Annotated in this window: 218 protein-coding genes, 9 pseudogenes and 2 riboswitches (2 of these 229 only partly in view); of the genes and pseudogenes, 111 read left to right on the forward strand and 116 right to left on the reverse strand. The window is 72.3% G+C overall.

Features of this window, described 5'->3' with window-relative positions; translation table 11 throughout:
* The 10 genes and pseudogenes from ABT041_RS05100 to ABT041_RS05145 all read left to right on the forward strand — a co-directional run.
* A protein-coding gene (locus tag ABT041_RS05100) for an NUDIX hydrolase (protein ID WP_351179164.1) crosses the window boundary here: on the forward strand, positions 1-318 show its final stretch. The gene continues 447 nt to the left of window position 1, outside the view; 318 of the gene's 765 nt are visible here — the last part of the coding sequence; its start codon lies off the left edge, out of view; the stop codon is at positions 316-318.
* 139 nt (positions 319-457) lie between these two features.
* Positions 458-706 carry an antitoxin MazE7 gene (locus ABT041_RS05105; RefSeq protein WP_351179167.1) on the forward strand — a complete coding sequence of 83 codons (249 nt, stop codon included), beginning with the start codon at positions 458-460 and terminating at the stop codon, positions 704-706.
* A gap of 3 nt (positions 707-709) precedes the next feature.
* A complete protein-coding gene (locus ABT041_RS05110) occupies positions 710-1,087 on the forward strand; it encodes a toxin Doc (RefSeq protein WP_351179170.1) in 378 nt (125 codons plus the stop codon).
* A 450-nt stretch (positions 1,088-1,537) separates the two neighbouring features.
* The gene (locus tag ABT041_RS05115) at positions 1,538-2,812 is read left to right on the forward strand and encodes an extracellular solute-binding protein (RefSeq protein WP_351179173.1); all 1,275 of its coding nucleotides are present in this window, start codon (positions 1,538-1,540) and stop codon (positions 2,810-2,812) included.
* Between the two features lie 264 nt (positions 2,813-3,076).
* Complete coding sequence (locus ABT041_RS05120; protein ID WP_351179176.1) at positions 3,077-3,346, forward strand: hypothetical protein; 270 nt, start codon at positions 3,077-3,079, stop codon at positions 3,344-3,346.
* Between the two features lie 43 nt (positions 3,347-3,389).
* A pseudogene (locus tag ABT041_RS05125) lies at positions 3,390-3,536 on the forward strand (ATP-binding protein); the annotation flags it as partial.
* Positions 3,537-3,878: 342 nt separating this feature from the next.
* Entirely contained in the window at positions 3,879-4,715 is an 837-nt protein-coding gene (locus ABT041_RS05130) for an SAM hydroxide adenosyltransferase (RefSeq protein WP_351179179.1), read from the forward strand.
* 52 nt (positions 4,716-4,767) lie between these two features.
* Positions 4,768-5,646: an ABC transporter substrate-binding protein gene (locus ABT041_RS05135; RefSeq protein ID WP_351179182.1), complete on the forward strand. Its 879-nt coding sequence runs from the start codon at positions 4,768-4,770 to the stop codon at positions 5,644-5,646.
* A gap of 10 nt (positions 5,647-5,656) precedes the next feature.
* Positions 5,657-6,547, forward strand: a complete 891-nt coding sequence (locus ABT041_RS05140; RefSeq protein ID WP_351179185.1) for an amino acid ABC transporter permease — start codon at positions 5,657-5,659, stop codon at positions 6,545-6,547.
* On the forward strand, positions 6,544-7,287 hold the full coding sequence (locus tag ABT041_RS05145; protein WP_351179188.1) for an amino acid ABC transporter ATP-binding protein: 744 nt from the start codon (positions 6,544-6,546) through the stop codon (positions 7,285-7,287). The genes ABT041_RS05140 and ABT041_RS05145 overlap by 4 nt, the downstream gene beginning before the upstream one ends.
* Here the strand turns inward: ABT041_RS05145 and rox are convergent, their stop codons facing one another.
* The 4 genes and pseudogenes from rox to ABT041_RS05165 form a co-directional block, all read right to left on the reverse strand.
* The gene (rox, locus tag ABT041_RS05150) at positions 7,288-8,724 is read right to left on the reverse strand and encodes a rifampin monooxygenase (RefSeq protein ID WP_351179191.1); all 1,437 of its coding nucleotides are present in this window, start codon (positions 8,722-8,724) and stop codon (positions 7,288-7,290) included.
* 102 nt (positions 8,725-8,826) lie between these two features.
* Complete coding sequence (locus tag ABT041_RS05155; RefSeq protein ID WP_351179194.1) at positions 8,827-9,852, reverse strand: LacI family DNA-binding transcriptional regulator; 1,026 nt, start codon at positions 9,850-9,852, stop codon at positions 8,827-8,829.
* Between the two features lie 85 nt (positions 9,853-9,937).
* The gene (locus tag ABT041_RS05160) at positions 9,938-10,258 is read right to left on the reverse strand and encodes an L-rhamnose mutarotase (protein WP_351179197.1); all 321 of its coding nucleotides are present in this window, start codon (positions 10,256-10,258) and stop codon (positions 9,938-9,940) included.
* A 69-nt stretch (positions 10,259-10,327) separates the two neighbouring features.
* Positions 10,328-10,893, reverse strand: a pseudogene (locus ABT041_RS05165) (hypothetical protein).
* Positions 10,894-11,311: 418 nt separating this feature from the next.
* On the opposite strand from ABT041_RS05165, the gene rhaI reads away from it, so the two are divergent.
* The 6 genes from rhaI (at position 11,312) to ABT041_RS05195 (ending at position 19,374) form a co-directional block, all read left to right on the forward strand.
* Complete coding sequence (rhaI, locus tag ABT041_RS05170; protein WP_351179199.1) at positions 11,312-12,478, forward strand: L-rhamnose isomerase; 1,167 nt, start codon at positions 11,312-11,314, stop codon at positions 12,476-12,478.
* 200 nt (positions 12,479-12,678) lie between these two features.
* Positions 12,679-14,718 (forward strand): bifunctional aldolase/short-chain dehydrogenase, encoded by a 2,040-nt coding sequence (locus ABT041_RS05175; RefSeq protein ID WP_351179202.1) that lies wholly within the window; start codon positions 12,679-12,681, stop codon positions 14,716-14,718.
* Positions 14,719-14,958: 240 nt separating this feature from the next.
* A complete protein-coding gene (locus ABT041_RS05180; protein WP_351179205.1) occupies positions 14,959-16,458 on the forward strand; it encodes a rhamnulokinase in 1,500 nt (499 codons plus the stop codon).
* Entirely contained in the window at positions 16,458-17,213 is a 756-nt protein-coding gene (locus ABT041_RS05185) for a (Fe-S)-binding protein (RefSeq protein WP_351179208.1), read from the forward strand. The genes ABT041_RS05180 and ABT041_RS05185 overlap by 1 nt, the downstream gene beginning before the upstream one ends.
* Before the next feature lie 71 nt (positions 17,214-17,284).
* Entirely contained in the window at positions 17,285-18,688 is a 1,404-nt protein-coding gene (locus tag ABT041_RS05190) for a LutB/LldF family L-lactate oxidation iron-sulfur protein (RefSeq protein ID WP_351180005.1), read from the forward strand.
* Positions 18,685-19,374 carry a LutC/YkgG family protein gene (locus ABT041_RS05195; protein WP_351179211.1) on the forward strand — a complete coding sequence of 230 codons (690 nt, stop codon included), beginning with the start codon at positions 18,685-18,687 and terminating at the stop codon, positions 19,372-19,374. The genes ABT041_RS05190 and ABT041_RS05195 overlap by 4 nt, the downstream gene beginning before the upstream one ends.
* Before the next feature lie 209 nt (positions 19,375-19,583).
* Here ABT041_RS05195 and ABT041_RS05200 read toward each other — a convergent pair whose 3' ends face one another.
* On the reverse strand, positions 19,584-20,141 hold the full coding sequence (locus tag ABT041_RS05200; protein WP_351179214.1) for a GNAT family N-acetyltransferase: 558 nt from the start codon (positions 20,139-20,141) through the stop codon (positions 19,584-19,586).
* Positions 20,142-20,638: 497 nt separating this feature from the next.
* A complete protein-coding gene (locus ABT041_RS05205) occupies positions 20,639-21,220 on the reverse strand; it encodes a hypothetical protein (protein WP_351179217.1) in 582 nt (193 codons plus the stop codon).
* A 400-nt stretch (positions 21,221-21,620) separates the two neighbouring features.
* Between ABT041_RS05205 and ABT041_RS05210 the strand changes: the two genes are divergently transcribed.
* Positions 21,621-22,274 carry a hypothetical protein gene (locus ABT041_RS05210; RefSeq protein WP_351179220.1) on the forward strand — a complete coding sequence of 218 codons (654 nt, stop codon included), beginning with the start codon at positions 21,621-21,623 and terminating at the stop codon, positions 22,272-22,274.
* Between the two features lie 27 nt (positions 22,275-22,301).
* Here the strand turns inward: ABT041_RS05210 and ABT041_RS39000 are convergent.
* Positions 22,302-23,110 (reverse strand): annotated as a pseudogene (locus ABT041_RS39000) (helix-turn-helix domain-containing protein); the annotation flags it as partial.
* 152 nt (positions 23,111-23,262) lie between these two features.
* Here ABT041_RS39000 and ABT041_RS05220 point away from each other — a divergent pair.
* Entirely contained in the window at positions 23,263-23,721 is a 459-nt protein-coding gene (locus tag ABT041_RS05220; protein WP_351179226.1) for an Interleukin family protein, read from the forward strand.
* Positions 23,718-24,593 (forward strand): annotated as a pseudogene (locus tag ABT041_RS05225) (IS5 family transposase). Before ABT041_RS05220 ends, ABT041_RS05225 begins: the two are co-directional and overlap by 4 nt.
* 27 nt (positions 24,594-24,620) lie before the next feature.
* On the opposite strand, the gene ABT041_RS05230 reads toward ABT041_RS05225, so the two are convergent.
* Positions 24,621-25,247: a hypothetical protein gene (locus ABT041_RS05230; RefSeq protein WP_351179229.1), complete on the reverse strand. Its 627-nt coding sequence runs from the start codon at positions 25,245-25,247 to the stop codon at positions 24,621-24,623.
* A 195-nt stretch (positions 25,248-25,442) separates the two neighbouring features.
* Here ABT041_RS05230 and ABT041_RS05235 point away from each other — a divergent pair, with 195 nt between their 5' ends.
* A complete protein-coding gene (locus tag ABT041_RS05235; RefSeq protein WP_351179232.1) occupies positions 25,443-26,402 on the forward strand; it encodes a C45 family autoproteolytic acyltransferase/hydrolase in 960 nt (319 codons plus the stop codon).
* A gap of 356 nt (positions 26,403-26,758) precedes the next feature.
* Here the strand turns inward: ABT041_RS05235 and ABT041_RS05240 are convergent, their stop codons facing one another.
* A complete protein-coding gene (locus ABT041_RS05240; protein ID WP_351179235.1) occupies positions 26,759-28,381 on the reverse strand; it encodes an MFS transporter in 1,623 nt (540 codons plus the stop codon).
* A 277-nt stretch (positions 28,382-28,658) separates the two neighbouring features.
* Between ABT041_RS05240 and ABT041_RS05245 the strand changes: the two genes are divergently transcribed.
* Both ABT041_RS05245 and ABT041_RS05250 read left to right on the forward strand, forming a co-directional pair.
* Positions 28,659-29,048 (forward strand): nuclear transport factor 2 family protein, encoded by a 390-nt coding sequence (locus ABT041_RS05245; protein WP_351179238.1) that lies wholly within the window; start codon positions 28,659-28,661, stop codon positions 29,046-29,048.
* An 83-nt stretch (positions 29,049-29,131) separates the two neighbouring features.
* The gene (locus tag ABT041_RS05250) at positions 29,132-29,839 is read left to right on the forward strand and encodes a 2-phosphosulfolactate phosphatase (protein WP_351179241.1); all 708 of its coding nucleotides are present in this window, start codon (positions 29,132-29,134) and stop codon (positions 29,837-29,839) included.
* A gap of 22 nt (positions 29,840-29,861) precedes the next feature.
* On the opposite strand, the gene ABT041_RS05255 is transcribed toward ABT041_RS05250, so the two are convergent.
* Positions 29,862-30,740 (reverse strand): hypothetical protein, encoded by an 879-nt coding sequence (locus ABT041_RS05255; RefSeq protein WP_351179244.1) that lies wholly within the window; start codon positions 30,738-30,740, stop codon positions 29,862-29,864.
* Positions 30,741-31,046: 306 nt separating this feature from the next.
* Here ABT041_RS05255 and ABT041_RS05260 point away from each other — a divergent pair, with 306 nt between their 5' ends.
* Positions 31,047-32,864 (forward strand): glycoside hydrolase family 15 protein, encoded by a 1,818-nt coding sequence (locus ABT041_RS05260; RefSeq protein WP_351179247.1) that lies wholly within the window; start codon positions 31,047-31,049, stop codon positions 32,862-32,864.
* A gap of 65 nt (positions 32,865-32,929) precedes the next feature.
* Here ABT041_RS05260 and ABT041_RS05265 read toward each other — a convergent pair whose 3' ends face one another.
* The 3 genes from ABT041_RS05265 to ABT041_RS05275 form a co-directional block, all read right to left on the reverse strand.
* Positions 32,930-34,057: a MerR family transcriptional regulator gene (locus ABT041_RS05265; protein WP_351179250.1), complete on the reverse strand. Its 1,128-nt coding sequence runs from the start codon at positions 34,055-34,057 to the stop codon at positions 32,930-32,932.
* A gap of 116 nt (positions 34,058-34,173) precedes the next feature.
* Positions 34,174-34,638, reverse strand: a complete 465-nt coding sequence (locus ABT041_RS05270; protein ID WP_502976377.1) for a carboxymuconolactone decarboxylase family protein — start codon at positions 34,636-34,638, stop codon at positions 34,174-34,176.
* Positions 34,639-34,789: 151 nt separating this feature from the next.
* Positions 34,790-35,569: an NAD(P)H-dependent oxidoreductase gene (locus ABT041_RS05275; RefSeq protein ID WP_351179256.1), complete on the reverse strand. Its 780-nt coding sequence runs from the start codon at positions 35,567-35,569 to the stop codon at positions 34,790-34,792.
* 140 nt (positions 35,570-35,709) lie between these two features.
* Here ABT041_RS05275 and ABT041_RS05280 point away from each other — a divergent pair, with 140 nt between their 5' ends.
* Both ABT041_RS05280 and ABT041_RS05285 read left to right on the forward strand, forming a co-directional pair.
* A complete protein-coding gene (locus ABT041_RS05280) occupies positions 35,710-36,555 on the forward strand; it encodes a helix-turn-helix transcriptional regulator (RefSeq protein ID WP_351179260.1) in 846 nt (281 codons plus the stop codon).
* Positions 36,556-36,810: 255 nt separating this feature from the next.
* Positions 36,811-37,425: a phosphoribosylanthranilate isomerase gene (locus ABT041_RS05285; RefSeq protein WP_351179263.1), complete on the forward strand. Its 615-nt coding sequence runs from the start codon at positions 36,811-36,813 to the stop codon at positions 37,423-37,425.
* 57 nt (positions 37,426-37,482) lie between these two features.
* On the opposite strand, the gene ABT041_RS05290 is transcribed toward ABT041_RS05285, so the two are convergent.
* Positions 37,483-37,998: a hypothetical protein gene (locus ABT041_RS05290; RefSeq protein WP_351179266.1), complete on the reverse strand. Its 516-nt coding sequence runs from the start codon at positions 37,996-37,998 to the stop codon at positions 37,483-37,485.
* Positions 37,998-38,243, reverse strand: a complete 246-nt coding sequence (locus ABT041_RS05295) for a helix-turn-helix transcriptional regulator (protein ID WP_351179269.1) — start codon at positions 38,241-38,243, stop codon at positions 37,998-38,000. Before ABT041_RS05295 ends, ABT041_RS05290 begins: the two co-directional genes overlap by 1 nt.
* Positions 38,244-38,394: 151 nt before the next feature.
* On the opposite strand from ABT041_RS05295, the gene ABT041_RS05300 reads away from it, so the two are divergent.
* The 3 genes from ABT041_RS05300 (at position 38,395) to ABT041_RS05310 (ending at position 42,209) form a co-directional block, all read left to right on the forward strand.
* Positions 38,395-38,487, forward strand: coding sequence for a putative leader peptide (locus ABT041_RS05300; protein ID WP_351179272.1), 93 nt, complete (start codon positions 38,395-38,397; stop codon positions 38,485-38,487).
* Between the two features lie 91 nt (positions 38,488-38,578).
* Positions 38,579-39,982 (forward strand): sulfatase-like hydrolase/transferase, encoded by a 1,404-nt coding sequence (locus ABT041_RS05305; protein ID WP_351179275.1) that lies wholly within the window; start codon positions 38,579-38,581, stop codon positions 39,980-39,982.
* A gap of 331 nt (positions 39,983-40,313) precedes the next feature.
* A complete protein-coding gene (locus tag ABT041_RS05310; protein ID WP_351179278.1) occupies positions 40,314-42,209 on the forward strand; it encodes an SMI1/KNR4 family protein in 1,896 nt (631 codons plus the stop codon).
* Between the two features lie 19 nt (positions 42,210-42,228).
* Here the strand turns inward: ABT041_RS05310 and ABT041_RS05315 are convergent, their stop codons facing one another.
* Complete coding sequence (locus ABT041_RS05315) at positions 42,229-43,458, reverse strand: saccharopine dehydrogenase family protein (RefSeq protein WP_351179281.1); 1,230 nt, start codon at positions 43,456-43,458, stop codon at positions 42,229-42,231.
* Between the two features lie 127 nt (positions 43,459-43,585).
* On the opposite strand from ABT041_RS05315, the gene ABT041_RS05320 reads away from it, so the two are divergent.
* From ABT041_RS05320 to ABT041_RS05330, 3 genes are all read left to right on the forward strand, one after another.
* The gene (locus ABT041_RS05320) at positions 43,586-44,305 is read left to right on the forward strand and encodes a TetR/AcrR family transcriptional regulator (protein ID WP_351179284.1); all 720 of its coding nucleotides are present in this window, start codon (positions 43,586-43,588) and stop codon (positions 44,303-44,305) included.
* A 192-nt stretch (positions 44,306-44,497) separates the two neighbouring features.
* Positions 44,498-44,938 carry a hypothetical protein gene (locus ABT041_RS05325; RefSeq protein ID WP_351179287.1) on the forward strand — a complete coding sequence of 147 codons (441 nt, stop codon included), beginning with the start codon at positions 44,498-44,500 and terminating at the stop codon, positions 44,936-44,938.
* A 46-nt stretch (positions 44,939-44,984) separates the two neighbouring features.
* Positions 44,985-45,383 carry a TOBE domain-containing protein gene (locus ABT041_RS05330; protein WP_351179290.1) on the forward strand — a complete coding sequence of 133 codons (399 nt, stop codon included), beginning with the start codon at positions 44,985-44,987 and terminating at the stop codon, positions 45,381-45,383.
* Positions 45,384-45,394: 11 nt separating this feature from the next.
* On the opposite strand, the gene ABT041_RS39005 is transcribed toward ABT041_RS05330, so the two are convergent.
* A complete protein-coding gene (locus ABT041_RS39005; protein WP_502976378.1) occupies positions 45,395-45,796 on the reverse strand; it encodes a PucR family transcriptional regulator in 402 nt (133 codons plus the stop codon).
* A 470-nt stretch (positions 45,797-46,266) separates the two neighbouring features.
* On the opposite strand from ABT041_RS39005, the gene ABT041_RS05340 reads away from it, so the two are divergent.
* The 4 genes from ABT041_RS05340 (at position 46,267) to ABT041_RS05355 (ending at position 50,164) form a co-directional block, all read left to right on the forward strand.
* Positions 46,267-46,617 (forward strand): hypothetical protein, encoded by a 351-nt coding sequence (locus ABT041_RS05340; protein WP_351179295.1) that lies wholly within the window; start codon positions 46,267-46,269, stop codon positions 46,615-46,617.
* A 182-nt stretch (positions 46,618-46,799) separates the two neighbouring features.
* The gene (locus ABT041_RS05345; RefSeq protein WP_351179298.1) at positions 46,800-47,189 is read left to right on the forward strand and encodes a TOBE domain-containing protein; all 390 of its coding nucleotides are present in this window, start codon (positions 46,800-46,802) and stop codon (positions 47,187-47,189) included.
* A 93-nt stretch (positions 47,190-47,282) separates the two neighbouring features.
* Positions 47,283-48,098, forward strand: a complete 816-nt coding sequence (gene modA / locus ABT041_RS05350; protein WP_351179301.1) for a molybdate ABC transporter substrate-binding protein — start codon at positions 47,283-47,285, stop codon at positions 48,096-48,098.
* Positions 48,099-48,193: 95 nt separating this feature from the next.
* The gene (locus tag ABT041_RS05355; protein WP_351179304.1) at positions 48,194-50,164 is read left to right on the forward strand and encodes an ABC transporter permease; all 1,971 of its coding nucleotides are present in this window, start codon (positions 48,194-48,196) and stop codon (positions 50,162-50,164) included.
* A 99-nt stretch (positions 50,165-50,263) separates the two neighbouring features.
* Here ABT041_RS05355 and ABT041_RS05360 read toward each other — a convergent pair whose 3' ends face one another.
* The 14 genes from ABT041_RS05360 to ABT041_RS05425 all read right to left on the reverse strand — a co-directional run bounded on the left by ABT041_RS05360 (position 50,264) and on the right by ABT041_RS05425 (position 62,868).
* Positions 50,264-50,683 carry a TOBE domain-containing protein gene (locus ABT041_RS05360; protein ID WP_351179307.1) on the reverse strand — a complete coding sequence of 140 codons (420 nt, stop codon included), beginning with the start codon at positions 50,681-50,683 and terminating at the stop codon, positions 50,264-50,266.
* 225 nt (positions 50,684-50,908) lie between these two features.
* Positions 50,909-51,685, reverse strand: coding sequence for a hypothetical protein (locus tag ABT041_RS05365; protein WP_351179310.1), 777 nt, complete (start codon positions 51,683-51,685; stop codon positions 50,909-50,911).
* Between the two features lie 50 nt (positions 51,686-51,735).
* A complete protein-coding gene (locus ABT041_RS05370) occupies positions 51,736-52,254 on the reverse strand; it encodes an Rv1363c family protein (protein ID WP_351179313.1) in 519 nt (172 codons plus the stop codon).
* A 26-nt stretch (positions 52,255-52,280) separates the two neighbouring features.
* Positions 52,281-52,925: a hypothetical protein gene (locus ABT041_RS05375; protein WP_351179316.1), complete on the reverse strand. Its 645-nt coding sequence runs from the start codon at positions 52,923-52,925 to the stop codon at positions 52,281-52,283.
* Positions 52,922-53,434: a hypothetical protein gene (locus ABT041_RS05380; RefSeq protein WP_351179319.1), complete on the reverse strand. Its 513-nt coding sequence runs from the start codon at positions 53,432-53,434 to the stop codon at positions 52,922-52,924. Before ABT041_RS05380 ends, ABT041_RS05375 begins: the two co-directional genes overlap by 4 nt.
* Complete coding sequence (locus ABT041_RS05385) at positions 53,431-54,708, reverse strand: MCE family protein (RefSeq protein ID WP_351179322.1); 1,278 nt, start codon at positions 54,706-54,708, stop codon at positions 53,431-53,433. Before ABT041_RS05385 ends, ABT041_RS05380 begins: the two co-directional genes overlap by 4 nt.
* Entirely contained in the window at positions 54,705-55,913 is a 1,209-nt protein-coding gene (locus ABT041_RS05390) for an MCE family protein (protein WP_351179325.1), read from the reverse strand. The genes ABT041_RS05385 and ABT041_RS05390 overlap by 4 nt, the downstream gene beginning before the upstream one ends.
* Positions 55,910-56,935 (reverse strand): MCE family protein, encoded by a 1,026-nt coding sequence (locus ABT041_RS05395; RefSeq protein WP_351179328.1) that lies wholly within the window; start codon positions 56,933-56,935, stop codon positions 55,910-55,912. Before ABT041_RS05395 ends, ABT041_RS05390 begins: the two co-directional genes overlap by 4 nt.
* Positions 56,932-57,981 (reverse strand): MCE family protein, encoded by a 1,050-nt coding sequence (locus tag ABT041_RS05400; RefSeq protein WP_351179331.1) that lies wholly within the window; start codon positions 57,979-57,981, stop codon positions 56,932-56,934. The genes ABT041_RS05395 and ABT041_RS05400 overlap by 4 nt, the downstream gene beginning before the upstream one ends.
* Positions 57,978-59,033, reverse strand: a complete 1,056-nt coding sequence (locus ABT041_RS05405) for an MCE family protein (protein ID WP_351179334.1) — start codon at positions 59,031-59,033, stop codon at positions 57,978-57,980. Before ABT041_RS05405 ends, ABT041_RS05400 begins: the two co-directional genes overlap by 4 nt.
* A complete protein-coding gene (locus tag ABT041_RS05410; RefSeq protein ID WP_351179337.1) occupies positions 59,030-60,283 on the reverse strand; it encodes an MCE family protein in 1,254 nt (417 codons plus the stop codon). The genes ABT041_RS05405 and ABT041_RS05410 overlap by 4 nt, the downstream gene beginning before the upstream one ends.
* Before the next feature lies 1 nt (position 60,284).
* Positions 60,285-61,091 carry an MlaE family ABC transporter permease gene (locus tag ABT041_RS05415; RefSeq protein WP_351179340.1) on the reverse strand — a complete coding sequence of 269 codons (807 nt, stop codon included), beginning with the start codon at positions 61,089-61,091 and terminating at the stop codon, positions 60,285-60,287.
* A gap of 5 nt (positions 61,092-61,096) precedes the next feature.
* The gene (locus tag ABT041_RS05420; RefSeq protein ID WP_351179343.1) at positions 61,097-61,861 is read right to left on the reverse strand and encodes an MlaE family ABC transporter permease; all 765 of its coding nucleotides are present in this window, start codon (positions 61,859-61,861) and stop codon (positions 61,097-61,099) included.
* Positions 61,858-62,868 (reverse strand): ABC transporter ATP-binding protein, encoded by a 1,011-nt coding sequence (locus ABT041_RS05425; RefSeq protein WP_351179345.1) that lies wholly within the window; start codon positions 62,866-62,868, stop codon positions 61,858-61,860. Before ABT041_RS05425 ends, ABT041_RS05420 begins: the two co-directional genes overlap by 4 nt.
* Before the next feature lie 574 nt (positions 62,869-63,442).
* On the opposite strand from ABT041_RS05425, the gene ABT041_RS05430 reads away from it, so the two are divergent.
* The 4 genes from ABT041_RS05430 (at position 63,443) to ABT041_RS05445 (ending at position 68,334) form a co-directional block, all read left to right on the forward strand.
* Complete coding sequence (locus ABT041_RS05430) at positions 63,443-64,078, forward strand: hypothetical protein (protein ID WP_351179348.1); 636 nt, start codon at positions 63,443-63,445, stop codon at positions 64,076-64,078.
* 190 nt (positions 64,079-64,268) lie between these two features.
* Positions 64,269-65,828 carry a DUF6801 domain-containing protein gene (locus tag ABT041_RS05435; RefSeq protein ID WP_351179351.1) on the forward strand — a complete coding sequence of 520 codons (1,560 nt, stop codon included), beginning with the start codon at positions 64,269-64,271 and terminating at the stop codon, positions 65,826-65,828.
* A 136-nt stretch (positions 65,829-65,964) separates the two neighbouring features.
* The gene (locus ABT041_RS05440) at positions 65,965-66,906 is read left to right on the forward strand and encodes a hypothetical protein (RefSeq protein ID WP_351179354.1); all 942 of its coding nucleotides are present in this window, start codon (positions 65,965-65,967) and stop codon (positions 66,904-66,906) included.
* Between the two features lie 216 nt (positions 66,907-67,122).
* Entirely contained in the window at positions 67,123-68,334 is a 1,212-nt protein-coding gene (locus ABT041_RS05445; protein WP_351179357.1) for a PucR family transcriptional regulator, read from the forward strand.
* Between the two features lie 30 nt (positions 68,335-68,364).
* On the opposite strand, the gene ABT041_RS05450 is transcribed toward ABT041_RS05445, so the two are convergent.
* Complete coding sequence (locus ABT041_RS05450) at positions 68,365-68,847, reverse strand: winged helix-turn-helix transcriptional regulator (RefSeq protein WP_351180008.1); 483 nt, start codon at positions 68,845-68,847, stop codon at positions 68,365-68,367.
* Between the two features lie 96 nt (positions 68,848-68,943).
* Here ABT041_RS05450 and ABT041_RS05455 point away from each other — a divergent pair, with 96 nt between their 5' ends.
* Positions 68,944-69,645, forward strand: a complete 702-nt coding sequence (locus ABT041_RS05455) for an SDR family oxidoreductase (protein ID WP_351179360.1) — start codon at positions 68,944-68,946, stop codon at positions 69,643-69,645.
* Positions 69,646-69,679: 34 nt separating this feature from the next.
* Positions 69,680-70,105 carry a tautomerase family protein gene (locus ABT041_RS05460; RefSeq protein ID WP_351179363.1) on the forward strand — a complete coding sequence of 142 codons (426 nt, stop codon included), beginning with the start codon at positions 69,680-69,682 and terminating at the stop codon, positions 70,103-70,105.
* Here the strand turns inward: ABT041_RS05460 and ABT041_RS05465 are convergent, their stop codons facing one another.
* On the reverse strand, positions 70,106-71,593 hold the full coding sequence (locus tag ABT041_RS05465) for a long-chain-fatty-acid--CoA ligase (RefSeq protein ID WP_351179366.1): 1,488 nt from the start codon (positions 71,591-71,593) through the stop codon (positions 70,106-70,108). It lies immediately after the preceding gene.
* Positions 71,594-71,754: 161 nt separating this feature from the next.
* Between ABT041_RS05465 and ABT041_RS05470 the strand changes: the two genes are divergently transcribed.
* Positions 71,755-72,906, forward strand: coding sequence for a PucR family transcriptional regulator (locus ABT041_RS05470; RefSeq protein ID WP_502976391.1), 1,152 nt, complete (start codon positions 71,755-71,757; stop codon positions 72,904-72,906).
* A gap of 137 nt (positions 72,907-73,043) precedes the next feature.
* On the opposite strand, the gene ABT041_RS05475 is transcribed toward ABT041_RS05470, so the two are convergent.
* From ABT041_RS05475 to ABT041_RS05490, 4 genes are all read right to left on the reverse strand, one after another.
* Positions 73,044-73,496, reverse strand: a complete 453-nt coding sequence (locus ABT041_RS05475; RefSeq protein WP_351179372.1) for a DUF5709 domain-containing protein — start codon at positions 73,494-73,496, stop codon at positions 73,044-73,046.
* A 45-nt stretch (positions 73,497-73,541) separates the two neighbouring features.
* Positions 73,542-73,709, reverse strand: a complete 168-nt coding sequence (locus ABT041_RS05480) for a hypothetical protein (RefSeq protein WP_351179375.1) — start codon at positions 73,707-73,709, stop codon at positions 73,542-73,544.
* Positions 73,710-73,862: 153 nt separating this feature from the next.
* Positions 73,863-74,390, reverse strand: a complete 528-nt coding sequence (locus ABT041_RS05485; RefSeq protein WP_351179378.1) for a hypothetical protein — start codon at positions 74,388-74,390, stop codon at positions 73,863-73,865.
* 98 nt (positions 74,391-74,488) lie between these two features.
* The gene (locus ABT041_RS05490; RefSeq protein WP_351179381.1) at positions 74,489-75,814 is read right to left on the reverse strand and encodes an NADH:flavin oxidoreductase/NADH oxidase family protein; all 1,326 of its coding nucleotides are present in this window, start codon (positions 75,812-75,814) and stop codon (positions 74,489-74,491) included.
* Between the two features lie 94 nt (positions 75,815-75,908).
* On the opposite strand from ABT041_RS05490, the gene ABT041_RS05495 reads away from it, so the two are divergent.
* Positions 75,909-76,508, forward strand: a complete 600-nt coding sequence (locus tag ABT041_RS05495) for a TetR/AcrR family transcriptional regulator (RefSeq protein WP_351179384.1) — start codon at positions 75,909-75,911, stop codon at positions 76,506-76,508.
* A 41-nt stretch (positions 76,509-76,549) separates the two neighbouring features.
* On the forward strand, positions 76,550-77,662 hold the full coding sequence (locus ABT041_RS05500) for an ABC transporter substrate-binding protein (protein WP_351179387.1): 1,113 nt from the start codon (positions 76,550-76,552) through the stop codon (positions 77,660-77,662).
* 24 nt (positions 77,663-77,686) lie between these two features.
* Here ABT041_RS05500 and ABT041_RS05505 read toward each other — a convergent pair whose 3' ends face one another.
* Both ABT041_RS05505 and ABT041_RS05510 read right to left on the reverse strand, forming a co-directional pair.
* Entirely contained in the window at positions 77,687-78,253 is a 567-nt protein-coding gene (locus ABT041_RS05505) for a GNAT family N-acetyltransferase (RefSeq protein ID WP_351179390.1), read from the reverse strand.
* A 25-nt stretch (positions 78,254-78,278) separates the two neighbouring features.
* The gene (locus tag ABT041_RS05510; RefSeq protein ID WP_351179393.1) at positions 78,279-78,659 is read right to left on the reverse strand and encodes a VOC family protein; all 381 of its coding nucleotides are present in this window, start codon (positions 78,657-78,659) and stop codon (positions 78,279-78,281) included.
* Between the two features lie 136 nt (positions 78,660-78,795).
* On the opposite strand from ABT041_RS05510, the pseudogene ABT041_RS05515 reads away from it, so the two are divergent.
* The 5 genes and pseudogenes from ABT041_RS05515 to ABT041_RS05535 all read left to right on the forward strand — a co-directional run.
* Positions 78,796-79,110, forward strand: a pseudogene (locus tag ABT041_RS05515) (MmyB family transcriptional regulator); the annotation flags it as partial.
* 223 nt (positions 79,111-79,333) lie between these two features.
* Positions 79,334-80,827: an IMP dehydrogenase gene (locus tag ABT041_RS05520; RefSeq protein ID WP_351179396.1), complete on the forward strand. Its 1,494-nt coding sequence runs from the start codon at positions 79,334-79,336 to the stop codon at positions 80,825-80,827.
* A gap of 98 nt (positions 80,828-80,925) precedes the next feature.
* Positions 80,926-81,429, forward strand: a complete 504-nt coding sequence (locus tag ABT041_RS05525) for a hypothetical protein (protein WP_351179399.1) — start codon at positions 80,926-80,928, stop codon at positions 81,427-81,429.
* 10 nt (positions 81,430-81,439) lie between these two features.
* Entirely contained in the window at positions 81,440-82,015 is a 576-nt protein-coding gene (locus ABT041_RS05530) for a GNAT family N-acetyltransferase (protein ID WP_351179402.1), read from the forward strand.
* A 214-nt stretch (positions 82,016-82,229) separates the two neighbouring features.
* Positions 82,230-82,820: a hypothetical protein gene (locus ABT041_RS05535; RefSeq protein ID WP_351179405.1), complete on the forward strand. Its 591-nt coding sequence runs from the start codon at positions 82,230-82,232 to the stop codon at positions 82,818-82,820.
* Positions 82,821-82,873: 53 nt separating this feature from the next.
* On the opposite strand, the gene ABT041_RS05540 is transcribed toward ABT041_RS05535, so the two are convergent.
* Positions 82,874-83,851, reverse strand: coding sequence for a quinone oxidoreductase family protein (locus ABT041_RS05540; protein WP_351179408.1), 978 nt, complete (start codon positions 83,849-83,851; stop codon positions 82,874-82,876).
* A gap of 134 nt (positions 83,852-83,985) precedes the next feature.
* Here ABT041_RS05540 and ABT041_RS05545 point away from each other — a divergent pair, with 134 nt between their 5' ends.
* Complete coding sequence (locus tag ABT041_RS05545; protein WP_351179411.1) at positions 83,986-84,330, forward strand: ArsR/SmtB family transcription factor; 345 nt, start codon at positions 83,986-83,988, stop codon at positions 84,328-84,330.
* Between the two features lie 7 nt (positions 84,331-84,337).
* Here the strand turns inward: ABT041_RS05545 and ABT041_RS05550 are convergent.
* A pseudogene (locus tag ABT041_RS05550) lies at positions 84,338-84,424 on the reverse strand (RidA family protein); the annotation flags it as partial.
* Positions 84,425-84,432: 8 nt separating this feature from the next.
* Complete coding sequence (locus ABT041_RS05555) at positions 84,433-85,161, reverse strand: hypothetical protein (protein ID WP_351179414.1); 729 nt, start codon at positions 85,159-85,161, stop codon at positions 84,433-84,435.
* A gap of 127 nt (positions 85,162-85,288) precedes the next feature.
* On the opposite strand from ABT041_RS05555, the gene ABT041_RS05560 reads away from it, so the two are divergent.
* The gene (locus tag ABT041_RS05560) at positions 85,289-86,482 is read left to right on the forward strand and encodes an MFS transporter (RefSeq protein WP_351179417.1); all 1,194 of its coding nucleotides are present in this window, start codon (positions 85,289-85,291) and stop codon (positions 86,480-86,482) included.
* 20 nt (positions 86,483-86,502) lie between these two features.
* Here ABT041_RS05560 and ABT041_RS05565 read toward each other — a convergent pair whose 3' ends face one another.
* The 4 genes from ABT041_RS05565 to ABT041_RS05580 all read right to left on the reverse strand — a co-directional run bounded on the left by ABT041_RS05565 (position 86,503) and on the right by ABT041_RS05580 (position 89,590).
* The gene (locus ABT041_RS05565) at positions 86,503-87,582 is read right to left on the reverse strand and encodes a sensor histidine kinase (RefSeq protein WP_351179420.1); all 1,080 of its coding nucleotides are present in this window, start codon (positions 87,580-87,582) and stop codon (positions 86,503-86,505) included.
* Positions 87,575-88,246 carry a response regulator transcription factor gene (locus ABT041_RS05570; protein WP_351179423.1) on the reverse strand — a complete coding sequence of 224 codons (672 nt, stop codon included), beginning with the start codon at positions 88,244-88,246 and terminating at the stop codon, positions 87,575-87,577. The genes ABT041_RS05565 and ABT041_RS05570 overlap by 8 nt, the downstream gene beginning before the upstream one ends.
* 9 nt (positions 88,247-88,255) lie before the next feature.
* Entirely contained in the window at positions 88,256-88,960 is a 705-nt protein-coding gene (locus ABT041_RS05575; RefSeq protein ID WP_351179426.1) for a VanZ family protein, read from the reverse strand.
* Between the two features lie 93 nt (positions 88,961-89,053).
* Positions 89,054-89,590, reverse strand: a complete 537-nt coding sequence (locus tag ABT041_RS05580; protein ID WP_351179429.1) for a GNAT family N-acetyltransferase — start codon at positions 89,588-89,590, stop codon at positions 89,054-89,056.
* A 152-nt stretch (positions 89,591-89,742) separates the two neighbouring features.
* Between ABT041_RS05580 and ABT041_RS05585 the strand changes: the two genes are divergently transcribed.
* The 4 genes from ABT041_RS05585 (at position 89,743) to ABT041_RS05600 (ending at position 92,772) form a co-directional block, all read left to right on the forward strand.
* On the forward strand, positions 89,743-90,969 hold the full coding sequence (locus tag ABT041_RS05585) for a PP2C family protein-serine/threonine phosphatase (protein ID WP_351179432.1): 1,227 nt from the start codon (positions 89,743-89,745) through the stop codon (positions 90,967-90,969).
* A 75-nt stretch (positions 90,970-91,044) separates the two neighbouring features.
* Entirely contained in the window at positions 91,045-91,668 is a 624-nt protein-coding gene (locus ABT041_RS05590; protein WP_351179435.1) for a histidine phosphatase family protein, read from the forward strand.
* Positions 91,669-91,807: 139 nt separating this feature from the next.
* Entirely contained in the window at positions 91,808-92,194 is a 387-nt protein-coding gene (locus ABT041_RS05595; protein ID WP_351179438.1) for a VOC family protein, read from the forward strand.
* Positions 92,195-92,280: 86 nt separating this feature from the next.
* Positions 92,281-92,772, forward strand: a complete 492-nt coding sequence (locus tag ABT041_RS05600) for an SRPBCC family protein (protein ID WP_351179441.1) — start codon at positions 92,281-92,283, stop codon at positions 92,770-92,772.
* An 82-nt stretch (positions 92,773-92,854) separates the two neighbouring features.
* Here ABT041_RS05600 and ABT041_RS05605 read toward each other — a convergent pair whose 3' ends face one another.
* Positions 92,855-93,409 (reverse strand): GNAT family N-acetyltransferase, encoded by a 555-nt coding sequence (locus ABT041_RS05605; RefSeq protein WP_351179444.1) that lies wholly within the window; start codon positions 93,407-93,409, stop codon positions 92,855-92,857.
* Between the two features lie 163 nt (positions 93,410-93,572).
* Complete coding sequence (locus ABT041_RS05610; protein WP_351179447.1) at positions 93,573-94,535, reverse strand: SMP-30/gluconolactonase/LRE family protein; 963 nt, start codon at positions 94,533-94,535, stop codon at positions 93,573-93,575.
* 117 nt (positions 94,536-94,652) lie between these two features.
* Here ABT041_RS05610 and ABT041_RS05615 point away from each other — a divergent pair, with 117 nt between their 5' ends.
* Positions 94,653-95,681 carry an ArsR/SmtB family transcription factor gene (locus ABT041_RS05615; RefSeq protein ID WP_351179450.1) on the forward strand — a complete coding sequence of 343 codons (1,029 nt, stop codon included), beginning with the start codon at positions 94,653-94,655 and terminating at the stop codon, positions 95,679-95,681.
* A gap of 18 nt (positions 95,682-95,699) precedes the next feature.
* On the opposite strand, the gene ABT041_RS05620 is transcribed toward ABT041_RS05615, so the two are convergent.
* Together ABT041_RS05620 and ABT041_RS05625 are read right to left on the reverse strand one after the other, a co-directional pair.
* Positions 95,700-95,849, reverse strand: coding sequence for a hypothetical protein (locus ABT041_RS05620; RefSeq protein WP_351179453.1), 150 nt, complete (start codon positions 95,847-95,849; stop codon positions 95,700-95,702).
* Between the two features lie 395 nt (positions 95,850-96,244).
* Positions 96,245-96,676 carry a hypothetical protein gene (locus ABT041_RS05625; RefSeq protein ID WP_351179456.1) on the reverse strand — a complete coding sequence of 144 codons (432 nt, stop codon included), beginning with the start codon at positions 96,674-96,676 and terminating at the stop codon, positions 96,245-96,247.
* Between the two features lie 199 nt (positions 96,677-96,875).
* On the opposite strand from ABT041_RS05625, the gene sigJ reads away from it, so the two are divergent.
* Positions 96,876-97,829 carry an RNA polymerase sigma factor SigJ gene (gene sigJ, locus ABT041_RS05630; RefSeq protein WP_351179459.1) on the forward strand — a complete coding sequence of 318 codons (954 nt, stop codon included), beginning with the start codon at positions 96,876-96,878 and terminating at the stop codon, positions 97,827-97,829.
* 4 nt (positions 97,830-97,833) lie between these two features.
* Here sigJ and ABT041_RS05635 read toward each other — a convergent pair whose 3' ends face one another.
* Entirely contained in the window at positions 97,834-98,271 is a 438-nt protein-coding gene (locus ABT041_RS05635) for a glutaredoxin domain-containing protein (RefSeq protein WP_351179462.1), read from the reverse strand.
* A gap of 307 nt (positions 98,272-98,578) precedes the next feature.
* Between ABT041_RS05635 and ABT041_RS05640 the strand changes: the two genes are divergently transcribed.
* From ABT041_RS05640 to ABT041_RS05665, 6 genes are all read left to right on the forward strand, one after another.
* On the forward strand, positions 98,579-99,847 hold the full coding sequence (locus ABT041_RS05640) for a sensor histidine kinase (RefSeq protein WP_351180010.1): 1,269 nt from the start codon (positions 98,579-98,581) through the stop codon (positions 99,845-99,847).
* Positions 99,848-100,030: 183 nt separating this feature from the next.
* Positions 100,031-101,263, forward strand: a complete 1,233-nt coding sequence (locus ABT041_RS05645; RefSeq protein ID WP_351180013.1) for a cytochrome P450 — start codon at positions 100,031-100,033, stop codon at positions 101,261-101,263.
* Positions 101,264-101,277: 14 nt separating this feature from the next.
* Positions 101,278-101,487, forward strand: a complete 210-nt coding sequence (locus ABT041_RS05650; protein ID WP_351179464.1) for a ferredoxin — start codon at positions 101,278-101,280, stop codon at positions 101,485-101,487.
* Positions 101,488-101,708: 221 nt separating this feature from the next.
* A complete protein-coding gene (locus ABT041_RS05655; RefSeq protein ID WP_351179466.1) occupies positions 101,709-102,404 on the forward strand; it encodes a type 1 glutamine amidotransferase domain-containing protein in 696 nt (231 codons plus the stop codon).
* 147 nt (positions 102,405-102,551) lie between these two features.
* Complete coding sequence (locus tag ABT041_RS05660) at positions 102,552-102,962, forward strand: nuclear transport factor 2 family protein (RefSeq protein WP_351179469.1); 411 nt, start codon at positions 102,552-102,554, stop codon at positions 102,960-102,962.
* Positions 102,963-103,120: 158 nt separating this feature from the next.
* Positions 103,121-103,915 carry a YqjF family protein gene (locus ABT041_RS05665; RefSeq protein ID WP_351179472.1) on the forward strand — a complete coding sequence of 265 codons (795 nt, stop codon included), beginning with the start codon at positions 103,121-103,123 and terminating at the stop codon, positions 103,913-103,915.
* 32 nt (positions 103,916-103,947) lie between these two features.
* On the opposite strand, the gene ligA is transcribed toward ABT041_RS05665, so the two are convergent.
* The 3 genes from ligA to ABT041_RS05680 are packed head-to-tail and all read right to left on the reverse strand — an operon-like array spanning position 103,948 to position 107,663.
* Complete coding sequence (ligA, locus tag ABT041_RS05670) at positions 103,948-106,014, reverse strand: NAD-dependent DNA ligase LigA (protein WP_351179475.1); 2,067 nt, start codon at positions 106,012-106,014, stop codon at positions 103,948-103,950.
* Positions 106,015-106,058: 44 nt separating this feature from the next.
* The gene (locus ABT041_RS05675) at positions 106,059-107,063 is read right to left on the reverse strand and encodes a hypothetical protein (protein WP_351179478.1); all 1,005 of its coding nucleotides are present in this window, start codon (positions 107,061-107,063) and stop codon (positions 106,059-106,061) included.
* A 33-nt stretch (positions 107,064-107,096) separates the two neighbouring features.
* Entirely contained in the window at positions 107,097-107,663 is a 567-nt protein-coding gene (locus tag ABT041_RS05680; RefSeq protein WP_351179481.1) for a DUF4291 domain-containing protein, read from the reverse strand.
* Positions 107,664-107,948: 285 nt separating this feature from the next.
* Here ABT041_RS05680 and ABT041_RS05685 point away from each other — a divergent pair, with 285 nt between their 5' ends.
* Positions 107,949-109,112: a glycosyltransferase gene (locus ABT041_RS05685; RefSeq protein WP_351179484.1), complete on the forward strand. Its 1,164-nt coding sequence runs from the start codon at positions 107,949-107,951 to the stop codon at positions 109,110-109,112.
* Between the two features lie 103 nt (positions 109,113-109,215).
* Here ABT041_RS05685 and gap read toward each other — a convergent pair whose 3' ends face one another.
* The 5 genes from gap to ABT041_RS05710 form a co-directional block, all read right to left on the reverse strand.
* Positions 109,216-110,214 carry a type I glyceraldehyde-3-phosphate dehydrogenase gene (gene gap / locus ABT041_RS05690; protein WP_351179487.1) on the reverse strand — a complete coding sequence of 333 codons (999 nt, stop codon included), beginning with the start codon at positions 110,212-110,214 and terminating at the stop codon, positions 109,216-109,218.
* A gap of 130 nt (positions 110,215-110,344) precedes the next feature.
* Positions 110,345-111,301, reverse strand: a complete 957-nt coding sequence (locus tag ABT041_RS05695) for a GlxA family transcriptional regulator (RefSeq protein ID WP_351179491.1) — start codon at positions 111,299-111,301, stop codon at positions 110,345-110,347.
* Between the two features lie 335 nt (positions 111,302-111,636).
* Complete coding sequence (locus tag ABT041_RS05700; protein ID WP_351179494.1) at positions 111,637-111,897, reverse strand: hypothetical protein; 261 nt, start codon at positions 111,895-111,897, stop codon at positions 111,637-111,639.
* Between the two features lie 17 nt (positions 111,898-111,914).
* Positions 111,915-112,274: a poly(ethylene terephthalate) hydrolase family protein gene (locus ABT041_RS05705; RefSeq protein ID WP_351179497.1), complete on the reverse strand. Its 360-nt coding sequence runs from the start codon at positions 112,272-112,274 to the stop codon at positions 111,915-111,917.
* Positions 112,271-112,561 carry a hypothetical protein gene (locus tag ABT041_RS05710; protein WP_351179500.1) on the reverse strand — a complete coding sequence of 97 codons (291 nt, stop codon included), beginning with the start codon at positions 112,559-112,561 and terminating at the stop codon, positions 112,271-112,273. The genes ABT041_RS05705 and ABT041_RS05710 overlap by 4 nt, the downstream gene beginning before the upstream one ends.
* Positions 112,562-112,830: 269 nt before the next feature.
* Between ABT041_RS05710 and ABT041_RS05715 the strand changes: the two genes are divergently transcribed.
* Positions 112,831-114,114: a serine hydrolase domain-containing protein gene (locus ABT041_RS05715; protein WP_351179503.1), complete on the forward strand. Its 1,284-nt coding sequence runs from the start codon at positions 112,831-112,833 to the stop codon at positions 114,112-114,114.
* A 191-nt stretch (positions 114,115-114,305) separates the two neighbouring features.
* On the opposite strand, the gene ABT041_RS05720 is transcribed toward ABT041_RS05715, so the two are convergent.
* The 4 genes from ABT041_RS05720 to ABT041_RS05735 all read right to left on the reverse strand — a co-directional run bounded on the left by ABT041_RS05720 (position 114,306) and on the right by ABT041_RS05735 (position 118,285).
* Positions 114,306-114,839: a GNAT family N-acetyltransferase gene (locus ABT041_RS05720; protein WP_351179506.1), complete on the reverse strand. Its 534-nt coding sequence runs from the start codon at positions 114,837-114,839 to the stop codon at positions 114,306-114,308.
* A gap of 64 nt (positions 114,840-114,903) precedes the next feature.
* Positions 114,904-115,884, reverse strand: coding sequence for a serine/threonine dehydratase (locus tag ABT041_RS05725; RefSeq protein ID WP_351179509.1), 981 nt, complete (start codon positions 115,882-115,884; stop codon positions 114,904-114,906).
* 119 nt (positions 115,885-116,003) lie between these two features.
* Positions 116,004-117,218, reverse strand: coding sequence for a S8 family peptidase (locus ABT041_RS05730; RefSeq protein ID WP_351179512.1), 1,215 nt, complete (start codon positions 117,216-117,218; stop codon positions 116,004-116,006).
* A gap of 272 nt (positions 117,219-117,490) precedes the next feature.
* Entirely contained in the window at positions 117,491-118,285 is a 795-nt protein-coding gene (locus ABT041_RS05735; RefSeq protein WP_351179515.1) for an alpha/beta fold hydrolase, read from the reverse strand.
* A gap of 171 nt (positions 118,286-118,456) precedes the next feature.
* Between ABT041_RS05735 and ABT041_RS05740 the strand changes: the two genes are divergently transcribed.
* Complete coding sequence (locus ABT041_RS05740; protein WP_351179518.1) at positions 118,457-118,894, forward strand: nitroreductase family deazaflavin-dependent oxidoreductase; 438 nt, start codon at positions 118,457-118,459, stop codon at positions 118,892-118,894.
* A 91-nt stretch (positions 118,895-118,985) separates the two neighbouring features.
* Here the strand turns inward: ABT041_RS05740 and ABT041_RS05745 are convergent, their stop codons facing one another.
* Together ABT041_RS05745 and ABT041_RS05750 are read right to left on the reverse strand one after the other, a co-directional pair.
* Entirely contained in the window at positions 118,986-119,819 is an 834-nt protein-coding gene (locus tag ABT041_RS05745) for a class II fructose-bisphosphate aldolase (RefSeq protein ID WP_351179521.1), read from the reverse strand.
* Between the two features lie 39 nt (positions 119,820-119,858).
* Positions 119,859-120,782, reverse strand: a complete 924-nt coding sequence (locus tag ABT041_RS05750; protein WP_351179524.1) for an SIS domain-containing protein — start codon at positions 120,780-120,782, stop codon at positions 119,859-119,861.
* Between the two features lie 175 nt (positions 120,783-120,957).
* On the opposite strand from ABT041_RS05750, the gene ABT041_RS05755 reads away from it, so the two are divergent.
* Together ABT041_RS05755 and ABT041_RS05760 are read left to right on the forward strand one after the other, a co-directional pair.
* Positions 120,958-121,764 (forward strand): DeoR/GlpR family DNA-binding transcription regulator, encoded by an 807-nt coding sequence (locus ABT041_RS05755; protein WP_351179527.1) that lies wholly within the window; start codon positions 120,958-120,960, stop codon positions 121,762-121,764.
* A 167-nt stretch (positions 121,765-121,931) separates the two neighbouring features.
* Positions 121,932-123,956, forward strand: coding sequence for a phosphocholine-specific phospholipase C (locus ABT041_RS05760; protein WP_351179530.1), 2,025 nt, complete (start codon positions 121,932-121,934; stop codon positions 123,954-123,956).
* A 58-nt stretch (positions 123,957-124,014) separates the two neighbouring features.
* On the opposite strand, the gene ABT041_RS05765 is transcribed toward ABT041_RS05760, so the two are convergent.
* Positions 124,015-124,638, reverse strand: coding sequence for a DUF6197 family protein (locus ABT041_RS05765; protein ID WP_351179533.1), 624 nt, complete (start codon positions 124,636-124,638; stop codon positions 124,015-124,017).
* Positions 124,639-125,021: 383 nt separating this feature from the next.
* A riboswitch (cyclic di-AMP (ydaO/yuaA leader) is annotated at positions 125,022-125,177 on the forward strand.
* A 4-nt stretch (positions 125,178-125,181) separates the two neighbouring features.
* Between ABT041_RS05765 and ABT041_RS05770 the strand changes: the two genes are divergently transcribed.
* Positions 125,182-125,997: a LysM peptidoglycan-binding domain-containing protein gene (locus ABT041_RS05770; protein WP_351179536.1), complete on the forward strand. Its 816-nt coding sequence runs from the start codon at positions 125,182-125,184 to the stop codon at positions 125,995-125,997.
* On the opposite strand, the gene ABT041_RS05775 is transcribed toward ABT041_RS05770, so the two are convergent.
* Both ABT041_RS05775 and ABT041_RS05780 read right to left on the reverse strand, forming a co-directional pair.
* Positions 125,981-127,285 carry a phosphoribosyltransferase family protein gene (locus ABT041_RS05775; RefSeq protein ID WP_351179539.1) on the reverse strand — a complete coding sequence of 435 codons (1,305 nt, stop codon included), beginning with the start codon at positions 127,283-127,285 and terminating at the stop codon, positions 125,981-125,983. The genes ABT041_RS05770 and ABT041_RS05775 overlap by 17 nt on opposite strands.
* Positions 127,286-127,405: 120 nt before the next feature.
* Positions 127,406-128,170 (reverse strand): alpha/beta fold hydrolase, encoded by a 765-nt coding sequence (locus ABT041_RS05780; RefSeq protein WP_351179542.1) that lies wholly within the window; start codon positions 128,168-128,170, stop codon positions 127,406-127,408.
* Positions 128,171-128,365: 195 nt separating this feature from the next.
* Between ABT041_RS05780 and ABT041_RS05785 the strand changes: the two genes are divergently transcribed.
* Complete coding sequence (locus tag ABT041_RS05785; protein WP_502976382.1) at positions 128,366-131,020, forward strand: SpoIIE family protein phosphatase; 2,655 nt, start codon at positions 128,366-128,368, stop codon at positions 131,018-131,020.
* Between the two features lie 137 nt (positions 131,021-131,157).
* The gene (locus tag ABT041_RS05790; RefSeq protein ID WP_351179548.1) at positions 131,158-131,406 is read left to right on the forward strand and encodes a type B 50S ribosomal protein L31; all 249 of its coding nucleotides are present in this window, start codon (positions 131,158-131,160) and stop codon (positions 131,404-131,406) included.
* Positions 131,407-131,642: 236 nt separating this feature from the next.
* Here the strand turns inward: ABT041_RS05790 and ABT041_RS05795 are convergent, their stop codons facing one another.
* The 3 genes from ABT041_RS05795 to ABT041_RS05805 all read right to left on the reverse strand — a co-directional run bounded on the left by ABT041_RS05795 (position 131,643) and on the right by ABT041_RS05805 (position 133,146).
* Positions 131,643-132,137: a peptidylprolyl isomerase gene (locus tag ABT041_RS05795; RefSeq protein ID WP_351179551.1), complete on the reverse strand. Its 495-nt coding sequence runs from the start codon at positions 132,135-132,137 to the stop codon at positions 131,643-131,645.
* A gap of 122 nt (positions 132,138-132,259) precedes the next feature.
* Entirely contained in the window at positions 132,260-132,472 is a 213-nt protein-coding gene (locus tag ABT041_RS05800; protein WP_351179554.1) for a hypothetical protein, read from the reverse strand.
* A gap of 11 nt (positions 132,473-132,483) precedes the next feature.
* On the reverse strand, positions 132,484-133,146 hold the full coding sequence (locus ABT041_RS05805) for a DUF6629 family protein (RefSeq protein ID WP_351179557.1): 663 nt from the start codon (positions 133,144-133,146) through the stop codon (positions 132,484-132,486).
* A 118-nt stretch (positions 133,147-133,264) separates the two neighbouring features.
* Between ABT041_RS05805 and ABT041_RS05810 the strand changes: the two genes are divergently transcribed.
* Positions 133,265-133,786, forward strand: a complete 522-nt coding sequence (locus tag ABT041_RS05810) for an AMIN-like domain-containing (lipo)protein (RefSeq protein WP_351180016.1) — start codon at positions 133,265-133,267, stop codon at positions 133,784-133,786.
* A 56-nt stretch (positions 133,787-133,842) separates the two neighbouring features.
* Here the strand turns inward: ABT041_RS05810 and ABT041_RS05815 are convergent, their stop codons facing one another.
* From ABT041_RS05815 to ABT041_RS05830, 4 genes and pseudogenes are all read right to left on the reverse strand, one after another.
* Positions 133,843-134,346 carry an NUDIX domain-containing protein gene (locus ABT041_RS05815; protein ID WP_351179560.1) on the reverse strand — a complete coding sequence of 168 codons (504 nt, stop codon included), beginning with the start codon at positions 134,344-134,346 and terminating at the stop codon, positions 133,843-133,845.
* Positions 134,347-134,508: 162 nt separating this feature from the next.
* A pseudogene (locus tag ABT041_RS05820) lies at positions 134,509-134,745 on the reverse strand (response regulator transcription factor); the annotation flags it as partial.
* Between the two features lie 543 nt (positions 134,746-135,288).
* Positions 135,289-136,143 (reverse strand): YhjD/YihY/BrkB family envelope integrity protein, encoded by an 855-nt coding sequence (locus ABT041_RS05825; RefSeq protein WP_351179563.1) that lies wholly within the window; start codon positions 136,141-136,143, stop codon positions 135,289-135,291.
* Between the two features lie 203 nt (positions 136,144-136,346).
* Positions 136,347-136,823 (reverse strand): winged helix-turn-helix transcriptional regulator, encoded by a 477-nt coding sequence (locus ABT041_RS05830; RefSeq protein ID WP_351179567.1) that lies wholly within the window; start codon positions 136,821-136,823, stop codon positions 136,347-136,349.
* Between the two features lie 107 nt (positions 136,824-136,930).
* Here ABT041_RS05830 and ABT041_RS05835 point away from each other — a divergent pair, with 107 nt between their 5' ends.
* Positions 136,931-137,422, forward strand: coding sequence for a PaaI family thioesterase (locus ABT041_RS05835; protein WP_351179570.1), 492 nt, complete (start codon positions 136,931-136,933; stop codon positions 137,420-137,422).
* A gap of 44 nt (positions 137,423-137,466) precedes the next feature.
* Complete coding sequence (locus tag ABT041_RS05840) at positions 137,467-138,384, forward strand: DUF6891 domain-containing protein (protein ID WP_351179572.1); 918 nt, start codon at positions 137,467-137,469, stop codon at positions 138,382-138,384.
* Positions 138,385-138,461: 77 nt separating this feature from the next.
* Here the strand turns inward: ABT041_RS05840 and ABT041_RS05845 are convergent, their stop codons facing one another.
* Both ABT041_RS05845 and ABT041_RS05850 read right to left on the reverse strand, forming a co-directional pair.
* A complete protein-coding gene (locus ABT041_RS05845; RefSeq protein WP_245727810.1) occupies positions 138,462-138,827 on the reverse strand; it encodes a luciferase domain-containing protein in 366 nt (121 codons plus the stop codon).
* A 170-nt stretch (positions 138,828-138,997) separates the two neighbouring features.
* A complete protein-coding gene (locus ABT041_RS05850; RefSeq protein ID WP_351179576.1) occupies positions 138,998-140,170 on the reverse strand; it encodes a PP2C family protein-serine/threonine phosphatase in 1,173 nt (390 codons plus the stop codon).
* 180 nt (positions 140,171-140,350) lie between these two features.
* On the opposite strand from ABT041_RS05850, the gene ABT041_RS05855 reads away from it, so the two are divergent.
* The 3 genes from ABT041_RS05855 to ABT041_RS05865 all read left to right on the forward strand — a co-directional run bounded on the left by ABT041_RS05855 (position 140,351) and on the right by ABT041_RS05865 (position 143,333).
* Complete coding sequence (locus ABT041_RS05855) at positions 140,351-141,238, forward strand: AAA family ATPase (RefSeq protein ID WP_351179579.1); 888 nt, start codon at positions 140,351-140,353, stop codon at positions 141,236-141,238.
* Positions 141,235-142,653 (forward strand): VWA domain-containing protein, encoded by a 1,419-nt coding sequence (locus ABT041_RS05860; protein ID WP_502976383.1) that lies wholly within the window; start codon positions 141,235-141,237, stop codon positions 142,651-142,653. Before ABT041_RS05855 ends, ABT041_RS05860 begins: the two co-directional genes overlap by 4 nt.
* Before the next feature lie 95 nt (positions 142,654-142,748).
* Positions 142,749-143,333 carry a nucleosidase gene (locus ABT041_RS05865; protein WP_179199903.1) on the forward strand — a complete coding sequence of 195 codons (585 nt, stop codon included), beginning with the start codon at positions 142,749-142,751 and terminating at the stop codon, positions 143,331-143,333.
* Positions 143,334-143,351: 18 nt separating this feature from the next.
* Here the strand turns inward: ABT041_RS05865 and ABT041_RS05870 are convergent, their stop codons facing one another.
* Positions 143,352-144,521: an alpha/beta hydrolase family protein gene (locus ABT041_RS05870; protein ID WP_351179583.1), complete on the reverse strand. Its 1,170-nt coding sequence runs from the start codon at positions 144,519-144,521 to the stop codon at positions 143,352-143,354.
* A gap of 496 nt (positions 144,522-145,017) precedes the next feature.
* Between ABT041_RS05870 and ABT041_RS05875 the strand changes: the two genes are divergently transcribed.
* Positions 145,018-146,151, forward strand: coding sequence for an LLM class flavin-dependent oxidoreductase (locus ABT041_RS05875; RefSeq protein ID WP_351179586.1), 1,134 nt, complete (start codon positions 145,018-145,020; stop codon positions 146,149-146,151).
* On the forward strand, positions 146,148-147,512 hold the full coding sequence (locus tag ABT041_RS05880) for an NtaA/DmoA family FMN-dependent monooxygenase (protein WP_351179589.1): 1,365 nt from the start codon (positions 146,148-146,150) through the stop codon (positions 147,510-147,512). Before ABT041_RS05875 ends, ABT041_RS05880 begins: the two co-directional genes overlap by 4 nt.
* A gap of 60 nt (positions 147,513-147,572) precedes the next feature.
* On the opposite strand, the gene ABT041_RS05885 is transcribed toward ABT041_RS05880, so the two are convergent.
* The gene (locus tag ABT041_RS05885) at positions 147,573-149,456 is read right to left on the reverse strand and encodes an alpha/beta fold hydrolase (protein WP_351179592.1); all 1,884 of its coding nucleotides are present in this window, start codon (positions 149,454-149,456) and stop codon (positions 147,573-147,575) included.
* A 320-nt stretch (positions 149,457-149,776) separates the two neighbouring features.
* Between ABT041_RS05885 and ABT041_RS05890 the strand changes: the two genes are divergently transcribed.
* Together ABT041_RS05890 and ABT041_RS05895 are read left to right on the forward strand one after the other, a co-directional pair.
* Positions 149,777-151,270 (forward strand): APC family permease, encoded by a 1,494-nt coding sequence (locus ABT041_RS05890; protein WP_351179595.1) that lies wholly within the window; start codon positions 149,777-149,779, stop codon positions 151,268-151,270.
* A 5-nt stretch (positions 151,271-151,275) separates the two neighbouring features.
* Positions 151,276-152,145 (forward strand): carbon-nitrogen hydrolase family protein, encoded by an 870-nt coding sequence (locus ABT041_RS05895; RefSeq protein ID WP_351179598.1) that lies wholly within the window; start codon positions 151,276-151,278, stop codon positions 152,143-152,145.
* Here ABT041_RS05895 and ABT041_RS05900 read toward each other — a convergent pair.
* The 3 genes from ABT041_RS05900 to ABT041_RS05910 are packed head-to-tail and all read right to left on the reverse strand — an operon-like array spanning position 152,142 to position 155,594.
* On the reverse strand, positions 152,142-153,254 hold the full coding sequence (locus tag ABT041_RS05900; RefSeq protein ID WP_351179601.1) for a PP2C family protein-serine/threonine phosphatase: 1,113 nt from the start codon (positions 153,252-153,254) through the stop codon (positions 152,142-152,144). The two genes, ABT041_RS05895 and ABT041_RS05900, sit on opposite strands and share 4 nt — an antisense overlap.
* Before the next feature lies 1 nt (position 153,255).
* The gene (locus ABT041_RS05905; protein ID WP_351179604.1) at positions 153,256-154,977 is read right to left on the reverse strand and encodes an MFS transporter; all 1,722 of its coding nucleotides are present in this window, start codon (positions 154,975-154,977) and stop codon (positions 153,256-153,258) included.
* Positions 154,974-155,594 carry a TetR/AcrR family transcriptional regulator gene (locus ABT041_RS05910; protein ID WP_351179607.1) on the reverse strand — a complete coding sequence of 207 codons (621 nt, stop codon included), beginning with the start codon at positions 155,592-155,594 and terminating at the stop codon, positions 154,974-154,976. The genes ABT041_RS05905 and ABT041_RS05910 overlap by 4 nt, the downstream gene beginning before the upstream one ends.
* A 298-nt stretch (positions 155,595-155,892) precedes the next feature.
* Between ABT041_RS05910 and ABT041_RS05915 the strand changes: the two genes are divergently transcribed.
* The 4 genes from ABT041_RS05915 to ABT041_RS05930 all read left to right on the forward strand — a co-directional run bounded on the left by ABT041_RS05915 (position 155,893) and on the right by ABT041_RS05930 (position 160,380).
* Positions 155,893-156,477, forward strand: coding sequence for a TMEM165/GDT1 family protein (locus ABT041_RS05915; protein WP_351179610.1), 585 nt, complete (start codon positions 155,893-155,895; stop codon positions 156,475-156,477).
* Between the two features lie 134 nt (positions 156,478-156,611).
* Positions 156,612-157,229 carry a TetR/AcrR family transcriptional regulator gene (locus ABT041_RS05920; RefSeq protein WP_351179613.1) on the forward strand — a complete coding sequence of 206 codons (618 nt, stop codon included), beginning with the start codon at positions 156,612-156,614 and terminating at the stop codon, positions 157,227-157,229.
* A complete protein-coding gene (locus ABT041_RS05925; protein WP_351179616.1) occupies positions 157,213-158,871 on the forward strand; it encodes an acyl-CoA dehydrogenase family protein in 1,659 nt (552 codons plus the stop codon). The genes ABT041_RS05920 and ABT041_RS05925 overlap by 17 nt, the downstream gene beginning before the upstream one ends.
* Positions 158,872-159,165: 294 nt before the next feature.
* The gene (locus ABT041_RS05930; protein ID WP_351179619.1) at positions 159,166-160,380 is read left to right on the forward strand and encodes a M20 metallopeptidase family protein; all 1,215 of its coding nucleotides are present in this window, start codon (positions 159,166-159,168) and stop codon (positions 160,378-160,380) included.
* Here ABT041_RS05930 and ABT041_RS05935 read toward each other — a convergent pair.
* Positions 160,377-161,261: a LysR family transcriptional regulator gene (locus tag ABT041_RS05935; protein WP_351179622.1), complete on the reverse strand. Its 885-nt coding sequence runs from the start codon at positions 161,259-161,261 to the stop codon at positions 160,377-160,379. The genes ABT041_RS05930 and ABT041_RS05935 overlap by 4 nt on opposite strands.
* A 131-nt stretch (positions 161,262-161,392) precedes the next feature.
* On the opposite strand from ABT041_RS05935, the gene ABT041_RS05940 reads away from it, so the two are divergent.
* From ABT041_RS05940 to ABT041_RS05950, 3 genes are read left to right on the forward strand one after another with little or no spacing between them, the layout of a single operon-like run.
* Complete coding sequence (locus ABT041_RS05940; protein ID WP_351179625.1) at positions 161,393-162,655, forward strand: MFS transporter; 1,263 nt, start codon at positions 161,393-161,395, stop codon at positions 162,653-162,655.
* Entirely contained in the window at positions 162,652-162,972 is a 321-nt protein-coding gene (locus tag ABT041_RS05945; protein WP_351179628.1) for a cupin domain-containing protein, read from the forward strand. Before ABT041_RS05940 ends, ABT041_RS05945 begins: the two co-directional genes overlap by 4 nt.
* 51 nt (positions 162,973-163,023) lie before the next feature.
* The gene (locus ABT041_RS05950) at positions 163,024-163,644 is read left to right on the forward strand and encodes a TOPRIM nucleotidyl transferase/hydrolase domain-containing protein (protein ID WP_351179631.1); all 621 of its coding nucleotides are present in this window, start codon (positions 163,024-163,026) and stop codon (positions 163,642-163,644) included.
* Positions 163,645-163,678: 34 nt separating this feature from the next.
* On the opposite strand, the gene ABT041_RS05955 is transcribed toward ABT041_RS05950, so the two are convergent.
* The 4 genes from ABT041_RS05955 to ABT041_RS05970 form a co-directional block, all read right to left on the reverse strand.
* Complete coding sequence (locus ABT041_RS05955) at positions 163,679-164,926, reverse strand: VanZ family protein (RefSeq protein ID WP_351179634.1); 1,248 nt, start codon at positions 164,924-164,926, stop codon at positions 163,679-163,681.
* 5 nt (positions 164,927-164,931) lie between these two features.
* Positions 164,932-165,078 carry a hypothetical protein gene (locus tag ABT041_RS05960; RefSeq protein ID WP_351179637.1) on the reverse strand — a complete coding sequence of 49 codons (147 nt, stop codon included), beginning with the start codon at positions 165,076-165,078 and terminating at the stop codon, positions 164,932-164,934.
* Between the two features lie 141 nt (positions 165,079-165,219).
* Positions 165,220-166,065: a cache domain-containing protein gene (locus tag ABT041_RS05965; protein ID WP_351179640.1), complete on the reverse strand. Its 846-nt coding sequence runs from the start codon at positions 166,063-166,065 to the stop codon at positions 165,220-165,222.
* Positions 166,019-166,870 (reverse strand): FadR/GntR family transcriptional regulator, encoded by an 852-nt coding sequence (locus ABT041_RS05970; protein ID WP_351179643.1) that lies wholly within the window; start codon positions 166,868-166,870, stop codon positions 166,019-166,021. The genes ABT041_RS05965 and ABT041_RS05970 overlap by 47 nt, the downstream gene beginning before the upstream one ends.
* Before the next feature lie 131 nt (positions 166,871-167,001).
* Here ABT041_RS05970 and ABT041_RS05975 point away from each other — a divergent pair, with 131 nt between their 5' ends.
* From ABT041_RS05975 to ABT041_RS05995, 5 genes are all read left to right on the forward strand, one after another.
* Complete coding sequence (locus ABT041_RS05975) at positions 167,002-168,039, forward strand: ABC transporter ATP-binding protein (protein ID WP_351179646.1); 1,038 nt, start codon at positions 167,002-167,004, stop codon at positions 168,037-168,039.
* Between the two features lie 101 nt (positions 168,040-168,140).
* Positions 168,141-169,340 (forward strand): ABC transporter substrate-binding protein, encoded by a 1,200-nt coding sequence (locus ABT041_RS05980; protein ID WP_351179649.1) that lies wholly within the window; start codon positions 168,141-168,143, stop codon positions 169,338-169,340.
* A 10-nt stretch (positions 169,341-169,350) separates the two neighbouring features.
* On the forward strand, positions 169,351-170,274 hold the full coding sequence (locus tag ABT041_RS05985; protein WP_351179651.1) for an ABC transporter permease: 924 nt from the start codon (positions 169,351-169,353) through the stop codon (positions 170,272-170,274).
* Positions 170,275-170,296: 22 nt separating this feature from the next.
* Positions 170,297-171,112, forward strand: a complete 816-nt coding sequence (locus ABT041_RS05990) for an ABC transporter permease (protein WP_351179654.1) — start codon at positions 170,297-170,299, stop codon at positions 171,110-171,112.
* 101 nt (positions 171,113-171,213) lie between these two features.
* On the forward strand, positions 171,214-172,059 hold the full coding sequence (locus ABT041_RS05995; protein WP_351179657.1) for a threonine/serine exporter family protein: 846 nt from the start codon (positions 171,214-171,216) through the stop codon (positions 172,057-172,059).
* Positions 172,060-172,119: 60 nt separating this feature from the next.
* On the opposite strand, the gene ABT041_RS06000 is transcribed toward ABT041_RS05995, so the two are convergent.
* The gene (locus ABT041_RS06000; protein WP_351179660.1) at positions 172,120-173,481 is read right to left on the reverse strand and encodes a L,D-transpeptidase; all 1,362 of its coding nucleotides are present in this window, start codon (positions 173,479-173,481) and stop codon (positions 172,120-172,122) included.
* A 191-nt stretch (positions 173,482-173,672) separates the two neighbouring features.
* Positions 173,673-174,158, reverse strand: coding sequence for an SRPBCC family protein (locus tag ABT041_RS06005; RefSeq protein WP_351179663.1), 486 nt, complete (start codon positions 174,156-174,158; stop codon positions 173,673-173,675).
* Between the two features lie 162 nt (positions 174,159-174,320).
* Between ABT041_RS06005 and ABT041_RS06010 the strand changes: the two genes are divergently transcribed.
* The 6 genes from ABT041_RS06010 to ABT041_RS06035 all read left to right on the forward strand — a co-directional run bounded on the left by ABT041_RS06010 (position 174,321) and on the right by ABT041_RS06035 (position 178,813).
* The gene (locus ABT041_RS06010; protein WP_351179666.1) at positions 174,321-174,911 is read left to right on the forward strand and encodes a PadR family transcriptional regulator; all 591 of its coding nucleotides are present in this window, start codon (positions 174,321-174,323) and stop codon (positions 174,909-174,911) included.
* Positions 174,912-174,996: 85 nt separating this feature from the next.
* The gene (locus ABT041_RS06015; RefSeq protein WP_351179669.1) at positions 174,997-175,446 is read left to right on the forward strand and encodes a peroxiredoxin; all 450 of its coding nucleotides are present in this window, start codon (positions 174,997-174,999) and stop codon (positions 175,444-175,446) included.
* 250 nt (positions 175,447-175,696) lie between these two features.
* The gene (locus tag ABT041_RS06020) at positions 175,697-176,095 is read left to right on the forward strand and encodes an SHOCT domain-containing protein (protein WP_351179672.1); all 399 of its coding nucleotides are present in this window, start codon (positions 175,697-175,699) and stop codon (positions 176,093-176,095) included.
* Between the two features lie 242 nt (positions 176,096-176,337).
* A complete protein-coding gene (locus ABT041_RS06025; protein WP_351179675.1) occupies positions 176,338-177,054 on the forward strand; it encodes a hypothetical protein in 717 nt (238 codons plus the stop codon).
* Between the two features lie 36 nt (positions 177,055-177,090).
* On the forward strand, positions 177,091-177,540 hold the full coding sequence (locus ABT041_RS06030) for an RrF2 family transcriptional regulator (RefSeq protein WP_351179678.1): 450 nt from the start codon (positions 177,091-177,093) through the stop codon (positions 177,538-177,540).
* Between the two features lie 85 nt (positions 177,541-177,625).
* Positions 177,626-178,813 (forward strand): globin domain-containing protein, encoded by a 1,188-nt coding sequence (locus tag ABT041_RS06035; RefSeq protein ID WP_351179681.1) that lies wholly within the window; start codon positions 177,626-177,628, stop codon positions 178,811-178,813.
* Between the two features lie 30 nt (positions 178,814-178,843).
* Here the strand turns inward: ABT041_RS06035 and ABT041_RS06040 are convergent, their stop codons facing one another.
* From ABT041_RS06040 to ABT041_RS06095, 12 genes are all read right to left on the reverse strand, one after another.
* Positions 178,844-179,215: a peptidase inhibitor family I36 protein gene (locus ABT041_RS06040; RefSeq protein ID WP_351179684.1), complete on the reverse strand. Its 372-nt coding sequence runs from the start codon at positions 179,213-179,215 to the stop codon at positions 178,844-178,846.
* Positions 179,212-179,928 carry a hypothetical protein gene (locus ABT041_RS06045; RefSeq protein ID WP_351179687.1) on the reverse strand — a complete coding sequence of 239 codons (717 nt, stop codon included), beginning with the start codon at positions 179,926-179,928 and terminating at the stop codon, positions 179,212-179,214. The genes ABT041_RS06040 and ABT041_RS06045 overlap by 4 nt, the downstream gene beginning before the upstream one ends.
* A gap of 438 nt (positions 179,929-180,366) precedes the next feature.
* Complete coding sequence (locus ABT041_RS06050; RefSeq protein WP_351179690.1) at positions 180,367-181,152, reverse strand: polysaccharide deacetylase family protein; 786 nt, start codon at positions 181,150-181,152, stop codon at positions 180,367-180,369.
* A 190-nt stretch (positions 181,153-181,342) separates the two neighbouring features.
* Entirely contained in the window at positions 181,343-181,786 is a 444-nt protein-coding gene (locus ABT041_RS06055) for a hypothetical protein (protein WP_351179693.1), read from the reverse strand.
* A 51-nt stretch (positions 181,787-181,837) separates the two neighbouring features.
* A complete protein-coding gene (locus ABT041_RS06060) occupies positions 181,838-183,385 on the reverse strand; it encodes an ATP-dependent DNA ligase (RefSeq protein ID WP_351179696.1) in 1,548 nt (515 codons plus the stop codon).
* A 49-nt stretch (positions 183,386-183,434) separates the two neighbouring features.
* A complete protein-coding gene (locus ABT041_RS06065; protein WP_351179698.1) occupies positions 183,435-184,508 on the reverse strand; it encodes a DUF6397 family protein in 1,074 nt (357 codons plus the stop codon).
* Positions 184,509-184,646: 138 nt separating this feature from the next.
* On the reverse strand, positions 184,647-185,060 hold the full coding sequence (locus ABT041_RS06070) for a roadblock/LC7 domain-containing protein (protein ID WP_351179700.1): 414 nt from the start codon (positions 185,058-185,060) through the stop codon (positions 184,647-184,649).
* A 208-nt stretch (positions 185,061-185,268) separates the two neighbouring features.
* Positions 185,269-185,883 carry a GTP-binding protein gene (locus ABT041_RS06075; RefSeq protein WP_351179703.1) on the reverse strand — a complete coding sequence of 205 codons (615 nt, stop codon included), beginning with the start codon at positions 185,881-185,883 and terminating at the stop codon, positions 185,269-185,271.
* On the reverse strand, positions 185,864-186,280 hold the full coding sequence (locus ABT041_RS06080) for a DUF742 domain-containing protein (RefSeq protein ID WP_351179706.1): 417 nt from the start codon (positions 186,278-186,280) through the stop codon (positions 185,864-185,866). Before ABT041_RS06080 ends, ABT041_RS06075 begins: the two co-directional genes overlap by 20 nt.
* Before the next feature lie 12 nt (positions 186,281-186,292).
* Positions 186,293-186,727 carry a roadblock/LC7 domain-containing protein gene (locus ABT041_RS06085; RefSeq protein WP_351179709.1) on the reverse strand — a complete coding sequence of 145 codons (435 nt, stop codon included), beginning with the start codon at positions 186,725-186,727 and terminating at the stop codon, positions 186,293-186,295.
* Positions 186,724-189,864, reverse strand: a complete 3,141-nt coding sequence (locus ABT041_RS06090) for a sensor histidine kinase (protein ID WP_351179712.1) — start codon at positions 189,862-189,864, stop codon at positions 186,724-186,726. Before ABT041_RS06090 ends, ABT041_RS06085 begins: the two co-directional genes overlap by 4 nt.
* 58 nt (positions 189,865-189,922) lie before the next feature.
* On the reverse strand, positions 189,923-190,756 hold the full coding sequence (locus tag ABT041_RS06095) for an MHYT domain-containing protein (protein WP_351179715.1): 834 nt from the start codon (positions 190,754-190,756) through the stop codon (positions 189,923-189,925).
* 162 nt (positions 190,757-190,918) lie between these two features.
* Here ABT041_RS06095 and ABT041_RS06100 point away from each other — a divergent pair, with 162 nt between their 5' ends.
* The 4 genes from ABT041_RS06100 (at position 190,919) to ABT041_RS06115 (ending at position 194,547) form a co-directional block, all read left to right on the forward strand.
* The gene (locus ABT041_RS06100; protein WP_351179718.1) at positions 190,919-191,524 is read left to right on the forward strand and encodes a class I SAM-dependent methyltransferase; all 606 of its coding nucleotides are present in this window, start codon (positions 190,919-190,921) and stop codon (positions 191,522-191,524) included.
* Positions 191,525-191,657: 133 nt separating this feature from the next.
* Positions 191,658-191,993: a hypothetical protein gene (locus ABT041_RS06105; protein WP_351179720.1), complete on the forward strand. Its 336-nt coding sequence runs from the start codon at positions 191,658-191,660 to the stop codon at positions 191,991-191,993.
* 99 nt (positions 191,994-192,092) lie between these two features.
* On the forward strand, positions 192,093-192,965 hold the full coding sequence (locus ABT041_RS06110; protein WP_351179723.1) for a hypothetical protein: 873 nt from the start codon (positions 192,093-192,095) through the stop codon (positions 192,963-192,965).
* 205 nt (positions 192,966-193,170) lie between these two features.
* Positions 193,171-194,547, forward strand: a complete 1,377-nt coding sequence (locus ABT041_RS06115) for a tannase/feruloyl esterase family alpha/beta hydrolase (RefSeq protein WP_351179726.1) — start codon at positions 193,171-193,173, stop codon at positions 194,545-194,547.
* A gap of 13 nt (positions 194,548-194,560) precedes the next feature.
* On the opposite strand, the gene ABT041_RS06120 is transcribed toward ABT041_RS06115, so the two are convergent.
* Positions 194,561-195,106, reverse strand: a complete 546-nt coding sequence (locus tag ABT041_RS06120) for an MOSC domain-containing protein (RefSeq protein WP_351179729.1) — start codon at positions 195,104-195,106, stop codon at positions 194,561-194,563.
* A gap of 84 nt (positions 195,107-195,190) precedes the next feature.
* The gene (locus ABT041_RS06125; protein WP_351179732.1) at positions 195,191-196,279 is read right to left on the reverse strand and encodes a fatty acid desaturase family protein; all 1,089 of its coding nucleotides are present in this window, start codon (positions 196,277-196,279) and stop codon (positions 195,191-195,193) included.
* 259 nt (positions 196,280-196,538) lie between these two features.
* Between ABT041_RS06125 and ABT041_RS06130 the strand changes: the two genes are divergently transcribed.
* The gene (locus tag ABT041_RS06130; RefSeq protein WP_351179735.1) at positions 196,539-199,523 is read left to right on the forward strand and encodes an SCO1167/SCO6262 family helicase; all 2,985 of its coding nucleotides are present in this window, start codon (positions 196,539-196,541) and stop codon (positions 199,521-199,523) included.
* Positions 199,520-200,887, forward strand: a complete 1,368-nt coding sequence (locus ABT041_RS06135; protein ID WP_351179738.1) for an SWF or SNF family helicase — start codon at positions 199,520-199,522, stop codon at positions 200,885-200,887. Before ABT041_RS06130 ends, ABT041_RS06135 begins: the two co-directional genes overlap by 4 nt.
* Before the next feature lie 169 nt (positions 200,888-201,056).
* Here the strand turns inward: ABT041_RS06135 and ABT041_RS06140 are convergent, their stop codons facing one another.
* A complete protein-coding gene (locus ABT041_RS06140) occupies positions 201,057-201,911 on the reverse strand; it encodes a bifunctional 5,10-methylenetetrahydrofolate dehydrogenase/5,10-methenyltetrahydrofolate cyclohydrolase (protein WP_041133111.1) in 855 nt (284 codons plus the stop codon).
* A gap of 28 nt (positions 201,912-201,939) precedes the next feature.
* A riboswitch (ZMP/ZTP riboswitch) is annotated at positions 201,940-202,045 on the reverse strand.
* 134 nt (positions 202,046-202,179) lie between these two features.
* Here ABT041_RS06140 and ABT041_RS06145 point away from each other — a divergent pair.
* Both ABT041_RS06145 and exaC read left to right on the forward strand, forming a co-directional pair.
* A complete protein-coding gene (locus ABT041_RS06145) occupies positions 202,180-203,472 on the forward strand; it encodes a GAF domain-containing protein (RefSeq protein WP_502976392.1) in 1,293 nt (430 codons plus the stop codon).
* Positions 203,473-203,514: 42 nt separating this feature from the next.
* Positions 203,515-205,038, forward strand: a complete 1,524-nt coding sequence (exaC, locus tag ABT041_RS06150) for an acetaldehyde dehydrogenase ExaC (protein WP_351179744.1) — start codon at positions 203,515-203,517, stop codon at positions 205,036-205,038.
* 173 nt (positions 205,039-205,211) lie between these two features.
* Here the strand turns inward: exaC and ABT041_RS06155 are convergent, their stop codons facing one another.
* The 4 genes and pseudogenes from ABT041_RS06155 to ABT041_RS06170 form a co-directional block, all read right to left on the reverse strand.
* Positions 205,212-205,616: a site-specific integrase gene (locus ABT041_RS06155; RefSeq protein WP_351180037.1), complete on the reverse strand. Its 405-nt coding sequence runs from the start codon at positions 205,614-205,616 to the stop codon at positions 205,212-205,214.
* 7 nt (positions 205,617-205,623) lie between these two features.
* Positions 205,624-205,980 (reverse strand): annotated as a pseudogene (locus ABT041_RS06160) (transposase); the annotation flags it as partial.
* 107 nt (positions 205,981-206,087) lie between these two features.
* On the reverse strand, positions 206,088-207,281 hold the full coding sequence (locus tag ABT041_RS06165; RefSeq protein ID WP_351179747.1) for a HEAT repeat domain-containing protein: 1,194 nt from the start codon (positions 207,279-207,281) through the stop codon (positions 206,088-206,090).
* Positions 207,282-207,291: 10 nt separating this feature from the next.
* Positions 207,292-207,978 carry a hypothetical protein gene (locus tag ABT041_RS06170; protein ID WP_351179750.1) on the reverse strand — a complete coding sequence of 229 codons (687 nt, stop codon included), beginning with the start codon at positions 207,976-207,978 and terminating at the stop codon, positions 207,292-207,294.
* Here ABT041_RS06170 and ABT041_RS06175 point away from each other — a divergent pair.
* The gene (locus tag ABT041_RS06175; protein ID WP_351179753.1) at positions 207,956-209,422 is read left to right on the forward strand and encodes an ISL3 family transposase; all 1,467 of its coding nucleotides are present in this window, start codon (positions 207,956-207,958) and stop codon (positions 209,420-209,422) included. The two genes, ABT041_RS06170 and ABT041_RS06175, sit on opposite strands and share 23 nt — an antisense overlap.
* A gap of 54 nt (positions 209,423-209,476) precedes the next feature.
* On the opposite strand, the gene ABT041_RS06180 is transcribed toward ABT041_RS06175, so the two are convergent.
* A complete protein-coding gene (locus ABT041_RS06180) occupies positions 209,477-209,959 on the reverse strand; it encodes a barstar family protein (RefSeq protein WP_351179756.1) in 483 nt (160 codons plus the stop codon).
* A gap of 364 nt (positions 209,960-210,323) precedes the next feature.
* Here ABT041_RS06180 and ABT041_RS06185 point away from each other — a divergent pair.
* Together ABT041_RS06185 and ABT041_RS06190 are read left to right on the forward strand one after the other, a co-directional pair.
* Positions 210,324-210,740: pseudogene (locus ABT041_RS06185) on the forward strand (GAP family protein); the annotation flags it as partial.
* 70 nt (positions 210,741-210,810) lie between these two features.
* The gene (locus tag ABT041_RS06190; RefSeq protein ID WP_351180040.1) at positions 210,811-210,969 is read left to right on the forward strand and encodes a hypothetical protein; all 159 of its coding nucleotides are present in this window, start codon (positions 210,811-210,813) and stop codon (positions 210,967-210,969) included.
* A gap of 424 nt (positions 210,970-211,393) precedes the next feature.
* Here ABT041_RS06190 and ABT041_RS06195 read toward each other — a convergent pair whose 3' ends face one another.
* From ABT041_RS06195 to ABT041_RS06220, 6 genes are all read right to left on the reverse strand, one after another.
* Complete coding sequence (locus ABT041_RS06195) at positions 211,394-212,791, reverse strand: hypothetical protein (RefSeq protein WP_351179759.1); 1,398 nt, start codon at positions 212,789-212,791, stop codon at positions 211,394-211,396.
* The gene (locus ABT041_RS06200) at positions 212,782-214,194 is read right to left on the reverse strand and encodes a beta-xylosidase (protein ID WP_351179762.1); all 1,413 of its coding nucleotides are present in this window, start codon (positions 214,192-214,194) and stop codon (positions 212,782-212,784) included. Before ABT041_RS06200 ends, ABT041_RS06195 begins: the two co-directional genes overlap by 10 nt.
* A 265-nt stretch (positions 214,195-214,459) precedes the next feature.
* On the reverse strand, positions 214,460-215,443 hold the full coding sequence (locus ABT041_RS06205; protein ID WP_351179765.1) for an acetylxylan esterase: 984 nt from the start codon (positions 215,441-215,443) through the stop codon (positions 214,460-214,462).
* Positions 215,444-215,597: 154 nt separating this feature from the next.
* The gene (locus ABT041_RS06210; protein ID WP_502976393.1) at positions 215,598-218,483 is read right to left on the reverse strand and encodes a glycoside hydrolase family 3 C-terminal domain-containing protein; all 2,886 of its coding nucleotides are present in this window, start codon (positions 218,481-218,483) and stop codon (positions 215,598-215,600) included.
* Between the two features lie 123 nt (positions 218,484-218,606).
* On the reverse strand, positions 218,607-218,891 hold the full coding sequence (locus ABT041_RS06215; RefSeq protein ID WP_351180022.1) for a hypothetical protein: 285 nt from the start codon (positions 218,889-218,891) through the stop codon (positions 218,607-218,609).
* A gap of 59 nt (positions 218,892-218,950) precedes the next feature.
* Entirely contained in the window at positions 218,951-219,766 is an 816-nt protein-coding gene (locus ABT041_RS06220) for a phytanoyl-CoA dioxygenase family protein (RefSeq protein WP_351179771.1), read from the reverse strand.
* A gap of 143 nt (positions 219,767-219,909) precedes the next feature.
* On the opposite strand from ABT041_RS06220, the gene ABT041_RS06225 reads away from it, so the two are divergent.
* Positions 219,910-220,710 (forward strand): helix-turn-helix domain-containing protein, encoded by an 801-nt coding sequence (locus ABT041_RS06225; RefSeq protein ID WP_351179774.1) that lies wholly within the window; start codon positions 219,910-219,912, stop codon positions 220,708-220,710.
* Positions 220,711-220,737: 27 nt separating this feature from the next.
* On the opposite strand, the gene ABT041_RS06230 is transcribed toward ABT041_RS06225, so the two are convergent.
* On the reverse strand, positions 220,738-221,009 hold the 3' portion of the coding sequence (locus ABT041_RS06230; protein WP_351179777.1) for a Gfo/Idh/MocA family protein. Its footprint extends 922 nt past the window's final position; 272 of the gene's 1,194 nt are visible here — the last part of the coding sequence; its start codon lies beyond the right edge, outside the window; the stop codon is at positions 220,738-220,740.

The raw sequence follows: 221,009 nt of genomic DNA on the forward strand, positions 1-221,009 counted from the left end.
CTCGAAGAGACCGGTGTACGCGTCCCCGCCGAGGACCTGCGGCTGTGGACGGTGACCCGGGGACGGCGGTACGGCAGCCTGGGATTTCACTTCGTGTCCCCCACCACCTCCAGCGAGCTCGTACGGCGACGCCACGCGCGCCTCCCCGTCGCCGAGTCCGAGCACGACATGGGGCCGGAGCTCGACGAGCTCGCCTTCGTCGCCTCGCCGGCCGAGGTCGCAGGCCTGGGGCCTTCGGCGGACTTCCTGCCTCAGGTCCTCGGTCGGTACTTCACCGTGGACCGGTCCCAGGCGGGGCAAGCGCCGGCGCACGGCTGATCCCGAGCGTTGGAGCTGTCCGGTTCCGCGCCGCCTGCCAAAGCCGCCGTCTGGCGTCTCACCCGCTCTGCCGCCGCCCATCGCATGGACGCCGGCCGCCCTCTGGTCACGCCTGCATACTCTGCGGCATACTTTCCGTATGCCAGACACCAGCGTCAGGATCGACGAGACCACGCGGGACCGGTTCAAGGCCCTCGCCGACGCCGCCGGGCTGTCCGTCAAGGACTACCTGGAGCGCGTCGCCGACGAGAAGGAGCGGGAGCTGCTCCTCGACACCGCCACGGCCGCCTTCCGGCGTGCCGTCGGCGCCCCCGGCATCGTGAGCCGTTTCGACGCCGACTTCGGCGGGCTGCCGCCGGCCAAGCACGAGACGCCGCGGGCGGCCTGAACCGTGCAGCTGCTCGTCGACGCCCGCTGGCTGCTCGACCGCCAGGAAGACATCCTCCGCAGGGACCTCACGGTCAGCGACTACTCGGTCCTGGCCGGCATGGCCGCCCGCCACCGGGTGAACACGCCGCACATCGACCAGGCCGACCCGGACGCGTTCTGGCGCGCCGCGGTCTTCCTGCAGGAGTGCGTGGTGCTCCGCCCGCTGCCCGCCCGCAACGAGCTGTACGGCTACGGCGTCGCCATCGCCTACCTGGAAGCCTCCGGCCACCGTGTCGACACCTCGTACGAGCCCTGGCGCGATCTCATCCGCGACATCCAGGCCCTGCGTCTCACGAGCTACGACATCGCCGACCGGCTCCGGTCGTTCGAGCAGCAGTAAGCAGTAGTCCTCGGCCCTCCCTCTTGCGCTGCGCGATGTGCTGACCTCCCCCGGCGGGTGAGCGGTCTCTTCGTGAACCCGGGCCCCCGCCCTGCACCCATGACCTCGCCGCGGCGATCCGGCGGTGAGGACCTGCGTGGCGCGCGCAGCAGGGTGGGGACGCCGAGCCCCAGGGCGGCCTGGCCGCCGACTGTCACCGCCGCGCCCACTGCTCCGCCGCGCCGGATTCATCGATCATCGTCCTCTGCTGTCAATGCTCCTCCGAGGAGCCGTTCTGGACATCCCGGAGAGTTCTACGCGCGAGGAAAGAAGCGGCCGTATATCGGAAGGCACCATGCGCCGACCTCCCGTTTAGATCTTCGACCACAACCGTTCACCGAGGAGCCCAATCCAGCCCGTGCCAGGAGAGACTTTCGGACGCACTGTCCAGAAAGAACAGAGGAACGACCCATGCCCCCAAGACCTTTCGGCATGACCGCCTCCGTGGCCGCATTCGGACTACTCGGCTCTCTCGTCACCGCGTGCGGCTCGTCCGAGAGCGACGCGACCACGCTGCGGCTCGTGGCACCCGAGTACGGGACCGGCCCCGCGACCAGCTCCAAGGCGTACTGGGACAAACTGACCACCGCCTTCACCGCCGCCCATCCCGACAAGAAGGTCGAGGTGACGCTCTACCCGTGGGCCGACGTCGACCGTGAGGTCACGCGCATGGTCGAGGCGGACAACGCCCCCGACGTGGCACTGATGGGCGCCTACTCCGACTTCGCCGCGCAGGGCAGTCTCTACACCGCCGACGAGGTGATGTCGGTCCGAGCCGAGGCGAACTTCCTGCGGCCGCTCGCTGACGCGGGCTCGGTCGGCGGGGCCCTCTACGGTCTGCCGTTCGTGGCCAGCAGCCGGCTGCTCTTCTACAACGAGGAGCTGTTCGACAAGGCCGGCGCGAAGCCCCCGAAGACCTGGTCGGAGCTGAAGGAGGCCGCCGAGGCGCTGAAGAAGACGGGCGTGCGCTACCCGTACGCGCTGCCGCTCGGCCCCGAGGAGGCGCACGCCGAGGCCCTGATCTGGGAACTGAGCAACGGTGGCGGGTACACCGACGACAGCGGCGGCTACAACATCGCGTCCGAGCAGAACACCCAGACGTTCCGCTGGATCAAGGAGAACCTGGTCGCGCCGGGGCTCACCGGCCCGGTCGCGCCCGCCAAGCTCAACCGGCAGGACGCCTTCGACGCCTTCCTCCGCGGTGAAGTCGGCATGGTCAACGGCTACCCCTCGCTCCTGCACGAAGCGCGGGAGAAGGGCATGAAGGTCGGCACCCTGCGCATGCCGGTCTCGGACACGCTGGGTGACGAGGAGACCCCGCCCGCGGCGGGCGTCGCCGACTGGATGATGGCCTTCCGGCACGACGGCAATCGCGAACTGGTCACCGAGTTCCTGAACTTCGTCTACGAGGACAAGAACCTCAACGAGTTCGCCGGGCGCTACCACCTGCTGCCGGCGACGGTGTCCGCCACCGAAGCATCCCAGTACGCGTCGGCCGACCACAGCGCCGAGCAGTTCCTGGCCGCCCTGCGCAGTGCTCAGCTGTACCCGGTCGACGAACCGTCCTGGCTCGAGATCAGCAACACCATCAAGCGGAACATCGGGAAGGCCGTCGCGCCCTCCGCCGATCCGAAGGCGGTGCTGGAGCAGATCGCCCAGCAGGCCCGGGACGCGACCCAGCGGTAGGCGCCGTCCCCGTCTTCCCCGGGCCCATGAAGCCCTCCCCGTCGCTCACCAAGCACTCACAAGGTGCGCGAGCGACCACCCTCCCTCTCGTGCCGTCGGCCTCCGTGCGTCGAGGATCCTCCCGTCAAGGTGAGCGCACGCCGCCGCCATGCTCGCTCAGAAGGGTTACGAGTGCGACCAGCCGGACCCCTGCCGATGCGCGTGCCGGTCGGGGAGGGAGCCCCTCGGTGGACGAGCCGAGCCGTCCAGCGCCGGGTTCTGCTCGTGGTCCACAACGTCGGCTCGGCAGGCCGCCCGCTGGGCCTGCTTCCGCTCTTCCACGACGACTTCCGCATCCAGACGATGGTGACGTCCACGGGGTCCCCGGCCTTCCAGGGCGGGATCCGCGAACTCTTCGCCGAGCTGGAACGTCCCGAGCTGCCGTGGGAGCAGGCGCTTTCGACCCCGGTGGTTCTCGCGATCTCGGCGAGTTTCGGCGGCGAACTCGCTGCCATTCAGGGCCGTTTGTCCGTCCTGTCCCATGGTGTCGGATAGACAAAGAAGCTTGGCCAGCCGGGAGCCGAGAGCCCCGGCCCCGAGCACACAGCCCCCTCTCCGCAGAGCCCCGGCCACGGACGAGGGCGGGCGTGGGCTGTTCCTGGTCGCCCGGCTGACGTCCCGCTGGGGCAGCCGCTACACGACGCGCGGCAAGACGATCTGGACGGAGCAGGACCTGCCGGAACGGGACCGTAGGGGTGCGCGGTTCCGCGCTCGCGTACGCCGATGGCGCCTCCGAAAGCTTCGCCTGTCCGCCGCCGGGACACCGTCTGTCCACATGATGGACAGGCGCTTGAGACGTTCCCGACCAGTGCTAGCGTGCCACCCATGCAGCACATCGCCAGCCTCGCCATGATGCGAATGATGCCCCGAACCTCGGAGGCGCTTCGCTAGCGAAGCCGTGTGCGCACTGGATGCGACGGACCCTCCGGAGACGGAGGGTCCTTTTTTGTTACCCCGAATCAGTCACCACCGGGCCTGGGTGCCAACAGACCCAGTCCTTATTCGACAGAAATGTGAAGTATCTGCCATGACCCAGCTACCGGTCGTTTCTCTCACCGACTGTGCCGACCCCAACGCGCTCGCCCGGCAATCCACGCGCATCGCCACCCTCTTCGGCGCCACCCCGACCGTTCTTCCGCTGGGCGGCCCGGACCCGGAGGGCGCCGCCGCCCTGACCCTCCTCGACCTGCTGCGCTCCACCGATCTCATCGGCGGGCCCACGCAGCCGGTGGTGGTCCTGGTCAACATCGCCCCGAGGGACGGGCACTGGCCCAACGGCGTGCCGTTCTGCTGGTTCCGCCACGGCGACCACCTCGTCGTCAGCACCCTGAACCACCGGGTCCTCGCCCCGCTCGCCACCTACCTGGGCATCACCGAGGTCCACGTCACCGACGTCCGCGAGGTCCTGGAGGCGGCCGCCGCCGGGTGGGCCGAGCTCGCGCCGGCCGAGATCGAGGAGATGGTACGGACCCAGTTCCGCAGCCTGTGGTACGCGCCCCTCCTCGCCCGCTGGCTCGCCGACGGCCGCGACGTCCCCGCCGAGCCGGCAGCCGTGACCCAGCCCGTCACGCACGACGTGCGGGTCGCCGTCGTGGACAACTTCGGCAACTGCAAGCTCGACCGCCCGGCCGCCGAACTCCCCGGCTACACCACCGTCAAGAGCCTCCTCGTCCACAACCGGCACGAGGGCCGCGACGTCCCGGTCCGATGTTACGACCGGCTCCCCGACGTCCCGCTCGGCGAACCCGGCATCACCGTCGGCAGCTCCGGCGTAGGCTTCGCGGAACTCGTCGTCCGCGGCGGCTCCGCAGCCGAGGTCTTCGGTCTCAACCAGGGCGACCAGGTGCTCAGCCTCGCCGGCTGACGCATCGCCCCTTCCCCCCTCCCTCCGGCCTTCTCTTTCCCAAGGATTTCTGATGTCCCGTACCCGAATAGCTCTTTCGGTCTCCTCCGCCGCCGTCGTCGTGCTGGCGGCGGCAGCCTGCGCGCCGCAGCCGCAGGCCGATCCCAAGGCATCCGGTTCCGCCGGTACCGCCGCCGCCTGCACGACGGACAGCCCGAGCCTTCACAAGCCCGGCCAGTTGACGATCGCGACGGACTCGCCTGCGTACGAGCCGTGGTTCGACAGCAACACACCTTCCAACGGCAAGGGCTTCGAGAGCGCCGTGGCCTATGCGGTGGCCGGGAAGCTGGGCTTCAAGAAGGATCAGGTGAAGTGGGTCGTCGAGCCCTTCGCCCATTCCTACGCCCCGGGCGCGAAGGCCTTCGACTTCGACATCAACCAGATCTCCATCACCCCGCAGCGCGCGAAGGCCGTTGACTTCTCCAGCAGTTACTACACCGCGAACCAGGCCATCCTCACCCTGGACGGCTCGAAGTTCGCCAACGCCACCTCCCTCAGCGCGTTCAAGGACGCGAAGATGGGCGTGCAGGTCGCCACCACCAGCTACCAGGCCGTCCTGGAGCGGCTCAAGCCCACCCAGAAGCCGAGCGTCTTCAACACCACCAAGGACGAGGTCACCGCGCTGGCGAACGGTCAGATCGACGCCATCGTCACCGACCTGCCCACCGTCTTCTACCTCGCCGGCGCGGAGCTGGACAACGGAAAGATCGTCGGCCAGTTCGGCTACGCGGGCGGCACCCCGGAGAACTTCGGCCTGCTGCTGCCGAAGAACAGCGGCTACACCTCCTGCGTGAACCAGGCCCTCGACGCCCTCAAGGCCGACGGAACCCTGGCGAAGCTGACGTCGACGTGGCTGTCCGCCTCGGCGAACGTCCCCGAGCTGAAGCAGTAGCGGGCCGATCGTGGATCTTACGAAAACAGCCGCGCCCCCGGCGGCGGACGACGACACCTACGTGCCGAGCGCCCATGAGCTGGAGCGGCAGCGGTTCCGGCGCTCGCGCAAGCGCCGTCAGACCTGGACCGCGTCCCTGTGCACCCTCGCCGCCCTGGTCGCGGTGGGTGCGGGCGCGGTCGCCTCACCCGGCTGGGACCGTGTCAGGAGCCTGTTCCTGGACTGGGCGGAGCTTCGGGCCGCGTTCCCCGAGCTCCTTCGGGGTTTCTGGCTGAACATCCAGATGTTCCTGGTCGCCGAAGTGCTCATCCTGGTCTTCGGGCTTCTGATCGCGCTGGTGCGGGTGACCCGGGCGCCGGGACTCCAGCCTCTCCGGCTCGCCGCGACCGTCTACGTCGACGTCTTCCGGGGTGTACCGACGCTCCTGCTGGTCTTCCTCGTCGGCTTCGGACTCCCGGCCCTGCAACTGCAGGGCACCCCGTCCGACCCGTGGGTCCTCGGCGTCATCGCCCTCGTCCTGTCCTACGCCGCCTACGTCGGCGAGGTCCTGCGGGCCGGGCTCAACTCGGTCCACCCCGCGCAGCGCAACGCCGCCCGCGCCCTCGGACTGAACGAACGCCAGACCCTGCGGCACGTCGTCCTGCCCCAGGCCGTCCGCAACGTCCTGCCACCGCTCCTCAACGACTTCATCGCCCTGCAGAAGGACACCGCCCTCGTCTCCGTCCTCGGCCCCCTCGAAGCCCTGCGCGCGGCCCAGATCAAGGCCGACTACGACTTCAACTACACCCCTTACCTCGGAGCGGCCCTGTTGTTCATCGCCGTGACCATCCCCCTCACCCGCTTCGCCGACCGCCTCCAGCGACGGGCGGCCCAGCGCACCTGGGCGGAGACCAGCCGATGAACCAGCCCCTGCTCCGTATCCGCGGACTCCGCAAGCAGTACGGATCCCGGCTCGTGCTGCGCTCGATCGACCTCGACGTCGCCGAACACCAGGTCGTCTGCCTCATCGGCGGCTCCGGCTCCGGCAAATCGACGCTACTGCGCTGCGTGGACCTGCTGGAGACCGTCGACGACGGCACGGTCCACCTCGGCGACGCCGAGCTCACCGAACCCCGTCTGGATCCCGATGTGGCCCGCCGCCGCATCGGCATCGTCTTCCAGGCCTACAACCTCTTCCCGCACCTCTCCGTCCTCGACAACATCACCCTCGCCCCGCGCCAGGTCCACCGCACCCCGCGCAAGCAGGCCGAGGCCACGGCCCGGGAGCTCCTGGGCCGTCTCGGGCTCGCCGACAAGGCCGACGAGCACCCCGACCGGCTCTCCGGCGGACAGCAGCAACGAGCCGCCATCGCCCGCGCCCTGGCCACGGATCCGGAACTGCTGCTCTTCGACGAGATCACCTCCGCCCTCGATCCCGAACTCGTCGGCGAGGTGCTCGACGTCGTCGCGGATCTCAAGGAGCGGGGCCTGACCATCCTCATGGCCACCCACGAGATGGACTTCGCCCGACAGGTCGCCGACCAGGTCTGCTTCCTCGAGAACGGTGTCATCGTCGAGCAGGGCACCGCCGAACAAGTCCTCACCGACCCCCGCGAGCAAGCCACCCGGCGCTTCCTCGCACGAGCGCTCGACCGCACCTGATCAAGTGGAGGGGTCGGTGGCGGTGCCGAACCACCGGGGCAGCTGTCCGAGCAAGTCCCGCTGGTCGTCACCGACCCACGCCACATGGCCGTCCGGCCGCAACAGTACGGCGGGCACGTCGAGTTCGTCGCTGACGTCGGCGACGTGGTCGACGCGGTCCTCCCAGCCCGCCACCGTGAGCCGGCCGGTCTGGTCGAGGAGCAGTCCGCGGCCGCCGTGCGTCAGCTCGTACAGGCGTCCCCGCTTCAGCGCGACGTCCCGCAGCCGTCGGCCGAGCAGGGGGTGGCCTTCGCCGAAGTCGTAGCGGACGCCGATCGCCGTGATCCTCTCGACGAGGTACCGGTTCACGTCCTCGAAGTCCATGAGTTCCGACAGGAGTCGGCGTACTGCCGAGGGGCCCGGCTCGTCGGACTGCAGCTCGACCTGCGCCCGGGTGGTGTCCAGCACGGCGGCCGCCACGGGATGCCGCTCGGCGTGGTAGCTGTCGAGGAGATCCTCGGGCGCCCAGCCGGCGACCTCGGCGGCCAGCTTCCAGCCGAGGTTGAACGCGTCCTGGATGCCGAGGTTGAGGCCCTGCCCGCCGTGCGGCGGATGGATGTGCGCCGCGTCGCCGGCCAGGAACACCCGGCCGACCCGGTAGCGCTCGGCCTGCCGGGTGGCGTCGCCGAAACGGGACAGCCAGCGCGGTTCACGTACGCCGAAGTCGGTGCCGGCGAGCGCCCGGATCCGCTCCTTGAACTCATCGAAGGTCGGCGGAACGGTGCGGTCCTCGGCGACCTCCTCCGTACGCACGACGAAGCCGTACAGCCCTTCCGTGCCGGACGCCGGGCCGAACCGCAGGTCCGGCGTGCCGAGCTCGGCCGCGGCGGCGGTCATCTTCTCCGGCGGGACGCCCACCTCGGCCTCGCCGAGGAGCCACTCGCGCCGGGCGGGTTCGCCGGGGAAGCCGACGCCGATCAGCTTGCGTACCGTGCTGCGGCCGCCGTCGCAGCCGACGAGGTGGCGCGAGCGCAGCCGCGTGCCGTCCGCGAGCTCGACGGTCACCCCGTCTTCGTCCTGGCTGAGCCCGACCACCGCGGTGCCGCGCCGGATGTCGGCACCGGCCTCGACGGCGTGTTCGGTCAGCAGCCGGTCGGTGAGGGTCTGCGGGATGCCGAGGATGTAGGGGTGTGCGGTGTCCAGGGGGTCGGGGCGCGGTTTGCGGATGCCGGCGAAGGAACCACTGAGCGGGTACCGCGTGCCGAGGGCGAGGAACCGGTCGAGGAGGCCGCGCTGCTCCATCACCTCGATGCTGCGCGCGTGCAGTCCGCGCGCGCGGACCACCTCGGTCGGCTCCGGCTCCTGTTCCAGTACGACCGTGTGCACGCCGTGCAGGCGCAATTCGCCGGCCAGCATCATGCCGGTCGGTCCCCCGCCGACCACGATCACGTCGATCATCAGCACACCCGTTCAATGAGGTCGAGTCCGTGTTCCGGCCGGCCGCTCCACTCACGGTCCGGCAGACACGTATACCCGTACCACTGTGCCGCGTACCGGTGCTCAGCGGGTGAGGCTCGACTGACGGACCACCAGTTCCGGTTGCAGGATGATGTGTTCGTGCTCGTGCAGGCGTGCGTCCTCGCCGGTCTCCTGGAGCAGCAGGCCGGCGGCGATGGACCCGATGGTGACGGCGGGCCGGCGCACCGACGTGAGCGGTACGGTGGCCGCCGCGGCGAACTCGATGTCGTCGTAGCCGACGAGGGCCATGTCGTCCGGGACCCTGACCCCGGCCGCGTACAGGGCCTGCAGGACACCGAGGGCCAGCAGGTCGTTGGCGCAGAAGACGGCGGTGGGCCGGTCGGCCAGGCCGAGCAGCCGGGCGCCCGCGTCGCGTCCGGCCACGACGTCGAGCCGCTCCGCGGGGATCTCCTGGAGCGCGTCGGCGGGGAGCCCCGCCTCGGCCAGGGCGAGGAGGGCGCCCTCGCGGCGGTCCCGGATCTGCTGGAGGTGTGCGGGGCCGCTGACGTAGGCGATCGAGCGGTGTCCGGCGGCGGTCAGGTGACGGACCGCGAGCGATCCGCCGGCGACGTCGTCGACGGAGACCGAGCAGGCGTCCGTGTCGGTGGCCAGCCGGTCGACGAGGACGAAGGGTATGCGGTGCCGGCGGAACTCGGCGAGGCCTGCGCCGCTCGGGTCGGCGGGGGTGATCAGGACGCCGCGGACCCGCTGTTCGGCGAAGAGGGACAGGTACTCGGCCTCTTCGCGCGGGTTCTGGTCGCTGTTGCAGACCATGACGCCGAGGCCGGCGGCGCGGGCGGTGCGCTCGGCGCCGCGGGCGAGGTCGACGAAGAAGGGGTTGCCCATGTCCAGGACCAGCAGGGCCATGATGCGGCTGCTGCCGGCCCGGAGCTGGCGGGCGTACTCGCTGCGTACGTAGCCCAGGCGGGAGATGGCGCTCTGCACCTGGCGCCGGGTCTCGTCCGAGACCTGGTCGGGCCGGTTGATCACATTGGAGACCGTGCCGACGGAGACGCCCGCCTCGCGCGCCACGTCCTTGATGCCGACCGCCCGTGCGCCGCGCGTCATCCGTCCCACCTGCTGCGTCCTGTGCTGTGCTCGTCTACCCGCTGTGCCTCCGGGAGGAGCCGTCCTCCGGTGCCGGTCTCGCCGTTCACGCGAGGTGGAAGACCTCGGTCAGCGGGCGCATGGCGGCGTCCGGCGCCAGGCCGTCGAGATCCTCGAAGAACCCGGCCATCTCCGCCTGCCAGCGGGCGTTCACGTCGGTGGCCTCCATCGCGGCGCGGGCCCGTTCGAAATCCGGGGTCTCCAGGTAGCCGACGAGGAGGCCGTCCTCGCGCAGGAAGAGCGAGTAGTTGTGCCAGCCGGCCGCGGACAGTGCGTCGAGCATCTCGGCCCAGACGTCCTGGTGGCGTTCGCGGTACTCCGCGGCCTTCTCGGCCCGGACCTTCAGAAGGAAGCAGACGCGCTGCACGGTGGGTCCTCGTTCCCTGCGGGAGGGGGGCCGGCGCCTCTCGGTGCGGCCCCCGCTCGACCTGACGGATCAGAAGTTGAACCGGTCGATGTGGGATTTGTCGAAGACGGTCGGCTTGACCCAGGGAGGATCACGCCGTCGTCCTCGACGGTGAACGTGCCCAGGTCGCCGGCCTTGAGGGCCTCGCCCTCGGCGCCGGAGATCTGGCCGGACTCCAGGGCGACGGCGGCGTGGGCCGCGAGCGCGCCGAGCCTGGCCGGGTCCCACAGCTCGAAGCCCTCGACGGTGCCGTCCTCGACGTAGGCGCGCATGTCGTCGGGGGTGCCGAGGCCGGTCAGCTTGCCGCTGTAGGTGCCGACCTCCTTGTACGTGGAGCCCAGCTGCTCCAGCCCCTCCTTGCCGCCGTTGTCGGAGCTGGTGAAGTACGGGTTGTTGACCTGGTTCGGAAGGAAGGCCACGGTCAGGCCCTTCTTGGTGGCCGCGGCGGCGTCGGCCCTGCCGGTCACTGCCGGGCCCGACTCCGGCTTCGCGGAGTCCTTGGTAGTGCCCGACCAGCCGGTGGCGCCGAGGACGAGGGGGGCGGTGACGACCATCGCGGCGCCGAGACGGCGGCTTCCGGCGGAGGTGCCGTACATCGTGCTTCCTTTCGCTGCCGCGGGGCAGCAGGGCGCGGCCGGGCGGCGCCGAAGGACTTGCTCACCCCCTCCAGCGCGAGCGCCGGAGTGGCCTCCGGTTCAGGGTGCGTCATTGCGTGTCTCCATGGGTGTGGCAGGGGTCTGCGAGGGCGGGCGCGTCGGCAGGGCACGATGGAAGGCGCCGGAGAAGTCACCCGCAACTGAAATGTTTCATTCGGGTCGTCTGGAAGCTAACCCCGCCCGCCCCGACGGTCAAGAGCCTTTGCCTTATCACTCTCCCTACGCAGCACCTTGACGGCCATCTGTGCGCGAGCTAGCTTCCCTCTCGAAATGAATCGATTCATTACATCGAATCCTTTGTCGTTCACCAGCCCCGTCCCCGGGGCTCCCCCGTTCTCCCAGCCACCCCGAGGTGACCATGCCTGACATCGCTGCCGTGAAGGCCGCGCTCGCCGGCCAGCGGATCGAGACACCCTCCTGGGGCTACGGAAACTCCGGCACCCGGTTCAAGGTGTTCGCGCAGGCAGGTGTGCCCCGCAACCCGTACGAGAAGCTGGACGACGCCGCCCGGGTGCACGCGTTCACCGGCGTCGCCCCGAAGGTGTCCCTGCACATCCCGTGGGACGAGGTCGACGACTACGCCGCCCTGGCCTCGTACGCGAAAGAGCGCGGCCTCGAACCGGGCGCGATCAACTCCAACACCTTCCAGGACGACGACTACAAGCTCGGCAGCGTCTGCCACCCGGACCCGAAGGTGCGCCGCAAGGCCGTCGAGCACCTCCTGCGGTGCGTCGACATCATGGACGCGACCGGGTCCGGCGACCTGAAGCTGTGGTTCGCCGACGGCACCAACTACCCCGGTCAGGACGACGTCGTCGCCCGGCAGGACCGGCTCGCGGAGTCTCTGGCCGAGGTGTACGGGCGGCTCGGGGAGGACCAGCGGATCCTGCTCGAGTACAAGTTCTTCGAGCCGGCCTTCTACACCACCGACGTGCCCGACTGGGGCACCTCGTACGCCCACTGCCTCAAGCTGGGCCCGAAGGCGCAGGTCGTCGTGGACACCGGCCACCACGCGCCCGGCACCAACATCGAGTTCATCGTGGCGTTCCTCCTGCGCGAGGGGAAGCTCGGCGGCTTCGACTTCAACTCCCGCTTCTACGCCGACGACGACCTGATGGTCGGCTCAGCCGATCCCTTCCAGCTCTTCCGGATCATGCACGAGGTCGCCAAGAACGGCGGTCTGGACGCGGCCGCGAACGTGGCCTTCATGCTCGACCAGTGCCACAACATCGAGGCGAAGATCCCCGCCGTCATCCGCTCGGTGATGAACGTCCAGGAGGCCACCGCCAAGGCGCTCCTCGTCGACCTCGACGCACTCACCGCCGCGCAGCGGGCCGGTGACGTCCTCGCCGCCAACGCCGTGCTGATGGACGCGTACAACACCGACGTCCGTCCCCTGCTGTGTGAGCTGCGCGAGGAGAAGGGGCTGAACCCCGACCCCGTCGCCGCGTACGCCGCCTCCGGGTGGCAGGAGCGGATCGCGGCCGAGCGCGTCGGCGGCGAGCAGGCCGGCTGGGGAGCCTGACCGACCCGTCCGTGAGGCTGCTCGTCATCTTCCTTGACCGACTGCCCGCGAGGCTGCTCGTCATCCGCCCGACCGACCGCCCCTGAGCCAGCTCGTCATCCGCCGGACCGACCGCCCGCGAGGCTGCTCGTCATCCGCCTGACCGACCGCCCGCGAGCCCCCACGTCACCCGCCATGAACAACCAAGAGGAACAGTCACCATGACCCTCCACCCCGCCGTCGACGCCCTGCTCGGGCGCTCGAACCGGCTCGGCGCCGACCCGCGCAACACCAACTACGCGGGCGGCAACACCTCCGCCAAGGGCTCCACCACGGACCCGGTCACCGGTCAGGACGTGGACCTGCTGTGGGTCAAGGGCTCGGGCGGCGACCTCGGCACGCTCACCGAGTCGGGCCTCGCCGTCCTGCGGCTGGACCGGGTCCACGCGCTCAAGGCCGTCTACCCGGGCGTGGAGCGCGAGGACGAGATGGTCGCCGTCTTCGACCACTGCCTGTACGGCAAGGGCGGCGCGGCCCCCTCGATCGACACCGCCATGCACGCTCTGGTCGACGCGGCCCATGTCGACCACCTGCACCCCGACTCCGGAATCGCCCTCGCCTGCGCCGCCGACGGAGAGAAGCTCACCGCCGAGTGCTTCGGCGACACCGTCGTCTGGGTTCCCTGGCGCCGGCCGGGATTCCAGCTCGGTCTGGACATCGCAGCCGTCAAGGAGGCGAACCCTCAGGCCGTCGGCTGCATCCTCGGCGGCCACGGCATCACCGCCTGGGGCGACACGTCGGAGGAGTGCGAGCGCAACGCGCTGCACATCATCCGCACAGCCGAGACCTTCCTCGCCGAGCGGGGCCGCCCGGAGCCCTTCGGCGCGATGATCGAGGGGTACGAGGCCCTCCCCGAGGAGCCGCGCCGGGAGCGGGCCGCCGCGCTCGCCCCGCACCTGCGGGCGATCGCCTCCCAGGACCACCCGCAGGTCGGCCACTTCAACGACGCCGAGGTGGTCCTGGACTTCCTCGCCCGCGCCGAACACCCCCGGCTCGCGGCCCTGGGCACCTCGTGCCCGGACCACTTCCTGCGCACCAAGGTCCGTCCGCTGGTCCTTGACCTGCCGGCCGGCGCTCCGCTGGACGAGGCCGTGGCCCGGCTGAGGGAGCTGCACACCGCCTACCGGGAGGAGTACGCCGCGTACTACCACCGGCACGCCACCCAGGACTCTCCCGCGATGCGCGGCGCGGACCCGGCGATCGTCCTGATCCCCGGCGTCGGGATGTTCTCCTTCGGCAAGGACAAGCAGACCGCCCGGGTCGCGGGCGAGTTCTACGTCAACGCCATCCATGTGATGCGGGGCGCCGAGGCGGTGTCGACGTACGGGCCGATCGAGGAGTCGGAGAAGTTCCGCATCGAGTACTGGGAGCTCGAGGAGGCCAAGCTGCGGCGCATGCCGAAGCCGAAGCCGCTCGCGACCCGGGTGGCCCTGGTGACGGGCGCCGGCTCGGGCATCGGCAAGGCCATCGCGCACCGGCTGGTCGCCGAGGGAGCGTGTGTCGTGGTGGCCGACCTGAACGGCGACCACGCCGCCGCGGTCGCCGAGGAGCTGGGCGGCCCGGACAAGGCCGTGGCGGTCACCGTGGACGTCACCTCCGAGGAGCAGATCGCCGCCGCGTTCCGCGAGGCCGTTCTCGCCTTCGGCGGGGTCGACCTCGTCGTCAACAACGCGGGCATCTCCGTCTCGAAGCCGCTGCTCGAGACCACGGCCCGCGACTGGGACCTCCAGCACGACATCATGGCCCGCGGCTCCTTCCTCGTCTCCCGCGAGGCCGCCCGGATCATGATCGAGCAGGGGCTGGGCGGCGACATCGTCTACGTCGCCTCCAAGAACGCGGTCTTCGCCGGTCCGAACAACATCGCGTACTCCGCCACGAAGGCCGACCAGGCCCACCAGGTCCGCCTCCTCGCCGCCGAACTCGGCGAGCACGGCATCCGCGTCAACGGCGTCAACCCCGACGGCGTGGTGCGCGGCTCCGGGATCTTCGCCGCGGGCTGGGGCGCCCAGCGCGCCGCCACGTACGGCATCGAGGAGGAGCAGCTCGGCGAGTTCTACGCCCAGCGGACCCTGCTCAAGCGCGAGGTCCTCCCCGAGCACGTCGCGAACGCGGTCTTCGCCCTCACCGGCGGCGACCTGACCCACACCACGGGCCTGCACATCCCGGTCGACGCGGGCGTCGCGGCGGCCTTCCTGCGCTGACGACGCGCCCCGATCACCCTGGTGCGGACGCGTGCCTCCGTCGGCAGGGTGGACGGGTGGCCGATCCATGCCTTCCCCCCTCACAGCCCCTTGTCGTGCACCAGGATGGACAGCCGGCTCGTTCATGCCTTCCGCCCCCGGCCGCGTGCCGCCGGGCACCAGGATGGACGGGCGGCCGGTCGATTCCGTCCACCCGTCCCTCACCCCTACGAGCCACCCGCCCAGCGGAGGAAGCCCCACGTGACCACCACTCCCCCGTCCTCCGCCCTCGCGTCCGCCTTCGCCGCGGTCGACCTCGGCGCCACCAGCGGACGCGTGATCCTGGGCCGTGTCGGCCCGGACGACCTCGACCTCACCGAAGTCCACCGCTTCCCCAACACGCCGGTACGGCTCCCCGACGGGCTGCGCTGGGACGTCCTCGCCCTCTTCCAGGGCATTCTCGACGGCCTCCGCGAAGCCGCCCGTTCCGGCGGTGTCGCCTCCGTCGGCGTGGACACGTGGGCCGTGGACTACGGGCTCCTCGACGCCGACGGCACCCTGCTCGGCCACCCGTACCACTACCGCGACGACCGCACGGGCGGTGTCGCCGAACGCGTCTGGGCGGAGGTCGGCCGCGAGGAGCTGTACGACATCACGGGCCTCCAGCACCTCCCGTTCAACACCGTCTTCCAGCTCGCCTCGACCGAGGGAACGGTCCAGCGGGACGTCGCCCGCACCTTGCTCCTGATCCCGGACCTGCTGGTCCACTGGCTGACCGGATCGATCGGCGCCGAGGAGACCAACGCCTCCACGACCGGCCTCTTCGACGCCCGCACCGGCACCTGGTCGAAGCAGCTCGTCAGCCGGCTCTCCCTGGACCCCGGCCTCTTCCCGCCGCTGCGCGCCCCCGGCGACCCGGCGGGCACGCTGCTCCCCCACGTCGCCGCGTACACGGGACTCGATCCGCGGACGCCGGTGACGACGGTCGCCTCGCACGACACCGCCTCCGCGGTCGTCGCCGTGCCCGCGACCGAGCCGGACTTCGGCTACGTCTCGTGCGGTACCTGGTCGCTGGCCGGTCTCGAACTCGACGCCCCGGTCCTGAGCGAGGAGTCCCGCACGGCGAACTTCACCAACGAACGCGGCATCGACGGCACTGTGCGCTACTTGCGCAACATCATGGGCATGTGGCTGTTCGAGGAGTGCCGTCGCACCTGGGACAAGGAAAGTCAGCCCACCCACATCCCCGCGCTCCTCGCCGACGCGGCCCGCGCCGAGCCGTTCGCCTCCCTCATCGACCCGGACGCCCCCGAGTTCCTCGCCCCGGGCGACATGCCGGCCCGCATCCGGGCGTACTGCGCCCGCACCGGCCAGCGCGTCCCGGACGGCCAGGGCACAGTGGTCCGCTGCATCCTGGAGAGCCTGGCGCTCGCGCACCGCCGCACCCTGCGCCAGGCCGCCGAACTCGCCGGCCGTGACATCACGCGCGTCCATCTCGTCGGCGGCGGGTCGCGCAACGACCTGCTGTGTCAGCTCACCGCCGACGCGACCGGCCTGCCCGTCGTCGCAGGACCCACCGAGGCGACGGCCCTGGGCAACGTCCTCGTCCAGGCCCGGGCGGCCGGCCTGGTCGGCGACCTCGCCGACATGCGCCGGCTCATCGCTTCCACCCAGCACCTGCGGCACTACACGCCCCGGGGCGACAGCGCCGCCTGGGACTCGGCAGCCGCCCGACTCGACTCCGCCCCGAGGAACCCCTGATGCGCGTCGCCCTCTTCGCCACCTGCGTCAACGACGCGGTCTACCCGTCCACGGCCGTCGCGACGGTCAAGCTCCTCGATCGCCTCGGCGTGGAAGTGGACTTCCCGGCCGCCCAGACCTGCTGCGGGCAGCCCCCGTACAACACCGGCTACCGCCGGGAGACCGAGCCCCTGGTCCACCGCATGGCGCGCGCCTTCGAGGGCTACGACCACGTGGTCACCCCGTCCGGGTCCTGTGTCGCGATGGTCCGCGACAACTACCCGAGGATCGGCCGGAAGGCACGCGCCGAGGGCCGCGGCGAAGCTCTGTCGAAGGCCTCCGACTCCCTCGTGCCCCGGACGTACGAACTGACGGAGTTCCTCGTCGACGTCCTGGGCGTGACGGACGTGGGCGCGTACTTCCCCCACCGGGTGACCTACCACCCCTCCTGTCACGGCCTGCGGATGCTCGGCCTGGGCGAACGCCCCCGCCGGCTCCTGGAGGCGGTGAAGGGCCTGGAGCTGGTGGAGCTGCCGGGCGCGGAGGAGTGCTGCGGCTTCGGCGGCACGTTCGCGGTCAAGAACCCGGACGTCTCCGCGGCGATGGGCGCCGACAAGATCCGCAACTCCCTGTCCACCGGCGCGGACGTACTCTGCGGCGCGGACAACTCCTGTCTGATGCACCTGGATGGCCTGCTGCGCCGGCAGGACGCCCCACAGCGCATCATGCACATCGCCGAGATTCTCGCGAGCACGGAAGAGGAGCCGCTGGTATGAGCGACAAGAAGGGGCGCGCGTCAGCGCTCGGAGAGGGGCGGTGGCAGGGCGACGGGCAGACCTTCATCGGTATGCCGGCCTTCCCGAAGGCCGCGCACGAAGCCGTACGGAACGAAACCCTGCGGGCCAATTTGCGCCACGCCACCCACACGATCCGGGACAAGCGGGCCGTGGCCGTGGCCGAGCTCGCGGATTGGGCCGAGCTGCGGGAAGCGGGCAAGCAGATCAAGGACCAGACCCTCAGCCGTCTCGACCACTACCTCGTCCAGCTGGAGGAGGCCGTGACGGCCGCCGGCGGGTCGGTGCACTGGGCGGCGGACGCGGCGGAGGCGAACCGGATCGTCACCGAACTCGTCCGGGCCACCGGGGAGACCGAGGTGGTCAAGGTCAAGTCGATGGCCACGCAGGAGATCGGGCTCAACGAGCACCTGGAGGCCGAGGGGATCGCGGCGTACGAGACCGACCTCGCCGAACTCATCGTCCAACTCGGTGAGGACCGCCCCTCACACATCCTGGTCCCCGCCATCCACCGCAACCGGGGCGAGATCCGCGACATCTTCCGCTCCGAGATGGCCAAGTGGGGCCGCTCGGCGCCCGACGACCTCACCGACAGCCCCGCCGAACTGGCGGAGGCGGCCCGGCTGCACCTGCGCGAGAAGTTCCTGCGCGCCAAGGTCGGCATCTCGGGGGCGAACTTCATGGTCGCGGAGACCGGCACCCTCGTGGTGGTGGAGTCCGAGGGCAACGGCCGGATGTGCCTGACTCTCCCCGAGACGCTGATCTCGGTCGTCGGCATCGAGAAGGTGGTGCCGACCTGGCAGGACCTGGAGGTGTTCCTCCAGACGCTCCCCCGCTCCTCGACGGCCGAGCGGATGAACCCGTACACCAGCATGTGGACCGGCACGACGGACGAGGACGGACCGACGACCTTCCACCTCGTCCTGCTCGACAACGGCCGCACCGGCGCCCTCGCCGACGAGGTCGGCCGCCAGGCCCTGCGCTGCATCCGCTGCTCGGCCTGTCTCAACGTCTGCCCGGTGTACGAGCGGGCCGGCGGTCACGCGTACGGCTCGGTCTACCCCGGACCGATCGGCGCGATCCTCACCCCGCAACTACGAGGCACTCAGAGCGAGGTCGACGCCTCCCTGCCGTACGCCTCCTCCCTCTGCGGCGCCTGCTACGAGGTGTGCCCGGTCGCCATCGACATTCCCGAAGTGCTCGTGCACCTGCGGGAGAAGGTGGCCGTGGAGGGCGGGAAGGGCCACCGCCTGGAGAAGGCCGCCATCAAGGCGTCCACCTGGGTCCTGGACCACCCCGGCGTCCTGGCCGCGGGCGAGCGCATCGCGTCCAAGACCCGCGCACTGCATCCGACGAAACTGCCCGGGCCGGGCTCCGGTCCGTGGACGGAGAGCCGCGACCTGCCCGAGATGCCCGCCGAACCGTTCCGCGACTGGTGGAAGAAGAACCGCACGTGACGCACAACTCCCGCGAGCGCATCCTCGGCCGCATCCGACAGGCACTCGCCGACGTCCCGCACGCGCCGAATCCCGCCCGCGCCTACCTGCCCTCCCACACCCCCGACGCCCCCGCCACGGTCCTCGACCTGCTGCACGAGAACCTCACCGACTACCGGGCTTACGTCCACCGCACCGCGGAGGACGAACTCCCCGCCCTGGTGGCCGCACTGCTCGACCGGCACAGCGCCCGCACGGTCGCCGTCCCGCCCGGGCTGCCCGCCGAGTGGCTGTCCGCGACGACGGCCGAGCAGCGCCACGACCAGGAGGCCGCGCTCACCCCGTACGACCTGGACGCCACGGATGCCGTGGTCACGGGGTGCGCCCTGGCGATCGCCGAGACCGGCACGATCGTCCTGGACGGCGGTCCGGGCCAGGGCCGGCGCGCCCTCACGCTCGTCCCCGACCTGCACATCTGCGTCGTACGAGCCGCCGACCAGGTCGTCGCCTCCGTACCGATGGCGCTGCCCCGCCTGGACCCGGCCCGCCCGCTGACGTGGATCTCGGGGCCGTCCGCCACGAGCGACATCGAACTCGACCGCGTGGAAGGCGTCCACGGACCCCGCGTGCTGCACGTCGTCCTGACGACTCGGTCGGTTGCAGGGCCGACGCCGGATCGGGCGGCTCAGGAGGGGGCGGCACGCTGAACGTCTCGCTCGCGGGTCCTGGTCCCCCTCCAGGCCCGGGGGGCTTCCATCTGGGCGTAGCCGCGAGGCTCATCACCAGCGACCTCAGGCCGTCGCTCGCCACATCTTGAGCGTCGGCCCGTGAGGCGCGGTGGACGGCCGCCAAAAGAAGAGCCGTGGCACGGATCCGCGGCGGCGCCGCCGCGGGCTCACCGCGTTCCCTGCTCTCATCACCGCAGGTCGAGGAGCATCACGTCATAGCGATCCGCGCCCGTCCCCCAGGGGTTCGTCTCGCCGATCTTGCGGTATCCCCAGGAACGGTAGGCGGACGACGCCGCGGGGCCGCCCGGGTGGACGTTCAACAGCACCCTCTCGGCAGTGACGCCGTCCAGAAGGACCTCATGAAGGCGTCGCGCAATGCCCTGCCCACGCCATGGCACGCGCACGGCAAGTTCCATCAGCCCGAACGAGCGGTGGCCGTCCTCCCGCCGCAGGTCGTCGGGCACCGGCTCCGCCAGCTCGTCCCACCACCGGGTGTCGGGGGCGAGTGGGTGGCCGTACGCCATACCCACCGGCTCGCCGTCCTCAGTACGGGCCAGGACAGCACGGAAGGCGCGCCGGCCGGCCTGGGAGGGGAAACGGCGGAAGGCCGCGGCGACGCCGTCCTCGGTCTCGTTGTAGGGCGGCTCGGCGAACGCTTCGGCGTAGATCAGCCTGAACGCGTCCATGGCCTGGGCGGCGGTCGATCCGTCCATGCGCTCTATGGCGATGGTCCCCTGCCACGTCATACGAAGCCCCCTCGGACGGTCTTGCGGTACACCCGCCGGCCGGAGCCGCGCCGGCCCGGGCACGCGGCTCGCCAAAACCCGGGGATCTTACCGAGCCCACCCGTCACGCGCGGCGCGTGATCGGGCGCCGAACACGGGGCGGAGCGACTCAGCCACCTGGCCACAGAGCGAACAACACGGTGGCCACCACGGCGAGCGCCAACCTCTCAGGGCCTGCGGCATCGCCCGCGGCCGATCCGACCAGTCGTGGACGGGCTGCGCGCGGGACCGCCCTCCTACGGTCTGCGGCCTCGCGCAGACGCCCCCGGACTGGGGCTCGGACCGCCCCGAACGCCTGACGCGTGACTGATCATTTCAGAGTGAAGTCAGGAGTCGTCTCAGGTAGGCGCTGCTGCGTGCGGGTTGGAGCAGGAGCTGGTGGAGGGACTCGGGCCCTCACCCGCAACCGACGTTCCGAGACCGCTTCCGATGTGACCGGCGGCAGCAGCCCCGCAGGTTCAACTCCAGCCACCGTGGCGAGGCTCCACATGCTCGCCGAACAGCGGGCCGAACTCCTGTCCGTCGTCGTCGGTCACGACGTACTCCGGTTCGGTCTTCGCGGCGGCTGCGTGCAACCTGACGACGAGGTCGGCGACAGGCAGGATGCGCAACGAGAGGACCGCGGCCACCTGGGCCGCTTCATTGTCGATGTCCGGGTTGTACTTGCCACGGGAGCGTTCGAGGTGCTGAGCGGAGATCTGCATGGCCTCCGCATCGCCACCCCCGGAGAACGAGAGGCAGTCCCGCCACTCCAGCCCGATGATGATCTCCAAGGCGTCCGCCAGGTCATCGGCAAGCAGCCCGCCTTCCCCCTCGGAACTCGCGAACACCACCGGACGACGACCGTTCTGCTCAGCGCACAAGAAGTAGGCCCCGCCGGCAGACTCCCCGGCGATCACCTCCAGCGGCGCACCCGAAGCAAGCCGCCAGCCGTCGCCATAGTGCTTCCGATGAATGTCGAAGCCGAACGATGACCGCAGCAGCAGATCGATCTCCGGGGTGGTCTGGATCAGGTCGAGCAGATCGTCGCTTGAGGTCATGGCACGGACGATAGCGAGATCCGCTGACGTGTCAGCGCCGGCACGAAAAGCGCGCGTCCGACGGACCGCGACCTGTGAATGGCCCTCGCGGGGTGAGTTACGACGACCTGGCCGTCTGGGAAGGCGAGCGGCCGGCTTATGACAAGACCGCCGGCCGGGTCTTACGGGGAAGGGCAAGCGGTCCCGCCGCCAAGTTCGTGCGCTGGCACGCCTGACCCGCCAGATGCGGCCGCAAGCGACGGGTTCCACGGGCGCCGCGCGGGGTCGTTCGATGGCCTGCGCGCACCGTGTCGCGACAACGAGAGCACCGAGACGGCACGGGCCCAGCCGGCGAAGGAGGCTGTCCGGGCCGGTGCCAAAGCGGCTGTGCGAGCCGACGTAGCCGGCCCAGAATGCTGTCGTGACCGAAGACAAACGGGCCGGCGTAGAACCGTCTTCATTCCTGACGTGCGCAAGGGAGGTGGCTCGGCTGCTGGGTGTCGAAGACGGTGCCATGGAGCGGGACGACAGGCATGCACGCCGCCTCGCCCATGCGGTGCGCCGGCCACTGCTCGAACGTGGTCCTCTGCCTGAGGAGTTGTTCGCCCCGTTGATGGCGGCGGCCGTACACGACCCGGACCCCAGCTTCTGCCGCTGGTTCGTCGAGCCGGCCGTCTACGCGTTCGGGCGCCGCCGCGTGATGGCAGCCTTGGTCGACTATCTGCGGATCGGATCGGATGCTGAGCGGGCAGGCGCCGTGCGGGCCTGGTACTGGGCTCATGTGCCGCTGCGCGCGGACCGGTCCTCAGGCCACGGGCCCGGTGGCGTACGTGATCCGTCCCTGGACGAGGCTCGAGACGTCAAAAGCGCTTGGCTGGAGGCCTCCATGAGGACGTTCGCCGAGACCACCGACCTGCCGATGCGCCACCGTGTCCTGCTGGGCCTGCCTACCTCCCGCGCTGCATATCCATTGCACCTGCACGACCTGCTCGACAGCACTCTCGCAATCGCCCGAACCCATCCCGACCCGCACCTCCGCCGCTGGGCGATCACGGCCGACGCGGACCCGATCTGAGCGAGGCCTCCCGGCAAAAACCGCATGGCGGACGTTGTTCCAGGCCTGCACGATAGGAGGCCCCCGAGCTGGGTCCGGGCGAGGACGATCAAGTCGCGGAAGTCGCGCCAGCCGAAGCCCTTCGGCTCGTCCCTGCGGGCCCGATATGCGCGGATCGCAGAGATGAGCCGGGATGGCCGCCCCGGCTTGAAGCGGGCCATCCCCGCCATCGACACCCGCCCGGAGCCCCCGGCCCCGCACCTTCACGACCGGGGTCTGTCCGATCCGGCCCCAGGTCCCGGCACGCCGGCGGCTTCATCGACCGCCGGCCTCGCCCTCGAAGACGATCCGGGCACCGCGCGCCGCCGCGATCTCTTACCCGCGGCCAGGTTTCCTTCTCCCCCACCTCAACCGCGTCGTCGTCCCACTCGCTGGCACGTCGGGGCGGCAGCTGCCAACTCCCGCCGTGCCCGCTTCCACAATCGCCACGTGCCCTCGACGGTGTAGGAGACGTGGAACAGCCGGCCGGTCAACGTCTTGACCAGCGCCCACGTCCATCGCTGCTCCGCCCAGCCCTGGACCAGCGGGCCACGCTCCGACTCCCGCTCCAGTCCGGCGATCTGCGTCTCGCCGAGCCACAACTGGGAGCCCCGGAGAACCGTGCGACAGAACCGCGACCTGGCCGCGCTCGCGCCAGGCCCGGCGCCACCGCTGCACCAACTGCTCGCTCACCCGCAGAGCGGCAGCGACCTCTCGATTCTTCTCCCTGCCTCGAAGCGGACGACAGCCTGCAACCGGATCTGCTCCCGCGCGGCTCTCTCGGCGTCGGTCAGCCCACCGCCCTGCGCGTATCTCACCACTCGGGAGTTACCGGCGCCGGCATCCTCTGTCAGGCGAACCCTCCCGACATCCCATTTCCACCTGCCGTCCGGCGCCCGGAAACGGCGTGACCGACACGCCTGGACGTCGCTAATCTGGCGCTCTTGGGAGCCGAAGGAGGCACGGGACGGTGAGGCGCAAGACACCCCAGGAGAAGAAGCGGCTGAGCTACCTCAAAGATCATCGGAACAGCTACGGCGAGAACGACAAGAGCTCGCGCAAGAACATCCGTCGAAACAAGCGGTTCCCCAACAGCTCCAACCGGCGTCACGCACAGACCGCGCTGACGGCACTCCTGGGCTCACCCGATGACGTCCGCGCCGACGCTGTCGAGGAACGCATGAACGGCCGACGCCCGAAGCGCTGGCAGAAGTTCCCGGACGCGCCGCTCGGTGCGGTCGTCGACGGCGCCCTCCGGCACCGCGCTAAGATGGGCACCGCCGAGGCCGAAATCACCGCTGCCCGGCTGCGCAGCGTCCGCAGTCGATTCAATTGGACGGCCCCCTCCGACAACCCGCTTCTGCCGCCGCGCGCGGTGCGCAGAATCCGCTCGTCGCTCGCCGAAGACGATGCGACGGGCGATGCATGACGCTGGCCTTGCGGCCGTTCCTGCCGGTGAGCAACGGCCGGTGCGGGCGGTGGCGTGATCACTGGCAGGTGATCGATGGGATTCTTCACCGGGTTCGACCGGGGTGTGCTGGCGTGATCTGCCGGAGCGGTTCGGGCCGTGGAAGACCGTTTATGAGCGCCATCGGTTGTGGTCGGCCGATGGCACCTGGGAACGGCTGCTGCAGCGGGTCCAGGCGGCGGCCGACGCGGCGGGCGAGATCGACTGGGACGTCTCGGTGGACTCCACCATCGTGCGCGCGCACCAGCACGCGGCCGGCGCCCGTACCGACCCGCCGCCGGCCCTCGGAGACTCAAAGGGGGCCGAGATGGTGGAACACCAGGACGAAAGTCCGTGGCAGGGCCATGTCGGCCGGCTGGTGGAGGTGGTGCGGGAGGCGAAGGCTTGGGGCGTTCACGCGGCGGCTTCACCAGCAAGATCCACCTGAGCGCGGACGGCCACTGTCGCGGGGCCGACTGCACCCGGTTCGTTCCGGTGCTGGAGAAGATCCGGGTCTCACGGCTCGGGTCGGGCAGGCCCCGCAAGAAGCCGGCAGCGTCGCGGCCGACAAGGCATACAGCAACGGTCCCTGCCGTCAGTACCTGCGGCGCCGCAGCATCCGGCACACGATCCCGGAGAAGACCGACAGCCGGGCCACCCGCCTGCGCAAGGGATCGCGCGGCGGACGGCCACCGGCATTCGATGAGGACCGGCACAAGAAGCGCAACACCGTCGAGAGGGCCATCAACAAGCTGAAAAACCCCCGTGCCGTGGCAACGCGGTACGACAAGCGTGGCTACGTCTTCCTCGGAACGGTCACCGCGGCCGCCCTCGTCATCTGGCTTCGCGCATGATCAGTCAGCCCACCCGGGACCTCGTCATCAGCGACCCGGAAAGCCCCTTGCACGGTCAGCGAGCCAGACGGCGATCCGCTCCTTGAACTCGCGGTTGACGTAGGGACTGTCGTGAAGCGTGATCCGCTCCAGATGCCGCAGGACGTTCTCTGAGCGGTCTGGGTGATGCACCACGAGCACGTCGATGCCGGTCTCCCCGGTCGAGGCACAGACGTAGACGCTGCCGTCCAGAGCCATCATGCCGAAGCCCGGGTGGCCCCAGTGCACGCCCAGGAACGCGGATGCCGCCCCTCGGCCCATGATGTCCCAGCGATCCAGCAGCCGGACCCGCGTCCAGAGCGCCGGTGCAGCGTTGCCGTAGTGCAGGTGCTGCAACGCAGCCTGGTGCGAACGGGTGCCCTGCGGAAGCTGCACCAGGAACTCGCGCCGGCGGTCGAAAAGGCCCGAGGAGACCGCCAGGTCGTACCAGTCCGCATTAAGCCGCTCGACCAACCGCGGGGTGTCGTATCGGTGCGAGAAGCCTCCGGCCACGTCCTCCGCACTGTATCCGTGGACGAACGGTATCGCGCCCGCTGGCACAGAGTTGGGGATCACCTCGAGGCCGGCCCGCCGCAGAGGCCGGTACACCTTGCGGTCACGTTCCTGAATACCCATCGACCCAAGTTGTATCAGGGCCAACAGCCCCTGGGCCCGCCGCTTCCTCCGCCTCCACATGATCGGCCGGACAGCTCCAAGGAGATCCGCGACGACATGCGCGGAGCCTTCCTCACCCTCGGATGCGCACTCATCTGCTGGCGACGCCTGCCTGCCCTTGAAAAGTGGGCCTGAAATTTAGTTGGGTCCTACGTCATGAGCCACTACGTCAAGACGTTTCATGCCATTGAGATCGGTGACGGCGCAGACGGTCGGTGGGCCGCGCATGTCCGGTCAGCCATGGCGAAGGCGGAGGAATGGCTGACCGAGGAGGGCCACACTCCCGAGGGCGCAGCGCAGGCCCGACAACTCTTCGATAGGCACATGCCCGAACTGGTCCCCGTGCTCGACCGGCTCGCGGATCAACTTGACTCTCCTGATGCCAGGACGCTTCTCACCATGGCGACCGTGCGCCCGTTCTTCTCCGGCTGTACTCAGATCGGCCACGAGGGCACGCTGCTCAGAAACTACGACTTCGCCCCGGACCACTGCGAAGGCACCATCGTCTCCTCCCAGTTCCTCCGCCCAGTCATCGGCATGCAGGAAGCAGGATGGGGCCTGCTGGACGGCATGAACGACGCCGGACTCGCAGTGTCACTCACCTTCGGCGGGCGATTCGTCCATGGGCCCGGCTTCGCCATTCCCCTCGTGCTGCGCTACCTCCTGGAAGTCTGCCGGACCGTTGACGAGGCCATGGACAGACTGCGCACGATACCCATCGCGATTCCGCAGAACGTCACCTTCGTCGACGAGCACCAGAGCCGGACGGTCTATGTGGGCCCTGACATTCCGATGATCGAGGCCCATGACGCCTGCGCCGCCAATCACCAGCACCTACCCGTGCCCGACGAGCAGGAACGAACGACCCGGACACAAGCGCGACTAGCCGCTGTCCAGCGAGCGGGAGTCGACGTTCCATCGATGCTGCGACCACCGCTGTACCAGTGCAGCTACGACCAGTGGCTGGGGACTGTGTATACCGCCCACTACCGCCCAGCCGAGGGGCGCGTGACGTACCACTGGCCCGGCGAGCACTGGGAGCACACCATCGTTGGCTTCACGCCCGGAGCGCGCACCGTTGCTCTGGGGCTGTCCGGCGACAGCAACGACCACTGACGCACAACCGACCGTCACCCGGACTCATTTCCGGTGGTTGACGAGGTGGCGATGGCTGTCAAGGCGAGGAGGGTTCTGGTGGCTGGGCGTCCGATCCATGGCGTGATACCTCGGGAACGGGTCCATTGCCGCAGGTGAGAGTAGTCGTAACCCTTTTCGCCGGGGAGCTGGTCGGGGTCCGGCGGTTCTTGCGCGGCAGGTCCACACAACAATCCGGAGACCGACCGCCGCACGGGCGGCGGGTCCAACTCGGGCGAACCCGCCTGCGACCGCTGGCTGTTGCTTCCGAAGTACTGGCTCGCCGGATCCGTCGGCGGTGGCCGACGAAGGCCGGCGTGGCCTTGGGCATCAGCCTCTCAGGCCGAGCTTCGGGCCTCTTCGTAGTTCGGCTCCGGCATCAGGTCCTTCTTCTTTTCGGCAGCGGGCAGCGTGAGCAGCAGCACCGCGGCTGCGAGGAGGGCGAAGACCGCTATCCAGCCCGCGCCGACGTGCATCGCGTGGATGAACGCATCGTCAGCAGCCTGAGCCAGAGCGGGCCGGTGGGTGGCGGTGGCGATGTGGCGGGCCTGTTCGGCGGAGATTCGCGCCTGAGCCTGCACCGCAGCGGGCGCACCCTCCAGTGAGGGTTCGATCGCGCGTCGGTACATGATCGACATGATCGTGCCGCCCACGGCGATGCCGATCACGCTGCCGGTTTGTCGCACGGTGTTGGTGACGGCCGATCCCGCGCCGGCCTGCTCCAACGGCAGGTCGTTGATGAAGGCGGCCGTCATGGGGCCGATCACCGTGCCGATCGAGAGCCCCTGGATCAACAACAGGATCTCGATCCAGACGAGTGGGGTGTGGAGTCCCAGGAAGCCGTACCCGCCCATGGTCAGCGCAGCCATGGTGAGCGCCGGCACGGCGACCCGGCGTAGCGATAGTCGGCGGACCAGGCGTGAGGCAAGGGGCGCCGCCATGAGTGCGCCGACCGCGGTCGGGATAGTGGCCAAACCCGCCTTCATCGGCGAAAACCCGAGTGCGCCCTGCAGATAGAACGCGTTGTAGAAGGTGATGGCGGCCACGCCGAAAAGCAGCAATCCGAGCGCCACGTTGCCGCCACCGAATGTGCGTTGCGCGAACAGTCGCGGGTCAAAGCTGGGCGCCTTGAGTCGCAGTTCGACCAGTACGAAAACGGTCAGCAGAGCCAGACCCACGAGAATCGGCGCCCAGACGTCGGTACGACTCCACTCCGCCACCTGGCCCGCACGGATCAGGCCGTAGGCCAGCGCCACGAGCCCGCTGATCGACAGAAACATTCCAGCGGGATCCAGAGGCCGCAGAGTGGGACTGCGGAAATTCGGAACCAGCACGGCGAGCCCGGCCAACGCCAATGCCGCGACCGGGGCATTGACGAGAAATACCGAGCCCCACCAGAAATGATCGAGCAGGAATCCGGCCAGCACCGGGCCGGCGGCCATTCCGACACCGGCCGACGTCGAGAAAACGCCGATCGCGGCGGCCCTCGCAGGCCCGGTGAAGGTCCACATGAGGATGGCCATCATGGCGGGCGTGATCAGCGCGCTGCCCACCCCCATCGCCGCTCGCGCCGCGATCAGCTGACCCGCATCGCTTGCGTACGCCGCCCACAGCGAGGATCCGGCGAAGATCACCAAGCCGGTGGAGAACACCGTCCGGTGACCGAATCTATCGCCCAATGCGCCTGCGGTGAACATCAACGTGGCGAAGGCCAGAGTGTACGAACCGGTCGCCCATTGCAGCTGACCGGGATCGGCTCCCAGTCCACGGACCGGGTCCGCGAGGGTCTCCAACGTCGTACTCAGAACAGTATTGTCCAGCCAAATCAGCAGCGAGCACATCATCAGAACGGCGAGAATCAACTGCTGCCTGAGCTTCGGCAGCGCTGGAGGCACGGTCATGAACACCTTCGGATATCGATCGGCGGGAATCTGAACGCCTGGACCATAGGCAAACTTCATGACGCCGTCAACCTTTGAATTTCTTGCCAGAAGGGTTGCGATCGGACTGGCACTATGCCCTCTGCCAGATTTGCGGACTGGCTATTTTTGTGCCCTCCAGCCATTTGCGAGTTGAAGGATTTCGTGACTTCCGGAGGATTGCGGCCGAGCGGACTTCGTGCCCTGCGGTGAGCTGTCGCATCGCGTCCTGCGACGCCAGGTTCGTCTGAGGCGACGTCGGCCGACCGGGGCTCAATTCGCTTGCCTGTGCCCAGGTCAGGTGGGGCAAGATGCCGCCATGAACGCGGACAGGGACAGGGACAGCAGCGTTGCCGAGGTCATCGAGCGGGAGTTGGAGCTGTTGAGTCCGGCCGGGCGCTCGTCCAGGGAAGCGGCGGAGCAGCTCCTCGATCCCGAGTTCATGGAGGTGGGTTCCTCGGGACGCCGGTGGGATCGCCAGGCGATGATCTCGGCGCTTCCGGTCATGCAGGGCGCGGATGACGACGGGCCGCAGTTCGTGCCCTCCGAGATGACGGGCACCGTACTGGCGCCGGGAATTGTGCACCTCACGTTCGAAACCGTGCTCGACGGCAGGCGGGCTCGGAGGAGTTCGATCTGGCGGAAGCTGGACGACGAGACCGGGTGGCGGATGTACTACCACCAGGCCACCCCTGTGCCGGATGCATGAGGCCGAGCGACCGAGCGCTCTGTCGTCGTGATCCCCGTCACTCTCCCGGCGCCCCGTGGTGGACATGCACGATCATGATCGGCATGAGCGCTCGTTTCCTCGGCATCGCTGATGTCATCGAAACCCCGTCCGTGGCGGTCGTCATCGACGTCATGCGGGCCTACACCGTGGCTGCCTGGGCCTTCGCCCGCGGGGCCGAGAAGATCGTTCTTGCCGAGTCGCTGGACGACGCTCTCGCGCTCAAGGCTCGCCGCCCCGATTGGGTGGCGCTCAAAGACGGTCCGCCCGCGCCCGGCTTCGACATGGTGAACTCGCCGGGCATGCTGCGGTCCGTCGACCTCACTGGCCGGACCGTCGTGCAGAAGACCACGGCGGGGACGGTCGGTGCCCTCGCGGTCAAGGACGCGGAGCTGGTGCTGTGTGCCTCCTTCGTGGTGGCGGAGGCGACCGCCCGGCTCCTGCGGGCGCGCGCGGATGCCCATGTCACCTTCGTCGTCACCGGCGAGGACGGGCGGGCCGATGAGGACCTGGCCTGCGCGCAGTACATCGCCAGGAGGACCGACGAGGCCGGGACGGATCCCGCCGTCTTCCTCCGTCGCGCTGCCGAGTCACGCGCCGCCCATGAGTTGACGGAGCGGGTGCGTGAGGGAGTGCATCCCGATGACGTCGCACTCTGTCTTGAGCTCGACCGGTTCCCGTTCGCCATGGTCGCGGCCTTGGAGGACTCGCTCATGGTCCTGCGTCCCTGCCCGATGCCTTCGCCGCTTCCTGCCGACGGGGATCCCGTCTGATCGCGGTGAGGCCTTTCGGGCCTCAGCGCGGGAGATTTCGTGTCGATCTGCCTTGCGCGCGCAGGGTGGGCAGCCGGGCCTGGTCCCCGGCTTGCGCCAGGCCCTCGCCCAGCGTCAGAAGCGCAAGGAGCACCACCGGGCGGCCGGCCGTGGCCGCGGCTTCCATCTTGTGATGGCCGTCGAGGAGGAAGTGCGTCAGACCCCAGTGCCGGTAGTGGTCGGCCGGCGCGCCGGTGGCGGGTTCGCACACGTCCAGCGTCGAGACCGCCACGGCCGTCGGTACTGTTCCCCGGCCCATGAGCTCGACGTACTCCTCGACGCGCTTCCTGTCGTTCCACGTCGGGGGAACCATGGGCACGACGAACTCATAGAGGTGGGCTGACGCGTCGACCGAGGTCTCGAAGGTCCGGTAGTACGGCGTGTGCGGGTACTGCGGAAGGCCCGAGAAGTCGTCGAGCCCCCACGTGGCCAGCTGCTCGCCGCTGAAGTAGTCGCCTTCCTGACCGGGGACGACGAGACGGGGCTCCACACGGAGCAGCATCGGAAGGTACTCCCCCGACGGCAGCAGCGCGCCGAACGCGTCGATCACTTCGTCGACGTACGGCTCCGCCGGCGCCCCCGCGAGCCGTTCCTGCACGCTCTCCAGCGACAACGTCTGCCGGGCACCTTCCAGGCGGCTGAACAGGAACGGGCACGTTCCGCACCAGGAGCTGAGCTCGAACGCGGGTTCCCCGTCGACCACGAGCACTCTGCGGCCCGGCCCGCCCCTTCCGCCGGCCTCCCCTTGTGCCGCCCCCTCCGCCTCGAAGCGCAGCCGCGCCTCGGCGGCCGGAACACCGAGTCGGCGGACACCGAGTGGGCGGACACCGAGTCTGCGCGGCTCGCCCATGTCGATCAGCATGCTGCGACCGTACGGGACGCCCCGATCGCCCCGAAGTCCGGCCCGTCGGACCCCACCACCTGAGCGCCCCCATTCGGCGCACCCCGATCGCCTCGGACGCCGGACCGTCGGAGGGTGGTTCCGAGGACCGCCCGCCGCCCCCAACCCCCGCCTGCCGCCCCGCCCAGACCCGAGCCTGAGCCTGGGCCCGAGCCCGAGCCCGAGCCCGAGCCCGACCCCGACCCCGAGCCCGAGCCCGAGCCCCCAGCCCCTGCCCCAGCCCCAGCCCCAGCCCCAGCCCCAGCCCCAGCCCCGAGGATCCCGCCGATGCACCGCTATCCCCCGATCGCCGACCACGGGCTCATCGGAGACCTGCAGACGTGCGCGCTGGTCTCCGCCGAGGGCGTGGTGGACTGGTTCTGTTCGCCTCGTTTCGACTCGCCGAGCATCTTCGGCCGGCTCCTCGACCACGAGCGCGGCGGCCACTTCTCGATCACCGTCGACACGCCGGGGACGACGGTGCGTCAGCTCTACCTGGCCGACAGCGCGGTGCTGCTCACCCGCTTCCTCACCCCCGACGGGGTCGGTGAGGTGGCCGACTTCATGCCGCTGCCCGCCGACCCGACCGTCCCGACCGACCGGCACACCCTGATCCGGGTGCTGCGGGTGGTGCGCGGCACGGTCCGTTTCGCACTGGGGTGCCGGCCTCGCTTCGACTACGGCCGGGAAGCACACGAACTGGTCGTCGACGGCGCCACCGCGCATTTCTCGGGCACCACGGCCACCGCGCACCTTCAGGTGCTCGGCCCTGTCGTACTGCGGCGCGACGGCGAGGACGTCCATGCCGAGTGGGAGCTGACCGCCGGTCAACGCGCCGCCGCCGTGCTCACCCTGGACGGGCCCGGCGCGGCGCCACCCGTGCCGACGGACGAGGCGGGCCTGCGGGCCGCTTTCGGCTCGGTCCGCTCCTTCTGGCACGAATGGATCAGCCGCTGCCGTTACCGCGGCCGCTGGCAGCAGCAGGTCAACCGCTCGGCGATCACGCTGAAACTGCTCACCTACGCGCCGTCCGGCGCGCCGGTGGCCGCCGCCACGATGGGCCTGCCGGAACAGGTCGGCGGCGAACGGAACTGGGACTACCGCTACACCTGGATCCGCGACGCCTCCCTGTCGGTGCGCGCCATGCTCGACCTCGGCTACAGCGAGGAAGCGGACGCGTTCCGCCGGTGGCTGGGCGCCCGGCTCCAGGCCGGTCGCACGGTCAGCGGCGAACCGCTGCAGATCATGTACCGGGTGGACGGCGATCCGCACCTGAGCGAGGAGGTGCTCGGCCATCTGGAGGGCTGGCGGGGCTCCGCCCCGGTCCGGGCCGGCAACGGCGCCGCCGACCAGCTCCAGCTCGACATCTACGGCGAGGTCGTCTACGCCTTCGCTCAGGCGCGGGACGTGGCCCAGCTCGCCGGCTACGACGGCTGGCTGCGCTTCGCCGCCACGGTGGACTGGCTGTGCGAGCACTGGGACCGCCCCGACGAGGGGATCTGGGAGACCCGCGGCGGCCGCCAGGACTTCACCTACAGCCGGATGATGTGCTGGGTGGCCTTCGACCGCGCCGTACGGATGGCCGTCGAACTCGGCCGTCCCGCGGATCTGCAACGCTGGACGGCCGCCCGGGACGCGGTGCTGCACCAGGTGATGGAACGAGGGTGGTCCGTCGAGCGCCAGGCCTTCGTCCAGCACTACGGCAGCGAGGTGCTGGACGCCTCCCTGCTGCTGATGCCTGTCACCGGCTTCATCGCGCCGCGCGACCCGCGCTGGCTGTCCACGCTGGACGCGATGGACAGCGAGCTCGTCTCGGACAGTCTGGTCTACCGTTACGACCCGTCCGCCTCCCCCGACGGGCTGCGCGGTGCGGAGGGCACCTTCTCCCTGTGCAGCTTCCTGTACGTGGACGCGCTCGCCCGAGCGGGCCGCGTCGAGCAGGCCCGTTACGCCTTCGACAAGATGCTCACCTACGCCAACCACGTCGGGCTCTTCGCCGAGGAGATCGGCCCGACGGGCGAGCAACTGGGCAACTTCCCCCAGGCCTTCACGCACCTCGCGCTCATCACCGCCGCGATGACCCTCGACAGCGCCCTGGACCGCTGAGCCGCTTCCCGGCGCTCGTCGTCGGTCTCGAGGGTCGCCACGGCGGTGTGCTCGCGGGCGGTGGTTCAGGCGACGAGGAGGCGCAGCCCCAGTTCGGCCGCGTCGAGGCCGACGAGGTCGGGATTGCGCTCCGCCCAGCGGCCCGAGGAAAGGTCGCCGCGGAGCCTGTTCACCGCCCGCTGCTCGGCCTGCGGCCCGACCCTGGTCCACACGGACACCGCGCGGCGCACATGCTCCTCCAGGTACGCCTCGGGCCGCCGCCAGTAGGCCTCGAAGAAGCCGTCCGCGCAGTCCCACGGGATGAGCACCGGCTCCATGCGGGCGCCGATCGCACCGGCCAGTCGGTCGACCGAGGGCCGGCCGGCGACCAGGCCCGCGACCTCCGGCAGATAGTCGCGGGTGAGCCAGAACCGGTCCCGCCAGCCGGTCTCGCTGGCGTCGTGCGTGAACACCACCACGCGCCGGGCCACCCGCCGCATCTCACGCAGCCCGGCGATCGGGTCCTGCCAGTGGTGAACCGTGCTGAAGGCCATCGCCGCGTCGAAGGACTGGTCCTCGAACGGCAGGCTCTCCGCCGTGGCCGCCACGCACGGCGCCGCGCCCGCCGGACGCTGCGCCCGCATGACCGCCGAGGGCTCCACCGCGGTCACGTCGCGGTCCGGGGGTTCGTAGGAGCCGGTGCCGGCGCCCACGTTCAGTACCGTCCGCGCGTCCCCGAGCGCCTCCCAGACCTTCGCGGCGATCCGTGGCTCGGTACGTCGCGTCGCCGGGTACGCGGAGCCGATGGCCTCGTACAACTGCGCTCCGAACACCTTCAGTTGCTCCTCCGGATTGGTCGTGATCCCCATCGCCCGTGCCTCCAGTTCCCTGTCTATCGCCGTCACCATGGCGGCAGCGCGGTCGCGCTGGTCGGCGAGCAGGCCGCGCAGCCGGTGCAGATGCGCGACCGCGTCGGTGGTCGGATCGTCGACGAGATCCGCGATCTCGCGCAGTCCGAAGCCCAGCCGCCGGTAGCCGAGCACCTCCCGCAGGCGCTCGACGTCGCCCGCCGCGTAGGCCCGGTATCCGGCCGCGGTGCGCGCGGAAGGCTGCACGAGGCCGATCTCGTCGTAGTGATGCAGTGTGCGGACGCTCACGTCGGCCAGCTCGGCCACACGCCCCACGGTCAGGTGTTCTTCCACGCCCCCGACCATGCGGCATGACGTCACGTGAGGGTCAAGCGCGTCGTGCTGATGCCGCAACGCGCAGCCGCCCCCGCCGAGGGTCGGCGGGGGCGGCTGCGGTGGGAACGGGCGACGGTGTCCGGTCGTCAGTCCCACTGCTGGTCGGCGAGGGACTCGACCGGCTGGGGCTTGCCGATCACGGCCAGGGCGATGAAGAAGTTGATCTGGCCGATGGCGACGGTCAGGGTGGCCAGCGCCTTCTCGTCGTAGTGCCGGGCCGCCTCCGCGTACACCTCGTCCGTCACACGCTCACGACCGTGCGGCGCGGGCTGCAGGGTGGCCTCGACGAGCGCGAGAGCGGCCCGCTCGGCCGGGGTGAAGTACGGCGCGTCCTGCCAGGAGGCGACGGAGGTGATGCGCTCCTCCGACTCCCCCGCCTTCCGCAGGAAGCTCGTGTTCAGGATGGTCAGGTACGTGTTGTGCACGATCTGCCCGGCCCGCAGATGCACCAGGTTGATCGTCGTGCGCGGCACCGACCGGTTACCCGTCGCCCGGAACAGCGCGGCACTGACTTCGGCCAGCTCGGGCACGAACTCGCCCGGGTTCGGCATGCGGGAGATCGAAGCAGAAGCGTGGTTCGACATGGTGGGGTACTCCGTATTCCGGTCGTCGGTCTCGTCGGCACGCTCGCCGGCGTCGTCTACACCGCACTGACGGAGCGGCCGACGGGAATGTGACAGGTGCCGGAGAATTCTTCGGAGGTCAGGGGCGGACGTGCAGCCCGAAGCCAGTGCGGCCGGTCGGCTCCAGGCCCTCCTTCAGGTGCAGCGAGGGGATCTCGTAGTCGCCGAAGTTCTGTCGCCGGAACGCGATCGGCTCCGTCGTCTCCAGGGTGAGGAGACGCTGTTCCCAGGCCTTGGCGGCGGCGCCGTAGTCCTCGTCGGTCATCCGGTCGGTGCCGTACAGCACGAAGGGCGGCAGGACCTCGATGCCGGGGTAGTAGAGGATGCCGTGGTGGATCGGGAACAGCAGGTCGTCGATGGGGCCGTTGATCCCGCGGGCCGCGTAGTGGCTCTCCGGGCCGCCGGCGGTCACCGACAGCAGGGCCCTCCGGCCCGCGAGGGTGCCTTCGCCGAAGCGCTCGCCGTACTTGGTGTCGCTGTGCTCCCCGACGCCGTACGCGAAGCGGTACGTGAAGACCCGGTCGACCCAGCCCTTGAGGATCGCGGGCATCGTGTACCACCACAGCGGGAACTGGAAGATGATCGTGTCGGCCCACAGCAGCTTCTCCTGCTCGGCCAGGACGTCGGGGGTGAGCGTTCCGCTGTCGAAGGCCCGGCCCGAGTCCAGGGCCACCTTCAGCGGGCTGGAGGCGGCGGGGCCGTAGTCCGCGGCGTCCACGACGGCCTTCCAGTTCATCGCGTACAGATCGCTCACCCGTACGTCGTGCCCGGCGCCCTCCAGCGTGGACACCGCGAGGTCCTTCAGCGAGCTGTTGAGCGACTTCGGCTCCGGGTGGGCGTGGACGATCAGCGTCTTCATGGGGGACTCCTTCGGATCGGATGCCCTCGATCCTGGGCGCAGGAGCGTCCGGTGTTCAGGGGCGCCGCTTCCGTCGGACCGGGCTTCCTGGTACTGGCAGGGCCACCTTCGCCGGCGTCGCCGAGGCCATACTGGGAGGCATGGACGATCTTGCGGGTTTCCTGCGGACGCGGCGCTCCCGGGTCGATCCGGCCGCGGTCGGCATTCCCACCGACAGTCGCCGCCGGGTCGCGGGGCTGCGGCGCGAAGAGGTCGCGCATCTGTCGGGAGTGAGCGTCGACTACTACGTACGCCTGGAGCAGGGCCGCGCGACGCAGCCCTCCGAGCAGGTCCTCGACGCGCTCGCCCGCGTCCTCGGCCTCGACGAGACCGAACGCGGACACCTCTACCGGCTGGCGCGGCAGCGCCGCCGGCCCGCGAGGGCGCCGGGCGGACGCCTGCGGCCTGAGCTGCTGCGCGTCCTGGACCTGGTCGCCGACGCGCCCGCGCTGATCATGAACCACCGCCTGGACGTCCTGGCCGGGAACCGCCTCGCGGGACTTCTCTACGGCCGTCCGATCCCCGGTCTGAACACCGCACGGCACATCTTCCTCGAGGAGGCCGAGCGCGGTCTCTACGCGGGCTGGGACGCGTGCACGCTCGATGTCGTCGGGCACCTGCGTCTGGCCGCAGGGAAGCACCCCGACGACCCGGGCCTGGCCTCGCTGATCGGCGAGCTGGCGATGGGCAGCGAACGCTTCCGCCGTCTGTGGGCCCGCGCGGATGTCCGCGCCCGTACGCATGGACGCAAGGCGTACCGGCACCCTCTGGTCGGACTTCTCGAACTGCACCAGGAGAACTTCGCGCTGCCCGGGGAATCGGGCATGGAACTGATCGTCCTGTCCGCACCGCCCGGCAGCGCTGCCGAGGACGGCCTGCGCCTCCTCGCGGGTCTGGGCGCGGACAGCGCCGCCACGCCGGCCCCGGCTCGGGTCCGCGAGTCCTGATGACGGATCAGGCTCCGATGCCGGCCGAGGCGACGTACGCGTAGGGCGCAGGTGACTCGGCGTGTGCGCGCGCCCTGGCCGCTGCCGGCATCGTGGCCTGGGCCCCCTGGGCGGGGAGGTTCGCCTGGGCGGAGTCCTGCTGGCCGCACCCTGACCGGGTCGGCCGCCTCCGTACCCTGCCCCACCACGTTCTCCCCTCGGCCGGAGGGTCGGTAGGCTCGGCGTGCCGCGTCGGTGTCAGCAGAGGAGAGAGACGTGTTCGTGAAGGTGTGCGGGCTCGGGACGGCCGCAGACATCGATGTGGCGGTCGCGGCCGGGGCGGACGCCGTCGGCCTGGTGATCAGCGGGACCAGTGTGCGCGGTCTCGACCACGACCGTGCGGTGCGGCTCGCCGCCCATGTGCCGTCCGGCGTCCTGTCCGTTCTCGTCGTCAACGACACGCCTGCCGCCGAGGCCGCCCGCCTGGCAGCTGAGCTCGGCTTCGGCGCCCTCCAGTTGCACGGCGCCGCGTACCAGGAGCAGGACTTCGCGGCCGCCGCGGCGGTCTTCCCCCGGCTGTGGCGGGCCACTTCGCTGAGCGAGCGGCCCGACACCCGTGTCGGCGCCTACGGCGAGGAGGTCCTCCTCCTCGACTCGCCCCGGGCCGGCTCCGGCGAGCCGTGGGACCTTTCACTCCTGGAGACGGGCCGCCCCGAGGGCACGTGGCTGCTCGCCGGCGGACTCGCGCCGCACAACGTCGCCGAGGCGATCGACCGGGCCCGTCCCTGGGGCGTCGACGTGTCCAGCGGCGTCGAGTCCGCCCCCGGCGTCAAGGACCACGACCTGATCCGTACCTTCGTCGCCGCCGCCAAGCAGGCCGCCCGGAAGTAGCGGCCCCGAAGCAGGCCGCCCCGAAACAGGCGGCCCCACGTGGGGCCGCCACGAGGTTCAGGACTCTTCTTCGGCCTCGTCGCCGAGGTCGTCCTGGACCCGCAGCCCGGCCACCCAGAGCGGCATCATCCAGTGCATCGCGAGCACGCCGACGAGCAGCGGGGTCACCGCCGCTCGCAGGGGCGCGTCCGTCAGGACGCCGTACGCGCCGGTGCCGAGCGCCGTGGCGAGGAGCAGCCACAGGGTGATGCGGTGGGCCAGGGCGCGTACCCGGTCGCGTTCGATCAGCTGGCGCTCGTCGAGCATCCGGCCACGCAGCTCCAGGAGGCCGCGCGTGGAGCCGTTGAGCATGCCGGTGAGCAGGATCCAGGGCAGCATCACGACGGCGACCACGACGGCCGGCGCGTATCCCGGGCCGAAGACCGTGGCGATCCAGGCGCCCACTCCCGTGACGGTGAGGACGAAGTGCGCCCCCACGAGGAGTCGGCGCCGTGGCCCGGTGGCATAGGCGGCGGATGCCCGCCGGTCGTTCATCACGGCGTACATGCGTCGGTCGTAGCGCGTCGCGGTCATCACTGCTTCCTCCCGTAGACCTCGTCGGTGAGCGGCTGGAACGGCTCCAGGGAGAACAGCGCCTCCACCGGGAGCGCGAAGAACCGGGCCATCTTCAGGGCCAGGTCGAGGCTGGGGTTGTACTGGCCGCGTTCGATGTAGCCGATGGTCTGGTAGTGGACGCCCACTGCCTCGGCCAGTGCCTGGCGCGACACTTTCCGCTCTGCCCTGACAACGGCCAGCCTGTTGTGCACCTGCTCGCTCATGTATAAGAAGTACTACATTGGAATGCAGGAGCACAACATCGGGGTCCGTCGTGCCGGGTGTTGCGACGGCATGTCGATCATGCGAACTACACGCGTCAACCAGGCGGTACGCCATTGACGCCCGCTTCCCGCCCGGCTTGACTCCTGCCTCATGCAGCCCTCGCGTGACCGTCGGGTCACCCTCGTCCAGCGCCGGCACGTGGACCTCGTCCGCGTCGCGAGCGCTGTCTGTCGCTGCGTCTGACGGCCGGTCCCGCTCGCCCCGCCGTACCCCCGTTCCTCCGTCCGTCCCCGGAGGCATGCCCGTACGTCCGCACGCTCTCCTGGAGATCCCTATGTCCACGCCCCTGTCCCGCCGTGCCCTCGGCGGTGTCGCCGCCGGTGCCGCCGCCGCGGCCGCCCTCGGCGCCGCCGCGCCCGCCGCGCAGGCGACCCCCGCGACCGACGCGCAGGAGCGTCCCTTCCGCGCCGCGCAGCCGCGCCGCCACTCCCGGCGGCCCAACATCCTCTTCATCCTGGGCGACGACCTCGGCTGGGCCGACCTCTCCTCCTACGGGTCCCCGCACATCCGCACCCCGCACCTCGACCGCCTCGCCCGCGAGGGCGTCCGCTTCACGGACGCCTATTCCGGCTCCGCGACCTGCTCCCCCACCCGCTTCAGCCTCTACACCGGGCGATACCCGGGCCGTACGAAGGGCGGGCTCGCGGAGCCGATCGCCGACAGGTCCGTCGGCCTGGAGCCCACCCATCCCACGCTCGCCTCGCTGCTCCGGGACTCCGGATACGCCACCGCGCTCATCGGCAAGTGGCACTGCGGCTATCTGCCCGACTACTCCCCCACCAAGTCCGGCTGGGACGAGTTCTTCGGCAACTTCGGCGGGGCCCTGGAGTACTACTCCAAACTCGGCCTGGGCGGCGAGTACGACCTCTACGAGGGCGACGCGGAGTACAAGGACCTGCGGTACTACACCCGGATCCTCACCGAGCGGGCGAGCGAGTTCGTCGGCCGCGACCACGAGAAGCCCTGGCTGCTCAACCTGAACTTCACCACCCCGCACTGGCCGTGGATCGCCGACGGCGACACGGAGGCGAGCGAGGAGATCGTCCGCCGCATCAAGGCCGGCGACCGCTCGGCCCTGTGGCACCAGGACGGCGGCTCCGTCGAGAAGTACAAGGAGATGGTCGAGGACCTCGACCGCTCGATCGGGCAGGTCCTCAAGGCGCTGCGGCGCTCCGGCCAGGAGCAGGACACCCTCGTCTTCTTCGCCAGCGACAACGGTGGTGAGCGCTTCTCCTACAACTGGCCGCTCGCCGGCAACAAGGGCTCGCTCCAGGAGGGCGGCATCCGCGTCCCCGCGATCCTGCGCTGGCCCGCCCGGATCGACGGCGGCCAGCTCAGCGACCTTCCGGTGTTCACGCCCGACTGGACGGCGACGCTCCTCGAACTGGCCGGCGCCCGCCCCCACCCTGCGTACCCCCTCGACGGCACCAGCCTCGCCGGATACCTGCTGCGCGGCGCCGAGGTGCCGGAGCGGGATCTCTTCTGGCGGGTGCGGGGCGAGCGGGCGCTGCGCCGCGGCGACTGGAAGTACTACCGGGGCAAGTCGGGCCGCGACCAGCTCTTCCAGCTGTCCGAGGACCTCCGCGAGCAGGCGGACCGGGCCTCGTCCGAGCAGGCCCGCCTCACCGAACTGCGGGCCGCCTGGGAGCGGATCGACGCGGGGCTGCTGCGCTACTGAGGTGGCCCACTCGGATGGTCGGTGCCTCAGGTCGGGTCACGGTGCGGCCGAGGTCCCCGGGGCGGACGCCGACACGTCCTCGCTGCCGGTCTACGGCGGTCGGCCCGTGGGCCACGGCGCCGATGCCGATGTCACCGAGCCACCGAGCCACCGAGCCACCGAGCCACCGAGCCACCGAGCCACCGAGCCACCGAGCCACCGAGCCACCGATGATGATCCTGGACCCGCCGGGGGTGTCCCGGGCCGCCGACTTCCTCGCGTCGGTCTCACGTCAGGGGGTGGCAGGCCTGCCACCGGGCTCGTTGTCAGTGCCGGATGACACGATCCGTCCATGAGCGATGCATCCTTCGACTGGCATGAGTTCCTGCGGCGTTGGCAGGAGGAGTGGGTTCCGCCCGCCGACGCGGACGACGACGAGGCTGCCGTGCCGCCCCTGGGTGCGCCCGGGGCGGACGAGAGCGTCATCGCCGCGGCCGAGGAGCGGCTGGGACGCCGGCTGCCGCCCTCGTACCGGGAGTTCCTGGCCGTGAGCGACGGGTGGTACGTGGAGCAGACGGCCGGGGTCTACCGGCTCGGCGGCGCCGCGGACATCGGCTGGTTCGGGGACCTCTACGGCATGACCCCGCTGTACGAGGAGGGGCTGGGCGAGGATCCGCGCGAGGAGGACGTCCTGCTGGCCGGGATGTGGCGGCGGGCGCTGCGGATCGAGACGGAATCCGACATGTCGCACGCGCTGCTCGACCCGGGCGACAGCGATCAGGACGGCGAGTGGGCGCTCTACGTCTACAAGGGGTGGAGCGGCGAACTGCCCGACCGCTACCCGTCGTTCCGCGCGTACATGGAGGCCATGTACCGAGGCTTCCACGGCGATCGGGCCGGGGAGATCCCGGACTTCGTGAACGCGACCACGCGCGTTCAGGACGGCCGGGTGGACGCGGCCCGGCTGCTCGCCCTGCGCGGACGCTACGAGGAGGCGCTGCCCCTGCTCGAGGAGGCGCTGTCCTTCGGGCGGCCCCGGAGCGCCGTCCTGCTGGAGCAGATACGGCATCTGCTCGCGCCGGGCGGCGCCCGGGACTACGGCCACGTGCTGGCGGCCGACCCGCGCTGTCTGCCCGAGCTCCTGCCGGTCCAGGCGATGGCGCCGGCACAGGGCGAGTGGCGGCAGGGCGGGGATGAGCACTGGCTCCGGAGGACGACCGCGTGCGGCGTCGACCCGGAGACCGCCGAGACCGTACTGCGCGCGATGCGGGACGGCTCCCACCGCTACGCGCCGCCCGGGCCGTGGGGCCGGGCCGTCGCGGAGGCCCGGGAGTTCGCCCGCTGGGGGCGGACCGACGAAGCCTGGCGGATCCTGCGGCGGGCGTTGCCGCTGTGGGAGGCCCCGGGACCTCTGCTGATCGCCCCGGTCGGTCTGCTCGCCGATCCCGTCCTGGGCCCGCTGGTCACCCCCGAGCGCGGCCGGGAGCTCCTCGGGACACCGCGGGCCGGGGAGACGGGACCCGCTCCCGCACCGGTGCCCGATCTCGACCCGCCGGGCCTCGCGTGGCTGCCGGAGCCCACCGGCCACGGGCAGCCGTTCGACGGATACCGCTGCGTGTGGGTGGAGGGGGCCGATCCCGCCCGCCTGCCGGACCTGATCGGCGAGGAGGGCGCCGAACTCAGCGCGCCCGTGGATCCGCGCGGGCCTTCCTGGCGGGCGCCCAAGCCGCACGAGCGCGAGGGCGTGGAGCTCTGGGAGGACCGGGCCGTGGTCGCCGCCGGCCGCGCCGGCGACACATGGGCGTTCGCCTTCGACGGCTACTCCCAGCGCCATCTGCACCCCTTGTTCCACTCCCCCGCGGCGGCCGCCTCGTCGGACGGCCGGGCGGTGGTCGTGTGGTGCGACCCCAGGCGCTCGTCCTCGGCCGACGACCCGCTCGCGTTCCACCTGTCGGTGGCCGAGCACGGCCGGGAGCTCTACGCCTTCACCGTCCGGGGTACGGACGTCCAGCGCTCCGGCGCCCTCCCCGAGGAGCTGGACCCGGCCCGCCTGCTCCGCCCGGAGGACAGTGCGGCGGACGGCGAACGGCGCATCCTGGAGGCCCTGCACACCGTGCTCGGGCTCTCGCTGCCCCGCTTCGCGCTGACCCGGGGCAGGCTCCGTACCTTCATCACCCTGTCCTGGACCCGGGCGCCAGGGGAGGGCCAGGGCTTCGCCCACCTCAGCTTCGTGCGGCACCGCCCCTGACACCGCACCGACCGGGTGTTCAGCCGCGGTGCTCCTCACGGAGCCCCCACGGGGCGCCGTACGCGCCCAGCAGGTCGAGGAACGGGCGCGGCGGCAGGGCCTCGGGGCCCAGGACGCCGCTCCCCTTCCACGTGCCGTCGGCGATCAGTTCGAGGGCGATCACCGGGTTGAGGGCGGTCTGCCAGACCACGGCCTGTGAACCGTACTCGCGCATCGTCCACTCGTTGTCGACGACGTGGTACAGGTACACCTCGCGCGCCGCGCCGTCCTTGGTCCCCTTGACCCAGGTGCCCGCGCAGGTCTTGCCCTTCATGCGCTCGCCCAGGGTGGCCGGGTCGGGGAGGCAGGCGGCGACCACGTCACGCGGCGAGACCTGGACCGGCCCGTCCGCGCCGGCGACGGTGACCTTCGCCGTCGAGTCGAGGCCCAGCTCGCGGAGGGTCTTCAGCTTGGCGATGAAGTCGTCGCCGAGGCCGTACTTGAACGTCACCCGGCGCGCGTCCACCCAGCGGGGCATGAGGAGGACCTCCTCGTGCTCGACGTTCACGCACTCCACCGGGCCGATGCCCTCGGGGAAGTCGAAGACCTCCGGCTCGCTGAAGGGTGCCGTGGTGAACCAGCCGCGGTCCTTCTCGTACACGACCGGCGGGTTGAGGCACTCCTCGATGGTGGTCCAGATGCTGAAGGAGGGGGCGAAGTCGTAGCCCTCGACGGTGAGGTTCGCGCCGTCGCGGACGCCGAGCTCCTCGATCTCGTCGAAGAGCTCGTCGGCCGCGTAGCGCGCGAACACGTCCGACAGACCCGGCTCCACGCCCATGCCGACCAGGGCGAGGCGGTCGGCCTTCTCCCAGGCCTCGGCCAGGGCGAACTGCTCGTCGCCGAGCTTGACCCCGCACTGTTCGTACGGCGCGGTCGGGTGGGGCACGGACAGCGACATCGCCATGTCGACGTAATGCGCCCCGGCGGCGAGCGCCGCGTTGAACAGGGGCATCACGAACCGGGGGTCGGTCGCGTTGAGGAGCACGTCGCAGTTCTGCTCGGCGAGGAGCCGGCGGACCGCGGCCTCGTCGGAGGCGTCCAGGCGGTGGGCGCTGAACCGGCCCTCCCGCTCACCGAGCGCGGCCACCGCCACCTCGGCGCGGGCGGCGTCGTAGTCGGCGACGACCATGTGGGTCAGGAAGTCACGGCGGGCCGCGATACGGGTGACGGCGGTTCCGACGCCGCCCGCACCCACGAGAAGTACACGCATGTCACACACCCTTTCGTCGAGTCCGTCCAGGCGCTCGCCCGGGGACGCCTCGATGGAACACGACCCCCGCGGTTAAGGTCTACGGCGTTGGCATAAGGAGCGCGAGGAGCGACGGGGCGGTGGCGCGATGCCGAAGAAGGTGGTTCCGGAGGCCGAGCGGCGCAGGCGGCGGCCGACGCGGCAGGGCACCGTCCTGTCGGAGAAGCTGATCGTGCGGACGGCGCTGCGGATGCTGCGCGAGCACGGGAGTGCCGGGCTGACCGCGCGCCGGCTCGGCGCCGCGCTGGGCGCCGACCCGAGCACCGTGTACCGGTACTTCGCCGGAATGGACGGCCTGACCCGGGCCGTCGGCGAGGAGCTGATGGGCCGCGCCCTGGACAGCTGGACCGCCACCGGGAACTGGCGTGCCGACCTGCGGGCGCTCGGCCTGGCCGTGCACGCCTCCTACCTCGCCCACCCGGAAGCCGCGCTGCTGACGGCGAGCCGTGTCACCGGCCGTCCCCGGGAGATCGAGGTGGACGAGACGATCCTCGGAATCCTGCGCGGCGCGGGCTTCCGCGACGCGGACGCCGTCGGTGTGTACCACGCCTTCATCGACCTTGCCCTGGCCTTCGCCGCCCTGGACGCGGGCGCGCTGGCCATCAAGGACGAGGTGAGGGAGGCGGACGAGGACATGTGGACCACCACCTACGCCCGGCTGCCGGCCGAGACCCATCCCCACATCGCCGCCACCGCGCACCTGCTCGCGGAGCGGATGAACCACAGCGCCTATCCCGTCGTGCTGGACACGCTCCTGGGGCGGGCGGAGGCGCAGCTCGCCGCGACGACGCGAGCGCCTCGTACGTGAGAGAGACCCGTGAGCGAGAGCGACCGTGTGTGATGGGGGCCCCACCGGACCGTGCTGCTGACGGTGCCGGCGGTCGACCCGGGGTCGTTGACGTTCCGTTGGCCGTCTGTTGGCGGGGGTTCCTACGGTGACGGCCACTGCGCGGGATCGGCTCGCGTTGCACGCCGCGGGGCGTGATCCCAGGAGGTCCTGATGAAGCGTCGAGCAGCCATGACGGCACTCGCGGTGAGCACGATGGTGGCCGGCGTCCTGGTCGGCGGCGCGGGCAGCGCCGCGGCTGCGCACCAGTACACCGACCGTCTCGTCCGGGGCGAGTCGCTCGGACCGGGCGAGTACATCACGCGCTGGATCAACGACTACTCGTTCTACCAGCTGGTCATGCAGAGGGACGGCAACCTGGTGGAGTACAAGGGTGACGTGATCGGCGACCGGCAGGTCTGCTGGGCGGCGAACACCCAGTACTCGGGGTACTACGCGATCTACCAGAACGACGGGAACTTCGTCGTCTACCCCCAGTGGAGCACCCGGGCGGTGTGGAGCAGCAACAGCCAGTGGGGCAGCGGGTCCACGGTCGACATCAACGGCAGCGGGGTCGTGTACGTCGGTACGAAGCCGATCACCGGTTCCTGCTGACGCGGGCGTCCGTGCCGCGCGGGGTGACCGTGGCTGGAGTGCCGGTGTGCCGTCGTACAGCATGGGGCAGGCCGCGCGGCTGCTCGGAGTGAGTTCGGAGACCGTTCGCCGGTGGGCGGACGGCGGCAGGCTGGGCGTGCAGCGGGACGAGTCCGGCAAGCGTGTGATAGACGGGGTGGCGCTGGCGCGTTTCGCCGTGGAGCACGGGGCGGGCCCGCACGCCGTGCCCGAGGACGACGTGCCGACGTCCGTGCGGAACTCGTTCGTCGGGATCGTGACCGCGGTACGGGTCGACGACATCGCCGCACAGGTCGAGGTCCAGTCCGGGCCGCACCGCCCGGTGTCGCTCGTGACGCGGGAGGCCGTCGAGGAGCCGGCCCTGGAGGTCGGCGTGACGGTGACCGCGCGGGTGAAGTCGACGAGCGTGGACATCGACCTTCCCTGACCCGCCCCCGGTCAGCGGCGGAGCGGGGCGGCCCTCAGGTCGAGCTTGTGGTCGAGGCGGGACGGGTCCCGCCCGGTCAGGGCCCGGATGCGGTCGATGCGGTAGTGGACGGTGTTCACGTGCAGGTGCAGGGCCTCGGCGGTCCTGGCCCAGGAGCAGTTGTGCGCCAGGAAGACCTCCAGGGGCTCCAGGAGGGTGGCGTGCGAGCCCTTGCCGGCGCGCAGCAGCGGGCCGAGGACGGTCTCGAGGCGGACGGCCCGCACGTCGGCGGGGATGCCGGCGAGGAGTGTCCTGAGGCCGGCGAGATCGGCGAGCCGTGCCACGTGCGCGGCCGCCGGTGCGGTCGAGCGGGCGCCGCGCAGGGCATAGCGGGCCTGCGTGAGGGCGCCGCGGAGGTCGGCCGCCCTGCGCACGGGGGTCGCTGACGCCGGCGTGCAGGGGCGCGCCGGGGCGGCAGCCGTGGAGCGGCGGCCACACCTCGCGGAGCCGTACCGCCATTTCCTCGGCTTCCTGCTCCTGCTCGCGGGCCAGCACGGCGACGGCCTCGCCCTCGGGGCGTGCGGCGGCGAACGCGACCGTCCGCCGGTGCCGCAGGGCCTCCGTGCGGGCGGCGGCCGCGTCGCCCGGGTCCTCGGTGCTGCCCGAGGCCGCGACGATGACGGTGTACGCGGTGGCGTCGGCGAGGCCGCAGGCACGCAGGGCCTGCTCCTGGCCGTTCGGCTCTCCGTAGGCCGCGCTCACCCGGGTCACGAGCTCCTCGTGGGCCTGCTTGCGGGGTGCGGCCCGTCGGTCCTGGAGACGGCGGTGGCGGCCGACGAGTTCGCCGATCTCGTGCAGGATCCGGGGCGGCGCGTGGCCGTCCTCCGGCAGGTGCAGGTACCAGGTGTCGAAGACGGTGTCGTCGGCCTCGATCCGCACGGTCGTGCCGTCCCGGCCGCGCAGCGCCTGCGCCGCGCGCTGTGCCGGGAGCGCGGGCGCCGTCGCCGTCCGGGCGGCGGTGCGGCCGCTGCCGCTGCCGCTGCCGGTGAGCAGGTGGCAGGCGGGGGTGTCGCCGTCACGCCGCCGATCTATGGCCGAGGAGGGCCTCGTCCCCCCAGACCAGGGAGAGGTCGAGACGGTCGAGGCGGAGAAGGTGATCGACCTGCATGCGGAACTCCGGGGGTGCTCGCGGACGGGGTCCGTACTCCACATTCACCAGGTGAATGCGAAATGGATCATCGTAGATGCCATGTGAAAGCGGCCAAACACCTCTCGGATGCCTACCCAGGGAAGGGGTGTCGGGGGTGGAGGATCGCCAGGGGCCGCAGACGGGCGCCGCCCTCCCCTCGTACCTTCCTCCAGGTCCTCTCGCATTCGCGATGGAGGGTCGCACGGGCTTGTTGCAGATGAGAGCCGCAGCGCCCTACGGTGTGGCACATGCAGTCCTACACGATCGGGCAGGCCGCACGGTTGCTGGGCGTCAGCCCCGACACCGCGCGGCGCTGGGCGGACGCGGGCCGGGTCGTGACGCACCGCGACGAGAGCGGTCGGCGCGTCATCGACGGCAAGTCGCTCGCCGCGTTCTCCACGGAGATCGCCCAGAGCGGAGACGACGACGCGTCCTACACCTCGGCGCGCAACGCCTTCCCGGGCATCGTCACCGCGATCAAGCTCGGCGACATCGCGGCCCAGGTCACCATCCAGGCCGGACCGCACCGCCTGGTCTCCCTCCTCACCCGTGAGGCCGTGGAGGAGCTGGGACTGGAAGTCGGCATGCAGGCCACCGCCCGCGTGAAATCGACCAGCGTGCACATCGACCGCACCTGACCACCCCTCACGCAGTACCGCACGACCAGCGGCCGTCGGCGCGGCCGGCCTCCCACCGCACTTTCCGTCCGTCCTCAAGGAGTTCAGACGCTCATGTCCTTCAGCCTCACCCCCGCCAGACGCCGTACGGCCGCCGCCGCCCTCACCGCCGCCCTGCTCGTGCCGCTCGCGGCCTGTTCGAGCGACGACACCAGGCAGGACGGCAACGGCTCTCCGGCCTCCGGCTCCGCGAGCACCGCGCCCCAGGCGAACCTCACCGTGCTCGCCGCGGCCTCCCTCACCGACGTCTTCAAGACGGCCGGCAGCGCCTACGAGAAGTCCCACCCTGGCACCGGGCTCACCTTCTCCTTCGCCGGCTCCCAGGAGCTCGTCGCCCAGGTCTCGCAGGGCTCCCCCGCCGACGTCCTGGTCACCGCCGACACCAAGAGCATGGACAAGGTGAGGGCCGAGACCGCCGCCCCGACGGTCATCGCGAAGAACCGGCTCGTCATCGCCACCGGCAAGGGCAACCCCTTCAAGGTCGACGAGCTCAAGGACCTCGCGGACACCAAGCTCAAGGTGGTTCTGGCCGCGCCCGAGGTACCGGCCGGCAAGTACAGCAAGAAGGTCCTCGACGCCCAGGAGATCACCGTGAAGCCGGTCTCCCAGGAGCCGAACGTGCGCGCGGTGCTCAGCAAGGTCGAGCTCGGCGAGGCCGACGCCGGACTCGTCTACAAGACGGACGCCGAGAGCGCCAAGGACAAGGTCGACGCCGTCGAGATCCCCGACGAGCAGAACGCCATCGCGCAGTACCCGGCCGCCACGCTGAAGGACTCGAAGAACGCCGCGGCCGCCGCCGCGTTCGTCGCCTGGCTCTCCTCGCCCGAGGGACAGAAGATCCTTCAGGACGCCGGCTTCCAGAAGCCGTAGCGGATCCGGGGTCGTCCGGATCGCGAGGGGCTGTCCGTGTCGGAAGAAACGGACAGCTCCTCGTCCTCATGTCGTCATCTCTGCGGGGTCACTCGATGAAACACACCGGCACGCGCAGGTCCGGTACCCGTCCGCCGCTGACGCTGGCCGTGCCCGCGCTGCTTGCCGTGGCGCTCCTGACGCTGCCTCTGATCGGGATCCTCGTACGGACCGAGTGGAGCGAGCTCGCCGGCCATCTCACCGCGCCGGGCACGGTCACCGCACTGAGGCTCTCGCTGCTCGTCTCCTTCTGGGCGCTCGGCCTCTCGCTGCTGCTCGGCGTGCCGCTCGCCTGGCTGCTCGCCCGGGTGAGCTTCCGCGGCAAGGCACTCGTCCGCTCGCTCGTGCTGCTCCCGATGGTCCTGCCTCCCACCGTCGGCGGTGTCGCGCTGCTGCTCGCCTTCGGGCGGCGCGGACTGCTCGGGCCGTGGTTGGAGTCGACGTTCGGGATCACCCTCCCCTTCCACACCTCGGGCGCGGTCCTCGCCGCCACCTTCGTCGCCATGCCGTTCCTGGTCATCAGCCTGGAGGGCGCGCTCGGCGGACTGCGGCCGCGGTACGAGGAGACGGCGGCCTCACTCGGCGCCTCACCGGTCCGCGTCTTCTTCACCGTCACGCTGCCCATGGTGGCGCCGGGCGTCGTCGCCGGAGCCGCCCTCACCTGGGCGCGCGCGCTGGGCGAGTTCGGCGCGACGATCACCTTCGCCGGCAATCTGCCCGGCACCACCCAGACGCTTCCCCTCCAGGTCTATCTGCTGCTCCAGGACGAGCCGGAGGCGGCCACCTCCGTCTCCCTGCTCCTGCTCGCCATCGCGATGGGTGTACTGATCGCCCTGCGCGGACGGTGGACCGGCGCCCCGGTCCAGCGCAAGCCCCGACCCGCCCCCGAGCAGCTGGAGGACCCCGAGCCGGGGACGTCCGACTCAGGCACCGGCACCGACTCGGACCCTGTTGCCGGCTCCGGCTTCGACGAGGCGGAGCAGTCCGGGGAACGCTGGTCCCTGCACGCCGAGGTCACCGGCTTCACCAGCCTGATTCTGGACGCCGAGCCGGGCACCACCATCGCCGTCGTCGGCCCCAACGGCGCCGGCAAGACCACCCTGCTCCGGGCCCTCCTCGGCCTCACCCCCCGGGCCCACGCCGACCTCGCCCTCGGCGGCACCGATGTCACCGCCCTGCCCCCGCACCGGCGACGGGTCGCCTGGGTCCCGCAGGACGGCGCGCTCTTCCCGCACATGTCGGCACTCGCCAACACCGCCTACGGCCTGCGCGCCCAGGGCGTCGCCCGCAAGGAGGCCCGGCGCGCGGCGCGGCACTGGCTCGACCGGCTCGGCGTCGGCCACCTCGCCCACCGCCGCCCCGGCCAGCTCTCCGGAGGCCAGGCCCAGCGGGTCGCCCTGGCCCGGGCACTCGCCGCCCGCCCCCGGCTCCTCGTCCTCGACGAGCCGCTCGCCGCGCTCGACCAGACCACCCGCGCCCACGTGCGCCACACTCTGCGCACCCATCTCGCACGCTTCGGCGGCGTCTGCCTCATCGTCACCCACGACCCCGTCGAGGCCGTGTCGCTCGCCGACCGCGTGCTCGTCCTCGACGAGGGCCGGGCGCTCCAGGACGACAGCCCCGCCGAGGTCACCCGGCACCCCCGCTCCCCCTGGGTCGCCCGCATGCTCGGCCGCAACGCCTGGCCCGGCACCGCCACACCCGAAGGCCTCGCCCTGGAGGAGGGCGGTGTCCTGGTCGCGGCCGATCCACCGGCGGCCGGCGCCCCGGCGCTCGCGATCGTGGCGCCCGAGGCGGTGTCCGTCCACCGCGAGAAGCCCGCCGGCAGCCCTCGTAACGTCTGGCCCGGCACCGTACGCGAGATCACCGCGAGCGGCAGTCGGCTGCGGGTCCTCGTCACCTCCGACGACGTCCCCGACCTCGTCGCCGAGATCACCCCCCAGGCCGCCGCCGAACTGGGCCTCGCCGACGGGGTGCCCGTCTGGACCAGCGTCAAGGCGACCGAGACGACGGTCGTCCCGCTCTGACCGCCCGGATACCTCCGGTGCGCACGCCGCCGGCCCACTGGCCTTCGGCCGTCCGGCGACGCCGGTTCCGGTCCTGACGTCGGGTTCGCAAGCGCGCGGTCAGGCGCCGGCGAGGGCGATCTCGGTCGCCTTGATGAGGGCGACGACGGAGGTACCGGTGCCCAGGCCGAGGTCCTCGACGGCGTCCTTGGTGATCGCGGCGGTCAGCTCGCCGCCCGCGACGGAGACCTTCACCGAGCCCATGGCGCCGCCCGTCGCCACCTCGGTGACGGAGCCGACGAGCTGGTTGCGGATGGAGATGCCCTCGACGGGGCCGGTCGCGAGGGCGACCTCGGTGGATTTCACCAGGGCCCTGACCGCGGAACCCTCGGTCAGGCCGAGGTCCCTGACGGCGTCGGCGGTGATGGCGGCCGTGATCTCCTGACCGCCGTTCAGGCGCACCTTCACGGACGCCATGGCCTCGCCCGTGGTGACGGCGGTGACGGTACCGGGGAGCTGGTTGCGAATCGACAGAGTCATGGGACACGCCTCACAGAGCCGGGACAGAGCCGAGCACGAGCAGTCGCCACGTCGGTGACCTGCACTACGACCGACGCTACCGGAAGAGAATGTTCCGATCGCGACCGGCGCCCCGCCGACACACCGCATCCGCAGGAGGTCGTCACCGGACCGACTCGCAGATCTGACCCTTGAGGAGACCTTCACCTCTTGGATGATCCACTGTGCCAGCCCGCCCCGCGAGGGTCAGCGGCCGAAGGTGTCGATGTTCTCGACGAGCCAGCGACCGTCGCGGCGCACGACGTCCACGGCGAACATCGCGCCCGCGTAGACGCCTTGGTCCTCGGCCTTGGGCTTCTGCTGCCCTCCACCGGCCTTGCCGGTCCCCGCCGTGCTCACGCCGCTCTGGTCGGCATAGACCAGGACCCGGGCGCGGTCGCCGTCGATCCGCTCGACCGCGCTGTCGGTGACCGTCGTGGTGATCACCGTCTTCTGCTGCGCCGCCTGGGCGAGCACCCCGCCGAACAGCGTCCGGTGCTGGGCCACGGCCTTGCCGGTGAGGAGGGTCTTCGCGGCCCGCTCGAAGGGACCCGTGTCGGCGTGGTCGTACGAGAAGAGCGCGGCGACCGCCGCGGCGGTCTGCCCCTTGATCTCGCTGGTGCGGGCGAGGTCGGTGAGGGCCGTGTTGCCGCGTGTGGGATCGGACCGTAGGTCCCCCGCCCTGCCGTGCGCCCATCCGGCGAAGACGCCGAGGAGGAGGGTCAGGAGGCAGAGGACCACGAGGGGGGCGAGGGGACGTGCCCGCGTCCCGTCCGCCGCTTCCGGGGCCGGCTTGGATCCGGGCCCGGGTTTGCGCTCGGGTCCGGTCTCCGGTGTGCGATCCGGCTCCGGCTGCGGTTCCGGCTCCCGTTCCGACTCCGGCAGGAGCGCGACCTGCGAGCGGGCCCTGGAGGCGGGGGCGGACTGGCCGGCGTGGGCCTGGCGGCGGCGCTGGCGGTTGAGGTGGTGGCGGGGCGTCGGCATCGTGCGTGTCCTTTCGGGTCCTTGCGGCTCTCGCGTACGGGACGGTCCGGTCAACCGGTCGCCGTGCCGCCCACGGGGGCCTGCCCCAGGGCACTGAGCTTCCACTGGCCGTCGGTTCGGGTGAGTTCGCCGAGCATGCGGCTGTCCTTCTCCGTGCTCTTGCTGTCGGGCGTCGTGACGGTGACGCGCAGCGCGACGAGCAGCCGGGCCCGCCCCGCCCTGTCGTCGAGTTCGGTGACGGCGCCGGACAGCACCCGGGCGGTGGTCACCGTCTTCGCCGCCTTCACCTGGCTGGTGAACTCCGCGCGACCCTCGACCAGTTGCTGGTGCAGCTCGCCGGTGGTCGAGGTCTCCCAGAGGTCGAGGCCCCGGTCCACACGCCGGTGGTCGAGGGTGTTGAGGTTCTGCACGGCCTGCTCCCCCGCCGCGAGCGCCCGGTCGCGCTGCACGGCGTACGCCGCTGAGTCGTCGTGGGCCGCGGCGTACCAGCTCCGTCCCTCCCAGGCCGCGAAGCCGCCCGCGGCCAGCGTGAGCACGAGGGCCGCGGCCAGGGCCGGCCGGTGTGTCATGGGGTTCTCCCGTCTCCCGCTCATCGTCAGCGGGCCTTGATGTCGACGATCAGCCACCGGTCCCCCTGGTACTCGGCGGTGACGGTGAGCTGGGCCGCGGCGGAGGTGGCGGCGGCCTTGTCGCGCCGCGAGGTCTGGTCGAGGAAGACGAGGAGGCGCGCGGTGTCCCCGTCGAGTTCGATCACTCCGGTGCGGACGGCCTGGGTGGAGAGGGTGATGCGCTGCTCGACCAGGTTCTTGCGGACCTGGTCGAGCAGGTCGCCGTACTGGCGGGCGGCGCGGCCCGCGAGGACGGTGCGGGCCGAGCGTTCGGCGGCGTCGGTGTTCGTCGCCGTGTAGGAGAAGACCCGGGCGAGTCCTTCGGCCACGTCGCCGCTCACGCGGGTGGTGGTCTCGGTGTCGGTGAGCGCGTGGTTGCGCGCCGAGGGGGTGGAGCGGAGCTGGTGGGCGGCGTGGAAGAAGCCGCTCCCGCCGAGGAGGAGCACGGTGAGGGCGGCGGCGAGGGAGCCTCTTCGCCAGACGGTGGCGGACCGGCGTCGGGCTGTGTCGGGGGGCTCCGTCGCGTTCCCGTCCGTGGCCGGCGTCGGCTCCGGCCGGTCGTCGCCCGGGGGTGCCTCTCCCTCGTCGCTCTCCGCGTCCCCGGCTGTGGTCCTGCGCAGCAGTCGCGTCATCGGTCCTCGTCCTCCGCTCCGGCGACCGGCACCGCGCTCAGTGCCGCGACTCTCCATGTGTGCTCGTCCGTGCGGGTCAGGACGGCCTCCAGGCGTTTGCGGTCGGTGGTCGCGGTCGCGGCTCCGCGCGGGGTGACGTCGACGCGTACGGTCGCGATGAGTTTCGCCGTACCGGCTCTCGCGTCCAGCGCCGTGAGCGCGGCCTCGGTCACCGTGGCGCGTGCCGAGGCGCCCACCGCGGGTTCGGTGCGGCCGAGTTCGGTGCGGAGCGGGCCGGTGGAGGCCTCGCGCCAGGCCCGGATGCCCGCTTCGGCGCGTTCGCGGGTCGAGGCGTCGAGGGTGTTCAGGACGGTGAGGCGGCTGCGGCCCTCGGCGAGCGCGGTGTCGCGTTCCCGGCTGAAGGCGAGTTCCTCGTCCGTACGGGCCTGGGCGTACGTCCAGGCGCCGGTCCCGCAGAAGCCCAGGGCGACGACGAGGGCGCCGACGCCCAGGGCTCGGCCGCGCCTCATCGCGTACCCCCGGTGTTCAGGCCGAGCAGTCCGGCCATGTCCGTCGGGCCGCCGGTCTGGCCGGGCAGCGCGAGCGCGCCGGGCAGGGCGGCGGCCTGCGGGCCCGTCGTGGTGCGCGCGCTGCCGGAGGGCAGGGAGCCGGGCCGGGCCGGGGTGGGGACGCCGCCGCTCCCGGGGGCGTGGGCCGAGCCGCGTACGTTGACGCCGGTGGAGGCCGGGGAGGTGCAGGAGGCGCGGGTGTTGAGGGCGGGCGCGGTCCCCAGGTCGAGTCCGTTGCGGTAGCGCGTACCGCCGTAGCCGGAGGTGCAGGGCAGCGGCTTGAAGAAGGTGACGGCCATGCCGAAGTTCACGTGTCCTCCGTCGACGGTGGTGGCTCCCGCCGAGACTGCCGCGGGGAACTTCACGAGGAGTTCCTCCGTGCCCCGCTGCCGGGTGACGGCGATCTCCGAGGTGGTGAGGAGGTTGGCGAGGACGACGCCGAGGCTCGGGTCGAGGTCGCGAAGGAGGCCGCTGATCTGGCCGGTCGCGTCGGGGGTGGCGGCGAGGAGGCGGCGCAGGTCGCTGTCGGAGCCCTTGAGGGTGGCGGCGAGGTCGCGGGCGCCGGTGGCGAAGTCCCGGATGGCGCGGCTCTCGTCGGCCTGGGTGCGCAGGACGACCTCGCCGTCGTCGATGAGCCGTGTGGTGGCCGGCAGGGACCGGTCGGCGGCCTGGACGAACCTGCTGCCGTTGTCGAGGAGGACCTGGAGGTCGTCGCCGTGGCCCTCGAAGGCCTTGCCGAGTTCGTCGACGACGGTGCGCAGGGAGTCCAGGGGTACGGAGCGGGTGAGGTCGTTCATGCTCGCGAGGACGTCGGTGACGGGCGCCGGCACGTGGGTGTCGGACTGTTCGATGCGGGCGCCGTCGGTGAGGAAGGGCCCGCCGTCGCTCTCGGGGCGGAGGTCGATGTACTGCTCGCCGACGGCGGAGAGTCCGGCGACCACGGCGCGCGCGTCGGCCGGGATCCGGGGCGCCGACTTCTTGATGCGCAGTTCGGCGACGACTCCGTCGGCGGTGAGGTCGATGGCTCCGACGCGGCCCACGGAGACGCCGCGGTAGGTGACGTCGGAATGGGTGAACAGGCCTCCCGTACGGGCGAGGTGGACGCGGACGGTGTAGTGGTCGGCGACTCCGGCGTAGCGGCCGAGGTCGGCGTAGCGGACGCCGACGAAGCCGAGGACCAGGACGGCGATGACGAGGAACGCGAGGTTCTTCAGTCGGACGCTGCGGGTGATCACCGGTTGTCGCCTCCGTCCTCGGGTGGGGTGCCCGTCGTGACCGGGGGCAGCGGCAGCGCCGATCGCGGGCTTCGTGCGGTGCCGTTCGTCCCCGCTCGCCCCCGTGTGGTGGCGCCGGGGGTCGTCGGGGTGGGGGTCGGGGTGGGCTCGGTCCTGGGGATCAGGGGCGGGATGACCTCCGTGCCCGGGGCGGCCGCCAGGTGGAGGTAGGTGTTGAGGTAGTCGCCCTTGATGCCGCGCATCACCTCGTCGGTGAAGGGATACGTGAGGAGGACCTGGAGCGAGTCGGGCAGGTCGGCTCCGGCGTCCGCGAGGGCCGTCAGGGTCGGCGCGAGGGCCTTGAGGTCGGCGATCATGTCCTTCTTGCTCGCGTCGACGGTCGCGACGGCGACGCCGGAGAGGGTGTCGAGGGCGCGCAGCATGCTCAGCAGGGAGCCTCGCTGCTTCTCCAGGGTCTTCAGGCCGGGCGAGAGGTTGGTGAGGACGGTGTCGACGTCCTTCTTGCGGCCGGCGAGGGTGGCGGAGAGCCGGTTGACGCCGTCGAGGGCGCGGGTGATGTCGCCGCGGTGCGCGTCGAGGTTCGTGACCAGCGTGTTCACGCGGTTCAGCATCGAGCGGACCTCGGGTTCGCGGCCGCCGAGCGCCTGGTTGAGTTCCCGCGTGATGGTCTTGAGCTGGTTGACGCCGCCGCCGTTGAGGAGCAGCGACAGTGCGCCGAACACCTCCTCGACCTCCGTGTTGCGGCTGGTGCGCGCGAGGGGGATGACGCTGCCGTTCGTGAGGCGCGCGCCGGTGTCCTTCCGGGGGGCGACGAGCTGGATGTACTTCTCGCCGAGGAGGCTGGACTGTTCCAGGCGGGCGCCGGCGTCGGCGGGGAGGCGGACGTCGCCGTTGATCTCGAGGGTGACGCGGGCGGACCAGGTGCCGGTGCCCCCCAGCTCGATGGCGGTGACGCGGCCGACGGCGACGTCGTTGACCTTGACCGCGGACTGCGGGACGAGGCTCAGGACGTCGTCGAGTTCGGCGGTGACGGTGTAGGGGTGGGGGCCGAGGTCGGCGCCCCCGGGCAGCGGCAGGTCCTCGATGCCGTCGAACCGGACGGGGTTCGCGGGGACCGCGCCGAGGACGACGGCGAGGCCGAGGCCGAGCGCGACCGCTCCGACGGCTGCGGCGCCGAGGGCCTTCCGGGACGGAGGAGTGTTCACCGCTCCCCCTCTCCGGTGCCGGCCGAGGAGGCTCCGGTGACCGGCAGAGGCAGCAGTGGGCCGCCCATGCTGATCTCGTTGAGGTTGGCGCGGCCGTCGAGGGTGCGGGTGTCCTTGTTGTACGCGTTGACGACGTTGCCGGCGGCGAGCGGGGCGGCGTCGAGCGCTTCGGCGAGGGAGGCCCGCTGGTCGACGAGGGTCTGGGTGAGGGGGACGAGCCGGTCGATGTTCTTCTTCAGCTCACCGCGGTTGTCCTTGATGAAGGTCTTGACCTGGGCGAGGGCCTTGCCGAGCTCCTTGAGCGCGTCGGCGAGGTCGTCCTTGTTCTCGGCGAAGTAGCCGACGACCTCGTCGAGGCGTTCCTGCGCGGTGCGGACGTCGCCGTCCTTCTTCTTGAGCATGGTGGTGAAGGTCTGGAGCTGCCCGAGGGTGGTGAACAGGTTCTCGCTGCTGCCGTCCAGGGTCTTGGCCGCCTTGCCGAACTGTTCGATGGAGGTGCCGATGGCCGTGCCGTTGCCCTTGAGGTTCTTCGCGCCGGTGTCCAGGAGTTCGGAGAGCGCTCCGGCGGAGTTGGCGCCGTCGGGGCCGAGCGCCTTGCTCAGTGCGGTGATCGAGTCGTAGAGCTGGTCGATCTCGACGGGGGTCCGGTTGCGTGCGGCGGGCAGCTGGGCGCCGTCGGCGAGGGCGGGGCCGATGCTGTAGGCGGGGGTGAGCTGGACGTACCGGTCGGCGACGATGCTCGGGGCGACGACGAGGGCCCGGGCGCCGGCGGGGACGCGGACGCCTTCGTCGAGGCGGAGTGCGACGCGTACCCGGGTGCCCTGCGGCTCCACGGACTCCACCTCTCCGACCCGTACACCGAGGATGCGCAGGTCGGATCCGGCGTAGATGCCGACCGCCCGGTCGAAGTAGGCGGTGACGTGGATCCCGTCGTCGTCGAGGACGCGGACGGCGACGAGGCCGCAGGCCGCGAGCACCGCGAGAGCGAGCCCGGCGACGAGGGGCTTTCTGGGCTTGGTCATCGTTCACCGCTCCCCTTGGCCGTCGCCGTCTGTTTCGGCGGCAGGCATCCGGTCTTGGGCTGCGAGCCCTCGGGCAGATAGGTGCGGGGCACCACGCCGCACAGGTAGCTGTCGAACCAGCGGCCGCTGCCGAGGGTGTTGCCGACGAGGCGGTAGTACGGGCCGATGAGCGCGAGCGTCTTGTCGAGCTGGCCGCTGTTCTTCTCCAGGACGCCGGTGACGCGGCTGAGGGCCTTGAGGGTGGGGCCGAGCTGCCGGTCGTTGTCGCCGACGAGGCCGCTGAGCTCGGTGCCCAGGTCCCTGCTTCCCTTGAGCAGGGCGCGGATGGCCTCGCGGCGCTTCTTGAGCTCCCCGAGCAGTGAACCGCCGTCCTCGATGAGGATCTCGAAGCTGGACTTCTTGTCCTCCAGGGTCTTGGTGAACTTCCTGCTGTTCTCCAGGAGGCGGGCGAGCTCGGTGTCGCGCTTGGAGACGGACTTCGACAGCTCGGACAGCCCGGTGGCGGCGTTGCGTACGTGCGGCGGGGAGTTCTTGAAGGTGTCGGAGATCGTCCGGAAGCTCTCCGCGAGCTTCCCGGTGTCGATGGCGTCGACGGTGCCGCTGAGGTCCTGGAAGGCCTGCGTCACGTCGTACGGGGAGGTGGTGCGGGACTGCGGGATGCGGGTGCCGGGGTCCTGCGGTGCGGAGCCCAGCGGGTCGAGCGCCAGGTACTTCTCGCCGAGGAGGGTCTTGACGGCGATGGCGGCGGTCGAGCGGTCGCCGATCCAGGCGTCGCCGACCTCGAAGGTCACCTTGACCTTGGGTCCGTCGAGGGCCACCTCGGTGACCTTGCCGACCTTGACCCCGGCGATGCGGACCTCGTCGCCGGCGTCGAGTCCGGCGGCCTCGGTGAAGTCGGCGCTGTAGGCGGTGTCGCCGCCGACGAGGGGCAGCCGTTCCACGTTGTACGCCAGGACGGCCATGAGGGCGAGGACCACCAGGCCGACGAGGGCGACGGCGACGGGGCTGCGCTCCTTGACCGGCCGCCGCCGGACGCGCGGGCTCATCCGCGGCACCTCGTCTCGGTGACGGCGATGCCGGTCGGCGGCTTGGAGCCGTCGGAGGTTCCCACGCCGCTCACGCGTGCCTCGCAGAGGTAGAGGTTGAACCACGATCCGTACGAGGAGAGCCGGGCCAGGGCCGTCATCTTGGCGGGGGTGTGGGCGAGGAAGGTCTCGATGGCGGGGGTGTGGTCGCCGAGGGTGCCGGAGAGCCGGCCGAGTTCGCGGATGTCCTTCTTGAGGGGGGCGCGCCCCTCCTGGAGGAGTCCGGCGGTCGTCGTGGTGAGGTCGCCGATGGCCTTGACCGCCTCGCCGAGGGGTTTGCGGTCGGTGTTGAAGCCGGTGACGAGTTTCTGGAGGGTGACGACGAGGTCGCCGAAGGCGGCTTCGCGGTTGTTGAGGGTGGTGAGGACGGTGTTGAGGTGGGTGACGACCTCGCCGATGACCTTGTCCTTGGCGGCCACGGTCCTGGTGAGGGAGCCGATGTGCCGCAGGAGGCTGTCGACGGTTCCGCTCTCGCCCTGGAGGACCTGGACGAGCGAGCCGGCGAGGTCGTTGACGTCGGAGGGCGAGAGGCCTTCGAACAGCGGCTTGAAGCCGTTGAAGAGCAGGGTCAGGTCGAGTGCGGGTGTGGTGCGGTCGAGCGGGATGGTGTCCCCGGCGTTCAGGGTGCCGGTCAGGTCTCCGGTGCCCCGGCCGAGGGAGACGTACCGCTGGCCGACCATGTTGAGGTACTTCACGGCGGCGGTAGCGGACCGGGGCAGGGTGCGGTCCTCGCGGACCGTGAAGGTGACCTGGGCGGTGCGCCGCTGGACGACGCGCACGTCGGTGACCTCGCCCACCTTCACTCCGGCGATGCGCACGGAGTCGCCTTCGACGAGGCCGGTGACGTCGGTGAACAGGGCCTTGTAGGAGCGGGTGGCGGAGCCGACGCCGGTGTTGGCGACGCTGAAGCCGAGGACGGTGGTGGCGAGGGCCGTGACGAGGACGAACGCGAGGGACTTCAGGACGGTCCCGGTCAGGCCGCGTCGTCGCGTGTGGGAGGGCCGTGTCGTCATCGGAGGGTCACCTCCGCACCGCGGAACGCCGGGCCGGCGAGCAGGCTGCTCCAGTCCGGCAGGTCACGGGGCCGCTTCTGTGCGGCGGGGGCGAGGAGTTCGTTGACGAGGTCGTTCTCCTGCGGGGAGTTGGCGGGCCCGAGGTCCTGGTCGGCCGCGGCGGAGGCCCGTGCGGCGGGTGCTGCCGGGACGCCGAGGTAGGGCACGGGGTAGCAGTGGGGGCCGCCGCCGGAGCCGTACGAGGGGGTGTCACGGCCGGGGACGTAGGCGCCGCGCGACGGGACGGTGGTCACCTCGACGTGCAGTCCGGGCTGGTTGGTGCCCTTGCCGAGCGCCTTGTCCATCGCGGGCACGAACTGGGCGAGGGTGCGCAGGGTGCAGGGGAAGGACGGGGAGTACTCGGCGAGCAGTTCCAGGGTCGGCCTGCCGGCGGCGCTGAGGCGGATGATGTTGTTCTTGTTCTGCCGCAGGAAGGCGGTCAGGTCCTGGGCCGTCCGGGTGGTGGCGCCGAAGGTGCCGGCCAGCTCTCCCTCCTTCTCGGCGAGGGTGCCGCTGGTCCTGGTGAAGTCGGTGAGTGCCGTGACGATGTCCGGGGCGGCGTCCGCGTAGAGGTGGCTGACCTTCACGAGCTCTTTCAGGTCACGGGTGAGGGCGGGCAGGTGGGGGTTGAACTCGCGCAGGTGGGCGTCGAGTTGGGCGAGGGTCTCGCCGAGCTTGTCGCCGCGGCCCTCCAGTGCGCGGGAGACGGCGGACAGGGTCGCCGACAGTTTCTGCGGCTGGACGGCCGTGAGCAGGGGCAGGACGTTGTCGAGGACCTGCTGGAGTTCGACGGCATTGCTCGACCGGTCCTCGGGGATGACGTCTCCGGGGCCGAGGGGCCGCGCGGAGGGGGTCGTGGGCGGGACGAGGGCCACGAACCGTTCGCCGAAGAGGGTCGTGGGCAGCATCTGCGCGCGGACGTCGGAGGGGACGTGGCGCAGGGTGCCGGGCCGCATGGCGAGGGTGAGCCGGGCTCCGCCGTCGACGGCGTCGATGGCGCGGACCTCGCCGATGACGACGCCGCGCAGTTTCACCTCCGCCCCGAGGTGCATCTCGTTGCCGACGCTTCCGGTCTCCACGACGACCGGGTCGGAGTCGGTGAAGCGTTTGTCGTAGACGGCGACGGCGAGGGAGGCGAGGAGGACGGGCACAAGGAGGAAGACGACGCCGGCGAACCGGCGGCGGATGGTCTCGGCACGTGAGTCGGTCATCTCACCCCGCCACCTTCACGGTCGTGGTCGCGCCCCAGAGGGCCAGCGACAGGAAGAAGTCGGTGACGCTGATCAGCACGATGGCGTTGCGTACGGAGCGGCCGACGGCGATGCCGACGCCGGCGGGGCCGCCGGAGGCGCGGAAGCCGTAGTAGCAGTGGGCGATGATCACCATCACGCTGAAGATCAGCACTTTCAGCACGGAGAGGAGGACGTCCGTCGGCGAGAGGAAGAGGTTGAAGTAGTGGTCGTACGTGCCCTCGGACTGGCCGTTGAAGAGGACCGTGACGTAGCGGGACGCCAGGTAGGAGGAGAGCAGTCCGATCGCGTAGAGCGGGACGATGGCGACGACGCCCGCGATGATGCGGGTGGTGACCAGGTACGGCATGGAGCGGATGCCCATGCCTTCGAGGGCGTCGACCTCCTCGTTGATGCGCATGGCGCCGAGCTGGGCGGTGAATCCGGCGCCGACGGTCGCGGAGAGCGCGAGTCCGGCGACGAGCGGAGCGATCTCGCGGGTGTTGAAGTACGCGGACACGAAGCCGGTGAAGGCGGCGGTGCCGATCTGGTCGAGGGCCGCGTAGCCCTGGAGGCCGACGACGGTCCCGGTGAACAGCGTCATCGCGATCATGACGCCGATGGTTCCGCCGATGACGCCGAGGCCGCCGGAGCCGAACGCGACCTCGGCGAGCAGCCGTTGCACCTCCTTGAGGTAGCGGCGCAGGGTCCGCGGGATCCAGAGCAGGGCTCGGAGGTAGAACAGGAGCTGGTCACCGGACCGGTCGAGCCACACGAACGGGGAGGCCATCGGTCTCAGCCTCCCTTCGGCGGGACGATCTGCAGGTAGATGCCCGTGAGCACCATGTTCACGAAGAACAGCAGCATGAAGGTGATGACGACGGACTGGTTGACGGCGTCGCCGACGCCTTTGGGTCCGCCGCGGGGGTTGAGTCCCCGGTAGGCGGCGACGATGCCGGCGATGAACCCGAAGACGAGCGCCTTGAGTTCGCTGATGTAGAGGTCGGGCAGCTGGGCGAGGGCGGAGAAGCTGGAGAGGTACGCGCCGGGGGTGCCGCCCTGGAGGACGATGTTGAAGAAGTAGCCGCCCAGGGTGCCGACGACGGAGACCATGCCGTTGAGGAGCACCGCGACCGCCATGGTGGCGAGGACGCGGGGGACGACCAGCCGCTGGACGGGCGAGACGCCCATGACCTCCATCGCGTCGAGCTCCTCCCGGATCTTGCGGGAGCCGAGGTCGGCGCAGATGGCGGAGCCGCCGGCGCCCGCGATCAGGAGGGCCACGATGAGGGGACTGGCCTGCTGGATGACGGCGAGGACGCTGGCGCCGCCGGTGAACGACTGGGCCCCCAGCTGCTGGGTGAGGGAGCCGACCTGGAGGGCGATGACGGCGCCGAAGGGTACGGAGACGAGCGCGGCGGGCAGGATGGTGACGCTCGCGACGAACCAGAACTGCTCGATGAACTCGCGGAACTGGAAGGGACGCCGGAAGACGGCCCGGCTCACCTCGGCGGCGAGGGCGAAGAGGCGGCCGGTCTGCCGCAGCGCGCCGGTGATCACGAGCCGCTCCCGGTGGCCGGCATGGTCAGGGTGGGGGCGGCGGCGGTCCGCGTGTAGGTGTCGCGGATGGCGGCGCGGGCGGCGGGCGGGAGCTGGTCGAGCATGCCGAGGACGCGCTCGCGCCGCCGGGTGACGGCCGCGCGGGGCGGCAGGCCCGGGGAGGGTTCCAGCTGCGGGACGATGACGCGGGGCGCCGCCGCGCGGCCGGCGGGGCTGTCGGCCTCGGCGGCGAGGAGGGCGGCGTCCTTCTCCTCGGACATGCCGATGGGGCCTTCGCGGCGGCCGGCGAGGAACTGGGTCACGACCGGTTCGTCGCTGGTGAGGAGGACCTCGCGGGGGCCGAAGGTGACGAGCCTGCGCCGGAAGAACATCCCCATGTTGTCGGGCACGGTGGCGGCGATGTCGAGGTTGTGGGTGACGATGAGCATCGTCGCGTCGATCCGCGCGTTGAGGTCGATGAGCAGCTGGGACAGGTAGGCGGTGCGGACCGGGTCGAGTCCGGAGTCCGGCTCGTCGCACAGCACGATCTGCGGGTCGAGCACGAGGGCGCGGGCCAGTCCGGCGCGTTTGCGCATGCCTCCGCTGATCTCGCCGGGCAGCTTGTCCTCCGCGCCGAGGAGACCCACGAGTTCGATCCGCTCCATGACGATGCGCCGGATCTCGTACTCCCGCTTGCGGGTGTGCTCGCGCAGCGGGAAGGCGATGTTGTCGAAGAGGCTCATGGAGCCGAACAGGGCGCCGTCCTGGAACATGAGGCCGAAGAGCTTCCGGGTCTCGTAGATGTCCCGTTCGGGGCTGCTGACCATGTCGACACCGTTGATGAGGACACGGCCCTGCTGGGGTTTCAGCAGTCCGATGAGCGATTTGAGAAAGACGGTCTTGCCGGTGCCGGAAGGACCGAGCATGACGCTGACCTCTCCGGCCGGCAGGGTCAGCGACACGTCCTGCCAGATGTTCTGCCTGTCGAAGGACATGGTCAGACCCTCTACGACTACTTCGATTCCCATCCCACCTCCAGCAGGCGTGTGTCGGGTGTGCGCTGCGGGCGCACGTTAAGGCGGTGCGGAACACCCGGACAATAGGCGGGTGCCGATTTTCTTGATCCGCTCTCGTATTTGTCACCGCGGAGACAAGGCCGGCGTCGGCTTTTGTCTCCGCGGAGACAGACAGCTGCGCCGACCTGCGACGGTGTGCCGCCCCGGGAACGCTACGGCCGGGTAACCTCTCGCGGCAATAGCGGATTCCGAGTTTTCCCGACAGGAAATCAAACGACCGACCATTTATCAGGCGGGAGACAGTTCTGCTTCGGAGATTGTCACCGTGGAGAGTGTGCGGCGACCCCGGCGATCGATCAGAATTGTCGACATTACGCACCGGAGAACCAAGAGGATTCGCGTCATCGCTCACCCACTTGACAGGCATTCAGACATCTCCAAAGAATCATGGGCTGCGCCATTGTTCAGCTAAGTTTCCCGCAAGTAACGTCTCGTTTCGCGGCCGAGAAATGACGGGCCGCCGGCCGCTCGACCCCCACCGCGGCCACCCCTCTGCCGGTCAATCCCCAAGGAGAGTCCCAGAGCCATGAAGAAGCCCATCAGAAAGCTCGCCGTCGTCGCCGGAGCCGCCTCGGCCGCGTTCGCCCTCGCCGTGAGCCCCGCGTCGGCGGTGGCGTCCACGGTCTGGACCGTCAGCCCCTCGCCGGCCAGCATCACCGCGGTCAACAGCGGGAACATCGTCCTCAGCGTCAACGGCATCGCCATGACGTGTACGAAGTCGAACGGTTCGGGCTCCGGACAGAGCACCACGGGCAACCCGGCGACCGTCGGCACCATCAACTCGATCGCCTTCGGCGCCAGCGGCACGCCCTGCACCAGCGTGCTGGGCCCCGTGACCACCGTCCCGACCACCCCGTGGACGATCGTGGCGCAGGACTACACCGCCTCGACGGGCGTCACCAAGGGCTACGTCGGCAACGTCGACGCCACGGTGACCGTCGGCGCCTGTGTCTTCCGCGTGACGGGCAAGGCGTCCAGCACGTACACCAACTCGACGGGCGCGCTCGCCGTCAACAGCCTCGCGGGTGAGCTCACCGTCGTCTCGTCGAGCGGCTGCGGTTCGGCCGTCCCGGTCGGCGCCAAGCCCACCTTCAAGGGCACGTACCTCTTCAAGGTGGCGGGGACCACCACCATCCCGACGATCGTCGGCTCCAACCCGTAAGGACGCAGGAACCCGCGTCCGCCCCGTCGGCGACCCCGGCCGGGCGGACGCGGGCTGTCCGCACCCTTCCGCCGGCGCCCTTCCCCCGTCGGCGCACGAACGACCCCGAGCGGAGCGACAGATGAGAGGCCCCGGGCCCACCCCCCGACCTTCCCGAATCCGCGCGCGCGGCGCGACGATCGCCGCGTTCGTGGCGCTGGCCCCCCTGCTCCCGGCGGCGGCCGTCGCCGTCGGGACGCTGAAGGTCGACACCAAGCTGCCCTACGTCTGCACCCTGCCCTCGGGACAGCAGCCCGCGACGGTACGGATCACGGCGACCTTCCCCGACCGGGCGGCCCCCGGCGAGGAGATCAGGCCCACGGACGTCACCACGACGGTGAAGCTCCCGGCCGCGCCCGACCTCACCACGTACCGGGGCTCCACGGTCCGGGCGGAGACCCGGCTCACGGTCGACGTGGCCCAGAACGAGCAGCGCGCGCAGGCCACGTGGAGCGGCACCGCGCAGTCCCTCGCAGTCCCGGCCGAGGGGCCTCTCGTGGTCATCACGACCGGCGACGTGCCGACGCTGAAGACGGACGCCCCCGGCGACCTGACCCTCACCGCCGGGGGCCTCGTCCTCGATCTCGCCCCGAGCGCGGACGCCGGCGCGCCCAGCACCCCCGCTTCCCTCTCCGTCACCTGCGTCCCCGGTCAGGACGCGGAGGGAAGGACCCCGCTCGCCACGGTCCCGGTCGGCGCAGACACCGGCACCGGGGAACCGAGCACCCCTCCCACGTCGCCGTCCGCCCCCTCGGCGCCCTCTCCCCACTTGCCGTCCTCCGGCCCTTCGTCCCCCGGCAGGACGGCCCCGGCGAGGCCGGGAACGGCGGACGGCCACGCCCCGAAGAGCCCGCGGACCGGACAGCCCGCGGGCAGGGGCAGAGGCCTGACCGTCACCGACGACAACGCGCCCGGCACCCCGGCGTCCCGGCCGGCCGCGCCGCCCTGCGTGACCGAGCAACCGACGCCCACCTCGCTGTCGGCGTACATCACCGGCTACTCCAACGTACGGAAGCTGAACGGCGCCAACATCATCCCGGTGTCCTGCGTCCTGATCGAGCAGGGGCAGCCGGAGTTCGTCATCCGGCCGGACGGAAGCATGCACCTCCTCACCCCGTCGACGGGAAAGCTCTCCTACCAGGGGCGCAAGCAGACCCCGCCGTTCCATGCCACCTTCCTGACGTTCGGTTTCGCGCCGGCCACGGCCACCATGGTCCTGGAGCAGACGGGTCCCCTGACCGTCGACTCGGACGTCCTCCTGGTCTTTCCCGACAACCTCTCGGACACGTACATCCGCGCCCGCTTCGTCCTGCGCGTCCTCGACGTCCGGGTCAACGGCACCCGGCTCGACGTCGGCCCGTCCTGCCGCACCGAGAAGCCGCTCACCTCCCCCGAGCCCGACCCCGTCAAGTACCCCGGGGACCATCTCGTACTCCTGGGCAAGGGACAGCTCATCAACGGCACGGACGCCACCGGCTACCTCCTCACCGGCGGCGGCCCGCTCACCGGCGAGGTGACCATCCCCGCCTTCAAGGGCTGCGGCGCCGGCGGCGAGAACCTCGACCGGCTCCTCACCGCTTCCATCTCGGGACCCGGCAACTACATCAAGCAGATCCAGGGCCAGACCTGCGCCGTGGGCGTCGAGGTCCCCACGGAGGGCCAGTGCACCGAGGACCGCCAGCCGTACGTGGTCCCCAGGCCCGAACGCTGAACCGCCCCACCACCAGCCGCACGCGGTCCCCAAGCCCCACGCCGAACCGCCCCACCGCCAGCCGCACGCGCTCCCCAAGCCCCACGCCGAACCGCCCCACCCTGTCCCCCTTCTCCCCCGACGGAAGGCATCCGCCATGTCCCTCGTCTCCCCCCGCACGAGACTCGCCACCCTCTCCGCGCTGACGGCGCTGGGCGCCTTCGTCTCCCTCGGCACGGCGACCGCAGCCACCCCTCAGCTGAACGGCAGCTGGGGCCCGTTCGACCGCTGCCCCGTCGACGCCCCCGCGATGCTCGCCGCCGACGGTCTCGACAAGTCGCCGCAGTGCGTGTCGTCCTCCTCGGCGAGCGGCTCCATCAAGCTCGGCAACACGACCGTCGTCACCGGGAGGACGAACCTCCAGATCGGCGTGATCCAGAACGCCGACGGCACCAACACCGTCGTCCCGCCGCCCGCCGGCTCGCTCATCGCGGACTCCGCCACCGTCCCCGGCGGCCTGCTCGGCCTGATGTGTCCGAGCGACATCCCGTTCATCACCGACATCTGCCGGCAGCTGTCCGACGCGAACCTCAACAGGATCACCGCCACCGTGGAATCCGTCGGAACGCCCTCGGACTTCGACCAGATCGCGGGCGTCCTCACCGACATGCCGATCGTGACCATCCCGGTCCGGATCCACCTGGAGAACCCGTTCCTCGGCAGCAACTGCTACATCGGGTCGAAGTCCAGCCCGATCCTCCTGCGCCCGAGCAACAAGACCGCCCCCGACTTCGCCGTCGAGCGCTACAGCGGCGACGGCACCCCGAACGACGAAGGCGACATGAGCCGCCTCAACCTCCTCGGCTCCACCCAGGCCGACACCACCTTCGCCGTCCCCGGCGCCAGCGGCTGCGGCCTCGGGCTCGGCCTGGTCAACGGCGCCGTCAACCTCAAGACGGGGCTGCCCTCCGCCGCCGGCCGCAACAGCCTCACCCTGAACAACACCCAGACCTATCTGACCGGCCTCTACGCCCCCGGAGTCCTCGCCCCCGACGCCGGAAAGATCTTCTCCCAGAACTGGCACTCGGCCGTCGGGTAACGGCCACCCAGGGGCGATTCCCGGCCTAGTCAGGCGGCACACGGGCCTCAGGACCGCCAACTCCTGCGCAAGTTGTGTACAGCACACAGCAGTTGATTTAGCTTCAGCAGTCCCCGTTGGTACGCACCTGACGGCCAAGGCGGCGCCCACCCCACGACGGCGGGCGCCGCACCGCCGCTCCCCACCGGTCGCGCAGGAGAGCAAGGGATCGGTTCCATGCCCGCAACCGCACAGTCCCCGAACATCGGCGAGCCGCTCGACCCGCTCCCCAGGGAGTTCGCCGACCTGATGAGACCGGAGATCCCGGGCCTCATCAAGGAGATCGGCATGGAGGTCCAGCGGACCTATCCCGTGTACGCCCATCTCTTCAACGGACCGCACTCGGACGCCATCCGCCAGGGCGTGGAACAGGCCCTGGCGGCCTTCGTCGAACGGGTCGCCACGCCCGGCACGAAGTCGGCCCTCCGGGACGAACTGCTGCGCAAGTTCGGCCGCGTGGAGGCCTACGAGGGCCGCGATCTCGACTCCCTGCAGGGCGCCTACCGTCTCGGGGCGCGCATCGCTCTGCGCCGGGCCAAGAGCATCGGCCGCACCTACAACCTCTCCCCCACCCTGATCCTGGCCTTCGCGGACGCCCTCTTCGCGTACGTCGAGGAGCTCGAAGCCCTCTCCCGCGAGGGCTACGTGATGGCCCAGGCCCGTGCCGTGTCCGACGCGGCGGCGCGGAGAAGACAGTTACTCCACCTCGTCGTCGCGGGTCCGCCGCTGCCCCGGGCGACGATCGCGGAGCTGTGCCAGGAGGCCTCCTGGCAGCTCCCCTCCGAGTGCACCCTGGTGGCCCTCCGCCCGCCGGTCGCCGAGCTCGTCCAGGCGGGGCTCGACCGGGACGTCCTGGCCGACCTCACCCTCCCCCAGCCGCATCTGCTCATTCCCGGGCCACTCACCCCGCAGCGCCTCGCGATGCTCGAATCGGCCCTGGCCGGCACCCCCGCCGTCGTCGGTCTGACCGTGCCGCCCGTGCAGGCCGCGCACTCCATCCGCTGGGCGCGGCGGGTGTTGCAGCTCATCGACGACGGCATCGTGGCGAACGCGCCCCTCGTGCGCTGCGAGGAGCACCTGACAACGTTGTGGCTGCTGTCCGATCCGGCCCTCACGGCGCATCTCGCCGCGCGTGAACTGGCCCCGCTCGACGCTCTGTCGGGGACACGGCGCGAGCGGCTGATCGAGACCCTGCGCGTCCACATCTCCACGCGCGCCCCCGCCGAACAGGTCGGCGAGATGCTGGGCGTACACGCCCAGACGGTCCGCTACCGCCTGCGGAACCTGGACAATCACTTCGGCGACCGGCTGCTCGACCCCGACCACCGGTTCGCCCTCGAAGCCGCCCTGCGCTCGCTGCACCTGAACGGCAGGAAGCGCGCGGACTGAGCCTCGTACACCTCCTTGCACCGCGGAAGGTCAGCCGCGGCGCCAGTCGGGGTGCACCCGGACCTCGATGTCGTCGGACGAGGCCTCCGGCGCCGGGTCGGCGGTCACGCGGACGTTCAACGGGCGGCCGCTCTCGGCCTCGACGAAGGCAAGCGGCGGACGGCCGTCCTGCAGGTACGTGTCACCCCACCGGATGAGCGACAGGAAGACCGGCAGCAGGTCCTCGCCCGCCTCGGTGAGGCGGTACTCGTCGCGGGCCCGCTTCCCCGGCTCCTGGTAGGGCGTGCGCGCCACGACCCCGGCCGACTCCAGCTGCTTGAGCGCGCGGGAGACCGAGGGCGCGGAGGTGCCGATCCTCGTCACGAAGTCCTCGAACCGGGTCGTGCCGTAGAAGCACTCCCGCACGACCATGAAGACCGTCCGGGTGCTGAGCAGGTCGAGCACCCGGCCGGCCGAGCACCCGTCGCCGATCGACCACGCGTCCCGGTTGCTCAATCGCTTCTCGAACCTCATCGCCACCCGCCCATTGTAACTAATGCTTGCGTTACTCAGCCCTGGCGTGCTTGCATCTGACTAACGAGGTCGTTATTCAGATCGGGAGTGAGTGCCGTGGTCTCTGTCGCGGGCAAGGTGGTCGTGGTGACGGGCGGGCGGCGAGGACTCGGCGCCGCGCTCGTCGACGAGGTGCTGGCACGCGGGGCGAGCAAGGTGTACTCCACCGCTCGCTCGGCGTACGTCGACGAGCGCCCACGGGTGGTGACCGCCGTGCTCGACGTCCGCTCGGCCGCATCGGTCACCGCCCTCGCGGAGCTCGCCCCGGACGCCGGGATCGTGTTCAACAACGCCGGGGTCCTGCTGCCCGCGCCGCTGCTCACGGGCGACTTCGAGCAGACGGCCGAGACGTTCGACGTCAATGTCTTCGGGCCCTTGCGGGTGGCGCGGGCGTTCGCGCCCGTCCTCGCCGCGAACGGCGGCGGAGCGCTGGTGAACATGCACTCCGTACTTTCGTGGCTGGCGGGCAGCGGAGCGTACGGGGCTTCCAAGGCCGCGGCCTGGTCACTGACGAACTCGCTCCGGCTCGAACTCGCGCCGCAGCACACGCACGTCGTCGGCGTCCACGCCGGATTCATCGACACGGACATGGTCTCCGCCCTCGACCGGAGCAAGGCGAAGCCCGCGGACGTGGCCGCGCGGATCGTCGACGGCCTGGAGGCCGGGGACGTCGAGGTGCTCGCCGACGACGTCAGCGTCACCGTGAAGTCCGCACTGTCCGGGCCCGTGGAACACCTGACCTTCTCGGCCGCCGGCTGACCTTCCCCCCCCATTCGAGGAGCTACGAACCGCCATGCCCCTGTGGACCGTTCACCACACGCCGGGGATCTTCTCCGCCGAGGAGAAGCACCGGCTCGCGTCGTCCGTCGCCGACCACTACGAGAAGGTCGGCCTGCCCCGCTTCTACGTGGTCACCCTCTTCCACGAGACCCGGCCCGAGGACTTCTACGTCGGCGGTGAGCCCACCCCGGTGGGGGTCCGCATCACCATCGACCACATCGCCCGGCGCAACCCCGACGAGGACGCGAGGCGCCGGACGGCCCGCTGGATCAGGGAGATGGTCCGCCCCCACCTCGAACGGCACGCCGGACTCCACTGGGAGTTCCACGTCGACGAGACCAGCGAGGAGCTCTGGATGATCAACGGGCTCGTTCCTCCGCCCGGCGGCTCCGACACGGAACGGCTCTGGGCGGAGGAGAACAGGGCGACCGCCTACTGATCAGCCGACCGGAACGGTGATCTCCCGCTTGAGGATCTTGCCGCTCGGCCCCAGCGGCAGCGCGTCCACGAGCCACACCCGACGCGGGTACTTGTAGGCCGCCACGCGGTCCTTGACGTACTCCCGCAGCTCCTCGGGGGTGACCTCCGTGCCCGCCCGCAGCACGACCGCGGCCGCGACCTCCTCGCCCAGCTCGGCGTGCGGGAACCCCACCACCGCGGCGAGGGCGACGGCCGGGTGCTCGTGCAGCACCTCCTCGATCTCGCGCGGGTAGACGTTGTAGCCGCCGCGGATGATCATGTCCTTCTTGCGGTCGACGACGTAGAGGTAGCCGTCCTCGTCGGCGCGGGCGAGGTCGCCGCTGCGGAGCCAGCCGTCGGGGATGGTCGCCGCCGTCTCCTCCGGCCGGTTCCAGTACCCCTTCATCAGGTTGGGTCCCCGGACGGCGAGTTCGCCGATCTCGCCGGGGGCCACGTCCTGCCCCTTCTCGTCGAGCAGCCGCACCTCGACGTCCCGGATGGGGGTGCCGATGGAGCCGGCCTTGCGCGGCCGGTCGGGGTGGTTGAACGTGACGACGGGGCTGGTCTCGGACATGCCGAAGCCTTCGAGGACGGGACAGCCGAAGCGCCGCTCGAAGCCGTGCAGGATCTCCACCGGCAGCGAGGCGCCGCCGGAGATGCACATCCGCAGCGTCGACACGTCCGCCTCCGACGGGTGCTGGAGCAGCGCCGCGTACATGGTCGGCACGCCCTCGAAGACGGTGGCGCGCTCGCGGGCGATGGCCGCCAGAACGGCCCCCGCGTCGAAGCGCGGGATGAGGACGAGCGAGGCGCCGCTGCGCACGGCCGCGCTCATGGTGCAGATCTGGCCGAAGATGTGGAACAGCGGCAGGCAGCCCACCACCACGTCCTCGGGCGACATCTGCTGGATGTGGACGCTGTTGACCTCGGTGTTGTGCCGCAGACCGCCGTGGGTGAGGACGGCGCCCTTGGGGCGGCCGGTGGTGCCGGAGGTGTACAGCACGACGGCCGTGTCCTCGTCGGCCTTCTCGGCCACCTCGGCCAGCGGCTCGTGCGCGGCGAGCGTCGCCGCGAACGCGGCGGGTTCGACGGCCGTGTGCGCCACCCCCGCGGCGGCCGCTCCCTGAGCGCCCTCGCCCGGCGCCTGATGCCACTCGAAGAGCCGCACCGCCCCCGAGTCGGCGAGGTGGAACTCGGTCTCCCGGGTCTTGAGGAGCGGGTTCATCGGCACGACGAAAGCGCCGACGCGCAGGATGGCGTAGTACAGCACGACGAACTCGGGAACGTTCGGCAGCATCAGCGCGACCCGGTCCATGGGCCGGACGCCCTGCGACCTGAGCAGGGCGGCGGCGCGGGCACTGCGCTCGTCCAGCTCCGCATAGGTGATGACCTGCTCCCCCAGGCGCAGCGCGGGGCGCTCGGGCTGCCGCGCAGCCGTCTCCACGAGGAACCCTGCCAGATTGGCCATGACCCGCCTCCGTTACACGGCATCGCCGAATGTTTACATCGTCGACATCTTGCAGCGGTACGCGGGCTCCGGCCTATGGCCGGTGCGACAACGCAGGACCTTCCGGATTGTCCCTGGCCACAAGAAGACGGCGCTAAGCTGCGGGAATGATCCTTTCGGGTGTGGCGGCGACGCTTCAGGCAGGGCTTCCGGAACTGGGTGAGCGCATGGCGCTGCGCATCCGTGCGGAGGTCGAGGCGTACGAGGACGAGACGCTGATCCCGCTGGACTCCCTGCGCCGCTCCTGCACCGCCAACGCGGACCTGATCCTCACCCACCTGCGTGTCGGAGGCACCCCGGACGCGAGCTCGGCCCGCGAAACCGGACGGCTCCGGGCGGAGCAGGGAGTACCGCTGGCGGACACGCTGCACGCGTACCGGATCGGCTCGCAGCTGCTGTGGACGGAGATCCTCGCCGAGGCCCGCAGCCGCCCAGAGATCTCCGACGGCCTCCTGCTGTCGGAGTCGACGGAGTTCTGGGCCCTGTCCGGTCTGTACGCCGAGTCGGTGGCGGTCGCCTACCGGGAGACGGCCGCGGAACTCACCTCACAGGGCCAGGCACGGCGATCCGCTCTGGTGGAGGCCCTGTTCACCGGGATCGTCACCGACCGCACGCTGTGGGAGACCGCGCGCGAACTGGAGCTGCCCGAGCACGGGCCGTACGCGGTCGCCGCGGCGAAGGCCGGCGCTCCCGGCGAGGAACCGCTCACCGGAGCGGAGGCCGCGCTGCGCCAGGCGAACCTGCCGTCCGCGTGGCGGCTGCTGCCGGACCAGCAGCTCGCCCTGATCGCCCTGCCCACGGAAGGGGCGGAGACCACGTGTCTGCGCATCCTGCGCCGGACGCGCGCCCGCGTGGGCTTCAGTCCGGCCTTCCCGTCGCTGCGGGACACTCCGCAGGCCCTGCGCTTCGCCCGTCTCGCCCTGGCCGGGCTCGAAGGGACCGGCCCCGGTGTGGCCCGCTTCGACGACAATCCGCTGGCCATGGTCGTCGCCGCGGCTCCGGCCGAGGCCGCGCACCTGATGGAGGTGGTGCTCCGGCCGGTGCTCGATCTCCCGGCGGCCGAACGATCGCGGCTGCTGCGCACCCTGGAGCACTGGTTCGCCGCCGCCGGCTCGGCCGCCGCCGCGGCCCGGAGCCTCTTCGTCCACCCGAACACCGTGCGCTACCGCCTGCGGCGCGTGGAGGAGCTGACGGGCCGCTCCCTCTCCGACCCGCGCGCGGCCGCGGACATCGGCGCGGCACTCCTCGCGGTCCGCAATCCGAAGGCCGATTGAGCCGGGGCACGACCGCTGCGCCCTTCCACCGACGTTGGGTCACTCCACCGACGTCGAGCCCTTCCACGGCAGGTTGCTTCCTTCCACGGCCGGTCGCTTCCTTCCACGGCCGGTCGCGTCGTTCCGGGCCGGTTGCGTCATTCCACGTCGATGATGTGCATCGCGGCTTCCTCGGCGGAGGCGGCGCCGCCGTCGATGCCGACGTCCCGGGCGTTCAGTTCGTGGCTGATCGGTCTCGTTCCCTCGTCCTCGGACATCAGCCGGCCCGCGCGCCGGCCGCCGACCTGGTCGTCCAGGAGCTCCCCGTCGGTGTCCGACGTGTCGCCGAGACCGTCGCCGTCGAGGGGAGGGAGCTCGGGCTCCTCTTCCGCCAGGCGCTCGTCGAGGGATTCGCCGCGCTGCCGTTCGGCCGCGGTCTCCCCCGTGTGCTCGACCCCGAGGGGCCGCTCCGGTGGGGAGTACCCCGCGTCGAGCGGGTCGCCGCCCGGTCCCTCGAGGGTGTCCTCGTAGTCCAGGACGCCCGCGTCGTCCTGGACCTCGGTGCCGTCGGGCTGGTAGACGTCATCGCCCCACGTTTCCGTATCGGTCATGTGGAACTCCGTTCCTCACCAGGTCCACGACGGCTCTCGCCCGCTTCACTCCTCCCGCTGGAAGTCGGCCTCCGCCCGCTCGTCGTCGCGGTCGGACTGGGCCTGTGCGTACAGGTCGTGCACGAAACTGCGAGCGGCCTCCGGCGAGATGCCGGGGCCGAGCCGGAGCAACCGACCCGTCCACGGGCCGAGCGGGTCTTCGGGTTCGGTCATGACGCCTCCTGAGAGGGAGTGCGGTCGATACCGGCCGTATCGGATGCGTGGCGGGTCGAGAGGGGGACGGCGGGACGCCTTCGACGGGCGTCGAATCCCTGTTCTCCCTTCCATGGTCCCCGCCTGCGATGCAAACGCAACCGGATGCAGCGGCTAGTCCACCCAGCGCTCCAGCAGTTCCTCGCGCTGCGAGGTGCGAGGCGACCCGCCCTCCCACGAGCGCCCCCACTCGGCCATCGCCGCCAGCGTCGTGGCCATCGTCGCGGCGCCCTCCGTGAGGCGGGACAGGAGGGCACGGGAGAGGTCGACCTCGGTCGGGGAGTAGCCGACGGCCGCGGCCACGTAGGCCTTCAGCTCGTGCGTGCCGTCGGCCGACTCCAGGCCCAGCGTCATCGTCGGCGGGGCCTCTCCCGTGCGGCCCGGACCCAGGGTCATGGCCAGGTTCATCACCACGTCCAGGGCGACATCCGTGACGACGCCGACCTGCCGCTTCAAGGACTTCACGGGGACGTCCGCCACCGTCAGGGCATGGACGTCCTCCCACAGGTGGAGACCGGACTGTCCCTCGCCGAGGGCGACCACACCTTCGGGGGTGAGGCGTACGCCGGGCGCCATACCGGACGGCTTGGCGCCCACGTACACATCGCCCTCGGCGATCCAGAACAGGCCCACCATGGCCATGGCTTGCTCACTTCCCCCGACGGCGCGTCCAGCCGCCGCGTCACACATCGAACGATCAGGTCGCTCTCCATGACGCGCGCGAGGGTGGGGAGGTTCCCTCAACGGCTCGTGGACAGCCAGGCACGGTAGCCGCGGAGGGCCACCCTCTGCTTCCGGTACTCGGAGACGAGGGCGATCGCCGGGTGCGTACCGGGCCTGGGCTCGCTGCCACGGGCGAGGCGGCGCATCTGGTGGCGGACCTGCGCCATCCCGGCGGCCGCGGCGAGGGTCTTGTCCGACCAGGTCACCGGAGCGAGCTGCCGCTCGGCCTCGCGGTCGCTCCTCCAGCGGTCGGGCAGATCCGGGGTGACGGCGAGGGCGGTGCCCATCCCGACGACGGCGACGCCGCTGTCGAGGACCCGCTCGGCCGTGGCGCGCCGGGTGATGCCGCCGGTGAGCATCAGCGGGAGCGGGCTGGTCTTCACCAGATCCTCGGCCAGGTCGAGGAAGTAGGCCTCGCGGGCCCGGGTACGGTCGTCGGCTGGACGGGCACCGGTCCCCCGGCTCTCGGTAGGACGCCCGCCCGGCTTCTGGCCCTCGGCGGGACGCCCGCCCGGCTTCAGGCCCTCGGCCGGACGCCCGGACATCGCCGGGCTTTCGTAGCTGCCGCCGGAGAGTTCGACCAGGTCCACGCCGAGCGGGGCGAGCAGCTCGATCACCTGCCGTGCGTCGTCGGCTTCGAAGCCGCCACGCTGGAAGTCGGCGGAGTTGAGCTTCACCGCGACCGCGAAGGACGGCGAGACGGCAGCGCGGACCGCGCGGACGACGTCCAGGAGCATCCGGGCCCGGTTCTCCAGGGACCCGCCCCACCGGTCGGTCCGCCTGTTGACGAGCGGGGAGAGGAACTGGGACAGCAGATAGCCGTGCGCGGCGTGGATCTCGACCCCGTCGAAGCCCGCCTGCTCGGCGCGGCCGGCCGTGACGGCGAACCGGGCCACGGTGTCCTCGATCTGCTGCGCCGTCATGGCGGTCGGCCGGCCGAAACGGCCGCTGTGCCTGCCCAGGTCGACGGCGACGTCGGACGGGCCCCACACGACGCCGGGCATGTCGGAGGCCACCTGGCGGCCGGGGTGGTTGATCTGCATCCAGACCGCGCCGCCGCCGGACTTCCCGGCCTCGGCCCACTCGGCGAAGGGCTCCAGCGGCGCGTGCTCGTCGAGTACGACTCCGCCGGGGCCGGTCAGCGCCTCGGCGTGCACCATCACGTTGCCGGTGATGAGCAGCCCGGTGCCGCCGGCGGCCCATCGGCGGTAGAGGGTCAGCAGCCGCCGCTCGGGGAGCTGGCCGTCGCCGGCCATGTTCTCCTCCATGGCCGCCTTCGCGATGCGGTTGCGCAGTATCTGCCCCGAGCGCAGGGGCAGCGGCGAGAACAGCTCACTGGTCATCCCGGTTCCTTCTTCCTTCCCCCTCGCCTACGATGTATGCACCACAAACATTAAGCCCCGATGTAAGCGCCGCAAACATAAAAGAGCGTGATCCATGTCCCAAACCGGTTCGTATCACCACGGCGATCTGCGCGCCGCCTGCCTGCGCGCAGCGCGGGAACTCCTGGAGGAGGACGGCAGCGCGGGGCTCTCGCTGCGCGCGGTCGCCCGGCGGGCGGGCGTGTCGGCCACGGCTCCCTACCGTCACTACGCGGACCGGGACGCGCTCGTCTCCGCGGTCGCCGCGGACGGGTACCGCGAACTGGCCCGGCACCTGGCGGCGGCCCACCCCGCGCCCGCCACGCCCGACGACCTGGCCGCCGTCGCCGTCGTCTACGTGCAGTTCGCCCTGGACCACCCCGCGCTCTTCCGGGCGATGTTCGCGGAGCCCTGCGATCCGACCAGCGAGGAGCGGGTCGCCGCGACCGCCGTCATCAAGGAGTACGTCCGCGGCATCGTCCGCGACGCGTTCCCCGGCGCGGACGAGACGGGCCCCCTCCCCACCACCGTCTGGGCCCTCGTCCACGGCCTGGCGTTCCTGCACCTCGACGGCAAGCTGGACGCCTCCTCCCCCGAGGCGGTCGACGCACAGGTGCGGGCCGCTGTGTCCGCTCTCTTCACCGCCTCACCGGCGCTGCGGACGACCGCGGAATAACCGCTTGCCCGGGGGCCGCGCGCGTGGTTCCAATGACGGCCATGAACACGCCATCATCCCGGCACGAAGCCCGGCACACGGACGGCTCACCCGTCCGCCTGGGTGCGCTCGTCCCGCTCACACGGCCCGGCTGGGTCGAGGCGGGCCGGCATCTGCTCGCAGGGCTCCAGCTGGCTGTGCGCGAGGTCAACGACACGGGCGGGATCGACGGCGTACCGCTGGAGCTCCTGGTCCGGGACACCGCGGCCGACCCCGAGCGGGCCGCGGCGGCCGTGGACGAACTCGCCGGCCTCGGCGTGGCCGCCGTCGTGGGCGAGTACCACAGCGTGGTCGCCCGCACCGCCGCCGCCCGGGCCGACTCCCTCGGCGTGCCGTTCCTGTGTTCCTCGGCGGTGCTCGACGCGCTCACCGAGGAGCCGACGGAGTGGGTCGCACGCCTGGCCCCGGCCCAGTCGCGCTGCTGGCGGATCTTCGCGGACTTCCTCCTCGCCGCGGGCCGGCGCCGGATCGCCGTGGCGACGCAGCCGAGCGTCTACTGGGCGTCCGGCACCCGCGTCCTGCGGGACCACCTCGCCTCCCGGGGCGGCAGCGTCGTCGAACTCGACGCCACCGCGCTGACCCCCGAGGCCCTGTGCGAGGCACTCGTCGACCATGGCGCCACCGCGCTCCTCCTGCTGGTCGGCAGCCCGGAGCCGGCGGTCCCGGTCGTCAGGGCCGTACGGGGCGACCGGCGGCTCACGGAGCTGCTGATCGGCGCTCCGGCCGGGCAGCCGGAGTTCGCGGAATGGGCCGCGGCACTCGGCGGGGACGGCGCCGGGATCCCGTTCCTGCGCTATCTGCCCGAGCACTTCGGGCCGCTGGGCGAGCGCGTCGGGAAGGAGCTCGCCCAGCGGCTGGGCGAAGCGCCCTCCTTCGTCGCCTTCGAGGGCTGGGACACGATCACCGTGCTCGCCGAGGCGCTGCGCTCCCACGGCACGGACCGGTCCGCCGTCGCCGAGTCCTGGCCGCGCGTGACCGTCGAGGGCACCCGTGGGCCGATCCGCTTCTCCCGGGCGCCGGGCATCGGTGTCTGGCAGTGGACATGGGCGCCGATCCAGGTCGTCGACCGGGACCCCGCGGAACCCGATCGCTTCCGGGTCCTCCACGCGGGCTGAGCGAGGACACGAGCCGGGAGGGCCTCAGGCGCCCGCGCGCCGTATGTGGAGGTGGCCGTCGTGGGGGAAGGCGGGCGGTGACGCGGGCAGGACGCTGTCGAACGCGTACCCGCTCTTCTGCGCCACCCTGCACGACGCCGGGTTGTCGACCTGGTGCAGGAGTTCGAGGCGCTGAAGGCCGTCGGCTCCGAAGGTGTCGAAGGCCCACCCGGTGAGGGCCTCCAAGGCGCGGGAGGCCATTCCCCGCCGCCGGGCGCGCGCCGCGGTCCAGTAGCCCACCTCCGCCACCGGCCTGCCGGGGGCGGCCGCCTTGAGGACCACGCTGCCCGCCAACCGGCCGTCGGCCGAACCCGGTCGCACCTCGCGCACGGCGAAGCCCCGCCGGTCCCCCGACACCCAGCCCTGCTGCTGGGTCTGCACCCACTGGGCCGCCTGGGCTTCGCCGTCCACGGCGGAACTCGCCCACAGGGTCAGTCCGGGGTCCCGGCTCACCTCGACCAGTGCGGCGATGTCGTCCATGCGCCAGGGACGGAGAACGAGAGCGGGCGAGGCAGGCGTCGCGGGCACGTGCAGGACGGCGGGAGCAGTCATGAAGTGATCATATGCAGCGGCCTCTTCACCCGAGGCCGGCCCGGTCGGACTCGCTGCGCAGGACGCAGAACTCGTTGCCCTCGGGGTCGGCGAGGACGGCCCAGCCCGAGCCGTCGGGATTCCGGTGGTCGCCGACGAACGTCGCGCCGAGACCGAGCAGCCGCTCCACCTCCTGGTCGCGCGAGGTCTCGGGGCGCAGGCACAGGTGGAGCCGGTTCTTGACCGTCTTCGGCTCGGGCACCTGATTGAAGTACAGCACCGGTCCCTCCGCGAGGAGCACCTGCGTCTCCCGGGCGCCCGGCCTGTCCTCCGGAGCCAGCGGACGGCCCGTCACCGCACTCCAGAACCGTGCCAGCTCATAGGCGTCCGCACAGTCGATCGCCACGTTCTGCAATACCGAAACCATGGGTGCGAGCATTTCTGATCTCGCCACCGTTTACCAGCCGATTCCCTCGCGATCGGAGCGGCGACGGGCGTCCTGCGCGTCGGCGGAGGGCGATCGTCCACACCACGGCCCGCGCGCGAGCACTACGACGTGGCCACTGCGGCTCACGGCCGGACGCATCCCCACTGACGGCCGGCTCGCGAACCTCATCGGCGAACTCACCATGCGCAGCGACCGGTTCGCCGCGCTGTGGGCGAGCGTCGAGGTCGCCGACTGCACCGTCGGCGAGATGCGTCTGCGGCACCCCACCGTCGGCGCCGTCGACGTCGCGTACCGGGTCCGGCTCCAACCCGACAGCCCCGACCACCGACTTGAGATCCACACCCCCGACGACGCGGCGTCCGCCGATGCGCTGCTCGCCCTGTGCCGACGGGTGCACACGGAGGGTGCGATAAGATCACGTATGGCGTAATGGAAGTCAACGCCTGTGCCTCAGCGCGGGTTCCGGGTCGGTCGTGCCTCCGCCGTCGATTCGGCCGCGCGTGCCGGCACTGCCCTCGCCGGGCGCGCCCGCTCTCGGGTTTCCGGAGCGCCTTCTTCCGTCAGTGCGCTCCCGGTCGGCATCGATCCGCACTGACCGTACGAGCCCCGCCGTTCCGTCGTTGACCGGTGTCGGGCTCCTCGCTGGAGACGATGTGAAAATCCTTCCCGAGATCTCTCGTACCCTGAGTGAGTACCTCCTCATCCCCGGCCTGACCACAGAAGACTGCACACCGGACAATGTGGATCTCGGGGCGCCTCTGGTGCGTCACCGGGTCGGCGAGGAGCCGGGAATCCGGATCGCCACCCCCATGGTGAGCGCCATCATGCAGGCGGTGTCGTCACCGACCCTCGCGGTGGCACTCGCGCAGGTCGGCGGGTTGTCGTTCGTCCATCAGAACCAGCAGATCGAGGACCAGGCCGCGGACGTGCGGGCGGTGAAGCGGCACAAGGCCGGCTTCCGGACCAGCGAGGTCACGGTGGCGCCGACGACGCCGCTCGGCGAGGTCGCCCGGCAACTGGCCGACACCGAGCAGGGCGTGGCCGTGGTCACGGCGACCGGTGACGTGGACGGCGAGTTCCTCGGGATCATCAGCCTCGACGACTTCCACCTGGAGCGCCACGGGGCGTCCGAGACGGCCGGCAACCGGATGCGCGGCCGCGACGGCCTGGTCACCGCTCCGGCCACGGTCACCCTGTCCGAGGCGAACGAGCTGATCTGGCAGCACCATCTGGACGTCCTTCCCGTACTGGAGGACGGTCGCATCGCCTCCCTGGTCCTCAAGCGGGACTACCAGGCCCACAAGACGTACCACCGGGCGAGCGTGGACGGCGAGAAGCGGCTGCGCGTGGGCGCCGGCATCAACTCCCGGGACTTCAAGGACCGCATCCCCGCCCTGGTCGAGGCCGGTGCGGACGTGCTGTGCCTGGACTCCTCCGACGGCTACTCCGTGTACCAGGCGAAGACCGTGGAGTTCGCCCGCGAGACGTACGGCGACGACGTCCACGTGGGTGCGGGGAACGTCGTGGACGGGCGGGCCTTCCGGTACCTGGCCGATGCGGGCGCGGCGTTCGTGAAGGTCGGCATCGGCGGCGGCGCCATCTGTACCACCCGGGCGCAGAAGGGCATCGGCCGCGGCCAGGCCTCCGCGCTGCTCGACGTGGTCGAGGCGCGCGACGCCTACGCACAGGAGACCGGCGTGTACGTGCCGCTGTGCTGCGACGGCGGTCTGCTCAACGACTCGCACATGGCGATGGCGCTGGCGATGGGCGCGGACTTCATCATGCTCGGCCGCTACTTCGCCCGCCTCGACGAGAGCCCCTCGCGGAAGCTGCAGATCGGCGGCCAGTGGTACAAGGAGTACTGGGGCGAAGGCTCGCGGCGCGCGCAGAACGCGGCCCGCTACGGCCAGCGCGGCCGGATGGTCTTCGAGGAGGGCGTCGACGGCTATGTGCCCTACGCGGGCAGCCTGTACGACAACGTGGAGCGGACCCGTGCCAAGCTCACGTCGACGATGATCAGCTGCGGTTCGACGAACCTGCGGGACTTCCACCGTGACGCGGTGCTGGTTCCGGTGTCCGCCGAATCCTTCAAGCAGACCGGTGCCGAGGTGCAGTTGCGCCAGCCGACCATCGACTCCGGCGAGTGATCCGACCGGCCGGGGCGCCGACACGCCCCGGCCGGTGTCCCGTCGACCGGGCACGAAATACCGGGCGCCGTCGGCGTCCATCCGTGCAGGATGGACCCGTGAGTCCCTTCTTCGATGCGTCCCCGCCCCGACAGGTCCTTCCCGGCGAGTATCCGCTCTGGGACGAGGCCCTCGCCCTCGTGAACCGCGATCTCTCGGCGACCTTGCCGGACCAGAAGCCTCTGCGACTGCTCGGGATTCCCGGGCACGACGGGGACGAGGCCGAGAACGTCTACGTGACTCTGGCCAACGGCGAATGGCACGGCACCTCCCTGGATCCCGAGTCGGCGGACGATCCCGGACACGCGCTGGCGGCCGTCGCCGACGCCGCGCAGGAGACGGTCACCGAGCTCCTCTGGCAGGCATGGCCCTTGTGCGGGGAGCACGACCTCGGCATGCATCTGCGTGAGGCGGACGGGCAGCCGTCCTGGTGGTGCGCGGGCGGGAGGGTGCCGCGGGAACCCGCGCACGTCCGCGCCGCCGTGGGCGGTCTCGACGCCCTCGTCCGCCCCCACCGGCCGAACCGCAAGCAGCGGCGCCGGACCGGCCGACGGGATGGCTAGGCTGTCGATCATGAAGCCCGTCACGCCGCACGACGCGACCGCTCGGCCCGTCCTCCTCGATGCCGTGGAGCTGGCCTCCGACCCCGATCTGCGGGAACGGTTCGCGGAGTCGGCCCACCGGATCCTGGCGGACCTGGTCCGCGGCGGGGCCGCGCTGGGCTGGGTCGAACCGCCCTCGCCGGACGAGGTGGCGGAGCTCCTGGACCACGTCTTCGCCGCCGTACGGGACGGGGACGCGGCCCTCCGGGTCGCCTGCCTCGACCGTCGAGTGGTCGGCCTCGGGTACTGGCTCCGCTACGCCCGGCCGACCCATCGGCCGCACGCCGACCTCGAGAAGCTCGCGGTGGACAGCGCCGCGCAGGGCCTGGGCGTCGGCCGGGCTCTCACCGCCGCCCTGATCGCCGACGCCCGGGAGGCGGGCATCGAGGTCCTCACCCTGGACGCCCGCGGCGACAACGCCCCGGCGCTGCACCTCTACCGAACCCTGGGCTTCACGGAGTACGGCCGACTGCCCGACTTCGTCGCGGTCGGCGAACGCCGCTACGACAAGGTCTTCTGCATGCTGGACCTCCGCGGACAGGACTGACACACGGTCGCGAGGAGCGCGGGTCCGCCCTACGGCACGAGGCCTGTCTGACGGGCCGGCAGTGACGGCGCCCGGCCGAAGGCGACCGTGCGGCCCCACCCCCTACTCGGGTACGACATCGGCCTGGCACCGGGGTGTGACGTGGCCGGCGGTGACCTCCCCCTAGCCTCCGGGCGTCGGCAGCGGTCGACGGTCACGAGAACGGGGACAGGTCATGTCATTCCTTGCCGCACGGCGCAACCGCACCTCACGCGCTTCGGGCTCCGGTTCGTCTGGGTTCACCGCGCGGTCCGCGCGCCGGGTCGGGTATGCCGCGGCGCTGCTGCCCGCCTCGGTGGTGACCTTGGGGGCGGTCGCGGCCGGGCGTTCGGACAGGGCGCGCGCCTGGTGGGCCCGGGTCGACGAGCAGGATCCGGCCGTGGGGTCGGCGACCCGGCAGCCGGGCGCGGGGCGCCTGTTCGCGCACGCGCTGGTCTGCGTACCGCTGGGGCTGCTCGCCCTCATCCCGGTCGGCATCGAGGTGCTGTTCGTCCTGCGCGGGGTGTTCTACGGCCTCGTCGACCAGGGCCCCTACGACCATTCCTGGGGCGGCCCGACCATGGCGGGGGCATGGATCGTGCACTTCCTGGTCGGCCTGCCGTTCGCGGCCGCCGGCCTGGGCGCCCTCCGGCTCCTCGACCGGCTGCACTCGCGGCTGGCGGGCCGGCTGTGGGGGCGCAGGGTGGGAGCGGGTCCCGTGCTCGCCCTGCTGGCTTGCGCGGTGGCGGGCGTGGTGCTGGTCGACGCCTGGGTCCACCAGTTGTGACCCGGCACCGCGAGCCGGCGGCTCGCGGTCACCGCGTCACGGCCGGGGTGGGGTCAGTCCTTCACGCGGAGCAGCAGCTTGCCCGTGGAGGTGCGGCCGCCCAGGAGCCGGTGGGCTTCGGCCGCTTCGGTCAGGGGGAACTCGGCCGTGACGGGGAGGGACACCGCACCCTCCGAGACCGCGCGCAGGGCCCGCTCGGTCAGGGCGCGGGCGGCTGCGGGTGCCGTCTGCGCGAGCGACAGTACGGAGAAGCCCGCGACGGCCTGGCCCTGGCCGTACAGCTCGGGCTGGCCGACCTGCCAGGGCGCGCCGCCGCCGGCGTTGCCGAAGGAGACGAGGCGTCCGAAGGGGGCCAGGGCGCTCAGGCCGCGGCGCAGGGTGTCCCCGCCCACCGGGTCGAGGACGAGGTCGACTCCGCTGCCGCCGGTGGCCCGCCGGACGTCCTCGGCGAAGGTGTCGGGGCGGAAGACCTCGTCGTAGCCGTACTTGAGGGCGTACGCGGCCTTCTCCTCGGTGGAGGCCACGCCGTAGACGGCGCCGGCGCCCGCCGCCCGGGCCAGCTGGCCGACGGCCGTACCGATGCCGCCCGCGGCGCCGTGCACCAGGACGCTCTCCCCGGCGCGGAGCCGTCCCACCTCGTGGATCAGGGCGTGCGCGGTGGGGAGGACCGTGGGGAGCGTCGCCGCGGTCCTGAGGTCGAGGCCCTCGGGGAGCGGGAAGACGGAGTCGGCCCGGGCGAGGACCACCTCGGCGTATCCGCCCCCGCCGACGAGGGCGGCGGCCTCCTGGCCGACCTCAAGTCCGTCCACTCCCTCGCCGACGGCCAGGACGTGTCCGGAGACCTCCAGGCCGGGGCGGTAGGGCAGCCGGTCGACGCGGTATCCCTCCGCGCGTGCCTTGACGTCGGCGAAGTTCACCCCCGCCCAGGCGACGGCGATGGCCACCTGGCCAGGTCCCGGCCGCGGCGTCGTGGCCTCGACGACTCGCAGCACCTCGGGAGCGCCGTACTCCTGGAACTCGATCGCACGCATGGACGAACCACCCTTCGGACAGAGCTCGGTCGGGGAGCTCATACGGAGTGTTCAACGAGAAGCGAACACTCGCACTGTATGATGGTCATCGAACATCGGGCAAGCGCGTAGGGCGCGACGGAGGGGTGAGCAGGATGCCGGAGCAGGACGGAAGCGCGGGCCACCGCGCGGCGCCCGTACACACCCACCCCGATGACGTCGCGCTCCTCACCGCACTGTCCGCCCTCGCGGACCCGGTACGCCTCCAGCTGATCCGCGAACTGGCCTCCCAGCCCGACTGGACGCTCAGCTGCAGCAACTTCGACGTCCCCGTGGGCCGGGCCGCGAAGAGCCACCACTTCACGGTCCTGCGCGGAGCCGGCCTCGTCGAGCAGCGCGATCAGGGCCCGAAGCGGCTCAACCGCCTCCGCCGCGAGGAGTTCGAGGCCCGGTTCCCCGGCCTGCTCGAACTCACGCTGCGCGCCGACGACGTGGACTGAACTCCCGTCACGCGGCGACCCGTCGCGCGTACACCTCGATCTCGATCTTCATACGAGGGTCCGCGAGGTCGCACATGAGCACGGCGGCGGCCGGGCCTCGTGTCAGCCGACGCGGTCGGACGCCGTGACCCGGTGGGCCTCCAGGCCTGGCGTGGCGAGGAGGTCGGCGATCAGTTCCTCGGATCCGCAGACGTACGTGCTCACCAGGTCGACGTCGCCGCCCACGCACCAGGCGCCGTCCTGCGGCCACCACAGGTCGGGGAGTTCGGCGAACGGGTCCAGGAGTTCCGGGGACACGGCGTCGGTGAGCTTTCCGGACAGCAGGATCTCGTCCCGTTCCGGGGTCGGGAAGGTGGGGACTCCCTGCCAGTCCCAGCGGCCGTACCCCTCCCACAGCCCGTACCAGCACTGGTCCGGCGTGCCCGTGTGGCGCGCGAGGACGGGGATCATCGCGCGCGCGACCTGACCGGGCGTGGGGCCTTCGGCCGGGTGCTCGTCCCAGACGCCGGGCAGGCCGTACTCCTCGGCGTTCTGGTAGAAGCGCTCGGCGCCGATCACCTCGTACCAGTCCGTCAGGGCCTCGACCCGCCGTCCGTAGGCGGCGGCGACGGTGTCCCAGCGGACCGGGGACTCGTCGAGGGCGGCGGGGTGCAGCACGCGCGCGTACGCCGGGAAGCCCGGCGCGGCGACACCGGCGACGGTGCCGAAATCGCCGTACCCGGGCCCGCGTTCGGTGAGCCGGCGAGCCGGACCGAGGTCGCCGGTCACGACGCGCAGGCGTCCGTACAGTGCGGGAGCGGGTCCACTGCCCGATCGGATCCATCCGTCCATGCGCACAGTCTGTCTTGTCTCGTAGAGCGGCCCGAGTCCGGCACGGTGTCGGCCGGCACGGCCGTTGACCCGTTCGCGGGCCTCGCCTTGCCGGGTGCGGGCGCGGTGCGGGGTTACGGTCGGCGGCATGGTTGGTGATCGTCAGGGGTGGCTCCGGTGTCTGCTCGCCGGAGCCGTGTTCGTCGTGGGGATGACCGGCACCACGCTGCCGACTCCGCTCTACCCGCTGTACCAGGAGAAGTTCGGCTTCTCCGAGCTGACGGTGACCGTCGTGTACGCGGTGTACGCCTTCGGGGTCATCGGCGTGCTGCTGCTCGCGGGCAACGCCTCGGACACGGTCGGCAGACGGCCGACGCTGCTGTGGGGTCTCGGGTTCGCGGGGGCGAGCGCCGTCTGCTTCCTGAGCGCCGACGGGCTGGCGTGGCTGTACGCGGGCCGGCTGCTGTCGGGCCTGTCGGCCGGCCTGTTCACCGGGGCGGCCACCGCGTACGTCATGGACCTCGCACCGCCCGGCGGCCAGTCCCGGGCGACGCTCGTGGCGACGGCCGCCAACATGGGCGGCCTCGGCTGCGGGCCCCTGCTCGCAGGACTGCTCGCGGAGTACGCCCCCGAGCCGCTGCTGCTCCCCTTCGCCGTGCACCTCGCCATGGTGGCCGTATCGGTCGTCGTCCTGCTCCGGCTGCCGGAGACGGTGCGGGACCCGCGGCCGCTGAGCGCGGTACGGCCGCAGCGGCCGGCCCTGCCCGCGCAGGTCCGCCCGGTGTTCGTGCCGGCGGCCATCGCGTCCTTCGCGGGGTTCGCCCTCTTCGGGGTGTTCACCTCGGTCAGCCCCGCCTTCCTGGCCCGCTTCCTGCACGTGGACAACCACGCCGTGAGCGGGCTGGTCGTCGCGCTGGCCTTCTTCTCGTCCACGGTCGGTCAGCTCGCCGTCGGCCGCCTCGGTGTGCCCCGGTCCTTGCCGCTGGGCTGCGTCGTGCTCTTCGCCGGCCTGGCGTTCCTGGCCGGTGCGCTCTCGGCGGAGCTGCTCGTGCTCGTGGTCCTCGCCGCTGTCGTCGGCGGAGTGGGCCAGGGGCTCTCCTTCCGCGCGGCCCTGTCGGCCGTCGCGGCGGCCGCGCCGGTGGAGCAGCGTGCGGCGGTGATCTCGACCCTGTTCGTCGTCGCGTACACGGGGATCTCGATCCCGGTCATCGGGGTCGGCCTGCTGGCCGGACCGCTCGGTCTGGAGCAGGCGGGCCTGGTGTTCACCGGCTGCATGCTGCTCCTCGTCACCTCGGCGGCGGTGTACCTGCAGCGTCGGCCGGTGCGGATGGAAGTGGCGTGACGGACGCGCGACCCGGGGTCCTACGGCGTGCCGGGAAGCCGGACCGTGACGAGGAGGCCGCCGACGGGGCGAGGGGCGAGGTCGAGGGTCCCGTCGTGGGCGCGGACGATGCTGTGCACGATGGCGAGGCCCAGGCCGACGCCGGCGTGCTCCTCGGTGCGTACGCGTTCCGTTCCGCGCTGGAAGGGTTCGGTGAGGGTCGGAACCAGTTCCGGCGGCAGCTCAGGCCCCGTGTTCTCCACGCGTACGACGCTCGTGCCGTCCTGCGTCCCGGTGTGGACCGTCACCGTGCCGCCGTCCGGGAGATTGTGGACGATGGCGTTCTGGACGAGGTTCGTGAGCATGCGCAGCAGGAGTTCGGCGGAGCCGCTGGTCCGGGCTGCCTCGCCCGTGACATCGAGGGTGATCCGCCGGCGTTCGGCGAGGGGGAGCAGTGTTTCGGCGGCCTCTTCGGCGACGAGGGAGAGGTCGACGCTCTCGCGGGTGAAGTTCCCGCGGTCGCTGCGGCTGAGCAGCAGGAGCGCCTCGGTGAGGTCGATCGCCCGGGTGTTGACGGCCTGCAGGCGTTCGATGAGTTCGTCCCGGTCCCGTGTGGGGTCCTTGCGGGCGACGTCGAGGAGGGCGCGCTGGACGGCGAGGGGGGTGCGCAGTTCGTGGGAGGCGTTCGCGGCGAAGCGCTGCTGCTCGGCGACGTGGGACTCGAGCTGTTCGAGCATCGAGTCGAAGGCGTCGGACAGTTCGCGGAACTCGTCCTGGCGGCCCTTCATGCGGATCCGGTGGGCCAGTGATCCGCTCCCGGCGGTGCGTGCCGCGGCGGTGATCCTGGTGAGCGGTGCGAGCATGCGGCCGGCCAGGATCCATCCGCCGACGAGGCCGAACACGAGCAGGAAGGCCATCGCCACGGCCGCGGCGGGGGCGAAGGTGTGTACGAGGAGGTAGCGGTTGGGCGACACCCCGAGGAGACCCTGCGAGTTGTCGGGTACGTAACGCAGCAGGAATCCCCACACCACGGCCAGCATGAGGGCGCCCGCGACGGCGAGGAATCCGGCGTAGCTGAGGGCGAGCTTCAGGCGGGCGCTGAGCCCTCGGCGCCTAGCCATGCGCACGGGCGTCGATCCTGTATCCGACGCCGGGCACGGTGGCGATGATCCAGGGTTCGCCGAGCCGTTTGCGCAGGGCGGAGACGGTGATGCGTACGGCGTTGGTGAGGGGGTCGGCGTTCTCGTCCCAGGCGCGTTCGAGGAGCTCCTCGGCGCTGACGACACCGCCCTCGGCGGCGACGAGGACTTCGAGGACGGCGAACTGCTTACGGGTGAGCGGGACGTAGCGTCCGTCGCGGAAGACCTCCCTGCGGAAGGGGTCGAGCCGCAGCCCCGCGATCTCGCGGACGGGGGGCCGGGAGTGCGCGCGTCGGCGGTCGAGGGCCCGCAGCCGCAGGACGAGCTCGCGCAGGTCGAACGGCTTGGTGAGGTAGTCGTCGGCGCCGAGCTCGAAGCCGGAGGCCTTGTCGTCGATCCGGTCGGCGGCGGTGAGCATGAGGATCGGGATGCCGCTGCCGGAGGCGACGATGCGGCGGGCGACCTCGTCGCCGGAGGGTCCGGGGATGTCGCGGTCCAGGACCGCGAGGTCGTAGCTGTTGATGCCGAGGAGTTCCAGTGCGGTGTCGCCGTCGCCGGCGATGTCGGCGGCGATCGCTTCCAGGCGGAGCCCGTCACGGACTGCTTCGGCCAGGTAGGGCTCGTCCTCCACGATCAGTACGCGCATGGCTCAAGCCTAAGCAGCCTGGAGTGCCGGGCGATGCGGGTCCGAGGGCGCTTCCCCGGTGTTGCGCCACCAGCGGCGCGACGCGAGGGCCGCCAGGACGGCGCCGGTGGTGTTGACCAGGACGTCGTCGACGGAGGACACCCGGTCGAGCCGCAGGACGTACTGTGCCGCCTCGACCAGGATCGAGCAGCCGGCCCCGAGCGCGAGGACCCGCGGTACGGAGGCGAGCGCCCTCCACCGCATCGGGGCGAAGAAACCGAGCGACGCGAGGACCAGCAGGTTGCCGGCGATCCCGAGCGGCCCCATCGTGACCAGGTCCCGCAGCGGCACCAGGCTCACCCGGCCGGGAACGACACCGGCGCCGGCGCCCGGCATCATGGTCAGCCACAGGAACGGCACGGTGCCGTGGACCATGCCCACCTCGGCCAGCGAGGTCCGCCACGCCGACGTGACGCCGGCGGCCCGCCGCCAGGAGGCCAGCCCCCACACCACCAGAACGGCAAGGGGCACCGTGACGAGCGTCATGAGCACCACACCGTTGAACGTGTCGAAGCAGCCGTGCCACTCCCCGGCCACGCACCGCGGGCCGGCCATCAGGAGCGGCCTCCGCAGGACGAACAAGCCGCCCGCGAGGCCGAGGACCGCCAGACCGAGGGAGACGATCCTGCGCGTACGGCGGGCCGGTGCGGGCGGCGGGGAGGCGTGATGGTTCATGGACCCATTGGAGCCGGTGGCCCGTTGCCCGGACGTATGCGATTTTCGATACGTTCGCGATACACGGCGGCATCACCCGGTCCCGGCCGACGCTCACATGGGCAGCGAGAGCAGCCTGACCTCTCCGGGTGGCCAGGTCACGTCGGCGTGGAGGGGGAGCCACATCGTGCGGAGCGGCATGATCGCGGGGCCCTCCGGCTGTTCGACGTGGACGGGCTGCTCGACGAGGTGCCGGCCGAGTCGCCCGTAGAGCGCGACGAGGGCCGGCCGGCAGAAGAGCAGACCGTACCGCGGTCCCAGCGTCCGTGCGTGGTCGAGGGCCGCCGAGACGACCGCGCGCGCCAGTCCGTGGCCCCGCAGGTCGGGGGCGACGGCCACACCGCCGACGCCCACGGCCTCGGTGTCGGCGCCGTCGATCGACAGGGGGAGCGGGAGCAGGCCGGCGTGCGCGACGAGGCGGCCCTGCCGCCTGATGCCGAAGTGCTCCTTCTTGGGCAGCCAGGTCAGTCCGGCGTCCGCGACGCCGAAGGGATCGGCACCGTCGCCGAGTATCTCGGCCTGGTCGGCCTTCGTGTACTCCGCGAGCCGCACCACGGCCGGCGACGCGGAGGAGGAAGGGTGATCCGTCATCCCGCCATGATCCCTTCGTTCCGGCGCCTGGCAAGGGCCGGACACGGACGTCGGCCACCGGACGGGCCCGGCCCGGAGGCCGTACTCGCAGGTCGCGCCTATCGTGGGGGCAGTCTCACGGCCGGACCCGCGGCGGACGGGCAGGTGAAGAGGTGAACGGACCCGGGATCGATTACGAGGCGGTGTTCCAGGCCCTGCCGGGTGCCGTCGTGCTGCTCACCCCCGGGCTCGTCTACGCGGATGCCAACGAGGCGTTCCTGTCGATGACCGGGCGGACGCGCGAGCAGGTCGTCGGCCGGTACCTCTTCGACGTCTTCCCCGACAACCCGGACGACCCGTCCGCGACCGGCATGCGCAATCTGCGCGCCTCCCTGGAGCGGGTCCTCGCCACCGGGGAACCCGACAGCATGGCGCTGCAGCGCTACGACGTCGAGTCCCCCGACCGGCCCGGGCACTGGCAGGAGCGGTACTGGAGCCCGGTCAATGCCCCCGTCCTCGCGCCGGACGGCTCCGTGGCCTTCGTTCTGCACCGCGTGGAGGAGGTCACCGAACTGATGCAGGCCCGCGGCGGGGACAGTACCGGCGAGCGCGCCCGGGTCCTGGAGTCCGAGCTCTACACACGGGCGCGGGAGCTGCAGGCGGTCAACGAGCGCCTACGCCGGGCGCACGCCCGGGAGCGCGAGGTGGCCCTCCACCTCCAGGAGGCGATGCTGCCCCCGCCGCGCCCCCTCGGGCACCACCACGCCGCCGTCCGCTACCGGCCCGCCACCGGGGCGCTCAACGTCTGCGGCGACTGGTACGACCTGGTGGAGCTGCCCGGCTGCACCGCGGTCGCCGTCGGCGACGTCGTCGGGCACGGTCTGCGCGCCGCCGGAGTGATGGGACTCCTCCGCAGCGCCCTGTCGGCGGCGTCGCGCGTCGCCGACGGTCCTGCCCGCGCCCTCGAAGTCCTCGACCTGTACTCGCGTGACGTCCCCGGCGCCGAGTCCACGACCGCCGTGTCCGTGGTGATCGACTGGACGAACACCGTCCTCACGTACAGCAGCGCCGGCCATCCCCCGCCCGTCCTCTGCCACTCCGACGGCACCGTCGAGTTCCTCGACCGGGCCACCGACCCCCCGCTCGGCGCCCTCCCCGAACACGCGCCCCGGCCGCAGGCCCGGACGGCGTTCACCGACGGTGCGCTCCTCGCGCTCTACACCGACGGTCTCGTCGAGCGCCGCCGCGAGGACATCGACACCGGTCTGGACAGGCTCGCCGACGTGCTCGCCCGGCACCGGGCCGCCGCCCCGGAGGCCCTCGCCGACATCCTGCTCACCGAGCTCACCCCTCCTTCCGGCGTCACCGACGACACGGCCCTGGTCCTGCTCCGGCTGTGAGGAGGAACCGCATGGCGCCGCAGCGCGTCTGTCCTCACATTCGCATGATCATGAACTGTGCCGGAGGAGTCGAGCATGACGGAGACAGCCGCCCGCTACCTGTACCTGGCGCGGCACGGTGAAGCGTCCGAGGACGAGAGCGCCTTGACGGACCGGGGTCGCCGTCAGGCCGTCCTGCTCGGCGAGCGGCTCAGGAAGGCGCCCCTCGCGGCGGTCCATCACGGCCCCTTGGCCCGTGCGGAGCAGACGGCCCAGCTGGTCCGCGACCAGCTCGACGGTGTTCCGCTGCGGATGTCCCCGCCGGCCGGCGACTACATCCCCTACGTTCCCCGGCGCGAGGAACTGCCCGCGCAGTCGGCCGACGCGATGCTCGGGTTCCTGGCCCGGTTCCCGGCGCGGGAGCGTGAAGAGGGGCCGGGGCTGGCCGCGGAGGCCGTGGCCCGGTTCACCGGCCCCGTCGACGGCGACCAGCCGCGCCACGAGCTCGTCGTCACGCACAACTTCCTCGTCGCCTGGCTCGTACGGGAGGCCCTCGATGCTCCGAAGGCCCGGTGGATGGGCATCAACCACGCCAACGCGGCGCTGACCGTCATCCGCTACGCGCCCGACCGGGCCCCGGCCGTCCTCTTCTTCAACGACACGGGCCATCTCCCCGACGAGCTGCGGTGGACCGGCTTCCCTCCCGAGCTGCACATCTGACGGAGCCCGGGCTGTCCGGGAGCCGGTGATCGGAGGCACGCGGTCCGCATCGCGGACCTCAGGTGCCCTTGCTCCCGGCCCCCGCAATCACCATGATCATCAGAACGAGACGTACATCCGGAAAGGCAGGGAGCCCCTCATGCGAGTCAAGGCCTTCGACCACCTCGTACTCAACGTGACCGACGTCGACAAGTCCCTCGAGTTCTACACCGGCGCCCTGGGCCTGGCGCCCGAGCGCGTCGAGGAGTGGCGGGCCGGCAAGGTGTCGTTCCCGTCCGTCCGCATAAACGAGAGCACCGTCATCGACCTGTTCTCCCGGCCGCGCGGCGAGTCCAACGTCGACCACATCTGCCTGGTCGTGGACCCCCTGGACTGGCAGGAGGTCATCGACTCCGGCGTGTTCGAGGTCCTGGAGGGCCCGGTCCCGCGCTGGGGCGCACGCGGATCGGCCCAGTCGGTCTACGTGAAGGACCCCGACGGCAACACGGTCGAACTGCGCTGGTACCCGCAGGACGTCGAGAACTGAGCGGGACAGGCCGCTCCCGCGCCCGCTAACGTACCGGCGAGTAGGGAGTGGGGGCGGTCTCCCCCACCGGGCGAGGGGAGCGGGGCATGGCCGTGGACCGGCAGCGGAGCCTGGAGGAGAGCACGGTCGTCGACGCGCCGCCGGAGGTCGTCTACCGGCTGGTGTCGGACCTGCGGAACATGGGGCGTTGGAGCCCGGAGTGCCGCTCCGTGTGGATCCTGCGGCCTCCGGCGCGGACCGGGACCCGGTTCGTCGGCTTCAACCGGCGCGGTCCGTTCCTCTGGCCGACCCAGGGGCGTGTGACCCGGATGCGCCAGGACAGCGAGTTCGTCTTCGACATCAGCGTCTTGGGGCTGCCGATCGCCCGCTGGGGCTACCGCTTCGAACCGGAGGGTTCGGGGACCCGGCTCACCGAGTTCTGGCAGGACCTGCGGACCGACGGGGTCCGGGCCAGGGCCGCCGACCTGCTCGGCACGGTCTTCGCCGGAACGAACCCCGCCCGCCGCGTCGCGCTCAACCGGGCCGGAATGCGCACCACGCTGGAACGCATCGCGCGGACCGCGACCGCCGGAGTCTGAAGCCGTCGGTCCCCGGGAGGGCCGACACGAGCTGCGGACCGCGACCGCCGGAGTCTGACGTCCTCGGTGCCCGGAGGGCCCGTCACGCGCCCAGGCGGGCCGTACGCAGCTCCACGGGCGTCCGGTACAGCACGCACCGGCGCAGCGGCCCCTCGGGGACGCTGGGGTCCTCGAAGTCGTCCGCCGGGTCCCGGGTCATGCCGAGCCGGCGCATGACCGCCTGGGAGCGAAGGTTGTGCACGGTCGTCGTCGCGATGACTTCCGGCAGCCCGAGGTCCCCGAAGGCGAAGGCCAGGCAGGCCCGGGCGGCCTCGGTGGCGTACCCGTGACCCCATGCCGTACGGGTCAGGCGCCAGCCGACGTCGACGCCGGTGAACGGCATGTCCTCGCCCACCACGTCCAGGCCCGCGCGGCCGACGAACTCACCGGTCGCCCGCGATTCGAGCGCCCACCAGCCGAAGCCCCGCTGGTCGAACTGGGCCTGCATGAGGGCCGCCACGGCGTCGCTCTGCTCCCGTGTCAGGAGGTCCCCGAGGTGTTCGCGGACTTCGGGGTCGGCGTTCATGGCCGCCCAGGGCTCCAGGTCGGATTCCCGCCAGCGGCGGAGCAGCAGTCGATCGGTTCGCAGCTCTGGCATGCCGTCCAGCCAACCCGAGCGGGACGGGGGTGTCGACCGGTTATGCGGCCGCCCACCCGGACGACCCCGTGACCGGGAGGTCGAACCGTACCGCCACGCGCGTGCGTGGCTGACGGACGCCGCACGCCTCCTGCGTCTCACGCCGAGGCGCGGGCCACGCGGGTCACGGTCCGTCCTGGCACATCGGGTCGTCGATCGCGCTCACGGTGTACGGGGGCCGGCCGGGCGGCTCGTCGAGCTGGCTGTTCACCACGTAGAGGCGGCAGCCGTGCCGGGCCAGGGTGGTCGGCAGGTCGAAGGGTCCCTCGGTGAGACGGTGGGTCACCGTGCCCGTCCGCAGCCCCTCGTCGAGCCGGGCGATGTAGACGCCGTGCGGGGCACCGTAGTTGAGGACGGCGTACAGCGTCCGGCCGTGCAGCACCATGCCGTCCGGGCCGAAGGACTGGTCGCCGAGGTCGAGCCGGCTGACGTCCTTGTCGGCGGTGCCGATCCGCCAGACGGCCTCGGTGCCGTTGGACGCCACCAGGAGGGTGGAACCGGACGCGTCGGCCACGATGCCGTTCAACAGCCAGTACCGGGCGGGGAACTGCGGGAACGCGGCACGGATGTCGAGCCAGGGTTCGAGGGGGCCGAGCGTGGAGCCCCTGATCTCCGCCCGGTGGACGACGGGGTTGGCCCAGTCCGTCACGTACACCGCGTCCTCCGTCACGACCAGGTCGTTGAGGCGGGGCGCGCCCAGCGGTCCACCGCGTGCCGTACGGGTCTCGAGGAGGCGTCCGTGGCGGTCGTGGACGGTCAGGCTCGCGCCGCCCACGGACAGGACGCGGCCGCGCCGGTCGGTGTGCACGCCGAGGGTGCTGGGCCGGTTCTCCAGGCCGCGCGCGGGGAACGGCTCGAGTTCCGGGTCTCCGACGCGTCCCCGGTACAGGGTCCCTCTGCCGTCGGAAGAGACGTACAGGGTGCCGTCGGGGGTGACCGCGATCCCTTCGGGCAGCACTCCCGGCTCCCGGGAGACCACATAGGTGTCGGGCAGGTCCCGGGCGCTCGCGGGACCGGGAGCGCCGGCGAGGGCGGTCAGCAGAAGTGCGGCGGCGAGGCAGGCTGTTCGGGCGGGGACGGGACGCATGGGCGCGACCTCCGGCGAGTCGTGGGGCGGACAACCGGAGCCTCCTGCGTCCCCGCCCGGAACGCACTGCCTTTCACCCCTGGGTGAAAGGGTCCCCCGGGCCGATAATCGGTCGGCATGATCCGCCTTCATTTCACGGCCGCCGACCTCGGCCGGATCACCTTCGCCCCGGCGGCCGACGCGCTCTCGGAGACCGCTCTGAGCCTGCGGCTGAGTCTGCGCCTGGGCCGGGCGCGCGAGAGCCGCGGCAGCGCGCGGACCCACCGGCCGCGGCCCGCCGCCCGGCAGTGGCACCACTCCCTGCGGGGAGGCGCGGGCGCCCGGGCCGGCGTCCTCGCCGAACTGGTCGCCGAGGACGGCTTCGTGCCGGACTTCCTGCTGCAGCCTTCGGCGCACGACTTCGGCGACGCCCTGGAGGCCGCCGCGTCGACGCCCGTGGAGCATCTCGCACGGGATCTCGGGGTCCCGGCGGTCTCCGGCCGGCCCGGCGGTCTGGCCCGGCCCGGACGGTGGGCCCACGAGCTCGCCCAGGGGTCGTCGGCCGCGTCCCGCGCCCTGCGCGACGACACCCGCCGCTACTTCGAGAGCTCCGTCGAACCGCTCTGGCCGCGCATCCGCCGCGACACCCTCACGGACCGCGCGCTGCGGGCCGAGATGCTGCTGCGCGGGGGTGTGGACGCCCTGCTGACCACGCTCGGGACGACCTGGCGGTGGCAGGCGCCGACCCTGCATCTGCCCTCCGCGTCGGCGTACGACATCCCGCTGTGCGGACGCGGGCTGCTGCTGGTGCCCTCGTGGTTCGCGACCGGCCCGATGGTGATGTACCGCCCGGAGGCGGCGACCGTCCTGGTCTACCCGATGTACGACGCCGAGGCCGGGGTTCCCGCCGGGGCGGCGGGCCCGGCCGAGGACCGCCCGGAGGCCCTCGCGGCGCTCCTCGGCCGGACGCGGGCCCAGGTGCTGGCGCTTCTGCGCTCGCCCGCCACCACGACGGCGCTCGCCGAACGCGCCTCGGTGTCCCTGGCGGCGGCCAGCGGGCACGCAAGCGTCCTGCGGGGAGCGGGACTTGTCGAGACGGTGCGCACCGGTACGGCGGTGCTGCACAGCCTCACTCCGCTCGGCCGCTCGCTGCTGGCCGGGATCTGAGCGCCCCGGACGGTCGGTTCACCAGTCGATGTGCGCGGCGATCCAGGCGGCCGGCCCGTCCTCGTCCTCGGCGTGCGGGAGTTCGGGGCCGGCGTCGAGGGGGGTGCAGGAGGGTTGCAGGTGGGTGAGGTAGCCGTACGGTCCCTTGTCGGCCGCCGGTCCCAGCACCAGGGCGTGCGTGGCGGTCCCGCCAGATCCGGTGCGTCAGGGCCGGGCCGGTGACGAGGCTCTCGGCGGACAGGACCGTTCGCTCGGGCGGCGTGCCGACGTGGTCGGTCACCACCCGCGCGGCCCGCGCGAGGACGCCTTCGCACGCGTCGACGGTGCTCGGCCTGCTGCCGCTCCAGCCGCTCGTGTCCCGCAGCACGGCGAGGTGCTGCTCGCGTCGACGGCGTCCTCGTCGTCGTCCGGGACGGGCGGCGCGGCCGGAAGGGACACGAGCTCGGCGACGGCCTCGGGCGTCAACGGCCGGTGGGCGAGGGCATGAACGGGAACGGACATGTGGATCACAGGAGAACGGCTCCGCGATCACGCCGCTCGCCGGGGGCCGGCCGGGCGGTGAACTACCGCCGCGCCGCGCCGGAACGACCCTTCCACCGGGCGGTGAGGACCTGGCCGAGGGCCAGCACGCTGAGGCCGAACATCAGGACTCCCAGGGGGAGATGGAGGGCCGGCTTGTGCGCGATCCCCAGCACCACCTGTATCGAGGAGAGGACGAGGAAGCCGGTGGAGTAGAGGATGGGGCGGGGCGAACCGCCGCCCGGCTTCCAGGCCAGGACCGCCGCGATGACGTACAGCATGGTCGCGCCGTACGTCACGCGTGCCCCGATGCTGTGGAGCAGCTCTCCGGTGGACGAGGTCAGCAGAAGACCGGCGGTTGTCGCCTGGAAGAAGAGGGTGAGGGTCTGCAGGGCGATCGAGACCCGCAGGAAGGTGTGGCTGCCGCTGCCCTCTGCTGCCGTGGTCTCCGCGGTGGTCTGCGCAGTCGTGGCCATGACGTGATCCTTTTCTTCTGCCTCGCGGCGGTTGCCTCGTGGCGGTGGCTCGGTAGTGTCTCGACTGTCCGACGACGCAGGCCCGGGAAATGTGAGGCGGGTGCCGGAAGTTGTCTTCCGGGGACGTCCTCGCGTCGTACGGACACGGGACCGAGAGCGTCACCGGACGAGACGGACGAACCAGGGAGCACGCGCGATCATGAGCACCTCCATCGAGCCGGGGCTCGACCGGTCCGAGCCGGACCTGAGCGTGGTCGTCGGCGAGCGGCGTCACCTGCTCAACGTCGGCTACCGGCTGCTCGGTTCGCTTGCGGAGGCCGAGGACGCCGTACAGGAGACGTACGCCCGCTGGTACGCGCTGTCGCCGCGGCAGCGCGGGGCGGTCGACTCTCCCGGGGCCTGGCTGACGACGGTGGCGGGCCGGGTCTGTCTGGACATGCTCGGCTCGGCGCGGGTCCGGCGCGAGCGCTACGTCGGGACGTGGCTGCCGGAACCGCTGCCCGACCGTGCGGAGTGGTCCAGTGTGCGTGCGGACGGCGACCGGTCCGAGCCGGTCGACCCCGCCGACCGGATCACCCTGGACGAGTCGGTGAACATGGCGTTCCTCGTCGTACTGGAGTCGATGACGCCCGCCGAACGCGTGGCGTTCATCCTCCACGACGTCTTCCGGTACCCCTTCGCCGAGGTCGCCGAGATCGTCGGCCGGTCCCCCGCGGCCTGCCGGCAGCTGGCCTCCTCGGCCCGTCGGCGCGTCCGCGCCGCGCAGCCCCCGGCCGCGCCGGTGGCCGGACGGGCCGCTCTGGTACGGAACTTCAAGGAGGCGTGGGAGGCCAGGAACATCAAGGCCCTCGTCGATCTGCTCGACCCCGACGCCACGATGACCGCCGACGGCGGAGGCCTGGTGGGCACCGTGCTGCGTCCCGTCGAGGGCAGCAGGCTCATCGCCCAGTACCTCATCCACATCGCCGACAAGGCTCCCGGGCTCACCCTCCTGGAACGGACCGTCAACGGTCAGCCCGGCCTGGTCGCCCAGAATGCCGGCGTCACCGCGACCGTGGCGGCGTTCGAGCTGGCCGACGGCCGTGTCACCCGTATCTGGGCGGTCCGCAACCCGGAGAAGCTCCGCCCCTGGACGGAGGAGGGAGCGAGCTGACCGGTCAGGCGGAAGGCGAGAGCTGCTCGCGCACCCACGCGGGATCGGGGTTGGTGAACGGCCGGCCCGCCACGACGACCGTCGGCACGGTCTCGTCGCCGTCGTTCGCCGCCCTCACGGCCGCCGCTCCGTCCGCGTCGCGCCAGATGTTCACCCAGTACAACCGGCGGGCACGGCGGCCCAGGCTCATGCGCAGCCGCATGCAGTACGGGCATCCCGGCCGCCAGTAGACGATCGGCCGGCCGTCCTCCTCGCTGCGGCGCCGGGCTTCCACCGCGCCGATCGACCTGGGGTAGATCAGCGGCGAGTTGACTGCCGCGAGCAGCAGGAACGCCAGGAGGATCACGGTGCCTTCGCCGGGGCTGCCCCGGGTGATCAGCCCGGTCGCGACGAGTGAGCCGGTGAGGACGATCAGTATCGGCAGGATCCAGACGCGTGTCATGACCACGCAGCCTACCGAGGCCCCGGGGGTCGGGGCGTGCTGACGAGCCGGCCGAGCCGTGCGGCGAGCCAGGGCCTGCGGCCGCCGGCGCGCTCCGGCCGAGGGCGATCGCCTGCCAGACCGGCATACGCCGGAAGGAGAACGTGGCGCACGACGGGGCGCTTCCACGGGCTCGCCTCTTGGTCCGGCGCGCCCGGCGGACCTCACGGAGCCAAGCGATCGGTCGATTCGGAATATGATCATCCGGATAGCCTGGGGCTCGGGAGAGCGGTCGGCGGCAGGCAAGGAGTGGACGGTGCGGATGGACATGCGGTCGCCGATCGACACGGAGGCGACCGACCCGGACGCCGGATGGCTCGCGACCGTGATGCACGTGGCGTTCTTCGTCCTGCTGTGCTCGTCACTTTCCCGGTACCTGATGGTCCACCCCGACGCTCCCGGGACGCCCTGGGTGATCATCCTCGCCATCGTGCTGGCGCTTCTGTACGTCCTCGGTCCGGTCCTCGGCCCCGGCCAGGACGACGGGCCCGGCGACCCGGCCGGGACGGCGGAGCGCGGCGACCGGTCCGAGGGGCGGGGTCGCCGAACCCCCACTCCGGCGCACGGGTTCTGGCTGGCGGCCGTCATCGGGACCTGGCTCGCCCTCGTGGCCCTGGCGCCGAGCTTCGGCTGGTGCGCGGTGCCGCTCTTCTACACGGGCCTGCGTTCCCTGCGTACCCGCTCGGCGATCACCCTGGTCGCCCTCCTCACCGCCATCGTCGTGGGCGCCCAGGTGAAGCTGCGGCTGCGCTTCGGCTTCGACCCGAACCTGATGTTCGCTCCGCCTGCCGTCGCCGCCGTCGCCACCGCCGTCTTCATCTACTCCCAGCGCCAGGCGGACCGGCTGCGGTCCGTCATCATCGACCTCGTCCGCACCCGCCGGGAACTGGCCGCGACCGAACGGCGCGAGGGCGCCCTCGCCGAGCGCCAGCGGCTCTCCATGGAGATCCACGACACCCTCGCGCAGGGCCTGTCGAGCCAGCAGATGCTGCTCCAGGCCGCCGACCGGCTCTGGGAGACCGACCCGGCGGCCGCCCGCCGCCACATCCGTACGGCCGAATCCATCGCCGAGCACAACCTGGCCGAGGCCCGCCGCGTCGTCCACGACCTCGCGCCCGCCGACCTCGCCGGCGGCGGCAGCCTCGACGAGGCGCTGCGCACGCTGGCCGAGCGGGAGTCCTCCGACACGCTCCAGATCCGTTTCCACCAGGACGGCACGCCCACCGCCGCCCTCCCCGACCGCGTACAGGCGGCGTTGCTACGGATCGCCCAGGGCGCCCTGTCCAACATCCGCGAGCACGCCGACGCCGGCACGGCGGCCCTGACCCTGAGCCACCTGGACGATCAGGTCGTCCTGGACATCGCCGACGACGGCCGGGGCTTCGACCCCGTCGAGCAGCCCGGAGGGATGCGCGGCCACGGCCTGCCGGCCATGCGCGCGCGTGTCCGGCAGCTCGGCGGCGCCCTGACCATCGAATCGGCACCGGGCGAGGGGACGGTCCTGACGGCCGTCATCCCGCTGTCGCCACCGTCCTGAGAGCGGGCGCGATCTGCCGCCTCGTCACCTTCCTCACGAGGACTACCCCCGTTCCGGTGAATTGGCCGAACTGTGCGTAGACCAGATAGGTGCCTGAGGCATGTAGTGGAGACGGCACCACAGATGAAGTAACCACGCATGCCGGCACCACAGATGACGGAACCCCAGATGCCGGCGCCGCAGATGACGACCCCACAGCCCCTTCCGCCGCTCCGCCCTAGCGAGGCCCCCGTGACCGAAGCCGTGGCGTTCCCCCAAGACCGGACCTGCCCCTACCACCCGCCCACCGCCTATCCCCGGACCGAGGAGGAGCGCCCGTTGTCGCGGGTCACCCTGTGGGACGGAAGGCAGGTGTGGTTCGTCACCGGACACGCGGCCGCGCGCACACTCCTCGCGGACCAGCGCCTGTCCACCGACTCCACGCGTGGCGACTTCCCGCTGCCGACGGAGCGTGCCACGGCCGTCCGGAGACGCCGCCGCGCGGCGCTGCTCGGCTGGGACGACCCCGAGCACAACGTCCAGCGGCGGCTGCTGATCCCGAGCTTCACCCTCAAGCGTGCCGAAAGCCTGCGGCCCCGCATCCAGGAGACCGTGGACCGGCTCCTGGACGCGATGGAGGCGCAGGGCCCGCCGGCCGAGCTGGTGAGCGCGTTCGCGCTGCCGGTGCCGTCGATCGTCATCTGCGACCTGCTCGGAGTGCCGTACGCGGACCACGACTTCTTCGAGGAGCAGTCGCGGCGGCTGCTGCGCGGCCCGACGGTGGCGGACACCGAGGAAGCGCTGGCCCGACTGGAGGGCTATCTGGGCGACTTGATCGACCACAAGCGCCTGAAGCCCGGGGACGGCGTCCTGGACGACCTGGTGGCCCGCGGCAACGGCGGTCCCGACCGCGAGGAGTTGGTGCAGCTCGCCACGATCCTGCTGGTGGCCGGGCACGAGACCACGGCGAACATGATCTCGCTGGGCACGTACACCCTGCTGCGCCATCCGGAGCGGCTGGCCGAACTGCGCGCGGATCCCGGGCTCGTACCCGCCGCCGTGGAGGAGCTGCTGCGGTTCCTGTCGATCGCCGACGGACTGCTGCGGGTCGCGCGGGAGGACATCGACGTCGCCGGGACGGTGATCCGCGCGGGCGAGGGCGTGGTCTTCTCGACCTCGGTCATCAACAGGGACGCCGCCGCCTACGCCGATCCGGACACCCTCGACTGGACCCGGTCCGCCCGCCACCACGTGGCGTTCGGTTTCGGCATCCACCAGTGCCTCGGGCAGAACCTCGCGCGGGCGGAGCTGGAGATCGCGCTCGGGACCCTGCTGCGCCGGCTGCCTGGGCTGCGGCTGGCCGTCCCCGCCGAGGAGATCCCGTTCAAACCGGGCGACACGATCCAGGGGATGCTCGAACTCCCCGTCACCTGGTGAGAGGAGCGGTGCGCATGCGGGTCTCCATCGACTCGGACGTCTGTATCGGCGCGGGGCAGTGTGCGCTGACCTCCCCGGACGTCTTCACGCAGGACGACGACGGCTTCGGGACGGTGGTCGAGGGCCGCGAGGACGGGACCGGGACGCTGGTCCGCGAGGCGGTCCGCGCCTGCCCCGTCCAGGCGATCACGCTCCATGACCCGGACGGGGAGGTGGGCGGGTGATGCGGGCCTGAGACGGCGGGGGCTCTCCCGGACCCTGAGACATCGGGATCCCTATGGGAGACATTGGTTTCCCCATTGGAAACCGATGGATCACCGGCCTACTGTCGAGGACATCGCCGCACTGATCATCGCGCAGCGGAACGCCGCTCGGACGAGAGTGTCAGTGTGCGCATCCCCGCCCCCGGGCCCCGACCGGGCCCGCCATCCCTTGGAGCTCCCGTATGTCGAAGATCCTTTTCGTGATGACCGGCGCCGACCACTGGACCCTGGCCGACGGCACCAAGCACCCGACCGGCTTCTGGGCCGAGGAGGCCGTCGCTCCGTACCAGGCGTTCAAGGCCGCCGGTCACGAGGTCGTCGTCGCCACGCCGGGGGGTGTCACCCCGACCGTCGACGCGGGGAGCCTCGCGCCGGAGGCCAACGGCGGCCAGGAGGGCGCGGACAAGATCGCCGCGGGCCTCGCCGCCATCGAGGAGATCAAGAAGCCGATCCAGCTGGAGGACGTCCGTCTGGCCGATTACGACGCCGTCTTCTACCCCGGCGGCCACGGCCCCATGGAAGACCTCGCGGTGAACGCCACCTCCGGCCGGCTCCTGATCGACGCCCTGCGGTCGGGCAAGCCGCTGGGCGTGGTCTGCCACGGCCCGGCCGCGCTCCTCGCCGCCACCGGCGCCGACGGCTCGAACGCCTTCGCCGGCCGCAAGGTCGCCGCCTTCACGAACGCCGAGGAGACCCAGGCGGGCCTCGCCGACCGGGCGAAGTGGCTGCTCGAGACCCGGCTCGTCGAGGCGGGCGTGGACGTGCAGGTCGCAGAGCCGTGGGCGCCGCACGTCATCGTCGACGGCAACCTGGTCACCGGCCAGAACCCGTCCTCCTCCGCCCCTCTCGCCGCGGAGCTGCTCAAGAAGCTGGCCTGACCGCCCGAGTACGACCCCGCCCGACAAGGCCCTCACCCCTCCCGAGTTCGCCGGGGACGAGGGCCTTGTCGGACCTGGACAGGGCTGCCTCGCGCCACTAACGTCGTTCCCATCTACTCAATTAATTGACTAGTTGTGGAGCTGTCCATGAAGTCCTTCCGTCAGGCCGTCGAGGCGAACGACCACGGGGCAATCGAGGCGCTGCTCGCAGAGGACGTCGTCTTCACCAGCCCCGTGGCCTTCAAGCCCTACGCCGGCAGGGCGATCACCGCGGCCATCCTGCGCGGCGTCTCCCGTGTCCTCACCGACTTCCGCTACGTGCGGGAGATCACCGGCGAGGACGGTCGCGACCACGCCCTCGTCTTCGAGGCGAAGGTCGGGGACCGCGCGATCACCGGCTGCGACTTCCTCCACCTCGACGAGCAGGGCCTCATCGACGACTTCATGGTCATGGTCCGGCCGCTGTCCGCCGCGCAGGCGCTCTCCGCGGCCATGGGGGCGCAGTTCGACCGCATCGCGGCCGAGGCCTCGGGCACGGCGCCGGCGGACGGGGCGTGAGGGGCGACCCACGACGCGACGCCGGCGGACGGGGCGTGAGGGGCGCGCGCCACGAGACGCAGGCGGAGAGGGCGTGAGCGGCGGCCACGACGGGACGCCGGCCTGAGCGCGGCCCCCGCGCGACGCACGCAAAGGTGCGGACCCTGGATACTGGCGCGATGCCGCAGACCCCGCCCGCCCCGGAGCCCGAGCCCGTGTCGGTCGACCCACCGCACCGGGCCGACCGCACCCTGCTCACCCAGTCCTGGCTGGACCTGGCGTTTCTGCACTGGCCCGCGGATCCCGCCGAGGTGGCTCCGCTCCTTCCCGCCGGGACGGTGCCCGACGCCCTCGACGGCGTCACCTACGTGGGGCTCGTCGCCTTCCGGATGCACCGCGTCGGCTGGTTCCGACTGCCGGGGATCCCGTACCTCGGGAGCTTTCCGGAGACGAACGTCCGCCTGTACTCGGTGGACGGTCACGGGCGCCGCGGTGTGGTGTTCCGCTCCCTCGACGCGTCCCGTCTCGTCCCGGTGACGGTCGGGCGGTGGGCGTTCCGCATCCCGTACGTGTGGTCGAAGATGACCGTCCGGAGCGACGGCTCCACCGTCACGTACACCAGCAGGCGTCGGTGGCCGGGGCCGCGCGGGGCGCACAGCGCGATCAGCCTGGACATCGGCGAGCGGATCGCAGAGCCCACGGCGCTCGAACACTTCCTGACCGCCCGCTGGGGCATGCACAGCTCCTTCCGCGGGCGCCCTCTCTATCTCCCGAACACCCACCCGCGCTGGCCGCTGCACCGCGCCCGCCTGCTCGGCTGCGACGAGAGCCTCCTCACGGCGGCCGGGCTCCGTCGCCCCCTCGGGGAGCCCGTGAGCGTGCTGTACTCACCGGGCGTTCCGGTCCGCTTCGGCGCCCCGCCCCGGCTCCCCCGCACCGTGGCCGTTCCCCGCCCGAGGAGCAGCGTCGACTGACGCGCCTGTAGCGGCGTCAGGAAGCCTGCCGCTCAGTCCAGGTAAGCGGCCACCAGCGTGGCGAAGTCCTCCGGAGCGAGGACCTCGACGCCCAGTTCCTGGGCCTTGACGGCCTTCGAGCTGGGCTTGCCGTTGGCGGACGGCGCCGCGACCAGGTACGTGGTCCTGGAGTTGACGCCGCTGCCCACGCGCCCGCCGGCCTTCTCGATGAGCGCGCCCATCTCGGAGCGGCCCCAGCCGTCGAGCGGCCCGGTCATCTTGCCCGTGACGACGACGGTCTTCCCGCTCAGCGGCCCTTCGGGCGCGTCCTCGGCCTTCTCCTGTCGCGGCTCGGTCATGGCGACGCCCGCCGCGATCAGCTTGTCGATCACCGGGGCGAGTGCCGAGACCTGCTCCACGATGACGGGCGCCTTCTCCGGGCCTATGCCCTCGACCTCCTGCAGGGCGTCGGCGTCGGCCGCCCTGATGGCCTCCATCGTGCCGAAGTGCGCGGCGATGCGCCGGGACATGCTGCGGCCGGTGCCCGGCACGCCGAGCGCGCAGAAGACGCGGCTGAGGGGCCGGGACTTGGCGAGCCGGATCTGCTCGGCCAGCTTCGCGCCCCGCTTGGCGCTGCCGGACGCGGTGGTGAGCTGCTCCTCGGTGAGGGTGAACAGGTCGGCGACGTCTCCGACGACCCCGGCGGCGATCAGCGCGTCGACGTACTTCCTGCCGAGGCCGTCGATGTCGAGGATGTCGCGCCCCGCGACGTACTCGATCAGCGGCGCGAGCGCGCAGGCGGTGCCCTTCGCGCAGCGCCACCGCTCCTGGCTCTTGTCGATCTCCCCGCCGCAGTTCGGGCACTCCTCCGGCAGGGGCACGGGCCGGGCGTCCTGCGGGCGGAGCTCGACGACGGCGGCCTGGACGCGCGGGATGATGTCACCGGCCTTGTGGACGGTCACCGTGTCGCCGATGTGGAGGTCGCGGCGGAGGATGTCGGCGGGGTTGTGCAGGGTGGCGCGGGTGACGGTGGAGCCGTCGAGCTCCACGGGGGCGAGCACGGCCGTCGGGGCGAGCACACCCGTACGGCCCACCTCCCAGAACACGTCCTGGAGGACGGTCTGGCGCTCGACGGCCGGGAGCTTGTAGGCGATGGCCCAGTACGGGAAGCGGCTGCCGAAGCCGGCCGTCGCCTGCTCGGTGGCGCTGTCGGCCTTGATGACGACGCCGTCGATGCCGAAGGGCAGGGTCGCGCGCATCGCCGCGATCGCTTCGACCTTCTCCTGGGCCTCGGCGAGGGTGGCGACGACGTGCAGCCCGGCCGGGGTGGCCGCCGTGGTCTGCACACCGGCTTCCGCCACCGCGGCCAGGGTCCCGGCGTGACCGGCCCCGGCGGGCAGGTACGCCACGCCGTCCAGGTCGACCGCGCCGTACGCCCAGAAGGTCATGGCCAGTCGGTAGGGCCGGTCCTTCGCCCGCAGCGTGCCGGCGGCGCCGTTGCGCGGATTGGCGAAGACGTCTCCGCCGTGGGCGATCCGTGTCTCGTTCGCGGCCTCGAACTGCTCCTGGGTGAAGAGCACTTCGCCGCGCGCCTCGAAGGTGGCGGGGACGGGCAGCTGCTCGGGCAGGCCCACGATCGTCCCGATGACGTGGCTGACGTCCTCGCCCTGCGTGCCGTCGCCGCGGGTGATGATCTGCACCAGGCGGCCGTCGCGGTAGCGGGCGGCGACGGCGGCGCCGTCCATCTTCGGCTCGACGGTGAACCCCCCGGCCGGCTCGTGCCCGAGCCGCCGATGGAGGGAGGCGCCCCAGGCGAGGAGTTCCTCCGGCGCGAAGACGTTGTCGAGGCTGAGCAGCGGCGTGGTGTGGGCGACGTCGCCGGCCGGGGCGGCTCCGTCGGCGACCTGGTCGGCGGGCGAGTCCGGGGCGACGTCCTCGGGATGCACCGCCTCCCAGGCCTTCACCGCGAGCCGCAGCCGGTCGTACGTGGCGTCGTCCATGACGCTGTAGCCCGCGCCGAAGTACGTGCGGGACGCGTCGCGCAGACGCTCGATGGCGGCCTCGTACGCGGCATGGCTGGACAGGCTGAAGTGCGCCTCAACGGCGGGCGTTGTCGTCATGTCGAACATCTTGTCGCAGGGCACTGACAACGCCCCTGGGCGTCCTACTGAGCACTCATCCGGTGGGGATGCGTGGGGTCGGCCGGGCAGACGAACGCCCGGTACTCGTCGCGCCCGGCCGTGACGCCGGTGGGGCAGCCGGGGCCGGGGAAGGGGCCCCAACTGGCCTGGGATTCGCACCGGTCCATGGTGAGCAGCGGGCGCATCCCGGCACCGCAGGCCTCGCAGTGGAGCCGCACGAGGTCGGTCCTGTGCCAGGAGTCCCAGCCGCCGATCTTCCAGCCCGGCGCGATGGAGAGGTCGTACTGGTAGGTGGGCGCCGCGTCGCGGCCCACCCGCGCCTCGATGTCGTCCTCCCACGCCTCGATCCGTGACACGAGGGCCGGCGGCAGGTAGTCGGCCCACGGGTACTCGGTGACCTGCTCCGGGTGGAGCACGCACGGCACCGGCAGGTACCACGTGCGCTCCACGATCGGCGGCTCGGGCTGTACGGACAGCGGGTTCGTCACGTCCGCCGCGCGGCGCCAGAAGAGGCGCGTCGACGGCCCGAAGTGGCTGTACGAACCGTCCTCGTGCCCGGCGAACGGGCACCACAGCACCTGGACCAGGTCCGTCCCCGGAGGGGCGAAGGCCGCCAGGTCGGGCACGTCGCGCGCGTGGAACTGGGCGAGAGCGAGGAGCGGCAGAGGGCTGCCGTCGTGCTCGTCCGGCTGGTGTCCGGCGTCGGTCATCGCCTGGACCTCGGCCCGCTCGGCGGCGGTGTACGCCCACCCCGAGCCGTCGGCCGGCCGGGGCCGTGCCGCTGCCGCCGCGAGGATCTCCTCGTAGCGGCGGGCCCGTCGCGGCCGCACGCCCCGGACCCTGCCGTGCTCCCGGCACTCCGGCCACGCCTCGTCCTCGGGCCACAGCAGCGGCCCGCCCACGTGGCTGTCGGCGGCCGAGGGCGCGCCGGGGCGCGGATGCAGCCGCGTCGCGGTGCGCGCGTACGCCGTCAGTTCGGGAAAGGGGACGGTGACGTCGAGGGGACGGTAGGGGGTGGTGGGCTTCACCGCGCCACGGTATCCAGCGGACTGCGGCACCCGTCACGCCCCCGGGCACAGAAGCGTCTGCAGCGTCCGGGGCAGCGGGTAGACGCGCTCGGCGGGGAGCAGACCCTGCGCCCTGTCCGCACGCCCCGACTGGATCAAGGTCGCCGCCTTGCGGACCTGGGGCGTGACGTCGGTGAGACCCACGATCCAGTCGTCGTTGAACGTGCGGATCAGATGACGGCTGATCCCGACCTGGATGCTGTAGTGGTTCAGAGCCGCCCCGCGAACCGAGCGCTCCGGATCCCACTGCACATGCACGGCCGCCCGCGCCACGGCTGCCGGGTCCGCGGTCGTCAGCACGGCCCGGGACAGGGCCTCCTCCCACCCCTCGCGGGTGAGCCGCACGGCGAGGATCCGCTCCTGGCCTGGCTTCCTGGCCCAGTTGCTGCGGTGCATCAGCCACAGGAACGAGGGCTTGATCCACGTCATCCGCTGGAAGGAGAACGGAGCGACGAACCGCCCGGCCCGCAGCGCCGCGTCGGCGACGGCGGGCGAGTAGGCCTGGTAGACCACGAGGGTGCGTGCGTCGTGGTCGGCACGGATCTGGTACTGGGGTGCCATGTCCCGCACCCTGCCACCCGGCCCGCGAACGGGGCGAACGGTTTTCGCCGCGTGCCACGTCGACGTGGTTGGCTTCGAGAGCCGCGACGCGAGAGGGAGGACGCGTGACAGTACTCGCTGTGTACGCGCTCCCAGCCCTCTCCCACTGAGGCAAACCCCCGGCCAACAGGGGGACTTGCGGAAGGGACCAGGTTCTGGCGCAGAATCGCGCCTTCAGGACGGAAGGGGTGTCGCAGGGTGCGTGTGGTGTTGTCGACGTATGGGGCGCGGGGAAGCGTCGAGCCCATGGCGGGGCTCGCGGTGGCGTTGCGGGAGCTCGGGGCCGAGGTGCGGGTGTGCGCGCCGCCCGACGAGGAGTTCGTGGAGCGGCTCGGTGCGGCCGGGCTTGCGGTGGTGCCGACCGGGCAACCGGTGCGGCCGCTCGTGACGACGGTGGCGCCGGGGTCGGCGGGTCTGGCGCAGCGGGTGGCCGAGTTGATGGCCGCGCAGTTCGGGACGGTCGCCTCGGAGGCCGAGGGAGGCGACGTGCTGGTGGCCAGCGGACCGTTGCCGGTCACCGCGGGCGCTCGGTCGGTGGCCGAGAGGCTCGGGATCCGTTACGTACACGCCAGCCATCAGCAGGTCGTGCTGCCTTCGCCGTACCGCCGGCCGCCCGCCCGGCGGGGACGGCCGCTGCCTGCGGAGGTGACGGACAACCGGGTGCTGTGGGACCTGGACGCCCGGATCGCGGACGAGATGTTCGGGGACATGCTCAACGACCAGCGGGCCGCGGCCGGCCTGGCGCCGGTGGAGAACGTCCGCGACTACGCCTTCACGGACCGGCCGTGGCTGGCCACGGACCCGGTCCTGGATCCGTGGCAGCCGACGGATCTGGACGTCGTGCAGACCGGCGCGTGGATCCTCCCCGACGAACGCCCGCTCCCCGCCGCTCTGGTGGAGTTCCTGGACGGCGGTGATCCGCCGGTGTACGCGGGCTTCGGGAGTACGACGACGGGTGCCGCCCCGGACATCGCGCGGGTGGCCGTCGAGGCGGTCCGCGCGCAGGGCCGGCGCGTGCTGATCGCCCGGGGCTGGGCCGGTCTCGACGTCGTCGACGACCACGACGACTGCTTCGTCGTCGGCGAGGTCAACCACCGGGCGCTGTTCCGCCGGGTGGCCGCCGTCGTGCACCACGGCAGCGGCGGCACCACGACGACCGCCGCGCGGGCCGGCGCGCCCCAGGTGGTCGTCCCCCAGGGTGCCGACCAGCCGTACTGGGCGGGCCGTGTGTCCGACCTCGGCATCGGTGTCGGACACGAGGGCCCGAGTCCGACCGTCGAGTCGCTGTCGGTCGCCCTCGCAGCGGCGCTCGCTCCCGCGACCCTCGCCCGCGCGGCCGCCGTGGCCGGCACTATCCGCTCGGACGGGGCCACGCTGGCCGCGAAGCTGCTGTTCGACGCGGTCGGCTGAGGGACGGTTCCCGCCCGGAAACGCGTCACACGCCGACTCGTGTGCGGTCCGAGTCGGCGTGTGTTCGTGCCCGCCCCCGCCCTGCGGCGGGGTGGGCGGGTCGTCAGCGCGCGGCGAGGAGCTGCAGCGTGTCGATGACACGGTTCGAGAAGCCCCACTCGTTGTCGTACCAGGCGACGACCTTGACGTGGCGGCCCTCGACGCGGGTGAGCGCCGAGTCGAAGATCGAGGAGTGCGGGTTGCCGACGATGTCGGCGGAGACCAGCGGGTCCTCCGAGTACTCCAGGACACCGGCCAGCGGGCCCTCGGCGGCGGTGCGGTAGGCCGCCAGGACGTCCTCGACGGTCACGTCGCGGGCGACGGTCGTGTTCAGCTCGACGATCGAACCCACCGGGACGGGCACGCGGATCGAGTCGCCGGACAGCTTGCCGTCCAGGTTCGGCAGCACGAGGCCGATGGCCTTCGCGGCGCCCGTGGAGGTCGGCACGATGTTGACGCCGGCGGCGCGGGCACGGCGCGGGTCGCGGTGCGGGCCGTCCTGCAGGTTCTGCTCCTGCGTGTAGGCGTGAACGGTCGTCATGAAGCCGTGCTCGATGCCGGCGAGGTCGTCGAGGACCTTCGCGAGGGGCGCGAGCGCGTTGGTCGTGCAGGAGGCGTTCGAGACGATCGTGTGCAGCTCGGCGTCGTACGCGTCGGTGTTCACGCCGTACGCGAGGGTGACGTCGGCGCCGTCCGCGGGCGCGCTGACGAGCACCTTCTTGGCCCCGGCGTCGAGGTGCGCGCGGGCGGCCTTGGCCGAGGTGAAGCGGCCGGTCGACTCCAGGACGATGTCCACGCCGAGTTCGGCCCAGGGCAGCTGCGCCGGCTCGCGCTCGGCGAGCACCTTGATGCGGCGGCCGTCGACGACGAGGGTGTCGCCGTCGACCGTCACCGGGCGGCCGAGGCGGCCCGACGTCGAGTCGAAGGCGAGGAGCCGCGCGAGGGCGGTGGGCTCCGTCAGGTCGTTGACGGCGACGACCTCGAGGTCGGTGTCGCGCTCCAGGAGCGCGCGCAGCACGTTGCGGCCGATGCGACCGAAACCGTTGATGGCGATGCGAGTCATGTGCGGTGTCCCTTCCGACCTTCTGTTTCGCCACCCAGGTTCGCGCGGAACGCCCTCCTCAACCAGCGGCGTGATCGCCACGGTCCGCAAGTATCGCGCCAAGGTCACCCGAAGGATCGGGCAAGGCGCCCTATTCCCCCTGCGCGAAGGTGCGCCGGTACTCGCTGGGCGTGGTGCCGAGGATGTGCTGGAAGTGCAGGCGGAGGTTCGCGCCGGTGCCCAGGCCCACGTCGGCGGCGATCTGCTCGACGCCCCGCTCGGAGCGTTCGAGCAGTTCGCGGGCCATGTCGATGCGGGCCCGCATGACCCACTGCATCGGCGTGTAGCCGGTGTCCTCGGCGAACCGGCGGGAGAAGGTGCGCGGTGACACCGCCGCGTGCCGCGCGAGTATCTCCAGGGTGAGGGGGTCGCCGAGCCGGTGCAGGGCCCATTCGCGGGTGGCGGCGAACCGCTCGCCGAGCGGCTCCGGGACGCTGCGCGGTACGTACTGTGCCTGGCCGCCGCTGCGGTACGGGGCGGCGACCAGGCGCCGGGCGGCGTGGTTCGACGCGGCCACACCGAGGTCCCGGCGCAGGATGTGGAGGCACAGGTCGATGCCGGACGCGGCGCCGGCGGAGGTCAGCATGCTGCCCTCGTCGACGAAGAGGACGTTCTCGTCGACCTGGATGAGGGGGCGCTTGGCCGCGAGCGCCCGCGCGTAGTGCCAGTGCGTCGTGGCGCGCTTGCCGTCGAGGAGTCCCGTCGCGGCGAGGGCGAAGGCCCCCGTCGAGATGGCGGCGAGCCTGGCCCCGCGGTCGTGGGCGGCGATCAGCGCGTCGACGACGGCGCGCGGCGGGTCCTCGCGGTCCGGGTGGCGGTAGCCGGGGACGAAGACGATGTCGGCCCACGCGAGTGCTTCGAGGCCGTGGGCGACCTGGTACGACAGGCCGTCGCCGCCGGCCACGACGCCGGGTTCGGCGCCGCAGACCCGTACCTCGTACGGCATGCTGGCCCGGGTCGTGAAGACCTGCGCGGGGATTCCGACGTCGAGGGGTTTGGCGCCTTCGAGTACGAGGACGGCGACGCGGTGAAGAGGTGAAGCAGACACGTCCACGAGGGTACGCGTACGGGTGTCCTCGCTGGTCAGCGGCGGTCGGGTGGGCCGGGGCCCTCACCCCCGCCAGAGGACGCGAGCCGTACGCGCGAGGACGCGTGTGCCTGCGCATGTGGACGACGTCCACGTGCGTCTCGACGAAGGGGCACGTCGCGCCGGGCATCCGTACGTCGGCGACCGGGGCCTTGAGCGCTCCGTCGACGTAGAACCGGACCTCGTCGCCCTCGCCGAGGCGGGCTCCGCCGCTCACCGCCTCCAGGGTGCGTCCCTCGGCCGTCGCGAAGATCATCGCGACCGCCGGGACCCTACCGTGCCGGAGCGGGCGGCCGTCAGACCGGAGGCCCCGGGATCTGGAGTGCCAGGGTGTTGCGGTCCCAGCCGGACCACAGGTCGGTGTCCGTGCAGTGGGCGCAGCCCGGCCCGAAGACCATCCCGCGGGCGTTCTCGTCGCCCATCAGCCAGAACCGCAGCCAGGCCGTGGTCGGGGCGCGGAAGTCGCCGCCGTCCCCGATGGAGCTGAGGTGGCCCGCGCCGCGGACCTCGCCGTAGACGGCGGGGACGTGGGACGAGTCCCGGTACAGCGCCTGCACGAGGGCCGGCCACACCGTCAGGTCGCACTCGCCGCCAGGTAGAAGACGGGCTCGTCCATCAGGTCGGGGTCGGTGAGCGGCCCCGGCTGGATGGGGACGGCGGTGTCGACGCGGGGGTCGACGGCGGCGTTGACCGCGGCCGCGCCGCCCTGCGAGTGGCCGGCGGAGCCGATGTGTTCGAGGTCGACCTTCCGGTAGTAGGGGCTGGAGCTGTCGGCGTTCCGCTGCTCCAGTACGTCGATCCCGGCCCGCATGCCGATCGCGAAGTTGGAGGTGGGGGTGTTGGCGGCGGCGACGATGAAGCCGTGGCTCGCCCAGTGGCGCAGGAGAGAGCTGTAGATCCCGGGAAGCGCGCCGGTGCCGTCGCCCCAGATCACGACCGGGTGGAGCTCTCCTCGCCGCCCATCTCCTTCGGGTGGTAGAAGGTGTGCACCGCCTCGATGTCGACGGTCACCTCGTACGGACCCGGCTGGTCCCAGGCGGTGCCGACCGACGGGATCGTGCCGGTCGACGGCTCGGTCGCTCGGCGGTGCCCGGCCCTGCGTACGCCGCCACCAGGAAGGCGAGCAACAGGCCGACGAGTGCGCGGCCCCCACTCCGTGACATGTGAACTCCTCTGCGGATGCGGCCCGTTGCGCGTCCTCGCAAGCGTGACCAGCGCCATGGTCGTGCTCCCCCGGGGCCGTTGTCTGTCGGCAGGAGCCCGTTCCTTCCGGGGGCCGGCTGGGCAGCCGCCCCACGTCGGGCCGTGGCCCGGGACGCAACTACGCCGTCCGGATCTTGTTCCCTCGTGTCAGGAACGTTTCGCGGACGACGGCCCTCATGATCGGTGGACAAAGGGGGTCATGCGCGACACCGGAGCGGACCCCCGCCCCGCGGCTCGCCCCTGTCGGGTGCCGCGCTCCACGATGTCGAAGAAGCCGAGGAATCACCGTGCCCCTGTCTTCGCACCGCCGCCTGGCCGTGAGTGCCACTGCGATCGCCGCCCTGGCGGCGGGTGTCGCCCCTGCCGCCCCGGCGTTCGCCGCTCCCGTCGCCCCCGCCGCGAGGACCGCCCCCGCCGCCCCCGCCGCCCCCGCCGTTCCCTCACCGGACATGGAGGGGGTGGTCGCCGCGCTGAACTCGGCCATGGCCAACGGCGCGCCGGGAGCGATGGCCCGGTTCACCGGTCCCGAGGGGACCCGGAGCCGAACCGTCGGGGTCCAGGACCGGCTGTCGGGGGCGCGGATGGACATCCACGCGCGGTTCCGGATCGGCAGCGTCAGCAAGACGTTCTCCACGGTCGTGCTCCTCCAGCTGGTGGAGGAGGGCCGGCTGGAACTCGACGCGCCCGTCAACCGCTACCTGCCCGGGCTGCTCCCCGACGACCGCATCACGGTCCGTCACCTCCTCACCCATCGCAGCGGGCTCGCCGACTACACGGACGCGATGTTCAACGACACCGTCCCGGGCTTCGAGGCCGTACGGAACCGGGTCTTCAGCTACCAGGAGCTGGTCGACCTGTCCCTGAGCGAGCCCCGCACCACCAAGCCCGGCGTGGCGTACAAGTACTCCAACGCGAACTTCGTCGTCGTCGGCATGCTCATCGAGAAGCTCACGGGCCGACCGGTGTCCGACGCGTACGAGCGACGCATCGTCGAGCCGCTGAAGCTGAGCTCGACGTCGTACGTCCACCCCGACACGCGCATCAAGGGCCTGCACGTCCGGGGCTATCTGCACCCGGACGCGGCCGGGGACCCGCTCGTCGACTCCACGGAGCAGACCGTGTCCTGGGCGCAGTCCGCCGGCGCCGTCATCTCCACCCCCGCCGACCTGAACACCTTCACCAGCGCGCTGATGCGCGGCCGGCTGCTGTCCCCGGCGATGCTGGAGGCGATGACGACGGTCACGCCGACGGACACCGCCAACACCCGGTTCTACGGCCTCGGCCTGCGCCGCTACGACCTGTCCTGCGGCACCCGGGTGTACGGGCACACCGGCACCGTCCAGGGCTTCTACACGTACGCGTTCTCGACCCGCGACGGCCGGCGCAGCCTGTCGGCCATGGCGAACACCTCGAACCACGGCGCCGCCAACACGGCCCTCGGCGGAACCCTGGAGGCGGCTTTCTGCGGCAAGAAGCGGGCTGTGGCACCTTCCTCGCGAGCCACCTCCTCGCCTGCGGCGAACGACTTCTCGCCGCTGCCGGCGGAGCGGGACCTGCCGGAACGCCACTGACGCCGGGGCGAGACCTGCCGGAACGCCACTGACGCCGGGGAGCGACCTGCCGGAGCGCCACTGACGCCGGGGAGCGACCTGCCGGAGCGCCACTGACGCCGGGGAGCGACCTGCCGGAGCGCCACTGACGGTGGCGCGGAGCGGGACCTCGCCGGGGAGCCTCCGGCGGTGCTCCGGCGAGGCCCCGGTGGTCACGCCTGGTATTCGGTGAGGTCGATGGCGTAGACCCGCAGGGGAAGGTCGAAGACCGGGTGGCGCGTCTCCCGCTCCGGCACCATGCCGAGCTTGCGCATGACGTTCTCGGAAGCGCGGTTGCCGGTGTGGGTGATGGCGACGACCCGGTCGAGCCCGCGGTCCTGGAGGGCGAACTCCAGGACCGCGTGGGCGGCCTCGGAGGCGTACCCCTGACCCCAGAACTGCCGGCCCAGACGCCAGCCGATCTCCACGGCGGGAAGCACCTCCGGCAGGAACTCGGGCACGGACAGTCCGGCGAAGCCGATGAGTTCTCCCGAGCCGAGGAGCTCGACGGCGAAGATCCCGAAGCCTTCCTCGTCCCATTCCTCCTCGCACCGTTCGATGGCTTCCGCGGTCTGCTCCAGGTCCCGGACCGAGCCGTCGCCGATCCACCGCATGACCTCGGGGTCGGCGTTGATCTCCGCCATGGGGACGAGGTCGTCGTCGCTCCAGCGGCGGAGGAGGAGTCGGGGCGTGAGGATCTCGGTCATGACGCCATCCTGACGCATCCGGAGTCCCGGCCTCGTCTTCGGCCGCCCCTGGCGTCGTACGGTCCTACGAACCGGTGGTCGTGAGGTCCGTCGGGTCGGTGTTGGCGCCGCAGAGGACGACGCAGATCTTCTCCCCCGGCGCCGGGCGGTAGCCGGTGCGACGGTCGGCCCCGTCCCCGGCCGGGGCCGCCAGAGCGGCCAGGGCGGTGGCGGCGGCGTGTTCGACGGCGAGGCGGCGGTCGTCCCAGAGGGCGCGGCGGGCCCGGACGATGTCGGTGTCCGCGACGAGGACGGAGTGCACCGACGCGTCCTGGGTCGCGCTCACGGCGAGCGGCGTGGCGCGGCGGGCGCCGAGGGCGTCGGCGGCGACGGAGTCGACCGTGACGTCGACGGGGTGTCCGGCCCGCAGGGCCGCGTCGAGGGCGCGGCAGTTCTCGGGTTCGACGGCGACGGTACGGATGCCGTGGTGCCGGGCGGCGGTGGCGACTCCGGCGAAGAGGCCACCGCCGCCGACCGCGACGACGACGGTGTCGAGGTCCGGGACGAGCCGGTGGATCTCGTCGAGGAGGGTGCCGGCCCCGGCGGCGATCAGGGGGTGGTCGTAGGCGTGGGAGGCGAGGGCCCCGGTCTCGGCCGCGAACGCCTCGCAGGCGGCGAGCGCCTCGGCGTACTCCGTGCCGACGAGCCGTACGTCGGCGTCGTAGCCGCGCAGCTTGTCGACCTTCACCTGGGGTGCGGTGGCGGGGAGGAAGACGGTGGCCCTGGCCCCCTGTCGGCGGGCCGCCCAGGCGCAGGCGAGGCCCGCGTTGCCGCCGGAGGCGATGGTGACGCCGGCGTCGGGGAGGGTGCCCACCTCCCGGTGGGCGAGGAGGAAGTTCTGCGCGCCGCGGGCCTTGAAGGAGCCGGTGTGCTGCATGAGCTCCAGGGCGAGGTGGAGCTCGTACGGCTCGCCGGCTGGGTCGGCTGGGGCGACCGTGACGGGGCGGACGTGGCCGCCGATGCGCTCGGCGGCGGTCTTGACGTCGGCGTACGCGAGGGTGTGCACCAGCTGCTCCTGAGGGGCCGGGACCGGGCGTTCGGTCCCGACGATCTTCTCAGGGTCCGGTACGTCGTGGCAGCGCCCCGGAGGCGTCGGCTGCCCCCGGGGCGGTTCCGCGCCGGTGATTACTGGACGATCCTCAGGAGGCGGTTCGGGGAGCCGCTGCCCGGGCTGGTCACCTTGTTGGGCGTGGCGCCGTCGACCAGGGCGGTCGCGACCTGGGCCGGGGTGGCGGAGGTGTGGCCGGCCAGGTAGACGGCGGCGGCGCCCGCCACGTGCGGGGTGGCCATGGAGGTGCCCGAGATGGTGTTGGTGGCGGTGTCGCTGGTGTTCCAGCCGGCGGTGATCGAGACGCCGGGGGCGAAGAGGTCGAGGACCGAACCGTAGTTGGACCAGCTGGCCTTGGCGTCGGCGCTGTTCGTGGCGCCGACCGTGATGGCGGCGGCGACCCGGGCGGGCGACGAGGAGGAGGCGTTGACGCCGGAGTTGCCGGCGGCGACCGCGTAGGTGACGCCGTCGGCGATGGAGTTCTTCACCGCGTTGTCGAGGGCGGTGGAGGCACTGCCGCCGAGGGAGAGGTTGGCCACGGCGGGGGCTCCCGCCGCGTGGTTCGAGGTGACCCAGTCGATGCCCGCGATGACACCGGCGGTGGTGCCGGAGCCGTTGTTGTCGAGGACACGGACGGCGACGATCTTCGCCGACTTGGCCACGCCGTAGGTGGAGCCGGCGATGGTGGTGGCGACGTGGGTGCCGTGGCCGTTGCCGTCCTGGGCGACGGAGTCGCCGTCGACGGCGTCGTAGCCGTTCACCGCGCGTCCGGCGATCTCCGAGTGGCTGATCCGCACGCCGGTGTCGATCACAAAGGCGGTGACGCCGCTGCCCGCGCTGTCGGGGTACGTGTACGTGCCGGACAGCGGCAGGGCGGCCTGGTCGATGCGGTCCAGGCCCCAGGGGGCGTTGGACTGCGTCGCGTCGGCACGGACGATCTGGTTCTGCTCGACGGACGCGACGGCGGGGTCGGCGGCGAGGCGGCGGGCCTCGGTGGCGCCGAGGGTGGCCGTGTAGCCGTTGAGGGCGGAGCCGAAGGTCTTGTGGACCGTGCCGCCGTAACCGGCTATCAGGTTCCGGCCCTTGGCGGAGGCGGCCTTGAAGCCCGCGCCCTGCTTGAGGGTGACGATGTAGCTGCCGGGGATCGCGTCGGCCGAGTCCGCCGCGAGGACGGTTCCTTCGGCGGGCGCGGCCTGGGCGGGGACGGCGGCGAAGGTGCCGAGCAGGGCGGCGGCGGTCGCGGCGGAAGCCGTCACGGCGAGGCGGGTCTTGTTGCTCTTGGGGAGTGCCATTGCGCGGGAGTCCTCCTCATGGGCGTCGCGCCCGAGCGGGTGGGGCGGCGCGACTGTGGGGGGGTGCACGTGGGGCCACGTACACGGCCGCGACCGGTGTGTCCGGTCCCGGCGTGATCAGCAGCCTCGCCGCTCTACGGGCGTAGCTCAAGGGAGTTGGGGTCTTGTCATGTATCCGCCATACGCCTGCAATCGAACCTCCGTCGACCCCCGTTCACCTGGCCGGATCAGACGCTCCGGTGGCCGGGAAGCGGCCCCGCCGGACCACCGGATCAGACGCTGCGGTGGCCGGGAAGCGAGTCGGTCGGCTCGTCCGCGAGCGCCTCGGCAAGGGCCGTCGTGAACCCGTCGGGGTTGTCCAGCATCAGGTTGTGTCCCGCGCCGGGCACCTCGACCACCGGAATGCCGAGCGCGGCCACCTTCTCCGCGTCCGCGTCCGGCAGGCTCAACTCCCCCACCAGGAACGTCCGGGGCATCCCGAGACCGGCCAGCAGTTCGCCCGGCGCGGGCACGCTTCCCTCCACGAGGGCGACAGCGCTGCGGTGGACGGCCCGCGGATCGGCGAGCCGGAGCCGGGCGGCGTAGTCCGGGCGGTCGGTCTCGGCGAGCATCCGCGCGAAGCCCCCCGCGACGAACGCCTCCTCGTCCTGGGCGGCCACGGGCGAGCTGAACGCCCCACCGCCCGCGTACAGGTTCGGCTCCGCCACCACGAGTCTGCCGACCAGGTCCGGTCGGGCCGCGGCCAGATGGATGGCCACGGCGCCGCCCATCGAGTGCCCGACGAGGTCCACGCCCGCGACGCCGACGTGGTCGAGGAGGGCGGCCACCGCCGCCGCCTGGGACTCCATGCGGTAGTCGAAGTCCGCGGGCCGGTCGCTCAGCCCGTATCCGAGGAGGTCCACCAGCAGCGCCCGGCCGCCGCCGAGCGCGGGACGGGCAGCGATGTGGGCGAAGTCGGAGGCCGCCGTGCACCCGAGCCCGTGGACGAAGACCCGCACGGGGCCCTCCCCCGGCAGGTCGATCCACCGGATGTACGCCCGCTCCTCCGAAAGGAACAACTCCCGCATGCCGCTCTCTCCCCTGTGTCGCGCCTCTGTCCTGCTGTCAGCGGCCACCCTACGAGCCGGTACTGACAACGCCTCCGCGGATCGGCTCCCGCCGCGGGCGCGGGGAGTCGGATAGCGTCGGAGGCCAGCAGGCCGGCGGACGCCGGACGCCATCCGAAAGGACGCACACCGATGCCCCTCGAAGGCGAGTACGAACCCAGCGCCACGACGTGGGTCCGTGAGCAGGTCGAGCTGTACGAATCCTCCGGCGGCACCCAGGGGACGACGATGCGGGGCCTCCCCGTCGTCCTGGTCACGAGCCTCGGCGCGAAGAGCGGCAAGCTCCGCAAGACCCCGCTCATGCGGGTCGAGCACGAGGGCGCGTACGCGCTCGTCGCGTCGAACGGCGGGGCGGTCAAGCATCCCGTCTGGTACCACAACCTGGTCGCCGCGCCCTTGATCGAACTGCGCGACGGCACGCGCGCGTGGGACATGAAGACCCGTCTGGTGACCGGCGAGGAGCGCCAGGCCTGGTGGGAGCGGGCGGTCGCGGCGTTCCCGGACTACGCCGACTACCAGCGCAAGACGGACCGCGAGATCCCCCTGTTCGTCGCCGAGCCGACCGAGTAGCTCCCCGATGGTCCGCCGCCGCCCGTGGCGGGTTGCGGGAGAGCGGTGCGGGGCCTCCTGAGTGTGCTTCAGGAGGCCCGGCCGGGCGGGGTCACGGTGCCAGGACCGCCAGGAGGTGGGCGACCTCGCGGGCCACGGCCGCGCGGGCCGGGGTCAGGTAGTGGCGCGGGTCGACCGTGGTGGGGTGCTCGGCGAGATGGGTGCGGACGGCCTCGGTGAAGGCCTTGTTGAGATGGGTGGAGACGTTCACCTTGGTCATGCCCGCCGTGACCGCCTGGGAGAGGTGCGGGTCCGCGACGCCCGAGGAGCCGTGCAGGACGAGCGGGACGTCCACGGCTTCGCGCAGCCGGGCGATCAGGTCGAGGTCGAGCACGGCGTCCCTGGTCACCATCTGGTGGGCGCTGCCGACCGCGACCGCGAGGGCGTCGACGCCCGTGGCCGCGACGAAGGCACGCGCCTCCTCCGGGTCCGTGCGCACGCCCGGCGTGTGGGCGCCGCCCTTGCCCCCGACCTCGCCGAGTTCGGCCTCGACCCAGACGCCGTGACCGTGGCAGTACTCCACGACCTCGCGGGTCGCCGCGACGTTCTCCGCGTACGGGAGCTTGGAGGCGTCGAACATGACCGAGCCGAGACCGAGCGCGACGGCCTCGCGGACGAGGTCGGGGTTCTCGGCGTGGTCGAGGTGGACGGCGACGGGGGTCTTGGCGCCGCGGGCGACGGCCAGGGACGCGAGCGCGACCGGTTCCAGGGCGCCGTGGTAGCGGACGGTGTTCTCGCTGATCTGGAGGACGACCGGCCCGTCGGCGTTCTCCGCACCGGCCACGATGGCCTGGGCGTGTTCGAGCTGGAGGACGTTGAACGCCCCCACCCCGGTGCCCGCGGCCCGGGCGCGGCGGACGATCTCGTCGGTGGGCGTCAGCGGCATGGTGCGTCTCCGGAGTGGTGAGCGGGTGCGGGGCGGCGGTCAGGCATGGACGTCGGTGAGGACGACGGAGCGGGTGAGGTTCCGGGGGGTGTCCGGGTTCAGGCCCTGGGCCTCGGCGACGGCCACGGCGAGGCGCTGGGCGCGGACCAGGTCGGCGAGCGGGTCGAGGTCGCTCTCGACGAGGGTGCCGCCGACCTTGCGCACCTCGTCCGCGAGTCCGGCGGGCAGGGCGCCGAAGCCCCAGGCGACCCGGCCGGGGCCGGTGATGCTGATCGGGCCGTGGCGGTACTCCATCGCCGGGTACGCCTCGGTCCAGGCGCCGGCCGCCTCACGCATCTTCAGGCCCGCCTCCAGGGCGAGTCCGTAGGTCCAGCCGGTGCCGAGGAAGGTGAACTGCCCGGCCGTGCGCACGCTCTCGTCGAGCGGGGAGGCGACGGCCCGCTCGGCGTCCCGGGCGGCGTCCTCGACGGTGCCGAGCCCCTCCGGGAGGGCGTCCTCGGCCTCCAGGTGAGCGCGGAAGAGGGCGAGCACGGTGGTCGCGAAGCGGGTCTGGACGACGGACTCCTCGTCGGCGAAGTCGAGGACGGCCACCTCGTCGGCGAGGTCCATCACCGGGGTGGTGGGGTCGGCCGTGATCGCGCCGGTGGGGACCGTGCCGCGCAGCCGGGACAGGACGGCGAGGACCTCGCTGGTGGTGCCGGAGCGGGTGATGGCCACGACCCGGTCGTAGCGGCGGCCGTAGGGGAACTCGGAGGCGGCGAAGGCGTCGGTCTCGCCGTGGCCGCCGGACTCGCGCAGCTCCGCGTAGGCGAGGGCCATGAACCAGGAGGTGCCGCAGCCGATCACCGCGACCCGCTCGCCGCGGCGGGGCAGGGCCGCGACGTGCTGGGGCAGGGTGCGGGCAGCCTGGCGCCAGGTCGCCGGCTGGGAGGCGATCTCCACGGCGGTGCGAGTGGTGGTCATGCCGTTCTCCTTGCAAGAAGAGTGCGCGATATTGACGGAAGATGCTTGAAGACACGCCCATTCAAGCAGAAACAAGCATCCTGTTGCCAGGTCTTGCACCCGGTGGCGGCTAGAATCGGACGCGCGCACGAGCGGGGCGGCCTTGTGGGCGCGGCCCCGGTGGAGGGAGGGACCCATGTCCAAGCACGAGCGGTGGAACACGCTCCTGGAGCTGCTCGCGGCCTCGGGGAAGCTGGAGGTGGAGGAGGCGGCGACGGCCCTCGACGTCTCCGCCGCGACGATCCGCCGGGACCTCGACGAGCTGGCCGAGCAGCAGCTCCTGGTACGGACGCGGGGCGGGGCGGTCGCGCACGGCGTCTCGTACGAGCTGCCCCTGCGGTACAAGTCGACGCGGCACGCGCCGGAGAAGCGGCGGATCGCGGAGGCGGTGGCGGATCTGGTCGCGCCGGGCGAGGTCGTCGGGCTCAACGGGGGCACGACGACCACGGAGGTCGCGCGGGCGCTCGCGCTGCGGTTCGCGAGCGGGCGGACCGAGACTCCGGGGGCGGCGGCACCGGCCGGGCCCGCGCTGACGGTGGTCACCAACGCGCTCAACATCGCGGGCGAGCTGGCGGTGCGTCCGCAGATCAAGATCGTCACCACGGGGGGTGTCGCCCGCCCCCAGACCTATGAGCTGGTGGGCCCGCTGACGGTCGGGGTGCTCAACGAGGTCGTGCTCGACGTGGTGGTGCTCGGTGTCGACGGCGTCGACGCCGAACTCGGCGTGATGGCGCACCAGGAGGACGAGGCGAGCATCAGCCGGCTCTTCGCCGAGCGGGCGAGCCGGGTGGTCGTGGTGACCGACTCCTCGAAGATGGGCCGCAGGGCGTTCGCGCGGATCTGTGGTCTGGACCGGATCGACCTGCTCGTGACCGACACCGGCATCAGCGAGGAGACGGTCGCGCAGCTCACCGAAGCCGGCGTGAAGGTCCTTACCGTCTGACCGGTTCGGATTCATTGGTCTGATGGTGAACCAATCGAGGGCCTCTCGCCCCAAGGCCTCACCGTATTCACGCAGTAATTACCGCACGGCTGTATACCTTTAAGCTCCCCTCCCCCATCATGTCTCCGACGTGCCGCCGGGGCACACCGTGACAGGAGAGGCGGGGCATGATTCCCATCAGCCGCAGGGGTTTCGTCGGGATGGGCGCGGGGCTCGTGGCGGGGGCCGCGCTGCCGCCGGTCCAGGCGTCGGCAGCCGCGAGCACCGCGACCGGCACCCTCACGGACGTGAAGCACGTGGTCATCCTCATGCAGGAGAACCGCAGCTTCGACCACTACTTCGGCACCCTCAAGGGCGTGCGGGGCTTCGGCGACCGCGCGGCCGGCAACCTGCCGGGCGGCTGGGGCATGTTCAACCAGCCCAACTGGGGCGGCCGCCAGTACCCCTGGAAGCTCAGCGACACCCCGCCCGCCGGCGGCGTCGACGGCGAGACCCTCGCACAGTGCAACGGCGACCTGCCGCACAGCTGGACCTCCCAGCACGCCGCCTGGAACAAGGGACGCCTCGACAACTGGGTCACGGGCGTGGGCAACACCCGGACGCTCGGCCACCTCGACCGCGGGGACATCCCCTTCCACTACGCGCTCGCCGACAACTACACGATCTGTGACGCGTACTTCTGCTCGACGCTGAGCGCCACGGGCCCCAACCGCACCTTCCTGTGGAGCGGGAAGATCGACGGCTCCAGCAAGGACGGCGGCGACGAGTCGGGCCTCACCTGGGAGTCGTACGCCGAGGCGCTCCAGCGCGCCGGAGTGAGCTGGAAGGTCTACCAGAACGCCCAGGACAACTACGGCGACAACGGCCTCGCGTACTTCAAGAGGTTCACCGACGCGCGCCCCGGGGATCCGCTGTACGACCGGGGCATGGGCTCGGTCCCGAAGGTGACCGGCTCGACGCCGGACGACATCGCCGCCGCGATCCGCGCCGACGTCGTCGCGGGGACCCTGCCGCAGGTGTCGTGGGTGGTCGCGAGCGAGGCCTTCTCGGAGCACCCGTACGCCCCTCCGGGGGACGGCGCCCACTTCGTCGACCTCGTCTACCGCGCACTGGCCGCGAACGCCGAGGTCTTCGACTCCACGGTGCTGTTCCTCAACTACGACGAGAACGACGGCTTCTTCGACCACGTGCCGCCCCCGGTCGCCCCTCCGGGGACCGCGGGCGAGTACCTCGACGGCGTGCCGATCGGACTGGGCTTCCGCGTCCCGATGATTGTCATGTCCCCGTGGACCCGCGGCGGCTGGGTGAGCTCCGAGGTCTTCGACCACACCTCCGTGCTGCGCTTCATGGAAACCTGGACGGCGGCGCTCGGCACGCCGGCCACCTGCCCCAACATCAGCGCCTGGCGGCGGAAGGTCACGGGCGATCTCACCGGGGTCTTCGACTTCGCCAACCCGGTGTACGGAGTTCCCGCGGGCCTCCCGTCGACGGCGAAGGTGATCGGGCAGGCCACCTGCGGCCCGCTGCCGAACCCGGCGCCGCAGAACAACGCGCTGCCCGCCCAGGAGCCCGGCACCCGGCCGGCGCGTGCCCTGCCGTACCAGGTCAACGGCAACCTCGACCGGTTCGAGTTCGGCGCCGCGGGCAAGATCCTGGCCTGGTTCTCGATGACCAACCAGGGCGCGGAGGCCAAGCGCTCGGCGCACTTCTCGATCCACCCGCACCAGTACCGGGACACGGCCGCCTGGCAGTACACCGTCGACCCCGGCGACACGGCCACGGACTACTTCAACATCGGCCTCGGCTCGGGCTCGGGGAAGTACGACATCTCGATGATGGGCCCCAACCGCTTCCTCCGGCGGTTCATCGGGGACGCCTCCAAGGCGGGCAAGGCCGTCGAGGTGGCCGCCCGGTTCGCGCCCGAGGCCGGGACGGGCAAGACGGCCCTGTGGTTCAAGATGACGAACACCTCGGCCGGTCCCGTCACCTTCACCATCCGCTCGAACGCCTACCGTTCGGACGGCCCGTGGACGTACACCGTGCCGGCGAACTCCAGCCGCGAGGACTTCTTCAACGCGGTGGCGTACAACGGCGGCTGGTACGACTTCACCGTCTCCGCCGACATCGACGGCACCTGGTCGCGCCGGTACACCGGGCACATCGAGACCGGCGCCGCGAGCGTCAGCGGCTGAGCCACTCCCCCGCGTGCCGGGCGGCGGCCATCCCGCCGCCCGGCACGCGGCCTTCCTGTCAGCGGCCGGCGTGCGCGGCGCGGCGGATCGTGGCGTCGAGGAGGGCCACCGCGTGGGCGGCCGTGCGGCCGGGGGCGCGGTTCCACGGCCCGATCAGCCCCTGCCACCCGCGCGAGCGCAACTCGGTCATGATCCAGGCGGCCGCCTCGTTCATGGTGTCCGTACCGCCGTAGCCGAGCCGGTGGGCCGCGAGCAGCGCACCGCAGACACACCGGGCGCCGCGCGCGTCCCGCAGCTTGTACGGGGCGTTCTGCCAGCCCCACTCCGTCAGCACCAGGCGCGCGTAGCCGAGGTGGACCGAGGGCCGCAGCTCGGCCTGCCCGATGCGGCGCCAGGCATGCAGCCGGTCCGGCAGCACGGCTCCCAGACGGCCGGGAAGACGGCGCTCGACGGGCAGCGCCGGGGGCAGGGCGGCGAGCGCGTCGGCCACGAGCCGGTCCACCGGCACGCTGAGCAGCTGCCGCCAGCCGTCCTCCGCCGGCGGGGACGCGTCCGGGGCGGGCCAGTCCGTGACGATCCGCTGCCAGGTGGCGCTCTCGAAGAGAGCGGCCGCCTCGCGGTCGAGGGCATCGAGGGCGTCCGGGGTGTCGGCACGGCTGAGCAGGGAGGGGGAAGGCGGCATGGACGTGACTCCTGGGTCGACTGCCTCCATCTTTCAAGACAAATGTCGGTTTTGCCACTTTTACTCCGAGCCGGTGAGTCGCCCCCCCGAACGCCCCATCGCGGGGATTTCACCCCGAATTACCCACCCCGGAATTAGAGCCCAAATTCGGACATTACTCTCCGGGTGACGCGACTCACTTATGCGACCCGACCGCTCGGCGGCGCCTTCCTCCACCCCGTACCGGACAAGGAAGTTCGACACCCACGGCACGGCATCGATCATGAATCGACCGAATTCATTGATCCATTACCCGGCGCACGGCATCCACTCCTCTTGTTATCCGTCGCATTACTGGCCTACGGTCACCTCCATTCGAGCGGAACGCCCAATCCTGCCGCCGCTCGTTAAACCTCCCTTTTCACCCGACGGCAGGAGCGGGGGACCCACGAATACGCCGGTCCGGAATCCGGAACGGCTCGGGGTGAAGCCGCGTGCGCGCGGCCGGACATCTCCCGTCCGAACCCGACAGCTCACCCCGCAGGCGCCGGAGAGGACACCGTCATGCCTGCTCACGGTAAGCACCGCCGCCCCCGCCGCAGCCCCGTCTCCCGCGGCCTCGCCCTGGTCGGCACCGGTGGCGCCGCCCTGACCCTGCCGCTGATCGCCCCGGCCGTCGCCGGCGCGGCGCCCGTCTCCGGCGCCCCGCAGATCGCCCCGCAGACTCTTGCCGCCCCGGCCGCGCCGGCCGCGGCCAAGGCACCCGCCGCCGCGCAGACGTACACCGTGGTGAGCGGCGACTCGCTTTCCCTGATCGCCCACAAGAAGGGAATTCAGGGCGGCTGGAAGAGCCTTTACCGTGCCAACAAGAGCGTCGTGGGTGACAATCCGTCACTCATTCGCCCCGGCATCGAACTGACGATTCGTCGGGATTCCGCGAAGGCAGCTCCCGCGAAGGCCAAGGCCAAGAAGTCCGCCGTCTCCACCGGCAAGGGCTCCTCCGCCGCCGCGGCCGCCCCTGCCGTCGCCAAGGCCGCCCCGATCGCCGCCACCAACTACGCCGACAACCTCGACGGCTGGATCCGGGAGTCGCTGGCCATCATGGGTCAGCACGGCATCCCCGGCACCTACGACGGGATCCTGCGCAACGTCATGCGGGAGTCCTCCGGAAACCCCCAGGCCATCAACCTCTGGGACTCCAACGCCGCCGCCGGCACCCCCTCGAAGGGCCTGCTCCAGGTCATCGAGCCGACGTTCCTCGCCTACCACGTGCCCGGCACGTCCATGGACCTGTTCGACCCGGTCGCCAACATCACCGCCGCCTGCAACTACGCGGCCGACCGCTACGGCTCCATCGACAACGTCAACTCGGCGTACTGATCCCCTTTCCCCGGAAGTGCTCCTGGAACCAGGAGGTGGCGAGGTCCGCCACCTCCTCCAGGGCACCCGGCTCCTCGAAGAGGTGGCCGGCGCCGCCCACCACGGAGAGCCGGTTCTCACAGCGCAGCAGCGCCTGGGCCCGCCTGTTGAGGTCCAGGACCAGCGCGTCCGCGCCGCCCACCACCAGGAGCGTCGGGGCGCGCACCCGCGCCAGGTGCTCGGCCGCGAGGTCCGGCCGGCCGCCGCGTGAGACGACGGCGCTCACCGGGGACGCGGGATCGCCCGCCGCCCACAGCGCGGCGGCCGCGCCCGTGCTCGCGCCGAAGTACCCGAACGGCAGCCCGGTGCTCTCGGGCCGCGCGGCCAGCCACTCCGTGGCCCCGGCGAGCCGCCCCGCCAGGAGCGGGGTGTCGAAGACATGCGCCCGGTCGGTCGCCTCCGACTCGGTCAGCAGGTCGAAGAGCAGCGTCCCCAGGCCCGCCCGGTTGAGTGCCTCGGCGACGGCCCGGTTCCGCGGGCTGTGGCGGCTGCTGCCGCTGCCGTGCGCGAACAGGACGATGCCGCGCGCGCCCTCGGGCACCGCGAGGCGCCCGCCCAGGGTGACCCCGCCGACCGGGATCCGGACGTCCGTGTCCCGCACGACGGGGTCCCGCCCGGCCCTGTTCCGGTCCAGGCACTCGATGACCTCGGCATCCGGGGTCTGCGAGAAGTCCTGGTAGAACTGCCCGATCGCGAAGAACAGCTCCGGCGCGTGCACGCTGACGGTCTCATCGGCCTCACCGCCGAGGCGGGCCGTCCAGCCACGCGGCGCCACCGGGACCGCGAGGACGATCCGGGCCGCGCCCCGCGCCCGTACCACCCGGCAGGCCGCCAGCGCCGTGGCCCCGGTGGCCAGCCCGTCGTCGACCACGACGACCGTCCGCCCTTCGAGGGGTACGGACGGCCGGCTGCCCCGGTAACGCTGGGCGCGCTGCTCGAGCTCGGCGTGCTCCCGCTCCTCCACCGCGGCGAGATCACGCTCGCCCACCCGGGCCTCCTGCAGCACCCGCTCGTTGAGCACCCGCACGCCACCCTCGCCCAGGGCGCCCATCGCGAGCTCCGGCTGATAGGGCACCCCGAGCTTCCGCACGAGACAGATGTCGAGCGGCGCGTCGAGGGCGTCGGCCACCTCCGCCGCCACCGGGACGCCGCCCCGTGGCAGCCCGAGGACCACGACGTCATGGCCCTTGAGGTGGTCGAGGAGGGGGGCCAGCTGCCGCCCCGCGTCCGTGCGATCGCTGAAGAACATGGTCCGCCGCCCTTCCGCCTGCGCGGCTCGGGCCCCGGGGAGGAACGGTGTGCCCCGTCCCCTGCCCGTCTCTCCAGGGTAGTCGGGCGCGTCCCCGGTCGACGGGGTCCGACGCCGCCCTCAGGCTCCGAGAAAGGCCTCGATCGCCTCGGCGAGGGCCTGCGGGGTCTCCTCGGGGGCGTAGTGCCCGGCGTCCTTGAGTACTTCGAGACGCGCGTTCGGGTACCAGCGCAGCCAGGTGGCCTCCATCGCCTCGCTGCCGAGGGCGGGGTCGTGGGCGCCGACGACGAGCAGGACGGGTACGGGGTTGTCGCGGACGCGCTCGTGGAAGTCGGTGCGGGACCAGGAGTCCAGGTAGGCGCGGAAGGCCGGGGCGGAGGAGCGCGTGACGGAACGGTCCACCAGGCCGCTGAGCCAGGCGTCGTCGTAGCGGCCGCCGGTGGTGTTGTCGATGATCGCGCGCCGGTTGGCCGGTTCGTCGGCGGCTCCGGCGAAGAGCTCCCAGGTCTCCCCGTCGAGCGGGAAGCCGGCGGCGGAGACCGGTGAGACGCCGATGATCGAACGGATCCGGTCGGGCGCGTCGAGGAGCATCAGCTGGGCCGCCTTGCCGCCCATGGAGTGGCCGATGACGGAGAAGGAGTCCCAGCCGAGGTCGTCGGCGACCGCCAGGGCGTCGGCCGCGACCTCCTCCATCGTGTAGGCGCCCGCGAGGTCGAGCGCCTCGCCGTAGCCCCGGCAGTCCACGAAGGCGTACGTGCCGAGGGCGTCGTCGAGGTGGGCGCGCAGGGGCGCGAAGCTGGTGCGGTCGCCGAACCAGTTGTGCAGTACGAGGGCCCTCCCGGGGCCTTCGCCGTGTACGTCGTACGGAAGAACCTGGCCCGTCAACGTGCCCCCTGCTCGCGAGGTCGTGCCGCCGCGCGCCGACGGCGGCGGTCGACGACCGAGTGTGACGGTACGGGCGCGTGGGGTCAACACCGTCACCCGGGGCGCACGGGAGCGTGTCGGGCCCCTGGTACGCCCCTGTCGGCGCCCGCCGGGTCCGGGATGCGGGTGCTTTCGCCTCGGGCGCATCCTGGCTGTGTGACCTCGCACGGCGCGTCCGGCCCCGGCCCGGCGGGCGGCACCGGGCGTCCGTCAGGGAACGGAGCCGCCGACGGGCCTGCTTCCGGCGCGCTGACGTGGGCCCTCGCGGAGACGGCGCTCTCGGCGGTGGAGGAGGTCGGCGGGTACGCGGGCGGGGTGTACCTGCGTTCCGGCACGCCGGGCCTGCTGCGGCTCGCTGTCCTGGTGGGGCTGCCGGGTCCCTTGTTCCGTCCGTGGTGGCGCATGCACGCGAACCGGCCGTTCCCCATCGCCGAGGTGCACCGCTCCGGCCAGCCCGTCCACCTCGCCGACGTCGAGGAGGCCATGCGGCGCTTCCCGCAGCTGGTGGCGAGCCTGCCGTTCCCGTTCGCCTCGCTGTACGCGCCGGTGGTCGCGGGCCGCGAGCGCTTCGGCGTGCTCGTGGCACTGCGGGCGCCGACCCCCGGGGTGCCGGTGGACGCGCGGGACCGGGACCGCATGACGCGACACGCGCTCCAGCTCGGCGGCGCCCTGGGCGAACTGGCGCGGCAGGGCACGGAGGTCGAGTGGCGCACCGACCCGGTGTGCGTGCAGCTGCCCACCGCTTCGGGGCCGCCGGTCCGGTTCGGCTCCTTCTCCTGGGACCTGGACACGGGCACCGTCACGCTGGACGACGGGCTCCTCGCCATCCTCGGGACGGGATTCGGCTCGCCCTGCTCGATCGAGGGACTGACCTCGCTCCTCGATCCCGAGGACGGGTACGCGCTGTGGGCGGCGGCCCGGCAGGCGACGGGTGCGGACGGACGGACGCCGGTGCGCAGGATCCGGCTGAAGGGCCCGGACGGCGGCCTCCACCTCCTGGAGGTGTCCGCCCGGGCCCGGCGGACGGCCCAGGGCCCGGAGTCCTCGGGCGGCGGGCGGCTGGAGGGCACGCTCGTGGACCTCGGTACGGGTCTGGTCGGCTCCGACGCCACGGACCGGCTGCCGCGGGCCATCCTGGCCATCGACCGGCTGGGCCGCATCACCTACGTCAACGAGCGCACGGAGCGCCTCCTGGGACGGCCGCGCACGGCACTGGCGGGAAGGACGCTGTGGGAGGCGCTGCCGTGGTTCGGTCACCCCCTCCACGAGGAACAGCTGCGCGCCGCCCTGCTCTCCGGCGAGCCGGTGCGCTTCCTGGCCCACCCGGACCGCGGACGGTGGCTGTCGATCTCGCTCCACCCCGGCCGCGACGGGCTGACGATGGTCCTGGTCCCGGAGGAGCATCCGGCACCGCCGTCACCGGGCAGGGGGCGGACGGACAGCACTCGGCCACCGGGCGAGTCACGGCCCGACGACGCCCGGCCTCCGGGCGAGTCGGAGCCCGGCGACGCGCCGCCACCGGGCGGGCGGCGGGCCGGCGACGCCCTGTCCCCGGGCGAGCGACGCGCCGCGCAGATGCTGTCGGCTCCCGGCGACCGGGCGGCGGCGCTCTACCGGCCGGTGGCCCTGGCGATCGCGCTGTCCGAGGCGGTGACGGCGCGCCAGGTGTCGGCGGTGGTCACCGAGGAACTCCTCCCGGCGTTCGGCGGACGCCAGCTGGCGATCTATCTGCTCAGCGACCGCCGCCTCTACCTGGCCTGGGAGACGGGCTTCCCGCCGGGCTTCCTCGAACCCTTCGACGGAGTGGCCCTCGACGCCCACGTGCCGGGTGTCGAGACCCTGACGACCGGCAGGCCGCTCTTCTTCGAGTCCATGGAGCAGCTGGGCGTCGCGTATCCGGACCTCCCGCTGGACGCGCACTCGGGCGCGCGCGCCTTCCTGCCCCTGATCGCCTCGGGCCGGCCGGTCGGCTCCTGCATCCTCGGCTTCGACACGCCACGCGGCTTCAGTCCGGAGGAGCGGACCGTCCTCACGGCGCTCGCGGGGCTGATCGCCCAGGCCCTGGAGCGGGCTCAGCGGTACGACACGGAGTCGGCGGTCGCGCGCGGTCTGCAGGACGCGCTGCTCCCGCACCGGCTGCCGGTGCGGGAGGGGGTGGACACGGTGGGCCGATACCTGCCGGGCACCCAGGGCATGGACGTGGGCGGCGACTGGTACGACGTGATCGAGACCGGTCAGGGGCGGCTCGCCCTGGTGATCGGCGACGTGCAGGGGCACGGGGTGGCCGCGGCGGCCACCATGGGGCAGCTGCGCAGCGCCGTCCGGGCGTTCGCGCTCGGGGGCCATCGGCCGCAGGACGTGATGCGGGGCACCAACCGGCTCCTGATCGACCTGGACCCGGGCCAGTTCGCGAGCTGCTGCTACGTCCTGCTCGACCCGGACACGGGTGACGCGCGCGCGGTGCGTGCGGGGCATCCGCAACCGCTGCTGCGGCGGCCGGACGGGACGACGGAGCAGGTGGACCTGGCGGGCGGGATGGTCCTGGGGGTCGATGCCCGGGCCTCGTACCCGCTGACGCGGCTGCGGCTTGCGCCGGGGGCCGTGCTCGCGCTGTTCACGGATGGTCTCGTGGAGCAGCCGGGCAAGGACATCGACGAGGGGATCGAGCGGCTGAGCGGCGCCTTCGCCGCGACGGGCACGCTGCCGCTGGCGGAGACGGCCGACCGGCTGATCCGGGAGGCACGGGCCGCGACGTCCCGGCCGGACGACATCGCGTTGCTGCTCGCGGCGCGGTGGGCGGAGAGCGGTTGAGCCTGCCCGTCGAGGCGGGGGAGCCTTCGTCACCCGGTCGGCCCGTGGCGCTGGTCGGGGGCTGTGGGCGCGGCGAGGCTGGGTGGAGCCGTGCCGATCAGGCCGGACGAGCCAGGGCGGGAGCCCGAGGAGGACACGTGCAGCAGGACAAGCAGCCCGAATACCGCCATGTGGTGTTCCGTGACCGCTCGGCGGGATACGCGTTCCTGACCAGGTCCACCGCGACGAGCGACCGGACCATCGAGTGGGACGACGGCAACACGTACCCCGTCATCGACGTCGAGATCTCCTCCGAGAGCCATCCGTTCTACACGGGCACGGCGAGGACCGTGGACACCGAGGGCCGGATCGCCAAGTTCCAGCGCCGCTTCGGCGAGGAGGAGTGAGGCTTCCGGACCGTCCGTAACGGGCCAGGAGAGGGCCGGTTCGACCGGGCGCCGGCCGGTGCCCGGAGTGTCCCGGTGGAGTTCGTGCCGCAGGGCGCGGGCGAGGCTCGCCCGAGCCGACGGGCTCTCAGGACACGGCTGAGGCGGGGACGCGCGTCCGATGGACCGCGTTCCCCGCCCCAGGTGAGCGAGCGAGAGCACAGGGCTCCCCGCTCAGTCCGAAGAGGCGATCGGCCTTACTTCACGATGCCGGACTCGGCGACCTTGATGGTGGCCTTGGTGGCGCCGGAGGCGGAGCCGAGGGACTCGATCTTCTTGACCAGGTCCTGGCCCTCGACGACCTCGCCGAAGACGACGTGCTTGCCGTCGAGCCAGTCGGTGACGACCGTGGTGATGAAGAACTGCGAGCCGTTGGTGTTGCGGCCGGCGTTCGCCATCGAGAGCAGGAACGGGCGGTCGTGCTTCAGCTTGAAGTTCTCGTCGTCGAACTTCTCGCCCCAGATGCTCTTGCCGCCGGTGCCGTTGCCGCGGGTGAAGTCGCCACCCTGGAGCATGAAGTTCGGGATGACGCGGTGGAACGGGGAGCCGGCGTAGCCGAAGCCCTTCTCGCCGGTGGCGAGCGTGCGGAAGTTCTCGGCCGTCTTCGGGACGACGTCGTCGTACAGCTTGAAGGTGATGCGGCCCGCGGGCTCGTCGTTGATGGTGATGTCGAAGTAAACGTTCTCGCTCATGGGGACATCCTGTCATTAGATACACACGGCGCGCGCACGGGCTGCCTCCTACCGGGTCACGGTGCGCCGGTGCCCCGCGTTCCACGGGGAACGCGGGGCACCGGTCGCCACCTGCGACGGGGTCAGAGAAGTCCGCCGGCCTGCTGGTTCTGGAGGGCGCCCTCGGCGCCCTGGACGGTCTCGTGGAGGACGGTGGCCGTCTGGTCCTCCTGGAGGAGGCCCGTGGTGCCCGCCAGGGGGTTGTCGGCGGCGTTGGCCTGCGGCGGCGGGGTGACGATGGCGGTGACGACGCCTGCGGCGAGGGAGGCGATGGCGAGCATGCTGCGCTTCTTCATGCCCTGGTCAACTACTGAGACGCCATCGGGTTACGGTCGGCCGGGCTCGGATCCGCGCGCGGAGACCGCGGTCGCCCTCTGACCCAGGCGAGCAGCAGCAGCGAGGCGAGCGCCGCGAGCGCGCACCAGGTGGAGACGAACGCGGTGCGCCAGAGAAACGCGCAGACGAGCGCTCCGGCGCCGGTGAGCAGGCCGAGGACCCGCAGGAGCGGGTCGCGGGCGAGGAGCAGGGCGCCGACGGTGGCGAGCAGGTATCCGGCGAGGACCACCGGCGCGTACGGCAGGTCGACCGCGTAGCCGAGGGTGTGTCCGCGGATCTCGGCCGAGACGGGGCGGGCGGCGAGGCGGTACGCGAGGAAGGCGGCGGTCGCGAGGCCGGCGGCGAGCGGTACGAGCAGGCGAGGCCGGTCGGCGGGGCGGGCGGCGCTCAGGACGCCGAGCGGCACCCAGAGGGGCAGCAGGGGAAGGGCGATCACGGCCCAGGCGAGCGTGGCGGGTCCGGTGCCGCCGTCGGCGTGCCAGACGCCGGCCTCCACGACCTGGTGGGCGCCGAGGAGCAGGGGCAGGGCGGCGAGCGGCGCGTCGCCGGGGCGACGTACGGAGGCCAGCGAGGCGACGCCGACGGCGCCGATCCCGAGGCCCGCCCAGAGATCGGCGGTCGCACTCCAGCACATGACGAACTTTTACCCGATAACAGCCATATCCCCCATATCAGGCGGAACCGTATGGTTGTCATGGATGTCTCTGCCAGTGACACCTCTGTCCCCGGAACAGCAGAAATTGGGGGACGTCATGCAGCACCGCCACACCCTCGCGGCTGTCGCCGCGGGAATCCTGATGACCGCCGGAATCGGCGCCACGATCCCTGCGGGCGCGGCCAACGCCCCGACCCCGAGCGCCTCGACCCCGGCCACGGCCCTGGTCGTCAACGCCCGCTGGGGCGGCCACGCCACCTTCGACCGGCTCGTGATCGACGTCCGGGGTGCCATGCCCCCGGTCACCGTCCACCAGACCCGGTCGCTGCACTACGACGGATCGGGAAACAGGGTCCCGCTGGCGGGGAAGCACTTCCTGGAGATCAAGCTCTCCCCCGCCGCCGCCCACGACGACGCCGGGCGTTCCGTCTACAAGGGCCCCCGGCTCGTGAAGATCTATCTGCCCGCGCTCAAGGGAGTCGCGCTCACCGGCGACTTCGAGGGCGTGGTCACCATCGGAGCCGCCTTCGACACCAAGCCCGTGTACAAGACCTTCCGGCTGCACTCGCCGGAGCGGTTCGTCGTCGACATCGCCCACCCCGTGGGCTGCCGGGCCTGACCGCCCGGAAAAGGGGGCCCGCCCGCCCCGGTGGACGGGCCCCCCTTCCGTACCGCTCACACTCCGGCGGCGCCCGTCTCCACATACACGGTCGACCCGGTCCTTCGCGCCCGGTCGATCTCGGCGAGGCGGGCGAACTCGCGCGGTCTCATCTCCCGCTCCCACTCGTCCAGGGTCCGCAGGCGGTACTCGCTGTGCTCCTCCGGGTCGAGGACGACGGCGGCAATCTGCTCGTCCGTCAGCTCGCCCCCGTCGAAGATGAAGCCGATGTGGTTGGCCGGCCAGTCCTCGCCCCGGTCGGTGACGAAGTGGGCGGCCAGGAGGCGCGGCTCGCCGGTGAAGACGAGCCCCGTCTCCTCGTGGCACTCGCGCACCGCGGTCTCCCAGGGCGTCTCCCCCGGGTCCATGTTGCCGCCCGGCCACTGCCACAGCTCGGTCTGGTAGGTGGCCCGGAGCTGGAAGGGGCGGCCGGCGGTGTCGGTGAAGTAGAGGCAGGCGTACGCCGTCGCTCTCGGCAGCGTGTCGACGTACTCGGCGGGCGGCAGCCAGGTGTTCGCCATGGGCGGCTCTCTCTCGACGGACCGAATGGATCCCCTCCATCCAAGCGGTCCGGGGCGGCCGGCCCGGCGGCTCACGAGTGGATCACCGGATCGTGTGAGCGTGCCACCGGAACGGTCCGGCGGCGGAACGGTCAGGTGGGGGAACAGCCGGCGGCGGAACGGTCAGCCTGCGGGGACCAGACCCGCCTCGTACGCGATGATCACGAGCTGCACGCGGTCGCGGGCGTCCAGCTTGGCGAGCAGCCGGGTGACGTAGGTCTTCGCGGTGGCGATGCTGATGTGGAGTGCGGCGGCGACCTCGGCGTTGGACAGACCGCGTCCGACGAGGGTGAGGACCTCGCGCTCCCGGTCGGTGATCCCCTCGGCGCGACGGCGCGGCTGCGCGGGCGCGGTCCTGGGGCGGTGGTCGGCGAGTACGGCAGCGGGCTGATCCGTACGACGTTCACGGCGGTGCCGGCGCGCAGTGCGCTCATGACGGCGAAGGTGCTGGTCGTGACCGTGGTGCAGACGCTGTTCGGGGCGGTGGTCGCGGTCGCTTCGTTCTGGTCGACGCAGGCGGTGCTGTCGGCGCGGGGCCTCGGGCTCCCGATCACCCACGCGGGAGCGCCGCGCATCGTCGTGGCCTCGGCGCTGCTCGCCCCGGTGTGCGCGGTGGCGGGGATGGCCATCGGCGCGCTGGTGAGGAGGAGCGCGGCCTCGATCGTCGGCACGTTCGTCCTTGTTCTGCTGCTGCCCGCGGTGCTGACGGAGCGACGGCACCTTTCGGCGGTGCTCGCCCACGCGACTCCGCTGCACGCCTGGCGGCGGCTCGCTGACGCGGGACCGCCCGCCGAGGAGCTGTTCCCCTGGTCGGCGGGCGGTGCGTGCCTGGTGTACGCGCTGTGGGTGCTGGGCGGGGCGGCGGTGACGGTCCTCGCGGTGCGGCGCCGGGACCAGTCGGCGTCACGGGCGGCGCATTCGGCGGCGTACGAGGTGTTCGTGGACGAGGCGCCCGACGAGGGCGCCTCCGTACACGACGAAACCGACGCCGACGAGCCAGGACTGGAGGACGAGGACGGTGCCGAACTGGCCGTACGTCACGGCGTTCGAGGCGATCAGCGGGGAGAAGACCAGCTGCGAGAAGATCCGCAGCCCGAGGAGGCCGAGTGCGGTGAGGACGGCGCCGGGGGCGAGGGCGCGCCAGCGGATGCGGCCGCAGAGCAGGAAGCGCTGCGACCACCAGAAGAAGACGAACGTGCCGAGGACGTCGCCGAGGGCGATGACCGTGGTGACGCCGGCCGGGGCGTTGTCGGGTGTGGGGAACGCGACGAACAGCAGCAGGGAGGCGACGAGGACGGCGAGCCAGACGACGTGCCGCCACATGGTGTGCCAGCGGGCGGTGGGGAGGTCCCAGACCCGCTCGTACCCGGTCTGTACGGCGGATCCGAAGGTGACGCCGAAGGCGGCGAGGGCGGCGAGACCGAAGGCGGTGGTGCGTTGCAGGGCCTGTCCCGGCTGGCCGAAGAGCTGCTCGACCTCCTCCTCGGAGACGTCGGAGACGCCGAGACCCTGCACCAGCCAGCGGGCGAAGCCCTGGCCGCTGGCCAGGTCCGCGGCAGCGACGACGATGAGCAGGGGGACGAGGGTGAGCAGGCTGAGCGCCGCGAAACCCATGGCCCGGTGCATGAGTTCCATGGCCCGGCCGCGACTCCAGGCGAGTCCGACGGACGAGGCGAGCACGCGGGCATGGAGCCGCACGAACCAGTGACCGTGTTCGTCGGGGGCACCGTCACGCGGCGGACCGGGAGTGGAGGGCATGCCTGGTGAGGTACCCGGCCGGACGGCGGGACACCTCAGGGATGCGGCCGAACGGGTGGGGCCGGACGCGGCGGCCGGGTGGATCGAGTGGCGCCCGCCCGCTCGGCGCCGGGCGCATCAGGTGCGAAGTCCCGACACGGGCAGGACCTTCGCCGCCGGACTGGAGAGCCTGGTCCATCGAGAATCCAAGCTGTCCGGTCGGGTCACGCAGAGCGGCGCGGGCGGGCCGCCGGGCCGGGGCGGACGGTGACGTCTCGGGGGGAGAGGACGGTCTGGTCCTTGCCCTCGCACTGGACGACGACGCGGACGGGAGCGCCGCAGTCGGTGTGCCGGACGTCGAGGACGGGGCCCTCGGGCTCGGCGGCGTGGGTGTCTCCCCACTGCTTGAGGGCGAGGAGTACGGGCCAGAGGTCGACGCCCTTGCGGGTCAGGCGGTACTCGTGACGGGTGCGGGCGCCCGGCTCGCGGTAGGGCTCACTGCGCAGCACGCCGGCGGCGACGAGCTTGCGGAGGCGGTCGGCGAGGACGGCTTCCGAGAGGCCGAGGTGCTGGCGGAACTCGTCGTACCGGCGGACGCCGTTGAAGGCCTCGCGCAGGATGAGCAGGCTCCATTTCTCGCCCACGACGTCCAGGGCACGCCGGACCGGGCAGTTCTCCGTATCCGTATCCAGCCAGTTCATGCGCCCACTGTAGCCACCTGGCTCTGTCGTTGACAGTCAGCCGACACGACAGCTAGCTTCGCCATACAGAGTCAGAGCCGTCTGACGGTGAGCGGAGTGGAGTGGTCATGGGGCGGTCACGCACGGTCGAGTGGGAGGACGCCGGGGCCACCGCGCGCGCCGCGATGTCGATGGCGGGCATCGACTTCCTGCGGGAGATGGTGGCGGGACGGCTGCCCGCACCGCCGATCGCCTCCCTCCTCGGCTTCACCCTGGAGGAGGTCGAGCCCGGGCGCGCGGTCTTCGCGCTCGAACCGGGCGAGGAGCACTACAACCCGATCGGGAGCGTGCACGGCGGCGTGTACGCGACGCTGCTCGACTCGGCCGCCGGCTGCGCGGTCCACAGCACGCTGCCGCAGGGCATGGCGTACACCTCGCTCGACCTGGCCACCCGCTTCCTCCGCCCGGTCACGATGGACACGGGCAGGATCCGGGCCGTCGGCACGGTGCTCTCGCAGGGGCGCCGCACGGCGCTCGCCGAGGCGAGTCTGTACGACGGGGAGGACCGTCTCCTCGGTCACGCGACCAGCACCTGCATGCTGTTCCCGGTCCCGTCCTGAGGTCCTGTCGTCACGCTGTCAGAGGGGTGTGCCAGAGTCTGCGCATGCTCGAGATCGTGGTGGAGACGGAGAACCGGCAGCGGCACGTCCGCGTGTCCGACGAGGAGCTCGCTGGACTGGTTCGGCGGATCGGGGGCGACGGCGACCGGTTCCTGGTGGTCCAGCGGATACCCGACCTGCCCGATGTCTTCGCCCAGGTGTGGCACGAGGCCGGTGGTGACTACACGCTGGAGTACCGCGACGGCGCCGCCGACCGGCACTTCCAGGCGACGGCCGGCGGTCCCGAGGACGTGGTCACGGCGCTGACCGACTGGGCCCGCCAGGCGGCCGGCCGGCACGGTGGCCTGTCCTGGTCGCCGCTGGACATGGGCCCCGCCGTCGAGGTGCCGCCGCTCGACCTCGACGAGGACGAGCTCGAGGAGTTGGAGGAGCGCGTCCGCGAGGTCCTTGTCGGCGGCTACGCCTCGCGCGCCGAACTGGCCGAGCTCGCCGAGGAGTACCTGGCCACCGAGGACCGCCGGCCCGTCTCGCGGGAGCAGGCGCAGGCGCTGGCCGACCGGTTGTGGCTGGAGCGGGTCGCGGAGCAGGCCACGTGGCAGGACGAGACCGACCCCGAGCGGCTCACCCGCGCCTTCACCGCCCTGCAGGAGGCCGGTATCACCTCCCGCGAGAACTTCACCTGCTGCCGCAGCTGCGGTCAGTCCGAGATCGGCGCCGAAGGCGGGCCCGACGCCCGCGGCTTCGTCTACTTCCACACCCAGTGCACGGACTCCGCGGCGGCCGGCCACGGGCTGACGCTCCTCTACGGCGGTTTCGACGGATCGTCCGAGACCACCGCGGCCATCGGCCACGAGGTCGTGGCCGCCCTGGCAGCGGCCGGGCTCCCCACCGAGTGGGACCGTGACCCCGGACGGGCCATCACCGTCACCCCTCTGGACTGGCGCCGCCGCCTGGTCGGCTGAGGACCGGCATCGACAATCAGCCCATGTGAGGAGTGCTGCGGCCGCGCAGACGAAGGACGCCTCGGAACCCGGCGGGTTCAGCGGGTGCCGGGGACCGGGCGGGTGCGGGTGCAGCCGTCCGGGGCGACGTCGGGCACGCCGTTGGCCTGGAGGGCGGCGCTCACCAGGGTGGCGAGCAGGTCGATGTCCGAGCCCATGTCCAGACGGACCGTCACCCAGCCCGATCCCGCCCGCAGCCGGACCGCGCTCGACCCGAGGAGCGCCGGGCGCAGTTTCGCGACCATGGCCCGGGTGAGGTGGACGTCCGCCTCGTGTTCGCCGTGGAAGTGGACGATCTCCTGCGTCCCGGTGCCCAGTCCGAGCTCGGCGCCGCAATGGGCGCGGCCGGGGGTCAGCGAGGGCCAGCTCATCAGACGTTCACTGGCATGCCTGGCCGTGTTCATACGAGGAGCGTGCCGGGCCAGGGGGCCGCGCACAAGCGTCCTGCGGCAACAATCCCGCCGCAGCGCGAAACACGTCGTCGACGGTGGTGGTGTGACCGTGCGTCACGGCGCCGCGTGGAGAGGGTGTGACGCTGTGTCACGGTTTCGCCTGGGGAGGATGTGACTTTGCGTCATGGTGCCGGCCGGGCCCGGATGCGGGCCGCCAGGACGGCCACGTCGTCCTCCGCCCGGTGGGCGTCGAGCCGGTGGAGCACTTCGTCGACGACCTGCTCGGGGCCGGAGCCCGGGGGGAGCCGGAGGGCGGCGAGGCGGGCGAGCGAGACGTCGACGTCCTCCCCGCGGCGCTCGACGAGGCCGTCGGTGAACATCAGCAGGGTCTCCCCGGCGGCGAGCGGGCGGGTGGCCGCTTCGTAGCCGCCGACGCCGGTGCCCAGCGGCGGCCCCACCGGAAGGTCGACGAGCTCCACGGAACCGTCCGCGCCGAACACGGCGGGTGGCAGGTGCCCGGCGTTGGCGAAGGTGGCGGCGCCGCGGACGGGGTCCACCCGGACGATCAGACAGGTGGCGGGCCGGCGGGCGTCGTCCTCGGCGACCACGGAGTCGAGGTGGCGCAGCACCCGGTGCGGCGGCAGATCGGTTCCGGCGACCTCGCGGAGCAGTGCGCGGTACGCGTTCATGTCCACGGCCGCGTCGAGCCCGTGGCCCATCACGTCGCCCACGACGAGAAGGCTGCGGCCGAAGTGGAGCCGTACGGTCTCGAACCAGTCGCCGCCCACGAGGGCGCGGGGACCCGCCGGGAGGTAGCTGCCCGCGATCTCCAGGTTGGGGTGCGGCAGACCGGGTTCGGCGACGAGGGCCCGCTGGAGATGGAGGGCGGTCTCCTCGGTCTCGACGAGCCGGCGGGCATGGCCGAGGTGGCGGGCGGCGAGCCGCACCGCGTGCCGGAGGACCGCGACCTCGTCGGCGGTGAAACCGGGGCCATTGCGGCGCGTGACGATCACCGCCCCGAGGGGGCGCTCGTCGTGGACGGCGAGGGGTACGGCGAGGCTGGGTACGCGGTCGCCGGCACCGGTGTCCGCCGCTTCCACCGAGGCCGGATGCAGGGTGCCACCGCCGGTCTCCCCCGCTCCCTGAGGCCCTACCGCCCCCGCCGAGGCCGTGCGCCGGACCGGGCCTCCCGGTTCGTCGAGCAGGTCGACCGTGACGGAGCCGTGCAGATGACGGGCGAGGAAGGCCGCGAGCTCGCGGCACGTGGTCGGCCCGTCGAGCGTCGTGCCGATCTCGCCTATCGCCAGCTCCAGGGCCCGTGCCCTGGTCAGAGCGGCCTCGTCCTGTTCCGCCACGACACCTCTACCGCCGTGCGGGCCTCCGGGCGATGCACCCGGTCCCCCCATTGCACCAGCGGCGGCCCTCCCGCGCGCGGCACGGAGCTCACGCGGGACGGTTGTGCGGTGGTGTCCGATCTGATCAAGTACACCTGAGGCTACTGGCCAGTACGAGTTTTCGCTTCCCGGGGGGACAGCATGACGACCGGATCAGCCACCACGACCGGGTTCTTCGCCTCCGTCGACGACGTCGCCGAACGGCTCGCCACCACGGGCTACCTGGCGTCGCCCGCCGTCGCCACCACCGTCTTCCTCGCCGACCGGCTGGGCAAGCCGCTGCTCGTCGAAGGTCCCGCCGGCGTCGGCAAGACGGAGCTGGCCAAGGCCGTCACCGAGGTCACGGGGGCACGCCTGGTCCGGCTGCAGTGCTACGAGGGCGTCGACGAGTCCCGCGCGCTGTACGAGTGGAACCACGCCAAGCAGCTGCTGCGGATCACCGCAGGCCGGGGCGAGTCCTGGGACGAGACGCGGACGGACATCTTCGGCGAGGAGTTCCTGCTCCCCCGGCCGCTGCTCACCGCCATCCGGTCCGAGGAGCCCACGGTGCTGCTCATCGACGAGACCGACAAGGCGGACGTCGAGGTGGAGGGGCTGCTCCTGGAGGTGCTCAGCGACTTCCAGGTGACCGTGCCCGAACTCGGCACGATCACGGCGGCCCGGCGGCCGTTCACGGTCCTCACCTCGAACGCGAGCCGCGAGCTGTCCGAGGCGCTGCGGCGCCGCTGTCTCTTCCTGCACATCGGCTTCCCCGAGGAGGAGCTGGAGCGCCGGATCGTGACCCTCAAGGTGCCGGGCCTCGACGCCGCGCTCGCAGCGTCCGTCGTGCGGGTCGTCGGGGCGCTGCGGGCGATGGACCTGCGAAAGGTGCCGTCCGTGTCGGAGACGATCGACTGGGCCCGCACGCTGCTCGCGCTCGGCGCGGACCGGCTGGACGAGCGGGTCGTACGGGAGACCCTCGGCGTGCTCCTCAAGCACCAGGACGACATCGTGAAGGCGGCGGCCAAGCTCGACCTGGACGCGGTGTGAGCGGGGCGCGGGCGGCGGCCTCCGAGACGGGAGGTGCGGCCCGTCCCGCCGGGGTCGCGGTGCGGCTCACCGGGCTCGTGGCGGCGCTGCGCGCGCACGGGTTCGGGATCGGCACCGGCGAGACGGTGGACGCGGGGCTGGCCCTCGAAGCCGTCGGCTTCGGCGACCGGGAGCGGATCCGGGAGTCGCTGGCGGCGACGCTGCTCCACGGCCAGGGCGGGCGGACGGTGTTCGACCAGGTCTTCGACCTGTACTTTCCGCTCGGCGGCGTTCCCGGAGCGGCCGAGACGTACGAGAACACGCCCGCGGACCTCGCCGCACTCCGGGACCGGCTCGCGGAGGCCCTCACCGCCGGTGACGGCGCCGCGCTCGACCGGCTGGCCGCGGAGGCGGTGGGCGGGTTCGGGGGGTTCGGTTCCGGCCCGGAGTCGGACGGCTGGTCCTCGTACCAGACGCTCTCCCGGCTGCGCCCGGAGACCCTGCTCGCCCGGGTGCGCGACCGGCTGCGGGCGGCGGCCACCGACGGCGAGCCCGAGTTCACCGAGCGGCTCCTCGACGACGAGATCCGGCGGCGGATCGAGGCCTTCCGGGAGCGTGTGCGGACCGAGGCCCGGCGGCGCGTCGCCGAGCGGCAGGGCCGTGACCGGGTCGCGCGGCGGGCGGTCGCGGGGACCGCGGACGGCGTGGACTTCCTGATCGCCGGGCGGGCACAGCTGGACGAGCTGCGGCGTACGGTACGGCCGCTGGCGCGGAAGCTGGCCACCCGGCTCGCGGCGCGGCGGCGCCGGGCGGCGCGCGGGGAGATCGATCTGCGACGGACGCTGCGCGGCTCCCTTTCGACCGGCGGCGTGCCGGTGCGCCCGGTCCTGCGGCGGCGCCCTCCCCGGCGTCCCGAGCTGGTCCTGCTGTGCGACGTGTCGGGGTCGGTGGCCGGGTTCGCGCAGTTCACGATGCTGCTGGTGCAGGCCCTGCACGACCAGTTCAGCCGGGTGCGGGTCTTCGCCTTCGTCAACCGGGTGGACGAGGTCACCGGACTCATCGCGCGGGGCGCGGCGGACCCGGCGGGGCTGGGCGAGCGGATCCTCGCGGAGGCGGATCTCACGGGCTGGCACGGGCAGAGCGACTACGGGACGGCGCTCGGGGAGTTCGCCGAGCGGTACGCGGAGGCGATCGGCCCGCGCACGGTCGTCTTCGTCCTCGGCGACGCCCGCACCAACGGGGCCGACCCGAACCTCGCGGCGCTCAGGAGCATCGCGGACCGCGCGCGGCGGGTCCGCTGGCTCAATCCCGAACAGCCCTCGCTCTGGGGCACGGGCGACTCGGTGGCCCCGGCCTACGCGGAACTCGTGGAGATGCGCCCCTGCCGCAACGCCCGCCAGCTCGGGGAGCTGATCGGCCGGCTGCTGCCCGTGTGAGGACGGGGCACGGCCCCGTAGCGGCGGAACTGTTTCGCCGGTCCGGGACCCGCCCGGTTGTACGCCGGGCGGGCCCTCGAACTAGCGTGGCCCCCATGGAACTCTTGGGAGAGATCACCGCCGACCGGCCCCTGCTCGTGCTGGCCGTCAAGGAAGAGGCGCAGTTCCTCGACACGGAGCTGCCCGTCCTGCTCACCGGCATGGGCAAGGTGAACGCGGCCACCGCGCTCGCGACCGTGCTCGGCCGGGGGCCGCGGCCGTCCGGGATCGTGAACCTGGGGACGGCCGGGGCCCTGCGGCCCGGCTGGACCGGGACGCACGTCGTCGGCACGGTGCTGCAGCACGACCTCGACGGGCAGCTGCTCGCCACGCTGACCGGCGAGACGTACGGCGCGCCGCTGACGCTGCCGGACGGCGGTGACGTGGTCCTCGCCACCGGCGACGCGTTCATCTCGGACGAGGCGGCCCGGGCCCGGCTCGCGGAGCGGGCGCCGCTGGTCGACATGGAGGGGTACGCGCTCGCGGCGGCCGCGGAGCTCGCCGGGGTGCCGCTGCGCATCGTGAAGCACGTCAGCGACGAGGCCGGTGACGGCGCCGCGCGCACCTGGCGCGAATCGGTCGCCGAGTGCGCGCGGGCGCTGGCCGACTGGGCGGAGGCGAACACCCCGTACCGCTCCTGACCCCCGCCCTGCCGCGGCTCAGCGGTGCTGGAAGTGGACCTCCGGGTTCTCGGGCGTCGGGCCGTCGAGGACCGGGCGCGGGATTCCGCGCAGGTGCTGGTCGAAGAAGGCCGCGAGACAGGTCCGGGTGACGGCGACGGCCCGGTCGGCGGGCAGCTCGGGCTGGGGCAGTCCGAAGTGACGCTGGATCACGGGGCCGTCGGAGAAGGTGAAGTGCTCGGATCCGGCGACCGTGATCCAGCGCTTCCACCCGTCGAGCGCGGCCCACGCCCGGTCCCAGCTGGCGTCTCCCCCGCCGGCCCGGTGCATCTCGTCGGTTCCGAGCATCAGGAACGGGCGGCCCCGCAGGCCCTCCGCCGGGAGGTCCTCCCAGAAGAAGCCGTCCATGTTGACGCCGGCGTCGATCCTCGGGTCGGCCGCCATCGCGGTGGCCGCGCTCGCGCCGCCGATGGAGTGGCCGGCCATGCCGACGCGGCGCGCGTCGATCACACCGGCGTGTCGCCAGACGGGCTTCGGCCCGGTGAGCCGGTCCAGGACGTACCGCATGTCGGCGGCGCGGGTCGTGGTGACGACGCTCCCGTGCACCCCGCCCTCTTCGAGCGCCGTGCAGGCGACGCAGGTGAGGGTGCGGCCGCCGGGGAGGCTGATCCCGTACGACTCGTAGGCGTGGTCGACCGAGGCGACGACGTAGCCCCGCGAGGCGAGGTCCTCGGCGAGGTTCGTGAGCGTCCAGCGGGAGACGCTGAAGCCCGGCGAGAGCAGCACGAGGGGGTGCCGGCCCGGCGCGGGCAGGGCGTCGGTCCTGCTGTGGGTGCGGGTGCGGGCGAGGACGTCGCCGGAGACGCCGCGCCCGAGCTGTTCGGCGAGCAGGCGCGCCTCGTCGCGGGTGGCGTACGGGGCGGGGCGGCCGCCGCCGGGGTGGGCGGCCGGGTAGTGCAGCGTGACCATGAGCGCGCGGCCGTCGGCGGTGGGCACCCAGGGATCGGTGCGGGAGTGGTCGACGAGCGGCAGGACCGTGCTGCCGACGGTGTACGGCCCGGTCGGGGCCGGCAGCGTGGCGGGCCGGGCGGCCTGCGCCGGCGCGCCCGTGGCGGGCCTGTCCGTGTCGGCCGCCGTGGCGACGCCGGCGGGTAAGGCGAGGGAGCAGACGAGAACGGCGGCCGCGGCCGCCCTGGTGAATCGGATCATGCGGGCACGCTAGGCGCCGGGGCCGGTCCCGCACGTCCGTCCACGGGCCCACCTTCCGTCAGACCAGGGTCTGACGCGGCATCCGGACGAGGGCGCCCGGAGGGCTTGCCCGCCTTCACGTGTCGGGGCGTTCGTCACGCGCACCGCCCTCACATCCGTCGTTCGAGACGATCTTGACAGTTCCGAAGGCGGGCTGCCTATGGTTGAGGAGTCGCCGTCCGCGCCCCGGACGGGACCGGAACCCGGGGGGAGGCGCACGTGCTCGCGACGCTCACCACCGCGCTGGCCTCCGCCCGTTCGAGCACCCGACTCGTCTGCCGTCGGCACGTCGACTACTGCCGTACCTCCTCGGCCATCTGTCCTTCCGCTCGCGCCTGACCCCGCCCCGCGTGGGTCCGCGCGTCCCGTGACGTCCCGTCGCCCGACCCCCGGCCGCAGCCGTGTTCCGCACCGCTGCCGCGCCGTCGTGCGTCCCTGTCGTTCGGAAGGACTCCCCATGCCCCGCCCTGCCCTGCACCTGGCCGTCGAGATCGACGGCGACGGTGCCCACCCGGCCGCGTGGCGCCGTGCCACGCACTCGCCCGGCGAGCTGCTGACCCCGCGTCGGCTCGCCCGGGTCGCGGCCGCCGCCGAGAACGCCGGCTTCACCCTGATCACCCTTGAGGACTCGATCCTGCCGCCCGGCGCCGGGTCCCCCGCCGAGTCCGGCCCCGTGGGACGGATCGGCGCGGTCGAGCGGGCGGCGTTCGCGGCCGCGTCGACGAGCGTCCTCGGCATCGCTCCGGTCGTGGCGACCACGTACGCCGAGCCGTTCCACATCTCCTCGCAGCTCTCCACGCTCGACCACGTTTCGGCCGGCCGGGCCGGCTGGGTGGTCGGGGCCGAGGAGGACCCCGCCGCGGCCCGCGCCTGGGGGCGGCCGCTCGTCGAGGGAGCCGACGCGATCGCCCGCGAGGCCCGTGACGGCCTCCGGGTCGTGGGAGACCTCTGGGACTCGTGGGAGGACGACGCGGTGATCCGGTCGGTGGCCACCAGCCGCTACCTGGACCGCTCCCGGCTGCACGCCATCGACTTCACGGGCGAGACGTACTCCGTGAAGGGCCCGTCGATCGTGCCGCGCCCGCCACAGGGCCGGCCGGTGGTCTTCGCCCGTCCGGGTCTCGTCCCGGCCGGTCTCGTCGATGTGGCGCTGGTCGACGGTGCCACGCCGGCCGAGGTGGGCGAGGCGGCCGCGGCCGCGGCCGCCGGGAGGCCGCTCGCCTTCGCCGAGATCGAGGTCGCCCTCGACACCCCGGACGCCACGGCGCGGGAGCGCATCGCCGACCTGGAGCGGTACGCCCCGTGGGAGGGCGGCCGGGACCGGCTGCGGTACTCCGGTTCCGCCGCCGGCCTGCTGGACCTCCTGACGGAGCTGGCCGGCCATGTGGACGGGGTGCGGCTGCATCCGCTCGTCCTCGACGAGGACCTCGCCGTGCTGTCCCGGCTCGTCCTTCCCGAGCTGTTCGTCCGGCGGATCGCCGCACGCCCCCTCCCGGGCACCACCCTGCGCACCTCCCTGGGCCTCCCCCGGCCCCTCAGCCGCTTCACGACCGACGGTGCCCCCGCGCCCGTCCGGGAGGAGACCCGATGACCCGCACCGACCGCGACGACGTCCCGCGCCCTGACGCCCGGCTGCACTTCGGAGTCTTCGTCCAGGGCGTCAACCACTGGACGATCTGGTCGGACCCGGCCAGCGGTTCCCAGATCGACCCGGCGACCTTCCTGAGAGTGGCGAGGACCGCCGAACGCGGGCTCTTCGACGCCTTCTTCCTCGGGGACGGGCTGCGGCTGCGCGAGTCGCAGGGCGGCATCCACGAGCTGGACGTCGCAGGACGGCCGGACTCGATCACCCAGCTGTCGGCGCTCGCCGCCGCCACCGAGCGGATCGGGCTCGTCTCCACCTCCAACACCACCTTCAACGAGCCCGGCGACCTCGCCCGGCGGCTCGCCGGACTGGACCTGCTGTCGGGCGGCCGGGCCGGCTGGAACATGGTGACCACCCACAATGCCTGGACCGGCGAGAACTTCCGGCGCGGCGGCTTCCTGGACCACGCCGACCGCTACCGGCGCGCCGAGGAGTTCCTCTCCGTCGCGCGGGCCGTGTGGAACGGCTGGTCCGAGGGGGCGGTCGCCGCTTCCGCCGACGCCCGGTCCTGGTCGGTGCCGGACGCGGTGGGACGCGTACGGACACGGACGGACCACTTCGACCTCGATCTGGCGCCGACGCTGCCGCGCAGCGCGCAGGGCCATCCGGTGATCTTCCAGGCGGGCGACTCCGGTGAGGGCCGGGACTTCGCGGCCCGCAACGCGGACGTGATCTTCTCCGCGCACGGTGAGGACTTCGACGACGCCCTCGCCTTCGCCGAGGACATCCGGCGCCGCCTGCGGGCGGCCGGGCGGCCCGAGGACGCCCTGCGGATCCTGCCGGGGACGGAGATCGTCATCGGGGCGACCGAGAAGGAGGCGGAGGAGAAGGCCCGCTGGGTCCGTCTCCAGCAGGTCACCCCGGCGGTGGCGCTGGGCATCGCGAGCCGGCTGTGGGGCTTCGACCTGTCCGGGCGGGACGCGGACGGTCCGCTGCCCGCCGAGGACCCGGTGATCGCCGCGTACGACGGGAAGTTCGGCACCCGCCAGCTGGGCGAGACCCTTCAGACGGTGGCCGAATGGCGGGCGAAGGCCGACGCCAACGGCTGGTCGCTGCGCAAAACGGTCATCGAGCTCGGTCCGCAGCGCGGCCACGTCGGCACCCCGGCCGGGCTCGCGGACAGGTTCGCCCGGTTCGCGCGGCACGGCGCCGTCGACGGATTCAACATCTCGCCGTACCTGGTGCCGGACGGGCTCGACGACATCGTCGAGCTGCTCGTGCCGGAGCTCCAGGAGCGGGGCGTGTACCGGACGGCGTACACGGGGACGACGCTCCGGGAGCACCTGGGGCTCGCGCCCGTGGCGTGACCTTGCGGGGGCGGGTGCCCGGAACCTCCGGGCACCCGTCTCCGTCGTCCTGCCGCGCCCTCAGCCCAGGGGCAGTTCCAGGAAGGCCGGTGCGCCCTCCGGGGAGCTGATCACGGTCTGGGTCCAGGTGACGGAGGCGTCCCCGTACAGCGGGTCCTTGCTGTCGACGACCAGCATCAGCCGGTGTCCGGTGGCGATGTCGTACGCGGCGGCCTGGAGCCGCCAGGTGACGGTGCGGTCCTGGTCGGGCGTCAGCCCGTACACGTTGAGCGGCTCGTGGGTGATGATCCGGGCCGTGTCGTCCTCGGCGACGTCGAAGAGGTGGGCGACCAGTCCGGCGGAGGTCGCCGTGGAGCGGACCGTGAGGCGCAGTCGCGGGACGCCCCGGACGCGGCGACCGGACGCGCCGTCCCCTTCCGGGGCGGTGAGCGGTGCGGTGGTCCAGGCGAGGGCGTGCCGCCGGTCGATCTTGCGGGTGTCGTAGGTCTTCGGGTTCCCGGCCCGTTCCGCCTGGCCCGTCTCCATGAGCGCGTCCATGACGGTGGCCTCGGTGTCCACGCCCGCGAGGAACGCGCGGCGCCAGCCGGTGACCTCCGAGGGAGCCGCCGTCTCGCCGGCCGGGAGGAGCCGGCCGTCGGTGCCGGCCGCGCCGTCGCCGGTGAGGCCGAACACCTCGACGCCGGTGGTGACCCGGCTCCAGTCGGCGCGGCTCTCCCGGCGGGCCTCCTCGACGATCCGGTTCTCGCCGGTCGGCTCGCCGGTGCCGGGGTCGAGTACGGGTTCGGTGACGTAGGTGAACATGACCTGGCCGCAGACCTGTTCCCAGTCCTCCACGCCGTTGCGTTCGCCCTTGAGGTGGTGGTCGAGCCAGGCGTACGCCTCGGTCATGGGGACGTTGGTCCTGCCGGGCTCGGTGCCGATGAGGCCCGGGCCCTCGGGGGCGGCGTGGTCGCCGATCCAGAGGTTGAGCCGCTTGGGGACGTCGAGCCCGTCGAAGGTCTTCAGGAGCTGGTTCACGGCGAAGAGGCCCTCGTGCCAGGTGTTCGAGAAGAAGGTGGGCGTCTCGTTCTCGTTGGTGAGGTGGAGGTACGACTCGGGGGCGCGCAGCCGGCCCCACTCGACGACCCGGTCGAGGTTCCGGTCGGCGAGGAAGTCGGCGAGGATCTCCTGGTTCGCCTCGTCGAACTTGCTCTCCACCGGGCCGCCGGTGAGCGCGAGGAGGGCCTTCACGGCGGCGAGGTGACGGGTGCCGTGGTCGTAGAGGCTGCCGGCGAGGTTCCCCCAGGTGCTGAGCGCGACGACGGCGGCGACGCGGTCGTCGTGGGCGGCGACGAGCTGGCTGATGCCGGAGCCGTAGGACTCGCCGAGGAAACCGATCGCGCTCGGGGCGAGGTGCTCGACCGCGAAGTCGACGACGGCTGAGCCGTCGGCCCAGTCGTGCGGTCCCGCGACGTCGACGAAGCCCTCGGAGGTGGAGGGCAGTCCGGGGATGCCGAGGCCACGCGGGGTGTAGGCGAGGACGTGGTAGCCCCGGCGGGCGAGGGCGAGGTAGCACCAGAGGAACAGCGGCCAGCCGAAGGGGGTCCAGCCGGCCGGGACGACGACCAACGGGTGCGGGCCGGGTCCCAGCTGCCGGAGGCTGAAGGCGGAGAGCCGGATGCCGTCCGTGGCCTCGATGCGGTGGTACGCGGGCAGGGCGAGGGCTCGTACCTCCTGGAGGGGCGCGGCGAGGTCGGCGGGGAGTTCGGGGTCGCCTCCGTCGAGGAGGGCGGTGGTGAGGGTCTGGCCGAGCCGGACGACGTCGGGGTCGACGGTTCCGTCGGCGGCCCAGAGGCCGCGGCCGGTCATGCGGGAGGCCTCGGCGGCGGTGAGGCTCGCCGTGATGCCCGGGAAGCCGGGGAAATCCTCGGACGATCCGTTGACGAAGGGCGTGTCCTGGGGCACGTGCACCCGTTCCTCTCGACTGGGCTGCTGGCTGTCCGCTCTGCGGATGCCCGCAAGCCTCACGTACCGGGAACGGGGCGACCAGAGCGCACGAACGGCGCACGGGACGCGCAACCGGGTGGCAACGACACAAGCCGCCCCGGAGTCGATGTTTGCCGGATGAGCCGGACCCGACGGGATGGGCCGGGCAGGACGCCCACGCCGATTGTTAAATCAAATTCAAAAGAATCACCGCGAGGCCTTGACCATACACGAGCGGCTTCCTTAAATCTCCATTTAACAAACGCGGCACGTCCGTACGCTTTCCCCAGGAGGCCCTCATGACCAGCGCATCCGACACCTCACCCCCCGCGGCACCACCCGGTGCGAAGGGCCTGCGGGGTGACTCCGTCGGCCTCCTCGCCACGATCGCCCTCGGGCTCGCCTCCGTCGCCCCCGCGTACAGCATCGCGATCACTCTGGGCCTGGTGACCCTCGTGGTGGGCGACCTGGCCCCGGCCGCCCTGCTCCTCGGCTTCGTGCCGATCCTCCTCACAGCCTTCGCGTTCCGGGAGCTCAACCGGCAGATGCCGGACTGCGGCACGACCTTCGTCTGGAACACGCGGGCGTTCGGCCCCGCCGTCGGCTGGGTGGCGGGCGGCTGGACGGTCCTGGTCGCCACCGTCCTCGCGATGACCGCGCTCGCCCAGGTCGGGGCCACCGCGATCCTCGCCTTCCTCGGGCTCGACTCGGCGGCGGGCAACACCGTCGCCGTGACCGCCCTCGCCGTCGTCCTCATCGCCCTGGTCGTCACCGTCGCCTACCGGGGCATCCAGCTCGCCGCCCACGTGCAGTACGCGATGCTCGGCCTCCAGCTCCTCGCGATGCTCGCCTTCGGCGTCGCCGCCTTCGCCCGGGACGGTGCCGCCACCCCGTCCCTGAACTGGGTCTCCCCCTTCGCCTTCGACGACTTCGGCTCCTTCTCCGAGGCGGTGCTCCTCTGCCTCTTCATCTACTGGGGCTGGGACGCCCTGATCACCTTCAACGAGGAGACCGTCGACAGCGACCGCACCCCCGGCAGGGCCGCGGTCGCCTCCACCCTGATCCTGCTCGTCACCTACCTCTTCACCGCGTTCGCGGCGATCTCCTTCGCCGGGACCGGCACCGGGGGCCTCGGGCTCGGCAACGAGGAGAACGCCGCCGACGTCCTCAGCCACCTCGCGCCCACCGTCCTCGGCGGCGCCGCCGGCCGGGTCGTCACGCTCGCCATCGCCGTCTCGGCCGTGGGCGCCCTGCTGACCTGCGCGGGCTCCAGCCCCCGGAGCACGCTCTCGATGAGCGCGCACGGCGCCCTGCCCGCCGCGTTCGGCCGCATGCACCCGCGCTTCCGCACGCCCGCCTTCGGGACGGTGTTCTGCGGAGCCGTCGCGGCCGTCGCCCTGGTCCTGCTCACCCTGGTCTCCGCCGACTTCCTCGGCGACGCGATCCTGTCGATCGGCCTCCTGATCGCCTTCTACTACGGCGTCACCGGCTTCGCCTGCGCCTGGCACTTCCGCCGGCAGCTGCGGAACTCCCCGCGCGACCTGCTGGTCAAGGGCGTCCTCCCGGCCTCCGGCGGTCTGATGATGCTGGCGGCGTTCGTCCGCAGCGCCTACGACATGGCCGACCCCGCATACGGCTCCACGTCCGTCGGCGGAGTCGGCGGGGTCTTCCTCCTCGGCGTCGGCTCGATCGTCCTCGGCGGCCTCGTGATGCTGCTGGTCCGCACGCGCCACCGCCGCTTCTTCCAGGACGGCCGCACGGCCGTCACCGCCCTGTCCGTCACGGAGAACTGAACCCCATGCGCACCCTCGCCATCGCCGCCGTCCAGACCACCCCCGTCGCCCACGATCCGAAGGCCAGTTGGGAACGGTTCGCCGACCGGGTCCGCGCGGTACGCGGCCTCTTCCCGCACGTCCAGCTCGTCGTCGTCCCGGAACTGCTGCTCTCCGCGGAGGCACCGCTGCTCCAGGCGCGCGCGGCGTGGATGCGGGAGGCGGCCGTGCCGATCCCCGGCCCGCTGACGGACCAGCTGTGCGCCCTGGCCCGCGAGACCGGCCTCTGGCTGGTTCCCGGCAGCGTGTACGAGCAGGGCGACGACGGCCACGTCTACAACACGGCCCTCGCCGTCTCCCCCGAGGGCGAGATCGCCGCCCGCTACCGCAAGGTCTTCCCCTGGCAGCCGTACGAGCAGACCCGTCCCGGCAGCGAGTTCGTCGTCTTCGACCTGCCCGGCATCGGCCGCGCGGGCCTCGCCGTCTGCTACGACGGCTCGTTCCCCGAGACGGCGCGGCAGCTGGCCTGGCTGGGAGCCGAGGTGATCATCCAGCCGACGCTGACCACCACCCGCGACCGCGAGATGGAGCTGGTCTGCGCCCGGGCCAACGCCTGGACGAACCAGCTGTACGTCGTCAACGTCAACGCCGCCGACCCGGCCGGGGTCGGCGCAAGCGTCATCGTCGACCCGGAGGGGACGATCCGCCAGCAGGCGGGCAGCGGCGAGGAGGTCCTCGTCGACGTCCTCGACCTCGACACCGTCACGCGCGTGCGTACGTACGGCTCCGCCGGCATCAACCGTCCCTGGGAGCAGCTCGCCCGCTACGGCGAGCGGATCGATCTGCCCATGTACGGGGGTGCGTTCCGTCCCGTGCCGTCGCACGACCCGGCCTAGTCGGTCAGGGGCGGGCGGACCACGACGACGGCGGCGACGTCGTCGTCGAGGCCGTCCGCCCCGTAGGCGGCGAGGTCGCGGTGGAGGAGCGCGGGCAGCTCGGCGGCCGGCTCCCGGGCCCAGCCGCGCAGGCGCGGCTCCAGCGGGTAGAAGGTGCCGGACCGGTCGCGGGTCTCGCTGACGCCGTCGGTGTAGAGGAGCAGCCGGTCCCCCGGCCCGAAGGGCACCTCCTCGATCCGGTGGTGGTTCTCGGCGAGGCCCGCGAGGTTGACGGGCAGCGACGGATCGGCGAAGTGCACCGGCTCGACGCCGGTCGCGCGCTGGAGCAGCGGCGCCGGGTGGCCGCAGCTGAGGAGCCGTACGACGTCACGGCCGTCCGGGAGTTCCACCAGGACGACGGTGGCGAAGCGTTCGGAGGCGTCCGAGTCGGGGTCCCAGGCGCCGTAGCGGGCGAGGCCCTCGTCGAGCCGGTCCGCGAGGGCCGCGAGGTCACGGGCCTCGTGGACGGCGGCGCGGAAGGAACCGAGCAGGACGGAGGCGGTCTCGACGGCGCCGAGGCCCTTGCCCTGGACGTCGCCGAGTATGACGCGCACCGCGCCGGGGATCCTGACGGCCTCGTAGAAGTCGCCGCCGATCCTGGCCTTGGCCGCGGCCGCGACGTACAGCAGGTGCAGTTCGAACCGTCCGAGGCGTTCGGGCAGCGGGCGCAGGACGACCCGCTGGACGACGTCTGCGACGGCGGTGACCTCGCGCAGGTCCCGCTCGTAGCGGGTCCGGACCCGGCTGACCCAGGCGGAGGCGGCGGTCACCGCGGCGATGACGGCCTCGCTGGCGAGGAGTTCGGAGGCGAATCCTTCGCCCCTGCTGAAGCTGAGGAGTGCGCGGACGCCCATCGCCGTCAGCCCGATGGCGACGGTCTCCCGCACACTCCAGGTGACGGCGGCGAGCGCGGGTGCGGCGACGAGGAGCCGGTCGAAGCGCTCCCGGTCGGGGGTGACCAGATCGACGACGACTGTCACGACCAGGACCAGGAAGGGCAGGGCGCGACCGAGGTTGAACTGGGTGCGCGTCGCCGTGCCGGGAGGGCTACGGTGGCCGGCTGCGGGCATCTCATGATCGTACGCAGGCCTGTCCGCCGGGCCGGGGTGCCGCCGGCTCCGGGCGTGTCCCCCTACCGTCGCGGCCGGGCAGCGCGAGTGCTGCGGGGATCGCGAGCGCGGCGATCACCGCGAGCGCCGGGAGGGCTGCTCCCCTGGCCGGCACGAAACCGCCGTCCGGGACGAGGGCGAGCAGAAGGCTCGCGGTGGCGACGCCCAGCGCCGGACCGACGTTCATCGCGGTCTGCTGGAGGCCGCCGGCGACCCCCGCGTGCCCCTCGGGAGCCCGGTGCACGACGACGGAGGTCGCGGTGACCATGAGCGTGACGAACCCGGCCCCGAGGAGTGCGGACGCGACGCCCACGGAGGCCGCGCCGGCCGTGGCGTCCAGCCGGGCGAGCCCCAGGACCCCCAGCGTGAAGAGCGCTGCCCCCGCCGTCGCCGTCCGCCGGGGCCCGAAGCGTCGCTGGAGCGGCGGGCAGAGCGGCGCGCCGAGGATCATGAGGGCGGCGAGGGGCAGGAAGCGCAGAGCGCAGCCGAGGGGGTCGAGGCCCTGGACGTCCTGGAGGAAGTACGTCGCGACGAACAGCGACCCGGACAATGCCGCCGAGGCCGCGAGCAGCACGGCGAGCCCGGCGACGACCGGCCGGCTCCGGAGCAGCACCGGGGGCAGCAGGGGCCGCTCGACGCGACGCTCGTGCCACGCGAAGACCACCCCGGCACCGAGGGCCGCGGCGCACGCGAGGACGGCGGAGCGGGTGCCCCCGTGCCGGGAGGCGGCGTCGAGCCCGTGAACCAGCAGCCCGAGGGTGGCGCCGAGCAGGAGGGCCCCGAGGGGGTCGAGCGCGGCGAGGCGGGAGGGGTTGGCGGCGCCGGAGGGGATGGCGGGGCCAGAGGGGGTGGCGGGGCCAGACAGGGTGGCGGGGCCAGACGGGGTGGCGGGGCCAGACGGGGTGGCGGGGCCAGACGGGGTGGCGGGGCCAGAGGCGGTCGCCACGCGGTCCGGCGACGCCACGGGCTCCCGCGACGCCAGGCCGTCCGACGACGACAAGCCGTCCCGCGACGCAAGGCCGTCCGACGACGACAAGCCGTCCCGCGACGCCACCCGCTCCCGCGACCCCGAGCCGTCCGACGGCTCCGCGGGCTCCCGCGACCCCGAGCCGTCCGACGGCTCCGCGGGCTCCCGCGACCCCGAGCCGTCCCGCGTCGTCAGGGCCAGCAGGCCGATCGCGAGGGTCGGGGGGACGCCGAGGAGGAACACCGCGCGCCAGCCGTACGAGGAGACGAGCGCGCCCCCGACGAGGGGGCCGGCCGCCGCGGCGAGGCCGATGGCCGCGGTGCGTACGGCGATCGGGGTCGCGAGCCGGTCGGGCGGGTAGGCGGTGCGCAGCATGCCGAGCGTGGCGGGCTGGAGGAGCGCCCCGCAGACGCCCTGGAGCACCCGCAGCGCGATGACGGTGCCGATCCCGGGGGCCAGGGCGATCCCGGCGGAGGCCGCGGCGAAGCCGAGGGCGCCGACGGCGAACACCCGGCGGTGGCCGTAGTGGTCGCCGAGGCGGCCCGCGAAGACGAGGAGGCTCGCGACGGCGACGAGGTAGCCGGTGCTGGTCCACTGGACCTGGCCGACGTGGGCGTGCAGGTCGCGCTGGAGGGCGGGCTGGGCGACGGTCAGGACCGTGCCGTCGAGGGCGACGACGGCGGCGCCGACGACGCTGCAGGCGAGGGTGCGGTTCATGGGGCGGTCCGTCCCAGGTGGGCGTCGAGCGCGGCGGTCAGCAGGGGGCCGGGGTCGTCGCCGCCGGTGGCGAGGGGGAGGCTGCCCCAGTGCCAGAGCTGGGCGATGCCGTGCAGGTTGGCCCAGAGGACGCCGGCGAGGAGGACGGGGTCGGCGTCCGGGCGGACCCGGGCGACGAGTCCGGTGAGGTGGGCGAAGAGCGGCAGGCTGGTCTCGCGCAGCCCGAGCCGTCCGCTCTCGAGCAGGTCGTGCCGGAACATCAGCTCGTACATGCCGCGCCGGGTCCCGGCGTAGTCGAGGTAGACGCGGGCGAGGGTCTCGATCCGCTGGCGGGCCGGGGCGCCTTCGGGGTCCTCCTCGGCGACGCGCGCGGCCAGTTCGGCGAAGCCCTGGCGGGCGATGGCGGACAGCAGGTCCAGGTGGGCGGGGAAGTACCGCCGGGGGGCTCCGTGGGAGACGCCGGCGCGCCGGGCGATCTCGCGCAGGGACAGGGCGTCGGCGCCCTCGGCGTTCACCAGCTCGACGCCGACGCGGACGAGCCGCTCGCGCAACCCGTCCGCGCCATGGCCTCCGGGACCGCTCTCACGCACCTCGGGGCTGTTCTCGTACAGGGACATAGACACTGTCTACCAAGATCGAGTAGACACTGTCTACCCATCCTCGCGCCCCGGTCCGTTACACTGGGCGACAGCGAAGGGGAGTAGCCCTGCGAACCGGTCGTCGACACACTGGAACCCTCGGGTTCCCGGTGACCGGGTCCGCGCACGACGCGGACGGGCGAGACCTTCGGCCAGGCAACAGCCACGTCCGCGTTCCCGTGGGCGTGGTCCGTCATGCCGGGCCGAGTGGTCCTCCCGTCGCCCACCGAGGTGGCGCCCGGAGCCGCAGGGCCCGGACCGAGCAGAGAGCCCCGGTATGCACCTCGACCCCTTGGCGATCCTCACCGCCTTCGGGCTGATCTTCCTCGCCGAGCTTCCCGACAAGACGATGTTCGCGTCCCTCGCCATGGGCACGCGCATGCGTCCGCTGTACGTGTGGATCGGCACCTCCACCGCCTTCCTGGCCCATGTCACCATCGCGGTGGGCGCCGGCAGCCTGCTCGGGCTGCTGCCGGGCTGGACCGTGAAGCTGGTCTCGGCCCTGATGTTCGGCTTCGGCGCGTTCATGCTGCTGCGCGGCGGGGGCGACGACGACGAGTCCGACGAGGGCGGGCGGACGGTCAGCGGCTTCTGGCCCGTCTTCTCGACCGCGTTCATGGCCGTCTTCATCAGCGAGTGGGGCGACCTGACCCAGATCACCACCGCCAACCTGGCCGCGACCAACGGCACCTGGTCGACGGCGATCGGATCCTTCGCCGCCCTGACGACCGTCTCGGCCCTCGCCCTGGTCGCGGGCCGCTTCATCGCCAAGCGCGTCCCCCTCAAGACCGTGCAGCGCATCGGCGGCGTCTGCATGGCGGGACTCGCGATCTGGTCCCTGACCGAGGTCTTCACCGGCTGAGCACACCGCCCTTCCGCGCACGCCCCTTTCCGTCCCGGGAAGGGGCGTGCCGCGTCCCCGGGCGCCGCTCCCCCTAAGCGGGAGCCCCGGTCCGGCCTCTTGATGAAGCAATGAATCACTGCTTCACTCCTTCCATGCCCTACCGACGCACTCCCGCCGTGCAGGCCCGGCTCGACGCCCAGCGCGCCTCGGTCGTCGACGCGGCCCTCGGGCTGCTCGCCGAGCAGGGGTACGCGGGCTGCACGATGGCCGCCGTCGCCGCGCGCGCCGGAATCGCCACGGGCAGCGTGTACCGCCACTTCCCGAGCAAGGCCGAACTCGCCGTCGAGCTCTTCAGGACCGTCGTCGGCCGGGAGGTCGCGGCCGTCTCCGAGGCGGCCGGGCACCCCGGGCACGGTGCGGCGGCCGAGCGTGTGGTCGCCGTCATCGAGACCTTCGCGCAGCGCGCGCTGAAGTCGCCGCGCCTGGCCTACGCCCTGCTGGCCGAACCGGTCGACCCCGCCGTGGACGCGGAACGGCTCGTCTTCCGGCGCGCGTTCCGGGACGTGTTCGCCGCGCGCGTCGAGGAGGGCGTGCGCTCGGGCGAGCTGCCGCCCCAGGACCCGGTCCTGACGGCCTCGGCGCTGGTCGGGGCGGGCGCGGAAGCGCTCGTCGGACCGCTGGCGGAGGGGTCCGTGGGGCCCGAGACCGTACCCGCACTCGTCACTTTCACCCTGCGAGCACTGGGAGTTCCCGATGCCGACCACGCATGAGGTCACCAACCAGGTACCGCCGCTGACCGGTTACGACGTCTCCGCCGACCCCGCGCTCCTGGAGGCGCTGCGCCGGGAGGGCGCCGGCTGGGCAGAGGCCGAGGTCCGCGAGCTCGGGGCGAGGGCGGGAGGCGAGGAGGCCCAGGAGTGGGGGCGGCTCGCCGAGCGCCACTCCCCCGTCCTGCACACCCACGACCGGTACGGGCACCGGATCGACGAGGTCGAGTTCCACCCCTACTGGCACGAACTGATGGACGTCGCCGTACGGCACGGGCTGCACGGCGCTCCCTGGCGCGACGAGCGACCGGGCGCGCACGTGGCCCGGGCGGCGAAGGTCTTCGTCTGGGGGCAGGCCGACGCGGGGCACCTGTGTCCGGTCTCGATGACGTACGCGGCGGTGCCGGCGCTGCGCGTCCAGCCCGAGCTCGCCGAGGTGTACGAGCCGCTGCTGACCTCGGAGACGTACGACTTCGGCCTCCGGGTGCCGGCGGAGAAGCGCGGGATCATCGCCGGGATGTCGATGACCGAGAAGCAGGGCGGTTCGGACGTCCGGGCGAACACGACCCGGGCCGTGCCCACCGGCGAGCCCGGCACGTACGCGCTGACCGGCCACAAGTGGTTCACCTCGGCGCCGATGTCGGACGTCTTCCTCACCCTGGCACAGGCTCCCGGCGGCCTGTCCTGCTTCCTGGTGCCCCGGGTGCTGCCCGACGGCAGCCGCAACGCGATCCGGCTGCAGCGCCTCAAGGACAAGCTGGGCAACCGGTCGAACGCCTCCTCCGAGATCGAGTACGAGGGTGCCCTCGGCCGCCTGGTCGGCGAGGAGGGGCGCGGGGTGGCCACCATCATCCGGATGGTCAACATGACGCGGCTCGACTGCGCCATCAGCTCGGCCTCCGGCATGCGTCTCGGGCTCGTGCACGCCGTGCACCACGCCACGCACCGCTCCGCGTTCGGGGCGAGGCTCGTGGACCAGCCCCTGATGCGGAACGTCCTCGCCGACCTGGCGGTGGAGGCGGAGGCCGCCACGGTCGCTGCGCTGCGCCTCGCGGGCGCGGTGGACCGGGCGGCGCGCGGCGACGCGGAGGAGGAGCAGCTGCGGCGGCTCGGGCTCGCGGTCACCAAGTACTGGGTGTGCAAGCGGGCGCCCGCGCACGCGGCGGAGGCCCTGGAGTGCCTGGGCGGCAACGGCTACGTCGAGGACTCGGGCCTGCCGAGGCTCTACCGGGAGTCGCCGCTACCGTCCATCTGGGAGGGCTCCGGGAACGTCGCCGCCCTCGACGTGCTGCGGGCGATGGCCCGTCAGCCGGAGGCGATGGAGGCGTACTTCGCGGAGGTCGACCGCGGCGCGGGGGCCGACCGGCGGCTCGACGCGGCGGTCGCGGGCCTCCGCAAGGACCTGGCAGGGCTCGGCGACGCCGACGCGGTGGCGTACGGGGCGCGGCGGCTGGTGGAGCGGCTCGCGCTGGTGCTCCAGGGTTCGCTGCTCGTCCGGCACGGTCACCCGGCGGTCGCCGACGCGTTCTGCGCCTCGCGTCTCGAGGGCGACCGCGGCCTCGCCTTCGGCACTCTGCCGGCGGGCGTGGACACGGCGGCCATCATCGCCCGCAGCGGCCCGGACGCGGTGAGCACGCCGGCCTGACCCGTCATGTCGGACAGTCCCCGACCAGGACGTGCCGGTCCATCCGCCGTTCGAAGGCCGGCACGAGGGTGTCGCCGACCGGCTGACCGGAGCAGTGCCGTGGGCCGTCCCGGGTGGCAGTCTGGTCGGGCACGGTTCCGCGCCGGTACGAGAGGGAGTCCCCTTGGGCAGCGAGGCGATCCACGGTGAACTGGACGAGCGGGCGGCCGGGGTGGCCGAGCAGGTGGTGGCCTGGCGGCGGCATCTGCACCGGCATCCGGAGCTGTCCAACCGGGAGGTGAACACGGCCGCCTGGTGGCGGACCACCTGCGCGCCCTGGGCCTCGACGAGGTCCGCACGGGCATCGCGGGGCACGGGGTCGTGGGGGTCCTGCGCGGGTCGGCGGCGCCGGGCGGTGCAGATGTGCTGTCGGGCGGCGAGCAGGTGGGGGCCTCCGGTGGTGGGCGGCGGGTGGTGGCCCTGCGGGCGGACATGGACGCGCTGCCGGTGAAGGACCTCTGCGGGGCCGACTTCGCCTCCGAGGTGGTGGACGCCGGTTACCCGGGCGGCCCCTTCCCCGTCTCGCACGCCTGCGGGCACGACTGCCACACCGCGATGCTGATGGGTGCGGCGACGGTGCTCGCGGGCGTCCGGGACCGGCTTCCCGGCACGGTCCTCTTCGTCTTCCAGCCCGCCGAGGAGGGCCCTCCGGTGACCGAGGAGGGCGGGGCGCGGGCGATGGTCGAGGCGGGGGCCTTCGCCGATCCGGTGCCGACGATGGCGTTCGGCCTGCACGTGACGCCGTATCCGAAGGGGTACGTGGGGTACAGGGTCGGCAACCAGTACGGCGCGTCCACCCTGGTCCGCATCGTCGTCACCGGAAAGCAGGTCCACGGTTCGACCCCGTGGGAGGGGATCGACCCGATGCCCGCGGTGGGCGCGGTCCTCACCGGCATCGGCCAGCTGTACCGGCAGGTCTCGGCCTTCGACCCGGTCACGGTGACGATCGGTCATGTCGAGGACGTGGGCCGGTTCAACATCATCGGCCAGAAGGTGACGCTGTGGGGGACGGTCCGCTGTGCCGTGGAGTCCGACATGGCCGAGGTCCGGCGGCGGCTGACGACACTGGTCGAGCACTCCGCGGCCGCGTACGGCGCGACGGCGACCGTGGAGTACCTGCAGTCCGTGCCGCCCGTGCACAACAGCGGGCCGTGGGTGGAGGCCGCGCTGCCCGCCCTGCGCCGGGTGGCAGGGGAGCGTGTGGTGGAGACGGGTGCGACGCTCGGGTACGACGACGTCTCCGAGTTGGTCGGCAGGTTCGGCGGCCTGTACGTGATGCTCGGTGTCCAGGACGCGACGCTCGACGCCTCCGGCCGCCCGGTTCCGGTCGAGGGCGGGCGCGGCCTGGTCACCAACCACAACCCGCACTTCTACGCGGACGACGACACCCTCGTCACCGGCGTCCGCCTCCACGCGCACGTGGCGTACGACCACCTGACGGGCGCCCTGGTGGCCCGGCGGGACGTCTAGAGGGCCGCGCCGACCGCCGCGACGAAGGCCCTGAGCAGAGCCGAGTCGGAGGCGGTGGGCCAGACGAGGCCGTATTCGAGGGGCGGGATGCCGTGCAGGGGGACGTAGGCGATGCCGGGACGGGGGTGGTACCGGGCGCCCCGGGCCGCGCCCGGGGAGGCGCCGCGGCCGGCCGTCACATGGGAGAGGACCTCCTGCCAGCTGCCGGCGACCGGTCCCCGGCCGACGGGGGCGCCGGACGGGGTGCTGCGGGGGTAGTGGTGGTCGACCCAGTAGCGGGGGACGCTGCCGCCGGGGGCGATCAGGTCGAGGCCCGCGAGGTCCTCCGGGCCGAGGGACGCCCGGCCGGCCAGTGGATGGCCGGCGGGCAGGAGCAGGACCCGCTCATCGGTGACGAGGACGGGACCGGTGGTGAGGTCCGCTTCCCGGACGGGAAAGGCGGCCTCCTGGACGTCGAACGTCCCTTCCTGGAGGAGGCGCACTCCGCCGTCGAGCGGCACCTCCCGGACGGTGATCTCGCATCCCGGGTGGAGCGCGGCCAGCGCTTCGGCGGCGGCCGTGAGCAGCTCTCCGCCCCACGGCGTGGCGAAGCCGGCGCGCAGGGTGCCGTGGACGCCGCGCCCGGCGGCGGTGGCGCGTTCGAGGGCCTCGCGCATCTGCCGGTACGCGGGCAGGAGCTCCTCGTGGAGGGCCTGGCCGACGGCGGTGAGCCGGACGCTGCGGCTGGTGCGGGCGAAGAGCGGGGTGCCGACGCGGCGCTCCAGCTTCTTCACGGTCTGGCTGATCCTGCCGGTGGAGACGCCGAGGCGCTCGGCGGTGCGCCCGAAGTGGAGCTCTTCGGCGAGCGTGAGGAACGCCTCCAGTTCGTACCGCTCGAGCACCGGCCCCGTCCCCTCCCCATCGACTGATCGTTGAGCGTGACTCAACGCCGGTTTCATGATGACACCTTGATGCCCGGGGGCGGGGGCGAGGAGCCTTGAGGCGACCCCCTCCCCCGCACGGAAAGGCCTCCATGGCCCCGCATCCCCTCGCTCCCGACGCCCCCGCCCGGCCCGTGAGCGTCCTGCTCCTCGCCGTCGCGGGGGCCGCCACCGTCGCGAACATCTACTTCCCGCAGCCGCTGCTCGCCGCCGTGGCGCGCGGCCTCGACGTGTCGGAGCGGACGGCGGGCCTGATCGCCTCGGCCGCCCAGATCGGCTACGCGCTCGGCATCCTGCTGCTCGTGCCGCTCGCCGACTCCGCACGGCTGCGCCGCCTCACCTCGGTGCTGCTCGCCCTGACCAGTGCCGCCCTGCTCGTCGCCGCGGCGGCGCCCGACATCGTCACCCTCACCCTCGCGACGCTCGCGCTCTCCACCACGACGGTGCTGCCGCAGATCCTCACCCCCGTGGCGGCGGTGCTCGCGGGCCCGGGACGGCAGGGCCGGGTGGTGGGCCTGGTGGGCCTCGGCCTGACGCTCGGCTCGACCCTGTCCCGTACGGTCTCGGGCGCCGTGGCCGACGCGAGCGGCAGCTGGCGGCCGGCCTACGTGGTGGCGGCCGTGGCGACGGCGGCGCTGCTCCTCGTCCTGCCCCGCCGGCTGCCCGAGCGGCTCGGGCAGCGGGGACACACCTCGTACCTCCGCCTTCTGGCCGGACTTCCCCGGCTGCTCGCGGCCCACCGGGAGCTGCGGATCTCGGCGCTGCTCGGGGCCTGTGTCTTCGCCGCGTTCAGTGTCTTCTGGTCGGTGCTCGCCTTCCATCTGGCGGCGCCTCCGCTCGGGTACGGTCCGGGGGCAGCGGGCCTCTTCGGGGTGCTGACCCTGCCCGCGGCGCTGCTGTCGGCGACGGCAGGCCCGCTGTCCGACCGGTACGGGGCTTCGGCGGTCGGCTCCGGAGGGCTGGCCTGCGCGGGGCTCGGCCTCGCGGTGGCCGGGCTCGCCCCGTACTCCCCCGTGGCCCTGGTGGCCGGGGCGAACCTCCTGGTGGTCGGGGTCAGCTCGTGCCAGGTCGCCCATCAGGCCCGGATCTTCGGGCTCGGCCGGTCGGTTGCGGCCCGGGTCAACACGGTCTTCATGCTGGCCACCTTCGGCGGCGGCGCCCTCGGCTCGCTCTCCGGGTCCTGGCTGTACGCGGCGCACGGCTGGCCGGCCGCACTGCTCGCCGCGGGGGCGTGCGTCGCCGTCGCCGGGCTCGCGGTGACGGTCGCGGCGCGACCGGCTGCCCCGAGTTGCGTCCGGGACGTGAGACGGGAGGCTGGGGGTATCCGCCCCCGCATCCCGCAGGGAGAGTCATGAAGCAGGACCTCACCGCCCTCGCCGACGAACACCTGGCCGCGGCCCGTACGGCACCGCACGGGCGCAGCTCCCACCGGATCATGCACGACGGCGTGCTGCGGCAGACCGTCATCGCCCTCACCTCGGGCACCTCCCTGGACGAGCACAACGCGCCGCCCGCCGCGAGCCTCCAGGTGCTGCGGGGCAAGGTCAACCTGACGGCCGCCGGATGGGCGGAGGAGCTGTCGGCGGGCACGCTCCGGATGCTCCCCAAGGAGCGGCACGGGCTGACGGCCCTGGAGGACGCGGTGGTGCTGCTGACGGCCGTGAACGACTGAGCGCCGGATATTGCCGTGCCGTCCGGGTGCGGGGCCGTGCAGACTCGCCCCATGGCAGACATGAGGGCGTTCCAGGACGAGGTGGGCCGCTGGGCGGCCGGCGGTTCCGGTGGAGACACGGCGAGGGAACTGGCTACCGGCCTGGGACTGCGGACGGCGGTGCTCCTGGAGGGCCCGAGTGACTTCGCGGCGGTCGAGACGCTGGCCGCGCGGCGCGGCCGGGACCTCGCCGCGGACGGCGTGTGCGTGGTGTCGATGGGCGGGGCGATGAGCATCGCCCGCTACGCCGAGCTCCTCGGACCGCCCGGTCTCGACCTGCGTCTGACGGGTCTGTGCGACGAACGCGAGCGGGGCTTCTACGAACGCGGCCTGCGGCGGGCCGGAGCGCCGCAGGAGGACTTCTTCGTCTGTGTGGCGGACCTGGAGGACGAACTCATCCGCGCGCTCGGCCCGGCGAGGGTCGAGGAGATCATCCGGGTGGAGGGGGACGAGCGCCCCTGGCAGACCTTCCTCAGCCAGCCCGCCCAGCACGGCCGGCCCCGTGCTCAGCAGCTGCGGCGCTTCCTCGGCACGAAGAAGGGCCGCAAGATCCGCTACGGGACGCTCCTGGTGGAAGCGCTCGAACCCGACCGGGTACCCGTACCGCTCGACGACCTCCTGGCGAGCCTGTGAGGTGGACCGCCCGCTCCCGGGTGCCCGGCGCAGGTCAGCTGCTCATCGCCGGGCCCAGGGCGCTGTTGTGGACGTCTCCGGACACGGCGTCCACCCACAAGATGTCGGGCGAGTTCGGGGTCGGCGGTGCGGTCTCCCGCGGCGTCGCCCCGTCCGTCACCCGCACCAGCCACTCCGCGCGCCACTCGCCGTCCCGTTCCACGGCCTTGAGCGCGAACGCGTGGAAACGCACGCCGTCCGGCAGTCCCCTCCCCCCGGACCGGGCGGCCATTCCCTCCCGTACGGCGCGCTCGGCCCGGTCCGCGCCCAGCTTCGCCTTCTCCAGCTCCAGGTGCGTGGGCCCGAGGGTCACATCGAGCTGGGAGACCCGCCCCTTCCGGTCGATCTGCACGTCCAGCGCCCGTGGCATCAGGACGCCGTGGTCCTCCCAGGTCCAGCCGGTCGTCCACCCCAGCTCCGCCTCCTCCCCCACGGGGTACGTCGCGTGGGCCCCGGCCTCGCGCGCCCAGGGGTAGTGCGCCCCCATGTACCGCTGTGCCGCCTCGTACGCCTCCTTCTCGTCGGAGGGCGGCTCGGCGCCGGAGACGGGGAAACCCATGGCGGTGGGGCGTTCGCCGTCCTCGAACACGATGGTCAGGCGCTTCCTGTCCGGCCAGGACAGGGTTCCGTCGCCGTAGCCCTCCGCCTGCGCGTCGTCGCGGCGGAGGAGGCTGAAGATCACGTTCGTGCAGGGCACGCCGGTGCACGGCTGGTTGTACACCCGCCCGAACACGTACCGGTCGCCGAACGCCTCCCGCACCGCCTCCTCCACCGCCTTCCGCTGCTCATCGACCGCCTCGGAGAGGCCCGTGTCGTCCACATGCGTGAAGGACACCAGCGGACGCGCCACAACCGCGCCGATGACCAGGAGAGCCGCGGACGCGACCAGCGCGGCCTTGGCTCCCGCGCGCCAGCGGAGGCGTCCGCGCACGGCGAGCGCCAGGGCGGCGACGGCGGCGCCCGCGACGCCTCCGAGAATGTTCATCTCGGCGTCCGTGCTGTCGCAGACGCGCCCGAGCCCGTCCACGCGCCCCTGGGTGAACTCGACGGCCAGGGGCAGCGCGACGACACCGACGAGGACGGGGAGGGGGCGGCGGGACGCCAGCATCGCGAACAGTCCGAGCGGCACCGTCATGGCGAGGTTCCACAGGCCCTGGGTGGTGCGGAAGGGCTCGAGGGCGTCGTGGTTGATGACGCACTGGCCGTCGGCGGGGCCGCTTCCCATGAAGGTGACGCCGAGCATCAGGGTCACGGTGGCGGCGAGTCCGGCCCACCACCTGCCGTGCCGGCTGCCCAGCCGGTGGGCAGCCCCCATGCCGCGCCCGCGAGGGCGAGGGCGGCGAGTACGCAGCCGGCCAGATAGCCGTAGTGGTCTTGGAAGATCGCGCTGAACACAGGTGCGTTCCTTGCCGGTTCGGGATGGCTGAGCAAGCCGAAGGGCTCCGTCCGCGCAGACGGAGCCTTCGTGCCGAACGGTTTCAGCAGCCCCACACGTCTGTCAGGTCCACCGTGGCGCCTTCGTCGCGGCACGCCGCCTCAGTCGTCCGTCGTCACCAGGACGAGCGGGGTGTCGCCGCAGGGGCGCAGCCGCAGGCCGTCGGCGCGGTGTTCGGCCGGAGGGCCGGCGAGGACGGCGGCGAAGTCCGGGCCCTTGGTGAGGGATCCGGCGAGATGCGCCGGGTCGGTCGAGGCGGCGACCCGGCCCCGTGCGTTGACGAGCCGGGCCGGTGCGGGGAGCCGCTGGAGCACGGGCAGTACGGCCGCCTCGAAGTGCCGGAGGTAGACGTCGGCGGCGGCCACGCCCGTGAACCGGCCGCCGAGCTCGACCGGCGCGGAGAGCGTGAGGCTGTACTCGTCGGAGCAGAGGTAGTCCACGTACGGTCCGGCGACGGCCCGGCGGCCGGTCTCGCGGGGGAGCGTGTACCAGTCCCAGTGCGTGTAGTCGGAGTACGCCGAGTGCTGCGGGTCGAGGTCGAGCAGGAGCGGGCGTACGGAGCCGTCGGGGCCGCGCTGCCACCACTCCAGCCATCCCGGCACGTCGGCCAGGAGGCCCGGTGCGGCGACGAAGCCGACGCCGGAGACGAGCGGGTGGGCGGCGAGCCGGGCCCGCAGGCCGGGACGGAGGCCCGCCAGGTCGGCGGCGACGGGCTCGCGCCCGGGGCCGGCCGCCTCGGCGAGCAGGGCTCCGGTGTCGGCGCCGGTCTCGGCGACGGCGGCGAAGACCTCTTCGAGGGTGTCCCGGACGCACCGGACGACCTCCCCGACGGGGTCCGCGTCACGTGCGGGGATCACCGCCGCGTCGACGTGTCGGACGGTCCCGTCGGCCGCCTCCGTGTCAGCGATGACCCCCGCGGGGCCCGCGAGCCCGGTGCTCCTGCCCATGCGTGTCCTCCTCGGGACGAGGCTCGGGTGCGCGGCCGGGGGTGCCGAGGCGCAGCGCGATCAGGCGCCCCACCGACTCCCGTACGCACGTCTCGGCGAGCGTCCTGGCCCGCTCGTCGGCCTCATCCTGCACGGCGGAGATCACGGCGCGGTGACGATCCGACACATTGCCGAGATGGACGGGGTCGTCGAGGACGAGACAGAGGAGCGCGCCCAGGTCCGTCTGGAGGGCGATCTCCTCGCGGGTGAGCCTGGCGGACTGCGCGGCGGCGGCCAGTTCGACGTGGAAGCGCCCGTAGAGCCGGCTGCGGGTGGCCGGGTCTCCGGCGGCCACGAATTCCTCGACGGTACGGGTCAGGGGGCGCAGGTCTCCGGGCTGGGTGCGGCGGGCGGCGAGCAGGGCGGCGGCGCCGGAGACGGCGGCCCAGTGGTCGCCGAGGTCGCGGAGTTCCTCGGTGGACCAGTCGGCGAGGCGGGCGCGCAGGCGCTCCTCGGGCGGGTTGTCGGGCAGCGTGACGAAGCTGCCGCCGCCGCGGCCCCTGCGGGTGGTGACGAGGCCTTGCTGCCGCAGGGCCATGAGGGCCTCGCGCAGGGTGACGGTGGAGACGCCGAGCTGTCCGGCGAGTTCGGTCTCGCCGGGCAACTGCTCCCCGTCGGCGAGGAGTCCGAGTTCGATGGCGTCGCCGATGCGGCGGACGACGGTGTCGACCCGGGCCCGGGTGTCGACGGGCGTGAAGACGGCCCTGCGGGCCGCGCCCGTCCCGGCCGCGCCGCCGCCGTCGTCCGGCCTGCCGTTCGGTCTCACGGTTAACCACCTCGCGCGTCGAGCGTTGACTCAGGCTTTACCTTAAAGGGGTCTTGAGATTTGAACTATGACTTCATATGTTTACGCCCACGCCCGAACAACGCTCCACCGCACCAGAAAGGTTCCCGCCCATGGAGGGAATGGCGATCCGGCTGACGGGACTGCGCAAGACCTACGGCCGGACCGAGGCCGTGGCCGGGGTGGACCTGGAGATCGCGGACGGCGAGTTCTTCTCGATGCTCGGCCCCTCCGGTTCCGGGAAGACGACCGTTCTGCGGATGATCGCCGGTTTCGAGGAGCCGAGCGCCGGCACCGTCGAACTGGCCGGCCGCGACGTCACCCGGCTCGCGCCCTTCGAACGGGACGTGCACACCGTCTTCCAGGACTACGCGCTCTTCCCGCACATGACGGTCGAACAGAACGTGGCCTACGGCCTGAAGGTCCGCGGCGTCCCCCGCGCCGAGCGCCTGGTGCGGGCCCGCGCCGCCCTCGCGCAGGTCGGCCTCGACGGGCTCGGCAGGCGCCGGCCCGCCGAGCTCTCCGGAGGCCAGCGCCAGCGGGTCGCCCTGGCCCGCGCCCTCGTCGGCCGCCCCAGCGTGCTCCTGCTCGACGAGCCCCTCGGGGCGCTCGACCTCAAGCTCCGCGAGCGGATGCAGGTCGAACTCAAGGAGATCCAGCGGGAGGTCGGCATCACCTTCGTGTTCGTCACCCACGACCAGGAGGAGGCGCTGACGATGAGCGACCGGATCGCCGTCTTCCACCAGGGCCGGATCGAGCAGGTCGCCTCCCCCGCCGAGATCTACGAGCGCCCCGCGACCCCGTTCGTCGCCGGATTCGTCGGCACCTCCAACCTGCTCACCGGGGACACCGCCCGACGGGTTGTCGGAGCCCCGGGCACGTACAGCATCCGGCCGGAGAAGATCCGGATCCTCCCCGACCACAAGGCGCCCACGGAACCCGATCACACCACCGCCACGGGCACGGTCGCCGAGGTCGTCTACCTGGGCGACTCCACCCGCTTCCTGGTCGACCTCGACGGCGGCGGCCGGCTCACCGCCCTCCAGCAGAACCTGGAGACCTCCTCCGCCGACCTCGCCGCCTACCGGGGCGCCCGGATCGGCCTCCAGTGGCACCCGAGCCACGCGGTGCTCGTCCCGGACACGCCGTAGGCGACACGCCCGGTGGGCGATGCGGTCCTGAAGCGACACGCCCCGCAATCGCAACACCCCTTGAGCGACACCCCCCGTCCCCTCACGCAACGGAGAACCACGTGCGCCCGCACCGCTCCCTCCTGACCGCAGCCGCCCTCTCCGGGCTGCTCCTCGTCACCGCCTGCGGATCGGCCGACCCGGCGGGTTCCGGAAAGTCCGGCGGCCTCAACCCGCCCGACCTCAAGGCGCCGACCGCGCTCGGAAAGGCCGAGGGCGAGGTCAATCTGATCGCCTGGGCCGGATACGTGGAGGACGGCAGCAACGACCCGAAGGTCGACTGGGTCAGCGCCTTCGAGAAACAGACCGGCTGCCAGGTCAACGCCAAGACGGCCGCGACCTCGGACGAGATGGTCTCGCTGATGAAGACCGGCGCGTACGACGCCGTCTCCGCCTCCGGCGACGCCTCCCTCCGCCTCATCGCCTCCGGCGACGCCGCACCGGTGAACACGGCGCTCGTGCCGAACTACGCCGACGTGTTCGCCGGGCTCAAGAACAAGGAGTGGAACTCCGTCAAGGGCGTCACCTACGGCATCCCGCACGGCCGCGGCGCCAACCTCCTCATGTACGACACGGAGAAGGTGAAGCCGGCCCCCGACTCCTGGTCCGCCGTCTTCGACAAGGCCTCGGCGCACAGCGGCAAGGTCACCGCCTACGACTCCCCCATCTACCTCGCGGACGCCGCCCTGTACCTCAAGGCGACCAAGCCCGAGCTCGGCATCAAGAACCCGTACGCGCTCGACCAGAAGCAGTTCGACGCCTCCGTGGCCCTGCTCAAGGAGCAGAACGGGCACATCGGCGAGTACTGGAGCGACTACCTCAAGGAGATCTCCGCCTTCAAGAGCGGCGACTCCGTCGTCGGCACCAGCTGGCAGGTGATCGCCAACCTCGCGAAGGCCGAGGGCGCGAAGGTCGAGGCGGTGCTGCCGAAGGAGGGCTCCACCGGCTGGTCCGACACCTGGATGGTCTCGGCCAAGGCCAAGCACCCCACCTGCGCCTACAAGTGGCTCGACTGGATCGTCTCGCCGAAGGTCAACGCCCAGGTCGCCGAGTACTTCGGCGAGGCCCCGGCCAACGCCAAGTCCTGCGCCGAGACGACCGACAAGAACCACTGCACCGTCTTCCACGCCACCGACGAGACGTACTGGAAGCAGGTCCACTTCTGGACCACGCCCATCGAGCAGTGCCTGGACGGCCGGACGGACGCGCGCTGCGTGCCGTACGCCAAGTGGGTCCAGGCCTGGAACGAGATCAAGGGCTGACCCCGACGCCATGACCGCACTCTCCCCCGGACTCTCCCCCGAGTCCGCGACGCGAGCCGCCGGCCCCGGCCGGAGCGCCGTCCGGCGGTTCGCCGGGGCCCTGCACCGGCGGCCCCGGCTGCGGCTCGCGGCCCTGCTCACGGCCCCGCTGCTCTGGCTGGTCCTCGCCTACCTCGGCTCCCTGGCCGCGCTGTTCCTGTCCGCGTTCTGGTCGACCGACAGCTTCACGTCCGAGGTCGTCCGCATCTGGACCACGGCGAACTTCGAGGAACTCGTCGGCTCGCCCGTCTACCGCACGGTCGCCCTGCGCACCGTCGGCGTCGCCCTCGCGGTGACCGCGCTCTGCGCCGTCATCGCCTTCCCCCTCGCCTTCTACACGGCGCGCGTGGCGCACCCGCGCCGCCGGCCGCTCTTCGTGGTGGCGCTGCTCATGCCGCTGTGGGCCGGCTATCTGGTGAAGGTGTACGCGTGGCGGCTCATCCTCTCCGAAGGCGGGCCGCTCGACTGGGCGCTGAGCCCGTTCGGCCTGAGCGGACCCGGGTACGGGCTCACGGCGACGGTGCTCGTCCTCACGTACCTCTGGCTGCCGTACATGGTGCTGCCCATCCACACCGCGCTCGCCCAGCTCCCCGACAACCTCCTGAACGCCTCGGCGGACCTCGGGGCGAAGTCCTGGCGGACCTTCGTCTCGGTGGTACTGCCGCTGGTGCTGCCGGCCGTGGCCGCGGGGTCCGTCTTCACCTTCTCCCTCAGCCTCGGCGACTACATCACGGTGCAGATCGTCGGCGGCAAGACCCAGCTGATCGGCAACCTCGTCTACTCCAACGTCACCCTGAACCTGCCGCTGGCGGCCGCGCTCGGCACCGTGCCGGTCGCCGTCATCGTGGTGTACCTGCTCGCGGTGCGGCGCTCCGGCGCGCTGCGCAGCCTGTGACCGGCCGGAAGGACCGCGACCGATGAACCTCTCCCGTCCCGCGCGGATCGCGCTGCGCACCGCGGCCGGTCTCGGCTTCGCGGCGATCTACCTGCCGCTGCTGCTCGTCCTGCTCGGCTCGCTCAACCCGGACCGCTCGGCGAGCTGGCCGCCGCCCGGCCTCACGCTCGACTGGTGGGCGGCGGCCTGGGACAACGAGGGCGCCCGCGCGGCGCTGTGGACCTCGGTCCGGGCCGGTCTGGCGGCGACGGCGGTGGCCCTCGTGCTCGGCACGCTCATCGCCTTCGCGGTGCAGCGGTACTCCTTCTTCGGGCGCGAGGCCGTCTCCTTCGCCGTGGTGCTGCCGATCGCCCTGCCCGGCATCGTCACGGGCATCGCCCTCAACTCGGCCTTCGGCACGGTCCTGGAACCCCTCGGGGTCGGTCTCGGGATGTTCACCGTGGTCGTGGGCCACGCCACCTTCTGCATCGTGGTCGTCTTCAACAACGTCGTCGCGCGGCTGCGGCGGCTGCCCGGCTCGTACGAGGAGGCCGCGATGGACCTGGGGGCGCACACGTTCCGCGTCTTCTGGGACATCACCTTCCCACTGCTGCGGTCGGCGCTGCTCGCGGGCGGGCTGCTCGCCTTCGCGCTGTCCTTCGACGAGATCGTGGTGACGACGTTCACGGCGGGGCCCGGGGTGCAGACCCTGCCGGTGTGGATCTTCAACAACATGACCCGCCCTCAGCAGGCCCCCGTGGTCAACGTGGTGGCGGCGGCGCTCGTCCTGCTCTCGGTGATCCCGATCTACGCGGCCCAGCGGCTCTCCTCGGACACCCCGGGCGGCGGACGGGTGTGAGGAGCGGGCCGGTCGGCGGTGGGATGTCGGCACCTCGGGCCGCGCACGGGTGCGAGGGCGTCAGGAGGGCGGTGCACCCGTCACCCTGCTAGTTTTCCCGAATGCGCTCTCTGCCCCGTTTCGATGTGCGTGCGCTCGCCCGCAGGGCCGCCGCGCTGCGGCCGGGCCGGCGCGGCGGGGACACCGTCACCGTGCCGGAGGCGGAGGGCGCCGGCCGCGAACGGCTGCGGGACCTGGCGGCGTTGCCGTGCGAACTCGGCGCCGCGCTGCTGCGTGCCGGGGAGCGGACCGCCGAGGTGGAGCGGGTGCTGCACGACGTGGCCGCCCGGTACGGGATGCGGGTGCGCTCCTTCGTGGTCCCGACGGGCCTCTTCGTACGGGTCGGGGGCCCGACGGGCGGGGCGGCGAGCTGGACTTCGCCCCGGTCGAGGGCCCTGACCTCCGGCTCGACCAGGTCGAGGCGCTGCAGTCGCTGGTCGAGCGGATGCGGGCGACGGAGGTGCCGTTCGAGGACGCGCGGCATCCTGCTGCTCCTGGCCCTCGGCATCCTGGTCGGCACCGAGCTCCTGCGGGCCCGGCCGGCGGCCGGGCCCGCGTCCGAGCCGCTGGGCGCCTGGGCGGCGTGGGTCGGGGTGCTGCTGCCCCCGATGGCGACCTGGATCGAGCGGCGCTCGCACATGCCGGACCAGGTGGTCTTCCTGCCCTGCTTCTGGCTCCTCGTGCCCGGCGCGGTCGGCCTCACCAGCGTCTCGGAGATCATCGTGCAGGGCGACACTGCAGGGGGCCTGGACAGTCTGGTGACGATGGTCATCACGGTGGCGTCGATCGCCCTGGGCGTCCTGGTGGGCGCCGGACTCCAGCGGCGCCCCCGGCTCAGCCTCGGCGAACCCGTCCCGGCCACCCAGCGGGACGTGACGGAGCCGGTGGATTCGGAGCCCGGGCGCTGACCGGTCACGGGGCCTCTGCACCGGCGCGAGGGCCACACGCCGCTTCCCTCGGTCGGACGGTCAGAGTGTCGGACTCAGGGCACCCGCGACGGACCTGCGGTCGGATCCCGCGGTGTCGGGGGTGGTGTCGGTGGCGACGGCGCTGCCCCGGAGCCACTCGGGCCAGCTGAGGTTCCAGTCGCCGAAGCCGTTGTCGAAGGGCGTCATGGGCTTCCCGTACCCGTTGACGACCCGTACGAGGTCGCCCTCGCGGACGGTGTGGAAGAGCCAGGCGGCGTCCTCGGTGCTCATCCCCGTACACCCGTGGCTGACGTCCTCGCTGCCCTGGGAGTCCAGCGACCAGGGCGCGGCGTGCAGGTACTCGCCGCTCCACGTCACCCGGGTGGCCCAGTGGACCTTGAGGTCGTAGAAGTCCTTGCTGCCGCGCGCGATCCCGATGGAGTCGCCGCGCATGCGGACGAAGGACTCCTTGCCGAGGACGACCTTGATGCCGCCTCTGGTCCGGTAGCCGGACTTGCCGGTGGTGACCGGGACGCTGCGCAGGAGCTCCCCGTCGCGGAACACGCTCATCCTGTGGGCGGAGACGTCGGTGACGGCTTCGATCCGGGCTCCGGTCGTGAAGGTGAGGGGGTGTGAGGGGCCGCCGTAGAGGCCGCCGCCGAGGTGCGCTCCGTCGAGGCCGCTGTGGACGCGGACCGTGGCGTGGGCCGGCCAGTACGTGCGGGGCCGGTAGTGGAGGGTGGCGGCGTCGACCCAGTGCCAGGCGCCTTCGACGTGGGGCGAGCTCCGTACGTCGAGGGCGCGTTCCACGGCGCGGCGGGCGCCCGGGTCGTCCGCCGGGACGGGTCGGCTGAGCTCGGCGGTGACCGGTTGTCCCACCCCGTACGTGCCGCCGTCCTCCGGTCCGAAGGTGACGGTGAGCCGCTCCCCGGCAGGCATCGCGGCGGTCCGGAAGTCGAGGCGGGCGCGGTGCGGACCGTACGCGCCGGCCCCGTCGACGACCATCCGGGCGGCGTAGCGGGCTCCGGCCGGCAGGGGTGCGGCGCTGGTCCACCGGGTGTGGTCCGCGCTCTGCGCTCCGGCGATCCGGCGGCCGCGCTCGTCGGTGACGTTGATGTCGGCGAGCACTCCGGGGGTGCGGAGCGCGAGCTCCACGTGGCCGGTGGCCCTCGGGCCGAGCGTGAACGGCCGGCCCGTGAGGACACGGTCGCCGCCGAGCACGACCGTGTGGGCCGGGGCGGAGCACAGACCGCCGCCGGCGCAGCCGTCCAGGGAGACGACGGCGGTGGCGTCCCGGTCCGTGGCGGTCCCCTGCTCGCGTACGGAGTCGGGGCCGGGCGACTGGGCGGCTGTGCTGACGAGGACGGCTCCGACGGCGAGGGAGAGCGCTCCCCACCCCCGTGCGTATCGGCGTGACGACACGTCGGACAGCCTCCCGTTCGTGCGGCAACGTCGGCGGACGTTGCCGACCGCAGCATCAAAACGGATGAGAGGAGAAAAAGATGATCAAGGCGCCGGGCGTGGCGCGGAGTCGGGGGCGAGACGACTCGAATGGGTCAGCGGGCGCGGTGGGGCTTTCCGCTTTCGAGTGGGCCGGACGAGCGGGCGGAATGTCAGCGGGGCGGCTCGGGAAGTTCCTCGCCCGTCTCCAGAAGGGACTTGAGGCTGGAGATCAGCGCGGGCCAGCCCTCGCCGATCAGGCCCTTGATCGTGCCGTCGGGCTCCAGGTCGCCATGGGTGACCGTGAGCTTGACGGTGTCGCCGGACGGCTCGATCACGAAGGTGACCCGGGACCGGCGCTCGCGGGTGAGGCGTTCGTAGACCTCCCGGTCGAGCCGTACGGCCTCGGCCCAGTCCGGGGTGAAGGTGTGCCAGGTGTACGAGAGGAGCCGACCGGGCTTGGCCTCCAGGACCACCTGCTCGGGGTCGACGGTCCTGCGGCCCTGCTCGTCCCAGACCATGGACGCGCCCGGTGTCCACGTCGACTCGAAGGCCACGCCCCAGTAGCGGCGGGTCAGCTCCGGCTCGGTGAGGGCCTGCCAGAGCTCCTCGGGAGTGGTCCGGATATAGGTGGTGTACACGAACGTGTCGCTGTCCATCGCACTGCCCCTCGGATCTGCTCCCCCGCGGCCTGCCCCTCTCCAGCCTAGGCAGGCGCCGGACGGACCTGCCAGCGAAGGGACTCCGTCCGGCGTCCTCGGACGCCTGCACGGTTGAATAGGTGCGGAGGAAACTATTCAACATGCTGCTAGCGTGTCCGGATGTCCCTCAAGCACGCCGTCCTCGCAGCTCTCCTGGAGGGCGAGGCCTCCGGATACGACCTGGCCAAGATCTTCGACGTGTCCGTCGCCAACTTCTGGGCCGCCACCCCGCAGCAGCTCTACCGCGAGCTGGAGCGGCTCGCCGAGGCCGGCCTGATCACGGCCCGCGTGGTGGAGCAGGAACGGCGTCCCAACAAGCGGATGTTCAGCCTCACGGAGCCGGGCCGACAGGATCTGGTCGCCTACACGAGCACCCCGCCGCGCCCGAGCGCCGTCCGCGACGAGCTGCTGGTGCAGGTGCAGGCCTGCGACGAGGGCGACACCGCGGCCGTGCGGGAGTTCGTGGCGCAGCGGATGGAGACGGCCCGGGCGAAGCTCGCCCGCTACGACCGGCTGCGGGAGTGGATGCTCGACGGCCGCGACGAGGACACGTACCTGGGTGAGGCCGAGCGCGTCGGTCCGTATCTCACGCTGATGCGGGGGCGGTTCTTCGAGGAGGAGAACCTGCGCTGGGGCGAGCGGGCCCTCGCCGTGCTCGACCGGCGCGCCGCCGCACGGAGCGCCGCCCCGGAGACGGTACGCCAGGGGTGACGCCGCTCCTACCGTGCGGTAACGTCACGGCCCGGCCGCCGGAGGCACCGGTGGCGCCACGCGGACGGACCGAGGACGGGCTGAAATGAACGTCGGTGACCTCGTCGAGGACTTCACCCTTCCGGACGAGACGGGCGCGCCGCGCTCACTGACGGGCCTCCTCGCCGAAGGCCCGGTCGTCCTCTTCTTCTACCCGGCGGCCCTCACCCCGGGCTGCACCGCCGAGGCCTGTCACTTCCGTGACCTCGCGGCCGAGTTCCGTGCGGTCGGCGCCCTGCCGGTCGGCATCAGCTCGGACACGGTGGAGCGGCAGCAGGAGTTCACCGAGCGGCACTCGCTCGGCTACCCCCTGCTGTCCGACCCGGACGGTGCCATACGCGAACGGTTCGGAGTGAAGCGCGGCTTCTCGCTCGCGCCGACGAAGCGGGTCACCTTCGTGATCGGCCAGGACCGGCGGGTCCGGGAGGTCGTCCGCAGCGAACTGCGGATGAGCGCCCACGCGGACCGCGCGCTGGCGGCCCTGCGCAGCTCCTGACCGGCCGGCTCCTCGGACGCCCAGCCGCTTTCGGCCGCGTCCTCGGGGGGGCCGAGCAGATCGGCCTCGGCGCCGATCCCGGCGGTGGCCCATGACGCCCCCCGTTCCTCGTGCGGTTCGCGTCCTCCATCGGAACACGGCGGCGCCGGGCCCGCATGCGCAGACGTACGACATGCGGGCGCGCGGGGGCTGGGCGAAACTCTGTGCATCGCCGGGCCTTCCGCGGCCTGTGCGGGAACGGAGTGCAGGAATGGACGACTACCCCCTCCTCAACCTCTTCTGGACCATGCTGTGGTTCTTCCTCTGGATCATGTGGCTGTTCCTGCTGTTCAAGGTGATCACCGACATCTTCAGAGACCACTCCCTCAGCGGTTGGGGCAAGGCAGGCTGGCTCATCTTCTGCATCCTGCTCCCGTACCTCGGCGTGCTGGTCTACGTCATCGCACGCGGCAAGAGCATGGGCCAGCGGGACATCAAGCAGGCCAGGGAGAGCGAGGCGGCGTTCCAGGAGTACATCCGCAAGACCGCCGGGACGCAGGGCGGCGGCACGAGCGCGACGGACGAACTCGCCCGCCTGGCCGAGCTCAAGGAGAAGGGCGCCATCACGCCCGAGGAGTTCGAGAAGGCCAAGGCCAAGGTCCTGTCCTGAGACTGAGAAGGCGGCGGGCCGCGGGCCCGGAGGAAGGCGGGCGCGGTGCCGGGCTCTCGGGTTCCCTGCTGCGGGAGGTCGCAGCGGAACCCGGGAGGCTCCCGGAGGCGCTCGCCTCCTTCGCCCTGCGCCACCTCGGGCCGGGGGCCGGGCCCGCGGTCGAACGCCTCCGTGCCGCCCATCCGGAAGCCGACGCGGCGGCCCTGCGGTCCCTCGTCGTCCGCCGGGGCCGCCGGAGGGTCGTGGCGGAAGGCGCCTTCGTCGGCGGCCCGTTCCTCCTCTTCATCCCCGTCGCGTTCTGCGGCGCCCTCCTCTCCCAGGCGCGTACGGTGCTCGAACTCGCCGCCAGCGAGGGGCGGGATCCGACGGACCCGGAGCGGGCGGCCGAACTGCTCGTCCTGCAAGGGGTGTACGCGGACACCGTGACGGCCCTGGCCGCCCTCGACGCCCACGCGGCCGAGCCCCGCGGACGCGGCGGACGGGGGCGCACGGCCGCCCTGTGGGACCTGGTCATGCGGATGGCACGGCTCCTCGGACTGCTCACGCCGTCCGACGACGGCCCCGGCCGGCTCGCGCGGTTCGGCCAGTGGGCGCTCGTGGCCTGCGTGTTCGTCGTCGGCCTGGTGGCTCCGCTCGTCTGGCTGCCGTACATGGCGGTCTCGTACAACCGCGCCACGAACCAGCTGCTGGACCGGGCCACCGTCTTCTACGTCGGCTCGCGCGACCTGCGCGAGCCGCGCCGTGTCCGGGTCGACCCGTCCATGGCCGCGGCCGGGCTTCGTGCGCTGGGATCGGTGGTGCTCCCGCTGGGCGGCCTGCTGCTCGTCGCCGCCACGGACCTCCGGATCGCCGGCGGACAGTGGCCCGTGGCCGGGATCATCCTGGTGACCAGCTGCCTGCTCACGGGCGGCTGGTGGGTGTGGCACCGCCGGAGGCGGCGTCGAGAACCACCCCCTTAATACGCATCAGGGATACCGCTTTGATACGGTCATGGCGTGAGGCTGACGAAGTTCACCGACCTGGCGCTCCGTGCCGTGATGCGCCTGGCGGTCACCGCACCGCAGGAGTCCGTCACCACCCGCGAGGTGGCGGAGTCGATGGACGTGCCCTACGCCCATATGGCGAAGGTGGTGACACGGCTCCAGCATCTCGGCGTGGTCGAGGCGCGCCGGGGCCGTGGCGGCGGCCTGGCTCTCACGGACCTGGGCCGCCGCTCTTCGGTGGGCTGGCTGACCCGGACCCTGGAGGGCGAGGAGGAGGTCGTCGCCTGCGAGGGCGATCCGCCGTGCCCGCTGCGCACCGCGTGCCGGCTGCGGGGAGCGCTGCGCCAGGCCCAGGAGGCCTTCTACCGGTCCCTCGACCCGATCACCGTCGCGGAGCTCGTGGAGTCGCCCACCGGCCCGCTGCTCCTCACGCTCAGCCCACGGCCCCCACAGACCCCCTGACCGAGCGCAGACGCTCCCGACGGGCCACCGAGGGGCATCCGCACACCCTTTAATAGGTAGATCATCTACCAGATTGAGAGTTCTCATGCTGTCCGAGCAGGCCGCCCCGGTCGTCCGCGCCACCCTGCCCGCCGTCGGCGGCGCGCTCGACGAGATCACCGAGCGCTTCTACGGGCGCCTCTTCGCCGCGCACCCCGAGCTCCTTCGCGATCTGTTCAACCGGGGCAACCAGGCCAACGGCGAGCAGCGGAAGGCGCTCGCCGGGTCGATAGCCGCCTTCGCCGTCGCCCTGCTCGAGAACCCCGACAGCCGGCCCGACGCCATTCTGTCCCAGATCGCGCACAAGCACGCCTCGCTGGGCGTCACCTCCGAGCAGTACAAGACCGTGCACGAGCACCTCTTCGCCGCGATCGTGGAAGTCCTCGGCGAGGCGGTGACCCCCGAGGTCGCACGGGCCTGGGACGAGGTCTACTGGCTGATGGCGAACGCGCTCATCGCCGTCGAGGCCCGCCTCTACCAGGAGGCCGGTGTCGCCGAGGGCCAGGTCTGGCGACCGATGGAGATCGCCGAACGGCGGGAGGAGACGGCCGACACGGTGTCCTTCGTCCTGCGCCCCGCCGACGGCACCCCGACGAGCCCCTTCCGGCCGGGCCAGTACGTGAGCGTCCGCGTCGCCCTGCCCGACGGCGCCCGGCAGATCCGCCAGTACAGCCTGTCCGCCGCACCCGGGCACCCGCAGTGGCGGATCACAGTGAAGCGGGTCGACGGCGACCCGGCGGGCGAGGTCTCCTCCTGGCTGCACGAGCACGCCTGCGCGGGCGACACCGTGGAGGTCTCGGCCCCGTTCGGCGACCTCGTCCTGCCCGAGGGCGACAGCCCCCTGCTGCTCGCCTCCGCCGGCATCGGCAGCACCCCGATGCTGGCGATGCTCCACCACCTCGTCGCCACCGGATCGACCCGGCCGGTCGTCGTGGTGCACGCCGACCGCACGCCCGACTCCCACGCGCACGCCGAGGAGCTGCGGCGCCTGGTGGACGCACTCCCGGAGGGGACGCTGCACCTCTGGTACGAGGAGCCGGGCGAGTCCGGCGCCCGGTCGGGCCGCGCGGACGTCACGCTGATCGACCTGCCCGCGGGCACCACCGCGTACCTGTGCGGGCCGCTGCCCTTCCTGCGGGCGGTGCGCGGCGACCTCATCGGCCGCGGCACCGCCGCGGCCGACATCCACTACGAGGTGTTCGGCCCCGACCTGTGGCTCGGCGCCGAGAGCTGAGCACCGCCGTCCACGAGACCGACGGGGCGGTCAGCAGCCGGTGGACCAGATGTGGGAGTCTCCGCGGTCGTTGGCGGCGCCGTTGTAGCCGACCTCCTGCCCCGGGGCGAGACAGATGGTCATGCTGCCGCCCTGCCAGGCGTTTTCGTAGACCCGGACGTGGTCCTTGATGCCTGGCCCCGAGATGCCGTGGTTCGCCCAGGAGGAGTCGGTGTCGGCGATCCAGCTCTCCCACCAGCCGTCGTCTCCGGCCCAGTTGGCGCGCTGTCCTCCGAAGTTCGCTTCCTGCCAGACGCAGAACTCGCCGGCGGGGCATTCGGCTGCGCCGGCGGCGGTGGCGAGGGCGAGTCCGGACGTGACGGCAAGGAGTGCGGCGGCGGAGATGGCGATGAGTCGCTTCACGAGTGGGTGGATCCCTTCTGCGGAGGAGTGGACGCGGACAGTTCGACTGCCCGCCGCAGAGCGCGGTCGCGCAGCTGCCGGTAGGTGGTGAGTTCGCCGCGGTGCAGGGTGCGCACCGTGACCAGTTCGGCGGCCTCCAGCCGGGCGCGGACGTCCTCGAGTCCGCTCTCGCGGGCGCAGCGGGCCGCGACGGCCGGATCGGGTCGGCTGCCGGAGCGTGGGTGGCCGGGTGGGCTCGCGCACCGGGTCCAGCGGGCGAGCGCCGCCTGGTGCTCGGGGTCCTCGCGCATCCGGGCCTGGGCCTCGGCGCGGAGGTTGTCGACGGTGACCTGCGCCCGGAACCAGCGGCGCTGGTCGCCGTAGAGCCGTCGGCGGGCGGTGGCGAGGCAGCCGTCCTCATGGGCGGTGACGGTGGCGCCCGTGGCGAGGGTGACCGAGAGCTCGCGGGGTCCGGCGCCGAAGAGCGCCGCCTGGAGGGCGCGGTCCTCGTCCGGAGCGCGGGGCCGGGCCGTGAGGGTGAGTCCCCGGGCGTCGAGGCAGTCCACCGCGAGGCGGTGCTCGGCGGCCTTGAGGAGCTCGTCCTGGGCCGCGGCGCTCGCCGGGCCCCCTGGGGGCGCGGGACCGCCGGGTCCGACGGTGGCGCAGCCCGAGAGCAGGAGAGCGGCGACCGTGGCGAGGACGGCGCGACGGGCGCGGGAGGTGGTGCGGACCATGGGTTCCCCCTTGGATCGTCCCTGGCCGGAGTGGCCGGCGGTGATCGTCTTGACCGGCTCGGGAAGATCACTGCCCGGTGGTCGGGCCACCATGCCGAGGCTCACTCGAACGGGTCGAACGCGCCGGGGCGCGCGCCCCTCACGCGTCGCCCAGCGCCGGGCGGACACCGCCGACGCGCCGGCGAGCGGCAAGAAGGAGCGAGCGAGAAGGAGCGAGCAGGCAGAGCGGACGCCCGCACGACAAAGCCCCGGTTGGACGGGGGATTCCAACCGGGGCCGATCGCCGTGACGGACGAAGAGCGGTCACCTCTCGGGGGGGGACCTTGGGGACCGGACCCCTTCGCAGTCACATACGTATGAACGGTAAACCTTTCCCGAATGTTCCGAGAAATCCCCAGAGGCCGATGTGAGGCACCTCACCCGTTTTCGACAGGTCCGTCAGTCCCTCTCGGGGCGGTAGACCTCACCCGGCTCGGCCTTGCCGGGAGCGAGCAGCTCCGGCACCGTCACGAACGTGAAGCCGCGCCGCTTGAGCTCGTCGATGATCGAGGGCACGGCCGGCACCGTGCCGTCGTAGATGTCGTGGAGCAGGATGATCCCGTCGCGGTGCGCGACCTCCAGGACCCGCTGGCGTATCAGGGCCGAGTCGGTGGTGGAGTAGTCCTTGGCCGTGATGCTCCACAGGACCTGGGCGAGTCCGAGCTCGCGGCTGACGTCGGAGACCGTGTCGTCGGTGCGGCCCTGCGGCGGGCGCATGAGCGTGGGCTTCCGGCCGGTGATCTTCGCTATCGCGTCCTGGGTCTTCGACAGCTCCTCGCGGACCTCCGACTCGTCGAGATCGGTCAGGATCCGGTGCGACCAGGTGTGGTTGGCCACCTCGTGGCCCTCGTCGGAGATGCGCCTGACCACGTCGGGATAGCGGTCGACGTGCTTGCTGCCCAGAAGGAAGAAGGTCGCCGGAACCCGCTTCTCCTTGAGGACGTCGAGGAGGTGCGGGGTGTCCTTGCCCGGTCCCGCGTCGAAGGTCAGGGCTATGCACTTGGCCTTGGCGCAGTCGACTCGACGGGCCGCGCCGCCCGCCTTGTCGTCCGTCCGGGCCTCGCCCCGGGCCTCCTGCGGTGTGACCGGGTCGACTCCGCAGCCGCCCAGCGTCAGCATCAGCGACGCCGCGGCGAGCAGGGCGGTGGTCACGGCCCTGCCGCGGCCAGGCCTGGTTCGGAACATGGTGGACCCGCTTTCCCCGTGGTGTCTTCGGTCGGCTGTCACCGCTGGTCAGGGCGGCGCGCTTGATCGAGAGGCACTCTACACACGGTGTATACCGGGGAGGTCGGCGGGGGTCCACCGACCCTTCACGGGCACAGGAGAACCCCGGGCGGCGCCCGTCCGCGCCGCCCGGAGCGTCCACGCGTCCCGCTCAGCGGGACGCGAGCAACAGTCGGGCCTCGGTCTCCTGGTCTCCGGAGACGGACTGCAGCGACTGGATGTCGAAGCCGCTGGCGAGCACCTTCTCGACCTCGTCGACGGCGTGGTAGCCGCCGGTGAGCGTGGCGCCGACCGGGGCGGTCAGGTGGGGGGGTTCCACATCCTGGTGCCGTCCGGCGGCGGTGTCGAACGTGGCGCTCCAGACGGTGGGGGCCGGTCCCGTGGCGGCCTGCGGGCTCACCGTCTCCATGTCCTCCAACTGGTAGACGCGGTCGAGGACGTCGAACACGGCCTGGGCGTCCTCCTTGCAGCAGTCGCTGAGCTGCACGGTGACGTCGGTGTCGATGTGCAAGTCGTACACGTCGCTCATCTCCTCGCGGCCCGCCGGCCGGTCGTGGTGCCACGCGCTCCTCGTGCCGGGCGCTCGTCGTGCCACGTCTCCAGCATCCCTCGCGGGAGGCCGCCCCGCGAGGGCCGCCGGCCGTGGTCAGCGGCCCTCGATGATCCGCTCCACGGTGTCGGCCTCCGAGGCCGGCTTGTCGGGCCGGTGCCGTACGACCCGGGCGAAGCGGAGCGTGACGCCTGCCGGATAGCGCGTCGAGGCCTGCAGCCCGTCGTACGCGATCTCCACGACGAGCTCGGGCCGTACGCGCACGGTGAAGCCGTCGTCCGACTCGGCGAGCTCGCCGAGCCGCTCGGTCTGCCAGCGCAACATGCTGTCCGTAAGCCCTTTGAAGGTCTTCCCCAGCATGACGAAGCCGCCGTCGGCTGTCCGCGCGCCGAGGTGGAGGTTGGAGAGCAGCCCGGTTCTGCGGCCGTGGCCCCTCTCCACCGCGAGCACGACGAGGTCGACGGTGTGGACCGGTTTCACCTTCAGCCAGGTGCGCCCCCGGCGCCCCGCCACGTAGGGCGCCTCCAAGGCTTTGACCAGCACCCCTTCGTGCCCCCGGGCCAGGGTGTCCGTGTAGAAGGCCTCGGCTCCCGCGGTCTGCCCGGGTTCGGCCGGGTCGTTGACGACGGTACGGCGGACCCGCTGGGACTCGGGCAGCAGACGGACGAGGACGGCATGCCGCTCCACGCCCGGCCGGTCGATCAGACTCTCGCCCTCCGCCGCGAGGACGTCGAAGAAGACCGGCGTCAGGGGAAGCGCGGCGTGCGCACCGGCCACGTCGGCACGGGAACCGACCCGGGAGGAGATCAACTGGAACGACACGGGCCGCCCGGTTGCGGGGTCGAGGGCGATCACCTCGCCGTCCAGGATGAACGCGTCGGCGTCGACCGCGCGGGCCGTCGCGATCACCTCGGGCAGGCGGCCGGTGATGTCGTCGAGCGAGCGCGTGTACACCCGGACGTCCTCGCCGCGCCGATGCACCTGGATCCGGATCCCGTCGAGTTTCTCCTCCACCGCGCAGGCACCCAGGTCGGCGATCGCCTCGGCGACGGAAGCGGCGGTGTGCGCGAGCATGGGCTGCACGGGACTGCCGACCCGGAGGGTGAACCGGTCGAGCGCGGACGGTCCTTCGGCGAGCACGGCCTGGGCGACCGGGGGCAGCGAGCCTTCGAGCATCACCGCGCGCCGCAGCTCGACGGCCGGCACCCCCGCGGCCTTGGCCACACCTTCCAGGGCGATGGCGTCGAGAGCTCCCTGCCGCACCTCGCCGGCCAGCAACCGCAGCAGGAGTTCCTGCTCGTCGAGGGTCGCGGCCGCCAACAGCGCGTGGACGAGCCGGGTCCGCCCGGCGCGGGCCCCGGCGCCGGACACGGCCGCGAGCTCCGCCATCACCTCGTCGACCTGTTCGAGTGTGAGCCCGGGTGCGGCGGCGGGGGGAACGGCCGGCGGGATGACCTCCTTGAGGATGCTCCACCCGACCCCGATCCGCCCCTGCGGCAGCCGCCCGGACAGATACGCGATGACGAGCGGGCTCTCCTCGGGCCCCGCCTCGGCGAACAGCTCGCCCAACAGCGCGATCTTGCGCGAGCGCGCGGACGTGGCGGCGACCTCCCGGGACACCTCCGCGACACGCGCAAGCAGCATGGGCCCATCCTCTCGACCCTGCGCCACGACCGCACGCTGGAGCGCCCCCTCACGGCCAGGCCACCGGCCCCCTACGCCGCCGTCGCCGTCCCGCGCCCACCGCCCTCCCCCGCCGGAAACGCTCCAGCAGCCTGGCCCGCCTGGCCCGCCCCTGCGGCCGGTCGAGCGCGGCCGGCCGGCCCGTCGGACCTGCTGCGGCAACATCCGGCACGCCACGAATTCGTGGCGCGGCATCCGACACGCCACGAACCCGTTGCGCGGCATCCGGCACGGCGGGCACCACCGACGGCACCCACGACGTCACCGGCACCCCCGGCACCCCCGGCATCCCCGGCACCTGGGAAGCGCCTCCCGTCCCGCCCGGATGAGGCGCCTGTCGTTCCGCGCGCGCCTCGTCAAGCGCCAGAGCCAGGCTCAGTCGCATCCAGAGGATCTCGTCCGGGTCGTCCGCCAGGTTCAGCCGTTCGGCGAGCTCGCGCGCGACCGGTGCCACGGGCATCCCGGGCGGCGGAGGCGGCCACAACCGGTCGAGGTGGGTGCGCTCATACGGATCGTCGACGACCTCGGCCACCTGGACCGGGTCGAGCAGCGAGGCGATGGCGGCGGCCCGTGCCCACGGGTCCTCGGTGGCACGGAGCAGCAGGGCGAGCCGCCGCGCCCGCCAGTTCCTGGCCCGCCGGTCCTCGTGCGCGGCAAGACGCGCGCGGATCTCCAGCGGCAGCCGTCCGGTGAGCAGGTCCGGGCGCGTGTGGCCGAACTCGGCGACCTCCTGCGCCAGATACATCCAGACCACCGCCCGGTAGCGGTTGAGCGAGAACCGCACCGGACTGACGTGCCCGGTCCGGGCCAGCCGGGTGAACCGGTCGCCCGTGATCCCGAGGAGGGCGGCGGCCTCCGCCGTACCGACCGCACGCACCCGCTCGCGCAGGCCGGCGGGGAAGTCCGGGGCCGCCCTGAGGCGGTCGAGCTCGCGCCGCTCGACCCGTCGCCGCTCCCCCTCACCGGCCGGCACCGTCCTCACCAGGCCGAGCTGGACCGCGAGCCGGAACTCGTCGCGCCTCAGTTCCAGTTCCTGCGCGGCCCGCCCCGGCGTCACCGTGCGCGCTCCCTCGTCCACCGTCATTGCGCGGCCCTCCCCCTTGCGTCCGTGCTCTCTCCCGAGCGTGGGCCCCTCGGACCCACACGGAAGAACGTAACGCAGAGTGACGACACTCGCACGACCTGTGGACAACGCCTTGTGGGCAACCGTCCGCCGGTGGCGTCAGAGCACGCCGCCGTCCGGGATCCCGGGCTGTCGCGCCGCGACACCGAGGTGTTCGCCGACCCGGTTGACCAGCAGCGTCATCTCGTACGCCACCTGGCCGACGTCCGCCTCCGCCGCGCTCAGGACACACAGGCAGCTGCCCTCGCCTGCCGCCGTCACGAAGAGCAGGGCGTCGTCGAACTCCACCATCGTCTGCCGTGCCCTGCCCGCCCGGAAGTGCCGGCCGGAGCCCCTGGCGAGGCTGTGCAGGCCCGAGGAGACGGCCGCCAGGTGCTCGGCGTCCTCACGGACGAGTCCGCTGCTCGCGCCCGTCACCAGACCGTCGTTCGACAGCACCAGCGCGTGCCGTATGTATCCGACCCGCTGCGTCAGGTCGTCCAGAAGCCAGTCCAGTCCCTTGTCCAAGGCCATCAGTGGTCCTCCCCCTAGCCGGTACGTCCCCCTCGGGCGGACCTTGTTGGTCCGCACGGCCCTCGTGGTTCGTACCGTCGTCGTCCGCGTATCGCCGCAAGCCTTACGCACTGTCGTGGACAGGGCAAGCACCGCACCACGCCCGCGCGTGCCGCAGGACGGACCGATGACGCGGCCGGGTGGCCCTCCGCGTCGACGACGACCTCTCTCAGCCGACCGTGTCCAGGAGGCGGGCGGTGTGCATCCGCCCCGCGTGCTCGACCAGGCGGATCAGCACTTCCTTCCCCGAATCGCGGTCGCGCGCGTCGCACAGGACCACCGGCGTGCCGCGGTCCAGGTCGAGCGCCCGGGACACGTCGTGCGCCCCGTACGTACGCGCGCCCGTGAAGCAGTTGACCGCGACCACGAACGGGATCTTCCGGTGCTCGAAGTAGTCGACCGCCGGGAAGCAGTCCTCGAGGCGCCGGGTGTCCGCGAGGACCACGGCTCCCAGGGCGCCCTGCGAGAGCTCGTCCCACAGGAACCAGAACCGGTCCTGCCCGGGCGTGCCGAAGAGGTAGAGGGAGAGGCCGGAGCGGATCGTGATGCGCCCGAAGTCCATGGCGACGGTCGTGGTGGTCTTCTGGTCGACGCCCCCCGTGTCGTCGACCAGTTCACCGGCCCTGCTGAGCTGTTCCTCGGTGCGCAGGGGCCGTATCTCGCTGACCGCGCCGACGAGGGTGGTCTTGCCCACGCCGAATCCGCCAGCGACCAGGATCTTCAGGGCGAGGGCGGTGTCCGCGCCGTCCTCGGCGCCGGTGCTCTCAGAGCGCTCGTAGGCCATCGATTACTTCCCTCAGGATTCTTTCGTCGGGGAGCTGTGCGGGGGGTACGGGCCGGCTGACGCGCACGAAACCCGATTCGAGGAGGTCGCCGAGGAGGACCCGGACGACGCCGACGGGCAGGTCGGCGTCGGCGGCGAGTTCGGCCACCGACTGGGTCTCTGCCCGGCACAGGGTGAGCAGGGACCGGTGCTCGGGGCCGAGGAGCGTCTCCTCGGCCGGTCCGGGCGGCTCGTCGTCCACGACGACGAGGGCGATGAGATCGAACCGTACGTTGCTGGGGCCCGGTTTGGTCCGTCCGCCGGTCATCGCGTACGGACGTACGAGCGGTCCCGCTTCGGCGTCGTACCACTGACTGCCCGGCACGGTCGGTTCGGCGCCGGTGCTGTCGTCGTTCATGGGCTTCTCCGGTCAGCCGACGGCCGGTGGGGTCACCGTGACGCGCGGCGGGGTGTGGAGGTGCTCGCCGACGCGCTTCACGAGGCGGGCCATCTCGTAGGCGATGAGACCGATGTCGGCGCTCACGGAGCTGAGGACGGCGAGGCAGGAGCCGTCCCCCGCCGCGGCGACGAAGAGGAAGCCGTCGTCCATCTCGACCATCGTCTGCCGGACTCCGCCGGTGTGGAACTGGCGTCCCGCGCCCTTGGCGAGGCTGTGGAAGCCGGAGGCGATGGCGGCCAGGTGTTCGGCGTCCTCGCGGCTGAGCCCGCTGGAGGCGCCGACGGCGAGTCCGTCGTTGGAGAGCACCACGGTGTGGCGGACCTCGCGGACCCGCATGACGAGGTCGTCGAGGAGCCAGTCCAGTTCGCCGGACCGGTGGTGCGAGATCCGCTCGTGGTCGATCATGCGTCGTCTCCTTCGGAGCGAGGGTCGAGGCGAGGGGCGAGGGGTGCGGTGCCATGGCCGGGGTCGTGAGCCGGGTCGGTGGCGAAGCCCGCACCGAGGGGTCGTCTGGTGCCCGGGGCGGCGCCACCGCCCCGCTGCCAGCCGTCCCGGTACGCCGCCATGCGGTCCCGGACCTGTTCCGGGGTACGGGGGACGGTGCCGGGTGCGACCGGTACGGGCGCCGGCTGCGGGGCAGGCGCTTCCCGCAGCTGCGGTACGAGGCTCGCCTGCCGTACGCGTCGGGGCAGTTCGCCCTCGGAGTCGCCGTGCCCGGCGGGTCCTTCGCCCGTCGGTGTGGCAGGCGCCTGTTCCCGCGCGGGCGGTGGTACGGAGGGGCCTCGGCGGCGCAGTTCGGTGACGCCGGCGGGTGCCGGGCCGGGGCCGGGCTCCGGCCGCGTCCCGAGCGCGGGCACGGCGGTCGGGCGCGCCGACGGCTGCGGGCGGGCGGGCGTCTGAGGCTGTGGAGGGTTCGACGGGCGGGACCCGTCCGTCTGCCGGGGCGTGCTCCCGGGCCGCGCGCCCGGCGACGGCTGGGGGGCCGGGCCTCCGGTGAGCGCGGGGCCGACCGGTGCGGGCGGGCCGACCTGCGGGGCCGGCTGCGGCGCCGGTGGGCGGCCGAAGCGGCGGGCCTCGGCGCGGTGCGCCTCCTCGCGTTCACGCGCGGCGCGCGCGTTGTCGGTGTGCGGCGCCTGTCCGGTCCTGCCGTCGACGGCAGGACCGCCCGACACGTGCGCACGGGGGTTCCCCGCGCGCGGGGTTCCGGCGTGAGGGGTGTCGGACGCGTTCGGCGACGCACCGCGGCCTGGGGGCAGGGCGCCCTGGAGGAGGTCGGTCGGGAGCAGGACGACCGCGGTCGTGCCGCCGTAGGGGGAGGTCCGCAGATGGACCTTGATGTCGTGGCGGGAGGAGAGGCGGCTGACCACGAAGAGGCCGAGCCGGTCGCTGTCGAAGAGGTCGAGGGCCTCGGACTGGGCGATGCGCGCGTTCGCCTCGGCGAGGGTGTCCTTGCCCATGCCGAGCCCCCGGTCCTCGATCTCCAGGGCGTAGCCGTTGCCGACGGGTTCGCCGCTGACCCGCACCTTGGTGTGGGGAGGGGAGAACTGGGCGGCGTTCTCGATGAGTTCGGCCAGGAGGTGGGTGAGGTCGGCGACGGCTCCGCCGACGACGGCCGTCTCGGGGAGCCGGCGTACCTCCACGCGCGCGTAGTCCTCGATTTCGGAGACGGCGGCGCGGACGACGTTGGTGAGGAGGACGGGCATGCGCCAGGCCCGGCCGGGGGCGGCTCCGGAGAGGATGATCAGGCTTTCGGCGTGGCGCCGCATGCGGGTGGTGAGGTGGTCGAGGCGGAAGAGGTCGCCGAGCTCGTTGGGGTCGTCGGCCCGCCGTTCCATGCTGTCGAGGAGGTTGAGCTGGCGGTGGACGAGGACCTGGCTGCGGCGGGCGAGGTTGACGAAGACCCCGGAGATTCCGCTGGCGAGTTCGGCGCGTTCGACGGCTGCGGAGAGCGCCGCGCGGTGGACCGTGGTGAGAGCCTCGCCGACCTGGCCGATCTCGTCCTGGGAGACGGGTCCGGGCGGTGCCTCGGCCTGGACGTCGATCTCCTCGCCGGCGCGGAGTCGGCGCATGGCGGCGGGGAGTTTGCGGCGGGCGATGCCGAGGGCGGTGTTGCGGAGGCTGACGAGCTCGACGACGAGGCCGCGGCCGATCCGTACGGAGATGACGAGGGAGGCGGCGACGGCGGCGAGGCCCAGGACGACCGCCGCACCGCCCGCGGTGAGGGCGCCGCCGGCGAAGGGGTCGGCGCGGTTGGCCGCCGCACCGCGCGCGTCGGTCTCGATCGCGGTGAGTCCGCCGCGCACGGCCGCGAGGGTTTCGTCCCACTCGGCGGAGGTGACCGCCTGGGCGGCGGGGCGGCCCGGGCTCGCGGCCGCCACCCGGTCCTCGGCCCGGGTGAGCCTGGCGTGGTCGCCGCCGGTGGAGAGCCGGGCCCACGCGGCGCGTTCGGCGGCGGGCAGGTCGGCGGTGGCCGAGGCGGTGAGGGTGCGCCGGGTCTCGACGGCCCCGGAGAAGGCCCGGAGCCGGTCCGCGGTGAGCCGGCCGGTGAGGTGCGCGGAGGTGAGGAGGGCGTCCTCGCGGGACAGCATCTCGCCGGCCCGGCCGAATTCGAGGAGTACGCGCGCGTCGGAGCCCTGCTCGGCCTCCTGGATGCCGGTGAGGGCGCCGCCGACCGCGAAGGCGGCGGAGATGGTGTCCGTGTACGCCGTGTAGACCTGGTCCCAGTCTGCGCGCCCGTCGGACGCGGCCGTACGCAGCCGGGCGAGACCCTCGGCCTTGCCCACGAAGACGCTCACCCGGTCGGCGACGTCGCCGGGCAGGTCCCCAATGTCGCCGACGGTGTGGGTGCCGTCCAGGCGCAGCCGGTCGACGGCCTCGTCCGTACGGCGGATCCGGTCCTTGAGCTCGGCGGCACGGGTGGCTCCGGGCGCCGCGACCTGCCGTACGGCGGCGCGCCGTTCGGCCTGGAGCGCGGTGAGGGCGGCCGTGACGGGCTCACGGATCTCGGCGTCGACGCGCTGCAGCTGGCGGAGGCGGGCCACGTCCTGCGCGGTGGTGACGGTGGCGAAGCCCCAGAGGGCGAGGAGCGAGACGACCGGGACCATCAGGAGCGAGACGATCTTGGCGCGGACCGTACGCGGGCGCAGCCCCTGGAACGTGGGGCGGACACGGGGCCCGTCGGACGCCTGCGGTCCGGCGGAGGTCTCGGAGCGCCCGGAGGCCTGGGGACGCCCGGAGTCCCGGGCGGCCGCCGTGTCGGTGCCCCCCGCCGCGGAGGGCCCGGCGGGCTGGGCGGCGGTTCCCTGCACCGAGGTGCCCGCGTGACCGACGTGGCCCGCGTACCCCCCTGGGTCCGCGTGACCCGCGTGGCTCGCGTGAGTGACGTGGTCCGCCTGACCCGCCTGGCCGGCCCTCGCGGGGGCCTCGGGGGTCCGTTCCCCCGGCTCGTCGGCGGGCGGGCCCGCGTGTGCGCGCCGCCCGCGCGCGGCCGCCGGCGGCGGCGTGACCGCCTCGGCGTCCTTGTTCTTGCGGGGAGTTCGCATGGCCTCCTCGTTCCGGCTGCGTCTGTCTCTGGTGCGGTGTGGCATACGTGAAGGAGGGTCAGGTCGTGGGGGTGCGGGCCGCTTCCGCGGTGCGGAAGCCGGGCGGCGCGACGTCGACCGCGCGGTCGTCCGGTTCGGTGAGGCGTCCGGCGGAGGCGTACGCGGCGCGTTCCCTGGCCGTCGGGGAGAGCGCGACGAAGGCGGAGGTGATGAAGAGGTACGAGCCGAGGCCGACGGCGAGCGGGAAGATGAACTGCATGACGGTGGCGCCTGGGAGGGTGGCACCGGAGGGGACGACCTCGACCCGCACGGCGAACATGCCGGTGTAGTGCATGCTGCTGACGGCCGCGCCCATGACGAGCGAGGCGACGGCCACGGCCGCCGGCGAGTGGATGTTGAGCGCGGCCCAGAGCGCGGCCGTGGCGGCGACGACGGCGATCAGCACGGAGAGGCCGACGAGCAGCGGGTCGTACCGCACCTGGCCGTGGAGCCGGAGGGCGGCCATGCCCATGTAGTGCATGCTCGCGACGCCGATGCCGGTGGTCAGTCCGCCGATCAGGAGCGAGCGGACCCGGTCGCGTCCGTAGCCGACCGAGAAGACTCCGACGCCGACGACGGCCATCGCGATGACGAGGCTGAGGATGGTGAGCGGTACGTCGTAGCGGATGTCGGTGCCCGTCACGCCGAATCCGAGCATCGCCACGAAGTGCATCGTCCAGATGCCGGTGCCGATCGCGGAGGCGGCGGTCAGCAGCCAGTTGCGCCGCGACCTGCCGGTCGCGTCGAGCGCTCGTACGGTGCAGCGCAGCCCGAGGGCGGCGCCGATGCAGGCCATCGCGTACGACAGCACGGGTGTCAGCCAGCCGAAGGTGGCGTGGTCCAGGTGTCCCATGGCTCAGGGACGCTAGTGCGCACCGGGGGGCGCACTGGGGGCGCATTTCGAAAGCTGCTGGAATATGACAGAGAGATGGTCCCGAACGATCACGCCGGGCTCGAACGTGCACACAGAACGTTCACCCCTCCGTGTGCACCAGGGGTGCGGGATCATGGACGCATGAGCGATGACCCCACACAGGTACGAGAGTTCTTCGGCGCCCGGGCCGCCGACTGGGACAGCCGGTTCCCCGACGACGGCCCCGCCTACGCCGCGGCCGTGGACGAACTCGGCCTCCGTCCCGGCGACGCCGTGCTCGACGCCGGCTGCGGCACCGGCCGCGCGCTCCCGCCGCTCCGGGCCGCCGTCGGCCCCTCCGGCACGGTACTCGGGGCGGACCTCACGCCCGAGATGATCGAACGGGCCGTCGGCGCCGGACGCGGCGGCGAGGCCGGCGGGACGCTGCTGCTCGCCGACGTCGGCCGGCTGCCGGTGCGCGACGGAGCGCTCGACGCCGTCTTCGGGGCGCGGCTCATCTCGCATCTCGCGGAACCCGTCGCCGACCTGCGGGAACTCGCCCGGGTCGTACGGCCCGGGGGCAAGCTGGCACTGTTCCACCCGATCGGGCGGGCCGCCCTCGCGGCCCGTCACGGCCGGCAGATCACGCCGGACGACCTGCGCGCCGAGCCGCAGCTGCGCCCCCTGCTCGCCGAGGCCGGCTGGCGGCTCGTCAGCTACGTCGACGAGGACGCGCGCTATCTGGCCCTCGCGGTCCGCGAGGACTGAAGCCCGCCCCGGGGACGGACGGGGGCGGGGGCGTCGCGGGGGCATCACAGATGCCAACGCACCCTTCTTTACCGGCACTTCACTGTCTACCGTAGAAATGCCGGGCAGTCGTGCCCGGGAAAGGCGGCGGGCCGTGGCACGAGTACCGGAAAGACTGCGCAGACTCCTCCCCTCCGGCCGGAAGGCGCCCGAAGCCGCCGCGCCGGCTCCACCGCGCCCCAGGCAGGGGCACAACCTCTTCGAGGCCGCCGCCGAGTACGTGGCGGCCTGCGCCGAGGACGACCCGGCCCGTGCGGAGGAGGCGGCGAGCCGGGTCTCCCCCGGCATGCTCTCCTTCGGCGTCAACGAACTGGCCTGCCGGGCGCTGCTCACCCTCGCCAGGGAACGGAACGAGTCGCCTCGCACCGTCGCCCGCTCCCTGCTCGGCCTGCGGGACGCAACGGCGACCCGGCGGGCCGGTGACGCGTGACGGACCCGCCACGACGGCGCGAGGTTCCCTGGTGGAGACCCTCGACGCGCGGGTTACCCACTGGTTAAGGTGCGCCGACGACCAGATGGGGAGGAAGCCGTGGCTGGGACGGACCCGATCGCCGAGGCCGACGCCGACGCGCTCCTTGTGCTGACCGCGGCACTGCTCACGCCCGCGCGTTTCCCGAGCGTGCTCGGTGACGACTACCCGGCGGCCTGCGCCGCGCTGGGCCTTCAGCCCTACGCCGATGGGTACGGGCTCGTGTTCGGCCAGGACGGGCACGGGGCGCGCTGGACGGTCGTCGTCGACGACGTGTCGCTCGTCGCGGTGGCCATCTCCTCCTGGGACTGCGGCATGGCCTACGACCTCTCGCCCGACGAGCACTCGGTGGTGGCCGGGCTGCCCGGCTGGCCGCTCCCCGTGGCGACCGTCGCGCCCGGCGTCCCGGCCCCGCACGACCCGGAGCCGGAGGAGGGCGATCCCGCGCCGCTGGTCCCGCCCTCCGGCGAGGAGTGGGGCCCGGCGCAGCGCCGCCTGGGCGCCGACGAGGTGGCGGCCCAGTGGGAGGCCTGGCGAGCCCGGGTGGGCGACGAGGGCGGGGCCCCGGCGGCCGCTCGTGTCCCGGAGACCACGAAAGCCTCCGTCCCGCCGTCGCCCCAGGCCCAGGCTCCGGCCCCGGCACCTGGTGGCGCCACTGCCGAGGGCGCCGCCCCCGACCCGTACGCCGGCGTCAGGAGGGCCCTCGACGAGCTGCGCGGCTATCTGGAGGAGCCCCCGCCGGTCGGCAGGGTCCGTTCGTCCGCCGGAATGCTCCGTGCCGACGGTCCCGGCTGGTCGCTCGTGGCGAAGGCGGACGACATGGCGTTCGTCCTCCTCGACGAGGCGCCGCGCGAGGTGCTGCCCGTGACGCGGGGGCCCAAGCTGCCCGCCCTCCTCGAAGCGCTCGACGCGATGGCCGTACGCGCCGCCTGAGGACCCGGGTCCGTACGACCGGTCCTCCCCTTCCGACCGGACGACGGCACCCCGTCTCTCCCCCGCGCGCAGGATGACGGCACCCCGTCTGTATCCCCATAGGACGACCTCCCGCGGTGTGGTTCCGAACCATGGTCCAGCGGTGGTGGTGCGCCGCACGATGTGGCGCCGCACCCCTTTTCCGTCGTCCCATCGGAGGCTCACCATGCGCCTGTTCCCAGGCGTCTCCCTGTTCACCGCGCTCCTCACCGGGGTGACCGTCCTCGGCCCGGCGAGCCCCGCCGGGGCCGACGCCCCGGCCGCCGCGCACTGTGCGCGTCAGAACCGGGTCCATGTTCCCGGTGCCGAGCTCCAGCAGTCCGCCTGTCTGGACGACCTGACGACCACCGGGCTCGCCGGCACCCCGTACACCGACCTGGCCGACCAGGCCGGCCTGGCGTCGAAGGCGACCCGTAACCCCTCGGGAGTGCCGGGCGTCCAGATCGACGGCTACTTCCCCGACGACTCCCACCTCAACGCCACCCACGGCTGGGCCCATGACGCCCAGTTCGTCATCCGCCTGCCCGACCACTGGAACGGCGGGCTCGTCGTCACCGGCGCCCCGGGCTCACGCCGCCAGTACTCCACGGACGCGCTGATCTCCGACCAGGTGCTCGCCCGGGGCTTCGCCTACGCCGCCACCGACAAGGGCAACACCGGCCCGGACTTCTTCACCGACGGGCGGGAGCCCGGCGACGCCGTCGCCGAGTGGAACCGCCGGGTGACCGAGCTGACGCGGGCCGCCAAGAAGGTCGTACGGCAGCGCTACGGCCACGCGCCGGAGCGGACGTACATGACGGGCATCTCCAACGCCGGCTACCTCACGCGCTGGCAGCTGGAGAACCGGCCCGAGCTGTACGACGGCGGGGTCGACTGGGAAGGCGTGCTGTGGACGACACGCGGCCCGAACCTCCTGACGAGCCTGCCGGTGACGGTGGCCAGGTCCCAGGGGCTCGCCACCGACGAGGACCTGATCGCGGCGGGCTTCGCGCCCGGCTCGCGCTTCCTGTGGCCGTACCACGAGAAGGCCTACTGGGGTCTGACGCAGAAGCTCTTCCGGGCCGAGTTCGACCCCTCGTACGATCCGGCCTGCCCCGGCTCCACGGCCGGCGGGACCGTGGAGCAGATCTTCGCGGCCTGTGCCTCGGACGCCTCCTACGACTACGCCTCCCGGCCGGCGTCCGTCCACCGCGCGGTCGCGAAGGTCGCGCTCACCGGACGGATCGGCAAGCCGCTCATCACGCTCCACGGCGACCTCGACACGCTGCTGCCGATCGCCACGGACTCCGATGTGTACGCGCGGATGATCGACGCCCGGGGCCGGGGCGGGCTGCACCGCTATTACACGGTGCAGGACGGGACGCACACGGACGGCCTCTACGACACGTATCCGGACCGGCTGCGTCCGATCCTGCCGTGCTACCGCTCCGCGTTCGACGCCCTGACGCGCTGGGTCGAGGAGGGTGTGACGCCGCCCGCGGACCGTACGATCGCGCGGCCCACGAGCGGTGACGTGGTCAACACCTGCGCTCTGGAGGACTGAGTCCTCCGGACGCTCAGACCCGCTCCAGCGGGCGGTGCGGCCCGGCCGGCAGTTCGACCCTGACCGGGTCGCCGGGCCTCACCTCCCCGCCGATGAGCACGACGCCCATGATCCCCGCCTTGCGCACGATCTCGCCGTTCTCGTCGCGCCCGAGGACCTGCTTGAGCAGACCGTGCCGGAAGTTGTCGATCTGCGCGCAGGGGTTGCGCAGTCCGGTGACCTCGACGACGGCCTGCGCACCGAGGTGCAGAAGGGTGCCGGTGGGCAGGCCGAGGAGGTCGATCCCCCGGGTCGTGACGTTCTCGCCGAGGTCGCCGGGGGCGACCTCGAAGCCGGCGCCTGCGACCTCGTCGAAGAGCTCGGCGTGGATGAGGTGGACCTGCCGCAGGTTGGGCTGGGTGGGGTCCTGCGCCACCCGGGACCGGTGCTTCACGGTCACGCCCGCGTGGACGTCGGCCTCCACGCCGAGCCCGGCGAGGAGGGTGATGCTCTCCCTGTTGGGCTTGGTGAACGAGTACGTGCCGTTGCTGCTGACCGTGGTGACGGTGCCGCCGCTCATGGTGAGAGCTCCCCCTTCTCTGCCGCTCCGGGCGGCGATGCACCCGCCCGGAGTGATGATCACGTCGCGCCTCGGTGGACGACCCTACTCGGCGACCCCGGAGCGGAGCGGCGCGCCCACCTCGTGCAGATGGCCGAGGGCCTGGCGGTACGAGTCCACGAAACCGGTCTCGGTGTACGGGATGCCCAGCGCGGCGCAGTGCGCCCGGACGGCCGGCTGCGCCAGACGGAGGTTCGGGCGCGGCATGCTCGGGAACAGGTGGTGCTCGACCTGGTAGTTGAGCCCGCCGAGGAACCAGTCGGTCAGGGCGCCGCCCCGGATGTTGCGGGAGGTGAGCACCTGGCGGCGCAGATGGCCCCAGCTGTCGCCGTCCTCGTGCTCGTCGGGCCGGTCCATCCCCTTGTGGTTCGGGGCGAAGGCCATGCCGAGGTGCACGCCCAGGAGCATCTGGTGCAGGAGGGCGAAGACGAGGGCCTGGGCGGGCGTCAGGAGCGTGAGGAGCAGCGTCGCGTATCCGGCGAAGTGGGCGAGCAGGAAGGCGCCTTCGACCAGTCGCTCGCGCCGGCTGCGGCACGGGCCGTCCTCGGCGAGCAGGGCCTGGATCCCGTACACCTTGAGCGCGATGCCCTCCAGGGTGGTCAGCGGGAAGAACAGCCAGGCCTGGTGCCGGGTGAGGAATCCGCGCAGACCCGTGCGGCCCGCCGTCTGGTGCTCGGCGAAGACGAGGATGTCGGCGGCGACGTCCGGGTCCTTGTCGAGGTGGTTGGGGTTGGCGTGGTGGCGGTTGTGCTTGTCGTTCCACCACTCCCGGCTCATGCCGAGGAGGAGGTTGGCGTGGACGAGCTGGAGGATCCGGCTCGTCCTGCGGTTCGCGGTGATCTGGGCGTGGCCGGCGTCGTGACCGACGAAGGCGGCGCGGGCGGAGAACAGGGCGAGCGGGACGGCGAGCAGCAGGGCCCACCAGGAGGGCCCGATGAGGGCGAGTCCGGCCGCCACGGCGGCGATGCCGAGGAGGTTGACGACGATGCCGCGGGCGTACCAGCCGGGCCGGTGGTCGAGGAGGCCCTGTTCCCTGACCGTCCGCAGGAGCGGGCTGAACTCGCTGCCGCCCCGGGCTCGGGCGGGCGCCGCCACGAGTGCGGCGGCCGGGGGCAGGACGGTGGCCTGGGACATGGCGGGCTCCGGTTTCTGTCGGTCGGTGGGGTCGGTGGGCGCCTGTCAGAAACGTACGGATCCGTGATCGTCCGGGGCCATGGCGTCACCACCCGTCCGCTGCCGGGGGCGCGCCGGGGGGTGGGGGTGGGGCGAGCCCCACCCCCGCCGCGAGGGGTCGGCGCGTGTGGCGCGGATCACCTGGCAGAGGCGCACGTCCGGCGATTTCGTGGGGTAAACTCGGCGACTCGGTCTCAGGTAGTCAAATTTGAGGAATGCGTTGTCGCTCTCGCACGGATCCCATGAACCGGCCCGCGAACCCGCCCGCAAAGAACCCTCCCCCGCCCACGAACTCCCCCGTCACTCAGCCGTCTTCCTCCCCGCCGATCCGCCCCGCGCCGGACGGATCGCCTTCTGGTCGCCGGACGGCGAACCCCTGCCGGACGCCGACGCTCCCGGGGGTGACACGACGATCACGGTCGTCGACGGTGACTCGCTCCAGGTCGTCACCGTCCCCGCCCGCGCCCTGTCCGTACGGGACGCCCTGCCGTTGCTCGCCCGTGCCCGGTTCTCGGACACCGCCTCCCCCGCGGCCGCCTTCTGGGGCGCCGCGGCCCTTCTCGCCCTGGACCTCGTCTCGCGCGGACTGCTGCTGCCCGGCCTCACGGCCGGCGACCACGACGCCTGGCGCGCCGGGCCGCTGGGCCCCGCCGAGCTGGCCGAACTCCGCACCCTCGCCGCCTCGATGCCGCCCGCGGCGCACGCCGTACCGCTGCCCGTCTCCGTACCCCCGGCCGACGACGTACCCGGCGCAAACGACGAACCGTTGCTGCTGCCCGAGCCCGAGGCGCTGCTCCGGGCCTTCGCCGACGCGGTGGCCGACACGCTGCCCCGTACCCCCGCGGCCGCGCTCGCCGCCGGCGGGCCCGCCTTCGCCGCCGACGAACCGCAGCACGTGCCGGAACAGCGCGCCTGGGCCGCCGATGTGGCCGCGGTGCACGACGCGGGCGTCCGGCTCTCCCTCCGGCTCGAACTGCCCGGCTTCCGCGCGGATGCGCAGGAGGCGCCCGCCTTCCGGGCGGTGCTCCAGCTGCACGGGGTCGCCGACCCGAGCCTGGTCGCGGACGCGGCGGAGGTGTGGGCGGGCTCCGGCCGGGCCGGGGCCGCCTTCGGCCCCCGAACCCGGATGGACGCCCTCCTCGCGCTCCGGCGCGCCGCCCGCGCCTGGCCCCCGCTGTCCCCGCTCCTGTCGGCGGCCGTGCCCGACACCGTCGAACTCGCCGACGAGGAGGTCGCGGAGCTCCTGGGCCCGGCCGCCGAGGCCCTCGCGGCGTCCGGCGTCCAGGTCCACTGGCCGCGCGAACTCGCCGACCGGCTGACCGCCCGCGCGGAGATCGGCCCGGCGGAAGCCGCAGCCGCGGTCGCCGGGGTCGCCGGACTCGGCACCGATCCCGAGGACGGCACGAACCACGCCGCCGCCCGCGCCTCCGCGCTGCCCTCCTTCCTCGCCGCGGACTCCCTGCTCGCCTTCAACTGGCGCTTCGCCGTCGGCGACCACGAGCTGTCCCGGTCCGAGCTCGACCGGCTCGCCGAGGCCGGCCGGCCGCTCGTGCGGCTGCGCGACCGCTGGGTCCTCGTCGATCCGGCCGAGGTGCGCCGGGCCCGCGCCCACCAGGACCGCAAGGTCACTCCGGTGGACGCCCTCTCGGCCGTCCTCACCGGCACGACCGAGGTCGACGGACGGCCCGTCGAGGTGGCCGCCACCGGCTGGCTGGAGCGACTGCGGGAGCGCCTCGCCGAACCCGAGGGCGACCGGCCGGAGGTCACACAGCCTCCGGCGCTCGCCGCGACCCTGCGCGACTACCAGCTGCGCGGGCTCGACTGGCTCCACCGGATGACCTCGCTCGGCCTCGGCGGGTGTCTGGCCGACGACATGGGCCTCGGCAAGACGATCACCGTCATCGCCCTCCATCTGCACCGGCAGACCGACCCGGCGTCCGCCGGGCCCACCCTCGTCGTCTGCCCGACCTCCCTGATGGGCAACTGGCAGCGGGAGATCGAGAAGTTCGCGCCGGGCACACCCGTGCGCCGCTTCCACGGCGCGGCCCGTGACCTGGAGGAGCTCCCCGACGGCGGCTTCGTGCTGACCACGTACGGCACGATGCGGCTGGACGCCGAGCGGCTCACCGCCCTCGACTGGGGACTGGTCGTCGCGGACGAGGCACAGCACGTCAAGAACCCCTACTCGGCGACTGCCCGACAGCTGCGGACCATCGGTGCACGCGCACGCGTGGCCCTGTCCGGAACGCCGGTGGAGAACAACCTCTCCGAGCTGTGGGCGATCCTCGACTGGACCACGCCCGGACTGCTCGGCAGCCTGGGCGCCTTCCGGAACCGGTTCGCCACCGCCGTCGAGGGCGGGCAGGACCCGGCCGCCGCCGAGCGGCTCGGCGCACTCGTCCGCCCCTTCCTGCTGCGCCGGCGCAAATCCGACCCGGGCATCGCCCCCGAGCTGCCCCCGAAGACCGAGACCGACCGGAGCGTGTCCCTGACGCCCGAACAGACCGGTCTGTACGAGGCGGTGGTGCGGGAGACCCTCGCGGCGATCTCCGAGGCCGACGGCATGGAGCGCCGGGGCCTCGTCGTGAAGCTCCTGACGGGCCTCAAGCAGATCTGCAACCACCCCGCCCAGTACCTCAAGGAGGAGCGGCCGAGGATCGAGGGCCGCTCGGGCAAGCTGGAGCTGCTCGACGAGCTCCTCGACACGATCCTCGCCGAGGGCGCGTGCACCCTGGTCTTCACCCAGTACGTGGGGATGGCCCGGCTCCTGGAGGCGCATCTCGGGGCCCGGGGCGTGCGCACGCAGTTCCTGCACGGCGGCACGCCGGTCGCCGAACGAGAGGCGATGGTCGCCCGCTTCCAGAGCGGGGACGTCCCGGTCTTCCTGCTCTCCCTGAAGGCCGCCGGGACGGGGCTCAACCTGACCCGCGCCGAACACGTCGTGCACTACGACCGCTGGTGGAACCCGGCGGTGGAGGCACAGGCCACCGACCGCGCGTACCGGATCGGGCAGGACAGGCCGGTGCAGGTCCACCGGCTGATCGCCGAGGGCACGATCGAGGACCGGATCGCCGCGATGCTCGACCGCAAGCGCGAACTGGCGGACACCGTCCTCGGGACCGGCGGCGACACCCCGCCGGAACTGACCGAACTGACCGATGCCGAACTGGCGGAGCTGGTGCGACTGCGAGGGGACGGACGATGAGCGCGTACGGAGTGGGGCACGGTCACGGTCATGGCCATGGCCGTGGGGACGACGAACGGACCTTCGAGGCGCTGCCGCCCGTGGGCGGTGGCGGGTTCACCCGCACCTGGTGGGGACGGGCGTGGCTGAAGGCCCTGGAGGACTCCGCGCTCGGCGGAGAGCAGCTGCTCAAGGCGGGACGCCGCCACGCGCGCGCGGGGGCGGTGGGCGCCGTCTCGGTCCGTCCCGGCCGCATCACGGCCCTGGTCAAGGACCGCGACGGCACGGCGTACCGCGCCGACGTGCTGGTGCGGGAGTTCTCGGAGGAGCAGTGGGAGCGGCTCCTCGACCTCGCCGTCGACAGCGCGGGCCACATCGCCGCGCTCCTCGACCGCGACATGCCGCCGCACCTGGTGGAGGACGCGGCGGCGGCCGGGCTCGACCTGCTGCCGGGCATCGGGGATCTCGACCCGGAGTGCGGCTGCGAGGCGTGGGACCACTGCCCGCACACGGCGGCGCTCTGCTACCAGGTCGCGCGCCTCCTCGACGAGGACCCGTTCGTCCTCCTGCTGATGCGGGGGCGCGGCGAGCGGACGCTCCTGGAGCAGCTCCAGGAGCGCAGTACGGCACGGGCCGCCGCGCCGTCCGCGGGTGACGGGGAGGAGGCCGGCGGCCGGTTCGAGGAAGCCGGGGGCATGCCCGGCGTGTCGGCCGAGGAGGTGTTCGCGGCGGGGTTCCTCGTACCGCCGCTGCCCGCCCCTCCGGTGCTCCCGGCCGCGCCGGGGCGGTCGCCGTCCCTGGACACGGACACTCCCCCGGAGCCGGGGGTCGATCCGGCGGCCCTCGAGTTCCTCGCCCAGGACGCGGCGACGCGCGCGTGCCGGCTGCTCGGCGCGGTCCTGGGTGCGGGCGGCGCGCACGAGGCGGTGACGGACCCGACCGAGACTCATCTGACCACCGGTCAGGACGCGGTCCGGCTCGCGGCGGGCGCTCCCGTGCCCCGGATCGCGGAGCGCCTCGCCTCCGGTTCGGGCAGGTCGCGGACGGAGCTGGACCTGGCCACGCGCGCGTGGCGGTTCGGGGGCGCGGCCGCCCTCGCCGTACTGGAGGAGGAGTGGACGCCGGACGCGGAGGCGCTCGACCCGGCCGGGGTCCGGCTCGCCGGGGCCTGGGCGGACGACGAGCGGCCGGTGCTGCGGCGCGCGGGCGGCGCGCGGTGGACGGTCGTGGGCGCGGAGGCGCAGCTGCGGCTGGGCGAGGACGGGCGCTGGTGGCCGTACCTGAAGGCGGGGGCCCGCTGGTCCCCGGCCGGCCCGGCGGACCGTGACCCGTCGGCGGCCCTGGCGACGGCACTCGCCGGGGGCGCTACGGGAGCCGGGGGCTGAGGTTGGCGGTGGGCCGGCAGCCCGGGTGGGCGCGGCACGCCGGGGGGGGCGGCGACACGCTCCCCCGTTACCACCGCTCCCCCCCGGCGTCGGCGCCCACCCCGCCACCGGCACCGGCGCCGCCGGTCCGAGTGGCCGCCCCGTCACAGCCCGCGCCCGGTACAGCTGCCTACAGGCCGAGCTGGCGCTCCGCACCCTCGACCGTCTGGGCGAGCAGCACGGCGATGGTCATCGGGCCGACGCCGCCGGGGACCGGCGTGATGAGGGAGGCGCGCTCGGCGGCCGAGGCGAAGTCGACGTCGCCGATGTTGCCCGGGTTGTAGCCGGCGTCGATGACGACGGCGCCCGGCTTGATGTCCTCGCCCTTGATGAAGTTCGGCTTGCCGACGGCGGCGACGAGGACGTCGGCCTCGCGGACGACCGAGGAGAGGTCCTGGGTGCGGGAGTGGCAGTAGGTGACGGTGGCGTCGCGGCCGAGGAGGAGCAGGCCGGCGGGCTTGCCGAGGATGGCGCTGCGGCCGACGACGACCGCGCGCTTGCCGCTGAGTTCGACGTCGTACGCGTCGAGGAGGCGCATGATGCCGCCGGGCGTGCAGGAGACGAAGCCGGGCAGGCCGAAGCCCATGGCCGCGAAGGAGGCCATGGTGACGCCGTCGACGTCCTTCTCGGGGGCGATGGCCTCGAAGGCGGCGCGCTCGTCGATGTGCGGCCCGACCGGGTGCTGCAGCAGGATGCCGTGGACCTCGGGGTCCTCGGACAGGGCGGTGATGGCGGCGACGAGCTCCTCGGTGGTCGTCTCGGCGGGCAGCTCGACGTGCTTGGAGCGGATTCCGGCCTTCGCGCAGCGGTTCTGCTTCATCTTCACGTACGTGACGGAGGCCGGGTCCGCGCCGACCAGAACGGTCGCGAGGCACGGCGTGACGCCGGTGCGGCGGGTGATCTCGGCGGCTCGGGCGGCGGTCTCCTCGACCGTGCGGCGGGCGAGGGCCGTGCCGTCCATGAGGGTGGCGGTGCTGGTGGACATGGCAACTCCTGGGCGTCGTCTGTGACAGGTGGTTCGCCCAGGCGCACGGCATCGACACGGTCGCGTCACAGGGACGCCCCGCCGGGCCGCTCCCCGGTGGTGATCCACCTCAAGCGCCAGTCACGGCCCGGGCCCCACTCTACGTGAGGAGTGGGGGGCCGCTCCCGGACAGGGTGCATATGCCGTGCTGCGGGGTGGCTTGTCGGCGGCCCGCGGGCGCACCACGATGAGCGCGACGGGCCGGGACGACCTCGACGAGGAGGCCGAGTTGAACGATGCGTGGGTGGCCGGGGAACAACGGACGGGGCGGGCCCCGGTGGTGGATCCGGCAGAGGGCGTCGGCCCGGGCGCGGAGGCCGACCCGCACGGCCGGGAGGCCCGCCCGCTGGTGGCCGCGTCCTGGCGCCGGTCGGTACGCGCGCGCGTGAGCCGCGACGGGGAGGCGGGGGTCGAACTGGACGAGGACGAGCTGGCCGCGTACCGGGAGGAACATCCCCTGTCCGCGGCGATGCCGGTGATCCGGGAGCTGATGGGGGCCTACGCGACGGACGGGGAGCATCTCCTGGCGGTCTGCGACGCGGCCGGGCGGATGCTCTGGGTCGAGGGCCATCAGGGCACCCTGCGCAAGGCCCGCGGCATGAACTTCGTGGCCGGGGCCCGTTGGTCGGAGGCCGCGGTCGGGACGAACGCGCCGGGTACGGCCCTGGCCGTCGACCGTCCCGTCCAGGTGGTCTCCGCGGAGCACTTCCGGCGCTCGGTGCGGGCCTGGACCTGCGCCGCGGCCCCGGTGCACGACCCGCACACGGGGCGGGTGCTCGGCGCGGTCGACATCACCGGCGGGGAGCGGCTCGCGCATCCGCACAGCCTCGGCTTCGTCCAGGCGGTGGCACGGGCGGCGGAGTCCCAGCTGGCGCTGCTCGGGCCGGCTCCGGACCCGGGGCGGCTCCGGCTGTCGGCGCTGGGCCGGGACGAGGCGGTGCTGACGGTGGGCGGGCGGCGGCTGCGGCTGAGCCGCCGGCACAGCGAGATCCTGGTGGTCCTCGCGCACCGCCCGGAGGGCGTGGGCGGGGACGAACTCCTCACGCTCCTGTACGAGGACGAGTCGGTGACACCGGTGACGCTGCGGGCGGAGCTGTCCCGGCTGCGCGCGCTGCTGGGTCCCGACGCGCTGCGCTCACGTCCGTACCGCCTCGCGGGGGCGGTGGACGCGGACTTCGCGACGGTCGACCGTCGGCTCGCCTCGGGGGCCGTCGCGGCGGCGGCCGGGGACTACGCGGGGCCGCTGCTTCCGGCGTCGACCGCGCCCGGGGTCGTACGGCTGCGGGAACGGCTCGCGGACCGGCTGCGGGCCGCGCTGGTCGACCGGGGCGATCCGGGGCTGCTCGCGGACTGGGCGTACAGCGCGTGGGGCGAGGAGGACGTGGTGGTCTGGCGGGCGCTGTGCGCGGCCGTACCGGCGCCCCAGCTTCCTCCCGTACGGGCGAGGCTCGACTCCCTGGAGGCGGAACTGTCCGCCGGTGCAACGGGCTTGCAACGTACGGGTCTCCACACTCGGGCGTGAGCGCCGGCCAGGGACGGCCGGCGCGTCCCAGGGAGGCCATCCATGACCCGTTACGCCGCACCCGGCACCGAGGGCGCGCTCATGTCGTACCAGGCTCGCTACGACCACTGGATCGGTGGCGAGTACGTCGCTCCCGCGGCCGGGCGCTACTTCGAGAACCCCAGCCCGGTCGACGGTCGCCCCTTCACGGAGGTCGCGCGCGGCACCGCCGAGGACGTGGAGCGCGCCCTCGACGCGGCGCACGCTGCGGCCCCGGCGTGGGGGCGGACGGCGCCGGCGGAACGGGCGCAGGTCCTGCTGCGGATCGCGGACCGCATGGAACAGAACCTGGAGGCGCTCGCGGTCGCCGAGACCTGGGACAACGGCAAGCCGGTCCGGGAGACACTGGCCGCGGACATCCCGCTCGCGATCGACCACTTCCGCTACTTCGCGGGGGCACTGCGGGCCCAGGAGGGCGCGCTGAGCGAGATCGACGACGACACCGTGGCGTACCACTTCCACGAGCCGCTGGGTGTCGTCGCGCAGATCATCCCGTGGAACTTCCCGATCCTGATGGCGGTCTGGAAGCTGGCCCCGGCGCTGGCCGCCGGCAACGCGGTGATCCTCAAGCCGGCCGAACAGACCCCGGCCTCGGTGCACTTCTGGCTGAGTCTGGTCGCGGACCTGCTTCCGCCGGGCGTCCTCAACGTCGTCAACGGCTTCGGCGAGGAGGCCGGCAAACCGCTGGCGTCCAGCCCGCGCGTCGCGAAGATCGCGTTCACCGGGGAGACGACGACGGGCAGGCTGATCATGCAGTACGCCTCCGAGAACCTGAAGCCGGTCACCCTCGAACTCGGCGGCAAATCCCCCAACATCTTCTTCGACGACGTGTGGGCGGCGGACGACGACTTCCGCGACAAGGCGCTCGAAGGCTTCACGATGTTCGCCCTGAACCAGGGCGAGGTCTGCACCTGCCCCTCGCGCGCCCTGGTCCAGCGCGGCCACTACGCCGACTTCCTGGAGGCGGCGGTCGCCCGCACGGAGAAGATCCTCCCGGGCCACCCCCTGGACACGGACACGATGATCGGCGCGCAGGCCTCCGCCGACCAGCTCCGCAAGATCCTCTCGTACCTGGAGATCGGCCAGAAGGAGGGCGCCAAGATCCTGACGGGCGGCCAGATCGTCGAACACGGAGGCGAACTGTCGGGCGGCTACTACGTCCAGCCGACCATCTTCGAGGGCGACAACCGCATGCGGATCTTCCAGGAGGAGATCTTCGGCCCGGTGGTGGCGGTGACGTCCTTCACCGACTTCGACGACGCGATCCGCACGGCCAACGACACCCTCTACGGCCTCGGCGCCGGCGTCTGGACCCGCGACACGAACACCGCCTACCGAGCGGGCCGCGCGATCCAGGCGGGCCGCGTCTGGACGAACTGCTACCACGCCTACCCGGCCCACAGTGCTTTCGGAGGCTATAAGCAGTCAGGCATAGGTCGCGAGACCCACAAGATGATGCTGGAGCACTACCAGCAGACGAAGAATCTGCTGGTCAGCTACTCGCCGAAGAAGCTCGGCTTCTTCTAGCGGCACGAAAGAAGGCGCCTGACCTGGGGTTTTCCCCGGGGCAGGCGCCTTCTTGGAGCACTCGAGCCTTCCCGCGGGGGAGGCGTCGAGATATCCCCCCTTCTCCCAGTTCATCCCACCCGTATCCCAGTCCTGACCAGCACTTCCGGGCCATACACGGGCCAGATTGCGGCTCAGCCCGTGGGGCTGCTGTCTTCGCTGCGCCAGCTCCACTCCTGCATCGACTCCTCGATGAGCCGGTTGGAATGCTCCTGCAGACCGTCCAGGAACTTGGCGTAGTAATGGAAGAGCACTTGGATGCTCTGGCCGGCCCGGCGCGCGCATTCGGCAGGATCCACGCCGGAGTGCAGCCAGAACGAGATCCCGGCGTGCCGGAGGTCATAGGGCCTCTTGGCGAACAGCGTCGGCTGCTCATCGGGAGCCAGGACCTTCTTACGGGCCCGCTCCCACGTCTTGCCGTAGGCCGCTGCATCAACGTAGCCGCCGGCCTCATTGCGAAACACTCGGCCATCGGGCGCCACGCCGAAGCGATCGACGCGATTTCGCAGTGTGTGCACGAACGACGGCGGTACCGGCACGGGCCGTGTGACCTTCCTTGCCCCGGCCGTAGGTGTGGCACAGGATCCGCTCCGGTGAGGTGTGGGCGTCCGGCCGCAACCAGCACGTGACGTCGACGGCCAGGATCAGCCGGCCATCGGCCGCCCGCGGCAGAGGCACCGAGGCCAGAGCCTGCCGCATCCGGGCGGCGTCGATGCGGCCCTTTGAGACGGCGGCGTAGAGCCCTCCGTGTCCACGCCGGTGTTCGCCCACCAGCGACAGCTCTGCCATCGACCTCACCGGCCCATCACTGCACAACACCGCGTCGGCGAGCTCGAACAGAGCATCCGAACGAGGGGTGAGACAGGAGAAGAACTCGCCCCGGAAGCGTGGCAGCTCGGCCAACGGCTCCCGTCAGGCATCGTGATGCAGCAGAAGCTGGCGGGGAGCGTCATTCGAACCGTGCGGTATTCCTGCCCTGCGCTGGTTATTGAGGGGGCAAGCCAGCGTCTCTACTCGTGTGGCTGCGGCCCGGGCAGGAGCGCCCGGATGGCGTTCCGGTCCGGGGGAAGGCCGATGTCGTCGAACCATGAGGTGATGTGCTGGGTGTATCGCCAGCACACGTCACGGTTGACGAGAGCTTGCAGGTAACGGTGCTGGGCCGGAGTCAGTTTGGCACCTTCTTCATGGCCGGAAGGGAATGCCGCGGCGAGCAGCGGTCCCCAGTCGTCGGCGATGGTGAGGTTGCTGCAGAACGGTACGGAGGCCATCGCGGCCGGCAGAAGTTCCTCGAAGTCGGCAGCTCGTTCGATGGCCGCGGACAGGAGGGCGTGTCGCAGGCGGCCGTCGATGTGCGGCAGCTGGTCCCCGGCCCAAGGGTCAGTGGCGGTGGGTTCGAGGAACCAGGAGTCGATGGCCTCCGGATCGAGCAGGGCGCCGAGGATCTCCTGTGTCGCCACCGTGTTCCCGGCGGATCCGGGTGACAGCGCGGCGCAGGATCGGATGGCGGGGTCGGGGTCGGTGAGCCAGCGGGTGGTGTCCTCGCCCCAGGCGCCGATGGCCAGGACGGTGGTGGCGCGTTCACGGCGGTCGGTGCTCTCCGCGAGCAGCCGACGGAGTGTCCGGGTGGTTCCGGGGATTCGACCGGCCAGTTCGGGAGATTGAAGGAGCGCGGAGGTGGCGCTTAGGGCGGCCGCGCGCACGGTGGGGTCCGGGGCCAGGAGGTGGGCCGAGACGGCGTCGTGGATCGTGCCGCGGACTGCGCGGACTGCATCGGTGACGCCAGGGTCGTTGCCGTCCTCATCTTCGGTCGTCTCGCCGTATGCCGCCGAACCCGCGATCAGGCCCAGCCATTCCAGCAGAGCCGCGCGCAGTGGCCGAGGTCGGTCGTCCCAGGTTGAGTAGTCCTTATGGCAAGCCAGAGTGCGGCGGTCGTTCAACACCGCAGCCACGTACAACGCGGCCGGCACCGTCGCGGTGTACAAGGACTCCTGGTGCAGGACAGACATGTCCAACAGCCCCAGCGCTCCCGCTTGGACTTCAGGGTCAGCGTCCAGAAGCTGGAGCAAGCGAAGCGGCGTGTCATGGGCCGGCCCGTAGGCGTGCTCCAGCGCGGCCCAGTCGGGGCCCTCGATCACGGAAAGCGGATCAGGCAGTCGTCCACCCACGGCTTGGTCGAAGATCGGGTGCTCATCCTGTGTCGTCACACAGAAAGCATCACCCCTGCGACCCGCCGATATCGACGCGCCGGCGTGCTTCGAGGTAGGCGGTCCAGTCGGTGGCGGCTCGTCGGCGCCAGCGGGCGGCGGTGACGGGGTGGAGACCGAGCATCGGACCGAGGACCGCCGGGGGAAGATCCTGGGCGAGGGCGACGAGGGCGGTGGCCCGGGCGGGCCGGTTGGGAATCTGGTGGGCGGCCAGGCGGCGGCCGAGCACGGTGGCCGAGAGGTGCTGTCCGGGACGGCCTCCGGGAAACAGCCAGCCCCGAGAGGTGTTCGCCGCCCAGTTGGTGGGCGGCAGGCGGTTCGCGAGGTCGGCCAGCAGGCCGCCCAGGGGAGCGGGCAGAGGGATGGGGGTGCGGTCGAGAGTCAGGAAGGTTTCCTCGCCGGCGGTAGTCACGGCGCGGGTGGTCAGAGCAGCGATCCGGGTCAGGTGCTGACCGAAGAGAAGAAGGATCGAACCGGCTCCGCGGACTTCGAGCGGCCGGTCGGTATCCGTGAGGCACTGGCGGAGGAGTTCCCAGTGGGAGTCTTCGTCCATCGCGACCGGGTCCTTCTTCGGCCAGTGCGGGACGTCGAGAGTTCGGGCGTGTCCGCGGCGGGTGGCCCAGACGGCGAAGTCGCGGACGGTAAAGCGGCTTCCAGGGTTCACCGCGAGCCAGGTGTCGACCTCGTGCTGGGTCACTTCCTGCAGGAGCAGTCATCGTTACCAGCGCAGGCTGAAGGACCTTCCGCTGGCTGAGCAGGGCTTTGTGATCCGGCTGACGGTCCGGCGTTTCATCTGCGGGTCGGCGGACTGTCCGCGCCGGACGTTCGCCGAGCCGTTCTCCCGGCTGGCCGCGCCGTACGCGCGGTTCACCACGCGGCTCAACCGCGCCTTGGAGCGGGTGGGTCTCGCCCTCGCGGGGCGGGCCGGTGCCCGGCTGGCTGCCCAGCTGGGCTTCGGTGCAGGAAGGATGACCCTGTTACGCAGGGTCATGGCATTGCCCGATCCGCGGTTCAGTACCTCGCGTGTGCTGGGCGTGGACGACTTTGCGATCCGTCGCGGCCAGACCTACTCCACCGTCTTGACCAGTGTCGAAGACCATCGCGTGGTCGATGTGCTTCCGACTCGTGAAGCCGGGCCGCTGGCTGCCTGGCTGATCGGCCATCCCGGCGTGGAGATCATCTGTCGGGACCGGGCGGGCGCCTATGCCGAGGGCGCCCGGCGTGGTGCCCCCGGCGCTCTGCAGGTCGCCGACCGGTTCCATCTGTGGCAGGGCCTCGGCCGGGCCGTGGAGACCTGCGTCGCCGCCCACCGCGACTGCCTGCGCAACCCGACACCCAGCGGAATGTTGCCGGAGGTCACCCGACCGACTTCCGGTCGGCCGCAGGGCGACTCGGAACCGCTCGGCCGGCGGGCCGAGCGGAAGAAGGCTGCACACGCCCTGGTCCACGAGATGCTCGCCCAGGGCCACTCGCGCCGGGCGATCGCCCGGCACCTGGGCTGGGGGCTCAACGCCGTGCTCCGGTACGCGAACGCCGCACTCTGGCAGGAGACCATCCGCGAGAACCGGCCCCGGCCCAGCAGGCTGGACCCCTACAAGCCCTACCTGGAGCGACGCTTCGCCGAGGGATGCACCAGCGTCACCCGACTGCACGGCGAGCTGGTTGCCGAGCACGCTCCTGTCACCTACGGCATGGTCCGCGCCCACATCGCCACCTTGCGCGAGGCTCCCGCCGCCGCACCGCCACGGCCGCCGACGGTGCGGCAGGTGACCGGCTGGCTCACCCGCCACCCCACGACCTTGGCCGAGGAGGACCGGGCCGGTCTGAAGGAGGTCCTGACCCGTTGTCCCGAACTGGATACGGCCGCCGGACACGTCCGCGACTTCGGCGAGATGCTCACCGGCCGCCTCGGCGCCACGCTCCCTACCTGGATCGACGCCGTCGACGCCAGCCAGCTGCCCGGGCTCACCGGCTTCGCACTCCACCTGCTCCGAGACCTTGAAACCGTGACAGCCGGCCTCACCCTGGACTGGAACTCGGGCAGCATCGGGGGCGCCGTGAACCGCATCAAGAAGATCAAGCGGCAGCTCTACGGTCGGGCCGGATTCGAACTACTCCGCAAGATGATCCTGCTTCAGTGATTCCTCACCGCTGTGCCAGTCTGTGACAGCTGCACCGTAGTGAAGCGGCCTGGGTCAGCCCGCTCGCCGGCTGGCGTTGGACTGTTCAGCGTCGTTCCACATGATGGGCATGGCGCCGACCGGTGCGAATTCGATCTGCGGATCGGAGCTGTGGACCAGACACATGACGCGGCGTCCGAACAACGCGGCCCGGCGGGCGTTGTCGGCGACGATGTCCAGGATGATCTGCGCGCTCTCCGGATGTGTTGCGGCGAAGACATCGAAGTCGGTGAAGACCAGGACCAGGCCGGTGGCCTCCGGGGCGATCCCGTAAGCGGCGTAAGCGGCGACATCGCCGAAGCAGTCGTCGAACGCGTCCAAGCTGCGTCCGTGGAAGTCGGGGAAGTCCAGTGCGGCGCCGATCTCTCTAAGGAGGTCTCCCTCCGATGAACAGGCAGCCGCGTCCAGACTCGTGACCTGGTAGCCGTGCTCGTCCAGCCACGCTGTGCACTCCTCCAGCAGGTTACGGCGCCAGAAGAGCGTGACGAAAGTGTTCATCACGAGGCGGAAATCGAGGTCGGACGCGGGTCGGGGGTGAAGGCGGCCATGCTGTTGACCCTAGCCGGTCATGGCGTCAGCAGGACGCAGCGTCTCGTCACACTCCGTGCTTGCTCCCCAAGATCTGTGCCAGAACCCCCTTCTCGTAAACAAAGCCAAGCGGGGGTGTTCCGGCCCTCGACCTGGACCCCGCCGGCCGCATCGCCTTCGAACGGACCGACAAGGCTTCACGGGCGTGGCCTGCTTGACCGGCCGGACAGCTGGCTACAGAGTCGGAACGCGGTCCCGTAACGACGCCCCCCTACCGGCCGGCCCTCTGTCCCTACGTGGCGAACAGCCCCGAGATCCAGGAGCGACTGGTCCGATGGTCCTCGACCTGATTGTGATCGGTACGGCCATCACCCTCGGGCCTTTGCACAACAGCGCCTTCGTCCTGCTGCTCTCCTCGCGGCGCGGCGTTCGTCAGGGTCTGGCGTTCCTGTTGTCGTGGCTGGCCAACCTGATCACGGTCATCGCCCTCGTCGTACTGCTGACCGGCGGTCAGCCCCCGGCCCGTCATAGCGCGCCCTCGACCGCCGCGATCGCCGTGAAACTCGCCATCGGCGTGGCACTGGTGCTGTTCGGCACGTACCGGCACCGCCGACCGCCCCGCCCACACGGCCCGCCACGCTGGGCCGCCCGGATCGACAACGCTTCCCCGGTCACGGCAGCCGGTCTGGCGTGGCTGCTGCAGCCCTGGGGGCTGGTCGGCGCCGGCGCCGCGACCGCCCTCGACTCGGACCTCTCCACCCTCACCGACTGGCTCGTACTGACCGGCTACCGCCTGCTGGCCACACGCAGCCTCATCGTTCATGGAGATGTACACGGTCTGGGTGCCCGCGTCCGCGAACGCCCGCTTGAACGCCCTACGGAGCTGGCTGGAGCGGCACCAGGAACAGTTGCTGGTCACGCTCTCCCTGCTGGTGGGCCTGTGGCTGACGGCCCGGAGCATTTACGAGCTGGTCGCCTGACGCAGGCAGCTGGTGCTTCGCCGTGCCGGCGGGGTCCAGTCGCCGGTAAGGGCGGATTGTTTGGGCCAACGCAGGCGAAGGAAGACGTTGAAACACCCCTGCGGGTGCGGGGGGCCAGTTGTTCTCGCGGCCGGGTCCAGGGGCTGTCGTGCGCCGCCCGGGAGATCCGACGCCCGCCCACCGGCCGGCCATACCTTCCGAGGGCAGGACAGTGCCCTACCCTCCACACTCGACCGTAAGGGCCGCCATCGTGACCGGACGCACCCCCGAGCCAACCGAGAGCCCGCGATCGGACGAGTCCTTCGGCGAGGCCCGATGGCCGATGGCGACGGCCGTCGTCGCCGCCATGGTGCTGACCCTCCTGCTCCCCGACGACCTCCGCCTGGCGCCTCGCTGGGTCATCCCTGCCGTCGAGGGACTGCTTCTACTGGCGCTCATCGCCGGCGACCCGGGCCGGATCGACCGACGCACGGCCGCCCTGCGAAGCATGTCGATCGCCCTGGTGGGAGTTCTGGCCCTCAGCGCCGTCTGGTCGACCGTTCAACTGGTCGACGACATCCTCCATGCCGGGAAGGAGACCAACTCCGCCGTCAGTCTGCTGCAGACCGGCGGCACGGTGTGGGCCTGTACGGTCCTCGCCTTCTCCCTGCTGTACTTCGAACTCGACAGCGGCGGGGCCGCCGCCCGCGCCCACCACATGCCCTCCACACCCGCGCTCGCCTTCCCCCAGCAGCTCAACCCCGAACTGGCAAGCGCCGACTGGCGACCCCTCTTCATCGACTACCTCTACCTCGCGCTCACCAACGCCACCGCCTTCAGCCCCACCGACGTCATGCCGCTGGCCCCGTGGGCCAAGATCACCATGGGCATTCAGTCCCTCGTCTCCCTGCTCATTCTCGGGCTCGTGGTCGCTCGTGCCGTCAATGTCCTCGCCTGACGAGCTGCCGGGACGATCGCGTCGGCCCGCACGGCTCCCGCGATGCGCGCCGGCGCGCCCATCAGCGCCGTCGTCGTACGAGACATCCAGCTTCACCGTGGTGACGGTGCCCGGCACGGTACCCCGGCCCATCGACACCGGCTTGAGCGCGATCTGCCGGGTCGCGTCGGCCTTGACGTCGCCGTGCAGGTCCGACTCCAGCTCGTAGTCCAGGTTCAGCACCGGGAACGGCTCGAAGCAGTCCGAATCGACGGTGTCGGACATGAACGTCCACTCGGTGTGGGTGCGCGTCGACAGCCGGAAGACGTCGGCGGGCCGCTCCGCGTCCAGGACGGCGCGGTAGGGCAGGTTGTCCTCCGGCACCTCGATCCACTGCATGTCCGTCCTGTTCGGGTCGTCGTGGATCAGTGCGTCGCCCTGGAAGACCTGCAGGTGGGTCGGCGTCTCCCCCCACGGCAGGTAGCCGCCCAGCCGCATTTCGTCGCTGGAGGAGGCCCATGCCTGGACGTTCCAGGTCATGTCGTTCTGCCAGCGGGAGTCGTACACGCCGAACGACTCGCTCTGGCCGGGCCTGGTCACCGGAGCGAACCAGTCCAGCCGGGTGGCGCTGCCCTTGGCGTACGTGTTGTCGCCCGACACCATCACCCACGGCAGGCCGCCGTCGACGCCCTGCGCGTGGAACTCCCTCCAGACCTGGCCCGGAGTCACCCATTCGGTGCGTGTGCCCGGGTGCCACTCGCGCTCGGGGAAGTTGAAGGACGGGCTGAGGGTGAAGTCGGACCGGTAGTTGCGCCAATCCTCGTGGGGTTCGTGACCCCAGGCGTACTTGTTGAAGGCCCAGGAGTACAGAGCCTCCCAGAACCGGACTTCGTAACTCAGACCCAAGTCGCGCCCTGCGTGGCGTCGTCGGTGCCGAGGTTGGTGTCGGCCAGGCACTGACCGCTGTGCTGTGCCACCGCGACCGTGGAGGCGGTGGTGTTCGACGGGGGCAGCAGGGTGACGGTGTAGCCGTCCGCGGCGTCCGCCCACGGGACGATCACCGAAGCCGAGTTGCCGCTGACGGTCAGCGTCCGGTCGGAGACCGTCACCGGACCCGTCACCGCGCCGCCGCCGTTGTTCGGGATGCGCTGGACGATCGCGCGCACCCGGCCGTTCTCCGCCACCGACGTGGTGTCGAGGCGTTCGAGGTCGACGGTGACGTTGCCGGTGTCGCCGTTGCTGCCCAGCAGGATCTTGGCGTTGCGCGCGGAATTGTCCTTCGTCGCCACCCCGTCGGTGTTCGTGCCGGGCGTGAGGTTCACGATGGTGCCGGTCTGCGAGCCGTAGTACCGGTACAGGAACCACTCACCCAGCGGCAGATACTGACCGCCGGTCCTGGTGAGCAGGGCCGCCGCGAAGTCGTGCAGGTCGGCGCCCCACGCCCAGTTGGCGCGCAGGCCGTCCGCCCCGGCGCGTTCCAGACGGGAGATGTACCAGCCGCCGCGGCCAGGGTTCTGCTCGGTGTCGGCCGCGTACTCGTTCACCTGGAACGGACGGCTCGTGGTCATCGAGCGTGCCGCCAGCTTGGCGTGAACGGCGTCGGCGTCGGCGACCGGGTCGCCCGGCAGGTCGTGCCAGCTGTATGTGTCGGGTTCGACGTCGTTGGCCTTCACGTAGTCGAGGTACGTGTTCCACCAGGGGCCGCCCCCTTCCGCGGAGGGCCTGCCGGCTGTGCTGGCACCGACGATGACGGCGCCCGGGAAGGCGGCCCGGATCCGCTGGTGGGCCCGCTTCCACATCTCCAGGTACTGGTCCTGCGGCCGGTCCCAGAAGGAGGAGTAGTCGGGCTCGTTCCAGATGTCCCACTGGATGTCGGTCATGCCGACCGCCTTCGCGTCGGCGAGCAGCCGGTCGTAGAAGGCGTCGAAGCGGGACCAGTCGCCGTTGTCGCCGGGGAAGGTGGGCGAGGTGGTCCCGTCGGCGCCCCACAGGTCGTGCGGCAGGATGACGAAGGTGCCGCCCAGCGCCCTGGTGCTCTTGTACTGGGCGAGGGTGGAGTTCCACCGGCGGTCGTACGCGCCGGCGACCCAGCCGCCGGGGCTGTCCAGCTGGGCACCGCCGGCCCGCATGAACTTCCACTTGATGTCCCTGTAGAAGCTCTCCGGGGGCAGCGCCCCGTGCTCGGCCATCCCGTAGAGGGTGCCCGAGGCACGGTACGTGGGGGCGCCCCTGGTAGCGGAGAAGTCGACGGTGACGGCGGTGTCCGCGGCCTGGGTCGCAGGTCCTGAAGGTGTGGTGAGCGGCTTCATTCCGCGGCTCCTGGGGTGGACGGAGGAGAGGAACCGGGCCCGATCGGTCCCGGGCCTGGAGGAGGCGGCCGGTCGGCGGCCGTCTCGGGTGCGCGTGGGGCCACCGCGTCGACGACCGTGGCGAAAGCCTGCTCCGCGGCCGCCACGACGGCGTCGAACGTCTCCGAGGGCTTCTCCGCAAGCACGGGAGAGATGCCGGACCAGGAGCCGTGCGTGCTGAACGGGATGTCGTGGAGGGAGAAGGCGGGGCCGGATCGGGCGGCGGTCAGAGCTCCGGCGCGAGACCGCGCTCGCGCAGCCAGGAGAGCTGGACCGGCGGGTGGGAACCGTAGCCGCCGCCGTGGTCGCCGAAGGGCCAGACGGTCATGGTGCGGTCCTCGCCCCGGTAGTGGTTGTAGGCGGCGTAGACCGTGGAGGGTGGGCAGATCGGGTCCATCAGGGCGACGCTGAACAGCGCCGGTGCGGTGGCCCGTCGGGCGAAGTGGACGCCGTCGAAGTAGTCGAGGGTGGCGAGGGTCCGTTCCACGCGGTCGCGGCTGTGCCAGCGCAGGTACTCGGCGATCTCCGGGTACGGGCCGTCCCCGGTGATCTGCACGGCGCGGCGGAAGTGGCACAGGAACGGGACGTCCGGAAGTGCCGCCGCCACGCGGTCCCCGGCGAGAGCGGCGACGGCGAGGGTCAGGCCGCCGCCCTGGCTGCCTCCGGCCACCGTGATCCTGCGCGGGTCGAGGCCGGGCAGTTCGGCGACCGCGTCCACGGCGCGTACGCAGTCGGTGATCAGCCGCCGGTAGTAGTAGTTCTCGGGGGAGTCGACGCCCCGGGTCATGAACCCGCCGGCCCACTGCGTGCCGTCGCCCGTCGTCCGGTCCGGGGTGTCGTGGCCCTGGCCCCGGCTGTCGACGACGAGCTGGGCATAGCCGGCGGCGGACCAGAACAGGTGGTCGGTGGGCAGGCCGCGGCCGCCGCTGTAGCCGATGTACGTGACGACGACCGGCAGCGGGCCGTCCGCGCCGCGCGGGCGCAGGAGCCAGGCGGCCACCGGCTCGCCGTTCCAGCCGGGGAAGCGCACGTCGTCGACGTCGACGGTGTGCAGCAGGTGCGCGGGAGTGACCCGGTCGGCCTTGACCGTCCCGTCGTAGGCCCGGGCTTCGGCGAGGGTGCGGCGCCAGAATGCGTCGAAGTCGCTCGGAGCGGTCAGCTCCGGCCGGTAGCCGACGAGGTCGTCGGCCTCGAGGTCGGTGAGCGGCATGGGGATTCCTCCGGTCGGAGTGTGGACGAGGGGGCGGGAGTTCGTACGGCGTCGGGCCGCGCGCCTCCCGGGTCCCGGGCACGGCTGGGCGCGGGAGGCGGCCCGCCCTCCCCCTGTGGGACGGGCCGCCCGTTCGCGGGGCGGGCGCGAGCCGTCAGTCGGTTCCGCCGGTGCTGCCGGAGCCGGAGCCGGAGCCGGAGGCCGAAAAGCGGAAGGCGGAGAGGCGGAAGGCGCCGTGCAGGGTCAGGCTCAGGTCGTGGACGTCCTCGGGCGGGGTGGTGGCCAGCTCGCCTGCGACGGTCCGCCATGCGTAGCGGTCGCCGGTGCGAGGGACGTCGAGCTCGGCCAGCACCTGGTCGCCCGCCCGGACCACCAGCCGCGCCTCACCGGGTCCGGCGTCCTCGCGGGCGGTCTCGGCCTCGATCCGTACGGCCCCCGAGAGGTCGACGTCACGGAAGAGCAGCGTCCCGGGCCGGGCGGGGTCGGTGGGCGTGACCGCGTCACCGTCGGTCCGCGTCGCGTCGACGAGGGTGACGTCCGCGTAGTCGTCGAAGTCGACCGCCAGGGTCCGGCGTTCCACGACCACCCGGGGCGCCGAGGCCGGTCCGGTCACCGTCAGCGGTGCGGTGAGGACCGGGTGATCGGCGGAGCGGGCGACGACGATCTCGTAACCGCCGGGATCGACGGTGAAGGCGGAGGTGGCGACATCCCAGTGGGCGAGCCGTTCGGCGGGCAGCCGGAACGTCACCTCGCTGCTATCCCCCGGTTCCAGGCGCACCTTGCGGAAGTCGGCCAGGCGCAGTCTGGGCGCCTCGTGGCGGGCGTCCCGTGCCCGGACGTAGAGCTGCACCACCTCGCTGCCGGCCCGGGCACCGCCGTTGGCCAGGGTCACGGTGATGTCGACCGCGCCGTCCCGGCCGGTCGACGACCGCGACAGCCGCAGGTCGCGGTAGGCGAAGTCGGTGTACGACAGGCCGTGGCCGAAGGCGTAGAGAGGCGTCGGCCGGTGGTACTGGTAGGTCCAGCCGGCCTTGATGATGTCGTAGTCGAGCGGGGCCGGCAGCGGGTCGTCGCCCCGGTACCAGGTCTGCGGCAGGCGCCCGGCGGGCTCGGCCTGGCCCAGCAGCACGGCGGCCAGCGCGTGGCCCGTCTCCTGCCCGCCGTGGGAGGTCCACACCACGGCGGGCAGGTGCTCGTCGGCCCAGTCGACGGCGTACGGGTAGCTGCTCATCACCACGAGCGCCGTCTCCGGGCGCACGGCCGCGACCGTGCGGAGCAGCTCCTCCTGCCCCGCGGGCAGCTCGATGTCCGCGCGGTCCTCGGTCTCACGGCCGTTGATCATGGGCTGGTTGCCGAGGACGACGACCGCCGCGTCGGCCGCCTCGGCGGCCGCCCGGGCCTCGGCCGCGCCGTCGCGCAGCAGCTCGCGCGCCCAGCGTTCGGCGGAGTCGGGGGCGTCGGCGGTCGCGGTGACGCGGCCGTCGGTGGGATCCACGGCGGCGTAGCGGCCGGTGTGCACGGAGCGCAGCAGTACGTTGTCCTCACCGGCCGGTTCGAGCCGGAAGGTCTCCTTGACGAACCAGTTCTTGAGCGTCTGCTGGTCGGCCGCCACGGTGGCGTCGTCCTTGAGGCTCAGGTAGCGGCCGGTGTCGGCGGCACGGAGGGTCAGCATGCCGCGGCCCCAGTCGGTCGCGTCGAAGGCGGTCTTGCCGAGGAGGTCGCCGGTGGTGCGGGAGCGCAGCGCGATACGGTCGGCGCCCTCCACCCGGACCACCTCGCCGCCGTGGGCGCCGAGTGCGGCGGTGAGGCCGTCGGCGACGGTCGCCCGGTAGGGCATGGTGCCGCTGTACCAGTCCTCGCACAGGGTGTCGGCGAGGGGGCCGATGACGGCGATCCGGCGTGTCCGCGCGGGGTCGAGCGGCAGCAGGCCGTCGTTCTTGAGGAGCACCACCGACTCGGTCGCGGCGTGCCGCGCCAGGGCGCGGTGCTCGGGGCAGTCGATCGCCTCCGGGCCGATCCCGGCGTACGGGTCGAGGTCGGGATCGAACTCGGCGAGGCGGAAGCGGAGTTCGAGTTGGCGACGTACCGCGCGGTCCACGTCGGCCTGGTCCATCAGGCCGCGCTCCAGCGCCTCGCGGAGTCGGCCGACCGGCGTGGAGCTGTCCTCGTCGTGGTCGGTGAAGCTGTCGATGCCGGCCCTGAGGGCGGCGGCGTGGGACTCGGCGTGGTCGTCGAAGTAGTGTTCCGGGTCGACCAGGTTGGAGGGGGCCTCGGCGTCGCTGACCACGAACAGCTCGTGTCCGGTGGGCCTCGCCCAGCGGCGCAGCTCGGTCTCGATCAGCGGACTGATGTGGCAGGGGCGGCCGTTGACCAGGTTGTACGCGGCCATGACTCCGGTCGCGGCGCCGGAGGCGACGACGGGCCGGAAGGCGGCCAGGTCGTACTCGTGGAGGACGCGCGGGCGCAGTCCGGAGGAGGTGGTGCAGCGGTCGTCCTCGTTGTTGTAGGCGAGGAAGTGCTTGAGAACGGGTGCCGTCCGCAGGTATGCCGGGTGGTCGCCGGCAAGGCCCCGGCAGTACGCCTCGCCGAGCCGGGCGGTGTGCACCGGGTCTTCGGAGTAGCCCTCCTCGTTGCGCCCCCAGCGCGGGTCGCGCAGCAGGTTCACCACGGGCGCCCACGCCTGCAGGCCGTAGAGGCCGCCGCCGGCGGCGACGGGCCGGCGGTGGTGGTGGAAGGCCCGCAGCTCGACCGAGACGGCCTCGGCGACCCTGCGGACCAGGTCCTCGTCCCAGGTGGCGCCGAGGCCGACGGCCTGCGGGAAGACCGTCGCCACCCCCAGCCCGGAGACCCCGTGCAGGGCCTCGGTGCCCGTACGGAAGGCAGCGAGGCCGAGCCGCGGGACGGCCGGCGCGTACTGGTGCAGCATCGCGAGCCGCTCTTCGGGCGTGAGCCGTGAGAGCAGGTCGTCGACGCGGCTCCGCAGGGGCAGCGCGGGATCGCGGAAAGCGGGCGGCTCGGAAGTGGACGCGGGCACGGTCACGGAACTCACGTGGAAACCCCTCGGGCGAGCTGGTTGCGGTGGCCGTTCGTCGAAGCGCTTCGACGGTCCCATTAGCCTCCATGACCTGTCAATGACCTGTCACGGAAGGCGAGCGGTTCGACATCAGGGCCCCGTCTGCGCCCGCACGTCGACGAGCCGTTCGAAGAAGAATTCGTGCTTGAGGAAGGAGACGTCGTATTCGTGACCCGGATACGGCGGGATCAACTGGGCGGCCTGGAACAGCCGCCAGCCGTCCCGCAGCGCCGCCACCCCCGACTCGTACGGCGGCTCGTCACCGTCACCCGTGGTGGGCGAGGTGCGGCCGGTGCCGTCGTAGCGCGACCAGCCGACGACGTGGGAGTCCAGCGCCGAGTTCTCCAGGTACAGCACGAGCACCTGCTGCCGCAGCACCGGGGCGGCGGTGGCGTCCGCGGTGTCCGCCGGCGCGGGCGGGATCGCTCCGGTCGTCATGCCGCGGTCCCCTTCGGTCGGTTGGAGACCCTGGTCACCCAGTGGTCGAGGTCGAAGGTGTCGTCGCCGGTCAGTTCCCGCCACAGCAGGATGCGGTTGTACCTCTCCAGCCGGCCGGTCGCTCCCTCGTACCACGGGAACATCGCGTCCAGCTCGGCGGTCACCTGCGGGTCGTGGAGGTCCGAGGTGTCCCACAGACGTCGTTGACGCACCCTGGGATTGAAGCGGATCTTGAACATGTAGCGGAGGATGTCGCTGTCGTTGCGCCGGCCCCCGTGCCAGATTCCGTGGTGCAGAAGCACCACCGTGCCGGCCGGGCAGACCAACCGGTCCTGGCCGCGCAGGTTCTGGTAGCGGCCGGTGTCCGATTCGTTGGTCCGCCGCAGATGGCTGCCCGGCACGCTGAGCGTTCCACCCATCTCCAGCGTCACGGCCTGCGGGTAGTACATCAACTGGACGTCGAAGGCGTCCGGTCGGACGTCGATGATGGCGTCCCCGTGCAGCGCCTGCGCGGCGCCTTCGTGAGGCTCACGGGTGTGCACGAAGTGGTGGTCCACCCACGGCTCCGGCCCCACCAGGCTGTGCAGGGCCCCCGCCACCTGCGGCAGTTCCAGCAGCCTGCGGACGAAGGTGCCCTTCGCGTACGCGTCGGACAGCGGCGTCCCGTACGGCACATGCGGCACCCCGTCCGCCAGTACCGTCAGTCCCTCGGCGTTCATCTCCGCCGGCACGACCGCGTCCATCCGCAGTGACCCGCGCGCCACGAAGCGCGCCATCTGAACCGAGTTCAGCAGTGCTCGCCTGTTCTCCATGACGGCCACGCTAGGTCCGCCCCGCCGGGCACCGCGTGGGCCGCGTTCACCCTCCACTGGTCGATTCTCACCGTGCCGTCCGCCCCGTACGTCGACGTCCGCGTCCCACGGGCGGCCGCGTCCGCCGTGGTAGAACACGGGCCATGCGGACGGTCCTCGCCCATCTCGACACCCCTCCCGCTCTCGCCGCCGTCGGCATCGGCGTTCACGGTCCGGCCGGCCAGGTGGACGTGTTCTCGCTGCCGGACCTGTGGCAGCTCCATCTGTACGGCTACGAAGCCGACTTGACGGTCGACGGCACCGAGCACACGATCCGCCCCGGCCGGGTCAGCCTCGTACCGCCCGGAACCGAGGTGCGATACCGCTACCGGGGCCGCTCCGAGCACCTGTACGCCCACCTCCGCCTGGGCTCGTCGGGAACACCCCACAGCATTCCCGTGATCCAGCACACCGGCCCCGAACTCGACCTGATCACGCTGCAGTTGCGGCAGGCACTGGCCGCCTGGCCGAACACCCCGGCCCGGGCCACCGCCGAGGTGTGGGCCGCCCTGTGGCGGATCGCCCGGCTCACCCCGCAGCGGGAGCAGCGCGCCCGGGCCCTCCACCCGGCGGTGGCGGCCGCGACGGCCCTGATCGAGGCGCGACTGACGGAGTCCCTGACGGTGCCGGAGATCGCGAAGGCGGCCGGCGTCTCCCACAACCACCTGACCCGGCTCTTCCGCGCCGCCACCGGGGAAACCGTCGTCGGCTACATCCGGGCCCGCCGGATGGAACGCGCACGCCACTTCCTGCGGGCCACCACGCTCTCCATCCCCGCCGTCGCCGCCTCGGTCGGCATCCCCGACCTGCAGGCGTTCAACAAGGCATGCCGCCGTGAGCTCGGGGCGTCACCTCGCGGCATCCGTGCCGCCGGCCCCACCCCGCGCGACAGCGCGGTTCAGTAGGGCGGCAGCACCCTGCCCGTCGCGGGGCTACGCCCTTCGGGGGCCGTCCCCGTAATCGGGGACGGGCAGGCGCACGCCGGCCTGGAGGGCGGATCGGTGGGCGACGATGCCGGGGAGGGTGTAGCGGGCGGCGGTCCACGCGTGCAGCGGTGGAGGCGTTCGTGTGGTGACCGCGGCGGCGAAGTCGTCGGCGAGGAAGTGATGACTGCCCTCGTGGCCGTTGGGCGCGTGCGCGAACTCTCGCGGGAGCCGGGAGCGGTCGTGGACGGGTGCGGTACCGGAGGTGAAGGCGTCGCGCA

This window comes from Streptomyces sp. NPDC002825 (assembly GCF_040295385.1).
GTDB lineage: Bacteria > Actinomycetota > Actinomycetes > Streptomycetales > Streptomycetaceae > Streptomyces.

Bases quoted from the DNA above. Each gene is read 5' to 3' on its own strand.
- ABT041_RS05105 (WP_351179167.1), top strand. From the start codon at position 458: ATGCCAGACACCAGCGTCAGGATCGACGAGACCACGCGGGACCGGTTC.
- ABT041_RS05115 (WP_351179173.1), top strand. From the start codon at position 1,538: ATGCCCCCAAGACCTTTCGGCATGACCGCCTCCGTGGCCGCATTCGGA.
- ABT041_RS05130 (WP_351179179.1), top strand. From the start codon at position 3,879: ATGACCCAGCTACCGGTCGTTTCTCTCACCGACTGTGCCGACCCCAAC.
- ABT041_RS05135 (WP_351179182.1), top strand. From the start codon at position 4,768: ATGTCCCGTACCCGAATAGCTCTTTCGGTCTCCTCCGCCGCCGTCGTC.
- ABT041_RS05145 (WP_351179188.1), top strand. From the start codon at position 6,544: ATGAACCAGCCCCTGCTCCGTATCCGCGGACTCCGCAAGCAGTACGGA.
- rox (WP_351179191.1), bottom strand. From the start codon at position 8,724: ATGATCGACGTGATCGTGGTCGGCGGGGGACCGACCGGCATGATGCTG.
- ABT041_RS05155 (WP_351179194.1), bottom strand. From the start codon at position 9,852: ATGACGCGCGGCGCACGGGCGGTCGGCATCAAGGACGTGGCGCGCGAG.
- rhaI (WP_351179199.1), top strand. From the start codon at position 11,312: ATGCCTGACATCGCTGCCGTGAAGGCCGCGCTCGCCGGCCAGCGGATC.
- ABT041_RS05175 (WP_351179202.1), top strand. From the start codon at position 12,679: ATGACCCTCCACCCCGCCGTCGACGCCCTGCTCGGGCGCTCGAACCGG.
- ABT041_RS05185 (WP_351179208.1), top strand. From the start codon at position 16,458: ATGCGCGTCGCCCTCTTCGCCACCTGCGTCAACGACGCGGTCTACCCG.
- ABT041_RS05190 (WP_351180005.1), top strand. From the start codon at position 17,285: ATGCCGGCCTTCCCGAAGGCCGCGCACGAAGCCGTACGGAACGAAACC.
- ABT041_RS05200 (WP_351179214.1), bottom strand. From the start codon at position 20,141: ATGACGTGGCAGGGGACCATCGCCATAGAGCGCATGGACGGATCGACC.
- ABT041_RS05205 (WP_351179217.1), bottom strand. From the start codon at position 21,220: ATGACCTCAAGCGACGATCTGCTCGACCTGATCCAGACCACCCCGGAG.
- ABT041_RS05230 (WP_351179229.1), bottom strand. From the start codon at position 25,247: ATGGGTATTCAGGAACGTGACCGCAAGGTGTACCGGCCTCTGCGGCGG.
- ABT041_RS05235 (WP_351179232.1), top strand. From the start codon at position 25,443: ATGAGCCACTACGTCAAGACGTTTCATGCCATTGAGATCGGTGACGGC.
- ABT041_RS05240 (WP_351179235.1), bottom strand. From the start codon at position 28,381: ATGAAGTTTGCCTATGGTCCAGGCGTTCAGATTCCCGCCGATCGATAT.
- ABT041_RS05245 (WP_351179238.1), top strand. From the start codon at position 28,659: ATGAACGCGGACAGGGACAGGGACAGCAGCGTTGCCGAGGTCATCGAG.
- ABT041_RS05250 (WP_351179241.1), top strand. From the start codon at position 29,132: ATGAGCGCTCGTTTCCTCGGCATCGCTGATGTCATCGAAACCCCGTCC.
- ABT041_RS05255 (WP_351179244.1), bottom strand. From the start codon at position 30,740: ATGCTGATCGACATGGGCGAGCCGCGCAGACTCGGTGTCCGCCCACTC.
- ABT041_RS05260 (WP_351179247.1), top strand. From the start codon at position 31,047: ATGCACCGCTATCCCCCGATCGCCGACCACGGGCTCATCGGAGACCTG.
- ABT041_RS05265 (WP_351179250.1), bottom strand. From the start codon at position 34,057: ATGGTCGGGGGCGTGGAAGAACACCTGACCGTGGGGCGTGTGGCCGAG.
- ABT041_RS05270 (WP_502976377.1), bottom strand. From the start codon at position 34,638: ATGCCGAACCCGGGCGAGTTCGTGCCCGAGCTGGCCGAAGTCAGTGCC.
- ABT041_RS05275 (WP_351179256.1), bottom strand. From the start codon at position 35,569: ATGAAGACGCTGATCGTCCACGCCCACCCGGAGCCGAAGTCGCTCAAC.
- ABT041_RS05280 (WP_351179260.1), top strand. From the start codon at position 35,710: ATGGACGATCTTGCGGGTTTCCTGCGGACGCGGCGCTCCCGGGTCGAT.
- ABT041_RS05290 (WP_351179266.1), bottom strand. From the start codon at position 37,998: ATGACCGCGACGCGCTACGACCGACGCATGTACGCCGTGATGAACGAC.
- ABT041_RS05295 (WP_351179269.1), bottom strand. From the start codon at position 38,243: ATGAGCGAGCAGGTGCACAACAGGCTGGCCGTTGTCAGGGCAGAGCGG.
- ABT041_RS05300 (WP_351179272.1), top strand. From the start codon at position 38,395: ATGCAGCCCTCGCGTGACCGTCGGGTCACCCTCGTCCAGCGCCGGCAC.
- ABT041_RS05305 (WP_351179275.1), top strand. From the start codon at position 38,579: ATGTCCACGCCCCTGTCCCGCCGTGCCCTCGGCGGTGTCGCCGCCGGT.
- ABT041_RS05310 (WP_351179278.1), top strand. From the start codon at position 40,314: ATGAGCGATGCATCCTTCGACTGGCATGAGTTCCTGCGGCGTTGGCAG.
- ABT041_RS05315 (WP_351179281.1), bottom strand. From the start codon at position 43,458: ATGCGTGTACTTCTCGTGGGTGCGGGCGGCGTCGGAACCGCCGTCACC.
- ABT041_RS05320 (WP_351179284.1), top strand. From the start codon at position 43,586: ATGCCGAAGAAGGTGGTTCCGGAGGCCGAGCGGCGCAGGCGGCGGCCG.
- ABT041_RS05325 (WP_351179287.1), top strand. From the start codon at position 44,498: ATGAAGCGTCGAGCAGCCATGACGGCACTCGCGGTGAGCACGATGGTG.
- ABT041_RS05345 (WP_351179298.1), top strand. From the start codon at position 46,800: ATGCAGTCCTACACGATCGGGCAGGCCGCACGGTTGCTGGGCGTCAGC.
- modA (WP_351179301.1), top strand. From the start codon at position 47,283: ATGTCCTTCAGCCTCACCCCCGCCAGACGCCGTACGGCCGCCGCCGCC.
- ABT041_RS05355 (WP_351179304.1), top strand. From the start codon at position 48,194: ATGAAACACACCGGCACGCGCAGGTCCGGTACCCGTCCGCCGCTGACG.
- ABT041_RS05360 (WP_351179307.1), bottom strand. From the start codon at position 50,683: ATGACTCTGTCGATTCGCAACCAGCTCCCCGGTACCGTCACCGCCGTC.
- ABT041_RS05365 (WP_351179310.1), bottom strand. From the start codon at position 51,685: ATGCCGACGCCCCGCCACCACCTCAACCGCCAGCGCCGCCGCCAGGCC.
- ABT041_RS05370 (WP_351179313.1), bottom strand. From the start codon at position 52,254: ATGACACACCGGCCGGCCCTGGCCGCGGCCCTCGTGCTCACGCTGGCC.
- ABT041_RS05375 (WP_351179316.1), bottom strand. From the start codon at position 52,925: ATGACGCGACTGCTGCGCAGGACCACAGCCGGGGACGCGGAGAGCGAC.
- ABT041_RS05380 (WP_351179319.1), bottom strand. From the start codon at position 53,434: ATGAGGCGCGGCCGAGCCCTGGGCGTCGGCGCCCTCGTCGTCGCCCTG.
- ABT041_RS05395 (WP_351179328.1), bottom strand. From the start codon at position 56,935: ATGACCAAGCCCAGAAAGCCCCTCGTCGCCGGGCTCGCTCTCGCGGTG.
- ABT041_RS05400 (WP_351179331.1), bottom strand. From the start codon at position 57,981: ATGAGCCCGCGCGTCCGGCGGCGGCCGGTCAAGGAGCGCAGCCCCGTC.
- ABT041_RS05405 (WP_351179334.1), bottom strand. From the start codon at position 59,033: ATGACGACACGGCCCTCCCACACGCGACGACGCGGCCTGACCGGGACC.
- ABT041_RS05410 (WP_351179337.1), bottom strand. From the start codon at position 60,283: ATGACCGACTCACGTGCCGAGACCATCCGCCGCCGGTTCGCCGGCGTC.
- ABT041_RS05415 (WP_351179340.1), bottom strand. From the start codon at position 61,091: ATGGCCTCCCCGTTCGTGTGGCTCGACCGGTCCGGTGACCAGCTCCTG.
- ABT041_RS05425 (WP_351179345.1), bottom strand. From the start codon at position 62,868: ATGGGAATCGAAGTAGTCGTAGAGGGTCTGACCATGTCCTTCGACAGG.
- ABT041_RS05430 (WP_351179348.1), top strand. From the start codon at position 63,443: ATGAAGAAGCCCATCAGAAAGCTCGCCGTCGTCGCCGGAGCCGCCTCG.
- ABT041_RS05440 (WP_351179354.1), top strand. From the start codon at position 65,965: ATGTCCCTCGTCTCCCCCCGCACGAGACTCGCCACCCTCTCCGCGCTG.
- ABT041_RS05445 (WP_351179357.1), top strand. From the start codon at position 67,123: ATGCCCGCAACCGCACAGTCCCCGAACATCGGCGAGCCGCTCGACCCG.
- ABT041_RS05450 (WP_351180008.1), bottom strand. From the start codon at position 68,847: ATGAGGTTCGAGAAGCGATTGAGCAACCGGGACGCGTGGTCGATCGGC.
- ABT041_RS05460 (WP_351179363.1), top strand. From the start codon at position 69,680: ATGCCCCTGTGGACCGTTCACCACACGCCGGGGATCTTCTCCGCCGAG.
- ABT041_RS05465 (WP_351179366.1), bottom strand. From the start codon at position 71,593: ATGGCCAATCTGGCAGGGTTCCTCGTGGAGACGGCTGCGCGGCAGCCC.
- ABT041_RS05475 (WP_351179372.1), bottom strand. From the start codon at position 73,496: ATGACCGATACGGAAACGTGGGGCGATGACGTCTACCAGCCCGACGGC.
- ABT041_RS05480 (WP_351179375.1), bottom strand. From the start codon at position 73,709: ATGACCGAACCCGAAGACCCGCTCGGCCCGTGGACGGGTCGGTTGCTC.
- ABT041_RS05485 (WP_351179378.1), bottom strand. From the start codon at position 74,390: ATGGCCATGGTGGGCCTGTTCTGGATCGCCGAGGGCGATGTGTACGTG.
- ABT041_RS05490 (WP_351179381.1), bottom strand. From the start codon at position 75,814: ATGACCAGTGAGCTGTTCTCGCCGCTGCCCCTGCGCTCGGGGCAGATA.
- ABT041_RS05495 (WP_351179384.1), top strand. From the start codon at position 75,909: ATGTCCCAAACCGGTTCGTATCACCACGGCGATCTGCGCGCCGCCTGC.
- ABT041_RS05500 (WP_351179387.1), top strand. From the start codon at position 76,550: ATGAACACGCCATCATCCCGGCACGAAGCCCGGCACACGGACGGCTCA.
- ABT041_RS05505 (WP_351179390.1), bottom strand. From the start codon at position 78,253: ATGACTGCTCCCGCCGTCCTGCACGTGCCCGCGACGCCTGCCTCGCCC.
- ABT041_RS05510 (WP_351179393.1), bottom strand. From the start codon at position 78,659: ATGGTTTCGGTATTGCAGAACGTGGCGATCGACTGTGCGGACGCCTAT.
- ABT041_RS05530 (WP_351179402.1), top strand. From the start codon at position 81,440: ATGAAGCCCGTCACGCCGCACGACGCGACCGCTCGGCCCGTCCTCCTC.
- ABT041_RS05535 (WP_351179405.1), top strand. From the start codon at position 82,230: ATGTCATTCCTTGCCGCACGGCGCAACCGCACCTCACGCGCTTCGGGC.
- ABT041_RS05540 (WP_351179408.1), bottom strand. From the start codon at position 83,851: ATGCGTGCGATCGAGTTCCAGGAGTACGGCGCTCCCGAGGTGCTGCGA.
- ABT041_RS05545 (WP_351179411.1), top strand. From the start codon at position 83,986: ATGCCGGAGCAGGACGGAAGCGCGGGCCACCGCGCGGCGCCCGTACAC.
- ABT041_RS05555 (WP_351179414.1), bottom strand. From the start codon at position 85,161: ATGGACGGATGGATCCGATCGGGCAGTGGACCCGCTCCCGCACTGTAC.
- ABT041_RS05560 (WP_351179417.1), top strand. From the start codon at position 85,289: ATGGTTGGTGATCGTCAGGGGTGGCTCCGGTGTCTGCTCGCCGGAGCC.
- ABT041_RS05565 (WP_351179420.1), bottom strand. From the start codon at position 87,582: ATGGCTAGGCGCCGAGGGCTCAGCGCCCGCCTGAAGCTCGCCCTCAGC.
- ABT041_RS05570 (WP_351179423.1), bottom strand. From the start codon at position 88,246: ATGCGCGTACTGATCGTGGAGGACGAGCCCTACCTGGCCGAAGCAGTC.
- ABT041_RS05575 (WP_351179426.1), bottom strand. From the start codon at position 88,960: ATGAACCATCACGCCTCCCCGCCGCCCGCACCGGCCCGCCGTACGCGC.
- ABT041_RS05580 (WP_351179429.1), bottom strand. From the start codon at position 89,590: ATGACGGATCACCCTTCCTCCTCCGCGTCGCCGGCCGTGGTGCGGCTC.
- ABT041_RS05590 (WP_351179435.1), top strand. From the start codon at position 91,045: ATGACGGAGACAGCCGCCCGCTACCTGTACCTGGCGCGGCACGGTGAA.
- ABT041_RS05595 (WP_351179438.1), top strand. From the start codon at position 91,808: ATGCGAGTCAAGGCCTTCGACCACCTCGTACTCAACGTGACCGACGTC.
- ABT041_RS05600 (WP_351179441.1), top strand. From the start codon at position 92,281: ATGGCCGTGGACCGGCAGCGGAGCCTGGAGGAGAGCACGGTCGTCGAC.
- ABT041_RS05605 (WP_351179444.1), bottom strand. From the start codon at position 93,409: ATGCCAGAGCTGCGAACCGATCGACTGCTGCTCCGCCGCTGGCGGGAA.
- ABT041_RS05610 (WP_351179447.1), bottom strand. From the start codon at position 94,535: ATGCGTCCCGTCCCCGCCCGAACAGCCTGCCTCGCCGCCGCACTTCTG.
- ABT041_RS05615 (WP_351179450.1), top strand. From the start codon at position 94,653: ATGATCCGCCTTCATTTCACGGCCGCCGACCTCGGCCGGATCACCTTC.
- ABT041_RS05625 (WP_351179456.1), bottom strand. From the start codon at position 96,676: ATGGCCACGACTGCGCAGACCACCGCGGAGACCACGGCAGCAGAGGGC.
- sigJ (WP_351179459.1), top strand. From the start codon at position 96,876: ATGAGCACCTCCATCGAGCCGGGGCTCGACCGGTCCGAGCCGGACCTG.
- ABT041_RS05635 (WP_351179462.1), bottom strand. From the start codon at position 98,271: ATGACACGCGTCTGGATCCTGCCGATACTGATCGTCCTCACCGGCTCA.
- ABT041_RS05640 (WP_351180010.1), top strand. From the start codon at position 98,579: ATGCGGTCGCCGATCGACACGGAGGCGACCGACCCGGACGCCGGATGG.
- ABT041_RS05645 (WP_351180013.1), top strand. From the start codon at position 100,031: ATGACGACCCCACAGCCCCTTCCGCCGCTCCGCCCTAGCGAGGCCCCC.
- ABT041_RS05650 (WP_351179464.1), top strand. From the start codon at position 101,278: ATGCGGGTCTCCATCGACTCGGACGTCTGTATCGGCGCGGGGCAGTGT.
- ABT041_RS05655 (WP_351179466.1), top strand. From the start codon at position 101,709: ATGTCGAAGATCCTTTTCGTGATGACCGGCGCCGACCACTGGACCCTG.
- ABT041_RS05660 (WP_351179469.1), top strand. From the start codon at position 102,552: ATGAAGTCCTTCCGTCAGGCCGTCGAGGCGAACGACCACGGGGCAATC.
- ABT041_RS05665 (WP_351179472.1), top strand. From the start codon at position 103,121: ATGCCGCAGACCCCGCCCGCCCCGGAGCCCGAGCCCGTGTCGGTCGAC.
- ligA (WP_351179475.1), bottom strand. From the start codon at position 106,014: ATGACGACAACGCCCGCCGTTGAGGCGCACTTCAGCCTGTCCAGCCAT.
- ABT041_RS05680 (WP_351179481.1), bottom strand. From the start codon at position 107,663: ATGGCACCCCAGTACCAGATCCGTGCCGACCACGACGCACGCACCCTC.
- ABT041_RS05685 (WP_351179484.1), top strand. From the start codon at position 107,949: ATGGCGGGGCTCGCGGTGGCGTTGCGGGAGCTCGGGGCCGAGGTGCGG.
- gap (WP_351179487.1), bottom strand. From the start codon at position 110,214: ATGACTCGCATCGCCATCAACGGTTTCGGTCGCATCGGCCGCAACGTG.
- ABT041_RS05710 (WP_351179500.1), bottom strand. From the start codon at position 112,561: ATGGCGCTGGTCACGCTTGCGAGGACGCGCAACGGGCCGCATCCGCAG.
- ABT041_RS05720 (WP_351179506.1), bottom strand. From the start codon at position 114,839: ATGACCGAGATCCTCACGCCCCGACTCCTCCTCCGCCGCTGGAGCGAC.
- ABT041_RS05730 (WP_351179512.1), bottom strand. From the start codon at position 117,218: ATGGCACTCCCCAAGAGCAACAAGACCCGCCTCGCCGTGACGGCTTCC.
- ABT041_RS05735 (WP_351179515.1), bottom strand. From the start codon at position 118,285: ATGCGGGAGTTGTTCCTTTCGGAGGAGCGGGCGTACATCCGGTGGATC.
- ABT041_RS05740 (WP_351179518.1), top strand. From the start codon at position 118,457: ATGCCCCTCGAAGGCGAGTACGAACCCAGCGCCACGACGTGGGTCCGT.
- ABT041_RS05745 (WP_351179521.1), bottom strand. From the start codon at position 119,819: ATGCCGCTGACGCCCACCGACGAGATCGTCCGCCGCGCCCGGGCCGCG.
- ABT041_RS05750 (WP_351179524.1), bottom strand. From the start codon at position 120,782: ATGACCACCACTCGCACCGCCGTGGAGATCGCCTCCCAGCCGGCGACC.
- ABT041_RS05755 (WP_351179527.1), top strand. From the start codon at position 120,958: ATGTCCAAGCACGAGCGGTGGAACACGCTCCTGGAGCTGCTCGCGGCC.
- ABT041_RS05760 (WP_351179530.1), top strand. From the start codon at position 121,932: ATGATTCCCATCAGCCGCAGGGGTTTCGTCGGGATGGGCGCGGGGCTC.
- ABT041_RS05765 (WP_351179533.1), bottom strand. From the start codon at position 124,638: ATGCCGCCTTCCCCCTCCCTGCTCAGCCGTGCCGACACCCCGGACGCC.
- ABT041_RS05770 (WP_351179536.1), top strand. From the start codon at position 125,182: ATGCCTGCTCACGGTAAGCACCGCCGCCCCCGCCGCAGCCCCGTCTCC.
- ABT041_RS05775 (WP_351179539.1), bottom strand. From the start codon at position 127,285: ATGTTCTTCAGCGATCGCACGGACGCGGGGCGGCAGCTGGCCCCCCTC.
- ABT041_RS05795 (WP_351179551.1), bottom strand. From the start codon at position 132,137: ATGAGCGAGAACGTTTACTTCGACATCACCATCAACGACGAGCCCGCG.
- ABT041_RS05800 (WP_351179554.1), bottom strand. From the start codon at position 132,472: ATGAAGAAGCGCAGCATGCTCGCCATCGCCTCCCTCGCCGCAGGCGTC.
- ABT041_RS05805 (WP_351179557.1), bottom strand. From the start codon at position 133,146: ATGTGCTGGAGTGCGACCGCCGATCTCTGGGCGGGCCTCGGGATCGGC.
- ABT041_RS05810 (WP_351180016.1), top strand. From the start codon at position 133,265: ATGCAGCACCGCCACACCCTCGCGGCTGTCGCCGCGGGAATCCTGATG.
- ABT041_RS05815 (WP_351179560.1), bottom strand. From the start codon at position 134,346: ATGGCGAACACCTGGCTGCCGCCCGCCGAGTACGTCGACACGCTGCCG.
- ABT041_RS05825 (WP_351179563.1), bottom strand. From the start codon at position 136,143: ATGCCCTCCACTCCCGGTCCGCCGCGTGACGGTGCCCCCGACGAACAC.
- ABT041_RS05830 (WP_351179567.1), bottom strand. From the start codon at position 136,823: ATGAACTGGCTGGATACGGATACGGAGAACTGCCCGGTCCGGCGTGCC.
- ABT041_RS05835 (WP_351179570.1), top strand. From the start codon at position 136,931: ATGGGGCGGTCACGCACGGTCGAGTGGGAGGACGCCGGGGCCACCGCG.
- ABT041_RS05840 (WP_351179572.1), top strand. From the start codon at position 137,467: ATGCTCGAGATCGTGGTGGAGACGGAGAACCGGCAGCGGCACGTCCGC.
- ABT041_RS05845 (WP_245727810.1), bottom strand. From the start codon at position 138,827: ATGAACACGGCCAGGCATGCCAGTGAACGTCTGATGAGCTGGCCCTCG.
- ABT041_RS05855 (WP_351179579.1), top strand. From the start codon at position 140,351: ATGACGACCGGATCAGCCACCACGACCGGGTTCTTCGCCTCCGTCGAC.
- ABT041_RS05865 (WP_179199903.1), top strand. From the start codon at position 142,749: ATGGAACTCTTGGGAGAGATCACCGCCGACCGGCCCCTGCTCGTGCTG.
- ABT041_RS05870 (WP_351179583.1), bottom strand. From the start codon at position 144,521: ATGATCCGATTCACCAGGGCGGCCGCGGCCGCCGTTCTCGTCTGCTCC.
- ABT041_RS05875 (WP_351179586.1), top strand. From the start codon at position 145,018: ATGCCCCGCCCTGCCCTGCACCTGGCCGTCGAGATCGACGGCGACGGT.
- ABT041_RS05880 (WP_351179589.1), top strand. From the start codon at position 146,148: ATGACCCGCACCGACCGCGACGACGTCCCGCGCCCTGACGCCCGGCTG.
- ABT041_RS05890 (WP_351179595.1), top strand. From the start codon at position 149,777: ATGACCAGCGCATCCGACACCTCACCCCCCGCGGCACCACCCGGTGCG.
- ABT041_RS05895 (WP_351179598.1), top strand. From the start codon at position 151,276: ATGCGCACCCTCGCCATCGCCGCCGTCCAGACCACCCCCGTCGCCCAC.
- ABT041_RS05900 (WP_351179601.1), bottom strand. From the start codon at position 153,254: ATGCCCGCAGCCGGCCACCGTAGCCCTCCCGGCACGGCGACGCGCACC.
- ABT041_RS05905 (WP_351179604.1), bottom strand. From the start codon at position 154,977: ATGAACCGCACCCTCGCCTGCAGCGTCGTCGGCGCCGCCGTCGTCGCC.
- ABT041_RS05910 (WP_351179607.1), bottom strand. From the start codon at position 155,594: ATGTCCCTGTACGAGAACAGCCCCGAGGTGCGTGAGAGCGGTCCCGGA.
- ABT041_RS05915 (WP_351179610.1), top strand. From the start codon at position 155,893: ATGCACCTCGACCCCTTGGCGATCCTCACCGCCTTCGGGCTGATCTTC.
- ABT041_RS05920 (WP_351179613.1), top strand. From the start codon at position 156,612: ATGCCCTACCGACGCACTCCCGCCGTGCAGGCCCGGCTCGACGCCCAG.
- ABT041_RS05925 (WP_351179616.1), top strand. From the start codon at position 157,213: ATGCCGACCACGCATGAGGTCACCAACCAGGTACCGCCGCTGACCGGT.
- ABT041_RS05940 (WP_351179625.1), top strand. From the start codon at position 161,393: ATGGCCCCGCATCCCCTCGCTCCCGACGCCCCCGCCCGGCCCGTGAGC.
- ABT041_RS05945 (WP_351179628.1), top strand. From the start codon at position 162,652: ATGAAGCAGGACCTCACCGCCCTCGCCGACGAACACCTGGCCGCGGCC.
- ABT041_RS05950 (WP_351179631.1), top strand. From the start codon at position 163,024: ATGGCAGACATGAGGGCGTTCCAGGACGAGGTGGGCCGCTGGGCGGCC.
- ABT041_RS05955 (WP_351179634.1), bottom strand. From the start codon at position 164,926: ATGCTCGGCGTCACCTTCATGGGAAGCGGCCCCGCCGACGGCCAGTGC.
- ABT041_RS05965 (WP_351179640.1), bottom strand. From the start codon at position 166,065: ATGGGCAGGAGCACCGGGCTCGCGGGCCCCGCGGGGGTCATCGCTGAC.
- ABT041_RS05975 (WP_351179646.1), top strand. From the start codon at position 167,002: ATGGAGGGAATGGCGATCCGGCTGACGGGACTGCGCAAGACCTACGGC.
- ABT041_RS05985 (WP_351179651.1), top strand. From the start codon at position 169,351: ATGACCGCACTCTCCCCCGGACTCTCCCCCGAGTCCGCGACGCGAGCC.
- ABT041_RS05990 (WP_351179654.1), top strand. From the start codon at position 170,297: ATGAACCTCTCCCGTCCCGCGCGGATCGCGCTGCGCACCGCGGCCGGT.
- ABT041_RS05995 (WP_351179657.1), top strand. From the start codon at position 171,214: ATGCGCTCTCTGCCCCGTTTCGATGTGCGTGCGCTCGCCCGCAGGGCC.
- ABT041_RS06005 (WP_351179663.1), bottom strand. From the start codon at position 174,158: ATGGACAGCGACACGTTCGTGTACACCACCTATATCCGGACCACTCCC.
- ABT041_RS06010 (WP_351179666.1), top strand. From the start codon at position 174,321: ATGTCCCTCAAGCACGCCGTCCTCGCAGCTCTCCTGGAGGGCGAGGCC.
- ABT041_RS06015 (WP_351179669.1), top strand. From the start codon at position 174,997: ATGAACGTCGGTGACCTCGTCGAGGACTTCACCCTTCCGGACGAGACG.
- ABT041_RS06020 (WP_351179672.1), top strand. From the start codon at position 175,697: ATGGACGACTACCCCCTCCTCAACCTCTTCTGGACCATGCTGTGGTTC.
- ABT041_RS06035 (WP_351179681.1), top strand. From the start codon at position 177,626: ATGCTGTCCGAGCAGGCCGCCCCGGTCGTCCGCGCCACCCTGCCCGCC.
- ABT041_RS06045 (WP_351179687.1), bottom strand. From the start codon at position 179,928: ATGGTCCGCACCACCTCCCGCGCCCGTCGCGCCGTCCTCGCCACGGTC.
- ABT041_RS06050 (WP_351179690.1), bottom strand. From the start codon at position 181,152: ATGTTCCGAACCAGGCCTGGCCGCGGCAGGGCCGTGACCACCGCCCTG.
- ABT041_RS06060 (WP_351179696.1), bottom strand. From the start codon at position 183,385: ATGCTGCTTGCGCGTGTCGCGGAGGTGTCCCGGGAGGTCGCCGCCACG.
- ABT041_RS06065 (WP_351179698.1), bottom strand. From the start codon at position 184,508: ATGACGGTGGACGAGGGAGCGCGCACGGTGACGCCGGGGCGGGCCGCG.
- ABT041_RS06070 (WP_351179700.1), bottom strand. From the start codon at position 185,060: ATGGCCTTGGACAAGGGACTGGACTGGCTTCTGGACGACCTGACGCAG.
- ABT041_RS06075 (WP_351179703.1), bottom strand. From the start codon at position 185,883: ATGGCCTACGAGCGCTCTGAGAGCACCGGCGCCGAGGACGGCGCGGAC.
- ABT041_RS06080 (WP_351179706.1), bottom strand. From the start codon at position 186,280: ATGAACGACGACAGCACCGGCGCCGAACCGACCGTGCCGGGCAGTCAG.
- ABT041_RS06085 (WP_351179709.1), bottom strand. From the start codon at position 186,727: ATGATCGACCACGAGCGGATCTCGCACCACCGGTCCGGCGAACTGGAC.
- ABT041_RS06090 (WP_351179712.1), bottom strand. From the start codon at position 189,864: ATGCGAACTCCCCGCAAGAACAAGGACGCCGAGGCGGTCACGCCGCCG.
- ABT041_RS06095 (WP_351179715.1), bottom strand. From the start codon at position 190,756: ATGGGACACCTGGACCACGCCACCTTCGGCTGGCTGACACCCGTGCTG.
- ABT041_RS06100 (WP_351179718.1), top strand. From the start codon at position 190,919: ATGAGCGATGACCCCACACAGGTACGAGAGTTCTTCGGCGCCCGGGCC.
- ABT041_RS06115 (WP_351179726.1), top strand. From the start codon at position 193,171: ATGCGCCTGTTCCCAGGCGTCTCCCTGTTCACCGCGCTCCTCACCGGG.
- ABT041_RS06120 (WP_351179729.1), bottom strand. From the start codon at position 195,106: ATGAGCGGCGGCACCGTCACCACGGTCAGCAGCAACGGCACGTACTCG.
- ABT041_RS06125 (WP_351179732.1), bottom strand. From the start codon at position 196,279: ATGTCCCAGGCCACCGTCCTGCCCCCGGCCGCCGCACTCGTGGCGGCG.
- ABT041_RS06135 (WP_351179738.1), top strand. From the start codon at position 199,520: ATGAGCGCGTACGGAGTGGGGCACGGTCACGGTCATGGCCATGGCCGT.
- ABT041_RS06140 (WP_041133111.1), bottom strand. From the start codon at position 201,911: ATGTCCACCAGCACCGCCACCCTCATGGACGGCACGGCCCTCGCCCGC.
- exaC (WP_351179744.1), top strand. From the start codon at position 203,515: ATGACCCGTTACGCCGCACCCGGCACCGAGGGCGCGCTCATGTCGTAC.
- ABT041_RS06180 (WP_351179756.1), bottom strand. From the start codon at position 209,959: ATGAACACTTTCGTCACGCTCTTCTGGCGCCGTAACCTGCTGGAGGAG.
- ABT041_RS06190 (WP_351180040.1), top strand. From the start codon at position 210,811: ATGGAGATGTACACGGTCTGGGTGCCCGCGTCCGCGAACGCCCGCTTG.
- ABT041_RS06200 (WP_351179762.1), bottom strand. From the start codon at position 214,194: ATGAAGCCGCTCACCACACCTTCAGGACCTGCGACCCAGGCCGCGGAC.
- ABT041_RS06205 (WP_351179765.1), bottom strand. From the start codon at position 215,443: ATGCCGCTCACCGACCTCGAGGCCGACGACCTCGTCGGCTACCGGCCG.
- ABT041_RS06220 (WP_351179771.1), bottom strand. From the start codon at position 219,766: ATGGAGAACAGGCGAGCACTGCTGAACTCGGTTCAGATGGCGCGCTTC.
- ABT041_RS06225 (WP_351179774.1), top strand. From the start codon at position 219,910: ATGCGGACGGTCCTCGCCCATCTCGACACCCCTCCCGCTCTCGCCGCC.